Origin of the sequence: Curtobacterium sp. MCLR17_032 (assembly GCF_003234795.2) — a bacterium.
In the GTDB taxonomy this organism is placed as follows: domain Bacteria; phylum Actinomycetota; class Actinomycetes; order Actinomycetales; family Microbacteriaceae; genus Curtobacterium.
Genome location: NZ_CP126268.1, coordinates 2518810 through 2742178 on the forward strand (window position 1 = coordinate 2518810; position 223369 = coordinate 2742178).

Annotated in this window: 225 protein-coding genes, 1 tRNA gene, 2 pseudogenes and 1 riboswitch (2 of these 229 running past the window's edge); of the genes and pseudogenes, 94 read left to right on the plus strand and 134 right to left on the minus strand. The window is 71.8% G+C overall.

Annotation, left to right across the window (positions count from 1 at the left end; all coding sequences use genetic code 11):
- Together DEI97_RS11810 and DEI97_RS11815 are read right to left on the minus strand one after the other, a co-directional pair.
- Positions 1 to 161, minus strand: the 5' end (the start) of a protein-coding gene (locus tag DEI97_RS11810) for an inositol monophosphatase family protein (RefSeq protein ID WP_111074355.1). The gene continues 670 nt to the left of window position 1, outside the view; the window shows 161 of its 831 coding nt (coding positions 1-161); it begins with the start codon at positions 159 to 161; the stop codon falls past the left edge of the window.
- Between the two features lie 152 nt (positions 162 to 313).
- A tRNA-Tyr gene (locus tag DEI97_RS11815) sits at positions 314 to 396 on the minus strand.
- 160 nt (positions 397 to 556) lie between these two features.
- Here DEI97_RS11815 and DEI97_RS11820 point away from each other — a divergent pair.
- Both DEI97_RS11820 and cls read left to right on the plus strand, forming a co-directional pair.
- Complete coding sequence (locus DEI97_RS11820) at positions 557 to 1045, plus strand: YajQ family cyclic di-GMP-binding protein (RefSeq protein ID WP_110902629.1); 489 nt, start codon at positions 557 to 559, stop codon at positions 1043 to 1045.
- 34 nt (positions 1046 to 1079) lie between these two features.
- Entirely contained in the window at positions 1080 to 2540 is a 1461-nt protein-coding gene (gene cls / locus DEI97_RS11825; protein WP_111074356.1) for a cardiolipin synthase, read from the plus strand.
- Positions 2541 to 2637: 97 nt separating this feature from the next.
- Here cls and DEI97_RS11830 read toward each other — a convergent pair whose 3' ends face one another.
- From DEI97_RS11830 to DEI97_RS11845, 4 genes are all read right to left on the minus strand, one after another.
- Entirely contained in the window at positions 2638 to 3774 is a 1137-nt protein-coding gene (locus tag DEI97_RS11830; RefSeq protein ID WP_111074357.1) for a heparan-alpha-glucosaminide N-acetyltransferase domain-containing protein, read from the minus strand.
- Positions 3775 to 3793: 19 nt separating this feature from the next.
- Positions 3794 to 5170 (minus strand): FAD-dependent oxidoreductase, encoded by a 1377-nt coding sequence (locus DEI97_RS11835; protein ID WP_111074358.1) that lies wholly within the window; start codon positions 5168 to 5170, stop codon positions 3794 to 3796.
- 25 nt (positions 5171 to 5195) lie between these two features.
- Positions 5196 to 6272 carry a polyprenyl synthetase family protein gene (locus DEI97_RS11840; RefSeq protein WP_111074359.1) on the minus strand — a complete coding sequence of 359 codons (1077 nt, stop codon included), beginning with the start codon at positions 6270 to 6272 and terminating at the stop codon, positions 5196 to 5198.
- A 66-nt stretch (positions 6273 to 6338) separates the two neighbouring features.
- Positions 6339 to 7127, minus strand: coding sequence for a demethylmenaquinone methyltransferase (locus DEI97_RS11845; protein ID WP_111074360.1), 789 nt, complete (start codon positions 7125 to 7127; stop codon positions 6339 to 6341).
- A 91-nt stretch (positions 7128 to 7218) separates the two neighbouring features.
- Between DEI97_RS11845 and DEI97_RS11850 the strand changes: the two genes are divergently transcribed.
- Positions 7219 to 8478, plus strand: coding sequence for an isochorismate synthase (locus tag DEI97_RS11850; RefSeq protein WP_111074361.1), 1260 nt, complete (start codon positions 7219 to 7221; stop codon positions 8476 to 8478).
- Positions 8479 to 8526: 48 nt separating this feature from the next.
- On the opposite strand, the gene menD is transcribed toward DEI97_RS11850, so the two are convergent.
- Together menD and DEI97_RS11860 are read right to left on the minus strand one after the other, a co-directional pair.
- The gene (menD, locus tag DEI97_RS11855) at positions 8527 to 10377 is read right to left on the minus strand and encodes a 2-succinyl-5-enolpyruvyl-6-hydroxy-3-cyclohexene-1-carboxylic-acid synthase (protein WP_111074362.1); all 1851 of its coding nucleotides are present in this window, start codon (positions 10375 to 10377) and stop codon (positions 8527 to 8529) included.
- Entirely contained in the window at positions 10292 to 10660 is a 369-nt protein-coding gene (locus tag DEI97_RS11860; RefSeq protein WP_111074363.1) for a PLDc N-terminal domain-containing protein, read from the minus strand. The genes menD and DEI97_RS11860 overlap by 86 nt, the downstream gene beginning before the upstream one ends.
- Positions 10661 to 10742: 82 nt before the next feature.
- On the opposite strand from DEI97_RS11860, the gene DEI97_RS11865 reads away from it, so the two are divergent.
- Positions 10743 to 11066, plus strand: coding sequence for a DUF4229 domain-containing protein (locus tag DEI97_RS11865; protein ID WP_111074364.1), 324 nt, complete (start codon positions 10743 to 10745; stop codon positions 11064 to 11066).
- A gap of 41 nt (positions 11067 to 11107) precedes the next feature.
- Here DEI97_RS11865 and DEI97_RS11870 read toward each other — a convergent pair whose 3' ends face one another.
- From DEI97_RS11870 to DEI97_RS11885, 4 genes are all read right to left on the minus strand, one after another.
- Entirely contained in the window at positions 11108 to 12112 is a 1005-nt protein-coding gene (locus DEI97_RS11870) for a 1,4-dihydroxy-2-naphthoate polyprenyltransferase (protein ID WP_111074365.1), read from the minus strand.
- A gap of 28 nt (positions 12113 to 12140) precedes the next feature.
- A complete protein-coding gene (locus tag DEI97_RS11875; protein ID WP_111074366.1) occupies positions 12141 to 13277 on the minus strand; it encodes an AMP-binding protein in 1137 nt (378 codons plus the stop codon).
- Positions 13277 to 14206, minus strand: coding sequence for a 1,4-dihydroxy-2-naphthoyl-CoA synthase (locus tag DEI97_RS11880; RefSeq protein WP_111074367.1), 930 nt, complete (start codon positions 14204 to 14206; stop codon positions 13277 to 13279). Before DEI97_RS11880 ends, DEI97_RS11875 begins: the two co-directional genes overlap by 1 nt.
- Before the next feature lie 75 nt (positions 14207 to 14281).
- Positions 14282 to 14659: a hypothetical protein gene (locus DEI97_RS11885; RefSeq protein WP_111074368.1), complete on the minus strand. Its 378-nt coding sequence runs from the start codon at positions 14657 to 14659 to the stop codon at positions 14282 to 14284.
- Between the two features lie 149 nt (positions 14660 to 14808).
- Between DEI97_RS11885 and DEI97_RS11890 the strand changes: the two genes are divergently transcribed.
- The gene (locus tag DEI97_RS11890) at positions 14809 to 15849 is read left to right on the plus strand and encodes an o-succinylbenzoate synthase (RefSeq protein ID WP_258376663.1); all 1041 of its coding nucleotides are present in this window, start codon (positions 14809 to 14811) and stop codon (positions 15847 to 15849) included.
- Positions 15850 to 15930: 81 nt separating this feature from the next.
- On the opposite strand, the gene ccsB is transcribed toward DEI97_RS11890, so the two are convergent.
- The 6 genes from ccsB to DEI97_RS11920 form a co-directional block, all read right to left on the minus strand.
- On the minus strand, positions 15931 to 16947 hold the full coding sequence (gene ccsB, locus DEI97_RS11895; RefSeq protein ID WP_502866651.1) for a c-type cytochrome biogenesis protein CcsB: 1017 nt from the start codon (positions 16945 to 16947) through the stop codon (positions 15931 to 15933).
- A complete protein-coding gene (resB, locus tag DEI97_RS11900) occupies positions 16944 to 18698 on the minus strand; it encodes a cytochrome c biogenesis protein ResB (RefSeq protein ID WP_111074370.1) in 1755 nt (584 codons plus the stop codon). Before resB ends, ccsB begins: the two co-directional genes overlap by 4 nt.
- Positions 18682 to 19428: a cytochrome c biogenesis CcdA family protein gene (locus DEI97_RS11905; RefSeq protein ID WP_111074371.1), complete on the minus strand. Its 747-nt coding sequence runs from the start codon at positions 19426 to 19428 to the stop codon at positions 18682 to 18684. The genes resB and DEI97_RS11905 overlap by 17 nt, the downstream gene beginning before the upstream one ends.
- A gap of 3 nt (positions 19429 to 19431) precedes the next feature.
- The gene (locus DEI97_RS11910) at positions 19432 to 20073 is read right to left on the minus strand and encodes a TlpA family protein disulfide reductase (RefSeq protein WP_111074372.1); all 642 of its coding nucleotides are present in this window, start codon (positions 20071 to 20073) and stop codon (positions 19432 to 19434) included.
- Positions 20070 to 20726: a histidine phosphatase family protein gene (locus tag DEI97_RS11915; RefSeq protein ID WP_111074373.1), complete on the minus strand. Its 657-nt coding sequence runs from the start codon at positions 20724 to 20726 to the stop codon at positions 20070 to 20072. Before DEI97_RS11915 ends, DEI97_RS11910 begins: the two co-directional genes overlap by 4 nt.
- Positions 20727 to 20804: 78 nt before the next feature.
- Entirely contained in the window at positions 20805 to 22295 is a 1491-nt protein-coding gene (locus DEI97_RS11920) for a SulP family inorganic anion transporter (RefSeq protein WP_111074374.1), read from the minus strand.
- Between the two features lie 77 nt (positions 22296 to 22372).
- Here DEI97_RS11920 and DEI97_RS11925 point away from each other — a divergent pair, with 77 nt between their 5' ends.
- On the plus strand, positions 22373 to 22771 hold the full coding sequence (locus DEI97_RS11925) for a MerR family transcriptional regulator (protein ID WP_111074425.1): 399 nt from the start codon (positions 22373 to 22375) through the stop codon (positions 22769 to 22771).
- Positions 22772 to 23037: 266 nt separating this feature from the next.
- Complete coding sequence (gene aspS, locus DEI97_RS11930) at positions 23038 to 24378, plus strand: aspartate--tRNA(Asn) ligase (protein ID WP_111074375.1); 1341 nt, start codon at positions 23038 to 23040, stop codon at positions 24376 to 24378.
- Positions 24379 to 24576: 198 nt separating this feature from the next.
- Here the strand turns inward: aspS and DEI97_RS11935 are convergent, their stop codons facing one another.
- The 5 genes from DEI97_RS11935 to DEI97_RS17735 all read right to left on the minus strand — a co-directional run bounded on the left by DEI97_RS11935 (position 24577) and on the right by DEI97_RS17735 (position 26316).
- Positions 24577 to 24870, minus strand: coding sequence for a Dabb family protein (locus DEI97_RS11935; protein WP_110902607.1), 294 nt, complete (start codon positions 24868 to 24870; stop codon positions 24577 to 24579).
- Entirely contained in the window at positions 24867 to 25121 is a 255-nt protein-coding gene (locus tag DEI97_RS11940) for a glutaredoxin family protein (RefSeq protein ID WP_111074376.1), read from the minus strand. The genes DEI97_RS11935 and DEI97_RS11940 overlap by 4 nt, the downstream gene beginning before the upstream one ends.
- 151 nt (positions 25122 to 25272) lie before the next feature.
- On the minus strand, positions 25273 to 25371 hold the full coding sequence (locus DEI97_RS11945) for a 30S ribosomal protein bS22 (RefSeq protein ID WP_003792170.1): 99 nt from the start codon (positions 25369 to 25371) through the stop codon (positions 25273 to 25275).
- A 146-nt stretch (positions 25372 to 25517) separates the two neighbouring features.
- Entirely contained in the window at positions 25518 to 25712 is a 195-nt protein-coding gene (locus DEI97_RS11950) for a helix-turn-helix domain-containing protein (RefSeq protein WP_111074377.1), read from the minus strand.
- Positions 25713 to 25800: 88 nt separating this feature from the next.
- The gene (locus DEI97_RS17735) at positions 25801 to 26316 is read right to left on the minus strand and encodes an ArsR/SmtB family transcription factor (RefSeq protein WP_111074378.1); all 516 of its coding nucleotides are present in this window, start codon (positions 26314 to 26316) and stop codon (positions 25801 to 25803) included.
- Between the two features lie 72 nt (positions 26317 to 26388).
- On the opposite strand from DEI97_RS17735, the gene DEI97_RS11960 reads away from it, so the two are divergent.
- Both DEI97_RS11960 and DEI97_RS11965 read left to right on the plus strand, forming a co-directional pair.
- The gene (locus DEI97_RS11960) at positions 26389 to 27825 is read left to right on the plus strand and encodes a TrkH family potassium uptake protein (protein ID WP_111074379.1); all 1437 of its coding nucleotides are present in this window, start codon (positions 26389 to 26391) and stop codon (positions 27823 to 27825) included.
- Positions 27818 to 28513 (plus strand): potassium channel family protein, encoded by a 696-nt coding sequence (locus DEI97_RS11965; RefSeq protein WP_181439188.1) that lies wholly within the window; start codon positions 27818 to 27820, stop codon positions 28511 to 28513. The genes DEI97_RS11960 and DEI97_RS11965 overlap by 8 nt, the downstream gene beginning before the upstream one ends.
- Positions 28514 to 28518: 5 nt before the next feature.
- On the opposite strand, the gene proC is transcribed toward DEI97_RS11965, so the two are convergent.
- Positions 28519 to 29349: a pyrroline-5-carboxylate reductase gene (gene proC / locus DEI97_RS11970; protein ID WP_111074381.1), complete on the minus strand. Its 831-nt coding sequence runs from the start codon at positions 29347 to 29349 to the stop codon at positions 28519 to 28521.
- Positions 29350 to 29424: 75 nt separating this feature from the next.
- Here proC and DEI97_RS11975 point away from each other — a divergent pair, with 75 nt between their 5' ends.
- A complete protein-coding gene (locus DEI97_RS11975; RefSeq protein ID WP_111074382.1) occupies positions 29425 to 30381 on the plus strand; it encodes a cation diffusion facilitator family transporter in 957 nt (318 codons plus the stop codon).
- A 27-nt stretch (positions 30382 to 30408) separates the two neighbouring features.
- Here DEI97_RS11975 and DEI97_RS11980 read toward each other — a convergent pair whose 3' ends face one another.
- Positions 30409 to 30840 carry a nucleoside deaminase gene (locus DEI97_RS11980; RefSeq protein WP_111074426.1) on the minus strand — a complete coding sequence of 144 codons (432 nt, stop codon included), beginning with the start codon at positions 30838 to 30840 and terminating at the stop codon, positions 30409 to 30411.
- 102 nt (positions 30841 to 30942) lie between these two features.
- On the opposite strand from DEI97_RS11980, the gene upp reads away from it, so the two are divergent.
- The 6 genes from upp to DEI97_RS12010 all read left to right on the plus strand — a co-directional run bounded on the left by upp (position 30943) and on the right by DEI97_RS12010 (position 37144).
- Entirely contained in the window at positions 30943 to 31578 is a 636-nt protein-coding gene (upp, locus tag DEI97_RS11985) for a uracil phosphoribosyltransferase (protein ID WP_111074383.1), read from the plus strand.
- Between the two features lie 526 nt (positions 31579 to 32104).
- Positions 32105 to 32902: a winged helix-turn-helix domain-containing protein gene (locus tag DEI97_RS11990; protein ID WP_111074384.1), complete on the plus strand. Its 798-nt coding sequence runs from the start codon at positions 32105 to 32107 to the stop codon at positions 32900 to 32902.
- Between the two features lie 247 nt (positions 32903 to 33149).
- Positions 33150 to 33638: a MarR family winged helix-turn-helix transcriptional regulator gene (locus tag DEI97_RS11995; protein ID WP_258376664.1), complete on the plus strand. Its 489-nt coding sequence runs from the start codon at positions 33150 to 33152 to the stop codon at positions 33636 to 33638.
- On the plus strand, positions 33635 to 34999 hold the full coding sequence (locus tag DEI97_RS12000) for a cryptochrome/photolyase family protein (protein ID WP_111074428.1): 1365 nt from the start codon (positions 33635 to 33637) through the stop codon (positions 34997 to 34999). Before DEI97_RS11995 ends, DEI97_RS12000 begins: the two co-directional genes overlap by 4 nt.
- A complete protein-coding gene (locus DEI97_RS12005; protein ID WP_111074385.1) occupies positions 34996 to 36471 on the plus strand; it encodes a serine hydrolase domain-containing protein in 1476 nt (491 codons plus the stop codon). The genes DEI97_RS12000 and DEI97_RS12005 overlap by 4 nt, the downstream gene beginning before the upstream one ends.
- A gap of 97 nt (positions 36472 to 36568) precedes the next feature.
- Positions 36569 to 37144, plus strand: a complete 576-nt coding sequence (locus DEI97_RS12010) for a hypothetical protein (RefSeq protein ID WP_111074386.1) — start codon at positions 36569 to 36571, stop codon at positions 37142 to 37144.
- Between the two features lie 189 nt (positions 37145 to 37333).
- Here the strand turns inward: DEI97_RS12010 and DEI97_RS12015 are convergent, their stop codons facing one another.
- From DEI97_RS12015 to DEI97_RS12035, 5 genes are all read right to left on the minus strand, one after another.
- Positions 37334 to 37948 carry a superoxide dismutase gene (locus tag DEI97_RS12015; RefSeq protein ID WP_111074387.1) on the minus strand — a complete coding sequence of 205 codons (615 nt, stop codon included), beginning with the start codon at positions 37946 to 37948 and terminating at the stop codon, positions 37334 to 37336.
- A gap of 45 nt (positions 37949 to 37993) precedes the next feature.
- Positions 37994 to 38518, minus strand: a complete 525-nt coding sequence (locus DEI97_RS12020) for a flavin reductase family protein (protein WP_111074388.1) — start codon at positions 38516 to 38518, stop codon at positions 37994 to 37996.
- Between the two features lie 193 nt (positions 38519 to 38711).
- Entirely contained in the window at positions 38712 to 40235 is a 1524-nt protein-coding gene (locus tag DEI97_RS12025) for an MFS transporter (RefSeq protein ID WP_111074389.1), read from the minus strand.
- 231 nt (positions 40236 to 40466) lie between these two features.
- Positions 40467 to 41489: a LacI family DNA-binding transcriptional regulator gene (locus DEI97_RS12030; RefSeq protein WP_111074390.1), complete on the minus strand. Its 1023-nt coding sequence runs from the start codon at positions 41487 to 41489 to the stop codon at positions 40467 to 40469.
- Positions 41468 to 43495, minus strand: coding sequence for an aldo/keto reductase (locus tag DEI97_RS12035; protein WP_111074391.1), 2028 nt, complete (start codon positions 43493 to 43495; stop codon positions 41468 to 41470). Before DEI97_RS12035 ends, DEI97_RS12030 begins: the two co-directional genes overlap by 22 nt.
- Positions 43496 to 43619: 124 nt before the next feature.
- Here DEI97_RS12035 and DEI97_RS12040 point away from each other — a divergent pair, with 124 nt between their 5' ends.
- Complete coding sequence (locus tag DEI97_RS12040; RefSeq protein WP_111074392.1) at positions 43620 to 44168, plus strand: TetR/AcrR family transcriptional regulator; 549 nt, start codon at positions 43620 to 43622, stop codon at positions 44166 to 44168.
- A 66-nt stretch (positions 44169 to 44234) separates the two neighbouring features.
- Entirely contained in the window at positions 44235 to 44405 is a 171-nt protein-coding gene (locus DEI97_RS12045) for a hypothetical protein (RefSeq protein WP_181439189.1), read from the plus strand.
- Positions 44406 to 44545: 140 nt separating this feature from the next.
- On the opposite strand, the gene ribH is transcribed toward DEI97_RS12045, so the two are convergent.
- The 10 genes and pseudogenes from ribH to DEI97_RS12095 form a co-directional block, all read right to left on the minus strand.
- Positions 44546 to 45025 carry a 6,7-dimethyl-8-ribityllumazine synthase gene (ribH, locus tag DEI97_RS12050; protein ID WP_111074393.1) on the minus strand — a complete coding sequence of 160 codons (480 nt, stop codon included), beginning with the start codon at positions 45023 to 45025 and terminating at the stop codon, positions 44546 to 44548.
- Positions 45026 to 45063: 38 nt separating this feature from the next.
- Positions 45064 to 45753: pseudogene (gene ribB, locus DEI97_RS12055) on the minus strand (3,4-dihydroxy-2-butanone-4-phosphate synthase); the annotation flags it as partial.
- Positions 45753 to 46427, minus strand: a complete 675-nt coding sequence (locus DEI97_RS12060; RefSeq protein WP_111074395.1) for a riboflavin synthase — start codon at positions 46425 to 46427, stop codon at positions 45753 to 45755. The gene DEI97_RS12060 and the pseudogene ribB, both read right to left, overlap by 1 nt.
- 85 nt (positions 46428 to 46512) lie before the next feature.
- A riboswitch (FMN riboswitch) is annotated at positions 46513 to 46646 on the minus strand.
- 192 nt (positions 46647 to 46838) lie between these two features.
- Positions 46839 to 49406, minus strand: a complete 2568-nt coding sequence (locus tag DEI97_RS12065; RefSeq protein ID WP_111074396.1) for a DUF2156 domain-containing protein — start codon at positions 49404 to 49406, stop codon at positions 46839 to 46841.
- Positions 49403 to 50779: an alpha/beta hydrolase gene (locus DEI97_RS12070; RefSeq protein ID WP_111074397.1), complete on the minus strand. Its 1377-nt coding sequence runs from the start codon at positions 50777 to 50779 to the stop codon at positions 49403 to 49405. The genes DEI97_RS12065 and DEI97_RS12070 overlap by 4 nt, the downstream gene beginning before the upstream one ends.
- 116 nt (positions 50780 to 50895) lie before the next feature.
- Positions 50896 to 51222, minus strand: coding sequence for a hypothetical protein (locus tag DEI97_RS12075; RefSeq protein ID WP_111074398.1), 327 nt, complete (start codon positions 51220 to 51222; stop codon positions 50896 to 50898).
- 64 nt (positions 51223 to 51286) lie between these two features.
- Positions 51287 to 51466, minus strand: a complete 180-nt coding sequence (locus DEI97_RS12080; protein ID WP_146248094.1) for a hypothetical protein — start codon at positions 51464 to 51466, stop codon at positions 51287 to 51289.
- Between the two features lie 75 nt (positions 51467 to 51541).
- The gene (locus tag DEI97_RS12085; RefSeq protein WP_146248095.1) at positions 51542 to 51907 is read right to left on the minus strand and encodes a hypothetical protein; all 366 of its coding nucleotides are present in this window, start codon (positions 51905 to 51907) and stop codon (positions 51542 to 51544) included.
- Positions 51908 to 51958: 51 nt separating this feature from the next.
- Positions 51959 to 52747 carry a hypothetical protein gene (locus DEI97_RS12090; protein ID WP_146248096.1) on the minus strand — a complete coding sequence of 263 codons (789 nt, stop codon included), beginning with the start codon at positions 52745 to 52747 and terminating at the stop codon, positions 51959 to 51961.
- 68 nt (positions 52748 to 52815) lie between these two features.
- Complete coding sequence (locus DEI97_RS12095; protein WP_111074402.1) at positions 52816 to 53343, minus strand: tetratricopeptide repeat protein; 528 nt, start codon at positions 53341 to 53343, stop codon at positions 52816 to 52818.
- Positions 53344 to 53584: 241 nt separating this feature from the next.
- On the opposite strand from DEI97_RS12095, the gene DEI97_RS12100 reads away from it, so the two are divergent.
- The gene (locus DEI97_RS12100; protein WP_111074403.1) at positions 53585 to 55417 is read left to right on the plus strand and encodes a histidine-type phosphatase; all 1833 of its coding nucleotides are present in this window, start codon (positions 53585 to 53587) and stop codon (positions 55415 to 55417) included.
- Between the two features lie 147 nt (positions 55418 to 55564).
- Here DEI97_RS12100 and DEI97_RS12105 read toward each other — a convergent pair whose 3' ends face one another.
- Complete coding sequence (locus tag DEI97_RS12105) at positions 55565 to 57916, minus strand: cell wall anchor protein (RefSeq protein ID WP_284158273.1); 2352 nt, start codon at positions 57914 to 57916, stop codon at positions 55565 to 55567.
- Between the two features lie 87 nt (positions 57917 to 58003).
- Entirely contained in the window at positions 58004 to 59536 is a 1533-nt protein-coding gene (locus DEI97_RS12110) for a hypothetical protein (RefSeq protein WP_284158274.1), read from the minus strand.
- A gap of 107 nt (positions 59537 to 59643) precedes the next feature.
- On the opposite strand from DEI97_RS12110, the gene DEI97_RS12115 reads away from it, so the two are divergent.
- Positions 59644 to 60075, plus strand: coding sequence for a GNAT family N-acetyltransferase (locus tag DEI97_RS12115; RefSeq protein ID WP_220034040.1), 432 nt, complete (start codon positions 59644 to 59646; stop codon positions 60073 to 60075).
- 19 nt (positions 60076 to 60094) lie between these two features.
- On the opposite strand, the gene DEI97_RS12120 is transcribed toward DEI97_RS12115, so the two are convergent.
- The 3 genes from DEI97_RS12120 to DEI97_RS12130 are packed head-to-tail and all read right to left on the minus strand — an operon-like array spanning position 60095 to position 61540.
- Positions 60095 to 60625: an Lrp/AsnC family transcriptional regulator gene (locus DEI97_RS12120; protein WP_111074651.1), complete on the minus strand. Its 531-nt coding sequence runs from the start codon at positions 60623 to 60625 to the stop codon at positions 60095 to 60097.
- Between the two features lie 19 nt (positions 60626 to 60644).
- Positions 60645 to 61154, minus strand: coding sequence for a hypothetical protein (locus DEI97_RS12125; RefSeq protein WP_111074652.1), 510 nt, complete (start codon positions 61152 to 61154; stop codon positions 60645 to 60647).
- A gap of 8 nt (positions 61155 to 61162) precedes the next feature.
- Positions 61163 to 61540 (minus strand): DUF5997 family protein, encoded by a 378-nt coding sequence (locus tag DEI97_RS12130; protein ID WP_110902580.1) that lies wholly within the window; start codon positions 61538 to 61540, stop codon positions 61163 to 61165.
- A gap of 33 nt (positions 61541 to 61573) precedes the next feature.
- On the opposite strand from DEI97_RS12130, the gene DEI97_RS12135 reads away from it, so the two are divergent.
- The gene (locus tag DEI97_RS12135; RefSeq protein WP_181439219.1) at positions 61574 to 62374 is read left to right on the plus strand and encodes a LysR family transcriptional regulator substrate-binding protein; all 801 of its coding nucleotides are present in this window, start codon (positions 61574 to 61576) and stop codon (positions 62372 to 62374) included.
- Positions 62375 to 62388: 14 nt separating this feature from the next.
- Positions 62389 to 62898 (plus strand): GNAT family N-acetyltransferase, encoded by a 510-nt coding sequence (locus DEI97_RS12140; RefSeq protein ID WP_181439220.1) that lies wholly within the window; start codon positions 62389 to 62391, stop codon positions 62896 to 62898.
- Between the two features lie 14 nt (positions 62899 to 62912).
- Here the strand turns inward: DEI97_RS12140 and DEI97_RS12145 are convergent, their stop codons facing one another.
- Together DEI97_RS12145 and DEI97_RS12150 are read right to left on the minus strand one after the other, a co-directional pair.
- Positions 62913 to 63509, minus strand: a complete 597-nt coding sequence (locus tag DEI97_RS12145; protein ID WP_111074655.1) for a DNA-3-methyladenine glycosylase I — start codon at positions 63507 to 63509, stop codon at positions 62913 to 62915.
- 27 nt (positions 63510 to 63536) lie between these two features.
- On the minus strand, positions 63537 to 63953 hold the full coding sequence (locus DEI97_RS12150; RefSeq protein WP_111074656.1) for a VOC family protein: 417 nt from the start codon (positions 63951 to 63953) through the stop codon (positions 63537 to 63539).
- Positions 63954 to 64116: 163 nt separating this feature from the next.
- Here DEI97_RS12150 and aroQ point away from each other — a divergent pair, with 163 nt between their 5' ends.
- Entirely contained in the window at positions 64117 to 64551 is a 435-nt protein-coding gene (aroQ, locus tag DEI97_RS12155; protein ID WP_111074657.1) for a type II 3-dehydroquinate dehydratase, read from the plus strand.
- A gap of 53 nt (positions 64552 to 64604) precedes the next feature.
- On the opposite strand, the gene DEI97_RS12160 is transcribed toward aroQ, so the two are convergent.
- Entirely contained in the window at positions 64605 to 65201 is a 597-nt protein-coding gene (locus DEI97_RS12160; protein WP_181439221.1) for an NAD(P)H-dependent oxidoreductase, read from the minus strand.
- 104 nt (positions 65202 to 65305) lie between these two features.
- Between DEI97_RS12160 and DEI97_RS12165 the strand changes: the two genes are divergently transcribed.
- The gene (locus tag DEI97_RS12165; protein ID WP_111074659.1) at positions 65306 to 65770 is read left to right on the plus strand and encodes an MSMEG_6728 family protein; all 465 of its coding nucleotides are present in this window, start codon (positions 65306 to 65308) and stop codon (positions 65768 to 65770) included.
- A gap of 187 nt (positions 65771 to 65957) precedes the next feature.
- On the opposite strand, the gene DEI97_RS12170 is transcribed toward DEI97_RS12165, so the two are convergent.
- The 6 genes from DEI97_RS12170 to DEI97_RS12195 all read right to left on the minus strand — a co-directional run bounded on the left by DEI97_RS12170 (position 65958) and on the right by DEI97_RS12195 (position 72101).
- Positions 65958 to 66221, minus strand: coding sequence for a hypothetical protein (locus DEI97_RS12170; protein ID WP_111074660.1), 264 nt, complete (start codon positions 66219 to 66221; stop codon positions 65958 to 65960).
- Between the two features lie 82 nt (positions 66222 to 66303).
- Complete coding sequence (locus tag DEI97_RS12175; RefSeq protein ID WP_111074661.1) at positions 66304 to 67443, minus strand: cysteine desulfurase family protein; 1140 nt, start codon at positions 67441 to 67443, stop codon at positions 66304 to 66306.
- Between the two features lie 10 nt (positions 67444 to 67453).
- Positions 67454 to 68386 carry a carboxylating nicotinate-nucleotide diphosphorylase gene (nadC, locus tag DEI97_RS12180; protein ID WP_111074662.1) on the minus strand — a complete coding sequence of 311 codons (933 nt, stop codon included), beginning with the start codon at positions 68384 to 68386 and terminating at the stop codon, positions 67454 to 67456.
- Positions 68383 to 70023 (minus strand): L-aspartate oxidase, encoded by a 1641-nt coding sequence (nadB, locus tag DEI97_RS12185; RefSeq protein WP_111074663.1) that lies wholly within the window; start codon positions 70021 to 70023, stop codon positions 68383 to 68385. The genes nadC and nadB overlap by 4 nt, the downstream gene beginning before the upstream one ends.
- A gap of 2 nt (positions 70024 to 70025) precedes the next feature.
- Positions 70026 to 71390, minus strand: coding sequence for a quinolinate synthase NadA (gene nadA / locus DEI97_RS12190; RefSeq protein ID WP_253463881.1), 1365 nt, complete (start codon positions 71388 to 71390; stop codon positions 70026 to 70028).
- A gap of 30 nt (positions 71391 to 71420) precedes the next feature.
- Positions 71421 to 72101 (minus strand): NUDIX hydrolase, encoded by a 681-nt coding sequence (locus DEI97_RS12195; protein ID WP_111074664.1) that lies wholly within the window; start codon positions 72099 to 72101, stop codon positions 71421 to 71423.
- Between the two features lie 134 nt (positions 72102 to 72235).
- On the opposite strand from DEI97_RS12195, the gene DEI97_RS12200 reads away from it, so the two are divergent.
- The 3 genes from DEI97_RS12200 (at position 72236) to DEI97_RS12210 (ending at position 75527) form a co-directional block, all read left to right on the plus strand.
- Entirely contained in the window at positions 72236 to 72517 is a 282-nt protein-coding gene (locus DEI97_RS12200) for an acylphosphatase (RefSeq protein ID WP_111074665.1), read from the plus strand.
- Between the two features lie 131 nt (positions 72518 to 72648).
- Positions 72649 to 74148 (plus strand): MDR family MFS transporter, encoded by a 1500-nt coding sequence (locus DEI97_RS12205; RefSeq protein WP_111074666.1) that lies wholly within the window; start codon positions 72649 to 72651, stop codon positions 74146 to 74148.
- Positions 74149 to 74228: 80 nt separating this feature from the next.
- Positions 74229 to 75527, plus strand: coding sequence for a D-arabinono-1,4-lactone oxidase (locus DEI97_RS12210; protein ID WP_111074667.1), 1299 nt, complete (start codon positions 74229 to 74231; stop codon positions 75525 to 75527).
- Here the strand turns inward: DEI97_RS12210 and DEI97_RS12215 are convergent.
- Positions 75511 to 76008 carry a 2'-5' RNA ligase family protein gene (locus DEI97_RS12215; protein WP_146248126.1) on the minus strand — a complete coding sequence of 166 codons (498 nt, stop codon included), beginning with the start codon at positions 76006 to 76008 and terminating at the stop codon, positions 75511 to 75513. The genes DEI97_RS12210 and DEI97_RS12215 overlap by 17 nt on opposite strands.
- A 211-nt stretch (positions 76009 to 76219) precedes the next feature.
- On the opposite strand from DEI97_RS12215, the gene DEI97_RS12220 reads away from it, so the two are divergent.
- Genes DEI97_RS12220 through DEI97_RS12230 form a run of 3 tightly spaced genes read left to right on the plus strand, consistent with a single transcriptional unit; the run spans position 76220 to position 78887 of the window.
- On the plus strand, positions 76220 to 77182 hold the full coding sequence (locus DEI97_RS12220; RefSeq protein ID WP_111074669.1) for a MetQ/NlpA family ABC transporter substrate-binding protein: 963 nt from the start codon (positions 76220 to 76222) through the stop codon (positions 77180 to 77182).
- Positions 77182 to 78219, plus strand: a complete 1038-nt coding sequence (locus DEI97_RS12225) for a methionine ABC transporter ATP-binding protein (RefSeq protein WP_111074670.1) — start codon at positions 77182 to 77184, stop codon at positions 78217 to 78219. The genes DEI97_RS12220 and DEI97_RS12225 overlap by 1 nt, the downstream gene beginning before the upstream one ends.
- Complete coding sequence (locus DEI97_RS12230; protein ID WP_111074671.1) at positions 78216 to 78887, plus strand: methionine ABC transporter permease; 672 nt, start codon at positions 78216 to 78218, stop codon at positions 78885 to 78887. The genes DEI97_RS12225 and DEI97_RS12230 overlap by 4 nt, the downstream gene beginning before the upstream one ends.
- 552 nt (positions 78888 to 79439) lie before the next feature.
- On the opposite strand, the gene DEI97_RS12235 is transcribed toward DEI97_RS12230, so the two are convergent.
- Together DEI97_RS12235 and DEI97_RS12240 are read right to left on the minus strand one after the other, a co-directional pair.
- The gene (locus DEI97_RS12235) at positions 79440 to 80147 is read right to left on the minus strand and encodes an endonuclease/exonuclease/phosphatase family protein (RefSeq protein ID WP_258376697.1); all 708 of its coding nucleotides are present in this window, start codon (positions 80145 to 80147) and stop codon (positions 79440 to 79442) included.
- Between the two features lie 211 nt (positions 80148 to 80358).
- Positions 80359 to 81807 (minus strand): MFS transporter, encoded by a 1449-nt coding sequence (locus DEI97_RS12240; RefSeq protein ID WP_111074673.1) that lies wholly within the window; start codon positions 81805 to 81807, stop codon positions 80359 to 80361.
- 187 nt (positions 81808 to 81994) lie between these two features.
- Here DEI97_RS12240 and DEI97_RS12245 point away from each other — a divergent pair, with 187 nt between their 5' ends.
- Positions 81995 to 83236 (plus strand): putative hexosyltransferase, encoded by a 1242-nt coding sequence (locus DEI97_RS12245; protein ID WP_111074674.1) that lies wholly within the window; start codon positions 81995 to 81997, stop codon positions 83234 to 83236.
- Positions 83237 to 83325: 89 nt separating this feature from the next.
- Here DEI97_RS12245 and DEI97_RS12250 read toward each other — a convergent pair whose 3' ends face one another.
- The 3 genes from DEI97_RS12250 to DEI97_RS12260 all read right to left on the minus strand — a co-directional run bounded on the left by DEI97_RS12250 (position 83326) and on the right by DEI97_RS12260 (position 86353).
- On the minus strand, positions 83326 to 83817 hold the full coding sequence (locus tag DEI97_RS12250; RefSeq protein WP_181439222.1) for a pyridoxamine 5'-phosphate oxidase family protein: 492 nt from the start codon (positions 83815 to 83817) through the stop codon (positions 83326 to 83328).
- 508 nt (positions 83818 to 84325) lie between these two features.
- The gene (locus DEI97_RS12255) at positions 84326 to 84952 is read right to left on the minus strand and encodes a hypothetical protein (RefSeq protein WP_111074676.1); all 627 of its coding nucleotides are present in this window, start codon (positions 84950 to 84952) and stop codon (positions 84326 to 84328) included.
- A 291-nt stretch (positions 84953 to 85243) separates the two neighbouring features.
- The gene (locus DEI97_RS12260) at positions 85244 to 86353 is read right to left on the minus strand and encodes an LLM class flavin-dependent oxidoreductase (RefSeq protein WP_111074677.1); all 1110 of its coding nucleotides are present in this window, start codon (positions 86351 to 86353) and stop codon (positions 85244 to 85246) included.
- A gap of 101 nt (positions 86354 to 86454) precedes the next feature.
- On the opposite strand from DEI97_RS12260, the gene DEI97_RS12265 reads away from it, so the two are divergent.
- Positions 86455 to 87372, plus strand: coding sequence for an SDR family oxidoreductase (locus tag DEI97_RS12265; RefSeq protein WP_111074678.1), 918 nt, complete (start codon positions 86455 to 86457; stop codon positions 87370 to 87372).
- Between the two features lie 161 nt (positions 87373 to 87533).
- Here the strand turns inward: DEI97_RS12265 and DEI97_RS12270 are convergent, their stop codons facing one another.
- From DEI97_RS12270 to DEI97_RS12280, 3 genes are all read right to left on the minus strand, one after another.
- Complete coding sequence (locus DEI97_RS12270) at positions 87534 to 87842, minus strand: transcriptional regulator (RefSeq protein ID WP_111074679.1); 309 nt, start codon at positions 87840 to 87842, stop codon at positions 87534 to 87536.
- Positions 87839 to 88270, minus strand: a complete 432-nt coding sequence (locus tag DEI97_RS12275; RefSeq protein WP_111074680.1) for a chemotaxis protein CheY — start codon at positions 88268 to 88270, stop codon at positions 87839 to 87841. Before DEI97_RS12275 ends, DEI97_RS12270 begins: the two co-directional genes overlap by 4 nt.
- Positions 88271 to 88340: 70 nt before the next feature.
- Complete coding sequence (locus tag DEI97_RS12280; RefSeq protein ID WP_111074681.1) at positions 88341 to 89099, minus strand: NRDE family protein; 759 nt, start codon at positions 89097 to 89099, stop codon at positions 88341 to 88343.
- A gap of 74 nt (positions 89100 to 89173) precedes the next feature.
- Here DEI97_RS12280 and DEI97_RS12285 point away from each other — a divergent pair, with 74 nt between their 5' ends.
- The 7 genes from DEI97_RS12285 to DEI97_RS12315 all read left to right on the plus strand — a co-directional run bounded on the left by DEI97_RS12285 (position 89174) and on the right by DEI97_RS12315 (position 94929).
- Positions 89174 to 90532 (plus strand): bifunctional phosphopantothenoylcysteine decarboxylase/phosphopantothenate synthase, encoded by a 1359-nt coding sequence (locus tag DEI97_RS12285; RefSeq protein ID WP_111074682.1) that lies wholly within the window; start codon positions 89174 to 89176, stop codon positions 90530 to 90532.
- A gap of 71 nt (positions 90533 to 90603) precedes the next feature.
- Positions 90604 to 91005 (plus strand): DoxX family protein, encoded by a 402-nt coding sequence (locus DEI97_RS12290; protein ID WP_111074683.1) that lies wholly within the window; start codon positions 90604 to 90606, stop codon positions 91003 to 91005.
- Entirely contained in the window at positions 91002 to 91826 is an 825-nt protein-coding gene (locus DEI97_RS12295) for a YqjF family protein (RefSeq protein WP_111074684.1), read from the plus strand. Before DEI97_RS12290 ends, DEI97_RS12295 begins: the two co-directional genes overlap by 4 nt.
- Entirely contained in the window at positions 91823 to 92305 is a 483-nt protein-coding gene (locus tag DEI97_RS12300; RefSeq protein ID WP_111074685.1) for a DUF1810 domain-containing protein, read from the plus strand. The genes DEI97_RS12295 and DEI97_RS12300 overlap by 4 nt, the downstream gene beginning before the upstream one ends.
- Positions 92306 to 92385: 80 nt before the next feature.
- Positions 92386 to 93036, plus strand: coding sequence for a GntR family transcriptional regulator (locus DEI97_RS12305; protein WP_111074686.1), 651 nt, complete (start codon positions 92386 to 92388; stop codon positions 93034 to 93036).
- Positions 93037 to 93224: 188 nt separating this feature from the next.
- Positions 93225 to 93680: a MarR family winged helix-turn-helix transcriptional regulator gene (locus tag DEI97_RS12310; protein WP_146248127.1), complete on the plus strand. Its 456-nt coding sequence runs from the start codon at positions 93225 to 93227 to the stop codon at positions 93678 to 93680.
- A 364-nt stretch (positions 93681 to 94044) separates the two neighbouring features.
- Entirely contained in the window at positions 94045 to 94929 is an 885-nt protein-coding gene (locus DEI97_RS12315) for an aggregation-promoting factor C-terminal-like domain-containing protein (protein ID WP_181439223.1), read from the plus strand.
- A 94-nt stretch (positions 94930 to 95023) separates the two neighbouring features.
- On the opposite strand, the gene DEI97_RS12320 is transcribed toward DEI97_RS12315, so the two are convergent.
- The 3 genes from DEI97_RS12320 to DEI97_RS12330 are packed head-to-tail and all read right to left on the minus strand — an operon-like array spanning position 95024 to position 96632.
- The gene (locus DEI97_RS12320) at positions 95024 to 95398 is read right to left on the minus strand and encodes a hypothetical protein (RefSeq protein ID WP_111074688.1); all 375 of its coding nucleotides are present in this window, start codon (positions 95396 to 95398) and stop codon (positions 95024 to 95026) included.
- Positions 95395 to 96069, minus strand: a complete 675-nt coding sequence (locus tag DEI97_RS12325) for an Asp23/Gls24 family envelope stress response protein (RefSeq protein ID WP_146248128.1) — start codon at positions 96067 to 96069, stop codon at positions 95395 to 95397. The genes DEI97_RS12320 and DEI97_RS12325 overlap by 4 nt, the downstream gene beginning before the upstream one ends.
- Positions 96066 to 96632 (minus strand): RNA polymerase sigma factor, encoded by a 567-nt coding sequence (locus DEI97_RS12330; RefSeq protein WP_111074690.1) that lies wholly within the window; start codon positions 96630 to 96632, stop codon positions 96066 to 96068. Before DEI97_RS12330 ends, DEI97_RS12325 begins: the two co-directional genes overlap by 4 nt.
- 153 nt (positions 96633 to 96785) lie before the next feature.
- Between DEI97_RS12330 and DEI97_RS12335 the strand changes: the two genes are divergently transcribed.
- Positions 96786 to 97421 carry an MOSC domain-containing protein gene (locus tag DEI97_RS12335; RefSeq protein WP_111074691.1) on the plus strand — a complete coding sequence of 212 codons (636 nt, stop codon included), beginning with the start codon at positions 96786 to 96788 and terminating at the stop codon, positions 97419 to 97421.
- A 43-nt stretch (positions 97422 to 97464) separates the two neighbouring features.
- Here DEI97_RS12335 and DEI97_RS12340 read toward each other — a convergent pair whose 3' ends face one another.
- On the minus strand, positions 97465 to 97848 hold the full coding sequence (locus DEI97_RS12340; protein WP_111074692.1) for an MmcQ/YjbR family DNA-binding protein: 384 nt from the start codon (positions 97846 to 97848) through the stop codon (positions 97465 to 97467).
- Positions 97849 to 97972: 124 nt separating this feature from the next.
- Here DEI97_RS12340 and DEI97_RS12345 point away from each other — a divergent pair, with 124 nt between their 5' ends.
- A complete protein-coding gene (locus DEI97_RS12345; RefSeq protein ID WP_220039193.1) occupies positions 97973 to 98272 on the plus strand; it encodes an excalibur calcium-binding domain-containing protein in 300 nt (99 codons plus the stop codon).
- A gap of 27 nt (positions 98273 to 98299) precedes the next feature.
- Here the strand turns inward: DEI97_RS12345 and epsC are convergent, their stop codons facing one another.
- The 4 genes from epsC to DEI97_RS12365 all read right to left on the minus strand — a co-directional run bounded on the left by epsC (position 98300) and on the right by DEI97_RS12365 (position 102319).
- Entirely contained in the window at positions 98300 to 98884 is a 585-nt protein-coding gene (gene epsC / locus DEI97_RS12350; RefSeq protein WP_301222889.1) for a serine O-acetyltransferase EpsC, read from the minus strand.
- A complete protein-coding gene (gene cysK, locus DEI97_RS12355) occupies positions 98881 to 99819 on the minus strand; it encodes a cysteine synthase A (protein WP_111074694.1) in 939 nt (312 codons plus the stop codon). Before cysK ends, epsC begins: the two co-directional genes overlap by 4 nt.
- Before the next feature lie 262 nt (positions 99820 to 100081).
- Positions 100082 to 101119 carry a dipeptidase gene (locus tag DEI97_RS12360; RefSeq protein ID WP_111074695.1) on the minus strand — a complete coding sequence of 346 codons (1038 nt, stop codon included), beginning with the start codon at positions 101117 to 101119 and terminating at the stop codon, positions 100082 to 100084.
- A 90-nt stretch (positions 101120 to 101209) separates the two neighbouring features.
- Entirely contained in the window at positions 101210 to 102319 is a 1110-nt protein-coding gene (locus DEI97_RS12365; protein WP_258376682.1) for a YeiH family protein, read from the minus strand.
- Between the two features lie 36 nt (positions 102320 to 102355).
- Here DEI97_RS12365 and DEI97_RS12370 point away from each other — a divergent pair, with 36 nt between their 5' ends.
- Complete coding sequence (locus tag DEI97_RS12370; protein WP_111074696.1) at positions 102356 to 102889, plus strand: SRPBCC family protein; 534 nt, start codon at positions 102356 to 102358, stop codon at positions 102887 to 102889.
- Here the strand turns inward: DEI97_RS12370 and DEI97_RS12375 are convergent.
- The 8 genes from DEI97_RS12375 to DEI97_RS12410 all read right to left on the minus strand — a co-directional run bounded on the left by DEI97_RS12375 (position 102856) and on the right by DEI97_RS12410 (position 112775).
- Positions 102856 to 103683, minus strand: a complete 828-nt coding sequence (locus DEI97_RS12375) for a MurR/RpiR family transcriptional regulator (RefSeq protein ID WP_111074697.1) — start codon at positions 103681 to 103683, stop codon at positions 102856 to 102858. The two genes, DEI97_RS12370 and DEI97_RS12375, sit on opposite strands and share 34 nt — an antisense overlap.
- The gene (locus DEI97_RS12380; protein ID WP_258376683.1) at positions 103680 to 104981 is read right to left on the minus strand and encodes an allantoate amidohydrolase; all 1302 of its coding nucleotides are present in this window, start codon (positions 104979 to 104981) and stop codon (positions 103680 to 103682) included. The genes DEI97_RS12375 and DEI97_RS12380 overlap by 4 nt, the downstream gene beginning before the upstream one ends.
- A complete protein-coding gene (locus tag DEI97_RS12385; protein WP_111074698.1) occupies positions 104978 to 106234 on the minus strand; it encodes a pyridoxal-phosphate-dependent aminotransferase family protein in 1257 nt (418 codons plus the stop codon). The genes DEI97_RS12380 and DEI97_RS12385 overlap by 4 nt, the downstream gene beginning before the upstream one ends.
- A 43-nt stretch (positions 106235 to 106277) precedes the next feature.
- A complete protein-coding gene (locus DEI97_RS12390; RefSeq protein ID WP_258376684.1) occupies positions 106278 to 107888 on the minus strand; it encodes an AtzH-like domain-containing protein in 1611 nt (536 codons plus the stop codon).
- A complete protein-coding gene (locus tag DEI97_RS12395; RefSeq protein ID WP_111074699.1) occupies positions 107879 to 108949 on the minus strand; it encodes an acetamidase/formamidase family protein in 1071 nt (356 codons plus the stop codon). The genes DEI97_RS12390 and DEI97_RS12395 overlap by 10 nt, the downstream gene beginning before the upstream one ends.
- Positions 108942 to 110321, minus strand: a complete 1380-nt coding sequence (gene allB, locus DEI97_RS12400) for an allantoinase AllB (protein ID WP_111074700.1) — start codon at positions 110319 to 110321, stop codon at positions 108942 to 108944. Before allB ends, DEI97_RS12395 begins: the two co-directional genes overlap by 8 nt.
- Complete coding sequence (locus DEI97_RS12405) at positions 110318 to 111079, minus strand: aspartate/glutamate racemase family protein (RefSeq protein ID WP_111074701.1); 762 nt, start codon at positions 111077 to 111079, stop codon at positions 110318 to 110320. The genes allB and DEI97_RS12405 overlap by 4 nt, the downstream gene beginning before the upstream one ends.
- Before the next feature lie 136 nt (positions 111080 to 111215).
- Positions 111216 to 112775, minus strand: a complete 1560-nt coding sequence (locus DEI97_RS12410; protein WP_111074702.1) for an NCS1 family nucleobase:cation symporter-1 — start codon at positions 112773 to 112775, stop codon at positions 111216 to 111218.
- A 374-nt stretch (positions 112776 to 113149) separates the two neighbouring features.
- Here DEI97_RS12410 and DEI97_RS12415 point away from each other — a divergent pair, with 374 nt between their 5' ends.
- Positions 113150 to 114079 (plus strand): ABC transporter ATP-binding protein, encoded by a 930-nt coding sequence (locus tag DEI97_RS12415; protein WP_111074703.1) that lies wholly within the window; start codon positions 113150 to 113152, stop codon positions 114077 to 114079.
- Positions 114076 to 114954: an ABC transporter permease gene (locus DEI97_RS12420; RefSeq protein WP_111074704.1), complete on the plus strand. Its 879-nt coding sequence runs from the start codon at positions 114076 to 114078 to the stop codon at positions 114952 to 114954. The genes DEI97_RS12415 and DEI97_RS12420 overlap by 4 nt, the downstream gene beginning before the upstream one ends.
- Before the next feature lie 136 nt (positions 114955 to 115090).
- Here the strand turns inward: DEI97_RS12420 and DEI97_RS12425 are convergent, their stop codons facing one another.
- Complete coding sequence (locus DEI97_RS12425; RefSeq protein ID WP_111074812.1) at positions 115091 to 115828, minus strand: FadR/GntR family transcriptional regulator; 738 nt, start codon at positions 115826 to 115828, stop codon at positions 115091 to 115093.
- Between the two features lie 115 nt (positions 115829 to 115943).
- Between DEI97_RS12425 and DEI97_RS12430 the strand changes: the two genes are divergently transcribed.
- The 3 genes from DEI97_RS12430 (at position 115944) to DEI97_RS12440 (ending at position 119390) form a co-directional block, all read left to right on the plus strand.
- Positions 115944 to 116858: a proline iminopeptidase-family hydrolase gene (locus tag DEI97_RS12430; RefSeq protein WP_111074705.1), complete on the plus strand. Its 915-nt coding sequence runs from the start codon at positions 115944 to 115946 to the stop codon at positions 116856 to 116858.
- Positions 116859 to 116985: 127 nt separating this feature from the next.
- Positions 116986 to 118452: an APC family permease gene (locus DEI97_RS12435; protein ID WP_258376685.1), complete on the plus strand. Its 1467-nt coding sequence runs from the start codon at positions 116986 to 116988 to the stop codon at positions 118450 to 118452.
- Positions 118449 to 119390, plus strand: a complete 942-nt coding sequence (locus DEI97_RS12440) for an acetamidase/formamidase family protein (RefSeq protein WP_111074706.1) — start codon at positions 118449 to 118451, stop codon at positions 119388 to 119390. Before DEI97_RS12435 ends, DEI97_RS12440 begins: the two co-directional genes overlap by 4 nt.
- Positions 119391 to 119493: 103 nt before the next feature.
- On the opposite strand, the gene DEI97_RS12445 is transcribed toward DEI97_RS12440, so the two are convergent.
- Positions 119494 to 120216 carry a VIT1/CCC1 transporter family protein gene (locus tag DEI97_RS12445; protein WP_111074707.1) on the minus strand — a complete coding sequence of 241 codons (723 nt, stop codon included), beginning with the start codon at positions 120214 to 120216 and terminating at the stop codon, positions 119494 to 119496.
- A gap of 151 nt (positions 120217 to 120367) precedes the next feature.
- On the opposite strand from DEI97_RS12445, the gene DEI97_RS12450 reads away from it, so the two are divergent.
- Positions 120368 to 121174 carry an SGNH/GDSL hydrolase family protein gene (locus DEI97_RS12450; RefSeq protein ID WP_111074708.1) on the plus strand — a complete coding sequence of 269 codons (807 nt, stop codon included), beginning with the start codon at positions 120368 to 120370 and terminating at the stop codon, positions 121172 to 121174.
- Positions 121175 to 121201: 27 nt separating this feature from the next.
- On the opposite strand, the gene DEI97_RS12455 is transcribed toward DEI97_RS12450, so the two are convergent.
- The 4 genes from DEI97_RS12455 to DEI97_RS12470 all read right to left on the minus strand — a co-directional run bounded on the left by DEI97_RS12455 (position 121202) and on the right by DEI97_RS12470 (position 127069).
- Positions 121202 to 121726: a GNAT family N-acetyltransferase gene (locus DEI97_RS12455; RefSeq protein WP_111074709.1), complete on the minus strand. Its 525-nt coding sequence runs from the start codon at positions 121724 to 121726 to the stop codon at positions 121202 to 121204.
- Positions 121727 to 121756: 30 nt separating this feature from the next.
- Positions 121757 to 123163 carry an LLM class flavin-dependent oxidoreductase gene (locus DEI97_RS12460; RefSeq protein ID WP_258376686.1) on the minus strand — a complete coding sequence of 469 codons (1407 nt, stop codon included), beginning with the start codon at positions 123161 to 123163 and terminating at the stop codon, positions 121757 to 121759.
- Positions 123164 to 123287: 124 nt separating this feature from the next.
- A complete protein-coding gene (locus tag DEI97_RS12465) occupies positions 123288 to 125759 on the minus strand; it encodes a glycoside hydrolase family 3 protein (protein WP_220039194.1) in 2472 nt (823 codons plus the stop codon).
- A gap of 41 nt (positions 125760 to 125800) precedes the next feature.
- A complete protein-coding gene (locus tag DEI97_RS12470) occupies positions 125801 to 127069 on the minus strand; it encodes an MFS transporter (protein ID WP_253463958.1) in 1269 nt (422 codons plus the stop codon).
- A gap of 130 nt (positions 127070 to 127199) precedes the next feature.
- Here DEI97_RS12470 and DEI97_RS12475 point away from each other — a divergent pair, with 130 nt between their 5' ends.
- Both DEI97_RS12475 and DEI97_RS12480 read left to right on the plus strand, forming a co-directional pair.
- Positions 127200 to 127790, plus strand: coding sequence for a TetR/AcrR family transcriptional regulator (locus tag DEI97_RS12475; protein WP_111074711.1), 591 nt, complete (start codon positions 127200 to 127202; stop codon positions 127788 to 127790).
- 121 nt (positions 127791 to 127911) lie between these two features.
- Entirely contained in the window at positions 127912 to 128412 is a 501-nt protein-coding gene (locus DEI97_RS12480; protein WP_111074712.1) for a GNAT family N-acetyltransferase, read from the plus strand.
- A gap of 443 nt (positions 128413 to 128855) precedes the next feature.
- Here DEI97_RS12480 and DEI97_RS12485 read toward each other — a convergent pair whose 3' ends face one another.
- Genes DEI97_RS12485 through DEI97_RS12495 form a run of 3 tightly spaced genes read right to left on the minus strand, consistent with a single transcriptional unit; the run spans position 128856 to position 130744 of the window.
- A complete protein-coding gene (locus DEI97_RS12485) occupies positions 128856 to 129062 on the minus strand; it encodes a tautomerase family protein (protein WP_071275925.1) in 207 nt (68 codons plus the stop codon).
- Positions 129063 to 129101: 39 nt separating this feature from the next.
- Entirely contained in the window at positions 129102 to 130004 is a 903-nt protein-coding gene (locus DEI97_RS12490; protein WP_111074713.1) for an SDR family oxidoreductase, read from the minus strand.
- Positions 130004 to 130744 (minus strand): SDR family oxidoreductase, encoded by a 741-nt coding sequence (locus DEI97_RS12495; protein ID WP_111074714.1) that lies wholly within the window; start codon positions 130742 to 130744, stop codon positions 130004 to 130006. Before DEI97_RS12495 ends, DEI97_RS12490 begins: the two co-directional genes overlap by 1 nt.
- Before the next feature lie 96 nt (positions 130745 to 130840).
- Between DEI97_RS12495 and DEI97_RS12500 the strand changes: the two genes are divergently transcribed.
- Positions 130841 to 131575, plus strand: coding sequence for a TetR/AcrR family transcriptional regulator (locus DEI97_RS12500; protein ID WP_111074715.1), 735 nt, complete (start codon positions 130841 to 130843; stop codon positions 131573 to 131575).
- The gene (locus DEI97_RS12505; protein ID WP_111074716.1) at positions 131572 to 132069 is read left to right on the plus strand and encodes a VanZ family protein; all 498 of its coding nucleotides are present in this window, start codon (positions 131572 to 131574) and stop codon (positions 132067 to 132069) included. The genes DEI97_RS12500 and DEI97_RS12505 overlap by 4 nt, the downstream gene beginning before the upstream one ends.
- A 139-nt stretch (positions 132070 to 132208) precedes the next feature.
- Here the strand turns inward: DEI97_RS12505 and DEI97_RS12510 are convergent, their stop codons facing one another.
- Entirely contained in the window at positions 132209 to 132835 is a 627-nt protein-coding gene (locus tag DEI97_RS12510) for a TetR/AcrR family transcriptional regulator (protein WP_111074717.1), read from the minus strand.
- A 51-nt stretch (positions 132836 to 132886) separates the two neighbouring features.
- Between DEI97_RS12510 and DEI97_RS12515 the strand changes: the two genes are divergently transcribed.
- Positions 132887 to 133765 (plus strand): SDR family NAD(P)-dependent oxidoreductase, encoded by an 879-nt coding sequence (locus tag DEI97_RS12515; RefSeq protein WP_111074718.1) that lies wholly within the window; start codon positions 132887 to 132889, stop codon positions 133763 to 133765.
- 212 nt (positions 133766 to 133977) lie between these two features.
- Positions 133978 to 134706 carry a hypothetical protein gene (locus tag DEI97_RS12520; RefSeq protein ID WP_146248129.1) on the plus strand — a complete coding sequence of 243 codons (729 nt, stop codon included), beginning with the start codon at positions 133978 to 133980 and terminating at the stop codon, positions 134704 to 134706.
- Between the two features lie 163 nt (positions 134707 to 134869).
- Here the strand turns inward: DEI97_RS12520 and DEI97_RS17800 are convergent, their stop codons facing one another.
- From DEI97_RS17800 to DEI97_RS12535, 3 genes and pseudogenes are all read right to left on the minus strand, one after another.
- Positions 134870 to 135130 carry a TetR family transcriptional regulator C-terminal domain-containing protein gene (locus DEI97_RS17800; RefSeq protein WP_502866669.1) on the minus strand — a complete coding sequence of 87 codons (261 nt, stop codon included), beginning with the start codon at positions 135128 to 135130 and terminating at the stop codon, positions 134870 to 134872.
- Positions 135113 to 135238, minus strand: a pseudogene (locus DEI97_RS12530) (sugar O-acetyltransferase); the annotation flags it as partial. The gene DEI97_RS17800 and the pseudogene DEI97_RS12530, both read right to left, overlap by 18 nt.
- A gap of 80 nt (positions 135239 to 135318) precedes the next feature.
- Entirely contained in the window at positions 135319 to 135687 is a 369-nt protein-coding gene (locus DEI97_RS12535) for a VOC family protein (RefSeq protein WP_111074720.1), read from the minus strand.
- A 61-nt stretch (positions 135688 to 135748) separates the two neighbouring features.
- Between DEI97_RS12535 and DEI97_RS12540 the strand changes: the two genes are divergently transcribed.
- A complete protein-coding gene (locus DEI97_RS12540) occupies positions 135749 to 136228 on the plus strand; it encodes a MarR family winged helix-turn-helix transcriptional regulator (protein WP_111074721.1) in 480 nt (159 codons plus the stop codon).
- Between the two features lie 3 nt (positions 136229 to 136231).
- Here DEI97_RS12540 and DEI97_RS12545 read toward each other — a convergent pair whose 3' ends face one another.
- The 9 genes from DEI97_RS12545 to DEI97_RS12585 all read right to left on the minus strand — a co-directional run bounded on the left by DEI97_RS12545 (position 136232) and on the right by DEI97_RS12585 (position 145744).
- Positions 136232 to 136918, minus strand: a complete 687-nt coding sequence (locus tag DEI97_RS12545) for an alpha/beta fold hydrolase (RefSeq protein ID WP_111074815.1) — start codon at positions 136916 to 136918, stop codon at positions 136232 to 136234.
- 32 nt (positions 136919 to 136950) lie between these two features.
- Positions 136951 to 137295, minus strand: coding sequence for a hypothetical protein (locus DEI97_RS12550; RefSeq protein ID WP_146248130.1), 345 nt, complete (start codon positions 137293 to 137295; stop codon positions 136951 to 136953).
- 231 nt (positions 137296 to 137526) lie between these two features.
- Positions 137527 to 138705 carry a glycoside hydrolase family 5 protein gene (locus DEI97_RS12555; protein WP_111074723.1) on the minus strand — a complete coding sequence of 393 codons (1179 nt, stop codon included), beginning with the start codon at positions 138703 to 138705 and terminating at the stop codon, positions 137527 to 137529.
- A 242-nt stretch (positions 138706 to 138947) separates the two neighbouring features.
- Positions 138948 to 139397, minus strand: a complete 450-nt coding sequence (sufU, locus tag DEI97_RS12560) for a Fe-S cluster assembly sulfur transfer protein SufU (protein WP_111074724.1) — start codon at positions 139395 to 139397, stop codon at positions 138948 to 138950.
- Positions 139394 to 140725: a SufS family cysteine desulfurase gene (locus DEI97_RS12565; RefSeq protein ID WP_258376688.1), complete on the minus strand. Its 1332-nt coding sequence runs from the start codon at positions 140723 to 140725 to the stop codon at positions 139394 to 139396. Before DEI97_RS12565 ends, sufU begins: the two co-directional genes overlap by 4 nt.
- Before the next feature lie 108 nt (positions 140726 to 140833).
- The gene (locus DEI97_RS12570; RefSeq protein WP_111074725.1) at positions 140834 to 141046 is read right to left on the minus strand and encodes an antitoxin; all 213 of its coding nucleotides are present in this window, start codon (positions 141044 to 141046) and stop codon (positions 140834 to 140836) included.
- Positions 141047 to 141129: 83 nt separating this feature from the next.
- On the minus strand, positions 141130 to 142413 hold the full coding sequence (locus tag DEI97_RS12575) for a chloride channel protein (RefSeq protein ID WP_111074726.1): 1284 nt from the start codon (positions 142411 to 142413) through the stop codon (positions 141130 to 141132).
- A 110-nt stretch (positions 142414 to 142523) separates the two neighbouring features.
- Positions 142524 to 144659 carry an alpha-galactosidase gene (locus DEI97_RS12580; protein ID WP_111074727.1) on the minus strand — a complete coding sequence of 712 codons (2136 nt, stop codon included), beginning with the start codon at positions 144657 to 144659 and terminating at the stop codon, positions 142524 to 142526.
- Between the two features lie 101 nt (positions 144660 to 144760).
- Positions 144761 to 145744 carry a magnesium and cobalt transport protein CorA gene (locus tag DEI97_RS12585; protein WP_253464013.1) on the minus strand — a complete coding sequence of 328 codons (984 nt, stop codon included), beginning with the start codon at positions 145742 to 145744 and terminating at the stop codon, positions 144761 to 144763.
- 103 nt (positions 145745 to 145847) lie between these two features.
- Here DEI97_RS12585 and DEI97_RS12590 point away from each other — a divergent pair, with 103 nt between their 5' ends.
- Positions 145848 to 146636: a TspO-related membrane protein gene (locus DEI97_RS12590; protein WP_111074728.1), complete on the plus strand. Its 789-nt coding sequence runs from the start codon at positions 145848 to 145850 to the stop codon at positions 146634 to 146636.
- Between the two features lie 84 nt (positions 146637 to 146720).
- Here DEI97_RS12590 and ald read toward each other — a convergent pair whose 3' ends face one another.
- The 3 genes from ald to DEI97_RS12605 form a co-directional block, all read right to left on the minus strand.
- Positions 146721 to 147821, minus strand: coding sequence for an alanine dehydrogenase (gene ald / locus DEI97_RS12595; protein WP_111074818.1), 1101 nt, complete (start codon positions 147819 to 147821; stop codon positions 146721 to 146723).
- Between the two features lie 175 nt (positions 147822 to 147996).
- Entirely contained in the window at positions 147997 to 149052 is a 1056-nt protein-coding gene (locus tag DEI97_RS12600; protein WP_111074729.1) for an AraC family transcriptional regulator, read from the minus strand.
- Between the two features lie 100 nt (positions 149053 to 149152).
- Positions 149153 to 150115, minus strand: a complete 963-nt coding sequence (locus tag DEI97_RS12605) for a sugar-binding transcriptional regulator (protein ID WP_111074730.1) — start codon at positions 150113 to 150115, stop codon at positions 149153 to 149155.
- 191 nt (positions 150116 to 150306) lie between these two features.
- Here DEI97_RS12605 and DEI97_RS12610 point away from each other — a divergent pair, with 191 nt between their 5' ends.
- Entirely contained in the window at positions 150307 to 152049 is a 1743-nt protein-coding gene (locus DEI97_RS12610; protein ID WP_181439225.1) for a glycerol-3-phosphate dehydrogenase/oxidase, read from the plus strand.
- Between the two features lie 124 nt (positions 152050 to 152173).
- On the opposite strand, the gene DEI97_RS12615 is transcribed toward DEI97_RS12610, so the two are convergent.
- Complete coding sequence (locus DEI97_RS12615) at positions 152174 to 152830, minus strand: histidine phosphatase family protein (protein WP_111074732.1); 657 nt, start codon at positions 152828 to 152830, stop codon at positions 152174 to 152176.
- Between the two features lie 28 nt (positions 152831 to 152858).
- Positions 152859 to 152981, minus strand: a complete 123-nt coding sequence (gene ykgO, locus DEI97_RS12620) for a type B 50S ribosomal protein L36 (RefSeq protein ID WP_111074819.1) — start codon at positions 152979 to 152981, stop codon at positions 152859 to 152861.
- A gap of 45 nt (positions 152982 to 153026) precedes the next feature.
- Between ykgO and DEI97_RS12625 the strand changes: the two genes are divergently transcribed.
- Complete coding sequence (locus DEI97_RS12625) at positions 153027 to 154040, plus strand: GTP-binding protein (protein ID WP_111074733.1); 1014 nt, start codon at positions 153027 to 153029, stop codon at positions 154038 to 154040.
- Between the two features lie 121 nt (positions 154041 to 154161).
- Here the strand turns inward: DEI97_RS12625 and DEI97_RS12630 are convergent, their stop codons facing one another.
- Entirely contained in the window at positions 154162 to 155733 is a 1572-nt protein-coding gene (locus tag DEI97_RS12630; protein WP_111074734.1) for an MFS transporter, read from the minus strand.
- A gap of 190 nt (positions 155734 to 155923) precedes the next feature.
- On the opposite strand from DEI97_RS12630, the gene DEI97_RS12635 reads away from it, so the two are divergent.
- Positions 155924 to 156448, plus strand: coding sequence for a DinB family protein (locus DEI97_RS12635; protein WP_111074735.1), 525 nt, complete (start codon positions 155924 to 155926; stop codon positions 156446 to 156448).
- A 65-nt stretch (positions 156449 to 156513) separates the two neighbouring features.
- Here the strand turns inward: DEI97_RS12635 and DEI97_RS12640 are convergent, their stop codons facing one another.
- Positions 156514 to 157551: a sugar-binding transcriptional regulator gene (locus DEI97_RS12640; protein WP_111074736.1), complete on the minus strand. Its 1038-nt coding sequence runs from the start codon at positions 157549 to 157551 to the stop codon at positions 156514 to 156516.
- A 198-nt stretch (positions 157552 to 157749) separates the two neighbouring features.
- On the opposite strand from DEI97_RS12640, the gene DEI97_RS12645 reads away from it, so the two are divergent.
- Genes DEI97_RS12645 through DEI97_RS12655 form a run of 3 tightly spaced genes read left to right on the plus strand, consistent with a single transcriptional unit; the run spans position 157750 to position 160689 of the window.
- Positions 157750 to 158817, plus strand: a complete 1068-nt coding sequence (locus tag DEI97_RS12645; RefSeq protein ID WP_111074737.1) for a LolA family protein — start codon at positions 157750 to 157752, stop codon at positions 158815 to 158817.
- Complete coding sequence (locus tag DEI97_RS12650; protein ID WP_258376689.1) at positions 158814 to 159803, plus strand: ABC transporter ATP-binding protein; 990 nt, start codon at positions 158814 to 158816, stop codon at positions 159801 to 159803. Before DEI97_RS12645 ends, DEI97_RS12650 begins: the two co-directional genes overlap by 4 nt.
- A complete protein-coding gene (locus DEI97_RS12655) occupies positions 159790 to 160689 on the plus strand; it encodes an ABC transporter permease (RefSeq protein ID WP_111074738.1) in 900 nt (299 codons plus the stop codon). The genes DEI97_RS12650 and DEI97_RS12655 overlap by 14 nt, the downstream gene beginning before the upstream one ends.
- 64 nt (positions 160690 to 160753) lie before the next feature.
- On the opposite strand, the gene DEI97_RS12660 is transcribed toward DEI97_RS12655, so the two are convergent.
- Positions 160754 to 161833, minus strand: a complete 1080-nt coding sequence (locus DEI97_RS12660) for an NADP-dependent oxidoreductase (protein ID WP_111074739.1) — start codon at positions 161831 to 161833, stop codon at positions 160754 to 160756.
- Between the two features lie 242 nt (positions 161834 to 162075).
- Entirely contained in the window at positions 162076 to 162987 is a 912-nt protein-coding gene (locus DEI97_RS12665; protein ID WP_181439226.1) for a metallophosphoesterase, read from the minus strand.
- Between the two features lie 59 nt (positions 162988 to 163046).
- Here DEI97_RS12665 and DEI97_RS12670 point away from each other — a divergent pair, with 59 nt between their 5' ends.
- The 3 genes from DEI97_RS12670 (at position 163047) to DEI97_RS12680 (ending at position 166335) form a co-directional block, all read left to right on the plus strand.
- On the plus strand, positions 163047 to 164045 hold the full coding sequence (locus DEI97_RS12670) for a threonine aldolase family protein (protein ID WP_111074741.1): 999 nt from the start codon (positions 163047 to 163049) through the stop codon (positions 164043 to 164045).
- Between the two features lie 155 nt (positions 164046 to 164200).
- A complete protein-coding gene (locus tag DEI97_RS12675) occupies positions 164201 to 165106 on the plus strand; it encodes an ATP-binding cassette domain-containing protein (RefSeq protein WP_111074821.1) in 906 nt (301 codons plus the stop codon).
- On the plus strand, positions 165103 to 166335 hold the full coding sequence (locus DEI97_RS12680) for an ABC transporter permease (protein WP_111074742.1): 1233 nt from the start codon (positions 165103 to 165105) through the stop codon (positions 166333 to 166335). Before DEI97_RS12675 ends, DEI97_RS12680 begins: the two co-directional genes overlap by 4 nt.
- 37 nt (positions 166336 to 166372) lie before the next feature.
- On the opposite strand, the gene pnuC is transcribed toward DEI97_RS12680, so the two are convergent.
- Complete coding sequence (gene pnuC, locus DEI97_RS12685) at positions 166373 to 167038, minus strand: nicotinamide riboside transporter PnuC (protein WP_111074743.1); 666 nt, start codon at positions 167036 to 167038, stop codon at positions 166373 to 166375.
- A 361-nt stretch (positions 167039 to 167399) separates the two neighbouring features.
- Here pnuC and DEI97_RS12690 point away from each other — a divergent pair, with 361 nt between their 5' ends.
- The 10 genes from DEI97_RS12690 (at position 167400) to DEI97_RS12735 (ending at position 175624) form a co-directional block, all read left to right on the plus strand.
- Positions 167400 to 167954 (plus strand): alternate-type signal peptide domain-containing protein, encoded by a 555-nt coding sequence (locus tag DEI97_RS12690; RefSeq protein ID WP_111074744.1) that lies wholly within the window; start codon positions 167400 to 167402, stop codon positions 167952 to 167954.
- 149 nt (positions 167955 to 168103) lie between these two features.
- A complete protein-coding gene (locus DEI97_RS12695; protein ID WP_111074745.1) occupies positions 168104 to 168706 on the plus strand; it encodes a TasA family protein in 603 nt (200 codons plus the stop codon).
- Positions 168703 to 169587 (plus strand): hypothetical protein, encoded by an 885-nt coding sequence (locus DEI97_RS12700; protein WP_111074746.1) that lies wholly within the window; start codon positions 168703 to 168705, stop codon positions 169585 to 169587. Before DEI97_RS12695 ends, DEI97_RS12700 begins: the two co-directional genes overlap by 4 nt.
- Positions 169584 to 170321: a signal peptidase I gene (locus tag DEI97_RS12705; RefSeq protein ID WP_258376691.1), complete on the plus strand. Its 738-nt coding sequence runs from the start codon at positions 169584 to 169586 to the stop codon at positions 170319 to 170321. The genes DEI97_RS12700 and DEI97_RS12705 overlap by 4 nt, the downstream gene beginning before the upstream one ends.
- Before the next feature lie 304 nt (positions 170322 to 170625).
- Positions 170626 to 171186 (plus strand): alternate-type signal peptide domain-containing protein, encoded by a 561-nt coding sequence (locus DEI97_RS12710; RefSeq protein WP_111074747.1) that lies wholly within the window; start codon positions 170626 to 170628, stop codon positions 171184 to 171186.
- A gap of 29 nt (positions 171187 to 171215) precedes the next feature.
- Positions 171216 to 171809 (plus strand): TasA family protein, encoded by a 594-nt coding sequence (locus DEI97_RS12715; RefSeq protein WP_111074748.1) that lies wholly within the window; start codon positions 171216 to 171218, stop codon positions 171807 to 171809.
- The gene (locus DEI97_RS12720) at positions 171806 to 172687 is read left to right on the plus strand and encodes a hypothetical protein (protein ID WP_111074749.1); all 882 of its coding nucleotides are present in this window, start codon (positions 171806 to 171808) and stop codon (positions 172685 to 172687) included. Before DEI97_RS12715 ends, DEI97_RS12720 begins: the two co-directional genes overlap by 4 nt.
- Entirely contained in the window at positions 172684 to 173394 is a 711-nt protein-coding gene (locus tag DEI97_RS12725) for a signal peptidase I (RefSeq protein WP_258376692.1), read from the plus strand. The genes DEI97_RS12720 and DEI97_RS12725 overlap by 4 nt, the downstream gene beginning before the upstream one ends.
- A gap of 103 nt (positions 173395 to 173497) precedes the next feature.
- The gene (locus DEI97_RS12730; RefSeq protein ID WP_111074750.1) at positions 173498 to 174037 is read left to right on the plus strand and encodes a hypothetical protein; all 540 of its coding nucleotides are present in this window, start codon (positions 173498 to 173500) and stop codon (positions 174035 to 174037) included.
- A gap of 42 nt (positions 174038 to 174079) precedes the next feature.
- A complete protein-coding gene (locus DEI97_RS12735; protein ID WP_258376693.1) occupies positions 174080 to 175624 on the plus strand; it encodes a cryptochrome/photolyase family protein in 1545 nt (514 codons plus the stop codon).
- A gap of 154 nt (positions 175625 to 175778) precedes the next feature.
- On the opposite strand, the gene DEI97_RS12740 is transcribed toward DEI97_RS12735, so the two are convergent.
- Positions 175779 to 176786, minus strand: a complete 1008-nt coding sequence (locus tag DEI97_RS12740) for a glycosyltransferase (RefSeq protein ID WP_181439227.1) — start codon at positions 176784 to 176786, stop codon at positions 175779 to 175781.
- 105 nt (positions 176787 to 176891) lie between these two features.
- On the opposite strand from DEI97_RS12740, the gene DEI97_RS12745 reads away from it, so the two are divergent.
- On the plus strand, positions 176892 to 178220 hold the full coding sequence (locus DEI97_RS12745) for a GNAT family N-acetyltransferase (protein WP_111074752.1): 1329 nt from the start codon (positions 176892 to 176894) through the stop codon (positions 178218 to 178220).
- 157 nt (positions 178221 to 178377) lie between these two features.
- Here DEI97_RS12745 and DEI97_RS12750 read toward each other — a convergent pair whose 3' ends face one another.
- The 11 genes from DEI97_RS12750 to DEI97_RS12800 form a co-directional block, all read right to left on the minus strand.
- Positions 178378 to 179376, minus strand: coding sequence for an ABC transporter permease (locus DEI97_RS12750; protein ID WP_111074753.1), 999 nt, complete (start codon positions 179374 to 179376; stop codon positions 178378 to 178380).
- Positions 179373 to 180311: an ABC transporter permease gene (locus tag DEI97_RS12755; RefSeq protein ID WP_111074754.1), complete on the minus strand. Its 939-nt coding sequence runs from the start codon at positions 180309 to 180311 to the stop codon at positions 179373 to 179375. Before DEI97_RS12755 ends, DEI97_RS12750 begins: the two co-directional genes overlap by 4 nt.
- On the minus strand, positions 180308 to 182095 hold the full coding sequence (locus DEI97_RS12760; protein WP_111074755.1) for a dipeptide ABC transporter ATP-binding protein: 1788 nt from the start codon (positions 182093 to 182095) through the stop codon (positions 180308 to 180310). Before DEI97_RS12760 ends, DEI97_RS12755 begins: the two co-directional genes overlap by 4 nt.
- Complete coding sequence (locus DEI97_RS12765; RefSeq protein WP_111074756.1) at positions 182092 to 183759, minus strand: ABC transporter substrate-binding protein; 1668 nt, start codon at positions 183757 to 183759, stop codon at positions 182092 to 182094. The genes DEI97_RS12760 and DEI97_RS12765 overlap by 4 nt, the downstream gene beginning before the upstream one ends.
- A gap of 185 nt (positions 183760 to 183944) precedes the next feature.
- A complete protein-coding gene (locus tag DEI97_RS12770; protein ID WP_111074757.1) occupies positions 183945 to 184784 on the minus strand; it encodes a cation-transporting ATPase in 840 nt (279 codons plus the stop codon).
- 124 nt (positions 184785 to 184908) lie between these two features.
- On the minus strand, positions 184909 to 185097 hold the full coding sequence (locus tag DEI97_RS12775) for a hypothetical protein (protein ID WP_111074758.1): 189 nt from the start codon (positions 185095 to 185097) through the stop codon (positions 184909 to 184911).
- 206 nt (positions 185098 to 185303) lie between these two features.
- Positions 185304 to 186581 (minus strand): D-arabinono-1,4-lactone oxidase, encoded by a 1278-nt coding sequence (locus DEI97_RS12780; RefSeq protein WP_258376694.1) that lies wholly within the window; start codon positions 186579 to 186581, stop codon positions 185304 to 185306.
- A gap of 29 nt (positions 186582 to 186610) precedes the next feature.
- Positions 186611 to 188152, minus strand: coding sequence for an L-arabinose isomerase (araA, locus tag DEI97_RS12785; protein ID WP_111074760.1), 1542 nt, complete (start codon positions 188150 to 188152; stop codon positions 186611 to 186613).
- A complete protein-coding gene (locus DEI97_RS12790; protein ID WP_111074761.1) occupies positions 188149 to 188850 on the minus strand; it encodes an L-ribulose-5-phosphate 4-epimerase in 702 nt (233 codons plus the stop codon). The genes araA and DEI97_RS12790 overlap by 4 nt, the downstream gene beginning before the upstream one ends.
- Positions 188850 to 190595 (minus strand): xylulokinase, encoded by a 1746-nt coding sequence (locus DEI97_RS12795; protein WP_111074762.1) that lies wholly within the window; start codon positions 190593 to 190595, stop codon positions 188850 to 188852. Before DEI97_RS12795 ends, DEI97_RS12790 begins: the two co-directional genes overlap by 1 nt.
- Positions 190596 to 190708: 113 nt before the next feature.
- Positions 190709 to 191707: a LacI family DNA-binding transcriptional regulator gene (locus tag DEI97_RS12800; RefSeq protein WP_111074763.1), complete on the minus strand. Its 999-nt coding sequence runs from the start codon at positions 191705 to 191707 to the stop codon at positions 190709 to 190711.
- Between the two features lie 166 nt (positions 191708 to 191873).
- Here DEI97_RS12800 and DEI97_RS12805 point away from each other — a divergent pair, with 166 nt between their 5' ends.
- From DEI97_RS12805 to DEI97_RS12820, 4 genes are all read left to right on the plus strand, one after another.
- Positions 191874 to 193859, plus strand: a complete 1986-nt coding sequence (locus DEI97_RS12805; RefSeq protein WP_111074764.1) for a glycoside hydrolase family 127 protein — start codon at positions 191874 to 191876, stop codon at positions 193857 to 193859.
- A gap of 4 nt (positions 193860 to 193863) precedes the next feature.
- A complete protein-coding gene (locus DEI97_RS12810) occupies positions 193864 to 195171 on the plus strand; it encodes an ABC transporter substrate-binding protein (RefSeq protein WP_111074765.1) in 1308 nt (435 codons plus the stop codon).
- Positions 195172 to 195238: 67 nt separating this feature from the next.
- Positions 195239 to 196204 carry a carbohydrate ABC transporter permease gene (locus DEI97_RS12815; protein WP_111074766.1) on the plus strand — a complete coding sequence of 322 codons (966 nt, stop codon included), beginning with the start codon at positions 195239 to 195241 and terminating at the stop codon, positions 196202 to 196204.
- A 4-nt stretch (positions 196205 to 196208) separates the two neighbouring features.
- Complete coding sequence (locus tag DEI97_RS12820; RefSeq protein WP_111074767.1) at positions 196209 to 197162, plus strand: carbohydrate ABC transporter permease; 954 nt, start codon at positions 196209 to 196211, stop codon at positions 197160 to 197162.
- Between the two features lie 75 nt (positions 197163 to 197237).
- Here DEI97_RS12820 and DEI97_RS12825 read toward each other — a convergent pair whose 3' ends face one another.
- Positions 197238 to 198296, minus strand: coding sequence for a LacI family DNA-binding transcriptional regulator (locus tag DEI97_RS12825; RefSeq protein ID WP_146248131.1), 1059 nt, complete (start codon positions 198294 to 198296; stop codon positions 197238 to 197240).
- 185 nt (positions 198297 to 198481) lie between these two features.
- Here DEI97_RS12825 and chvE point away from each other — a divergent pair, with 185 nt between their 5' ends.
- From chvE to mmsB, 3 genes are all read left to right on the plus strand, one after another.
- The gene (chvE, locus tag DEI97_RS12830; protein WP_111074769.1) at positions 198482 to 199615 is read left to right on the plus strand and encodes a multiple monosaccharide ABC transporter substrate-binding protein; all 1134 of its coding nucleotides are present in this window, start codon (positions 198482 to 198484) and stop codon (positions 199613 to 199615) included.
- A 114-nt stretch (positions 199616 to 199729) separates the two neighbouring features.
- On the plus strand, positions 199730 to 201280 hold the full coding sequence (gene mmsA, locus DEI97_RS12835) for a multiple monosaccharide ABC transporter ATP-binding protein (protein WP_111074770.1): 1551 nt from the start codon (positions 199730 to 199732) through the stop codon (positions 201278 to 201280).
- On the plus strand, positions 201267 to 202448 hold the full coding sequence (mmsB, locus tag DEI97_RS12840) for a multiple monosaccharide ABC transporter permease (protein ID WP_111074771.1): 1182 nt from the start codon (positions 201267 to 201269) through the stop codon (positions 202446 to 202448). Before mmsA ends, mmsB begins: the two co-directional genes overlap by 14 nt.
- 93 nt (positions 202449 to 202541) lie before the next feature.
- Here mmsB and DEI97_RS12845 read toward each other — a convergent pair whose 3' ends face one another.
- A complete protein-coding gene (locus DEI97_RS12845; protein WP_111074772.1) occupies positions 202542 to 203918 on the minus strand; it encodes an alpha-amylase family glycosyl hydrolase in 1377 nt (458 codons plus the stop codon).
- A 92-nt stretch (positions 203919 to 204010) separates the two neighbouring features.
- On the opposite strand from DEI97_RS12845, the gene DEI97_RS12850 reads away from it, so the two are divergent.
- Entirely contained in the window at positions 204011 to 204409 is a 399-nt protein-coding gene (locus DEI97_RS12850) for a DUF3253 domain-containing protein (RefSeq protein WP_111074773.1), read from the plus strand.
- Positions 204410 to 204546: 137 nt separating this feature from the next.
- Positions 204547 to 204723, plus strand: coding sequence for a CsbD family protein (locus DEI97_RS12855; RefSeq protein WP_111074774.1), 177 nt, complete (start codon positions 204547 to 204549; stop codon positions 204721 to 204723).
- Positions 204724 to 204829: 106 nt separating this feature from the next.
- Here DEI97_RS12855 and DEI97_RS12860 read toward each other — a convergent pair whose 3' ends face one another.
- A complete protein-coding gene (locus DEI97_RS12860; protein WP_111074775.1) occupies positions 204830 to 205903 on the minus strand; it encodes a spore photoproduct lyase family protein in 1074 nt (357 codons plus the stop codon).
- A 60-nt stretch (positions 205904 to 205963) separates the two neighbouring features.
- Here DEI97_RS12860 and DEI97_RS12865 point away from each other — a divergent pair, with 60 nt between their 5' ends.
- The 3 genes from DEI97_RS12865 to DEI97_RS12875 all read left to right on the plus strand — a co-directional run bounded on the left by DEI97_RS12865 (position 205964) and on the right by DEI97_RS12875 (position 207326).
- A complete protein-coding gene (locus DEI97_RS12865) occupies positions 205964 to 206275 on the plus strand; it encodes a biopolymer transporter Tol (RefSeq protein WP_111074776.1) in 312 nt (103 codons plus the stop codon).
- On the plus strand, positions 206272 to 206733 hold the full coding sequence (locus tag DEI97_RS12870) for a hypothetical protein (RefSeq protein WP_111074777.1): 462 nt from the start codon (positions 206272 to 206274) through the stop codon (positions 206731 to 206733). Before DEI97_RS12865 ends, DEI97_RS12870 begins: the two co-directional genes overlap by 4 nt.
- 290 nt (positions 206734 to 207023) lie before the next feature.
- Positions 207024 to 207326 carry a hypothetical protein gene (locus tag DEI97_RS12875; RefSeq protein ID WP_111074778.1) on the plus strand — a complete coding sequence of 101 codons (303 nt, stop codon included), beginning with the start codon at positions 207024 to 207026 and terminating at the stop codon, positions 207324 to 207326.
- 78 nt (positions 207327 to 207404) lie between these two features.
- Here DEI97_RS12875 and DEI97_RS12880 read toward each other — a convergent pair whose 3' ends face one another.
- The 4 genes from DEI97_RS12880 to DEI97_RS12895 all read right to left on the minus strand — a co-directional run bounded on the left by DEI97_RS12880 (position 207405) and on the right by DEI97_RS12895 (position 212780).
- Positions 207405 to 209291 (minus strand): glycoside hydrolase family 35 protein, encoded by a 1887-nt coding sequence (locus tag DEI97_RS12880; protein WP_111074779.1) that lies wholly within the window; start codon positions 209289 to 209291, stop codon positions 207405 to 207407.
- Positions 209292 to 209385: 94 nt separating this feature from the next.
- A complete protein-coding gene (locus DEI97_RS12885) occupies positions 209386 to 210720 on the minus strand; it encodes an ABC transporter substrate-binding protein (protein ID WP_111074780.1) in 1335 nt (444 codons plus the stop codon).
- A gap of 153 nt (positions 210721 to 210873) precedes the next feature.
- Entirely contained in the window at positions 210874 to 211836 is a 963-nt protein-coding gene (locus DEI97_RS12890) for a carbohydrate ABC transporter permease (RefSeq protein WP_111074781.1), read from the minus strand.
- Positions 211833 to 212780, minus strand: coding sequence for a carbohydrate ABC transporter permease (locus DEI97_RS12895; protein ID WP_111074782.1), 948 nt, complete (start codon positions 212778 to 212780; stop codon positions 211833 to 211835). The genes DEI97_RS12890 and DEI97_RS12895 overlap by 4 nt, the downstream gene beginning before the upstream one ends.
- Before the next feature lie 250 nt (positions 212781 to 213030).
- On the opposite strand from DEI97_RS12895, the gene DEI97_RS12900 reads away from it, so the two are divergent.
- The gene (locus DEI97_RS12900) at positions 213031 to 214068 is read left to right on the plus strand and encodes a LacI family DNA-binding transcriptional regulator (RefSeq protein ID WP_374107164.1); all 1038 of its coding nucleotides are present in this window, start codon (positions 213031 to 213033) and stop codon (positions 214066 to 214068) included.
- An 859-nt stretch (positions 214069 to 214927) separates the two neighbouring features.
- Here DEI97_RS12900 and arfA read toward each other — a convergent pair.
- Positions 214928 to 216430: an arabinosylfuranosidase ArfA gene (arfA, locus tag DEI97_RS12905; RefSeq protein WP_111074784.1), complete on the minus strand. Its 1503-nt coding sequence runs from the start codon at positions 216428 to 216430 to the stop codon at positions 214928 to 214930.
- A gap of 231 nt (positions 216431 to 216661) precedes the next feature.
- Here arfA and DEI97_RS12910 point away from each other — a divergent pair, with 231 nt between their 5' ends.
- From DEI97_RS12910 to DEI97_RS12920, 3 genes are all read left to right on the plus strand, one after another.
- On the plus strand, positions 216662 to 218023 hold the full coding sequence (locus DEI97_RS12910; protein ID WP_111074785.1) for an extracellular solute-binding protein: 1362 nt from the start codon (positions 216662 to 216664) through the stop codon (positions 218021 to 218023).
- Between the two features lie 90 nt (positions 218024 to 218113).
- Complete coding sequence (locus DEI97_RS12915; protein WP_111074786.1) at positions 218114 to 219079, plus strand: carbohydrate ABC transporter permease; 966 nt, start codon at positions 218114 to 218116, stop codon at positions 219077 to 219079.
- A gap of 2 nt (positions 219080 to 219081) precedes the next feature.
- Entirely contained in the window at positions 219082 to 219996 is a 915-nt protein-coding gene (locus DEI97_RS12920; protein WP_111074787.1) for a carbohydrate ABC transporter permease, read from the plus strand.
- 111 nt (positions 219997 to 220107) lie between these two features.
- Here DEI97_RS12920 and DEI97_RS12925 read toward each other — a convergent pair whose 3' ends face one another.
- The 3 genes from DEI97_RS12925 to DEI97_RS12935 all read right to left on the minus strand — a co-directional run bounded on the left by DEI97_RS12925 (position 220108) and on the right by DEI97_RS12935 (position 222240).
- Complete coding sequence (locus tag DEI97_RS12925) at positions 220108 to 220491, minus strand: VOC family protein (RefSeq protein ID WP_111074788.1); 384 nt, start codon at positions 220489 to 220491, stop codon at positions 220108 to 220110.
- Between the two features lie 54 nt (positions 220492 to 220545).
- The gene (locus DEI97_RS12930; RefSeq protein ID WP_146248132.1) at positions 220546 to 221346 is read right to left on the minus strand and encodes a hypothetical protein; all 801 of its coding nucleotides are present in this window, start codon (positions 221344 to 221346) and stop codon (positions 220546 to 220548) included.
- A 69-nt stretch (positions 221347 to 221415) separates the two neighbouring features.
- Complete coding sequence (locus DEI97_RS12935) at positions 221416 to 222240, minus strand: siderophore-interacting protein (RefSeq protein WP_111074790.1); 825 nt, start codon at positions 222238 to 222240, stop codon at positions 221416 to 221418.
- Between the two features lie 28 nt (positions 222241 to 222268).
- On the opposite strand from DEI97_RS12935, the gene DEI97_RS12940 reads away from it, so the two are divergent.
- Both DEI97_RS12940 and DEI97_RS12945 read left to right on the plus strand, forming a co-directional pair.
- Positions 222269 to 223348: a FecCD family ABC transporter permease gene (locus tag DEI97_RS12940; RefSeq protein ID WP_258376695.1), complete on the plus strand. Its 1080-nt coding sequence runs from the start codon at positions 222269 to 222271 to the stop codon at positions 223346 to 223348.
- Positions 223345 to 223369: the start of a FecCD family ABC transporter permease gene (locus tag DEI97_RS12945; RefSeq protein ID WP_220039195.1), read on the plus strand. The gene runs 1127 nt beyond the window's last position; the window shows 25 of its 1152 coding nt (coding positions 1-25); the start codon lies at positions 223345 to 223347; its stop codon lies beyond the right edge, outside the window. The genes DEI97_RS12940 and DEI97_RS12945 overlap by 4 nt, the downstream gene beginning before the upstream one ends.

Below are 223369 nucleotides of genomic sequence, written 5' to 3' on the forward strand. Positions count from 1 at the left end.
CGGTCGGCGGCGGTCACGACGTCGGCGATGCTCGACTTCCGGTCGGCGACCTCGACCCCTTCGGCCCGGCGCTGCACCGCGAGTGCGGCGGCTTCACGGGCGATCGCCTCGGCGAGGTCGGCAAGGGCTTCGGGAGCAGCAGACACGGGAGCATTCGACATACCCCGATCCTGCCCGACCAGCCGATCCCCCGCGCGCGACCGAACGCCGCTCCGCCGAACCCCTGGCAACGCAGAAATGGCCCCGTCCGAAGACGGGGCCATCCCGACAAGCCAACACGAATGTGTAGCTAGCACGTGTGTAGCTAGCACAGTGGCGAGTGAGGGATTCGAACCCCCGGAGGCATACGCCGGCTGATTTACAGTCAGATCCCTTTGGCCGCTTGGGTAACTCGCCATGTGCGCACCCGGCCCGTGTCATCACCGACCGAAGGCGCGGTGAAGAGCATAGCCGATGTCCGGAGGTGCTCGCGACCACGGTCGGACGCTGGCCGGTTGCCGAGGGTGGGACGGGCCTCCCGGAACGGGCCTGCGTGCCGCCGGATAGGCTGTCCGGCATGGCAGACAGCTCCTTCGACGTGGTCAGCAAGGTCGACAAGATGGAGGCGGAGAACGCCCTCAACCAGGCGGCGAAGGAGATCGAGCAGCGCTACGACTTCAAGGGCGTCGGCGCGTCCGTCGCGTTCAGCGGTGAGGACGTCCTCATCAAGGCGTCGACCGAGGAGCGCGCCCTGGCCGTCCTCGACGTGCTGCAGACGAAGGCGATCAAGCGCGGCATCAGCCTGAAGAGCCTCGACGCCGGCGAGCCGTTCCCCTCGGGCAAGGAGTTCCGCATCGAGGTGAAGTTCAAGAACGGCATCGAGCAGGACATCGCGAAGAAGATCGGCGCGGTCATCCGGGCCGAGGCACCGAAGACGGTGAAGAGCCAGGTGCAGGGCGACGAGCTCCGGGTCTCCTCGAAGAGCCGCGACGACCTGCAGCAGACCATCCAGCTGCTCAAGGGCCAGGAGTTCGACGTGCCCCTGCAGTTCATCAACTTCCGCTGACCCGCGCTCCCCCGCGCAGACACCGACCCGCACCGTGGAGCACTGGCTCGTCGTCGCGTTGATCATCATCCTGGTCCTGTTGGACCTGGCGATCCGCGCCTTCTCCCTCGTCTACGTCCCGATCGACCGGAAGCCGCAGACGGCGACGGGCTGGTTGCTGGCGATCTTCCTCATCCCCTACATCGGTTTCATCCTCTTCCTGGTGCTCGGGTCGACGAAGCTGCCGCGGTCGCGCCGTGAGAAGCAGACCGAGATCAACCGCTACATCCTCGAGCAGACCGAGGGCATCGAGCGGGTGCGCCGTGACCACCCGTGGCCCGCGTGGCTGGAGAGCATCACCCGGCTGAACCGCGAACTCGGGGCGATGCCGCTGGTCGGTGGCAACCAGGCCGAGCTGTACCCGCACTACGACGACGCCTTCGCCGAGATGACGCACGCCGTCGACGCCGCTCGGCGGTTCGTGCACGTCGAGTTCTACATCGCGTCCCTCGACGACACCACGCGGCCGTTCTTCGAGTCCTTGGCGCGGGCGCAGGCCCGTGGGGTGACGGTCCGCTTCCTCATGGACCACTGGGCGAGCCGGGGGTACCCGTACTTCAAGGACACCCTGGCGTTCCTCGACGCCGCCGGCATCGAGTGGCACCTGATGCTGCCGCTGTTGCCGATGGAGGGCAAGTTCCAGCGCCCGGACCTCCGCAACCACCGGAAGATCCTGGTCGTCGACGGCTCGGTCGCGTTCACGGGGTCGCAGAACCTCATCGACCGCTCCTACGACACGAAGACGAACATCGAGCGCGGCCTCAGGTGGCGCGACCTGTTCGCGCGGTTCGAGGGGCCGGTCGTCGCGGGCATCAACGCGCTGTTCGTCACCGACTGGTACAGCGAGACCGACGAGCTGCTGCTCCGTGAGAGCGATCCGGTGCACCGCGCAGACCGGGCGGATGCGCTGGACTGCCAGGTGGTGCCGTCCGGGCCGGGCTTCGACGGCGAGAACAACCTGCGCCTGTTCAACGCGCTGCTGTACTCGGCGCAGGAGCGGGTGTCGATCACGTCGCCGTACTTCGTGCCCGACGACTCGATGCTCTACGCGATCACGACGACCGCGCAGCGTGGGGTCGAGGTCGAGCTGTTCGTCGGCGAGATCGGCGACCACGCGATGACCTGGCACGCGCAGCGTTCCTACTACGAGGGGCTGCTCCGGGCCGGTGTGAAGATCTGGCTGTACCGTGCGCCGACGGTGCTGCATGCGAAGCACTTCACGATCGACGACGACGTCGCGGTGATCGGCTCGTCGAACATGGACATGCGCTCGTTCACCCTGAACCTGGAGATCTCGGTGATGGTGCGTGGGAAGTCCTTCGTGGACGCACTCCGGGACGTCCAGGACGACTACCGTGCCGCCAGCCGCCAGCTGACGCTGGACGAGTGGCTGACCCGCCCGCGTCGGTCGCGGGTGTTCGACAACGTCGCGCGGCTCACCGCGGCGCTGCAGTAGCGGCCGGCCACCGAACCGGTCTGTCGGCCGGGAGGCCCGTCCCGCGTCCGTCCCGCGGGTCGCGCCCGGCGCGCGGTCGCCGGAGCGGACCGGACGGTCAGGCGCGTGGCGCCGGCCCCGGCGCGGGTGCGGGCACCGCCGAGGCGATCCGCGCCGTCAGCCGTTCGAGCGGGCCACGGCCGAGGAACCGGCGCCAGAGCATCGCGAACAGCACCGAGCCGACGACGAAGGCCCACCACGTCGTCGGTCCCTGCGGCATCTCGGGCCACGCGGCGATCACGACGAGGTGCAGTGCGTAGACGGTGAGCGGCATCGACCCGACGGCGGCCAACGGGAACGCGATCCGGGTGACGAGCGGCCCGTGTCCGTCGACGAGCAGGCGGCACAGCGCGATCACGGCGACGGCGACGGCAACGGTGCCGACGACGTCGACGATCGAGGACGAGTGGTCCCGCGGCGACAGGAACACCTGGGCGAACGCCTGGCCGGCGTCCGAGTCGGACGGCACGAAGGGCACGCCGGGGAACGCGTACGTGGTGTCGAACGGGATCGGCGCGGCGGCGTTCCCGACGAAGTAGGCGGCGGTCGCGACCACGGTGCCGGACGCGAGGAGCAGGACCTGCCGCACCGCGCCTCCCGGCCGTGACCGGGCGACCGCGAGTCCGACCAGGACGTACGTCCAGAAGGTGACGACGGGGTAGACGAGCCCGAGCTGGACGCCGAACATGTCGGCGTCGGCGTACAGCGGCACGATCGCCAGCGCGACCGGAGCCGACGCGACCGCGCAGCCCGCAGCGAGCAGGAGCAGGGCCCACGGTCGCCAGCGGAGGACGGGCAGGGCCAGCAGGAACAGGGCGCCGTAGGTGGGCAGGACGACGTACACGGGTGTCTGCAGGGCCATCAGGAGCAGCCCGACGACGACGACCACGACGGCCCGGAGTGCCAGACGTGCGCGGACCTGGCCGATCGCGGGTGGCCCGGGCGGTCGGTCGCGGCCGCTCACCAGTCCGATGGAGACCCCCGCGAGCACCGCGAAGAGCGCCGCGGACCGGCCGTTCACGACCGCCCCGAGGCTCGTCGGGTCGGCCCAGTCGACGTTCTCGGCGACGTCGCCGACGTGGGCCGCCATCATGCCGAACAGGGCGAGCGACCGGGCCACGTCGACCCCGACGAGCCGATCGGACGACGCAGCGCCCGGCACCCCGAGCCGGGGTACCGGGCGCTGCGTCGTCATGCGCTGACCCGCGACCGGGTCAGGACTGCGAGTCGGCGTGCGAACGGCGCAGCGAGACGTCGATCATCTCGTCGCGCGGCACGACCTTGACCCGGGCCCGACCCTGCGGCTCGCCGAGGGCCATCTCGTGCTGGTCGAGGGCGTGCCAGCCGTCGAGGTCCGTGAAGTCGACGCCGCGCTCGCGGAGCAGTGCCGGGATCGCCGCTTCGGACGGGTCCTCCGGGCTCCACCAGGTGCCCTGGTCGGTGACCACGTGCTGCACGGTCTCCATCGCGTCGGACTTGGTGTGTCCGATCAGGCCGACCGGGCCGCGCTTGATCCATCCCGTGGCGTACACGCCGGGGATCCGGTTGCCGTCGGTGTCGAGCACCTGGCCCTCGTGGTTCGGGATGACGCCGTAGCGCTCGTCGAACGGCACCCCGGGCAGGGGTGAGCCGACGTAGCCGACCGCGCGGTAGAGGGCCTGGATCGGGACCTCGCGGATCTCACCGGTGCCCTCGACACCACCCTGGCCGTCCGGACGGGTGCGCTCGTAGCGGATGGCGCGGAGCGCGCCGTCGTCGTCGCCGAGCAGTTCGAGCGGCTTGGCGTAGAAGTGCAGGTGCAGACGACGGCTGGCCGCGCCGACCTCGCGCGTGCGCCACTGCTGCAGCACACGGTCGATGACGGTGACCTGCTTGTTGGTGGCGATCGCGAGCTTCGAGGCCTCGTCGTGGTCGAAGTCCTCGTCGTACACGACCATGTCGACGTCGCGCAGTTCCCCGAGTTCGCGGAGTTCCAGCGGGGTGAACTTCACCTGCGCCGGACCGCGGCGACCGAAGACGTGCACGTCGGTGACGGGCGAGGCCTTGAGTCCCTCGTAGACGTTCGCCGGGATCTCGGTCGGCAGCAGGTCGTCGGCGTGCTTCGCGAGGATCCGCGACACGTCGAGTGCCACGTTGCCGTTGCCGATCACGGCGACGCTCTCGGCGGTCAGCGGCCAGGTGCGCGGGACGTCCGGGTGCCCGTCGAACCAGCTGACGAAGTCGGCGGCACCGTACGAGCCGTCGAGGTCGATGCCGGGGATGTCGAGGTCCGCGTCCTTGATCGCACCGGTCGAGAAGACGACGGCGTTGTAGTGCCGCTTCAGGTCCTCGAGGGTGATGTCCTCGCCGAAGCGGACGTTGCCGAAGATCCGGATGTCGCCGCGGTCCAGGACGTCGCGGAGGGCGTTGATGATGCCCTTGATGCGGGGGTGGTCGGGCGCGACGCCGTAGCGCACCAGGCCGTAGGGGGCCGGGAGCTGCTCGAACAGGTCGATCGAGACGTCGAAGCCGCGCGCCTCCCGCAGGAGGATGTCCGCGGCGTAGATGCCGGCCGGACCGGCGCCGACGATGGCGAGTCGGAGGGTGGGCACTGTTCGGTCTCCAGTTTCGTTCAGGTCAGCGGCTGCGGTCGACGACGGTCTCCGCGAACCGGGTGAGGGCTCGTTTCACGGTGCCGTCCGGCAGGGGGGCCAGGGCGGTGACCGCTTCGTCGGCCCAGCTCGCGGCGAGGGCACGGGTGGCCCGGGTCGCCTCGTGGTCGCGGAGCTCGGCGACGGCGCTCTGGTACGCGTCCGAGTGGACGGCGTCGTCCGGGGCGTCACGGACGTCCCGCTCGATGCGGGTGACCAGGGCCGCAGCGTCCGGGTCCGAGGCGGCACGACGACGGAGCTGCAGCAGGGGCAGCGTGTCGACGCCGGCGCGGAGGTCGTTGCCGGCGATCTTGCCGGTCTTGTCCTTCGCCGGAGCGAGGTCGATCACGTCGTCGACGAGCTGGAAGGCGACGCCGACCTTCTCGCCGAACGTGCCGACGGCCTCGAGCAGGGAGCGGTCGGCGCCGGAGAACATGACGCCGGCGCGGGCAGCGGTCGCGATGAGGGAACCGGTCTTGTCGCTGAGCACCTGGAGGTAGTGCTCGACCGGGTCGTCCTCGGGCTGCGGGCCGGTGGTCTCGTGGAGCTGCCCCATGCACAGGCGCTGGAAGGTCTCGGCCTGCATCCGGATGCCCTCGGGGCCCAGGTCCGCGGTGATCAGCGACGCGCGGGCGAAGAGCAGGTCCCCGGTGAGGATCGCGATGTTGTTGCCGTAGGTGACGTGCGCGGCCGGGACACCGCGGCGCACCGGGGCCTCGTCCATCACGTCGTCGTGGTACAGCGACGCCAGGTGGGTCATCTCGACGCTGACGGCTGCCTTGACCACGTGGTCGGTCACGCCGTCACCGAGCTGTGCGATGAGCAGGGTCAGGGTCGGACGGATCCGCTTGCCACCCGCCGACAACAGGTAGCGGCTGGTGGTGTCGGCCAGGGTGTCGGCGGAACGCATGGCGTCCTCGAGCCCCTGCTCGACGTGCTCGAGCCCGTCGTCGACCGCGGCGATGAAACGACGGTCCGCCGGGGTGGCGAACAGCCGCTCGCCGATGCCGAGGGACGCTCGGAGACTCGGTGCACGTCGGGCGACCGGGACACTCGGGTTCAACTGCTGCTCCGTACTCGCGGGTGGCGGTGGACTCGCGGGGTGGCGGTGGGGACCTGGCCCGCTGGCCTAGGCCTCGGGCTCCACGCGGGGCTGCTCGCCCGTGGGCTGGTGCTCGCGACGCGCCTTGGCACGGCGGGCGGCGGACTCGCGCACGCTGCCCTCGACCGGCTTGCGGCCACGGTGCAGGGCGACGATGCCGGCGGTCAGGTTGCGGTGCGCGACCATCGTGAAGCCGACGCCGCGGAGCCACTGGCTGAGGACCTGCTGGTCCGGCCATGCCTCGATCGACTCGGCCAGGTAGCGGTAGGCGGCCGGGTTGCTGCTGGACAGCTTCGCGATGCCGGGCAGGACCCGCTTGAGGTACGTGGTGTAGCCGAAGCGCAGCGCGGCGAACGGCGGGGTGGAGAACTCGCAGATCACGAGACGGCCGCCGGGCTTGAGCACCCGGAGCATCTCGGTCAGGGCCTGCATCGGGTCGTTGACGTTGCGCAGCCCGAACGAGATCGTGACCGCGTCGAACGACTCGTCCGCGAAGGGCAGGTGTTCGGCGTCCCCCTCGACGAAGGTGATCTCGGGGTGGCGCTCACGACCGACCGCGATCATGCCCGACGACAGGTCGAGGGCGGTGACCTCGGCACCCTTCTTCGCCAGGGCAGCGGAACTGGTCCCGGTGCCGGCAGCCAGGTCGAGCACGCGCTCGCCCGGCTGGGGGTCGACGGCCTTCACCGTCGCGACGCGCCACAGCGGTGCGTTGCCCGCCGACAGGATGTCGTTGGTCAGGTCGTACTTCGCTGCGACGTCGTCGAACATGGCCGCCACTTCGTCCGGCCGCTTCTGCATGTCCGCTCTGCTCACCCAGTCATCCTAGAGGCCGCGACCGGACGCTTCCCGGCAGCCGTGCAGGAGCCGCGCACCCCGGGCGCGCCCTGACGCGTAGCATCGGTCCGTGACCCGTCCCACCACAGCGGTCCAGCCGCTCACGGTCTCGACCCGGATCCTCGACGACCCGGGCGCCGTCCTCCGCCACACGCTCGCCGCGCACCCGATGGCCTTCGTGCGGGGCGGGGACGGGATCGTCGGGATCGGCGAGGCCCTGCGCTTCGAGTTCTCCGGTCCGAGCCGGATGCGCGATGCCTCCGCACTCTGGCGACAGGTCGTCGCCGCCGCCGTCGTCGACGACCCGGTGCGGCTCCGCGGCAGTGGTCTGGTGGCATTCGGCACCTTCGCGTTCGCCGACGACTCCGCCGCCACGAGTGTCCTCATCGTGCCGCGTGTCGTGGTCGGACGTCGGCGGGGTCGGGCGTGGATCACCGCGATCGACACCACCGACGCCCCCGAGCCCCTGCCCTTCACGAGCACCTCGGTGCCGGTCCCCCGCGTCGGCCCCCATGTCTCCGTCGCACTGCGCCCCGGCGCGGTCGACGAGGACGCCTACGCCGCCTCGGTCGCCGCCGCGGTGACCGCCATCCGCGCGGGCCGGGCACAGAAGGTCGTCCTGGCCCGCGACCTGGTCGGCACCCTGCCGCCCGACGCCGACCGCCGTGCCGTGTTGCTCGACCTGGCCGCCGCCTACCCGACGTGCGTGACCTTCGCCGTCGACGGACTCGTCGGCGCGACCCCGGAGACACTCGCCCGCACCGAGGGCCGCACCCTCACCGCACGGGTCCTCGCCGGCAGTGCCGCACGGGGGACGGACGCCGAGAGCGACCGCGTCGCCGCCGAGACCCTGGCCGCGAGCACGAAGGACCTGGAGGAGCACGCCTTCGCGATCTCGAGTCTGGTCGCGTCGCTGCAGCCGATCGCCGCGGACCTGCGGGTCGACCCCGAGCCGTTCCGGCTGCAGCTGCCGAACGTCTGGCACCTGGCCAGTGACGTCGAGGCCGTCCTGCCCGCCGGCGTCACCGCGCTCGACGTCGCCGACGCCCTGCACCCGACCGCCGCCGTCGCCGGCACCCCGACCGACGTCGCCGTGCGCCTCGTCGCCGAGTTGGAGGGGGTGGACCGCGGCCGGTACGCCGGTCCCGTCGGCTGGTTGGGGGCCTCCGGTGACGGCGAGTGGATGCTCGCGCTGCGGAGCGCGCAGATCGACGAGGACGGCACGGTCCGCGCGTGGGCCGGTGCCGGGATCGTGGCCGGGTCCGAGCCGGAACGGGAGGTCGCGGAGACGCGCCTGAAGTTCCGACCGGTCGTCGACGCGCTGGCCTGAGGAGGCGCCGCCCTGACCGGGCAGCGCTGGCCCGGCTGCACTGGCGGGTCAGTCGGCCAGCGGCACCTCGATGACGACACGCTCGGCCGGGTCGGTGAGGACACGTTCCAGGTCGCCCCACGTCTCGGCCCGGCGGTACTCCCACCCGAGGCCGGTGACGACCCGTTCGACGTCGACGTGCTGCGGGGTCGTCATCATCCGCCGCATGTCCTCGGGTGCGGTGGTCGCCGCCACCTCGAGCCCGCGGAAGATCGCGCCGCCGCCGTCGTTGCCGACGACGACCTGCAGACGCGGTCGTGCCTCTTCCGTCCCGGTGACGAGCCCGCCGAGGTCGTGCAGGAACGTGAGGTCCCCGACCACGACACGCGTGGTGCCGACGGCTCCGGACCCGGCCTCGAGCGCGGTCGCGATGCCGAGCGCCGTGGAGATCGTTCCGTCGATGCCCGCCAGACCCCGGTTGGCGTGCACGCGGATCTTCTTGCCCGCGACGGTCATGTCGGCGACGCGGATGATCTGCGATGCCCCGAACACCAGGCGGTCGTGCGGCCAGGTGACGCCCCACACCGCCTCGGCGAGCATGGCGCGGTCGACCGGACGGCGGCGCAGCGCGACCTCGTCCTTGAGGAACCGGTTCCGCTCGGCGCGGTCGGCGGACCGCTTGGCGTCGAGGTCCGGCCCGGCGTCGCCCTCGCCGAGCAGCGAGCGGCTCGCGGCGACCCAGCGGCCCACCCATGCACGGTGTGCCGGTCCGGTGCGCCCGGTGACGCGGACGTCCGAGACGACCTGCGTCGCGGCGTCCGGCCGGGAGGCACGGGCCGGGTCGAAGACGTCGGCTCCGGCCCCACGGACCACGACCGTCTCGACGTCCGCGCGCTGCAGGAGCGCCGGGACCTCGCGGCTGAGCGTCGGGTGGCCGAGGACGACCGCGCGCCGGACCCGGCCGCCGAAGTCCTCGTCGCGGAGGAGTTCGCGGTAGGCGGCGGCGAGGTTGCGGCCGAAGCGGGCCCCGCTCGACACCTCGGCCAGGAGCGGCGCACCGAGTTCCCAGGCGATCCGTTCGGCGTCGGCGCCGGCGTCGTGACCCGCGATGACCACGGTGGCGGGTTCGTCGTCCGGAGCCAGCTCGGCGACCGGCAGCGCCGCGGTCGGCCGACGGGTTGCGTACGCCAGGTCCACCTGGTCGTCGGGGACACCCTCGACCCGGTCGAGCCCGGCGGAGAGCGGCTCACGGAACGCCAGGTCGAGCTGGACCGGACCGGGCTGCCCGGCGTGCCCGGCAGCGGCGGCGACGGCTTCGCGCACCACGGACCGGACGGTGGCGCGGGCGTCGTCGTCGACACCGTGTGCGCTCGGCGCCTGGACGTCGCGGACGAAGGAGACGGCAGCACCGAAGACGCCGGGCTGGACGGTGGTCTGGTTGCTGCCGATGCCTCGCAGTTCGGCCGGACGGTCGGCGGACACGACGATCATCGGCACGCCGGAGTGGTGCGCCTCGAGCACGGCGGGGTGCAGGTTGACGACCGCGGTCCCCGAGGTCGTGACCACCGCGGCGGGACGCCCGGACTCGATCGCCAGGCCCAGGGCGAAGAAGCCGGCGGTGCGCTCGTCGAGCCGCACGTGCACGGTGATGCCGCCCGCGCGCTCGAGGGCGACCGCGGCGAGGGCCAGGGCCTGGGACCGGGAACCCGGGCTGACCACGACGTCGGTCACGCCGGCGCGGGCGAGTTCCTGCAGGAAGACGAGGGCGAAGTCGGTCGCGGGGCTGCCGGAACCGGCAGCGCGGTCACCGGCAGTGCCGTCACCGGCAGTGCCGTCACCGATCGGGGCGGCCGTCGTCGTCGCCGTCGTGGAACTGGTCTTCGAGGGATCGGAGGGTAGCGTCGTCCTGGTCCTTGTCATCGCTCTTGCGCCCGGGAGGCGTCGTGCCACCGAGGAAGTCGGGATCGTCTTCGGGACCACGGTACCCGGCACCACCGCCACCGTTCCCGCGCGGGACGGCGGGGGTCCGGCCGAGCAGGAACCACAGCACACCGCCGAGGACGGGCAGGACGACGACCAGCAGGACCCAGATGCCCTTGCGCAGCGACCGGACCCGGGTGCGCGGCATGGTGGCGCAGTCGATCAGGGCGAACACCGTGAACGCCACGGCGGCGACGACGATGACGAGCCACAACCTGACCATCCTCGAAGCCTAGGCCGGCCGGCTGTGACCGCCCTGGCCTTCGTCCGGCCACCGTGGAGACCGGCGTCCGTACACTTGCAGGGTGAAAGCGTGGCTCGTCTACACCCTGGCTCGGCTCGGCATCTTCGTCGTGGCACTCGTCGTGCTGCTGGTGATCGGCCTGCCCTGGTACTGGGCGGCGATCGGTGGCGCGTTGATCGGGCTGCTCGTGTCGTACATCGCGCTGCCGGGTCTCCGCAGTGCCGTGACCACCAGCATCGCCGAGCGCCGTGCCCGACCGGAGCGCGATGCGGACAGCGACTTCGAGGACGACTTCGTCGACACCGCCGACGAGCACACCGCCACCGACGCGGGCGCCTCCGCCGACCCCGACGTCACGCTCCGGAAGCGCCCCGACGACGCCTGACGTCGACGACGAGGCCTGACGTCGCGGACGACGCCTGACCGCTACGGCTGGACGGCGAGCGTGATGCCGAGCACCACGCCGTACGCCAACGCCGAGAACGACGACAGCTGCAGCGCCGTGATGAGTTCGCGCGGCTTCCGGGAGGTCACGCCGATCAGCAGCGCCGGCAGCGCGAGCAGCAGCGAGAAGTACGTGAAGCCGGACCGGAAGTACAGCAGCACGAACCAGATCAGCACGACGTAGGGCAGCAGCAGGAAGAGCGCGAACAGCACCCGTGCCACCGTGTCGCCGACCACGACGGCGAGCGTGCGCTTGCCGGCGGCGGTGTCCTCGCCGATGTCGCGGATGTTGTTCACCATGAGCACCGCGCAGGCGAACAGGCCCGCGGCGACGGCGGCGGCCCACCCGCTGAGGGTCGCCTGTCCGATGAGCACGTACTGGGTGCCGAGCACCGCGACCAGGCCGAAGAACACGAAGACGAAGACCTCGCCCAGGGCGTTGTAGCCGTAGGGCTTCTTGCCGCCGGTGTAGAACCAGGCGGCGACGATCGCCGCGGCACCGACGAGCAGCAGCCACCACAGCTGGGTGAGCACCACGATGACGATGCCGGCGACGGCGGCGAGGCCGAAGAACGTCAGCGCGACGGTGAGCACCGTGCGGGGCTTCGCCAGGCCGGCCCCGGTCAGTCGGGCCGGGCCGACGCGGAACTCGTCCGTGCCGCGGACCCCGTCGGAGTAGTCGTTGCTGTAGTTCACACCGATCTGCAGGAACAGCGCGACGGCCAGGGCGAGCAGCGCGATCGCCAGGTGCGCGTCGGCACCCAGGAACGCCCCGAAGTCACCGGTCGCCTTGCTGTCGACGTAGGCCACGGCGGTGCCGAGCACGACGGGCACGACGCCGAGGGTCAGGGTGCGCAGACGCGCCCCGCCGATCCAGTCGCATGCGGTCGCCCGCCGGGCGGTGCGCCGCGGGGCAGCGGCCTTCGCCGGGTTGCCGGACCGGCCCTTCGGACGTGTCGTGTTCTTCGCTCGTGCCACGACCGCCAAGCGTACCGGCGCGGCCGGGAGGCTGGGCTCACCCCTCGCGATCGGCCAGCGCCCGCACCGCACGCCGGTCGGGCTTGCCGGTCGCCAGCATCGGCATCCGGTCCACGACGAGCACCTCGGCCGGACGGGCGGCACGTCCGAGGGCGTCCCCCACCCGGGCGCGGACGACCTGGAGGTCGACGGGCTGCTCGGTGACGACGACCGGTACCTCGCCCCACTCCCCCGACGCCCGGCGGGTGACGACGGCGCCGTCCTGTCCGGGCAGTTCGCGGACGATGCGTTCGACCGCGCCGAGCGGGACCTTCTCGCCGCCGGAGATGACGACGTCGTCGAGCCGTCCGGTCACCCGGATCCGCCCGTCGACGATCGTCGCGGCGTCCCCGGTCCGGTACCAGCGGTGCCCGTCCCGCTCCGTGAAGGTCGCCGCCGTCCGGGCCGGGTCGTCGAGGTAGCCCTCGGCGAGCATCGGCCCGGCCAGCTGCAGTTCGCCGTCGACGAGTGCGGCGCGGACGGTGCCGAGCGGCTCGCCGTCGTACACACAGCCGCCGCTCGTCTCGCTGGCGCCGTAGGTGGTCACGATGCGGATGCCCGCGGCTCGGGCCCGCTCACGGAGGGCCACCGGGGTCGCCTGACCGCCCACCAGGACGGCGTCGAACCGACCGAGGGCCGCCGTCGCACGCGGGTCGTCGAGGACCCGGGCGAGCTGCACCGGCACGAGCGACGTGTAGCGGCGGGGGGCGGCGGGTCCGACGACGAGCCGGTCGGCTGCGTCCGCGAACGCCGCCGCATCGAAGTGTCCGGTCGGCAGCAAGACGGGTGTCGTCCCCGCCGTGATCGACCGCGTCAGGACGTTGAGCCCGGCGATGTAGTGCGTCGGCAGGGCGAGGACCCAGCCACCCGGTCCGCCGAGCGCCGCGTCCGCAGCGGCCGCCCCCGCGAGCAGCGCCTCCGAGGACAGTGCCACCCGCTTGCCGGTGCCGGTGGAGCCGCTCGTCTCGACGACGAGCGCGACCCGCTGCGGGACGTCGGCCGGAGGCGGTGTCGGCAGCGCCGGAGCCCCTGTCGCGACGGGGAGCAGTGCAGGGCCGCCGGCGAGTGCCGCCTCCAGTCCGCGCAGCACGGCGGACGGGTCGGCGGCGCTCACCGCGACGAGCGGACGGGTCATCAGTAGTGCCAGGGGAACGCGGTCCAGTCGGGCGAGCGCTTCTCGAGGAACGAGTCGCGACCCTCGACGGCCTCGTCCGTGCCGTACGCGAGGCGCGTGGCCTCACCCGCGAAGACCTGCTGGCCGACCATGCCGTCGTCAACGGCGTTGAAGGCGTACTTCAGCATCCGGATCGCCGTCGGCGACTTGCCGAGGATCGTCTCGCCCCAGCGGATCGCCTCGCGTTCCAGGTCCTCGTGCGGCACGACCCTGTTGACGGCGCCCATCTCGTACGCGCGCTGCGCGGAGTACTCCTCGGCCAGGAAGAAGACCTCGCGCGCGAGCTTCTGGCCGATCTGCTTGGCGTAGTAGGCGCTGCCGTAGCCGCCGTCGAACGAGCCGACGTCGGCGTCCGTCTGCTTGAACTTCCCGTGCTCGGCGCTGGCGATCGTGAGGTCGCAGATCGCGTGCAGCGAGTGCCCGCCACCGGCCGCCCAGCCCGGGACGACCGCGATGACGACCTTCGGCATCATCCGGATGAGTCGCTGGACCTCGAGGATGTGCAGCCGGCCCATCGAGGCCTGCGCGGCGGCGGGGTCGACGCCCTCGGGCGGAGCACCCTCGTCGCCGACGTACTGGTAGCCGCTCCGGCCCCGGATCCGCTGGTCGCCGCCGGAGCAGAACGCCCAGCCGCCGTCCTTCGGGCTCGGGCCGTTGCCGGTCAGCAGCACGACCCCGACGCGCGGGTCCTGGCGGGCGTCGTCGAGCGCGCGGTACAGCTCGTCGACGGTCCGCGGGCGGAACGCGTTGCGGACCTCCGGGCGGTCGAAGGCGACGCGCACCATACCGCCGGAGACGTGCTTGTGGTACGTGATGTCGGTGAACCGGTCCGCGATCGGAGCGGTGGTCCAGACGTCGGGGTCGAACAGGTCGGAGACGGCAGAGGGCATGCTCCGAACCTACCGCCGGGCCGGCTGGACCTGCCGCCGGGCTGGCTGGCTGGCGCCGGGCTAGCTGGCGCCGAGCTAGCTGGCGCCCATGCCGGAGAGCATCTCCGGAGCGACGATGACGAGCAGGACGATGAGGATCACCGGGTTGGCGAAGAACGCCACGACCACGCCGACGACCCCGTACCAGCGGCCGAACGAACCGACCGCGGCGATGAAGCCCAGGACCGCGGCGACCAGGGTCAGGAACACCACGACGAAGCAGATGCCGAACGCGAAGGTCGTGTCGCCGCCCACGAACACCGCGAAGGCGCTGGCGTCGACCGCGGCGGCGACCACCGCGAGGCCGAGGGCGATCTTGCCGGTGATCGGGTTCTTCCGACGCCGAGCTGCGGGCTGCCGGGTGACGTCGACGGTGCCCTGACGCATCAGCCGCGCGAACTCGTCCGTCGCCACCGAGCCTCCTCGTCCGTCCCCGACCGGCTGCCCTGATCGGCACCGGCACGGCCGACCGGTGGTCGACCGCAGCGATGCTAGTGCGCTGCCCTGGCGGTCCCCTCGGAGAGTCCGGGAGGCCGGCTGGGCGCTCCTGCGAAGATGACGGGGTGCCCGCCGTGAACCCGACCGCTCCCGCCGTCGTCCCCGATCTGCCCGACCTGCTCGCGACCGCCCGGGTCGTCGCCCTGCCGATGCGGGTCCGGTTCCGCGGCATCACCGTGCGCGAGGCGCTCGTGCTCCGCGGCCCCGAGGGGTGGACCGAGTTCTCCCCCTTCGTGGAGTACGACGACGGCGAGGCCACCGCCTGGCTCCGTGCCGCGATCGACTTCGGCTGGACCCGACACGAGCCGGGCGCGGACAGCGTCCCCGTCAACGCCACGGTCCCCGCGATCGCCGCCGAGGACGTCGCCGACCTGCTCCGCCGCTACCCCGGCTGCACCACCGCGAAGGTGAAGGTCGCCGAACCCGGCACCGACATCGAGGACGACGTCGCCCGGGTCGCCGCGGTCCGTCGGGCGATGGGTGACGAAGCCGAGGTCCGCGTCGACGGGAACGGGTTGTGGGACCTCGAGCACGCCACCGCCGCCCTGGAACGCCTGGCACCCTTCCGGCTGCAGTACGCCGAGCAGCCGGTCGCGTCGGTGGCGGACCTCGCCGCGCTGCGCACCCGGATCGCCGGGCTCGGCGTCCGGATCGCTGCCGACGAGAGCGTCCGGAAGGCCTCCGACCCGCTCGCCGTCGCGCGCGCGGGGGCCGCAGACGTGCTCGTCGTCAAGGCACAGCCCCTCGGCGGGGTCACCGCCGCGCAGGCCGTCATCGCCGAGGCCGGGCTGCCCTGCGTGGTCTCCAGCGCGATCGACACCTCGATCGGGCTCGGCATGGGGGCGTTCCTGGCGTCGCGGGCGATGGCTCCCGGGTACGCGGCGGGCCTCGGGACCGCGGCCATGTTCACCGGCGACGTCACCGCCGACCCGCTGCTGCCCGTCGGCGGCCGGATCGCGGTGCGGCGGGTCGAGCCGGACCCGGACCTCCTCGACCGGTGGGCGGCGTCCCCCGAGCGCACCGCGTGGTGGCTGGCGCGGCTCGGTCGGGTGCACGCGTTACTCGCAGCGCGGCCGGCTCGGCCGACCCGGCCGACCCGGCCGTAGGGCCGCACCACACGACGGACGGGAGGCCCGACACCAGCTGGTGTCGGGCCTCCCGTCCGTTCCGTGGTCGCGTCCGGGGGGTCACAGACCGGAGTAGCTGTGCAGCCCCTTGAAGAAGACGTTGACGACCGAGAAGTTGAACATCACGGCCGCGAAGCCGATGAGGGCCAGCCACGAGGACCGGGCGCCGCGCCACCCGCGGGTCGCCCGCGCGTGGATGTAGCCGGCGTAGAGGGTCCAGATGATGAAGGTCCAGACCTCCTTCGTGTCCCAGCCCCAGTAGCGACCCCAGGCCCGCTCGGCCCAGATCGCGCCGGCGATCAGCGTGAAGGTCCAGAGGACGAAGCCGACCAGGATCACCCGGTAGCTGAGCACCTCGAGCCGGTCGGCGTCGGGCAGCGTCTCCATGAAGCGCAGTCGGCGCGAGACCGGACGGCCCTGGCGGTAGGTCTGGACCAGCTGCGAGACCGCGAGCCCGGCGCCGAGGGCGAAGAACCCGGTGCCGGCGATGGCCACGAAGACGTGGATGACGAGCCAGTAGGACTCGAGCGCGGGCACCAGCGGGCGGACCGGCACGTAGTAGTTCACCGTGGCGATGCCCAGCAGGATGATCACCAGGCCGGTGATGAACACCCCGAGGAACTTCAGGTCCTGCCAGAACTGCACGAGCAGGAATACGGCGATGATCAGGCCGGTGCCGGTCAGCGAGAACTCGAACATGTTGCCCCACGGCACACGGTCGGCCGCGATGCCGCGGAGCACGATCGCGCCGATGTGGACGACGAGTGCCAGGATCGTCATGGCCATGCCGACGCGTTCGAACTTCGAGCCGCGCTGGCCCCGGCCGCCGCTGACGTCGTCGCCCGTGCGCTTCTGCTGCACGCGTTCGAGGACGACGGTGCCGCCCTGGACGGTCGCGACCGTGGCGACGCTGGCGTCGTCACGGTCCGAGGCCGAACCGCCGCGGGTGGTCTCGAGTCCGACGTCGCCGGCGCGCTTCGCCATGTCGAGCGCGAAGGAGATGAACGCGATGACGTAGACCGCCATCGCGGAGTACGTCAGCACGACCGAGTAGGTCGCAAGGGTCGTCGTGTTCACTTGCTGATCCTAACTCCGAGGTCCGACATGTGCTTCTGGGCGATGTCCGCCACCGCGCGTTCGAGGTTGGGGTCCTCGCCGCGTGCGAGCCCGGCGTACTCGAGGTCGAACTCACCGTCCTCGGCACCGGGCTTCCGCACCGCCTTCACCCACACGCGGCGGCGCGGGACGAACAGCGAGGTGAGCAGGCCCAGGACCGACAGGATCGCGAAGAAGGCGACCCAGAGCTGCGACGGGTCGTGGTGCACGTCGAGGGACACGTACCGCTTGACCCCGTCGAACGTGATCGAGCCAGCGCCGTCCGGCAGCTGCTTCGTCTGGCCGGGCTTCATCGCGATGCTCGGGGTGTCCGACTGTCGGCCCGCGATCTGCTGCAGGCCCTTCGTCGACAGCTGGTAGACGCTCTGCGGCACGCCGTCGTCGAGGCCGAGGTTGCCGGTGTACACCTGCAGCGACAGCATCGGGTTCTTGGTGTCCGGGTAGTTCGAGGTGAACGCACCGGCGTTCGTGCCGCTGGTCTGCTGCACCGCGGTCGGGTAGAAGAACCCGATCAGGCCGAGCTGGTCGGGTGACGCGTCCGGCACCTTGATGACGCCGGTGGAGGTGTAGTTCGCGTCGTCCGGCAGGAACGGCACGACGTCCTGGAACGCCACGTTGCCCTTGCCGTCGCGCACGGTGACATGCATCGCGTAGCCGTTGCCGAGCAGGTAGACGTTCGTCCCCCCGATCGACAGCGGCTCGTTCACGCCGAGACGACTGGTCTTCGCGGTGCCGTCCTTCAGACGTGCGGAGACGGTGGCCGAGTAGTCGGTCGCCTGCCCCAGCGCGTCGAGGTTGCGCTCCTCGTACTTCGTCGTGAACTTGTCGAGCGTCAGGTTGTAGGGCGTGAGGTCCTTCGGCGAGAACCAGCGTCCGGGGTTGAACGAGTCGTACGCGCCGATGACGTTGGTGAACGACTGCCCCTCGACCAGCAGCCGCTGTCCGGTGTAGCTGAACCCACCGCCCAGACCGACCGCCAGCAGCACGCCGACGAGCGCCGAGTGGAAGACCAGGTTGCCGGTCTCCCGCAGGTAGCCGCGTTCGGCGCTGACGGAGTCGCCGAAGCGTTCGACGCGGTAGCCCGACTTCTTCAGCTGGGCCATGGCCGTCGTCACCGCGTGGTCGACGGACGGGAGGCTCGTGGCCGCGCCCGTCGTGCTGCCGACCGTCTGGCCGCCAATCGTTGCCGCGCTGATCGTCACCGACCGGAAGCCGGCCAGGCGGCCGAGCCGCGCGGGGGTCTTCGGCGGCCGGGTGCGGAGCGCCTGCCAGTGGTGCCGGGTACGCGGCACGATGCAGCCGATGAGCGAGATGAAGAGGAGCAGGTAGATCGCGGAGAACCACACCGAGGTGTAGGTGTCGAAGACCTGCAGCTTCTCGAGCACCGGGGTCAGCTGCGGGTGGCTGTTCTTGTACTGCGTGACGCCGTTCGGGTCCGCCTGCGTCTGCGGGACGAGCGAGCCCGGGATCGCCGCGAGGGCGAGGAGCAGCAGCAGGAAGAGCGCCGTGCGCATGCTCGTCAGCTGCCGCCAGGCGAACCGGAGGTAGCCGACCAGCCCGAGCTTCGGCTGCGCGATGCCGTCGGCGGTGGTCGCGGCGACGGGCGTGCCGTCGACGTGGTCGGACGGGCGCTGTGGGTCGGACGCGCTGTCGGTGCCGGTGGTGCCGGCGTCCGTCACGTCGTCCTGGTCGGAGTCAGACCGCGGGGACATAGCTCTGGATCACCGCCCCGACGCTCGACATGACGGCCGACCAGATGCCGGTGACCATGAGCAGACCGATGACGATCAGGATCGCTCCTCCGATGATGTTGACGGTGCGCATGTGCCGCTTGACGACACCGATCGCGCCCGAGGCCCAGCCGGCGCCGAGGGCGACCAGCAGGAACGGCACGCCGAGCCCGATGCAGTACGCGATGCCGAGCACGACGCCCTGCCAGGCGCTGCCGGACTGGAAGCTGATGAGGTTGATGGCCGCCAGGGTCGGGCCGATGCAGGGGGTCCACCCGAGGGCGAACACGATGCCGAGCAGCGGGGCGCCGAGCAGGCCGGTGCGCGGCGTGAAGTTCGTCTTGACCGTCCGCTGCAGGAACGTGAACCGCCCGATGAACACCAGGCCCATCGCGATCACCACGATGCCCATGAGCTGGACGATGAGGTCACGCCAGCGCACCAGCCAGAAGCCCACGGCACCGGCGGCCGCGGACCCGAGGACGAAGACGACCGTGAAGCCGAGGACGAAGAGCAGCACGCCGAGCAGCACCCGGCCGCGGGAGTGCCGGCTGCCGTCCGCGATGCCGCTGACGTAGCCGAGGTAGCCCGGCACGAGCGGCAGGACGCACGGCGACAGGAAGGACACCAGTCCGGCGAGCGCCGCCACCGGCAGGCCGATGAGGAGCTGCCCGCTGAAGATCGCGTCGGCGAAGGGGTTCCCGCTGGACACGGGTCAGGACGCCTTGCCGGTGAGCTCGTCGTCCACCAGGGTCTTCAGGATGCTCGGACCGTCGACGGCGCCGAGCACGCGGGCGGCGACCCGGCCCTTCTTGTCGAGGACGATCGTCGTCGGCACGGCGTTCGGGGCGATGTCGCCGGAGAGCGCGAGCTGCATGGTGCCGCTGCGGGCATCGAGCACGGTCGGGTAGTCGACGCCGAACTTCCGCTCGAACGCCTTCGCGGTGCCGGCCTCGTCGCGGACGTTGACGCCGATGAAGTGCACGTCGTCGTCGGCGAACTCGTCCTGGACCGTGTTGAGGTACCCGGCTTCGGCGCGGCAGGGCGGGCAGCCGGCGTACCAGAAGTTGATGACCACGACGTCGCCACGCATGGCCTTCGCGGACAGCTCGTCGCCGTCCATGGACTTCGCGGTGAAGTCGATCGGGTCGGTCCGCTTGTCGACCGCGACCTCGGTCACCGCACCGGTGCCGGAGATGTAGTTCTGGGTGTTGCCCTTGCCGTACTGCGCGGCGAGGCCGTCGTTGGCGGAGCTGCACCCGACCAGCGCGATCGCGGCGGCCAAGGCGATCGCGGCGGCCCCGGCGGTCCGGCGGCGCGTGGCGTGAGTGCGGTTCGTTCGGGTCGTGCTGGTCACACTGCTCCTTCGTCGACGGCTGACCCGCGGAGGTCGGCCGCCGGGTCTGCGTACCCGACCTCGGTGAAACGACCGGCGGCGGTGTCGGGTACCCGCTGGAGGCTCGTGATGCTGGACAGGTCGCACCGGCGCTTGCGCGGGTCGTGCCAGAGCGGCTCCCCCGCCAGGCGACGGTGCACCATCCAGATGGGGAGTTGGTGGCTGACGAGGACGACGTCCCCGCCGTCGACGCTCTCCCAGGCGGTGGCGACCGCGGCGAGCATGCGGTTCGCGATCGACTCGTACGCCTCGCCCCAGCTCGGTCGCCAGGGGTTCGCGATCCACGGCCATTCGGTCGGGCGTCGGACGGAGCGCTTGGTGAACCCGGGAGGCTGTCCTTCGTACCGGTTCGTCGGCTCGATGAGGCGTTCGTCGAGCCGGACGTCGAGACCGTAGGCGGCCGACCAGGGAGCAGCGGACTCCTGCGTGCGCTGGAGCGGCGAGGCGACGATCGCGCGGACGTCGACCCCGGCGTCCTTCCAGGCGGCGGCGGAGGTGGCGGCCATCCGAGTGCCGAGCTCGCTCAGACCGAAGCCCGGGAGCCGCCCGTAGAGGACACGGTCGGGGTTGTGGACCTCGCCGTGCCGCACGAGGTGGATCGTGTTCGCGGGCATGGGTTCCAGTGTAGGTCGGTCCTGCTCGCCCACCCGCCGCTCAGCAGATCCACGGCTGCACACCTGTTCAGTGCGCCGTCAGCCGAGGTGGCCGGAGAGCCGTCCGTGCAGGGCGATCGACCCGGTGTTCAGGTTGACGACCTCGACGGTCGACCCGTGCTGCGCGAACCGCTGCTCGATCCCGTCGAGGGCGGCCACGGTGCTGGCGTCGAAGACGTGTGCGTCGGTCATGTCGATGACCACGTGCTCCGGGTCCGCGGCGTAGGAGAACCGGGTGACCAGGTCGTTCGACGACGCGAAGAACAGCGCGCCGCGGACCCGGTAGCGGACCGTGTGCTCGTCGACGGGTTCCCGGACGACCTCCACGACGTGGGCGACCCGGCGGGCGAAGACGAGCGCGGCGACCACGACACCGGCCAGGACACCGGTCGCCAGGTTGTTGGTCGCCAGGACCACGAGCACGGTGATGACCATCACGGCGGTCTCCCCCAGCGGCATCCGGCGGAGCGTGCGCGGTCGGATGCTGTGCCAGTCGAAGGTCGCGACACAGACCATGAGCATGACGGCGGTCAGCGCGGCCATCGGGATCTCGGCGACCACGTCGTGCAGCACGATCGTGAGCACGAGGATCGCGGCCCCGGCGGTGAAGGTCGACACGCGTGTCCGAGCACCGGCCGTCTTCACGTTGACGACGGTCTGGCCGATCATCGCGCACCCACCGGTGCCGCCGAAGAACGCGGCGGCGATGTTCGCGATGCCCTGCCCCCAGGACTCGCGCCAGGCACTGGAGCGGGTCTCGGTGACGGCGTCGACGAGCTGTGCGGTGAGCAGGGTCTCGATGAGCCCGACGATCGCGACACCGAACGCGTACGGCGCGATGAGCCGCAGGGTGTCGAGCGTGAACGGCACGGTGACGCCGTTGAACCCGGGCAGTGCGGTCGGCAGCGCGCCCTCGTCGCCGACGGTCGGGACGGCGACCCCGAACAGGACGGTGATGCCGGTGATCACGACCACCGCGATGAGCGGCGCCGGGACCGCCTTGGTGAGGTACGGGACACCGATGATGAGCCCGATGCCGAGCGCGGTCAGGGGCCACACGACGAACGGGACGTCGTGGCCGAACAGGTTGGGCAGCTGCGCGGTGAAGATGAGGATCGCGAGGGCGTTCACGAAGGCGACGTTGACGCTCCGCGGGATGAAGCGCATGAGCCGGGCGACCCCGAGGAACCCGAGCACGAGCTGGAACAGGCCGCCGAGCACGATCGTCGGCACCAGGTAGGCGACGCCGTGGTCGCGGACCAGTGGGGCGATGACGAGTGCGACGGACCCCGCGGCGGCGGAGATCATCGCCGGGCGGCCGCCCACGATCGAGATGACGATCGCGAAGACCACGCTCGAGAAGAGCCCGACGGCCGGGTCGACGCCTGCCACGACCGAGAACGAGATCGCCTCGGGGATCAGGGCGAGTGCGGTGACGACGCCGGCCAGGACCTCCCGGGTCAGCAGGCGCGGCGAACGCAGGGCGGACAGGACGCTCGGCGCGCCGGGGACGGTGCTGGTGATCGACATCGGGAGCGACCCTACCGCCGCGTGAGGGTTGCTGCGACCGGAGCCCGCTCACGACCGGCTCTGCCACGATGGCGGACATGACCGCCCCGGACGTCCCCACCACCATGCACATCGGCGAACTCGCCGAACGCACCGGGATGTCGCTCCGGTCGATCCGGCACTACGACGAGGTCGGACTGCTGGTGCCGAGCGGTCGGACCTCCGGCGGCTTCCGCGTCTACACGGCCGGGGACCTCGAGCGCCTGCTCGTGATCCGCCGCATGAAGCCGCTGGGGTTCACGCTCGAGGAGATGGCCGGACTGCTGCGGGTCGTCGACGGGCTGGCGACCGCGGACCCCACCGAGGCCACGGCCCTGGCTGCCCGGCTCGACGAGTTCCTCGACGACGCCCGGGCGCGGCACGCCAAGCTGCTGGAACGCGCCGCGATGGCCGAGGAGTTCATCGGGACCCTGGGGCGGCTGCGCGCCTCGGTCTGATCCCGTCGATCCGCGATCAGCGCTGGGTGAGAGGGTGGGTGGCCAGGCCGCAGCACCGGGACCCTCCGTCATGAGTCCCGCCCCGTGTCCTCCCGCGACCTGGCCACGACGACGACGGTAGGGACCTGGCGGAGCCGGGGCGGGCCTCCCGGTCGTCCCTGTGGACGAACGCTCCGAGCGGTGTTGCTGTGCAGGGAGAGGCGCAGCCCGGACCGAGTTCGCCACCGGCACGCCACTCGCGCGCCCGGCCGGTAGACTCGACGACCGTGATCGAACGCACCCGCATCGCCGACCTCGCAAGCCTCCCCGACGGCCCCGTCTCCGTGGCCGGATGGGTCGAGACCGTCCGCGATCAGAAGAAGGTGCAGTTCGTCGTCCTCCGCGACGAGAGCGGCGCCGTCCAGCTGGTCAACCCCGCCACCCGTGAAGCCGTCGAGGGGGACGACACCTCCGCCGCGGCCCTCGCCACCACCGAGACGATCTCGGGCCTGGCGCACGGCTCCTTCATCCACGTCACCGGCACCCTGAAGGCCGACGAGCGCGTCAAGCTCGGCGGGCTCGAGGTCAAGGTCGGCACCCTGACCGTCGTCAGCGCCGCCATCCCCGAGACCCCGATCGCCGACGACTCGTCGCTCGACAAGCGTCTCGACTGGCGCTTCCTCGACCTGCGCAACCGCAAGCAGAACCTCATCTTCCGCATCCAGACGACGATGGAACACGCGTTCCGCACCTACTGGGTCGAGCGCGACTACATCGAGATCCACACCCCGAAGCTGATGGCGTCCGCGTCGGAGTCCCGCGCCGAGCTCTTCCAGCTCGAGTACTTCGAGACCACCGCCTACCTGTCGCAGTCGCCGCAGAACTTCAAGCAGATGGCGCAGCCGGCCGGCTTCGGTGCCGTGTTCGAGATCGCCGACGCCTTCCGCGCCGACCCCTCGTTCACCTCGCGCCACGCCACAGAGTTCACCAGCGTCGACGCCGAGTTCTCGTGGATCGAGTCCCACGAGGACGTCATGGCGATGCACGAAGAGGTCCTGGTCGCCGGCATCACCGCCGTCAAGGAGAAGTACGGCAAGGACATCGAAGAGGTCTTCGGCTTCGAGCTGCAGGTCCCGTCCACGCCGTTCCCCCGCGTGACCCTGGCCGAGGCCCGGACGATCGTCGCCGAGAGCGGCCACGACGTCGTCCGCGCCGACGGCGACCTGGACCCCGAGGGCGAGCGCCGCGTGTCCGCCTGGGCCAAGGAGCACCACGGGTCGGAGTTCGTCTTCGTCACCGACTACGACGCCTCGATCCGGCCGTACTACCACATGCGTCACGCCGACGACCCGACGCTCACGAACAGCTACGACCTGCTGTTCAACGGCGCCGAGATCTCCACGGGCGCCCAGCGTGAGCACCGCGTCGACGTCCTCACCGCCCAGGCGGAGGAGAAGGGCCTCGACCCGGCCGAGCTCGGCTGGTACCTCGACTTCTTCCGCTACGGCGTCCCGCCGCACGGTGGGTTCGGCATGGGCCTGGCCCGCGTGCTGATGCTCATGCTCGGCGAGCCGTCGATCCGCGAGGTCACGTACCTCTTCCGTGGCCCGACGCGCCTGACCCCGTAGGCAGCGCGGCGGCGGCGGCCGCGGTGCAGCTCGCGGCGCGGCTCGCGGCGCGGACTGTCGTCGCACAACAGGAACCGGCTCGAACCACGGACGTCCGTGGTTCGAGCCGGTTCTCGTTGTGCGGTGCCACGGCACACCGGCCGAACGCGCAGCCGCAGGCGCGCTGGCCGCAGGCGCCGCGGCCGGGCTGCGCCGGCCTCAGTCCTGCCAGTCGATGGCCGCGCGGCTGGTGACCATCGCGCGGATCTCGGCGGCAGCGGCCTGGTGCTCCGGGTGGAACTGGTACTCGTCCAGGCCGGCGAGGTCGTCGAAGGTCGCGACGACCGCCAGGTCCTGGTTCTTCCCCGGGTAGGCGACGTTCTCGACGACCTCGAGCGACCGGATCGATCCGATGACGCCGACCAGGCCGGTGAGCAGTTCGCGCACCCGGGCGACGGCGACGGCGCGGTCGAGGTCCTCGCGCAGGGTCCAGGAGACGACGTGACGGATCATGCGCGAGCCTCCGCCAGTTCGATCGCCCGGGCGAGTCGCTCGGCATCGACGTGCCAGTTGCTGTGCACACGGCCGTCGACCAGGACGACGGGGATGTCCTCGGAGTACTCCTCGCGGAGCGCGTCGTCGTCGAGGATCGACCGTTCCTGGAGGGTCGTGCCGGGGTGCGCGGACACGACCTGTTCCACGACGGGTCGCGCGTCGTCGCAGAGGTGGCATCCGGGTTTGGTGAGGAGCGTCACGGCGGGCATGGCACCAGGGTAGTCCGGCGGGTCCCGCGCCCGGCTGGTGGCCCTGCATCCGCGACGTGGCAGGGATCAGAGCCGAGCAGCGAGGCCCGGACCCACCCCGGGAAATGCGAAAGCCCCGGCGAACCGGGGCTTCTGCGGCAAGTCTTGCGACTTACTTCTTGTTGCGACGCTGGTGACGCGTCTTGCGAAGGAGCTTGCGGTGCTTCTTCTTCGCCATGCGCTTGCGACGCTTCTTGATGACAGAACCCATGTGGACCTCGCTCGGACTGATGGTGATGTACGGACACCGGGCCGATGAAGCCGCGGAAAATCAACCTGCCCGAGTCTACCGGAGGGCTGACGCGATGTCGAACGGCGCCGGAACGGACGGTGGACGCCCGGGGCGGATGCGTCGGGTCAGCCGACGTCGGCGATGCCACCGCGGAGCATCTCCGCGACCGCCGACTCGGGGACCCGGAAGGACCGACCGAACCGGATGGCGGGGAGCTCGCCGGCGTGCACCATGCGGTAGACCGTCATCTTGGAGACCCGCATCATCTCGGCGACCTCCGCGACGGTGAGGAAGCGCACGTCGTCGAAACTGCCGGTCATGATCCGCCTTCGGGCTGGCTTGCTTGTTGTGACCTGTGTGGTCTCTGGACACTGTAGAGGCGCGTGAGCCTCGCTGTCCAGCAGCCGCTCAGTCGTCCTCGGGGCGCTTCGTGAACCGGCGCCGACCGCGGTCGACGACACGCTCCCAGCCCTGCTGCGCGCCGGTGAACGCGACGGTGGCGCGGTGCGACGCCTCGGCCATCACGCGGCCCAGCTCGGTGCCGACCTCGACGGTCCCCTTGCCGGTCGCCCCACTCCGTCGGAACGAGACCGGCTGGCCGTCCGGCGTCCAGGACGTCGTCGCCGGGGTGCCGTCGGCGTCCACCGCGTTGGTGAAGGGGACGACCCAGTCCTCGATGCCGAGCAGGGGTTCCGGGTCCAGGCGGTAGTAGCGGTGCTGACCCTCTTCGCGGCTGGTGACGAGCCCGATGTCGCGGAGCACGCGGAGGTGCTTCGACACGGTCGGCTGGCTCACGCCGAGGCGCAGCACGAGCTGTCCGACGCTGAGTTCGCCGCCGGTCGCGTCCGCCCCGTACGCGGTGAGCAGTTCGCCCAGCAGTGCACGCCGCGTCGGGTCCGCGACGACGCTGAAGATGTCGGCCATGGGGAGAGGCTAACCGCCGCGGTGCGGATGTACCATGACGAACCGTCCCGCCCATGTCCTCGGAGGCATACGATGCTCGACCGCACCGAGCCGGTCCCCGCCCCGGGCGCCGCGTCGGCCCGGCGACACCCGGGCCGGATCACCACGGCGCTGCGGTCCTCGCCCTCCCGCCTGGCGATCCTGGTCTTCATCGTCCTGATCTTCCTGTTCACGGTGCTGTTCATGACGCCGATGGCCGCGGCCGACGGGACGACGACCGACTTCTCCGACGCGCTCTTCACCGCGGCGAGCGTGGTCTGCGTCACCGGGCTCGCGACGGTCGACATGGCGACGCACTGGTCGGTGTTCGGCAAGGTCCTCGTCGTGATCGGGACGCAGATCGGCGCACTCGGGGTCCTGACGTTCGCGTCGATCCTCGGCCTGGTGGTCACCCGCCGCCTCGGACTCCGCGCGAAGCTCATCGCCGCGGGCGACTCCAACCCGCTACGGACCCACCACGGAGCCGTCCCGGAAGGGCAGGCGGTCCGGCTCGGCGACGTCGGCACCCTGCTGCTGACCGTCGCGGTGAGCACCCTGTCGATCGAGATCGTCCTGGGTCTGCTGCTGCTGCCGAGCGTCCTGGTGACGGGCATCCCGTTCTGGTCGGCGGTCGGTGACTCGTTCTACTACGCCGCGATGGCGTTCACGAACACCGGGTTCGCACCGAACGCCTCCGGGCTCGACCCCTTCGCGCACGACTACTGGTTCCTCACCCTGCTCATGGTCGGCGTCGTGGCCGGCTCGATCGGCTTCCCGGTGATCCGCACGCTCACGAAGCAGCTGCGCTCCCCCAGGCGCTGGCCGATCCACGTCAAGCTCACGCTGGTGACCAGCGGCATCCTGCTGCTCGGCGGGGCGGTGACGTACATCGCGCTCGAGGCCTCGAACCCCGCCACCTTCGGTCGCGAGGGCGCCGGCCGCACGGCCTTCCAGGCGCTGTTCCTCTCGACGATGACGCGGTCGGGCGGGTTCTCGCTCGTCGACTTCGACGAGCTGCACGGGTCGAGCCTCCTCGTCACGGACATGCTCATGTTCATCGGCGGCGGCTCCGCCTCCACCGCCGGCGGCATCAAGGTCACCACACTCGCCGTGCTGTTCCTGGCGGCCGTCGCGGAGGCCCGTGGCCGGCAGAGCATGGAGGCGTTCGGCCGGCGGATCCCGAGTGACGTCCTCCGCGTCGCCGTGGCGATCGTCCTGTGGGGTGCCACCATCGTCGCGATCGCCACGGTCGTGCTGCTGCAGATCACGCACGAGCCGCTCGACCGGGTCCTGTTCGAGGTGATCTCCGCGTTCGCCACGTGCGGCCTGTCGTCCGGGGTCTCGGCCGACCTGCCGGACTCCGGCAAGTACGTGCTCGCCGCCACGATGTTCCTCGGCCGGGTCGGTACAGTGACCATCGCCGCCGCGCTCGCAGCGAGTCAGAGCCGGCAGCTGTTCCGCCGTCCCGAGGAGAGGCCGATCGTTGGCTGACCGAAACCGCACGCAGCACCAGCAGGGCCCCGTCAGCCACGACGCCCCCGTGCTGGTCATCGGGCTCGGCCGCTTCGGTGCCGCCACGGCCGGCCAGCTCGAGCGTCAGGGGCGCGACGTCCTGGTGGTCGACACCGACGCCGCCCTGGTGCAGAAGTGGTCGGACCGGGTCACGCACGCGGTGCAGGCCGACGCGACCGACATGGACGCCCTGAAGCAGATCGGCGCGCAGGACTTCGCGATCGCGGTTGTCGGCACCGGCTCCGACCTCGAGTCGAGCGTCCTCATCACCGCGAACCTCGTCGACCTCGGCGTCCCGCAGATCTGGGCGAAGGCGATCAGCCGGTCACACGGCACGATCCTCAGCCGCATCGGTGCCAACCACGTCGTGTACCCGGAGCGTGAGGCCGGCGAGCGGACGGCGCACCTGGTGTCCGGCCGGATGCTCGACTTCATCGAGTTCGACGACGACTTCGCCGTGGTCAAGATGTTCCCGCCGCGGGCCGTCCGCGGGCGGGACCTGGCGACGACGGTGATCCGGACGCGCTTCGGCCTGACGGTGCTCGGCATCAAGCCGCCCGGTCAGGCGTTCGTGCCGGCGACCCCGGACAGCGTCATCGGCGAGGACGACGTGATCATCGTCTCCGGCACCGAGACCGACCTCGAACGGTTCGCCGCGCTCGAGTAGCCCGCTCAGAGGCGGGACAGCTCCTCGGCCCGGGTGATCGCGGCGCGCGCAGCCCGCTCGAGCGTCCCCGTCAGGTCCGCCTCCTGCAGCACGGTGACCGCACGCTCGGTGGTCCCCTTCGGGCTCGTCACCGCGCGGCGCAGGTCGGCCGGCTCGCTGCCCGACCGGGCCAGGAGCTCGACGGCGCCCCGGACGGTCCCCTGCACCATCGTGCGCGCCTGCTCGTGCGTGAACCCGAGCGCCTCGGCGGCCTGCTGCCACTGCTCGACGAGCAGGAAGACGTAGGCGGGGCCGGAGCCGGAGACCGCGGACAGGGCGTCGAGCTGCGACTCCGGCACCTCGATGACCTCACCCGAGACCGCGAACACGTGTGCAGCGAGTGCCGTCGCGTCCGTGTCCGCCGACGACCCGGCGCTGATGCCGGTGACCCCGAGGCCGACCCCGATCGGGGTGTTCGGCAGCGCCCGGACCACCCGGACGCCCTCGGGAACGTGCGCCTGCATCGTCTCGGTCGTCACCCCGACGGCGACACTGACGACGACCGCGTCCGGGGCCAGGTCCCCGGCGACCTCGTCGAGCAGGTCGACGATGCCGAACGGCTTCACCCCCAGGACGACGAGTCCGGCACCGCGGACGGCCGCACGGTTGGCGTCCGGGTCGGTCTCGGTCGCGGTGGCGTCGAGCCCGCTCGCACGGTGCGCCGTCGCCGAGGACTCGGACCGGGTGGTGACGACGACGGTGTCGGGCGCCACGCCGGAGGCCAGGAGGCCCTGCAGGACCGCGCCGGACATGGAGCCGACGCCGAGCATGGCGACGCGGGGCAGTTCGATGGTCATGGCCACCAACCTAGCGAGGACCGGCAGCCTAGGATCGTGGTCCAGGTCGGGTGAGAGAAGGGGTCGGACATCCACATGAGCGCTTCCGGAGGGACGAAGGCGATCTTCGCCGCACTCGGTGCGAACATCGGGATCGCGATCGTGAAGTTCATCGCCGCGGCGATCAGCGGATCCGCGTCGATGCTCGCCGAAGGGGTGCACTCACTGGCGGACTCCGCGAACCAGCTGCTCCTGCTGCTCGGTGGCCGGAAGGCGAAGAAGGCCGCGGACGAGGAGCACCCGTTCGGCCACGGCCGCGAGCGCTACGTGTACGCGTTCGTCGTGTCGATCGTGCTGTTCTCGGTCGGCGGCGTGTTCTCGCTCTACGAGGGCATCGAGAAGTTCGCGCACCCGCACCCGCTCGACAACTGGTGGCTGCCGATGGTGGTGCTCGTCATCGCGATCGGGCTCGAGGGGTTCTCGCTCCGCACCGCCCTCAAGGAAGCCGCACCACAGAAGGGCGGGCAGTCCTGGGTCCAGTTCGTCCGCCGCGCCAAGGCCCCGGAGCTGCCCGTCGTGATGCTCGAGGACACCGCGGCCCTGATCGGCCTGGTCTTCGCGCTGTTCGGCGTCGGCCTGACGGCGATCACCGGCAACGGGGTGTTCGACGCGATCGGCACGGTCCTCATCGCGGTGCTGCTCATCGCCGTGGCACTCGTCCTCGGTGTCGAGACCAAGAGCCTGCTCGTCGGCGAGGGTGCGAGCTCCGGCGACGTCGCACGCATCAAGCAGGCGGTGCTCGACGGCCCGGAGGTCGACTCGATCATCCACCTCAAGACCCTCTACCTCGGGCCGGAGGAACTGATGGTCGGTGTGAAGGTCGCCGTCGACGGGGACCGCCGACTCGGTGACGTCGCCGCGGGCATCGACACCGTCGAGCAGCGGGTCCGCGCAGCCGTCCCGACTGCCCGGGTCATCTACATCGAGCCCGACGTCCGGCACGACGGGCCGCACCCGTCGACCGAGGCGATCGTCCTGCGCGCCGCCGACTGACCAGGCCGCCCCGGGCTCGCTCGGCGGTCAGCGTCGCTCGGCGAAGAACGCGTCGAGCACCGCCGCGCACGCGTCCTCGAGCACGCCCGCGACCACCTCGGCCCGGTGCGGCAGCCGGCGGTCCCGCGCGATGTCGTAGACGCTGCCGCTCGCGCCGGCCTTCGGGTCCCACGCACCGAAGACGATCCGTGGCACGCGTGCCGCCAGGGCAGCGCCGGCACACATCGGGCACGGCTCCAGCGTCACGACCAGGGTGTGCCCGGCCAGGTGCCAGTCGCCGGTGACCGCCGCGGCGGCGCGGAGTGCGAGGACCTCGGCGTGCGCGGTCGGGTCCTGACGGGCCTCCCGCTCGTTCCGTCCGACGGCGACCACCGCGCCGGCGGCGTCGAGGACGACGGCACCGACCGGCACGTCGCCGGTGTCGAGACACGCGCGGGCCTCGGCCAGCGCGCGTTCCATCGCGGGGACGAACGGGCGGTGCGCCGGGTGCTCCACGGGTGCTCCGATCGTCCGGCGGGACCGCGACCGCCGGGAGGGGTGCGGCACGGTACGCTCGACCCTATGCGAGTCCACGTCGCCGACCACCCGCTCATCACCCACAAGCTCTCGGTGCTCCGCGACCGGACCACTCCCTCCCCCACGTTCCGCGCCCTGACGGAGGAACTCGTCACGCTCCTGGCGTACGAGGCCACGCGCAACGTCCGGGTGACGGCCACGCCGATCACCACCCCGGTCGCGCAGACCATGGGCGTCGCCATCGCGAAGCCCCGGCCGCTCGTGGTCCCGATCCTGCGCGCCGGCCTCGGCATGCTCGAGGGCATGGTCAAGCTGGTCCCCACGGCCGAGGTCGGCTTCCTCGGCATGGCCCGCAACGAGGTCACCTTCGAGCCGCAGACCTACGCCGAGCGCCTGCCCGACGACCTGTCGAACCGGCAGTGCTTCGTGCTCGACCCGATGCTCGCGACCGGTGGCACGCTCGCCGCGGCCATCGACTTCCTCTTCGCCCGCGGCGCCGTCGACGTGACCTGCGTCTGCATCCTCGGAGCCCCCGAGGGCCTCGCGGCACTCGAGGCCGCCGTCGGCGACCGTGACGTGACGATCGTCCTCGGCGCGCTCGACGAGCGCCTCGACGAGAACGGCTACATCGTGCCGGGCCTCGGCGACGCCGGCGACCGCCTCTACGGCCTGGCCGAGTAGCCGCCGCACCGCACTCCTGACGGGAGGCTGCCCACCGGACCGGTGGGCAGCCTCCCGTCCGTCGTCGGCGACTGTCCGCATCCGTCGACCGTCCGTGCGGACGGTTGACACGGCGTTGGTATACCGCGGATACTCATGCCATGACTGCAACCGTGTCCACTCGCGCCCTCCACGAGGCCTCGGGGACCGTCGGCATGATGATGCCGACCACGGCGGTCATGCGTTGTCGAATGTGTGCCTGATCGGTACCCGTTCCAGCCGGATCCCCCGCGACACCACCCCCGTCGCGCGCGTGTGATCCCCCGGTGACGACCTCGTCGACGACGCGCACCACCGTCGCGAGGTCGGACCCCGCTCCCCCGGACCAGCCCCGGTCGGCGACGACCGCAGGGCTCCTCGGCGAACGCTGCCGCAGCGACTCCTGCGCCAGGCGTCACCGTCACCGCCGTTGATCCGGGCCGACGCATTCGACACCGGCCGCCGCACCACCCCGTGCACGGCCCCTGCACCACCCGGAGACCGCACCATGTCGCTCACCATCGCCCAGCCCCGCACCGCCCCCGCGATCCGTACCGCCGCGCCGGCCACCACCGACCTCGGCAGCGTGACGCCGATCCGCGGCCGTCGCCCCGCCGTGCTGCCGACGCAGCCCGCTCGCCCGGTCGCCGACCGCTCCGCCGTCCCGACCAGCCCGGTCGTCGCGCCGCCCCGCAACCGCGCGCTGCCGGAGGGCACGGAGGCCCGTGGGTTCGCCCTGTACGTCGGTCTCGACGAGGCCGCCGCCGCGGCCGCCGGCACGACGCTGGCCGCCGTCGTCGAACAGCTCAAGGCCCTCACCGCCCAGCTCGTCCCCTCCGCCGAGACCTACGCAGCCGTCGCCGTCGCCGCCGAGGGCTCCGGCGGGCGGGACGTCGACGTGGTCCGCCTGGCCCTGCAGGACCGCTCGGCGGTCGCGGCACGCAAGCAGACCGAGAAGCCCGAGCCGGAGGAGACCGGGGTCGTCATCGACATCTCCCGGAAGCGTGTCGTCCTGGACGGCGAAGCGGCACCGCTGACCTTCAAGGAGTTCGAGCTCCTGCAGTTCCTGGTCCTCCGCGAGGGCCGCACGGTCGACCGCTCGGCGATCATCGAGGGCCTGTGGTCCGACGGTGAGGACGAGACCCCGAACGAGCGCACCATCGACGTGCACGTGCGTCGGCTCCGGTCGAAGCTCGGCGCGTTCGAGGAGATCGTCCGGACCGTCCGGGGCGTGGGCTACCGGTTCGACCGGCACGCCGACGTCTCGGTCCGCTACGCCTCCACCCCCTCGCCCGACCTCTTCTGAAACTGCTCTCGTGCGTCGATCGGACAACTCGCAGGATTCGACGGCGAGGCGCCCTTCCCCGGCGTTACCGCACCGTTATACAGTCGGTCGTGCAGACGGTGTTTGCTGTGGCACCGGCTGTGGAATGTGATTGCAGGAATCTCTTGGTGCAAGGGAGCGGGCCGGTCGTCCACCAGGACGGCCGGCCCGCGTTCTGTGTCCGAGCCCGTCGGTAGGGTGGTGGTCCACCCGACGGAGGGAAAGACCCGTGAGCGATCACCGAACCGAGAAGGCCACCGCGGTCGCCGCCTGGGAGTCGTTGTTCCGCGCCCAGGTCACCGTGATGCGGAACCTCAACACCGAGTTCCCGTCCGCCGAGATCTCGTTCAACGAGTACGACGTGTGCTTCAACCTCTCGACGCAGCCCGGACGCCGCTGCCGGATGCGTGACCTGACCGGGCACCTCCTGCTCACGCAGCCGAGTGTCAGCCGTCTGGTGGACCGGCTCGCCGCGAAGGGCATCGTCGAGAAGCAGCCGGACCCCACGGACGCCCGCGGGGTGATCGTCGCACTCACGCCACACGGCTTCGACGTGTACCGCACGGTCGCCGTGCAGCACGCCTCCACGATCGCGGCCCAGGTCGGCGCCGGGCTCGACGACGCCGAACTCCGGACGCTCACCGAACTGTGCACGAAGCTGCGCGTCGGCGCCGCGGCGACCACGCCGACCCGCCGCTCGGTCGGGGCTCCGGCATGAGCGGGAACGGTGCGGGTGGCTCCGTCGTCTGGCTGCGCGACGACCTGCGCATCGCCGACAACCCCGCCCTCCGTTCGGCCACCGACCGCAGCGGCCCGGTCACGGTCGTCTACGTCCTCGACGAGCAGAGCGACGGCATCCGCCCGTTCGGTGCCGCGGCGCGCTGGTGGCTCCACCAGTCCCTGAGCGCGCTCGACGCCGACCTGCGCGGGTACGGCTCGCGGCTCGTGCTGCGCCGCGGTCCGGCGGCCGAGGTCATCCCCGCCCTCCTGCAGGAGTCCGGCGCCGACGCCGTGTTCTGGAACCGCCGCTACGGCCTGGTGGAACGCGAACTCGACGCGGGCATCAAGGCCGGCCTCATCGCCAGCGGGATCGAGGCGCACAGCGCGGCGGCCACCCTGCTCTGGGAGCCGTGGACGGTCCTCAGCGGCAAGGGCGAGCCGTTCAAGGTCTTCACACCGTTCTGGCGGGCGGCGCAGGCGATGCCCGAACCCCGCCACCCGTGGCCCGAGCCGGACACGATCGCCGCACCGCCGGACGTCGCCTCGGACACGCTCGACGACTGGGACCTGCTGCCGACGACCCCGGACTGGGCGGGCGGGATGCGCGACGCGTGGACGCCGGGCGAGCAGGGTGCGTCCGACCGTCTCGAGCGCTTCGTCGCCGAGGCCCTCGCCGACTACGACCAGCGGGACGAACCGGCCCAGGCAGCGACGAGCAGCCTGTCGCCGCACCTGCGCTGGGGTGAGATCAGCCCGTACCAGGTCTGGCACCGCATGCACGAGACCCTCGAGCCGGACCAGCGACGTGCCGCGCCGGCGTTCCTCCGCCAGCTCGCGTGGCGCGAGTTCAACTGGAACGAGTACTTCCACTGCGACGACATCGCCCGCACCAACGTCCGTCGTGAGTTCGACGCCTTCCCGTGGCGGGACGCCGCCGAGTCGGAGCTCGACCGCTGGCGCCACGGCACGACGGGCTTCGACCTGGTCGATGCCGGCATGCGAGAGCTCTGGCACACCGGCGCGATGCACAACCGGGTCCGTCTGGCCACGGCGAGCTTCCTCGTGAAGAACATGCTCGTGGACTGGCGGATCGGCGAGCAGTGGTTCTGGGACACGCTGGTCGACGCCGACGCCGCGAACAACGCCGCGAACTGGCAGTGGGTCGCGGGCTCGGGGTTCGACGCGGCGCCGTACTTCCGGGTGTTCAACCCGGACCGGCAGCTCGAGCGCTTCGACCCGCACCGGGAGTACGTCCGCCGCTGGGTGCCCGCCGACGAAGCGCGCCCGGAGCCGATGGTCGACCTCAAGGCCACCCGGCAGCGTGCCCTCGACGCCTACGCCGAGATGCGGCGCGCATGACCCGGCCGTCCGCCGCGGTGCTCGACCAGATCGACGCCCTGCACCGGCAGCGGGTCGCCGACGGCATCGCACCGAGCAGCGTCTGGGGCGTGTTCGACCGAGACGGACTCGTGGCCTCCGGAGGTGCCGGGGACCGCGGGGACGGCACGGCGCCCGACGCCGACACGGTCTACCGGATCGCGTCGTGCACGAAGAGCGTCACCGCGACGACGCTGCTCGGACTCGTGCGCGACGGACTGCTGTCGCTCGACGCCCCGGTCACGGACTTCGTGCCGGCGTTCCGGTCGGTGGCCCTGCCGACCGCAGACTCCCCCGTGCCCACCGTCCGGATGCTCCTGACGATGTCCGCGGGCTTCCCCACCGACGACCCGTGGGGTGACCGGCAGGAGAGCATCTCCGACGACGAGCTCGACGACGTCCTCGGCGCCGGACTCCTCTTCGACTCGGTGCCGGGGACGCGCTTCGCGTACTCGAACCTCGGCTACGCACTGCTCGGCCGCGTGGTCGCCGTCGTCGCCGGTGCGCCGTTCACGTCCGTCGCCACCCAGCGCGTCCTGCGCCCCCTCGGACTCGACGACACCGTGTTCGCGGCCGCCGACGCCCGCGGGCACGTCGTGACGGGGTACCGGCCGCACGGCTCCGCCTGGGAGGCCCTGACGACACCGGGGCCCGGCGCGTTCTCACCGATCGGCGGGCTCTTCTCCACCGTGCGGGACCTCGCCCGCTGGGCGTCCTGGCTGGCGAGCGCGTTCGAGGGCACGGTGCCGCCCTTCTCGGAGCCCGCAGCCGCGAACGCCGGCCCGCTGGACACCGCCGGACGTCGGGCGATGCAGCAGGCGATGCGGATGGTCCCGGCCGAGTCACTGCCCGGATCGACCCGGGCGACCGGGTACGGCTTCGGGCTGTTCGTCGAGCACGACCCCGTCGTCGGCTCGATCGTGTCGCACTCCGGCGGCTACCCCGGGTTCTCGGCGCACATGCGGTGGTCGGTGTCGACCGGCCTCGGTGTCGTCGCCTTCGAGAACGCCACCCAGGCCAAGGTGTCGGTGGCTGCCACGCGGGCGCACGACCTCGTCCTGGCCGACGTCCGGTCCGGAGCCGATACGTCGATCGCCCACGCGCCGGTCGCCGACGCCCCGGAGCGGGTGTTGCCGGAGACGCGAGCCGCCCAGCGGGCCGTGCAGCGCCTCCTGGCCGACTGGGACGACGACCGAGCCGCCGCGATCTGCACGCCGAACGTGCCGCTCGACGTGCCCTGGGACCGCCGACGTGCCGCGCTCGACGCCGCGGTCGCCGTGGTCGGGGCCGACCTCCGTGGCACCCCGGTCGCCGAGCAGTCGAGCACGCCGACGCACCTGCGGTGGTGGCTGCCCGGTGAGCACGGTCGTCTGCGTGTGGAGATCCGTCTCGCGCCACTCGCCGCCGGTCTGGTGCAGACGCTGACCGTGCGCGCGGAGCCGAGGCCGGTCTAGCGCAGGGCAGAGTGTCGGAACCGTCCGGTAGAATGCGACATGTCCGCTCGGTCCTCGTGGCGGTCAGCCGTCCCGATCACCGCCTTCGGAAGAGACCATGCCACGCAAACCGGACCCGACGCTCAAGCCCGCGATCGTCTGCAAGGTCACGGACCACCTCCACCACACCCGGCTCGAAGACGTCTCGGTCCGCAGCCTGGGCCGGGTCCTCGGCACGAGCGCGTACCCGATCGTGTACCACTTCGGCTCGCGGGACGGCCTCATCGACGCCGTCGTCGAACACCTCAGCCACCCGGTGCTGTCGGTCTGCCTCGACCCGGACGCCGACGAACAGGCCCTCGCCGACCACCTGGTCCGCGTCTTCGGTGGTCTCGACGACGCCGAGCGCTTCCTGGCGGCACGCCTGACGTTCGAGCTCGGCTCGGTCGAGTGTCTGTCCGACCACGACCGACACCGCCGTCTGCACCGGGCGCACGTGGACATGCTCGCCGCCTGGGCCCGGGCGCACGGCGCCGACGACGCCACCGCCCGCCGCGCCGCAGGGGCCGCCGTGCTCGCTGCCCGGGGCGCGCAGTGGGGTGCGGTCCTCGACGGTGACGTCGCCCACACCGACGCGGTCCTCCGCGGTGTCGCCCGCCGGCTCGCCGCCGAGGTCGACGTCGCCGCTCGCTGACCGAGCAGCGGGCTGCGGGCGGGCAGCGGCCGGCGGGCGGTGCCGGCGACCGACGACCGGTGACCGACGACCAGCGACCGACGACCAGCGGGTCCGACCGCACCACAGGACGACGGGAGGCCCGGTACCAGCTGGTACCGGGCCTCCCGTTCGTCAGGTGGTCGCCTCAGCGACCCGCGTCGGTGACACTCAGAGCGTGACGAAGCTCTGCGACTTGGCGTTCTCGAAGCGCGCGGCCACGTTCTCCCAGTCGACGATGTTCCACACGGCCTTGACGTAGTCCGCCTTGACGTTGAGGTAGTCGAGGTAGAAGGCGTGCTCCCACATGTCGAGCATGAAGATCGGGACGAGACCGAACGGGATGTTGCCCTGCTGGTCGAACAGCTGGAACGTGGCGAGCTTCTGGCCCACGACGTCCCAGGCCAGGACGGACCAGCCGGAGCCCTGGATGCCGTTGGCGACCGCGGCGAACTGGGCCTGGAACTTCTCGAACGAGCCGAAGAACTCGTCGATCGCGGCGGCGAGCTCGCCCTCCGGGACCTTCGTGTCCGGGCCGAGGTTGGTCCAGAAGATCGAGTGGTTCACGTGCCCACCGAGGTGGAACGCCAGGTCCTTCTCGAGCTTGTTGATCGCACCGAAGTTGCCGGACTCGCGGGCCTCGCCGAGCTGCTGCAGGGCGGTGTTCGCGCCGGTGACGTACGCCTGGTGGTGCTTGTCGTGGTGCAGCTGCATGATCTTGCCGCTGATGTGCGGCTCGAGGGCGGCGTAGTCGTACGGGAGCTCGGGCAGGGTGTACTCAGCCATGGGCGGTCCTTTCGATCGGTGATGTGGGGTGCGGGGCTCCGCGGCTCACGAGAGCCGGGAACGATCGGTCAGGGAGTGGAATTCCCGGTTGTGGTAGACCAGCGGCTCGCCACGGTCGAGCCCGACGACGATGTCGAGCACCTCGGCGACGACGACGGTCGAGCTGCCGATGGGCGTGGTCGAGAGCGGGCGGCAGCGCAGGGCGCTGGCGGCGTCGGGGAGGTAGCGGTCGCCCGAGGGCAGCCGTCCCCAGATCGGGTCGTCGGCCGCGGGGCTGCCGGTGGAGGCGAAGCGCTTGGCGAGGGCCACACCGCGGGCGTCCATCAGGTGCACCACGAACAGCGGTGCGCCGAGGACGACCCCGGCGGACCCGGAGTTCGTCGAGAGCGAGAACACCAGCACGGGCGGGTCGACCGCGACCGAGGCGACGCTCGACGCGGTGAGGCCGGTCGGTCCGTCCGGGCCCTCGGCGGTGATCACGGCGACGCCGGCGGGGTGCCCGCGGAAGGCGTCCTTGTAGGCGGCGGTGATGTCGGCCGTGGTGGCGTCGACCGGGGCGGCGTCGGGCATGTCAGTCGTGGTCGTTCCTCGTTCGTGGGTGCGGCCGCGGTCGTCGCGGCCACCTCCCAACGTAGGACCTGTGCCCGGGTGCCGGTCCATGATTCACAGGATCGGCTCATCCCCGGGCGTGCCGCGACGTCGCGCGAGCGCCCCGCGACGCGGACGGATGCGGCGACACGGGCCGGGCTGTCTCTGCCGCGGGTCAGCGCTTCCGCAGCATGACGACGGCGCCGGCCGCCGCGACGACCATGAGCGCCGCAGCGACGCCCGCCGTCGTGGTGACCCCGGAGTCGAAGGCGGCACGCGCCGACTCGAGCAGCGCCTGCCCCGCCGACCCGCCGAGCTGCGTCGCCGCGGCGACGGCTCCGCCGAGGGTCTCCCCCGCTGCGGTGTGCGCGGTGGAGGACAGCCCGTCCGGCACGACCACGTGTGCCCGGTACGCGGTGGCCAGGATGGTGCCGAGGACGGCGGTGCCGAGCACGGCGCCGATCTCGTACGCGGTCTCCGAGATCGCCGATGCCGCGCCGGACTTGTGCGCCGGCGCGGTCGAGATGATGAGGTCGTTCGTCACGGTCTCGGACGCACCGATGCCGATGCCGAGCAGCACGAACGCGAACGCCAGCGCGGCGATCGAGGCGTGGTGGCCGAGCACGGCGACGAGGGCGTACGCGGCGGCCGAGAACAGCAGCGACACGGACACTACCCAGCGCGGTGCGACCCGGGCGACGACGGGCACGACGGCGAGGCCCGCGATGATCGTCAGGACGGCACCGGGGATGAGCACCACACCGCTGGCGAACGGGTCGAGGCCGGCGACGAGCTGCAGGTGCTGCGCGATGAAGAACAGGAACCCGGTGAGCGAGAACATCGCGGCCATGTTCATGAGGACGCTGCCGGTGAAGGCGGTGCTGCGGAACAGGCGCATGTCGAGCATCGGCGTGCGGGAGCGCAGCTGCCGCCGGACGAACGCGATGCCGCAGAGCACACCGACGGCGACCATCGCGATCGCGAGACCGCGCTCCTCCGGGTGGACGAGGGACTTGATCGCCCAGACCGTGGGGGCGAGGGCGCCGAGGGACAGCAGCATGCTCGGGACGTCGACGGGCCCGGGCTCCGGGTCGCGGGACTCGGGCACGCAGAACGGCACGGCGACGAGCATCACGACCAGGATCGGCACGGCGACGAGGAAGACGCTGCCCCAGTGGAAGTGCGCGAGCAGCACACCGCCGACGAGCGGGCCCAGGGCGTTGCCGGCGGCGAACATCGTCGACCAGACCGCCAGGGCCAGGCGCCGTTCGCCGGCGTCCGGGAACACGTTGCGGATGATCGAGAGCGTCGCCGGCATGAGCATCGCGCCGAAGACACCCATCGCGAGGCGTGCGGCGACGAGCATCCAGGCCTCGGTGGCGAACGCCGCGGCGGCGGAGAGCAGGGCGAAGCCGGTCGCGCCGATGACGAGGATCCGGCGGCGGCCGATGCGGTCGCCGATGCTGCCCATCACGACGAGCAGGCCGGCGAGGACGAGCGGGTAGGCGTCGACCATCCAGAGCTGGGTGGTCGCGTCGGGGTGCAGGGCGCGCGAGATCGAGGGCAGCGCGAAGCTCAGGACGGTGTTGTCGACCGAGATGAGCAGCACCGGCAGCATGAGCACCGCGAGCGCGGCGAACCGGGAACCACGACTGGTGGTGATCCGGGTGGCGACGGGGCTGGTGAGCAGGGCGGACATGGCGGACTCCAGGACTTCGAGCGTGTCGCGCCGTCGGCCACGAGGGGCCGAGCGCAGACGAGACGGGACGCGGAAGTCGTCACGCGCCCCGTCAGGGTTCCGTTAGTGTACCGTCCGGACGGTGGTGGTTGCAAATGCAACCAATGGCGGACGGGAGGCGCGGATCCGGCCCGCCCCGTGCCTCCCGTCCGGTGGTCGACCAGTCCCCAGGTCAGGAGGACTGGTCACAGGTCAGGCGGACTCGCGCACGACCAGCCGGTGGCGGACGACCCGCTCGACCGACGGACCGGACCGCGGCAGCGAGCCGTCGAGCATGCCGAGTGCCAGGTCGACCGCGTGCCGCGCCACCTCGTCGAGGTCGACCGCGAGTGTGGTGAGCGTCGGTGCGACGAGCGTTCCGAGCGTCAGCCCGTCGATGCCGATGACGCGGACACGGTCGGGGACCTCGGCGTGGGCGCGACGGCAGGCGGCGAGCGCGCCGAGGGCCATCACGTCGTTGAACGCCACGACGGCGTCCAGACGAAGGTGTCGTGTGAGCGCCGCGGTCGTCCCCGCGGCACCCGCGTCGGCCGAGGCCGCGGTGGCGACGACGTGCGTCGGGAGGTACCCACGGCGGCGGAGCGCGTCGAGCAGGAGGGCGCCACGGGTGCTCGGCTCCCCCGGTGCTCGGGCAACCGTGGGCGCGTCGAGGACGAGGGGGTGCTTCACGCCGACCGAGACGAGGTGGTCGGCGAGGGCCTCCACCGCGTCCGTCGGGTCGAGCCGGACGGCACCGCGTGTGGGGACACCGTGCGGGTCGAGCTCGACGACCGGCACCGGACCGAGGTGCTCGATCCACTCCGGTGCGCGGGCGCCGAGGTAGCCGATGACGACGTCGCTCTGGGCGCCGAGGTCCTGCACCGACCGGTCCGAGTCACCCGCCAGGCCGACGTCGGCGAGCATCACGTTCCACCCGCGGGCTGCGGCCAGTCGGAGGACCGCCGCGGCGAGTTCGGGTGAGTACGGGTTCCGCAGGTCGTCGACGAGCAGTCCGAGCTGGTGCGCGCCGCCGGAGACGAGGCCCCGGCCGAACCGGGACGGCCGGTAGTCGAGCGCCGCGGCGGCGGCGAGGACCCGTTCCTTCGTGGCGTCGCTGATCCCCGGCAGACCGTTCACCGCGCGGGTGACCGTCTGCCGGGAGACCCCGGCGGCCGCGGCGACGTCGAGGATCGTCGCGCGGCCGCCGGTGCCGGTCAGCTGCGGAGGTCGAGCCATGCCACCTGCTCGGGCGTGAGGTCGACGGTCAGGCCGAGCATCGACGAGCGGGCCTCGGCGATGGTGCGCGGGCCGAACAGCGGGAACGTCGGGAACGGCTGGTGCAGGACGTAGGCCAGGGCGATCGCGGTCGCCGGGACGCCGTACTGCGCGCCGAGCTCCTCGGCCCGGCGCAGGCGTTCGAAGTTGGCGTCCGAGTAGTAGCACCGGACGAGTTCGGCGTCGCTGGTGTCGTCCGGTCGGGCACGGCCGGTGAAGAACCCGCGGGCCTGCGACGACCAGGGCAGCAGCGGGACTTGGCGCTCCTCGAGCCACTGCTTGGACGCGGCGTCGGTGACGTGCTCGCACCCGGCCCAGGGGACGTCGAGCGCCTCGGCGAGGCCGAAGTGGTTGCTGAGCACCTCGAACCCGTACTTGCCGTTCGCCGCGGCCCAGGCGTTCGCCTCGTCGAAGCGGGCGGGGGTCCAGTTCGATCCGCCGAACACCCGGATGCGGCCCGCACGGCGGTGTTCGTCGAGGACGTCGACGAACTCCCCGACCGGGATGTCCGGGTTGTCCCGGTGCATCATGTAGACGTCCGCGTAGTCGGTGCCCTGGCGTTCCAGGCTCTCGAGCAGCTGGCGGGTGAGCGACTCCGGGTCGCAGTGGGGCGTGTGCGCACCCTTGGTGATGACGACGACGTCCTCCCGGATGCCGCGGTTCCGGATCCAGGCGCCGAGTCGGCCCTCGAGCACGCCGCCGCCGTAGACGTAGCCGGTGTCGAAGACCGTGCCGCCCTGTTCCACGAAGTGGTCGAAAATCGCACTCGCGTGCGCCAGGTCGGGCTGGTTGTCGACGCCCATCACCAGACGGGAGACGCGCTTGTCGATGCCGGGGAGCTGGCCGTACGTCATCGGGGCGTCGGACGCGACGGCGAGCGGGCGGCCGCTGACGGTGGGGATGTCGGCGGTCTCGGCCTCGAACGGGTAGCGCAGGCCGATCGCGGCGCGCCAGCGGTCGAGCGTGCGGGCGGCGGCGAGGCTCTCGTCGGTGGTCATCTGCGGTGCGTCGACCCGGCCGGCACGGAGTGCGTCGATGGTGGCGTCGGCTTCGAGTCCGTAGGGGGCGGCACCCGCGAAGGACGTCTCGGTCGGTGCGGCGTCGACGGTGCGGACCTCGATCACCGGGTCGCCGCCGATGGTCCAGGGGTCGCGGAGCGTGATCGTGCCGCGGGTGCCGTGCACGACGACGGCGTTCGTGTCCTCGACCTGGACGCCGGTGCGGAGGCTCGCGGTGATGCCGGTCGGGTACGTCGCGCTGGCGACGGTCCACTCGTCCACCCCGGTCGGCCCGAGGGTCCCCACGGCGTGCAGCTCGACCGGCTCGGCGACGCGGACCCCGGTGGCGGCCTGCACGATCGCCGCGGTCATGGTGACCGGGTAGCAGCCGACGTCGAGGATCCCGCCGCCGGCGGTCTCGACGTCGAAGAGCCGGCCGGTGCGCTCCTCGGTCCGGAACGCGAAGGACGCGTCGACGTGGGTGACGGTGCCGACCGTGCCGTCACGGACGAGGTCGAGGAAGGCGGCGGTCTGCGGGTGGAAGCGGTACATGAACGCCTCGACCAGTGGCAGGCCGGCCTGGCGGGCGGCGTCGACGAGCGCCATCGTCGTGCCGTGGTTCGGCGTCAGTGGCTTCTCGCAGAGCACGGCCTTGCCGGCCCGGAGTGCTGCGAGGACGAGGGCTGCGTGCCCGGTGTGCACGGTCGCGATGTAGACGGCGTCCACCCGCGGGTCGGCGAGCACGTCGTCGTAGGTGCCCGCGGTGACGTCGGGGAACCCGTGCTCGGCGGCCTCGTCCGCGAAGGCCTGGGCCCGCTCGAGTGACGAGCTGCCGGCGGCGACGAGTCGGCCGCTGCTGCTGGACAGCTGGGCGAGGAAGCGGCGGGCGATGCCCCCGGGGCCGAGGACCGCCCAGCCGGGGGTCATGTCGTTCGTGGTGGGTGTGGGGGTCGCGGTCTGCGCTGACATGCGGATCCTGTTCGTCGTGAACCTTCACGGTCGGAGCGAGGCTAGCCGCGGACAGCCCGCAGAACAAGGGTGCGTGAACGTTCACGGCGACTGTTCGCCCCGGTGGGTCCCTAGACTCGTGCGCATGGCAAGTGCTCGCGACCGCGTCCTCGACAGCTTCGTCGCCATCGTGTGCGAGGACGGCGAACGTCCCGCGACCCTCGACGCCGTCGCCGCCCGCGCCGGTGTCTCGAAGGGCGGACTGCTCTACCACTTCGGCTCCAAGGCGGCCCTGGTCGAGGGGCTGTGCGAACGGCTCGCCGACCTGTCCGCGCTGGACATCGAGCGGATGCGTTCGGCCGAGGACGGTCCCGCGCGCTACTTCGTCGAGAACTGCCAGTTCGTCGGCAGTGAGCTCGACCTGGCCCTGCTCGCCGCCTCGCGCCTGCAGCAGGCCGGGTACGAAGAGGCCGGCCGGACCCTCGACGAGACCGAGAACGCCTGGCTCGCCACCCTGGTCGACGCGCTCGGGGACGTCCCCACCGCGCAGGCCGTCAAGCTCCTGGGCGACGGGCTGTACCACGCGGCGTCCCTCGGGGCGGCCAGCGACGTCCGCCCGGACCGGGCCTCGGTGGACATGGCGGCACTGCTGCAGGTCGTCGACCGCCTGATCGCGACGAAACCGGCTCCGTGAACCAGCGCACCCGGTCCTGGGGATAGACTGAGTTCGTTCTACCCGCTGATTCCCGGAGGTACCACCGTGGGCCGCGTCATCGCTGCTGTCTTCTCGATCCTGCTGCTGCTGGTGTCGATGTACCTGTTCGGGTTCGCGTTCCAGGTCGCCTCCGGTCAGGCCTTCGTGTTCATCGCCGGCGTGCTGCTGATGAGCCTCTCCTTCTTCCTGCCGATCCACGTGTTCGGCAAGCGGTAGTCACACACCGCACACGCAGAACGGCCCCGCACCTCTCGGTACGGGGCCGTTCTGCATGCGCGGGCCGTTCTGCATGCGCGGGCCGTTCTGCATGCGCGGGCCGTTCTGCGTGTGCAGGCCATTCCGCGTGCAGCCGCAGGTCAGGCGTTGGTGCGCAGCTCCCGCAGGGTGACGGCGGTGGCGACGGCGGCGTGTGCGGCCTCGGCGCCCTTGTCCTCCTTCGACCCGGGCAGCCCGGCACGGTCGATGCCCTGCTGCTCGTCGTCGAGGGTGAGCACGCCGAAGCCGACGGGCTTGCCGGTGTCGATCGCGACCTTCGTCAGTCCACTCGTCGCCGCATCCGAGACGTACTCGAAGTGCGGGGTACCGCCGCGGATGATGACGCCGAGGGCGACCGCCGCGTCGAAGCCGGACTCGAGCGCGACCTTCGCGACGACCGGCAGCTCGAAGCTGCCCGGCACGGGGACGACCTGGGCCGTGGCACCGAGCCGTTCGATCTCGCGCTGCGCCCCGGCCAGGAGCCCGTTCGCGATGACGTCGTGCCACTGTCCGGCGATGACCGCGACCCGGATGCCGCTGCCGTCGACGAGCTCGCGCTCCGCCGCTCCTGCTCCGCTCATGCGTGTGTCCCTTCGGTGCGGGCGACGTCCGCCGCCCGTTCGGCCGCGTCGAGCCAGGTGGCCAGCGCGGCGATGGTGATGACGGGCACGCCCTCGCGTGTCCCGAGTCCGACGAGTTCCGGCAGGCGCATCATGCCGCCCTGCTCGTCGACGATCTCGCAGATCGCCGCCGCGGGGCGCAACCCGGCGGCGGTGACGAGGTCGATCGCGGCTTCGGTGTGCCCGGCGCGCTCGCGGACCCCGCCGGCCCGTGCCCGCAGCGGCACGACGTGCCCCGGTCGGTGCAGGTCGTCGCGGACCGAGGTCGGGTCGGCGAGGACCCGGAGCGTGCGGGCCCGGTCGTGGGCGCTGATGCCGGTCGTCACGCCGACGGCCGCGTCGACCGTGACGGTGTACGCGGTGCCGCGGACGTCCTCGTTGTGCTGGACCATCGGCGGCAGGTCGAGGGCGTCGGCGATCTCGGCACTGACGGGCGCGCAGATGAACCCGGACGAGTGCGCGACCGTCCAGGCGATCCACTCCGGGGTGGCGAGTTCGGCGGAGAGGACGACGTCACCCTCGTTCTCACGGTGTTCGTCGTCGGCGACGATCACCGGGCGACCGGCGGCGATCGCGGCGATCGCCTGCTCGACGGAGGAGAGCCCCGGGGCGGCGGCGGGGGCGGGGGCAGTGGTGACCGCCGGCGCGGTGCTGACTGCGGGCGAGACGGGGGCGGTGTCGGCGGCCATCACCGGGCCTCCGCCCCGACCGACGCACCGGCGGCGACAGCACCAGCGGCACCGGTGGCAGCAGCGTCAAGCCGCAGCATCCGGCGGACGTGCCGTGCCAGGACGTCGGTCTCGATGTTGACACGGTCGCCGGGCACCCGCACACCGAGCGTGGTGGCGGCCAGGGTCTCCGGGATGAGGCTGACCTCGAACCAGGCGGCGTCGGGCGCCGTGGACTCCGGCGACACCGCACTGACCGTCAGCGAGACGCCGTCGATGGCGATCGAGCCCTTGTCGACCACGAGCGGGCTGAGCTCCGGCGTCAGCGCGAACCGCACCCGCCGCCAGCCGTCTCCGTCGTCGGTCTCGAGGACGGTCGCGGTGCCGTCGATGTGGCCCTGCACGATGTGGCCGCCGAGGCGGTCCCCGACCGAGGCGGCGCGCTCCAGGTTGACCCGGTCGCCGGACCGCAGCGACCCGTGGGCGCTCATGTCGAGCGTCTGCTTCATGACGAAGGCGGTGAAGGTCTCCGGGGTCTGCTCGACGACGGTCAGGCAGACGCCCGAGACCGAGATCGAGTCGCCGTGCTGCGCGTCGGAGACGACGAGCGGGCCGCGGACGGTGAGCGCGACGGAGTCGCCTCGTTCGTCGACGGCGGTGACGGTGCCGAGTTCCTCGATGATGCCGGTGAACACTGGTGTCCTCTCAACGGGACTCCAGGGCGCGCGACGGTCGTCGGCGGGCGGCAGGTGGGGTCGCAGAACGACCGTCATCTTCCGTCAGCGCTTCCTCCCGTCCGGACTTTCACCGTCGGTCCCGGAATTGCACCGGGTCAACCCCGCCCCGGGCGGACCCGGCGCGGCGCTCGTGGACTGTCACCACCGGTTCGGACTTGCACCGACCCCGGAGCGCTTGCGTGTCCCCGACGATACCCCAGCCCCCCGACCGTCGCGGGCGGACCATCCGCCGGACGTCACGCGGCGTCTCGGAGGCGTGGCGGGCCTCCCGTCCGGCGACCAGGGCGTCGACGGGGCGCGGACGCGGACGCGCCCACCCGCGCTACCCGCGCCCACCCGAACGCGACCACCCGCACCGACGGGACGCGCTCAGCCGCGCCCCCGGACCAAGGCGAGCGCCTGCCGGAGCGACAGGTCGGGCAGGTACGCGCGGACCACCGCGACGCCGATCGCGGGCAGCGCGACCGGGTCCGGGTAGGCGAGGACGAGCGGTTCGAGTTCGGGGCCGAACTTCCGCTTGAACCGCAGCAGCGAGCGGAACCCGTAGACCGGCTCGAGGACCCCGCCGACCAGTTCCAGCAGCGTCTCGACGCCGTCGCCGGTGGACCCGGTGCCGGGCGTGCGGGCGAGCGGCGCGGCGGAGAGGCCGAGCCGTTCCGCGCCCTGCTCCCGCATCACGTCGGCGGCCGAGGCGACCAGGAACTCCATCACGCCGTTCGGGGCGTCCGTCCGACGTCGCATCACGTCGAGCGTCCAGCCGACCACGCGGCCCTCGCGGTGTGACGGCAGCCAGCTGGTGACGCCGAGGACCGTGCCCTCGGCGTCCTGGGCGACGAGGGTGCGGACGGCAGGGTCGCGCATCTCGTCGAGGCTGCCGAGCGTGAAGCCCATCTCGGGGAGCTCGCGGTCGGCGACCCACTCCTCGGAGATCGCCTCGATCTGCCGGGTGGTCGCGACCGGCAGGTCCTGCCACGACGACCAGGTGGCGGTGAAGCCGGAGCGCCGTGCCTTGTTGACGGCCGTGCGGACGTCCTGCTTCCGGCTGCCCTTCGTCGTCCAGTCCCGCGGGTCGAACGACGCGTCCTCGGCGACCGGCAGGGTGCGCCAGCCGAGCGCGGTGAGGGCCGAAGCGCTGGTGGTGTCGATGCCATGGAAGACCGCGGTCCAGCCGTTGTCGTCGCAGTGGCGGGCGAACTCGGTCAGCGCCGACACCCGCGCGTCCGGCCAGCCGAACGGGCCGAGGGCCACCGCGACGGTGCCGGTGCGGCGGTAGGCGACCCCGGCGCGGCCGTCGGCGGTGAACCAGTGCGCGCTGCCCGGCCACGTGGCCATCCACCCGAACGTGTCGCCGCCGCCCGCGACGAGCAGGGCACGGGCACGCTCGCGGTCCACGGCGGACACGTCGGCGTCGGTCGCGCCGGGGGCCGCACCGGCCGGTCGGATCGCGGCGACGGCGACCACGGCCCAGAGCAGCGGCCCGACGAGGCTCAGCACGGTCCGGAGCCCGGGGTCCCGGATCGGCAGGTCACGGTGGTGCACGACCGGTGACAGCGGTCCGAGGACGGCGACCACCAGCCCGAGCGGGTCGTGCACCCGCACCGGCGCGGCGTCGGCGCTGATGTACACGACGGTCGCCAGCACCGCGGCGGCGGCCAGGACGGTCACCGCGAACGCGACGACCCGGCGCCGGGCGACCGCGACCGTGAAGGACCGCCGCAGCAGGACGAGGACGAGCGCGGTGACGAGCGGGACCGCGACGGACGCGGCGATCGACAGCCCCACGACGAGGTCGTCATCGGACCCGCGGAGCTGGTCGACCCGGCCGGGCACGTGGGTGTAGGTCACGGCGGCGGCGATCCCCGTGACGGTGTCGACCACGACGACGAGCCACACGGCGAACCGGCTGCCGCGGAACAGCCCGATCGCCCCGACGACGAGCACGAGCAGCGGCGCGATCGCCAGCAGCAGGGACCAGGGGTCCGTCGCGCGGTACGTCAGCAGACGGTGCAGGCACTCCCCCGCGACGCCGTCGGCACGACAGGCGGACGGCTGGTCGGCCGGCCCCATCCCGACCACCGCGGCGATCGGCGCGAGCAACCCGACCCGGGCGCGGGACACCAGCGCGATCACCGGTCCCACCGCGGACACCAGGACGACCGTGCCGAGCAGCACCCGGGTCTCGCGGTGCGAGCTGCGGGTCCAGCCGGTGCGCTTCGGGGTCCGTCGGAACACCTCGCCGAGTCCCCAACCGGCAGCCGTCGCGACGACGGCGGAGAGGTCGGCGGTGTGCCCGGCGTAGAGGAAGAGGGTGAGGACCACGGCCAGCGCGTTCACCCGGATCCGACGGCGCCAGAGCGGGCCGGCGAACGCACTCGCGGTGGTGACCGTGCCGAGGATCGCCGTCCAGGGGTCGAGGCCCTCCGCCCCGGACAGCAGGGCGGCACCACGGCGGCCGTCCGGGTCGATGACGCCGACGACGGCTGCGGCCGCCGCGCCGACGACACTCGTCGCCAGGAACGCGGAGACCGTCCGGCGCGACCCCATCAGCCGCTCGGAGGCACCCAACAACAGCACGACGCCGGCGAGCGTCAGGATCAGGGCGAGGACACCGGTGGTGACGGCGAACACCCGGAAGGGGACGAGTGCGTCCGGCACCGGCCGTCCGTGTGCGAACCGCAGCGCCGCCGCGGTGACGGAGGCGACGAGCACCAGGAGGAGGACGACGGCCGTGACCGGCTGTCGGGTGACGGCGTGCCGCACCGACCGGGAGGCCCGCCCCACGTCGCGCAGGACGCGCGCGGCCGCCTCGTGGCCGGCTTTCGGCGGGGCTGCCTTCGGCGGGGCTGCGGGTTGCGGCGCGGCCGCCTCGTGGCCGGCCTTCGGCGGGGCCGCGGGCTGCTCCGGAGCGGCGCTGTCGGGTGCGCCCTTCGCGGTCATCGACGGACCCCGTCCACCGGCAGGCCGAGGTGGGCGATCACGGTCGGGAGGCCGCGGCCGAGGACGTAGCGGACGGTGTTCCAGTCGTGGGCCGAGCCCGGCGAGACGATGAGCGTGGTGGCGATCCCGGCGCGTTCCGACGCGGCACGGAGCGCGAGCGTCGAGGCCTTGTAGGGAGCGTCGTCCTCGCCGTACCCGAACACGGTGAAGTGGTCGTGGTAGGGCGTGTGGGCGGCGAGCAGGGCCTCCGGCGTGGCCTTGAGGTAGGCCGGACGCGAGCCGCCGAAGCCGACCGCGATCGTGTGCTGGAGGTCGCCGTTCGCCGGGGCGATCTCGCTGGAGATGGCGAGGGTCGTGCCGAACACCTCCGGGTACGCGCTCGAGAACTGCATGGCGCAGGTCGCTCCCTGCGAGAAGCCGCCGATGCCCCACGCCGCGCTGCCCGAGGCGACGTCGAGGTGCTGGTGGATCCACCGGACCGTGTCGGTCATCACGTAGGTCGCACTCCGCCCGAGACGACGGCTGTCGACGCACATCGGGTTGTGGCCGGGTGCCCCGAGCTGGTCGGGCGAGACGACGATCGGCGCGATGCCGTGGTGCGTCGACGCGTAGCGGTCCAGGAACGACCCGAGGCGGCCGGTCTGGAACATGTCGGACGGTTGACCCGGCTGCCCGGAGAGCGCGACGAGCACGGGCAGGGTCGGCGGGTCCGCGACCTGCGCGGCCGGCGGCAACCAGACGACGGCGGGGCGGGCGTGGAAGTGCGAGACCGTCGCCGGGATGCGGACGGCGATCGTGCGGCCGTGTGCCGGCATCCCCTTCGGTGCGGTCCAGGTCGCCGCGTCGACGATCCGCGCACCCGGTCGCGCCGCGTGCTGGTGGTCGAGGGTGCTCAGCGGGTAGGGGTTCGGGGTGACGGCCTCGCCGATCGTCCGGTACGCGCCGAAGTCGACGTTGATGCCGAGGCCCGCCGTGAGGGCGACCGCCAGGGCCGCGCCCAGCCCGACGATGCGCCGGCCGTTGCCGCCCTGCACCAGGACGACCAGGAACAAGAGGACCGCGGCCGCCGTGAAGGCGACCCACATGCGCGTGACGGGCGTGAACGACACCCCGAAGAGGTCCTGGACGTCGCCGAACCACCAGACGGCGACCAGCCCGATGCCCGAGCCGACCGCCATGGCCGCGATCCGCACCAGCACCCCGGGGAGGCCCCGGTTCCACCGGCGTCGGGGCGGGTGCTCCGACGCGTCCGCACCCTTCGTCCGGCCGTGGGGTCCGAAGACCGTCAGGAGGACGAGGACAACGGCGACGACGTCCACCGGCACGAGGACGGCCGGGAGGACGATCGGGAGCTGGAGCAGTTCTGAGGGCACGCGTTCATCGTGCTGCCGTCCAGCTGACGCACAGCTACTGGTCGGCTGCCGCTGTGTTCAGCAAGCGACTGTGGCAGTTCAGGAGGCGTACAGCACTCCCACAGGAAGGGTCCTGATCACTCATCACCTTGCGGTGAGTGTCGCCCATCGAGCTCGTTCACCGGTCGCTCCGGCTCTGCTGCGCGGCTCTCGCGGTCCTGCTGGCGAGCGACCCGCGGTCCGAGCGCGAACAGGAACGTCCCGGCGACGGCGCACGCGATGGTGGCTGCCAGCAGTGGTGGCCACGGGGTGGAGTCCGTCCCCGCCGCGAGCACCGTCAGGAGGACCAGCGCCGCCAGCAGCGGGCCGAAGATCCATGCCAGCCAGAGTCGGTACCTGCGCATCATCACCTCATGGTGCACTGGCTTCTCGACGGGCGTCCGGCTCATGACCGGCACGTCCATCGGCGTCGGCATCGCTGGCTTCGCCCGCCAGCGGCCGTGAGTGACGGAGAGGGTCCGGGGAGGGTCAGAAGTACATGCGCCCCTGCGCGATGTCAGCTTCGGCCTGCCGGAGAGCCTCCGCGACTTCGGGGTCAGTGCCTTCGAAGTCCGCGGCCCGAGAGCCGAAGTCGGTGAAGCGGTGCATGACGCTCCACAGCACGAGGAACACCGCCAAGACCACGCCGGTTGCGATCCACCACCACATGCGGGCAGCGTAAATGCGACCGACTGAAGGTGCAAGCACTGAGATGCGCCGTTGCACCATCGTCTCCCTGCCCGATCAGAGGATGAGCGCGACGGGGACGGACACTGCTGTCAGGACGAGTGCAACTGGCCAGAACCAGTACCTGAACGGACGACGTCGACGCCATGCGTGAGTACCGAACGCCGCCAGGAAGATGACCACGAGCAGGACCGCCACACCACCGACCATCGTCGCTCCGCCAAGCGCTTCATCCCGGTTCATCTGCGCGACATCGAGCTCGTTGTCGGTCGGTCCGGGCCAACCGAAGCTGCGTGCTTCGTCGAGAGCCATCGCGACCAAGGACGCCATGACGAACAGCACGACGGCGAAGGGAAGAGTCAGCAGCCACGCGAGCCAGGCTCTTCCCGTTCCCGTCTCAGCAGAACCGGACTGGTTGGTCACACGACGCACGGTACGGGATCCACCGCAACGAGAGCGCGTCCCGTTGCCCGATCAGCGGGGCGCGACTCCGAGCCCGTCGTCATCGAGTGTCCGATCGTCGCAAGTGACCCGGGTCGCTCTCGTAGCGGCAGTGTCGTCCGCGGGCTCGGCCATCGTGGTCGGACCGTTCTCGCCGCGGGTGCCGTCGAGCTCGATGGGTGTCACCGCGATCTGGTCGATGTCCGATGGGGCGCCCGCGGGTCGATCCGCGAGGAGTCCGACCAGATGGCGCGCTCCGTTGATGCTCGTGCATCCCACGCAGGTGTCGTGTTGCCCGGTGAGGTCGAACTGGTACTGGTCGCCCTCGGTGTTCGTGACTTCCTCGAATGCGCAGCCGGTCCAGCGGTACAGATCGACATCACGGCTGCCCGCGACGAGCATGACGACCGGTCCGTTGCCCTGACCAGACACGTCGGCAACCAACGCAGTGGGTTCGGCACCGCCAGAGAGGTCGCGGGGACGCACGGAACTGGTGAGACCGGTGCTCGTCGTCACACCGAACCGGCCGTCCTCGGTCACCCACTGTTGGTCAGCCTCGAGATCCCCGTCCACATCGATCGTCGAAGCGGTCCTCGCACCGGCCGGGCCACCGTCATCGGATGCCGGGCAAGGCTTCGATGCCTTGGCTGAGGTCGGTGTCGGTGTCGGTGTCGAATCACTCGAAGCAGCTGGTGGCCGCGATGTCGGTTCGGCGGCCGTCGGCGACTCACCCGTCCCACTGCACCCGGTCAGCAAGACGAACGACATCGCCGTGGCCACGAATGCGCTGGTGCGCAGGACAGTGCTCCCCGTCGAACTCATCGGATCAGGGTGACTCCTGTTGCATCAGCCACGCAACCTCCACGCGCTTCGTCTGGTCAACGAATCCCCTACCGGGCTTCCGGACGAACGTCGTCGTCCTCTGCGTCCAGCGAGGCCAGGTAGTCGGCGTTGCCGCGCAAGGCCGGCTTGTACCGGTCGAGTTCCGGGGCGTCCACGTGATCCGCGAGGAGCACGAGGAGGCTCGCGAGTGCGGTGTTCGGCCGGCCATCGGCGTGGAACGTCAGGGCCTCGAAGGCTCCGAGGGCGACGGACTCAGGGAACTCAGCCCGGGCCCGCGCGAAGGCCCGGAGCGAGTCGTCGATGCGGCCGAGGTTCCGGAGGGTGCTCCCGTACTGGAGGAAGCAGCGGCGCCGGAGATCTCCGGTGAGTCCTCGTTCCATCGCTCGCTCGTAGTACCCCAGCGCCGTCGCCTCGGCTCCCGCCGTGTCGTACGCACCCCCGAGCTCGTAGAGGACTCGAGGGTGCTCCGGGTGCTCCTCGTGGATGGGGAGCAGCGCGTCGATGGTCGGCTGCATGTCCTCGCGGTTCCGGGCGGCGAAGATCGCATCGAGTTGCGCGTCGATCGCGTCGGACATGGTCGGCCGTTCCTCCCGTTCGAGCAGTCACGCGACCGCGCCGAAACAGTACCGGCCGTCTCGATGGCCGACCTCCACCGGTCGGCGGCCGAGGTCGTCCGATCGAGGCCGGTACCTGGAGCAGGCCCCCGCTGCCGCGCCCGGTGCCACCGTCCGGTCACCCGCGGGTCACGTGCTGTTCACCCGCTGCCGCTACCCCTGCTTGTCGGACCACTGCCCGAGGTCCGACATCGGAGGACCCATGAACACCCGCGCCGCGCTCTCCTGCGTCGCCGTCGCTGCCATCGCCTCGCTGATGGTCGCGGGACCGGCGCACGCCGACGATGACACCAACGTCTACAGCAGCAAGCAGCCCTACATCGCCCCCAGCAAGTCGGACATCGACGCGTACTCGCCGGCGCCGACGGGCTACGCGCCCGTCGCCACGGAGTCGGTCGCCCGACACGGATCCCGTGGGCTCTCCGCCTACAAGTACGACGCGCTGCTACACCGTCTCGCCGCGACCGCGCAGGCCGAGAACGGGTTCCTGACGCCGGAGATCGGGAAGAGCTTCTCCGCGAACCTGGATGCCATCACCGCCGCGAACGTGGCGAACGGCTACGGCATGCTCACCGGCCAGGGCGCAGCCCAGCACCGCGGCATCGGAGCGCGAGCCGCACAGCGCAACGCGCCACTCTTCGCCGAAGCGGCACGATCGGGCGGACGTGTCGTCGCCGAGACATCGGGTGAAGCCCGCGCCACAGAGTCAGGCGAGAACTTCCTGAAGGGCTTCGGGCTCACGGGAGTCACGCTCGAGCCGCGCCCTGACCTGCTCTACTTCCACGAGGTCGAGAACCCGGACGGCACCGAGAAGGCCGTGGGCTCCCCCGAGCGCGAGCGCGCCCAGGCGTACGAGGACTACATCGCCGAACAGACCGGTGACGGCGGCACGATCGCGGCGGCCTTGCACTACATCGAAGCGAAGCCGCGATCGGTCCAGGCGGCGGACGACGTGCTCTCCGGCATCTTCACGCCCGAGTTCATCGCCACGATCGGCACGGACAAGGCGCACACCTGGTACAACACCGCCGACGGTTCCAAGGGCGGCGCGGTGACGTGCGCGCCCGGCGCCGACACGAAGGCCGATCCCGATGCCTGCGGCGATCCGAAGAAGTCCATCAAGACCACTGTCGACGCGGCGATGGCGCTGTACAACCTGTACATCATCGCGGCCGACATGCAAGAGGAGAACGTCGCTCCGCACCGGTTCGACTTCGCGCAGTACTTCGCGGGTCGGCCGGCGGACGCCGAGTGGTTCGCGTACCTGCTCGACGCCGAGGACTTCTACGAGAAGGGCCCGAGCCTCGCCGGGCATGACGAGACCTACTCGATCGCCAAGCCCCTGCTCGACGACTTCTTCTCCACGATCGACGCCCGCGCCGCTGGTGGCAACGTGGTCGCGACCTTCCGCTTCGCGCACGCCGAGACGATCATCCCGTTCGCTGCGCTGCTGCGTCTGCCGGGATCCACCGTGGCCGCGCCCGACAACTCCGCTCCGAAATCGGACGCCGACGTCTACGACGACGCCACCAATCCGTGGCGCGGCTCCGAGGTGACGCCGATGGCCGCGAACGTGCAGTGGGACGTCGTGTCGCGAGCGGGCACCGACCCCGCTACCGGAGCGGCCTACACGCCGCTCGTGCGCATGCTCTACAACGAGCGGGAGATCGCGTTCACCTCCGGATGCCGTGCGGTCGCCCCAGGGTCGCACTGGGTCAAGGAGACCGAGCTCAAGCGGTGCCTCACCGGCACGGCGATGACCGAGAGCCCGCTGATCGCCGAAGCCGCGCCCGCGCCGACGCCTCCCCCGACTGTGACGCCCACTGCTGCGCCCACCAAGAGTCCGACCCCGACCTCGACCCCGACACCGACACCAGCGGCTCAGGGCGCCGATACGCCGACGACCCGGGCGAAGGGGACGCTGGCCGCGACCGGAGCACAGTCACCGCTCGAACCGGCGTTGTTCGCGACGCTGCTCCTCCTGGCCGGTGCCGGAACCCTGTTGGTGCGTCGCGCACGTCGCCACAGCGAGTGACACCGATGCGGAGTGGCGGCTGCGCGAGACCACCGCTCCGCCGTGCCGCACCCGCCCGGAAGACGCCACCAGCCCGACTGCGAGCAGGGCATGCGGGTGCGGAGCACCGGGGGTCCCGGTACTCCGCACCCGTTCAGCGGGTCGTCGTCAGTGGCGGCGCCGCAGGGTCATCGTCCCGAGGCCGGCCAGGAGCAGCAGCAGTGCCGCGATGGCCGGGAGGACCGGCCGGTCCGCTCCCGTGTAGGCGAGCGTGCCGGTGGTGCTGGTCGTGCTGGTGGATGCGCGGGTCGTGCTGACCCCGCTGCCCGTCGCCGTCATGACGACCGGGGTGGCAGCGGAGCGGGTGGTGACCGCCGCCGCCGGGGTGACCAGCGCGGCCGGGGTCGCCGGGGTGGTGACCGGGACGGTGGTGCCGGGGTTCGTCCCCGTCGCCGGGGTGACTCCGGTGGTGGGGTCCGTGGTGCCCGGGTCCGTCGTACCCGGCGTCGTCGTACCCGGCGTCGTCGTACCCGGCGTCGTCGTACCCGGCGTCGTCGTACCCGGCGTCGTCGTACCCGGCGTCGTCGTACCCGGCGTCGTCGTACCCGGCGTCGTCGTACCCGGCGTCGTCGTACCCGGCGTGCTGCTGGAACCGTCGCCGATGACGCCGACGCCGTTCCCGCCGATGGTGACCGGGATGGTGATCACGGGGATGATCTGGGTACCGGAGCCGATGCCGCCTTCGCCGGAGGTCGTCCCTCCACCGACGGGCGTGGTGCCGGTGCCCGTGCCGGTGGTCGAACCGCCGGTGCTCGTGCCGTCACCGATCACGCCGATGCCGTTCCCACCGATCGTGACCGGGATGTCGATCACGGGGATGACCTGCGTCCCGGAGCCGATGCCACCCTGGCCGGAGGTCGTCCCGCCGGAGACCGGCGCGCTGCCGGTCCCCGTGCCCGTGCCGGTGGTCGAACCGCCGGTGCTGGTGCCGTCACCGATCACGCCGATGCCGTTCCCGCCGATCGTGACCGGGACCGACACCACGGGAGCGACCTGCGTGCCGGAACCGACACCGTCCTCCCCCGAGGTCGTCCCGCCCGAGACCGGCGCGCTGCCGGTTCCAGTGCCGGTGCCGGTGGCCGAACCACCGGTGCTCGTGCCGTCACCGATCACGCCGATGCCGTTCCCGCCGATGGTCACCGGGACCGACACCACGGGGGCGACCTGCGTGCCGGAACCGACACCGTCCTCCCCCGAGGTCGTGCCGCCCGAGACCGGCGCGCTGCCGGTTCCAGTGCCGGTGCCGGTGGCCGAACCACCGGTGCTCGTGCCGTCACCGATGACGCCGATGCCGTTCCCACCGATGGTCACCGGGACCGACACCACGGGAGCGACCTGCGTGCCGGAGCCGACACCGTCCTCCCCCGAGGTCGTCCCGCCCGAGACCGGCGCGCTGCCGGTCCCGGTGCCGGTGCCGGCGCCGGTGGTCGAACCGCCGGTGCTGGAGCCGCCGGTGCTCGTACCGTCACCGAGGACCCCGATGCCGTTGCCGGTCACCGTGATCGGCACGGAGACGGTGCCGAGGAGCTGCGTGCCGGAGATGAGACCGTCAGAGCCCGACGTCGTCGAGGAGGGCGCGCCTCCCGTCGAGCCGGAACCGGCCGGGGTGCCGGAGGTCGACGGACCGGCGCTCGCGGCGCCGTTCCCGAGGACCCCGATGCCGTTGCCCGACACCGTGACCGGGATCGAGACGTCCGGCAGGACCTGTGTGCCGGACAGGAGGCCGTCCGCGCCCGAGGTGGACGCGGGCGTCGCCGCCGGAGCGGCGGTGGCCGGCGCGGTGGCCGGAGCCGAGGTGCTCGAGCCGGTGCTGGTGGCGTCTCCCGCGACGGCGACGGCGTTGCCGCCGACCGTCACCGGGAGGTCGACGTCGCCAGCGACCTGGGTGCCGGAGAGGACGCCGTCCGTGCCACTGGTCGTCGGAGCCGGAGCCGGTGCCGGAGCAGCCGGTGCCGGTGCCGCCGGAGCGGGTGCCGCCGGAGCGGGTGCCGGCGCAGCAGCCGCGTCGCCGAGCACGCCGACGGCGTTGCCGGTGACGGTCACGGGAGCCGCGACCTCCGGCACCACCTGAGTGCCGGACGCGATGCCGTCAGAACCGCTCGTCGTCGCGGCGGGTGCCGGTGCCGGAGCAAGTGCCGCCGGAGCGGGTGCAGGTGCCGGTGCCGCGGGTGCCGGAGCAGGTGCCGCCGGAGCGGGTGCCGGTGCCGCGGGTGCAGGTGCCGGTGCCGCCGGAGCCGGCGCAGCCGCCGGGCTCGTGACGGCCGAGACCGCGTCGCCGACGATGCCGAAGGCGTTGCGGGTGACGGAGACCGGCGCGTCGACGTTCGGCGCGATCTGGGTCCCGGAGGCGATGCCGTCCGCTCCGGTGGTCGTCGCCGCGTTCGCCGCGACGGCTCCACCGAGCGTCAGCCCGCCCACGCAGAGGGCGAAGAAGAGCCCTCGGGTGACGTTCTTGTTCATGGTCGTTCACTCCTGATCGAGATGGTTGGTCGACCGCACGGAGGCGGTCGGTGACGCGTCCTGCCGTGGCGGGCAGGTGCGCCGATCTCAATCGGGGGCGACGTCGTGGTCGCCGACGAGCGATGCCGGGAGGGCCTCGTCGGTGACCGGGCCGCGGTGACCCGCGGCGAGGGGGGAGGTCTGTGCGTCGGCACCGACGGTGCCGATCGGGTTCGCGCCGCCGGAGCTGCCTGCGGCGGATCCGCCTGCGGTGCCGCCGGTGGCGCCCTCGAACGGTGCGTGCACGGGCACGCCACCCTCCGGGAGGACGAGGGCCTCGCCGCCGAAGGTCGCGGCAGCGAGGGGGGTCGATGCCGTGCCGGCAGCGAGCGGACCGTCGACGGCCGCCGAGGTGCTCGTGCGGACGACGGACGGGGAGGGCACGGTCGTGGTCTGGTCAGCTGCGCCCGTGCTCGTGCTCGTGCTCGTGCCCGGCGCGGCCGCGGTCGTCGTGGCGTGCGCGGCCTCGGTGGCCGACCCGGCGACGGCGGGCGTTGCGGGAGCGGCCGGCTCCGGGACTCCCGGCAGGATCGGCGCGACCGAGCCTCCGGTGCCGGGGGTGACGCCGACGGGGACGGAGGGGACGTCGACGACGGGGAGGGAGCCTCCCGGCAGGAGTCCGCCACCGACGCCGGGAAGGTCGCCGACGACGCCGGGCACCTCGGACACGACGCCGGGCAGGACGCCGACGACGCCGCCGACCGTTCCCAGCGCGTCGTCGACGGTGCCGGTGACTGGTGCCGTGACGGTGCCGAGCGTGTCGTCGCCGAGCAGTCCGCCGACGACCGGGAGGCTCCCGACCACCCGGTCGACGACGGCCACGATCGCGGTCACCGGGCGGTCACCGGCGACGTCCTGCACGGCCCCGGTGACGGGGTCGAGGACGGTCGCGACGGTGTCGGTGACGGGCCGGGAGGCGCTCACGGCCGACACGACGCCACCGACGAGCGATGTGCCCGGGTGGGTCGTCGGCGTGCCTGCGGGGGCTCCGGAGTCGTTCGCGGGGGCGTTCGCCGGGGTGCCGGTGTGGCTCGACGGCTGGCCTGCCGAGGTGGGCGCGGGAGCAGTGGTCGGGGCCGCGTGCGAGCCCGCCGGTGCGGGGGCCGGAGCGGGGACCGCGGGGGCTGCTGCAGGGACCGGAGCGTGGGCGGCCGGAGCCGGTGCCGGAGCGGCTGCGACCGGGGCCGCCGGAGCGGGTGCCGGCGCTGCCGAGGCGGGCGCCGCCGGAGCGGGCGCCGGCGCTGCCGGGGCCGGGGCGGGTGCCGCCGGTGCCGGCGCGGGGGCCGCCGGGGCCGGCACGTGGGCCGGACGGGCGGGGGTGACGACGTTGCCGACGGCCCGTCCGACGCCCTCGACCGTCCCGCCGACGCCCGACACGACACCGCCCAGCAGGCCGTCCGAGCGCTGCGACGAGGTGGTCTGCGCGCTGGTCGAGGGAGTTCCACCCAGGCCGAGCACCCCGGCTGAGGCGGGCCGAGCACCGAAGAAGAGCGACAGCAGCACCAGTGCCAGCGCGATGCCGGAGGCCATGAGGGCCCAACGGATCACCGCGTCGAGGGGTGCACGCATCGATGCGTCCATGCGCTCACCTCCTGATCTCGGCTGCGCACGTAGAGTGGTTGACCGGCACGGTACGCCTGCACAGGTGCCGTGCGGAACCCATTCCCAAGAAAAAGTCAGGAACCGTCGTGCCCTCGACCTTCAGCGCCCCGACCCGCAACCTCGACGTCGTCACCCTGCACGAGATCCTCCGCCTGCGGCAGGACGTGTTCGTGGTGGAACAGGCCTGCGCCTACGACGACATCGACGGCCGCGACCTCGAGCCGGGCACGGTGCAGTTCTGGGCGGGCAGTGGGTCCGTCGACGCCACCCTGCGTCTGCTCCGCGAGCCCGACGGCACCGAGCGGATCGGCCGTGTCGCGACGGCAGCGCACGCCCGTGGCAAGGGCCTCGGCGCCGCGCTCATGCAGGCGGCCATCGCCGAGAGCCGCTCGGAGCGGATCAGCATCAACGCGCAGGCGCACCTCGGCGAGTGGTACGCGCAGTTCGGCTTCGTACGCTCGGGCGAGGACTTCCTCGAGGACGCGATCCCGCACACCCCGATGGTCCGCACCCGCTGACGGCCCCGGTCCGGCGGGCTCAGGCCTGCCAGCGGCGCAGTTCGCCGTAGGACCGGGCCTGGAGCTCCCGGTCCGCGACCAGCCGTTCGAACACGATCGACGTCTGCGTCGTCGCGACGGACGGGTCCCCGCTCAGCTCGTCGGCGACGAAGTCCCGCAGTTGCTCGGTCGACGTGCAGGCGATGTGCACGAGGAAGTCCTTGTCGCCGGCCAGGAACGACACGTCGAGCACCACCGGCACCCGGAGCAGGCGTTTCGCGAACTCCCGCAGCTCGTGCCGGGCGGCGGCGTGCACCCGGACGGAGACCATCGCCTCGATCGAGAACCCGAGTCGGGCGATGTCGACCTCGGCCCGGTACCCGGTGATGATGCCGGCGTCCTCGAGTGCCCGGACCCGCACCAGGCAGGTCGACGGTGCGATGCCAACGGCGGCGGCGAGCCGGTTGTTCGGGATCCGGGCGTCGGAGGCCAGGACCCAGAGGATCCGCTCGTCGACCTCGTCGAGGCGCGGCGGTGGGGCGTCGGGTCGGCGGACGATGCGGTCGGACACGGCACCACCGTAACGCCGGTCACATCGCCAGGGTCATCCCGACCACGGCGACGGTCATCGCGAACACCTCGCCGCTGCGCACGGCGCGACGGTCCTCCCGGGCCCACTCGTACCGGAGCAACCACCCGCTGAAGGCGCAGTAGCCGATCACGCCGGCGCCGAGCACCGCGGTGAGGACCAGGGCGTGGGCGTGCACGCCACCTCCGCCGAGTTCGGACGCGTGCCCCATCAGCAGCATCCCCGCCATCACGACGGCGGAGAGCGCCCGGTGCACGTCCATCGGCTCGGCGCGACGACCGTCCCGCCGACGTCGGCGCATCACGGGCATCGGCGCGAGGAAGAGCAGCAGGGCTGCAGCGATGATCGTCCACGACGGGCCGGCCTGCACGACGGGCATGAGCATCGCGACGAGCATCACGGCCGCGGGGACGATCACACCGGGACGCGGGCGGTACCGGTCGCCGACGATGCAGCACACCGAGGCGAACTGCGGCACGACGAGCATGGCGTCGGCGACGGTCCCGTGCACGGGTGGGGTCAGCCCTCGGTGCGGGCGGCGCGCTCCTGCTTCACGCGCACGTTCTCGGTGCGGACCGCGGCCTGGGTCGAACGCTCCTGCACGAGCCACGCGGGCATGTCCTGCAGGAGCTGCTTGATCTGCTCGGTGGTGAGGACGTCGTCCACGCCGGCGCGGGCGAGTCCGGAGATCGAGACCCCGAGGCGCGCGGCGACGACCGGGCGGGGGTGCGGACCGTCACGACGGAGGTCCTGCAGCCACGTCGGAGGTTCGCTCTGCAGTTCGTCGAACGTCGTGCGAGCGATCGGGCCCGCACGGAACGACTCGGGTGTCGCCGAGAGGAGGATGCCGAGCTTCTTGGCAGCGGTCTCGGGCTTCATGGTCTGTTCCTGGGCCATGGTGACCAGAGTACGGCCCCTATGCTCGGGTGCATGACCGCGCTCTCCATCGCCTTCGTACCCGGGGTCTCCCCCGCCAAGTGGGTACGGGTCTGGCGTCAGCGCCGACCGGACGTCGACCTCGTCCTCATGCCGGTCACCGCGGACGGGGTCCTCGACGCGATCGAGGGCGACGCCGACATGGTCTTCGCCCGGATGCCGGTCCCCGAGCGCGCCGACGGCGACCAGCCGCACGCGATCCCGCTGTGGACCGAGACGGCCGTCGTCGCCGCTCCGAAGGACTCCCCGCTCGCGGACCTCGACGAGGTCACCGAGGCGGACCTCGCCGGCGTCACCGTCCTCGACGCCGGGCCCGTCCCGGCGGACGTCGGGGCAGCGCTCGACCTGGTCGAGGCCAACGTCGGCGTCGTCGTCCTCCCCCAGTCCCTCTTCCGTGCCGAGAGCCGGAAGTCCCTGGTCTCGCGGCCGCTCGCCGGCTCCCCCGGCACCCGCGTCGCACTCGTCTGGCGCGACGAGGACGCCTCGGAGCTCACCGAGGAGTTCATCGGCGTCGTCCGCGGGCGGACCGCGAACAGCTCGCGGCAGCAGCCGGACCAGCCAGGAGGCTCGGATCCCGACGAGCAGGACGGCGCACGACAGAAGGCGGCCGGCAAGGCCTCCGGCAAGGCGCCCGGCGGCAAGGCCACCGCGGCGAACGCCAAGACCGTCGCCAAGCGGAGCGCCACGAAGGGCACCGGCGCGAAGAGCGGCGGCGGCAAGAACTCCACCGGCCGCGGCCGCACCCCGCGCGGCATGTCCGGCAAGCCGAAGCGCGGCTCGAAGGGCAACCGCTGACGATGGACTCCGCGGTGCCCGGCACGACCCCGACTCCGGCTCCGGCTCCGGCTCCGAGCGACGTGCGCCTCGTGCCGATGCCCGGTGAGCGGATGCCGGGCTGGTTGGACCGCTCGATGGCGGACTACGTCGCCTCGCTCATCCGGTCGGGTGAGAGCCCCGAGGCCGCCGAGACGAACATGCGGCAGTCCCTCGAGAAGTGGTTCCCGGGCGGGTCGCCCGCAGCGGGTCACCACGTGTGGGAGTTGACGCTCGCGGACGACACCGTGGTGGGGCAGCTCTGGGTCGGCCCGCTCAGGGCGGGCAGCACCGAGTGGTGGGTCTTCGAGGTCGAGGTCGACGCCGCACACCGACGGCAGGGTCACGCGCGGCGGGGGCTCGAGCTCGCCCACGTCGTCGCCCGGGACGCCGGCGCTACGAGCATCGGGCTCAACGTCTTCGGCTACAACACCGGTGCGCGCCACCTGTATGAGGAGCTCGGGTACGAGGTCGCCGCGGTGCAGATGCGGCTCCCGCTCACCTGAGCGTCAGCCGGACCTCAGTCCGGCCAGATGCCCGAGGTCGCCCGTCGGTGGCTGCCGAGCAGGTGCGTGTCGACGATGCCCAGTGCCTCCATCAGGGCGTGCATCGTGGTCGGCCCGACGAAGGCGAAGCCGCGCTTCCGCAGCGCCTTCGACAGCGCGGTCGACTCCGGGCTGGTGGTCGGGACCTCCGCGGCCGTCCGGGGCCTGGGCGTGTCGTCCGGCCGGAACGACCACACGAAGTCGGCCAGTCCCCCGTCCGCCCGCAGCGCGACGGTGGCGTTCGCGTTGGTGATCGTCGCGGCGATCTTCGCGCGGTTCCGCACGATGCCCGCGTCGCCGAGCAGCCGGGCGACGTCGTCGTCCCCGAACGCTGCGACGGTGTCCGGGTCGAAGTCGGCGAACGCTGCCCGGAACGCGGGCCGTTTCGCCAGGATCGTGCGCCAGGACAGCCCGGACTGGAAGGCCTCGAGCGAGAGCCGCTCGAACACGCCCCGCTCGTCACGGACCGGCATCCCCCACTCGGTGTCGTAGTAGGCACGCAGCATCGGGTCGGTCGACGCCCAGAGCGGTCGGGCGAGGCCGTCGGCACCGGTCACGAGGTCGTCGGTCATCCCCCGATCCTCCCGCAGAACGAGGGGTCAGTCGGCAGGCGGGCCGTCCTCCTGCGCGGCGGGGTCCATCCAGACGTACTCCCAGCGGTGGCCGTCGGGGTCGTTGAAGCTCCGCTGGAACATGAAGCCGAGGTCCATCTCCGGCCGGTCCTCGGTGCCGCCGGCCTCGACGGCCGCGTCGACGATCCGGTGCACCTCGTCCTTCGTCTCGGCGCTGAGGGAGTTGATGACCTCGATGGTGTCCGGCGCGGCGATCGCCTTGTCGGTGAACTCCGAGAACTTCGCGTGCGTCAGGAGCATCACGTACACGGTGTCGCTCACGACGATGCTCGAGGCGGTGTCGTCGCTGAACACCGGGTTGAGCGGGTAGCCGAGCGCCTGGTAGAACGCGGTCGCCCGCGCCAGGTCGGACACCGGCAGGTTGATGAACACCATGGTCGACATGTGGGGTCCCTTCCGTCGTGACCAACCTGGACCCCGGACCGCGCCCACGCAACCGTTCCGTCGTGGAACCGACGTCAGGTCGGCACGGACAGCCGCCGAGCCGGGACGACACCCCGTGCGGACCGCCGTCTCCGCCCACCCACCCGCTCGGTAGGCTCGCCACATGCGCATCCTCGTCCTCAACGGCCCGAACCTGGACATCCTCGGCCGACGGGACCCGGCACAGTACGGCACCGTGACGCTCGCCGACCTCGAGGCCGTCGTCCGCGCCGAGGCCGCCGAGCACGGGCACGAGGTCGACTTCCGCCAGACCAACCGCGAGGGCGAGCTCGTCGACTGGCTGCACGAGGCGCTCGACGACCACGACGCCGTCGTCATCAACCCCGCCGCCTACGCGCACACCTCGGTCGCGCTGCACGACGCGGTCGAGGCACTGAGCGTGCCCGTGGTCGAGGTGCACCTGTCCAACACGTGGAAGCGCGAGCCGTTCCGCCACGTCGACCACGTCGCCACGGCCGCGACCGCGGTCATCGCGGGCGCCGGGGCGGACGGGTACCGCCTGGCGGTCGCGCACGTCGCCGCGTTGCTGCGCGGCTGACCCACCTGGGCGGCTGACGGGTCCAGCCCGGAACACCCCGGCCGGGAGGCCCGTCAGAACTCCGCCGGCCGCCGCACCTCGTCGACGCCCGCCGCCACGAACCCGCCGCGGATGATCGGCATCGCCCGACGGACGGCCTGGTCGATCCGCAGCTCGAGGTCGACGCTCGCGATGTCGTAGCCACCGACGCGCTTGTCGAAGTCCCGCTCGTTGCCGAACACCGCCAGCGGCAGCGTCGTCGACTGGAAGAACCCGAACAGCGGCCGCATCTGGTGCTCGACGAGCAGGGCGTGTCGGTCGCTGCCCCCGGTCGCGGTGAGCAGCACCGGGGTGTCGACCAGGTCGTACTGCCCGATCCAGTCGAAGAAGAGCTTGAACGCCCCGGAGTACGCGGCACGGAAGGCCGGACTGCCGACGACCAGGACGTCCGCGGCCTCGACGGCCTCGAGCGCTGCCCGCGTGGCGTCCGACATGTGCTCGCGGTCGACGGCGGCGCCGAGGTCCGCCAGCAGCGGGCCGATCTCGACGATGACGGTCTCGGCGTCCGGCAGCTCGGCGGCGAGCCGGTCGACGGTCGCGGCGACGAGGGTCGAGGTGCGGGACGGGTCGGACGGGCTGCCGCTGACCCCGACGACGAGGGAACTGCTCATGCGGTCGATGCTCACACGCCCCGCACGCGCCGGTCGCCGATGTGACGACATGTGTCACCCGGCACCGCGCGGACTCCCGGGCCCGCGGGCGTACCGTCCGGCAGATGCAGACCTTCCTGCCGTTCGCCGACTTCCGTGCCTCCGCCGAGGTCCTCGACGACAAGCGCCTCGGCAAGCAGCGGGTCGAGACCCTGCAGGTGATGCGCGCGCTGATCCTGCCGGACTACGGCTGGCAGCACCACCCGGTCACCGCGATGTGGCGGGGGTTCCGGCCGGCCCTGATGGCGTACCAGGACGCCACCTGCCGGGTGTGGCTCGAGCGCGGGCACGCCGACACCTGTCTCGAGAAGACCCTGGCGGACCTGGCACTCGTGCCGGAGGACCTGGCGGCCTACGAGCGGGGTGACTTCGAGGTGCCCTCGTGGAACACCGACGAGCGGGTACACCTGTCGCACCGCTCGAAGCTCGTGCAGAAGGCGCCGGAGCACTACCGGCCGCTGTTCCCCGACGTGCCGGACGACCTCGACTACCTGTGGCCCGGCACGGTGGAGCACCGCACGACCGCCTGAGTGGGACCGGGTCCGCCGCACCCCGGGGGGAACGGGACACATCGTTCAGGGGTCGATGGTCCCGGAGGCCGCGGCGGACCCGGTCGTTCCGGGACGACCCGGCAGGGGCCGGTGTCCCGGCCGGACGCGCATCAGGGGATGCGTCCGGTCCAGCGCACCGCCGGGAGGGACGGTGCAGGTCGAGAGGTCAGTTCCGGTCGAGGTCTCCCCGGTACCGATCGGACTCGGTCGGCGCAGCCATCGCGTGGCCGGCGCGCGCGAGCCGCGCGGGCAGGAGTGCGCTGGCCAGGGTCGCGAGGACGCCGACGAGGGCGACGACCGCGAGCGGACCGGCGTCGAGGCCGTGCGCGGAACCGACGGCGAGCGCCAGGACCGTCGCCGGTGCGGGCAGGAGCTGGACCGCACGGAAGCGGTCGTCCTGCGTCACCGGGGTGGTCGTCACGTTCGCCATGCCTCCACTCTGGTCGAGAGTGCTTGTCCGCAATAGAGGGGACACGTCCCCAGACCTGGAGTAGAACGTCTAGTACACCTCGTCAGGCGAGCGACCGGACGGCCGAGACGGCGGCGACCACGGCCTCCACGACGGCCGTCGCGTCCGCGGTCGTGAGCGTCGCGTCGAACGTCAGCCGGACTGCGGACCGGGCCAGGTCGTCCGGGAGGCCCAGCGCGGTCAGCACGTGCGAGGCCTCGGTGCTGCCCGCGGCGCAGGCGCTGCCGGAGGAGGACACGACGTCGCGTCGTTCCAGCTCGAGCAGCACCGTCTCGCCGTGCACGCCCGGGAAGCAGAAGGAGGCGTGCCCCGGCAGGCGGTGCTCGGCCGACCCGGTGAGTCGTGCGCCCGGCACCCGGTCGATCACCCCGGCGACGACGAGGTCCCGCACCGTCGTGGCGTGGGCTGCGGCGGCCTCCCGCTCGGCGAGGACACTCCCCCAGGCGGTGGCGAGCCCGACCGCGCCGGCGACGTCCTCGGTGCCCGAGCGACGGCCGCGCTCCTGGCCCCCGCCGTGCACGAGCGGCTCGAGCTGGACCCCGGCGCGGACGGCGAGCGCGCCGGTCCCCTTCGTGGCGCCGAGCTTGTGCCCGGACACCGAGACCGCGTCGACCCCCAGGACGTCGAGGCCGACGGGCAGCCAGGGGGCGGACTGCACGGCGTCGGTGTGGAAGCGGGCCCCGACCTCGTGGGCGATCGCGGCGAGTCCGGCGACGTCCTGCACCGTGCCGATCTCGTTGTCGGCGTGCGCGATCGAGACGAGGGTGGTGTCCGGTCGGAGTGCGGCGCGCAGGGTGTCCGGCGCGAAGGTGCCGTCCGGCTGGACCGGCAGCACCGTCACGTCGAACCCGTGGAATCGTTCGAGGTACCGGCAGCTCTCGAGGACCGCCTCGTGCTCGATCGCGCTCGTGACGACGTGGCGGCCGCGGGGTGTGGCGAGGGCGATGCCCTTCACCGCGGTGTTCGCCCCCTCGGTGCCACCGCCCGTGAAGACGACCTCGCCCGGGCGGCAGCCGAGGGCCCCGGCGACGACGGTCCTGGCGGCGGCGAGGCCCCGGGCGGCAGCGTCCCCGATGCCGTGGGTCGACGACGGGTTGCCGAAGGTGCCGGTCAGGTAGGGCCACATCGCCTCGAGGACCTCGCGGCGGACCGGCGTGGTGGCGGCACGGTCGAGGTAGAACACGCCGCATGCCTCAGGCGGTGACGTCGACGTCGAGCCCGAGGTCGAGCGCCCGTGCCGAGTGGGTCAGGGCACCGACCGAGACGATGTCCACCCCGGTCGCGGCGATCGCGGCGACCGTGTCGAGGGACACCCCGCCCGAGGCCTCGACGAGCGCCCGGCCGGCCACGAGGGCGACGCCCTCCCGGAGCATCGGCACGGTGAAGTTGTCGAGCATGATCGTGTCGACGCCGGCGCTGACGACCGCCTCGATCTGGTCGATCCGGTCGACCTCCACCTCGAGGTGCACGGTGTGACCGAGCCGGGCCCGGGCAGCGCGGATCGCGTCGCCGATGCCGACCCCCTCGGCGAGCAGCACCGCCAGGTGGTTGTCCTTCGCGAGCACCGCGTCGGACAGCGACGTCCGGTGGTTGTGTCCGCCACCGCAGCGGACCGCGTGCCGCTCGAGTGCGCGGAGACCGGGCGTGGTCTTCCGGGTGTCGACGATCCGGGCGCCGGTGCCGACCGTCGCGTCGACGTACCGCGCGGTCAGGGTGGCGATGCCGGACATCCGCTGCACCAGGTTCAGCGCGACCCGCTCGGCCCGGAGCACCGAGCGCGCCGATCCGCTGACGCTCGCGATGACGTCCCCGGCGGCGAAGGTCGCACCGTCGCGGCGGGCGAGGGCGACGACGAGGCCCGGGTCGACGGCGTGCATCACCGCGACGAAGACCTCACCGCCGGCGAGCACGCCGGGTTCGCGGGCCGCCAGGATCGCGGTCGCGGTGGCCGAGGCGGGGATCAGGGTCTCGCTCGTGACATCGCCCCAGGGGGCGTCCTCCTCGAGCGCGGTGTCGATCACCCGGCGGAGCGCGTGCGGCGGGATCGTGCCCGGGTCGGGGACCGCCGCGGCCGGTGCAGTCCGTGCGTCGGTCGGGGTGGCTGCGGTGGTGGTCGTGCTGGTCATGCGAGTGCTCCCTGTCGGGCGGACGTGCGGCGGGGTGCGGCGGCGGACGGTGCCGCGGCGGACGGTGCGGGTGTCGCGGTGACCCAGGCGAGCGTCACGGGTGCGGCCGGGTCGGTGTCCGGGTGGTCGGTCCGGGCGTGGGCTCCGCGGGACTCCGTGCGGGCCTCGGCAGCGCGGGCGGTGAGCCGGGCGAGGTCGAGCAGGGCGCGGTCCTCGGCGTCCCGCACGGTGGTCGGTGCCAGCGCGGACAGTCCGGCCAGGGCAGCGCGGGCCCCGGCGAGCCCGGCCGCGTCGCGGAGCAGGCCGACGTGGTCGGTCATGACGGACTGCAGCGCCTGCCGGACGGAGGAGGACGGACCGGGGTGGGTCGCGCCTCCCGTCCGGTCGCCGACGGGTTCGACGACCGTCGGGACGAGCGCCGCGTCGCCGCGCAGGCGGAGCCGGCCGGGTCGCGGGCTGCCGAGCGCGTCGGCCGCGCGGACCGCGAAGACGAGCCCCTCGAGCAGCGAGTTCGACGCAAGTCGATTGGCGCCGTGGACGCCGGTGCAGGCGGCCTCGCCGACCGCCAGGAGACCCGGGAGGCTCGTCCGGCCCTCCGTGTCGGTCGCGATCCCGCCCATCGCGTAGTGCGCGGCCGGGGCGACCGGGACGCCCTCGCGGATCCAGTCGAAGCCGGCCGCCCGGGTGGCGCGGGTGAGGCCGGGGAACCGGCCGACGAGGAAGTCGGGGTCGAGTCCGGTCGCGTCGAGGAGGACCGGTCGGCCGCCCTGAGCCCGGACGGCCGCGGCGATCCCCCGGGCGACGACGTCCCGCGGGGCGAGCTCGGCATCCGGGTGGACGTCGGTCATGAAGCGGTGTCCGGCAGCGTCGCGGAGGACGGCCCCCTCGCCGCGGACGGCCTCGGAGACCAGGCCGCCGTCCGGCACCGCCAGTCGGGTCGGGTGGAACTGGACGAACTCCAGGTCGGCGAGCACGGCCCCGGCACGCCAGGCGGCGGCGGTGCCGTCACCGGTCGCGACCAGCGGGTTGGTCGTCTCCCGGTACAGGTGTCCGGCGCCTCCGGAGGCGATCAGTACGGCGTCCGCGTCGATCCGCACGGGTTCGCCGAGCAGGTCCAGGACGTCGATGCCGACGACCTGCCCGTCGCGGACCACGAGGTCGGTCAGGCAGGTCCGTTCGAGGATCGTGACGTGTCGACGGTGCAGGGCGGCGACGAGCGTCCGCTCGACGGCGGCCCCGGTCGCGTCACCGTCCGCGTGCAGGACCCGCCAGCGGGCGTGCGCGGCCTCGCGTCCACGCGCCAGGTCGTCGCCGTAGCGGTCGAGGGTCGCCGGGTCGCTGCTGCGGTCGAAGGGCACGCCGAGTGCGAGCAGATCGCGGACCCGGGCCGGGCCGTCGGTGCAGAGGACGTCGACGGCGCGGGCATCGGCGCTGCCCGCCGCGGCGAGGTGGGTGTCGTGCTCGTGCAGGGCGGCGGAGTCGTCCGCGCCGAGCGCCACCGCGATGCCGCCCTGAGCCCATGCGGTGGCGCCGTCGGCGAGCGCGCTCTTCGTGACGAGGGTCACGTCATGGCGCGCGCTGGCGCGGATGGCGGCGGTGAGGCCGGCGATGCCCGACCCGACGACGACGACGTGCACCGTCAGGCCCGGGTGGTGGTCGCGGGCGCGTCGGCGGCGGCCGGGCCGGTGGCGGCCGGGGCGGTCGCGGCGGGGCCCGGGTCGCGTTGACCTGCCAGCGGGCGGGGCTTGGCGGCGAGCATCCGCTCGAGGGCGACCTTCGCGTCGACCTGCACCGCGGCGGGCACCACGATCTCGTTGAGGACCTCGCCGCGGACGAGCGCCTCGAGCACCCACGCCAGGTAGCCGGGGTGGATCCGGTACATCGTCGAGCACGGGCAGACGACGGGGTCCAGGCAGGAGATCGTGTGCTGCGGGTACTCGGCGGCCAGGCGGTTCACCATGTTGATCTCGGTGCCGATCGCGAAGGTCGTCGGCTCGGTGGCGGCGGCGACGGTCTTCCGGATCAGGTCCGTGCTGCCCGCGACGTCGGCGGCGTCGACGACGTCCATCGGGCACTCCGGGTGCACGATCACCGTGACGTCGGGGTGCTCACGGCGGGCCTGCTCGATCTGGTCGACCGTGAAGCGGCGGTGCACCGAGCAGAAGCCGTGCCACAGGACGACCTGCGCCTCGAGCAGTTCGTCGGCCGTGTTGCCGCCGCCGGCCAGCCGCGGGTTCCACAGCGGCATCCGGTCGGTGCTGATGCCCATCGCCTTCGCGGTGTTCCGGCCGAGGTGTTGGTCGGGGAAGAAGAGCACGCGCTGCCCGCGCTCGAACGCCCACTCGAGCACGGTCGCCGCGTTCGAGGACGTGCAGACGATGCCGCCGTTCCGCCCGCAGAACGCCTTGAGGTCGGCGGCGGAGTTCATGTACGTGACGGGGATGACCGGCACGCGGCCGTCGGCGTCGGGCTCGGTGCCGTACAGCGCCGTGAGCTCGGCCCAGGCCGCCTCGACGCTGTCGATGTCGGCCATGTCCGCCATCGAGCAGCCCGCGGCCAGGTTCGGCAGGATCACGCGCTGGTCGTCCCGCGCCAGGATGTCGGCCGTCTCCGCCATGAAGTGGACGCCGCAGAACACGATCGCTTCGGCGTCGGGCTTCGTCAGCGCCGCGTTGGCGAGCTGGAAGGAGTCGCCCAGGAAGTCCGCGTGCCGGACGACCTCGTCCCGCTGGTAGAAGTGCCCGAGGACGACCACGCGGTCCCCCAGGGTCGCCTTCGCCCGCTCGATGCGCTCGTGCAGTTCGTCGTCGGGGGCGTTCTTGTACTCGTCAGGGATCACGCCCTGCCGCGGGGCGGAGGTCGGGATGACGTCGGACATCGACGAACCGGGGCCGTAGCCGGGGACGCTGTCGAAGTCCCAGGTCGGCGCGGCGAGGTCGGGCGTGCAGGTGGTGCCGGCCGCCCGGCCGTTGGAGATCAGTTCGATGGTGGTCGCGATGGACACGGCGGTTCCCGTCTCAGCTCAGGGGATGGGTCAGGGCGTCGTCAGCGGGCCGTTGTCCGCGTACGACAGGTCGGGGTTCGAGCGGTACAGCCGGGCCGGTCGGTGCCGTCCGCCGCTCGTGGTCTCGTCGGTCGGCAGGACCGCGTCGCTCTGCGCGACCTGCCGTCGGAAGTTGGCGGGGTCGAGCCTCTGCCCGAGCACCGCCTCGTACACACCGCGGAGCTCGGCGAGCGTGAACCGGTCGCCGAGGAACGCCTGCGCGATCCGGGAGTACGACATCTTGTTGCGGAGGCGCCACAGCGCGTACTCGACGATGCGGTCGTGGTCGAAGGCCAGCGGCGGGTGCTCGTCGGCGAGGAACCACCGCACGTTCCAGTCGTCCGGCACGACGTTCGCCTCGTCCGGGTGCACGAGGGCCCAGTAGACGACGGACACGACCCGCGTCGGCGAGCGGTCGACGGCGCCGAACGCGTAGAGCTGTTCCAGGTAGCGCGGCTGCACCTTGGTCGTCTCGCGGAGGCGCGCGGCGGCCGAGTCGTCGAGCCCCTCGTCCGCCCCGACCCAGCCACCGGGCAACGCCCACGAGCCCTCGAACGGCTCGGTCACCCGGCGGACCAGCGGCATCCAGAGCGCGGGGACGCCGGTGTCCGGATGCGGGCGGAGCGCGACGATCACGGTCGAGACCGCCAGGCGGATGCCGGTGTCGTCCATCGCTACCCCCCTCGTCGTTTGTTATGGTCATTGTGACCCGAACTGTTCGGGTACTGATGACCGTATCACGATGGTCACCGGACCGGAACGCAGCCGTGACGCCCGGGTAACACGCCGCTCGTAGCATCGGCCGCATGGGCAGCACCACGAGGAAGCACGCCGTCGTGACCGGAGCCGTGCAGGGCGTCGGGTTCCGGTACTGGACGGCACGGAAGGCCGACGGGCTCGAGCTCGTCGGGTACGCACGGAACCTGTTCGACGGCACCGTCGAGGTCGAGGCGGAAGGCCCCGGCCCCGCGGTCGACGCCCTCGTCGTGATGCTCCGCTCAGGCCCGCCGTCGGCGACCGTCACCGACGTGGCCGTGCGGGAGGTCGCCCCGCTCGGCGAGGACGACGGCTTCCGCATCCTGCACTGACGCGGGCGACACGCGGAGTTCACCCCGCGTTCTGCGGCAGTCGGGAATGCTGTGGTCCTGTCAGCTCTTGCAGCCTCGGTACCCACCCGTCGTGGGTCCACCGTCACACCACGAAGACATCAGGAGCCCCCTTGACCCAGGCCGTCGACTCCGCACCCCGCACCGGGTCCGTCGAAGAGTCCTCCCCCGCGGGCAACCGCCTCGTGATCGGGCTGCTGCTCGTCTCGGCGTTCGTCGTCATCCTCAACGAGACGATCATGGGCGTGGCGCTGCCGCGACTCATGGACGACCTCGGCATCAGCGCCGCGACCGGGCAGTGGCTGACCACCGGCTTCCTGCTCACCATGGCCGTCGTGATCCCGATCACCGGCTACCTGCTGCAGCGCTTCAACACCCGACCGGTGTTCGTCTGGGCGATGAGCCTGTTCTCCGCCGGCACGCTCATCGCACTGCTCGCGCCGGGCTTCACGATGCTGCTCATCGGGCGCATCGTGCAGGCCAGCGGCACCGCGATCATGATGCCGCTGCTCATGACCACCGTCCTGACCCTCATCGAGCCGGCCCACCGCGGCCGCGTGATGGGCAACATCTCGATCGTCATCTCGGTCGCCCCCGCGATCGGCCCGACGATCTCCGGCCTCATCCTCAACGCGTTCTCGTGGCGCTGGCTGTTCGGGTTCGTCCTGCCGATCGCCCTGGCCGCCCTCGTGCTCGGCATGGTGAAGGTCCGCAACGTCTCGACCCCGCGCAAGTCCGCGATCGACGTGTTCTCCGTCGTCCTGTCCGCCTTCGCGTTCGGCGGCATCGTCTACGGCCTGTCGAGCATCGGCGAGGCCGCGGACACCGGGTACGGCGTACCGATCGGTGCACTCGTCGTGGGCTTCGTCGCCCTCGCGGTGTTCATCGTCCGCCAGACGCGGCTGCAGCGCCGCGACGCCGCACTGCTCGACCTCCGCACCTTCAGCACGAAGGGCTTCACGATCCCGATCGTCGCGATGGCGATCAGCTTCATGGCGATGTTCGGCACCCTGATCCTGCTGCCGATCTACCTCGAGCGGGTGCTCGGCCTCGAGGTCCTGCAGGTCGGCCTCCTGCTGCTCCCCGGTGGTCTGCTGATGGGGCTGCTGTCCCCGATCGTCGGCCGTCTCTACGACCGCTACGGCCCGCGCATGCTGCTCATCCCCGGATCGATCATCATCAGCGCCGTGCTCTGGGCGCTCTCGACGGTCACCGCGGACACCAGCGTCACGTTCGTCCTCGTCGCCCACATCGTGCTGAGCCTCGGCCTGGCGCTGACCTTCACGCCGCTGTTCACCGCGGCACTCGGTGGGCTGCCGCCGCGCCTGTACTCGCACGGCAGCGCCGTCCTCGGCACCGCCCAGCAGCTCGCCGGTGCGGCCGGCACGGCACTGTTCGTCACGCTGCTGACGCTCGGCGCCACCGCCGCGGCGACGAACGGTGACGTCGCCGGTGCCGCGACCGCCGCCGAGGCCACCGCCCGGGCGACCGCGTCCGGCGTGCACTCCGCGTTCCTCGTCGGCGCGGTGATCTCCATGCTCGGCATCATCGCCTCGGCGATGGTCCGGAAGCCGGCCACCCCGGAGGGTGCACCCGCACCCGCCATGCACTGACCGTCCCCACGCAGACGACGTGCCCCCCTCTTCCGGAGGGGGGCACGTCGTCGTTCCCGGCACCGTGGCATCGTGGGCACATGCGGTCGACGACGAGCGAGCTGAACTGGTCCGGCACGGTCACCTACACGGCCGAGCGGGTGGTGCGACCGACCTCGCTCGACGACGTCGCCGACTTCGTCGCCCGCAGTCCCCGCGTCCACGGGCTCGGCACCCGGCACTCGTTCAACGACGTCGCCGACACCCCGGGCGTCCTGCTCGACCTGACCGCCGTGCCGACCGACCTCGTGGTCGCCGCGGACCGCCGCACCGCCACGATGGGTGCCGGCACCCGGTACGGGCTCGTCGCACCGGAACTCGACGCGGCCGGGGTCGCCCTGCACAACGAGGGGTCGCTCCCCCACATCTCGCTCGGTGGCGCGATCGCCACCGGCACGCACGGCTCCGGCACCACCCTCGGCTCGCTGAGCACCGCCGTCGCCGCGCTCGAGCTGATCGGCCCCGACGGCAGCACGACCACGATCCGACGCGGTGACCCGGACCTCGGCGGCGCCGCGATCCACCTCGGGCTGCTCGGCATCGTCACCCGCGTGACCGTCGACGTGCAGCCCGCGTACCGGATGCGCCAGGACCTCTACGGGCCGATCCCCTGGGACACCTTCACCGCCTCCGCCGCCGAGGTCTTCGCCGCCGGGTACTCCGTCTGCGCCTACACGCAGTTCGGTGACACCGTCTCCGAGGTGCTCGTGAAGTCCCGCGTGCCGGACGGGGCCGACGACGTCGAGGTCCCCACGGGCCTCCTGGGCGCGCCCCGCCTGCCCGGCTCGCCCGGTGACGGCCACCACACCGCGCGCGACGGCTCGGTCGGGCCGTGGTGGGACCGGCTGCCGCACTTCCCGATCGAGTCGGTGCCCTCGGTCGGATCCGAGGTACAGAGCGAGCACTTCGTGCCGCTCCGGCACGCGGCCGCGGCGCTCGACGCGCTCCGCGGGCTGGCTGACCGGATCCAGCCGCACCTGCACGTCTGCGAGCTGCGGACGATGGCGGCCGACGACCTGTGGCTCAGCCCCACGCAGGGCGAGGACGTGCTCTGCATCGCGTTCACCTGGAAGAAGCACCCGGAACAGGTCGCGGCCCTGTTGCCCGACCTGGAGGCGCGACTCGCCCCGTTCGGCGGCCGCCCGCACTGGGGGAAGATGAGTTCCCTCGACGGCTCCGCCGTCGCCGCGCTGTACCCGCGGCTCGGCGCGTTCCGCGAACTGGTCGGGCGGCGTGACCCGGCCGGCAAGTTCCGTTCGGCGTTCGGCGAGCAGGTGCTCGGGCTGGAGAGGTCGGGGTCGGGCTCGGGTTCGGGTTCAGGGCTCAGCCGACCGGTGTGATCGTCGTCGTCTCGCCGTCCCAGTGCCGGACGCCGGCGACCCCCAGGGCCTCCGGCAGCGGGACCGACGCCAGCGCCTCGAGCATCCGCGGCAGATCGACGTCCCGCGGCCGACGTGCGAGCGTCAGGTGCGGCGCCCATCGTCCTGGTAGCGAGGTGTCGACGCCGCCGGGCGCTGCGCGGTGCACGGCCTCGTGGAACGCGGCGAGCGCGCGGTCGACCACGACGGAGACCCCCAGCACGTGGCGGCCCGGACCGGCCGGGAACAGCAGCAGGCCCGCGGGGCGGATCGCCCTCGGCAGCGGCGCGTCGAAGCCGGACGGCACGGGCAGCGTCTCGCCCGCCGCCAGCGTCACGTGCGGAGCGTTGGTCTCGGACGTGTGTCGGCCCATGCTCGGCAGGTCGGCGGCGACCAGGGCCTCCCAGGTGTCGCGGACCGCCCGTTCGGCATCCGGGTCGAGGAGGAGTTCGATGCTGCGCACGTCTCGAGCCTGCCCGACGGCGAGCGCCGGCGTCACACAGCGACGCTGGCCCGTCACGCGGCGACACCGGTCGTAACACGACGGAACGTGAATCGACCCGGTCCGTGGCTGCCGGGCACACTCGTGGCTGTCCCCGCCGGGTGACCCCCAGCGTCGGGACCCCCACAGCACCGTCCCTGCCAGCAGGGCGACCCCTTCACGAGGAGCAGCCATGTCCGCGTCCCCCGTCCTGCCCGACCGTCCGCAGCGCAAGCGCCCGCTCGGGTGGATCATCGCCGCGGCCGTCGTCGTCCTCGCGATCATCGTCGCCGTCGTGGTCGTCGCCGTCCGCGGTGGCGGCTCCGACCAGGCCGGAGCCGCCGGCAGCGGTTCGGACCAGAAGGCCCAGACCGTCACGATCGGTGTCGCCGACAAGGCGCTGCCGTACTGGAAGACCTACACGGCACTCGCGAAGGAGCGCCTGAACGTCACCGTCAAGCTGACCAACTTCGCCGACTACTCGCTGCCGAACCCCGCGCTCAAGGACGGGCAGGTCGACATCAACCAGTTCCAGCACATCCAGTACCTGGCGAACTACAACGTCACCGCGAAGGACGACCTGCAGCCGATCGGCTCCACCGCCGTCTACCCGCTCCCCCTCTACGCGACGAAGTACGACAAGCCGTCCGCGATCCCGGAGGGCGCGAAGGTCGCCATCCCGAACGACGCCATCAACGAGGCCCGGGCGCTGCTCGTCCTGCAGTCCGCGAAGCTCATCGAGCTGCGGGACGGCGGCAGCGCGTTCTCGACCACCGACGACATCACGTCGCACGAGGTCGACGTGCAGCCGCTCGACGCCTCGCAGACCGCGAACGCGCTGCAGCAGGGCTCGGTCGCCGCGGCCGTCGTGAACAACAACTTCGCCACCGCCGCCGGGCTGCCCGCCTCGGACAAGGTCTTCACCGACGACCCGTCCAGCTCCTCCGCCGCCCCGTACGTCAACGTCTTCGCGGTCCGCGACGAGGACAAGGACAACACCACCTACCTGGACCTCGCGAAGCTGTTCCAGGACAGCGCGGTGCAGAAGGACTTCACCAAGGACTACCCGGACGCCGTCGCCCGCGACGAGAAGGCGTCCGCCCTGCAGGACGAGCTCGCCACCGTCGAGCGGGACGCGAAGGCAGCAGCCGAGTAGTGGCTGCCCTCGTCGAACTCCGCGGTGTCACCAAGAGCTACCGCCGCGCCGACACCGGAGAGACCGTCACCGCGGTCGAGGGTGTCGACCTCGACGTCCACCAGGGCGAGGTCCTCGGGGTGATCGGGTACTCCGGCGCCGGCAAGTCCACCCTGGTGCGACTCGTCAACGCCCTCGAGCTGCCCACCTCGGGCACGGTCACCGTGGCCGGGCAGGAACTGACGGCGATCCCCGAGCGGGACCGCCGGCAGGCCCGCCGCCGGATCGGGATGGTGTTCCAGCAGTTCAACCTGTTCCGCTCCCGCACGATCGCCGGCAACGTGGCGTACCCGCTCAAGGTCGCCGGTGTCGCGAAGGCCGAACGGGACCGCCGGGTCGCAGAACTGCTCGACTTCGTCGGGCTGCTCGACCGGGCGTACGCCTACCCCGAGCAGCTGTCCGGCGGGCAGAAGCAGCGCGTCGGCATCGCCCGGGCGCTCGCGTCGAACCCCGAACTGCTGCTCGCCGACGAGGCGACCAGTGCCCTGGACCCGGAGACGACGTCGGAGGTCCTCGCGCTCCTCCGCCGCGTCAACCGCGAGCTCGGCGTCACGATCATCGTCATCACCCACGAGATGGACGCCGTCCGCCGGATCGCCGACCGCGTCGCCGTGATGGAGCAGGGCCGCGTGGTCGAGGTCGGCGACGTCTACGACGTGTTCTCCGCCCCCACCACCGAGGCCGCACAGCGCTTCGTCCGCACGGCCCTGCACGACCGCCCCTCGCCCGAGACCGTCGCCCGGCTGCACGAGCGCCACCCCGGCCGGATCGTGTCCGTCCGGATCACCGACGAGACCGGCCTGCAGGGTCGCATCGACCAGGCGTTCCGTGACACCGCGGTCACCGCCGAGCTCGTCTTCGGCGGGGTCAGCGAGATCCGCGAGCGCCGCATCGGGTCGCTCACGTACGAGCTCGGTGGGCGTGACGCCGACGTCGACCGGGCGGTCGGCGCCCTGCGCGCCGCTGGCATCACCGTCGTCGAGGAGGCCCGCGCATGAACAACTCGTTCCAGAGCGTCATCGACACGTTCGACGTGTTCCTGGCCGCGACCCGGGACACGATCGTCATGTCCCTGGTGTCGCTCGTCATCGCCGGTGTCATCGGCCTGGCCCTCGGGCTGCTGCTCTACGCCACCCGGCCGGGCAACCTGCTGTCGAACCGCACCGCGTACACGGTCATCAACCTGGTCGTGAACCTGGTGCGTCCGATCCCGTTCGTGATCTTCCTCGCCGCGATCGCACCGCTGTCGCGCGTCGCCGTGCAGACCACGATCGGCGTCCCGGCCGTGACGTTCGCGATCTCGCTCGCCGCAGCGTTCGCGGTGTCGCGGATCGTCGAACAGAACCTGCTCGCCATCGATCCGGGCGTCGTCGAGGCGGCACGGGCCTCCGGGGCGCACCCGGTGTCGATCCTGCTGACCGTGCTCATCCCCGAGGGGCTCGGGCCGCTGATCCTCGGCTACACGTTCATCTACATCGGCATCGTCGACATGACGGCGCAGGGTGCACTGGTCGGCGGTGGCGGGCTCGGCGAGTACGCGATCACCTACGGCTCGCAGCGGTACGACTGGTGGGTGGTCTACGTCTCGGTCGCCGCGATCGTCGTCATCGTGCAGCTCGGCCAGTTCGTCGGCAACCGCCTGGCCCGGGCGACCCTCCGCCGCTGACGCCCGGCCCGGTGCTGCCCGCCCCCTCCCCTGCCCCGCCGAGGTCGCACGATCTGCCGCCGGATCGCCCGCCGGGCAGCAAGACGAGCGACCTCGGCGGAACGCCGACGGCACGTCCTGCGACCTCGGCGAACCGACGCCGGACGGGAGGCACGAGGCCAGCCCGCCACGCGCCTCCCGTCCGCCACTCCCGGCCATCGCCGCGAGATCGCACGATCTGCCGCCGGACCGCCCGCCGGGCGGCAGTTCGCGCGACCTCGGCGGAACGCCGACGGCACGCCCTGCGACCTCGGCCAGACGTCGACCGGACGGGAGGCACGCGGCCAGCCCGCCACGCGCCTCCCGTCCGCCATCCCACCTCCGACTCCCCCGAGGTCGCACGAACTGCCGCCGGACCGGCCGCCGGGCAGCAGAACGAGCGACCTCGGCGGAACGCCGACGGCACGTCCTGCGACCTCGGCCAGATACCAGACGCCAGACGCCGACGCAGACGCCGCCGGACGGGAGGCGCGGGGCGGGCCCGGCGCGCGCCTCCCGGCCGGCAGGCGGCCGTCAGGCGACCGCGGACGCCGTTCCGGCAGCCTCGGCGGGCGCCTCGTAGCTCGCACGCACCAGGATCGGACGGTGGTCGGAGATGCCCGCGGGCAGGGTCTCGACACCGGCGATGTGCAGCCCGACGCTCGTGGCGAAGTCGAAGTGCCCGGTGAACTTGCGGTAGCGCAGGTACGTCGGCTGGTCCGAGAGGGACAGCGCGAACCCGGACTCCTCGATCTTCCGGCGCAGGTTCGTCTGGAACCACGGGTAGTTGAAGTCGCCGACCATGATCGCCGGGGCCTCGCTCGACAGGTCACGGACGAAGTCGTGCGCGGCCTCGATCTGCTTGCGGCGCAGGGAGTTGGTGGCGGTGAGGGGCGAAGCGTGGAACGAGGCGACGATGACCTCGGCCTCGGCTTCCTTGTCGTAGAGGTGCATGGCGATGAGCCGCTCGTGCGCGGGAGACAGGACCCGGTCGTGCAGGGACTTCTGCAGCGAGTGGATGCCGAAGTCCTGCACGTCGAAACGGTCGTCACGCTTGTAGATGGCGAGGCCGAGTCGGTTCGCCTGGGTCGACGCGGCGAGGGTCAGGCCACCGACGGAGGTGGCGAGGTCGGTGCTGTCGCACTCCTGCACGCAGAGCACGTCGGCCTGCGAAGCCTCGGCCAGGGCGGCGAGCTCGCTGTTCGCGGTGTGCTCGCGGAGGTTGTAGCTCACGACACGCAAGGACCTCTGCCCGACTGCGGTGGTCGGTTCGGTCGATCCCTGCTCGTGTGGCGCCGCCATGCTGCCTTCCGTCCTGGGCCCTGAACGGCCCGCTCTCCTGCCGCGGTCACGGTACTCGGGGATGGCAGCAGGTTGCTGAGACTGTAGCGCGCTGCGCATCCCGGACACGTGACCTGCGGGTGCACGATCGGTGACGAGCCGCGGCCTCCGATCAGCGCGGCGACGCGCCGCTCGACGCCGGTGCCGCCGCGGCCGGCGCACGTCGCGCCGGACGGACCGTCTCCCCCGCGGTCCGGCTCATCAGGAGCCCTTCGACGCAGGCGACGACGAGCAGCACCGCGATGACGACGAACGCCACGGCGTAGGGACCGGAGCCCGCGAGCCCCTGCCCGCCGACCCCGGCGGCGGCCCGCAGCACGACGGCCGCGACGGCGACGCCGAACCCGGCCGCGGTCTGCTGCAGCGTCGAGGACAGCGTGTTCGCCGCGGTCATGTCGGGCTGCTCGACGTCGGCGAACGCGATGGTGTTGTACGCGGTGAACCCGACCGACCGTGCGGCTCCGCTGACGACGAGGAGCCCGACGAGCAGCCAGAACGGGGTCGACGGCGTGAGGAACACCATCGCCACGACGGACAGCGCGGCGACGGCCGAGGACACCACGATCACCGGGCGGTACCCCCACCAGCGGAGGAACGGCGTCGTCGCGGGCTTGATGCCGAGGTTGCCGACGAAGACCCAGAGCACGGCGGACCCGGCCTCGAGCGCGGTCCGCCCCCAGGCGTCCTGGAACAGCAGCGGCAGCACGAACGGCACCGCGGAGACGGCCAGGCGGAACAGGCTGCCGCCGGCGTGGGACACGCGGAACGTCTCGAGCCGGAACGCCCCGAGCCCCATGATCGGGTGCCTGGCCCGGAGGAAGTGCCGGATCGCGAGCCAGGTGCAGAGCGCCCCGACGACGCCCGCCAGCACGGCCGGCACGACCGGCACGGTGTCGAGTGCGAGCAGCGACGCCATCACCACGAGGGCACCGAGCCCGAGGCACGCCAGCAGCGACCCGAGCCAGTCGAACGGCACCCGCTCCGGAGCCCGCTCCTGCGGCACGAGCAGGAGCGCCGCGACGAGGGCGACCACCCCGAGGGGGATGTTGACGAGGAAGATCCAGTGCCACGACAGCGTGTCGACCAGGGCGCCGCCGAGGAACGGGGCGATGACGGGGGCGGCGAGCGCCGGCCAGGTGAGGATCGCGATGGCCGTGACGAGCTGGTCGCGACCGGCGCTGCGGAGGACCACGAGCCTCCCGACCGGCACCATCAGCGCCCCGCCGAGGCCCTGCAGGATCCGCCACAGCGTCAGCTCCACGAGACCGGAGGACGCGGCGCACAGCGCGGACGCGATCGTGAACAGCGCGATCGCGCCGACGAAGACGGTGCGGGACCCCACCCGGTCGGTGATCCAGCCGCTGACCGGGATGAACACGGCGAGCGTGACGAGGTACGCGGTGATCGCGACACCGACGGCCGCGGAGTCGACCCCCAGGTCCCGGCCCATCGCGGGCGCCGCGGTGGCCAGGATCGTGCCGTCCAGGAGCTCCATGAAGTAGGTGCCGGCCACGAGCACGGCGACCGCCGTGCTGCTCGTCCGTCGTGTCGTCGTCGTCATCGCCTTGGATGCTAGCCCGGCTCACGTCCTGGCCGACGCAGTCGCGTCGCCGACGTGGACCGGACAGCCGGGAGGCTCGGATCACCTCCCCGGGACGCCACGACATGGCACGTCCCCCTTCTCCAGGGATCGCCGACTACCGTGGGGCCGTGCAGTCTGTCGTACCCGACCTCCGCGGACCGCGCGCGTGAGCCGCCTGGACAGTGTCCTGACGGGCTCGGTCGCCGCGGGCCGTCGCCGCGTGGTCGACACGGTCGTCAGCATGCCGGCGTGGGCCGCTGTCCTGCTCCTGTGGGCCGTCGGGCGCCTCGTGTCCACGATGTGGCTGATGGTCGCCTACCCGCTGATGGCGCGCGTCCAGCCCGCCAACGCACTGTGGGGCAACGACCAGGGGTTCACGGCGTTCCTGACGTCGTGGGACGGCCAGTACTACGAGGCGATCTCGTTGCATGGTTACCCCTCGGTGCTGCCGCTCGACGCCACCGGACACGTCGCTCAGAACGCGTGGGCGTTCCTGCCGGCGTTCCCCTTCACGATCCGTCTGCTGACGGTCTCTACAGGTCTGCCGTTCACGATCGGCGGGCCGGCCGTCGCCGTCATCGCCGGGCTCATCGCGACGTTCCTGCTGCACCGACTCGTCCAGGAGCACGCCGGCAACACGGCAGCGCTCTGGGCGGTCTTCTTCTTCACGTGCGGTCCGCTGTCGTTCCTGCTGCAGGTCGGGTACGCCGAGACCGCGTTCCTGGCGCTGACGTTCGGCGCGCTGCTCGCGATGGAACGTCGGCGGTACGGGCTGCTCACCGTGCTCGGGGTCGTCGCCGCGTTCACGCGTCCGGGTGCGCTCGCGATCCCGCTGACCCTGGGCGTCATCGCCCTCGTGCGCTACGTCGGTGCCCGCCGTTCGGGTGTCCGGACCCTCGACGAGTTCCCGGTCCTGGAGCGCGTCAAGGTCGTCGCCGCCGGACTCGTGATGGCCGCCGCCGGAGCCGCGTGGCCGGTGATCGCGGGCTGGGCGACCGGTCGACCCGACGCCTACCTGGCGACCGAGATGTCCTGGTGGGTGAACTTCATCGGCCGGGTGCACTTCGTCCCGCTGTCGCCGTGGTTCCTGACCACCGCCAAGTGGCTCGGCGTCGGCGGCGTGCTCATGGTCGTGGTGCTGCTCGTGCTCTACCCGATGTGGTTGGCACGCCGGTCGACCCGGAAGCTCGGGACGACGACGATCGTGTTCGCCGCCGGGTACGCGCTCTACGTGTTCGCGGTGTCGCTGCCGATGGCGTCGACCCCGCGTCTGCTCATGCCGTTGGCGCCGCTGATGGGCTCGCCGGGGATCGTCGCGAAGCCCGCGATGCGGTGGACCCTGGTCACCGGGGCGCTGGTGTTGCAGCCGGTGTTCGTCGCGGTCCTCTGGCTGCTCGGACCGCCGTGACGACCTGATGCTCGGCTGACCCGGCGTCTCGCCTCCTGTTGGCGGGGGCGCCGACGCCCGGGCTGGTCGGCCCGGGTGTCGGCGCCCGACTAGACCTCGAGCGTGCCGTGGCTGCCGAGGTCCGGCTGCGACTGGTGCCCGAGCGCGGCCTTGAGTGTCTGCACGAGCGATCCGACCGGCCCGGTGTCCTGCGTCCAGTACTCGACCGAGACGCCCTCGACGGTCAGCAGGCGGATCGACGGGTCGTCGCGGCCGTCGGGGAACCACGCCTCGGCGAAGGGCGACCACAGCTCGTCGATGACGGCGCGGTCCTCGCTGACCGTGGCAGTGCCGGCGATGGACAGGTAGCCGCCCTGGGACTCGATCGCGACGTTGACGTGCGGGTTCCGGGCGATGTCCTCGACCTTCTCGCTGCCGTCCTGCACGAGGAACCGCAGGCTGCCGTGGAAGGACTTGTCCTGCACGGCGAGGGGCCGGGCGTGCAGCTGGCCGTCCTCGCTCACCGTCGTGAGGAGGGCCGTGCGGGCACCGTGGACGATGTCGGAGATGGCAGCACGGTGGTCGGTCTGGGTGTCGGTCATGATGCTCCTTTGCGTCGTGCACCCTGTCGCGACTGACACGTCAGCCGGGCACCGGGCGCGAACCGTTCCGACCAGTGTGCCCCCGCTCACTGGATGCGCGCGCGGTACCGGCGCCGGGCCTCCCGTCCGGTACGCGGTCGTGCGCCGCGGGCCGCCGCGCGCCGAGCCTCGGCTGGACGGACACTCTGCGGCACCCGGACGGCGCAACCTGTCCGCCAGGGCGAGGCTCGGCCAGCGGCGGCGGCCGCCGGCCGGGCGGCATCGCGCACCGCGCGCCGGCCGCCGAGGCTCGGCTGGGCGGACACTCTGCGGCATCCGGACGGCGCAAGCTGTCCGCCAGGGCGAGGCTCGGCGCAGCGGCGGCCGCGGCGCCGCCAGCGCGAGCGGCGGCCGCCACGCGTTGCGCACCGCGCACCGAGGCTCGGCTGGGCGGACACTCTGCGGCATCCGGACGGCGCAAGCTGTACGCCAGGGCGAGGCTCGGCGCGAGCGGGCGCCCGCCGACGCGTCAGGCGCGCTCGCGGATCGTGGTCTCGACGTCGACGACCTGCGGGATCCGCGGCAGCGAGGCGAAGCCGAACCGCACCGGCGGGTCGAGCGGTGCGAGTTCGCCGAGCGGCTCCCCTGCCCAGGTGCCACGGACGCCCACGACGTCGTGCGCGCCGGTGACGCCGTAGTACTCGCGGCGGCCGTTGCCCGCGGTGCCCGCGGTCCCGGCACCCGGGGCGACGAGCTTCGCGACCGGGTCGATCACGGTGAGCCAGCGGGGGTCGCGCGCGATGCGCTTGGGGACGATGCGCAGGACCCGGCCGAGCGGCGAGATCCCGCCGACGTCGACCGAGGCGACGAGTGGTCCGGCGTCGAGCTCCAGGCCGCGGGCGGTGCGGCGGGCCTCGATGTCGACCACGGACACGGCGTCGAAGCGGTAGGTGCCGGAGACGTAGGCGGCGACGATCTCGTCCGGTGCGAGCAGGACGCTCGAGCCGTCGGGCAGCTCCACGAAGACGTCGGTGAACGCACCGAACGGCGAGGACTCCCACATGCCGACGACGAACCGGACGCCGGAGGTGCTCCCGGCGCCGAGGATCCGCCCGCGGAACCGTCGTTCGGTGGTCTCGTTGCTGCTCGGCGACATGCGCCCGACGCTACCCGCGTCGCCCCGGGAGCAGCCGGGCGGGCGTGCCCCGGGCCTCCCGGCCGTGGCGCCTCCCGGCCGTGGCGCCTTCCGGCCGCGGCGCCTCACGCGCCGGCGTGCGCACAACGGAAACCGGCCCGAACCATGGGATTCGACGGTTCGGGCCGGTTGTCGCTGTGCGGGTCCACCGCGCACCACGCACCGCGCACGCGCCGCCCGGCCGCGGCCGGCCCCCGCGAGTCAGGAGGCGCCGGCCAGCAGGCGCGACTCAGACCGGACGGGAGGCGCGACTCAGGGAACCGGGACCGGCTCGGCCAGCAGCTCGCGCACCCGCGGCGCGACGCGCGTGCCGTAGAGCTCGATCGACCGCATCATGTCCGCGTGCGGCAGGTGCCCGGTCGCGTACCGCATGTCGAACCGCGAGACGCCGAGGATCCGCATGTTGCGCGCGACCTTCCGGGCGACGGTCTCCGGCGACCCGACGTACAGCGAGCCGCCCGCGGAGAGCCCGGCGCGGTAGCCGGCCTGGTCCAGGGGCGGCCAGCCGCGCTCCCGGCCCAGCTGGTCGGTGACGGCCTTGTGGTACGGCCAGTAGCGCTCGGCCGCTTCCTCGTCGGTCTCGGCGATGAAGCCCGGCGAGTGCATGGCGATCGGCTGCTGCGGGAGCTCGAGCTGGTCGAGCGCCTGGCGGTAGAGCCGGGCGAACGGGGCGAACTGCGCGGGCTGCCCACCGATGATCGCGAGGAACAGCGGCATGCCGTACGACGCCGCACGGATCACGGACTGCGGGGAGCCGCCGACGCCGATCCAGGTCGGGATCGGGCCGTGCTCGAGCTTCGGGAAGACGTCCTGCTCGACGAGTGAGGCGCGCTTGGTGCCCTGCCAGGTGACGGTGTCGCCGCCGCGGAGGGCGCTCCAGAGCTGCAGCTTCTCCTCGAACAGCACCTCGTAGTCGTGCAGGTCGAAGCCGAACAGCGGGAAGGACTCGGTGAAGGACCCGCGGCCGAGGATGACCTCGGCGCGGCCGTTCGAGATCGCGTCGACCGTGGCGAAGCGCTCGTAGACGCGGACCGGGTCGTCCGAGGACAGCACGGTGACGGCGGAACCCAACCGGATGCGCGACGTGCGGGCGGCGATCGCGGCGAGGACGACCTCGGGGGCGCTGACGGAGTAGTCGGCGCGGTGGTGCTCGCCGACGCCGATGAAGTCGATGCCGACCTGATCGGCCAGGACGGCTTCGTCGATCAGGTCGCGGAGGGTGGCGGCGTGGGTCTGCACGCCCCCGTCGGCGGACTCGGTGACGTCGCCGAACGTGTCGAGGCCGAGCTGCACGGGGCCGACGCGGTCCGGTGCGGGGGGCGGGACGTCCGAGGGTCGATCGGTACCGAAGGCGTTGCTCATGTGACCCTCCCGGATCTCGCAGTCGATCAATGCGAACGCATGAAAACTAGCACGATCCGGGCGAGCCCGCACCCCCAGCCCCGCTGTGTACGGTCCGACGCATGGTGCAGCCCTCGAACCTCCCCGACCAGACCGGCCGACGCATCGTCGTCACCGGGTCCAACAGCGGCACCGGCAAGGAGACCGCACGCCGGCTCGCCGGGGCCGGCGCGAGCGTCGTCATCGCCGTCCGCACGGTGTCGAAGGGCGAGGCCGCAGCCGCCGAGATCCGCCAGGAGCACCCCGACGCCGACCTCGAGGTGCGCGAGCTCGACCTCGCCGACCTGTCCAGCGTGCACCGCTTCGCGGACGGGATCATCGCCGACGACCGCCCCCTCGACGTGCTCGTCAACAACGCCGGCGTGATGGCCCCCCGCGAGCGCTTCGAGACCACGGACGGCTTCGAGCTGCAGTTCGGGACGAACTACCTCGGCCCGTTCGCGCTGACGAACCTGCTGCTGCCGTCCCTGCTCCGTGCCGAGACCCCCCGGGTCGCGACGATGTCGAGCATCGCCGCAGTGCCCGGCAAGATCCACTTCGGCGACCTGCAGTGGCAGACCGGGTACCAGCCGTGGCTGGCGTACGCCCAGTCGAAGCTCGCCGACCTGCTGCTCGGCCTGCACCTGCACCAGGTCGCGGTCACCCGCGAGTGGGACCTGTCCTCGACCATCGCCCACCCCGGCTACACCCGCACGAACCTGCAGTCGGCGGGTCGGTCCCTGGGCCGCGACCGCCCGGTGCAGTCGAACGACCGGGCGCTGCCGTTCACGCAGGACGTCGAACAGGGCACCGAGCCGCTGCTCTACGCGGCCGTGGGCCGGAACGCCGCCTCGGGCGCCTACTACGGGCCGGCCGGCGCGTTCGGCCTGACCGGGCCGACGACCCTCGCCTCGGTCCCCCGCTCGGCGCGAGGCGTCGACCTCGCACGCTCCCTGTGGGCCGTAGCCGAGGACCTCACCGGCACGCGCCTGCCGGACTGACACGAGCGGGCCTCCCGACCGGTCGGCAGGCGCCGCTCCGGCCGGGAGGCCCGCCACACCCCCGTCCCGCTCCCCCGGCCCGCCAGTCGGTCACCCTCGGCGTTCAGTCCGTCCCGGCGATCAGCGTTCAGTCCGTCCCGGCGATCAGTCCGTGCCGGCAGTCAGTCCGTCCCGGCGATCTGGCGGAGCGCCGCGAGGTGCGAGCGCCAGGCGGCACGCCCCGAGCGGCTGAGCACCAGGGTCGTCCGCGGCACCTTGCCGACGAAGCCCTTCTGTACGTCGACGATGCCCGCGGCCTCGAGCGCCGACACCTGCTTGCTGAGCACGGAATCGCTGACCTCGACCGCGTCCCGCACCTCGGCGAACCCGAGCTTCTCGGCCTTGTCGAGCGCGGCGACGATCGAGAACCGCACCGGGTGCTGCAGGACGTCGACCAGGCGGTGTCGCGGGTGCACCTGCTCCGCGGTCACCGACGGGCCTCGACGGCGGCGCACCCGGTCGTGACGAGCAGCACGAGCCCCGAGGTGACGGCCGCCGCGACGACGTTGCCGTGCGCCCACCCGACGACCGCGATCGCCCCGAGGTAGGTGACCACCCAGGCGCCCATGTAGAGCGACCAGCGACGGCTCCACGAGAACGCCCGCCGGCCCTGGATCGTGATGCAGAAGAAGATGATCAGCGCGAACACGGCGATCATCGTGCCGACGTAGGCGACGCCGAAGGCCGATCCCTCGGTCAGGGCCATCGCCAGGGTGCCGAACGCGGTGGTCGTGCCGAGCCCCAGCAGGAACGTGACGTAGGGCCAGCGGGTCGCGTCGTGGGCCCGGCGGCTGACGCGGTCGGCCTCGTCGAGCAGTCGACGGGCGTCGGTCGGGCTGAGCTGCGTGTGGTCGGTCATGGTGTGCCTCCTCCGGCTGCCTCCAGCATGACCCCTACTTTCCACTTTGGCAAGTACTTTCCAGAACCGGTCAGTGGGGCTGCAGCTCCCCCGGCTCCGCCAACCGCGTGTGCCGGAGCACCGTCCGCCCGGGTCCGACCGCCGCGGCCACGATCGACAGCGTCGCGAAGTGCCCCTCCGGCTCGACGGTGTCGCGGAGGATCGCGTCCCGGTCGTCCGGCGCCAGCGCGGTGGACCCGGCGAGCACCTGGAACCAGGGCGCCCACCCGTCCTCCGGCGCGGTGCGGAGTTCGTCAGCGGGCTCGGCCGCCGGCGGCCCGGTCGGAGCGGGCACCGCCCGGAAGGCCTCCAGCCACCGACCGATCCGGGGCGCGGCCGGGTCGTCCGGCTCGCCGTGCGTGACCATGTGCACGCCCGGGCCGAGCGCCGTCGTCCGGACCTCGGCGCCGTCCCAGGTGACGACCTCGGCGCCCTCGGCGGTGGCGCGGACCAGGTTGAACGCCCGACTCGTCGGCAGCGCACCGTCCGCACCGGGCGCGACGTCGTCCACGACCGCGTCCAACGGCAGGGTCCCCCGGGTGCTCCACGTGCCGTCGACACCGGGGGTCGGCTCCCACCGGTTCAGCACCACGGCCAGGCCGGCGCGGTCCGAGGCAGCCAGCCACGCGCCTCCCGCCTGCTGGTCACGCACGCCGACGACACCCGGGTCGCGCTCCGGCCACCAGGCGGCCGGCGGGTCCCACGGCCGGTCCGGGGACTCGTCCCGGAGCGCCAGAACGGTCACGGGCCACGCCGCGCCGGGATCGACACGGACGACGACGGTGCACATGGGGCCGATCCTGCCACCCGCGCTCCGGGAACCGACCCGGCGGCCCGCGGAGCCGCCCGGGTAGCGTGAGCGCTGTGAACGACGCAGCCCCGCAGCCCGCCCGCCCCCGTACCGTCGTCGTCGGCATCACCGGCGGGATCGCCGCCTACAAGGCCGTCGGCGTCGTCCGCGACCTCGTCAAGCGCGGCCACGACGTGCACGTCGTCCCCACCGAGGGAGCGCTGCGGTTCGTCGGGCTGCCCACCCTGGAGGCCCTCAGCCGCAACCCCGTCTCCACCAGCGTCTGGGACGACGTCGCCGAGGTCCGGCACGTCGCGCTCGGCCGCCGCGCCGACCTCGTCGTGATCGCCCCCGCCACCGCGGACAGCCTGGCGAAGATGGCCGCCGGCCTCGCGGGCGACCTGCTCGGCACCACGCTGCTGGCCACCGAGGCGCCCGTCGTCGTCGCGCCCGCCATGCACCCGCAGATGTGGGAGCACCCCGCCACCCGGGCAAACCTCGCCACCCTGCGCGAACGCGGCGTGCACGTCGTCGGACCGGTCGTCGGCGCCCTGACCGGGGACGACGCCGGCATCGGCCGGATGTCCGAGCCGGAGGACATCGTCGTCGCAGCGCTCGCCGTGCTCGACGCGTCCGAGCGCGTCGGCACCACGGGGACGGACGGGGCCGGCGGTCCCGCCGATCCCCCCAGCCCGGCGGTCACCCCGCACTCGGCCACCCCGCTCTCCGCCACCCCGCACTCCGCCGCCCGCGGCGAGCAGGGAGACCTGGCCGGCGTCCGCGTCGTCGTCAGCGCCGGCGGCACCCGCGAGCCCCTCGACCCGGTCCGCTTCGTCGGCAACCGGTCGAGCGGTCGCCAGGGTGTGGCGCTCGCCGCCGAGGCCGCCCGCCGTGGTGCCGACGTCACCCTCGTGGCGGCGAACACCGACCCCGGCCTCACCGAGGGGCTGACGGTCCGCGTCGTCCGGGTCGGGTCCGCGCAGGAGCTGGCGACCGCCATGCACGCGGCAGCGCCGGACGCGGACGTCCTGGTGATGACCGCAGCGGTCGCCGACTACCGCCCCGCCGAGGTGCTCGAGTCGAAGCTCAAGAAGGAGCAGCAGGGCGACCGGATGACGCTCGAGCTGGTGAAGAACCCCGATGTCCTGGCCGAACTCGTCGCCGCACGCCGGGTCGGTCAGGTCATCGTGGGGTTCGCGGCGGAGACCGAACCCGACCGCGAGGCACGCCTGGAACTCGGACGCGCCAAGATCGCCCGGAAGCCGGCCGACCTGCTCGTGGTGAACCACGTCGGCTGGTCGCACGGCTTCGAGCGCGAGGAGAACGCCATCGAGGTGCTCGTCCCCGGCGGCACGGTCGTCCGCGAGACCTCGGGCACGAAGGCCGAGGTCGCTGCGGCGGTGCTCGACCTGGTCGCGACCGCGCTGGCCTGAACACCCTCGGACCAGGTCGCACCTGGGCCGCACCTGGGCGTCGACCGGGTCCGGTCGGGCACGATGGGGCGATGCGACGCCGCACCCAACGCGCACGACGTGCCAGGAGGACCGCCGGTGTCCTCGCAGTCCTCCTCGGTGGTGCCGGGGTGACCCACTTCCTCCGGCCCGAGCACTACGACAGGATCGTCCCGGACACCCTGCCGCCCCGGACGACGACCCTCGTCTCGGGGCTCGCCGAACTCGGCATCGCCGTCGGCCTCCTCGTCCCCGCCACCCGGCGACGCGCCGGCTGGGCGGCGGTCGCCCTGTTCCTGGCGGTGTTCCCGGCCAACGTGAAGATGGCGAGCGACGTGCTCGACGGCACACGGGCCTCCCGGGCGGCACGCCTGGTCGCGGTCCTCCGGTTGCCGCTGCAGGCACCGCTGGTCGCGTGGTCGCTGCGCGTCGCCCGCCACGCTCCACGGCGATGACCGACGACGGGCGACCGCCAGCCGGACTCGGCTCCGGCGACGACGACCCGCGCACCCGCGCTGCGGTCGCCCTCCGACACCGGCCGGTGACGGTCCACGCGTGGGACGACGTCGTCTTCGCGCACTGGCGGTACGAGCCCGGGGCGCTGGCCCGCCTGGTCCCGCGTGGGACCCGGCCGGACGTCGTCGACGGCAGCGCCTGGGTCGGCCTGGTCTCGTACGTCTTCCGGGAGACACAGGTACCGCCGTTCCCGCCGTCGACCCGTTTGGGGTCGATGACCGAGGTCACGGTCGAGGTCCTCACCGTCGACGACGTCGGCCGGCGCGGCATCGCGTACCTGACCGTCGACACCCCGAACGTGCCCGCGATCGTCGCCGCACACGCCCTGCTCGGCGTGCCGTACACGTTCGCGTGGGCGCGGTCCCGCCGCCGTGGCGAGACCGTCGGCCACCGGTCGGTCCGCCACCCGGACCGGGTCCGGCACCCGATCCGGGCGGTCCGGCAGGCGCGCCGGACGGGAGGCACGTCCGGCCCCCGCCACGCCGCCTCGGTCCGTGTCGTTGCCGGCGAGGTCGACCGGTCCCCGCTGGCGGCGGAGCTCACGACCCGCGCCGGGATCCACGCTCGGCTGCTCGCCCAGACGCTGTTCTGGCAGCGGCAGCACGCGCCACTGACCGTCCGCTCGGCCACCCTGGAGCGCCTGGAGGGCGACCTGCCCGCCGCCGTGGGCCTGCCCGGGTTGCTCGACCGGCAGCCGGACTCGCTGCTCGTGGCCGACGGGACCACGGTCCGGTACGCGTGGGGGGACGTGGTCCGGTGAGCGAGGCGGAAGATCGCAGGTCCGGACCAGACCCGTCCAGACCTGACCCGGCCGGAGGCGACCCGTTCGACCTCGGCCGCTTCGTCGTCGCGCAGGCCGGCGTCCACGAACAGGCACTGACCGAGCTCGCCGGCGGGCAGAAGCGCTCGCACTGGATGTGGTTCGTGCTGCCACAGGTCGCCGGGCTCGGGCGGAGTGCGACGGCGCGGCGGTACGCGGTGTCCGGTCTGGACGAGGCCCGGGCGTACCTTGCCCACCCCGTGCTCGGACCGCGGCTGCTCGAGGTCGTGGCGACCGTGCTCGACGCGCCGGCCGACTCGGCCGAGGCGCTGTTCGGCGGGATCGACGCGGTCAAGGCACGGTCCTCGATGACGCTCTTCGCCCGGGCGGCCGACGAACCGACACCGTTCACGGCCGTGCTCGACCGCTGGTTCGACGGCGACGAGGACCCGCAGACGCTACGCCTGCTCGGGATCTGAGCACGCGTCACGGAGGCGACCGTCCGGTACCACATCAGGTACGGTGAGCGAGCACCCGTCCCGAACCCCGGAAGGTCCCCATGCCGGTCCCCAGCAGCGCCCCGACCGAGCACAAGCTGCTCCGTGACACCGTCCGTCAGAAGATCCACGAGGCGATCATGGACGGCACCCTCGAGCCCGGGGAGCGCCTCAACGACGACGAGCTCATCGCCTGGCTCGGGGTCTCCCGCACGCCGATCCGCGAGGCGCTGAGCCAGCTCGCTCGCGCCGGACTGATCGAGATGGCGCCGAACCGGTACACGCGGGTCACCACCCCGGACCCGGGCGAGGTGATCGAGGCGATGCAGACCCTCGGCGTGCTGTTCGGCGGGGTCGTCCGCCTGGCGGTCCCCCGACTCGGCTCGGCATCGCGCAAGCGGATCCTCAGCGCACTCGACAAGACCATCACCGAGCTCGAGGCGCACGACGTCCCGGCGGTGAACCGTGACGCCCTCGGGGTGTTCGCCCTGTACGTCGACGAGTGCGGCAACGAGAACCTGCAGCGGGTGTGCCAGGACACCATGGACGGCCTGGCCTTCCGACTGCGCTTGCCGAACCTGGACGAGCTGCTCGACTGGGACCAGATGACCGAGGACTTCCGACGGCTCCGGGCAGCCACGGCGGACGGCGACAACATCACCGCCGAGCTCGCGACGGAAGCCATCCACATGCTCCCCGGGGAGAAGCGCTGACCGCTGGTTCCGAAATCTCCTGAACATCCGTACAGGAAGCCGCCCGCGACGCTCGTGCGCCGCGGGCGGTCCGCGTTCCGGGGACAGGACGCCCGCCGAGGCGGGGTCCGCCGTGTCCCCCGTTCGACGTGCATTCCGTGACCGCTACGATCGTGCACACCCACCCGATCCCCACCCGCGGAGCGACCATGACCGACCTCGACCCGGACCGCACCGAGGTCGCCGCCCGCCTCGCCGCGGCCGTCGGCCGGATCAACCGACGGGCGCGCACCGACTCCGCCTCGCTCGGCTACGGGATCGTCTCGGCGCTGGCGTCCATCGTGCAGCACGGACCCCTACGCCCCGGCGACCTGTCGCGGATCGAGGTCGTCACGAAGCCCACGATGACGCGCATCCTCATCGAGCTCGAGCAGCGCGGGTTCATCGCCCGTGACCCCGACCCGCGGGACGGCCGGGCCTTCATGGTGAGTGCGACCCAGGCGGGCATGGACGCCGTCGACACCGCACGGTCGCAGCGCACCGGCATCGTCGCCGAGCTCATCGCCGAGCTGTCCCCCGATGACGTCGACTCGATCGCCCGGGCACTCGACGCCCTCGAGCGGGTCGCCCAGAGTCCGACGACCCCGGCTGCACCGACGCACTGATCGTCGCCGGCTCGTTACCGAACCGTTACCGGCCGGTGGACCGACCGTTCTGGCAGCGGTCGCTGACGTGGCGCCCAGCATCACGGGTCATCGTTGCCGCTTCGCCCCCGCGAGTGACGACACCGTCACCGCACCGCGGCGGAACGGACGGGCCCCACATCACCGTCCGGTCCTCCCCCGGCTCGCGGGTCCACGCGACGACGCGACGACTGCAGGTCCCCCACCCTGCTGTCCATCCCGGTGTCCCGGCCGTTCCCCCGACGGCCCACGGACACCGGTGACCGGCGTGCGCACCACCCGTGTGCACGCCGTGCGTCGACGCCCCGACGGACCCGCACCACGAGCCGGCTGACACCCGGAAACGATGACGAGAACCACTCCCCGCACCAGCACCCCGGCTCCCGGCACCCGCCGCGCAGCCCTCGACACCCCCTCCCGCCGGATGCGCCGGGCCCTCCGCAAGCACGGCGTCATGATCGCCGGCAGCGCCGCGGTCGTCGCGATCGCCGGCGGTGCCCTCACCATGACGCAGCCCGCACTCGGCGAGGCGCTCGGCGTCCCCACCGCCAGCGCGACGCCCCGCCTGTCCGGCACGGACCTCGACCGGGCCCAGGCGGCCGCCACGATCTCGACGGCCCGCACCGTCGTCCGTGACGCGAACGACAAGACCGACACCGGGCGGCTCGAGCAGCGGATCGCGTCGCTGTCCGACTACTCCTCGCTCTCCGGCGCCGCGCTGACCGAGCGGATCGCGTCGACGGTCGACACCGTGCAGGACGTCGCGCAGGCGAGCGCCGACCAGGACCACGCCGACGCCCAGGCCGCCGCCGCCCGCGAGGCCGCTGCGAAGCGAGCCGCGGACGCCGCAGCGGCCGCGAAGGCCGCCGCCGAGAAGGCCGCGGCCGAGCAGGCGGCAGCCGAGGCCCAGGCGCGGGCGAACACCCCCGCCGGCGCCAAGACCGCAGCCGCGGCACTGGCGTCGTCACAGTACGGCTGGGGCTCCGACCAGTTCCAGTGCCTCGACAGCCTGTGGACCAAGGAGTCCGGCTGGAACTACCGGGCCGTCAACCCGAACGGTGGCGCGACCGGCATCCCGCAGGCGCTCCCCGGCTCGAAGATGGCGTCGATTGCCGCGGACTGGCAGACCAACGCCGCCACGCAGGTCGCCTGGGGTCTGCAGTACATCAAGGGCTCGTACGGCACGCCGTGCAGCGCGTGGTCGCACTCGCAGGCGGTCAACTGGTACTGAGCGGTCAACTGGTACTGAGCGGTCAACTGGTACTGAGCGGTCCGGCGGTACTGAGCGGTCTGGCGCTGCGGAGCGGTCCGGTGGCCGGCTCCGCTCAGCCGATGCGTGCGACGCGGACGTCGATGCGCGTCGGCTGCCGACCCGTTGCCCGCGCCGCGGCCAGGACCGCGTCGTGCACCGCGTGCGCGACCGTCGGTGCCGGTGCGGCGCCGTCCGTGCCGATGACGATCCGGAGCGTCGTGCCGTCGACGGCGATGCGAGGCGCGGCCTCCGACGACCCGATCCGACGGACCGCGGCGACCGCACTGCCGACGGCGTTGCCCACCGAGGTCCGTCCGCGGTAGAGGTCGGTGACGCCCGGCACGTCGAGGACGACCGCCTCGACGGCGAGCAGGGCCTCGTCGGTCCAGGGGAGGTCCGGCTCCGGCTCCGGCTGGACGGGCTCGGTGCCCGGGATGTCGTCGGTCATCGTGCTGCCTCCTCGTCGGCGTCCGTGCCGGTGCTCGCAGTGCCGTCCGCGGTCGCGACACGGTCCGCGGTCGTGGGGGCGATGAGGTCCCGCACGAGCACGTCCACGGCCTCCACCGTCAGGTCCGTCTGGGCCGCCAGCATCTCCTCGACCGCCCGACGGACGGAGTCGGCCGTCGGCACGATCCGGTGTCCGGCGACGACGGCGATCTCGACGCTCACCCGGACCGGTGACGCCAGCTCGGTGACGTCGCCGTCGAGGACGCAGCGGGACACCACGACACCGGGCACCTCGTCACCCGCACGACGCACCAGCGACCGGACGGCACCCTCGGTCATCACCGGGTGCTCGGTCGGTGCCGCGGCGCGCAGCGGGATGTCCCGGCCTGCGCGGACCTCGAGCGAGATGTTCGCCAGGACCCCGCCGATCCAGGACTCGTCGGCCGGGGCTTCGGCCTTCGCGGCCTCGTCCAGGGACCCGAGCGACGCGCTCCGCAGCCGCACGATCGCGGCGAGGGCGTTCTGGCACGCCGGGGAGTCGTCGATCGTGGGATCCGCGGGCACCATGCCGGCGTCGAGGTAGTCGGAGAGCTCGTCGATCGTGTGCCCGTCGAGGTCCTCGGGTTCGAGGGCCGCGAGGTCGGGCTCGTGCGGTCCGGGTGCGGCGGTCATCGCCATCCCTCCATGAGTCTGATCATGTTCTTCCTGGCACGGGACAGCAGTCCGCGGACGGTCGACGTCGGCAGTCCGAGCTCCTCGGCGATGTCCTCGTACCGGTACTCCAGCACTTCCTTCATCACCCAGCAGCGCCGTTGGTCCGGCGGCAGCTCGGCGAGTGCCCGGTCGACGGCGTCCTCGCGGGACCGTGCCTCGGCGACGCGCTCGGGTGCGCCGTCGGACGGTGCCGCTATCTCGAGTTCGGTGACGTCGTCGTGGTCGCGCCGTGCCCGGATGCGGTCCAGGCACTTGCGGCTGAGGATGCGCATCAACCAGGCCTTCACCCGACGTCGGTCCTCGAGCACGTCGAGGCGGTCCCACGCGGTGATGAACGTCTCCTGCACCACGTCGTCGAGTTCGTCGGTCGATCCGAGCGTCCGTCGGGCGTAGGCACGGAGCAGCGGCGTGTGCCGGCGGATGAGCACCTCGAACGCACGGACGTCGCCGTCGGTGGCACGGGCGGCGAGCACCTCGTCGTCGAGGTCGACGAGTTCCGTCCGGTGTTGCTGCGGTTGCACGGTTTCCTTCTACTGGTGACGGGGTCGAACTGCCCGCGTGTCGAGCGCGGACACGGATGGGACGTCCTCCGGGCCAGGATCGTCACACGGTGCCGCGATCATCCAGCCGACTGCCAGGTGCGCGCCGGGTCCGCGGTACGGCAGGGTGGACCCATGCCCCTCGTCACCGCCGTCTGCCGCGTCGAACAGCTGCTCCGGGACTCCGGCACGATCGGCATCACCGCCATCGACAAGCGTCCGGTCGACGGCCCGGTCCGGGTCCGGCCCCTCGGACTGCACGCCGACGTCCAGGCGGACCGGAAGCACCACGGCGGCGAGGACCAGGCCGTCTACGTGTACGCCGACGAGGACGCCGCGTTCTTCGCCGAGCAGCTGGACCGGCCGATCCCGCCGGGACTGTTCGGCGAGAACCTCCGGACGACCGGGGTCGACGTGACCGGCCTGGTCATCGGGGAGCGTCTGCGCGTCGGCGACACCCTGGAGCTCGAGGTCACCATCCCGCGCATCCCGTGTGGCACGTTCTCGCGTCGGATGAAGGTCGACAAGTGGGTCAAGCGGTTCGCCGAGGAGGGCCGCCCCGGCGCCTACCTCCGGGTCCGCAAGTCCGGATCCGTCGCCGCGGGCGACGCCGTGACGGTGCTCGAGCGGCCCGAGCACGGGGTGACGATCGGGCAGATGTTCGCCGGGCTCACCACTGAGCAGGCGACCGCCGTGCTCGCGATGGGCGACCGGCTCGCGCCGAAGGTCGTCCGGGAGGCCCAGCTCGCCCTCCGGCGCGCAGCCGTCTGACCACAGGTGGTCGCCCGGGCCCGTCGTCAGGCCGGGCCGATCATCAGGCCGGGCCGGCGCCACGGCCCGGGTCGAACGGCCGCCGCGCTCGGGGCAGGCCGGCGACCACGAGGTCCCAGGCGTTCGCGACGAGGTCCTCCACCATCTGCTCGTCGATCCCCTCGCCCGGTGCGATCGTGATCCAGTGCCGCTTGTTCATGTGCCAGCCCGGGGTGACCTCGGGGTGGTCCCGCACCAGCGCGGCGCCGTGCGGTGGGGCGCACTTGAGGTTCACGATCGGCACCCCGCGCAGTTCCGTGGTCATCGCGAACATCTTGCCGACGACCTTGTAGACGTCGGTGCCCTCGCCGAACGGCTGCGTCTCGGTGACGGCCGGCAGCGCCATCGCGGTGCGCGCGACGACCAGCTGCAGGGTGGTCCCGTCCATGCCACCAGGATGCCCGATGCCGCCCGTCCCTGCCTCGTTGTGGGGGTGAAGTTCTCTCACGGATTGGCAGTACCCTCGTCCTGCCGCGTACCCGACGTCGGCGACCACCCTCCAGGAGGAACCCGTGAAGACCGCTCGCACCATCGGCATCGCCGCCGTCACGCTCGCACTGACCATCGGCGGCGTCGCCGGCACCGCGACCAGCGCCTCCGCAGCGCCGAAGACCTACGCCAACTGCACCGCCGTCAACAAGGTGTACTCGGGCGGCATCGCGAAGAAGTCCGTCACGAAGAACAAGGTGACCTCCGCCGGGAAGACCACGTACCGCGCGCTGAAGGGCACCGTCAAGAAGGACGACGCGCTCTACAACGCGAACAAGAAGATGGACCGCGACGCCGACGGGATCGCCTGCGAGAAGAGCTGACCGGAGGCCGCGGCAGCACGCTCCGCCTCAGAGTTCCGGGACGCCCTCGCGCCCGGAGCGCGGCCGTGCGGTGCCGGCGACCCCGGTCACGACCGAGTTCGCCGGCACGTCCTTCGTGACGACGGTCCCCGCGCCGATGACGGCGTCGTCGCCGACCGTGATGCCGCCGATCAGCGCCGAGCCGGCGCCCAGGACGACCCGGTCACCCACCGTCGGGTGACGCTTGGAACCCGGCCCCGGGCCTCCGCCCCGACCCCCCAGCGTCACGCCGTGGAACACGAGGACGTCGTCGCCGACGACCGCGGTCTCACCGATCACGACACCGATGCCGTGGTCGATGAAGAACCGGCGGCCGATGCGGGCGCCGGGGTGGATCTCGATGCCGGTCAGGGTCCGGGCGACCTGCGCCAGGATCCGCGCCACGGTCCGCGAACCGGGCAGACCCTCGGCGATCCAGAGCCGGTGGGTCACCCGGTACACCCAGATCGCGTGCAGCCCCGAGTAGACGACCGCGTTCTCGAGGTCCCCGCGCGCAGCGGGGTCTCCGCGGCGTGCGGCGGCGAGGTCCTCCCGGACGGTCCGCAGCACGCCGCGACGTGGAGCCTTCCTCACGCAGTGAGCCCCTCGTAGAGCACGGTCGACAGGTAGCGCTCGCCGGTGTCGCAGACGATCGCGACGATGCGCTTGCCGGCGTTCTCCGGACGGGCCGCGACCTGCAGCGCCGCGTGGATGATCGCACCGGAGGAGATGCCGGACAGGATGCCCTCCTCGGTCGCCAGCGCCCGCGCGACCCGCAGGGCGTCGTCGAGCTCGACGTCGATGACCTCGTCGATGACGGATCGGTCGAGGACCTCGGGGATGAAGTTCGCGCCCATGCCCTGGATCTTGTGCGGCCCCGCCGTGCCCTTGGTCAGCAGCGGCGAGTCGGCCGGCTCGACCGCGATGATCTGTACGCCGGGCACCCGCTCCTTGAGGACCTGCCCGACGCCCGTGATGGTGCCGCCGGTGCCGACACCGGCGACGAACACGTCGACGTGCTCCTCGGTGTCGCGGAGGATCTCCTGCGCGGTCGTCTTCCGGTGGATCGCAGCGTTCGCGGCGGTCTCGAACTGGTGCGCCAGGATCGCGCCCGGCGTCTCGTCCACGATCTGGCCGGCACGGGCGACGGCGCCCTTCATGCCCTCGGAGCCCGGGGTCAGGACGATCTCGGCCCCGTACGCGCGGATGACGGCACGGCGCTCGACGCTCATCGTCTCGGGCATCGTGACGACGACCCGGTAGCCGCGGGCTGCGCCGACCATGGCGAGCGCGATGCCGGTGTTGCCGGACGACCCCTCGACGATGGTGCCGCCGGGCTTCAGTTCACCGGACTCCTCGGCCGCGTCGATGATCGCGACGCCGAGGCGGTCCTTGACGCTGGCGCCCGGGTTGTAGAACTCGAGCTTGGCGAGGATCTCAGCCCCGCCCTCCTGGGGCAGTCGGTTCAGCCGCACGAGCGGGGTGTTGCCGAAGGCCTGGGAGATGTTGTCGTAGATGGTGCCGGTCATCCGTTGCGTCCTCACGTCGGTCCCACGGCCTCCATCCCAGGAGACTCGGTGTGCGGCCCGATCCTAGCGAGCCGACCCGGGGTGCCTCCCTGGTGTGACGTGTGTGGTCCGGGACGACGAGGCACCAGTTCGGGGGTCGGGGTCTGTGCGTGCGTGGGTGCGTGCGTGCTTGCGTGCTTGCGTGCGTGCGTGCGTGGGTGCGTGCGTACGTGGGTGGGTGGGTGCGTACGTGCGTGCGTGCGTGCGTGGGTGCTTGTGTGCGTCAGCGGACGAGCGCGGTGCGGGCGAACCGGTCGTCGGTCGCCTCGAGCACGCGGAGCACGTTGCCGCCCGCCAGCGCGCGCAGGTCGGCGTCGCCCCAGCCGCGGCGCCGGAGTTCCTCGGCGAGGACCGGGTACCGCGAGACGTCGCGCAGGTCCGGCGGCAGCACGGGTGTGCCGTCGTAGTCCCCACCGAGACCGAGGTGCGCCGCACCCGCGAGGTCGCGGGCGTGCTCGACGTGGTCCGCGACGTCGGACACCGTGACGAGGGGCGGTTCCCCGGTCGCGCCTGCCTCTTCCCAGTCGGCCCAGGCACGCGAGACGAACTTCGGCACGAAGGTGATCATCACCACGCCGCCGTTGTCGGTGAGGCGCGCGAGCACGTCGTCCGGGACGTTCCGCGGGTGGTCGTCGATCGCGACGGTCGACGAGTGGCTGAACACGACCGGCCGGGTGGCGACGTCGAGGGTGTCCCGCATCGTGGCGGGCGCCGTGTGCGACAGGTCGACGAGCATCCCGATGCGTTCCATCTCGGCGACGACCTGGCGTCCGCGGTCGGTCAGTCCGCCGTGGGCACGGGCACCGGTGGCCGAGTCCGCCCAGGGGGTGTCGTCGTTGTGCGTCAGCGTCATGTACCGGACGCCCAGGCGCGCGAAGTCGCGGAGGACGGCGAGGTCGTCGCCGATCGAGTGGCCGCCCTCGGCGCCGAGCAGCGAGGCGATCCGACCGGAGGCGATCGCAGCCCGCACCTCGTCCGCCGTCCGCGCGAGCGCCAGGTCGTCCGGGTAGCGCTCGACCAGACGATGGACGAGGTCGATCTGCTGCAGTGTCGTCCGCACCGGGTCGGGCTCGTCGACCGGCACGAACACAGACCAGAACTGCCCGACGACCCCGCCGGCACGGAGCTTCGGCAGGTCGGTGTGCAGGGAGTCGGTCTCGGAGTCGACGCCCTCGACGCCGGACGAGTGCGTCTCGCGACGCTCCCACGGCAGGTCGTTGTGGCCGTCGATGACGGGGAAGGCGAGCGCGTCGAGGTCCATGCCCCGACCGTACCGGGCGGGGCCGTGCCGAGCGGGGCCGTGCGGGGCCGTGCGGGGCAGGCTGGCGGGCGGTCAGATGCTGCCGGGCGGTCAGATGCTGCCGGTGAGGGCCTGCAGTCCGAGGCTCGACAGCGACACCACGATCCAGAGCGACCCGCCGAGGACCAGCGGCCGGAACCCGGCACGGCGGAACCCCGCGATGTCCGTCGACAGGCCGATCGCACTGAGGGCCACGGTGATGAGGAACGCGGCGACCGCAGCGATCGCCGGGTGCACCGGACCGGGGATGACACCCGTCGAGTTGACGGCGGCCACCAGCACGAAGCCGATGAGGAACCACGGCACGAGACGGAACACCCGGCGAGGGGACCACTTCCCGCGAGGCGGCACGACCGTGGGCTCGATCGCCGACCCGTCCAGTGCCACGTCGCCGGCTGCCGACCCGTCCCCGGTCGGCGCCGCTACCGTCTTCTCCGCCCGGCGTCCGACCAACCAAGCCAGACCGAGGACCACCGGGATGATCATGAGCGTCCGGACGAGCTTCACGACGACCGCGAAGTCCGCCGCACCCGGGCCGTACGTGCTCGCGGCGGCGACGACCGAGGAGGTGTCGTTCACCGCCGTCCCCGCGAACAGCCCGAACGCGTGCTGGCTCATGCCGAGGGCGTGCCCGACCACGGGGAAGACGACCACGGCGGCCACGTTGAACAGGAAGATCGTCGACACCGCGTACGCCACCTCGATCGACACCGCGCCGATCACCGGGGTCACGGCCGCGATCGCCGACGCCCCGCAGATGCCCGTCCCGACCCCGATGAGGGTCCGCAGGTTCCCGACCACCCCGAGGGCACGACCGATCCCCCACGCGGCGAGCAGGCAGATGACGAGTGTGCCGAGCATCACCGGCAGCGACTGCACCCCGACCCGGGCGACCTGCAGGAGCGACAGCTGCGCCCCGAGCAGGACCACCGCGAACTGCAGCACCGTCTTGCTCGCGGTCGTGATGCCCGGCCGGACGACCGGTCCGGGTCGACGCACAGTCCCGAGGACCGCGCCGATCACGACGCCGCTGACCGGCGCTCCGACGACCGGCAGGAACCGCCCGATCACGGTCGCGACCACGGCGATGACGGTGGCGAGCGCGAGGCCGGGGACGAGCCTCCCGGCACGGTCGAGCGGAGTCAGGGCGGCATCGGTCACGTGACCATCCTGCCGTCCGTGGGCCAGGATCGAGGCGTGAGCGCTGCTTTCCGGATCGTGACCGACCTGCCCGTGCCGCCCGAGCGGGCCTTCGACCTGTCACTGGACATCGGCGCGCACCTGCGGTCGATGGCTGCGACCGGCGAGCAGGCGGTCGCCGGCACGACCGACGGACGCATCGGGATCGGCGAGAGAGTCACCTGGCGTGCGCGCCACTTCGGGATCGTCTGGCGGATGACGAACGAGATCACCGCACTGGAGGCTCCCCACACGTTCGTCGACGAACAGGTCCGTGGGCCGTTCGCCCGGTTCCGGCACCACCACCGGTTCGACGCCACCCCGACAGGGACGCGCATGGTGGACGAGATCACGTTCCGTGCACCGTTCGGGGTGCTCGGTCGGATCGCGGAGGGGCTGGTGTTGCGGCGGTACCTGATCGCGTTGATCCGCGAGCGGAACCGGTCGCTCGCCGCCGAACTCGGAGGCGCCGGCACCGGCACGGGCACGGGCACGGGCACGGGCACGGGCAGCGTCGGTCAGGGGCCGGCGAGTTCGCCGAGCGTGTCGTAGGCGCTCGCCACGGCTTCCACCCGGGTCCGTCCGGACGGACCGGAGGCCTCGTAGACGTCGTTCGTGATCGCCGCGACGACCGCGAACAGCGCCGCCAACGAGTCGAACGCCGAGGGTGAGTCGACCGGGCAGAGCACCGCGGTGGTCGCGGGCGCCGCGATGACGGCGGCGGTCGGGTCCCCGATGACGACGACGTCCGCCCCGGTGCCGACGCAGTGCCGGACGACCCGGTCGACTCCGGCGGCGTGCCGACGGACCGTGACGATCACCACGAGGTCTCGACGGTCGAGGTCCGCGACCTCCTCCCCCAGGCGCTGACCCGGTGCCGGCCCGACGCGGACGTCCGGGCGGACCTGTGCGAGCTGCGCGCGGAGCTGCAGCGCGATCGGGTACGCGCCGCGCTCGCCGAAGACCAGGACGCGGCGTGCGCGGACGATGCGCCGGGCGAGGCGCGGCCGGTCGGCACGGGCGAGGGAGGCGAAGGCGGCGTCGAGGTTCCGGGCCTCGACGGCACGCTGGTCGACGTGCGCGGCGTCCTCGGCGGCCCAGGGCAGGCCGGTCCCCCGAGCGGACATCAGGTTCTGACGGACCTCGGCGGCGTCCTGGAACCCGAGCGACCGGACGAGTCGGGAGACCGTCGCCTTCGAGGTGCCGGACTCGGCCGCGAGCTGCGACGAGGTGCCGACGAGCAGGAGCTCCGGGTCGTGTCGGATCATCGCGGCGACCCGTCGCTCGGCGGGCGAGAGGCGCTCCCAGACCGAGTCGATCCGCCCGCGCACGTCGGGGACGCTCATACGCCGGCCCCGGCCGTCGTGGTGTCGGCGAGGCGCTGCGCGGCGAGGTGCTCGACCGCTCCGGCGAGCGCGTCGAGTCCGAGGGCGACGTCCGCCGCGGAGACGAACTCGTCCGGGTGGTGGCTGATGCCGTCCGGGTTGCGGAGGAACAGCATCGCGACGTCGGTCACCAATCCGAGCGACATGGCGTCGTGTCCGGCGCGGGAGAACAGCTCGAGGGGTTCGGGTTCACCGGTGCCGACGATCCCGGCGCGGACGGCGTCCATCAGGTGCGGGGCGCAGAACACCGCCGGTGCCCGGTGCACCTCGGTGGGGGTGACCTCGACGCCGCGTCGTGTCCCGATCTCGCGGAAGGCCTGGGTGATCTCGTCCCAGACCCGGTCGCGGCCGTCGTCGAACTCCCCGCGGAGGTCGACCGCGAACGTGGCGAGGCCGGGGACGACGTTGACCGCTCCGGGCTCGACGGCCATCGTGCCGACCGTGCCGATGTGCTGCTCCGTCCGGCAGATCCGCTCGACGGCCAGGGCGGCCTCGGCGGCCGCGAGCAGGGCGTCGTGGCGCCGTTCGTACGGGGTACCGCCGGCGTGCCGCGCTTCGCCGACGGCACGCACGGTGAACCGACGGGCACTCGCGATGCTGGTGACGACACCGAGCGCCTGGTCGGCCTGCTCGAGGTACGGCCCCTGCTCGATGTGTGCTTCGAGGTACCCGACGAGGGACGCGGGGTCGACGGCGGCCTGCCCGACCTGCGTCGGGTCGAGCCCGAAGGACTCGAAGGCAGCTCGGAGGGTGGTGCCGTCGCCGTCGCGGAGGTCCCACCACGACTCGTCCCAGACCCCGGCGACCGCGGAGGAGCCGAGCAGGGCCTTGCCGAACCGGGTGCCCTCCTCGTCGGAGAAGGCGACGACCTCGAGCGCGAACGGCAGGGCGGCACGGTCCTGCTGCAGGCGTGCGGCGACCTCGATCGCCATGAGGACGCCGACGACCCCGTCGTACCGGCCGGCGTCGACCACGGTGTCCAGGTGCGAACCGAGCAGCAGGACGGGGGCCTCCGGATCGCTGTGCCGGGTCCGGCCGTGGAGGTTGCCGGCGGCGTCCTGCCACGTCTCGAGTCCGGCGTCGTTCATCCAGGTCCGGACGACGGCGTTGGCCCGAGCGTGCTCGGGCGAGAGGTAGACGCGGGTGATGTGGCCAGCGGTCTCGCTGATCATGGCGAGCTCGTCGCAGCGGGCGACGATCCGGTCGGCGGCGGCACGGGCCACCGCACCGGCGACGGGCAGCTCCACGGCCGCACTCACGCGCGTGCCCCCACCGGGAGCCCGGCCTCGAGCGAGGCGCCGCGTCCCGCGTAGACGTCGAGCGCGGCATCGACCCCACCGCCCTGCGGCACGGACTTCCCGCCGCGACGCAGCGCCTGTTCGAGGGCGGAGAGCGTCGTCACGACGGTGTCCTTCCGGGCGTTGTAGCCCATCGTGCCGATGCGCCACACCCGTCCGTGCAGCGGGCCGAACGAGGTGCCGATCTCGATCCCGTGGTCCTCGAGCATCGCGGAACGGACCGCGTCGCCCTGGACCTCGTCGGGGATCTCGACGGCGACGACGTTGTGCATCTTGTGCCCGACGTCCCCGAACACGGTGAGCCCGAGGCCGCGGACCCCTTCGAGCATGGCGCGGCCGGCGATGGCGTGCCGCTCGACGACGGCGTCGCGGCCCTCCTCGAGCAGGATCCGCGCGCACTCGTTCGCGGCGTAGAGCATCGATGCCGCTTCGGTGTGGTGGTTGAGGCGGCGGGGACCCCAGTAGTCGATGATCATCCCCAGGTCGAGGTAGTTCGACTGGATCGGGTGGTCGGACACGTCGTCGCCCGGTTCGCGGATGCCGGCCTCGACGCTCCGACGGCCGTCGAGCACTGCGACCGCCCGGGGCGAGAGCGACAGGGGTGCGCTGCCGGACGGGCCGCCCAGGCACTTCTGCAGCCCGGCGCTGACGGCGTCGATGCCCCACGCGTCGACCTCGAGCGGGTTCCCGCCGACGGAGGCCGTGACGTCCGTGTAGAACAGCACGCCGTGGCGTTCGCAGATCGCCCCGAGCTCGTCGAGCGGCTGGTTCATCGTCGTCGAGGTGTCGCCCTGCACGACCGCCAGGAGCTTCGGGCGCACCCGCACGATGGCGTCCTCGATCACGGAGGCCGGGAACACCTGGCCCCACTCGGTCTCGATCGTGTGCACCGTCGCTCCGGCCCGTCCGGCGATCTCGGCGAGCAGGTGCCCGAACCGCCCGAACACCGGGACGAGGACGCTGTCCCCGGGCGCCAGCAGGGAGACGAGCGCGGCTTCGATGCCGGCGCGGGAGGTGCCGTCGACCAGGACGGTGGCCTCGTTCCGGGTGCCGAACACCTGGCGGTACAGCTCCTGCGTCTGGTTCATCGTCTCGGTCATCCACGGGTCGTACTGCCCGACCAGCGGGGTCGAGAGCGCGCGGAGGACGCGGGGGTCGGCGTCGATCGGGCCGGGGCCCATCAGGAGACGTGCGGGCGGGTTCACGGGGTGCATGGTTGATCCTTCCGTTCCACAATCAAGGTTAGTGGAACGCGCGTTACGAATGTGTTGCGGGGGCGGCTTCGGGTGTGGTGGCACGGGCGAGGTCGATCGCGAGGTCGACCAGCGCGAGGTCGGCACCGGCCGGTCCGACGAGGCACACCCCGACGGGGGCGTCGTCGACCCGGAGCGCCGGGATGCTGACGGCGGGCAGACCGCCGATGCCGGCGACCGACGTCATGCGGAGGGTCGCTCGACGGGTGACGAGCACGGCCGCGGTGTCGGCAGTCCGGTCCGGAGCGGGCCCCGGCACGGTGGGGAAGGCCAGGACTCCGTTCCCGACCACGCGGCGGAGCACGGTCCGGAGTTCCACGAGGCGGGCACGCGCTGCCGACTCCTGCTCGGCGGTGACGGCTGCCGCTGCGGCGAACCGCTCGGCGACGTCGGCTCCGAGGGCGCCCGGGTGTGCGGCGACCCAGTCGCCGTGGTTCCGGTGCGCCTCGGCGGCCTGGACGACCCGGAGCGTCTCGGCGAGGTCGTCCAGGTCCGGCAGCGCGACCGACTGCACCGGACAGCCGACCCGTTCGACCCAGGCGAGGAACGCGCTGCGGGTGTCGGGTTCGGCGGCATCGAGCAGCGCGTCGCTCAGGAGCAGCGGGCCACTCCGGAGCAGCGGTTCAGGCCGGAGCAGCGGGTCACTCCGGACCAGCGGGTCCTCGGCCTCGCGCTGGGGTTCCACGGGGTCGCCGAACGCGATGCCGGCGACCTGCCGGAGCAGCTCGGGGCCGCGCGTCAGCCATCCGACGGTGTCGAAGGTCTGCGCGAGGGGCAGCACGCTCTTCCGGGACACGGCGCCGTGCGTGGTCCGCAGTCCCCAGAGCCCCTGGTAGGACGCCGGGACCCGGAGGCTGCCCGCCGTGTCCGTGCCCAGACCGAGGTCTGCCTGCCCGAGTGCGACCGCCGAAGCCGACCCGGACGTCGAGCCGCCGCCGATCCGCCGAGGGGCCGATCCGTTCGGTGTCGTCCCGGAGTGGGCGTTCCGGCCGGCGAGGGCGTAGGCGAACTCGTCGCTCCGGGCGAGGCCGGTGACTTCGGCTCCGGCGTCGAGGAGCATCGCGACCGCGGGAGCGTGTTCGTCCTCCATGTCCGCCTCGGCCTGCCAGGTCGGGTTGCCCGCACCGATGACCTGGCCGCGCACCGCGATGAGGTCCTTCACCGCCACGCGGACGCCGGCCAGCGGACCGGAGCCGGCGCCGGGAACCAGCGGGTCGCCGAGCACGCGCCAGACGGACCGGTCGAACGCCGGTGCGCGTCCGGTGACGTGCGCCGTCCGGATCCGCCAGGTACCGTCCGTCCGGCACCAGAGCTGCGTCTGCAGACCACGTCCACCGTCGAGGAACCGGGACTCCCCCACGACCAGCACGGCATCCGGACCGAGGACCTGCACGTCCACGCCGATCAGGACCCGACGGGCGACGCCACCGCGGGCGGACCGGAAGGCACTGATCTGCTCGTGTCCGCGGAGCAGTCCGGCACCGTCACCACGGAGCGTGTCCGGCCCCGGTTCGAACAGCGCGTCGAGCACCGCGGTGTCGTCCCGCATCAGGGCGTCCTCGTACCGGTGGAACGCCGACTCGAGACCGGCGGGCCACGTCCCGGTCAGTCGCACGTCGCCACCGCGTCGAAGTCCGCCTTGCGGATGGTCGCGTGCGCTCCGCAGACGAGGTCGACGACCTGCGAGATGCGGAAGTCCGTCGCCGCGCTGAGGTACGCGTACGCCAGGTGCTCGTCGACACCCCACCGTGCGCGGAGCAGCGTGATGGCCGCTCGGACGCACCGCCGTACGGCTTCGTCCAGGTCGGCGTCCATGCCCGTTGGCACCAGGAACTCGGTGGTCTCGGCGACCGGACCGACCAGGGCACCGAACCGTCGGAGCGCGGTGGCGCGCGGCACGACGTCGAGGCGCAGGGTCAGGCGGAGCGAGGCCTCCATCGCGGTGAGGGCGACCTCGCCGTCCCCCTGGGCGAAGTGCGGGTCGCCGACGTACACACCGGCGCCCGGCACCTGGACGGGCAGGTGCAGGGTCGAACCCGCGGTCAGCAGCGCGATGTCGATGTTCCCGCCGTGCGGCCCCGGCGGGACGGAGTGCGGTCGGACGTCGCTGTCGACGGTGACGCCGAGGATGCCGGGGAACGGCCGGAGCGGGAAGGTCACCACGCGGGGACCGCCGTCCACCACCGGCAGGCGTCCGTGGTCGACGCCGTCGCGCGTGACGACGTCGGCGAACACCGAGACCGGGTCCGCACCACGCGGGAGCTCCCCCGGCAGCGCACCACGGCCGTGCCGGTTCGAGATCACCCCGTAGGGCACGCGAGGCAGCGCCGCCAGGATCGACACCGACAAGACGTCGCCCGGTTCGGCCCCGGCGACGGCGATCGGTCGCGACACCACGTGCGGGCCGTCGGCGTCGTCGTTGCGGAGGTCCCGCACGATGTCGATCGCGTCCGCCAGCACGCCGCCCGGATCGACGCCGTGTCGCCCGAAGAACGCCACCGGGTCGGAGCCCTGGTCGGGCAGCAGGCCCTCGTGGCTGACGGTGTCGATGGTCACGACCGAGCCGGGCGCGACGGTGCGGACGGCGGCGTCGTGGCGACTCGGCAACCGTCCCCAGAGGACGTCGTCCGGCGTCGAGCCGAGGTGCACGTCGGCGGCGGTACGCGTTTCAGCCACGGTCGACCAGCTCTCCGGCGACGAGGTCGACCGTCGTGGTGCCGTCGGTGGTGCCGGTGATGCGCTGCCCACGCAACCATGTCTGCGTCACCCGGCCGCGGACCTGTAGCCCGTCGAACGCGGACACCCGGTTCCGGTGCGCCAGCGCGTCGACGTCGATCGTGGCCTGGGCGTCGGGGTCGAACACGGCGAAGTGCGCCAGCGCCCCCGGCACGATCCGGCCGCGGTCGGCGAACCCGGCGAGCGCCGCCGGCCCGGTCGTCACGGCGGGCAGGAGGGCGTCGAGGGGCAGTCCGCGACGCGCGGCCTCGGTCCACAGCGCACGGAACCCGACCTGCAGGCCGGCGATGCCGCCCCACGCGAGCCCCCAGTCGTCGACCTTCAGGTCGGCGGTCGAGGGCGAGTGGTCCGAGACGACCATGTCGATCGTGCCGTCGAGCAGCCCGGCCCAGAGGGCGTCGCGGTTGGCGTCGTCGCGGATCGGCGGGCAGCACTTGTACGCCGTGGCACCGTCGGGGATCGACCCGGACTCGAAGGCCAGGTAGTGCGGGCACGTCTCGACGGTGAGGCGGACGCCGTCGTCCTTCGCGGCGCGGATCATCGGGAGCGCACCGGCGTCGGAGAGGTGGAGGACGTGCACCCGGGCACCGGTCTCCCGCGCACCGTCGATCACGCGGGCGATGGCGGACCGCTCGGCCTGGACGGGTCGGGTGTCGAGGAAGTCCTGGTACCGGACCCCCAGTGCGTCGTGGTCGACGAGGTGGTCCGGGTCTTCGGCGTGGACGATGAGGAGCGCGTCGAGTGCGGCGACCTCGGCGATCGCGGCACGCAGCTGCGTCGGGTCGAGGTGCGGGAACTCGTCGACGCCGGACGGCGCGGTGAAGCACTTGAAACCGAAGACCCCGGCGGCGTGCAGGTCGGCGAGGGCACCCGCGTTGTCGGGGACGGCTCCGCCCCAGAACCCGACGTCGACCGCGACGCGTCCGGTGGCACTCGCGCGCTTGACCTGCAGCGAGGGGACGTCGACGGTGGCCGGGATCGAGTTGAGCGGCATGTCGATGATCGTCGTCACCCCGCCGAGCGCCGCCGCACGGGTGGCGGATGCGAAGCCCTCCCACTCGGTACGTCCGGGCTCGTTCACGTGGACGTGGGTGTCGACGAGTCCGGGCAGCAGGACGTGGGCGTCAGGGACGGTCTCGTCACGGTCGGCGACGACGTCGGCGTCGATCGGCTCGACGGACGCCACCCGTCCGTCGCGGACCACGACGGCGGCGGGCCGGAAGGCGCCGTCGACCCAGGTCCGGTGGGCACGCAGGACGAGGTCGGCGGGCAGGACCGTGTCGGCGACGGCGGCCGTCTGGAGGTCCGTCATGCGTCCGCCCCGACCATCGCGCGGGCAGCGTCGAGCTCGAAGGAGGCGAGCACCCCCGTGAACCGCTTGGGCGGCGGCGCGGCGTACTCGCCGTGCTTGCCGGTGGTCAGTCCGAGTCGGACGAGCGTCTCGGCCAGGAGGGTCGCGGCGCTGACCCCGTCGACGACCGGTGCACCGATCTCGTCGGACACTGAAGCGCAGAACTCGGCCATCCCGGCGCAGCCGAGCACCACGGCGTCGGCACCGTTCGCGATCACCCGACGGCACTCGTCGACGACGAGCTCGCGGGCGCCCGAGGACGGGTCGTCGAGCTGCAGCACGGGCACCTCGCACGCCCGGACCTCGGTCAGCAGGGACGCGCAGCCGTAGCGCTCGGCCAGTTCCCGCGCACGACCGGTCGTCCGCTCGAGCGTGGTCACGACGCCGAACCGCCGACCGAGCATCGCGGCGGTGCGGAACGCCCCTTCGGCGATGCCGATCACCGGGCCACGGGCGATCTCCCGCGCAGCGTCGATCCCCGGATCACCGAAGCAGGCGACGACGGTGGCGTCCACGCCAGCCTGCTCCCCCGCCAGCACCTGTTCGAGGAGCCCCGGCACGGCCAGCGCTTCCTCGTAGTGGCTCTCGATCGACGCCGGACCCATGCTGGGCTGCACGGCTTCGATGACCGTTCCCGGTCCGGCGACCGCGGCCGCGGCACGACCGATGGCCGCCGTCATCGACGCGGTGGTGTTGGGGTTGACGACGCGGATGCGCATCGGGGTCCTTCCGGTGGAGCGGGTGGAGCGTGGGTGGTGACGATCCTGGCGGGGTGGTGGCGGGCCTCCCGGCTGTCCACAGGGGCACCTGCCGGAGTCGGTGCGGCGGTGCCCCTGTGGAGGAGATGTCCCCCGGTCAGGCGCGACCGAGGGCGGCGCCGTCGTCGACCGTCGGGTCGTCGGCGTCGAGCAGCGGCATGGCCGGCGACCGGCGTTCGAGCGCCCAGAAGACGACGAGCCCGAGACCGCAGCCGATGAACCAGCTGTAGCTGCTCAGCCACGGGACGACCCCGAGCGCCGGCGGCAGCACGGCGCTGGCGACCGACACCGCCCCGGTGGTGACGAGGGTCCAGATCGCGTTCGGGTTGAAGCCCTTCCGGTACCAGTACCGACCGGCCGGGTCCTTCGAGTACATGTCGTCGACGGCGACCCGCTGCTTGCCGACGATGTAGTAGCCGGCGATCAGGATGCCGAAGAGCGGGCCGATCAGTGCCCCGAGCACACCGAGTGTGTAGAGGATCGCCTGGTCGTTGCCGTACCAGTTCCACGGGGTGAGCAGCACGGAGCCGACCGCGGCGATCATCCCGCCCATCCGCCAGCTGATCCGGCGGGGTGCGACGTTCGAGAAGTCGAACGCGGGGCTGATGAAGTTCGCGACGATGTTGATGCCGACCGTGGCCGTGACGAACGTCAGTCCGCCGAGCAGGATCGCGAACGGGGCGCCGATCGCCTGGACGGTCTCGATCGGGTCGGTGATGAGCTTGCCGAACACCGGCACGGTTGCGCTGGCGCAGAGCACGGTGAGGATCGAGAAGAACAGGAAGTTGATCGGCAGTCCGAGCAGGTTGCCGCGCTTCACGGCGGCGAAGGACTTGCCGTACCGCGAGAAGTCGCCGAAGTTGAGCATCGGACCGGAGAAGTAGCTGACGACCAGGGCGATCGCCGACAGCATCACCGGGATGCTCGCGCCGAAGGACATCGGGGCGCCGACCGAGAGCGTCAGCGAGATGTTGCCGATGCCGGCGGTGGCGACGAGGTACACCGCGAGCGCGATCATCACGACGTACACGGCGGGACCGGCCCAGTCGATGAACTTCCGGATCGCGTCCATGCCCATCCAGAACAGGGCGCCCTGCGCGACCCAGAGCACGGCGTACGAGATCCAGCCGAGCGCGTTCAGCCCGAGGAACGACGGCTCGAGGAGTGCGGCCGCCCCGGGGATGAACTTGAGGAACACGATGTTCAGCGACTGCGCGGCCAGGAAGGTCTGCACGCCGTACCAGGCCATCGCGATGAGCCCGCGGATGATGGCGGGGACGTTCGCGCCGAGGACGCCGAAGACCGCGCGGTTGATCACCGGGTACGGCACACCGGTGCGCTGGGAGGGCTTGGCGACGAGGTTCGCGAAGACCTGCACGATGAGGATGCCGACGACCAGGGCGACGAGCACCTGCCAGCTGGCGATACCGAGGGCGAAGAGCGACCCGGCGGTGACGTAGCCGCCGACCGAGTGCACGTCGGACATCCAGAACGCGAAGACGTTGTAGCTGGTCCAGGTCTGCTTCCGCAGCGGGGCGAGGTCCTCGTTGGTGAGGGCCGGGTCGTACCCGGGCTTGATCAGACCGGCACCCGCGGGGGCGGCCGGCGTGAGGGGGGCGTGGGGCGCTGCGACGGGTGCCGCGACTTCTGTTGCCATGACGTCCTCCGGAAGGGAGAGAGGGTGAGGTCGGCGTCTGCCTGGGCACGAAGCTACGGACCCCGGTCGCGCCGCCCGTTTCCCCCGTGTGACGACCGTGTGACATCACACCCGTCTTGGAACGATCGTTCCGAGATGGGCGTGGGACTTGCTGCAGAACACCGGTGTTCGTCAGTCGAACCGCGCATGGGCGCGGCGTTTCCGACGAACACCGGTGTTTTGCCGGGGTGCCGCCCGGCGCGCCCCCGCCCGGCGCGGCCACGCGGGCGGCGAGCCGACGGACGGGAGGCTGTCGGCAGGATGACGAGGAGGGGTGCGATCTCCGCCTCCAGGGGGAGGCGGCCGCATCCGCGGCCCCCGTACCGTGGGCGGCGATGATCGAAGTACAGCACCTCTCCAAGCGCTACGGCCCCAAGCTCGCGGTCGACGACGTCTCGTTCGTCGTGCACCCCGGCAGCGTCACCGGCTTCCTCGGCCCGAACGGCGCCGGCAAGTCGACCACCATGCGCATGATCATGGGGCTCGACCAGCCGACCTCCGGCACGGCGACCGTCAACGGCCGGCCGTACCAGAGCTTCCGCGACCCGCTCCGGCAGGTCGGCGCACTGCTCGAGGCGAAGGCGGTGCACTCCGGTCGGAGCGCGTACAACCACCTCCTCGCACTCGCGGCGACGCACGGCATCCCGAAGCAGCGGGTGCACGAGGTCATGGACATGACCGGCATCGAGTCCGTCGCCCGCAAGCGCGTCGGCGGCTTCTCGCTCGGCATGGGCCAGCGACTCGGCATCGCCGCGGCGCTGCTCGGCGACCCGCAGACCCTGATCCTCGACGAGCCGGTCAACGGCCTCGACCCGGACGGTGTCCTCTGGGTCCGACAGCTCGCCCGCCGGATGGCCGGTGAGGGCCGCACCGTGTTCCTCTCGAGCCACCTCATGAGCGAGATGGCCCAGACCGCCGACCGCGTCGTCGTGCTCGGTCGCGGCAAGGTGCTCGCCGACGCCCCGATCGCGGAGTTCGTCGCCGGCGCCGGGGGTCCCTCCGGGCAGGTCAACCTTGCCCGCGTGGTCGTCCGCACCCCGATGCCCGACCAGCTCTTCACTGCGATCGGCCCGAACGCGACGGTCACCCCGCGTGACGACGGCTCGTTCCTGGTCGTCGGCCCGGACGCCCCGACCGTCGGCGACATCGCCGCCCGCGCCGGGGTCGTCCTGCACGAACTCACCCCGACCGGCGCGAGCCTGGAAGAGGCCTACATGGCCCTCACCCGCGACGACGTCGAGTACCGATCGGAGGGAGCCCGATGAGTGCCCCGCAGAAGACCGACCAGCCGACCACCCAGCAGCACCGCCACCGTGGGGACCTGTCCTCGCGCGACGTGCACCTCGGCTACACCCGACTGGTCCGCAGCGAGTGGATCAAGTTCCGGAGCATCCGGTCGACGTTCTGGTGCTACGCCGTCATCGCCGTCCTGACCCTCGGTCTCGCGGTCCTGCTCGGGTCCGTCTCGGAGCCGTCCGGCGCCGAGCAGACCGCGGTCGGCGCGAACGCCACGATCGTCAGCATCAACACCGTCAGCGTCTACCTGACCGCCCTGGTCGTCGGCGTGCTCGGCGTGCTCATCATCACCGGCGAGTACGCCACCGGACAGATCCGGTCGACCTTCACCGCCGACCCGGGCCGGACCGGCGTGCTGCTCGCGAAGGCGACCGTGCTCGCGGTCACCACCTTCGTCGTCAGCGCGGTGGCCAACTGGATCGGCGTCGCGATCTCGACGGCGCTGCAGGCCGGCAAGGGCCTGGAGCCCGACCTGGCCGACCCGTCCGTCTGGATGCCGATCGTCGGTGCGTCGATCGACGTCACCCTGCTGGCACTCCTGGCGTTCGGCATCGGCCTGCTGGTCCGCTCGTCGGCCGGCGGCATCGCGATCACCCTCGGCATCCTGCTCGTGCTGCCGGTCGTCATCAGCCTGGTCGCCGGGCTGGCGAACCTGGACTGGCTGAACGACGTCACGAAGTTCCTGCCCGACGCGGCCGGCGCGAACCTGTACCAGTTCGACTCGGGTGCCCCGGCGCCGAAGGGCCTCACGCTCAACGGCTGGAGCGGCGGCGGCGTGCTGCTGGCCGAGGTCCTCGTCGTGAACGCCTTCGCGATGATGGTGGCCAAGCGCCGCGACGTCTGACTCAGACGGTACGAGCCGCACCCCCAACACCACCAGCACGACCCGCAGCACCAGCACGACCCGCACCACCAACACGGGAGGCCCGTGGCGACTCTGCCACGGGCCTCCCGTCGTCTCGACCAGACAACATGAACGGTCACACTGGCCGAGTCGGCACCTGTCCCGCCCGGAGCATCGCCCGCTCCAGCAGCTCGACGTCGATCCCCACGTGCTGCCGCGCGATCCGCCCCGCCTCGGCGACCCGCCCGGCACAGACCGCGTCGACCAGTTCCTCGTGGTCCCGCATCGCCCGGGCCTCCATCGCCGCCATCCCGTCGACGCTCCCCCACAGGTGCGCCGGCGCCGCGATCGAGATCTGCGACTCGAGCGACGCCAGGGTGCTCCGCAGTGCGTCGTTCTGCGCCGCATCGATGATGCTGCGGTGCAGGACCGCGTCGGCCTGCTGCTTCGCGAAGCCGGAGGTCGCGGTGCGGAAGGCCTCGAGCCGTTCCCGGAGCCCGGCCGCCTGGTCCGCGGTGATCCGTTCGGCTGCGGCGGCCGCGAGCGCCCCGTGCAGGATCGCGATGGCGTCGGCAGTGTCCTGGATCCCCGCCCACCGTGCCAGCAGGGTGCGGCCGACCGAGTCGGAGGCGGCACCGGCCTCCTGGTCGCGGACGAACGTCCCGCCACCGCGTCCCCGTCGGGTCTCGAGCAGACCGCGGTCGACGAGCCGGGCGAGGGCTCCGCGGACGGTGACGCGGGCGACCCCGAGCAGTCCGGCGAGCTCGCGTTCGGGTGGCAGCCGGGAGCCGGGCAGGTACTCACCGACGGCGACGGCGGTCACGAGCCGGTCCTCGACCTCGTCCACCCGGGTCTCCGTCGCGCGATCCGTCACCGGCACCCCTTCCACCGTCCAGCCTGCCCCCGGAGGGCCGGGCGTCCTGTTACGGCCACGTTAAACGAGTGGAAAAGGTCTTGCCTGGGACCTTTCGCCGGGCCATGCTCACCCCATGTCCCGCATCACCGAGAGCACGATGCCGTTCCAGGACGGCGAGACCTGGTACCGGATCACGGAACCCGACCACCCCGTCGCCGGTGCGCTGCCCCTCGTGGTCCTGCACGGCGGACCGGGGATGGCGCACGACTACGTCCGGAACCTCGAGGCCTTCGCCGACGAGACCGGTCGCACCGTCGTCCACCACGACCAGTTCGGCTGCGGCCGGAGCAGCCACCGCCCGGACGCCCCCGCCGACCTGTGGCAGCCGCAGCTGTTCGTCGACGAGTACCTGGCGCTGGTCGCGCGCCTGGGCCTCGGCGAGCACCACGTCCTGGGCCAGTCGTGGGGCGGGATGCTCGGCGCCGAGATCGCGGTCCGTCGTCCGGGCGGCATCGCGAGCCTGTCGATCTGCAACTCCCCCGCCTCGATGCAGCTCTGGGTCGAGGGGGCCGCCGAGCTCCGCGCCCAGCTGCCCGCCGAGGTGCAGGACGCTCTGACCCGGCACGAGGACGCCGGCACGGTCGAGGACCCCGAGTACGTGGCCGCGACGCAGGTCTTCTACGAACGCCACGTCTGCCGGGTGGTGCCGATGCCCGCCGACTTCGTCGCGTCCGAGGAGCAGATGGAGGCCGAGCCGACGGTCTACCACACCATGAACGGGCCGAACGAGTTCCACGTCATCGGCTCGCTGCGCGACTGGTCGGTGATCGACCGCCTGCACCGGGTGGACGTGCCGACGTTCGTCGTCGCCGGCGAGCACGACGAAGCCACCCCCGCCACCTGGCAGCCGTTCGTGGAGCAGATCCCGGACGCCCGCCAGCACGTCTTCCCCGGCGCCAGCCACTGCACGCACCTGGAGCAGCCGGAGGAGTTCCGCCGCGTGGTCGGCGCGTTCCTCGCCGACCACGACACCCAGCCCACCGGCTGACCCCGCAGCACCCGGAACCACCCACCCGGCCACGCACCGGACGCCAGGCACGTCACCGACCCGTGACGCGCCTCCCGTCCGGACACCCCACCCCTGCACCGTCCCTCCTCCCCGAAACGGAACCGACATGTCGCAGCAGCACAGCGAGCTCTCCGCACAGCAGCAGCTCGAGGCCTACGGCTACAAGCAGGAGCTGAAACGCTCCGTCTCCACCACCGACCTGCTCGTCTACGGGCTGGTCTTCATGGTGCCGATCGCCCCGTGGGCGATCTTCGGCACCGTCTACAACGCGTCCTCCGGCATGGTGCCGCTGGTCTACCTGGTCGGCCTCGTCGCGATGATCTTCACCGCCCTGGCGTACGCGCAGATGGCGAAGTCGATCCCCCTCGCCGGCAGTGTCTTCTCGTACGTCGGCCGTGGCATCCACCCGACGGCGGGCTTCTTCGCCGGCTGGGCGATCCTGCTCGACTACCTGCTCGTCCCGACGCTGCTCTACGTGTTCGCGGCCGAGAGCATGGTCGGCATCTTCCCGGGCACCCCGCGGTGGCTGTGGGCGCTGGTGTTCGTGGCGATCAACACCGTCATCAACCTGGCCGGGGTGTCGTCCCTGAAGCTGGCGAACCGGATCTTCCTGCTCATCGAGCTGGTGTTCGTGGTGATCTTCGTCGTCATCGCGATCGTCGCCCTGACCGGCGGCACGGTGCCGGGGGCATCGTTCAGCACCGACCAGGTGTTCGACCCGGCGAAGGTGTCGGCGCCGCTGATCGCCTCGGCACTGTCGATCGCGGTGCTGAGCTTCCTGGGCTTCGACGGCATCTCCACCCTGTCCGAGGAGTCCACCGGACGCCGCGGTGGTGCCGGTCTCGCGATGATCCTGGCGCTCGTCATCGTCGCGTTCCTGTTCGTCGTGCAGACCTGGCTCGCCAGCGCCCTGGCCGCCGGACGCGACTCGTTCTCGGACAGCGAGGCGGGCAACGCGTTCTTCACGATCGTCCAGCAGGCGTCGTCGAGCGGCTGGGCGACGGCGTTCTTCGCGGTCAACGTCCTGGCCGTGGGCATCGCGAACGCCATGGCAGCGCAGGCCGCGACGAGCCGCCTGCTGTTCTCGATGAGCCGCGACCGGCAGCTGCCCGCGTTCCTGCACAAGCTCAACGGCCGCCTGGTGCCGCAGAACGCGATCCTGGTCGTCTCGGTCCTGTCCGCGATCCTGGTGCTGTTCTTCGTCGGGCAGATCGACACGATCTCGTCGCTGGTGAACTTCGGCGCCCTGTTCGGCTTCATGCTGCTGCACGTGTCGGTGTTCGTGCACCACATGGTCAAGGGGAAGTCGCGGAACTGGCTGCTGCACCTGGTCGTGCCGCTGATCGGGTTCCTGATCATCGGGTACGTGCTGCTCAACGCCGCGGTCGAGGCGAAGGTCGGTGGCATCATCTGGCTCATCGTCGGCGCCGGCGTCTTCCTCTACTACCGCTCCACCGGCCGTTCCACCGAGGTCGGTTCCGAGGAGCCGGGCACGCTCGGCGAAGGCGACCCGACCGGCGCCCCCGCCGGCTCGACCGCCGCCCCGCTCTCGACGGACAAGGACCCGCGATGACCCCCGACCACCACCTGCCGAACACGCTCGGCCGCCCCGGCTACACCGCCGACCGCGAGCCGGTACTGACCATCGCCCCGGGCACCGGCGAGACGATCGGCTTCGAGACGACCGACGCCGTCTACGCCGAACTCGACGACCACCACGACATGGCGCAGCTGCAGGCACCGATCAACCCGGTCACCGGCCCGGTGTACGTCGAGGGCGCGGAGCCGGGCGACACCCTCGCGGTGACGATCCACGACATCCAGCTGACGACGCACGGCTGGTCGGTCTCGCTGCCCGGCTCCGGCGCCCTGCAGCACGTGATGGGCGACCGGGTCTTCACCCGCCGCTGCCCGATCGAGGACGGCGTCGTGCGGGTGTCCGACCGGCACACGTTCCCGGTCCGGCCGATGATCGGCTGCATCGGGACCGCTCCGGCCGAGGGCGAGAACTCCACGATCATGCCCGCGTACGCCGAGGGCGGGAACATGGACGTCACCGAGGCCCGCCCCGGCTCGACGGTCTACCTGCCGGTCCGGGTGCCGGGAGCGCTGCTGTCGATCGGCGACATCCACGCGATCATGGCCGAGGGCGAGTCCTCGTTCGTCGCGATCGAGGCGCAGGGCACCGCGATCGTCTCCGTCGACGTCGTCAAGGGCGGACCCACCCTGCGGGCACCGCGCATCGAGACCGACGACGAGTGGCTGTTCGTCGGCCTGGGCGAACCGGTGCAGGAGAGCATCCGCCGCGGGTACGAGGACGCCTTCGCGTTCCTCGTCGACGACCACGGCTGGTCGGCCGACGACGCCTACGCCGTGCTCAGCGCGGTCGGCGACTCGAAGCTCGGCGGGCCGACCGGGTCCGGCGCTCCGGACCCGTTGCACCCGTTCGACGCGGTCGGTGCGGTGACCCTGCACCGGGTCCCGAAGGCGGTGCTGACCGCAGGGGTCTGACCGGACGCCGTGCCGGACGGGAGGCCCGGATCACGTGACCGACGTCGGTCACGCGATCCGGGCCTCCCGTCCGTCGATCACGCCCAGCGCGCCGCACCTTGCGTCAGGACGCGTGCGCCCCGAGCAGCGTGCCGGCGCCGTAGGTGGCGGCGAGGGCGAGCGCTCCGCCGAGCACGACGCGGATCGTCGCCCGGCCCCGGGGTGCCCCGCCGAGGGTCGCGCCGGTGGTGCCGGTGACGGCGAGCGCGATGAGGACGGCGACGACGGTGACCAGGATCTGGCTCGACGCCGGAGCGAGGAGCATCGCGAGGAACGGCAGCGCGGCACCGACGGTGAAGGTCGCGGCGGAGACCCAGGCCGCGCGCCAGGGGCTGACGACCTCGTCCTCGGCGTCGCGGAGGGCTGCGGCGGCCCGGCGGTCGCGGACCTCGGGACGGACGAGTTCGGCGGCGACGGTCTCGGCGACGTCGTCCGAGACCCCGAGCCCGCGGTAGTGCGCGGCGATGGTGGCCTGGTCCTCGGACTCGGCTTCGAGCTGCGCCTGGTGGGCGGCCTGCCCGGTGCGCTGGGCGTCACGCGCACCGCTGACGGAGACGTACTCGCCGAGCGCCATCGACACCGCACCACCGACGAGGGCGGCGGTGCCGGCAGCCAGGACCGGCCCGGCCGCAGCGCCGGTGCCGGCGACGCCGACCAGGACTGCTGCGACGGAGACGATGCCGTCGTTCGCGCCGAGGAGGCCGGCGCGCAACCAGTTGAGGCGGGCGGCGCTCGTGGCGTCGTCGTGCTCGGTGGCGGGGAGCGCGAGGTCAGCTGCGGTGGACATGAGGAAAGGAAAGCACTTGTCAGCTGATCGCACCAGCAAGGGAAGGCTGCCCTGACCGGGGCTTTCGTGGTGAGGCAAGCCTTCCCTCAGCGCGGTTCCACGCGGAGGAGCACGATGGAGACCGCACCGATCCCGTTCCCCGAGGAGGACCATGTCCGCCGTCCCCGCCCGCACCGACCCCGTCCGCTACGTCGCCATCGGGGACAGCTTCTCCGAGGGCGTCGGCGACGACGGCGACGTCCCGTTCCCCGGCTGGGCCGGACGTCTGGCGGTCGGCCTGGCGAACCACCTGCCCGGCCCGGTGTCCTACGCGAACCTGGCGATCCGCGGCCGTCTGCTCGCCGGGGTCCTCGACGGCCAGCTCGACGCGGCCCTCGCCCTCGACCCGGCGCCGACGCTCATCACCTTCTGCGGCGGTGGCAACGACATGCTCCGCCCCGGCTACGACGTCGACGTGCTGCTCGGACGGCTGACCGAGGCCGCGGACGCCGTCGCCGCCCGCGGGATCCGCCTCGCACTCCTCAGCCCCGCCGACCCCAGCGCCCGGCTGCCCCTCGGCCGGATGATCAACGCCCGCGGGGACGCCTGGGCCGAGGCACTGACCGGGTTCAGCCGGGAGCGCGGGCTGCCGTTCGTCGACGTCTCGCGCGACGCACACCTCGGCCGCGCCGAGTTCTGGTCCGAGGACCGTCTGCACATGAACCCGCTCGGACACCAGCGGGTCGCGGACCTGGCCCTGCACGCGATCGCCGACGGTCCCCAGGCCGCCGTGCCCCGCGTGCCGGACGCGACGAGGACGTCGGTCGCCACGGAGCTCCGGTACTACCGCGACCACGTCGTCCCGTGGGTCCGGCGTCGGGTGACGGGTCGGTCCTCCGGGGACGGCCGGGTCGCCGGGCAGGGCGACTGGGCGCCGGTGATGCCGTCCCGACCGGGAGGCCCGGGGCGACTCACGTAGGCCGAGTCCGGGCCGGCAGGGCCCGGTTCAGACCACGTAGGTGCGCGTCGGACGGCCGCTCAGCGCGTGCGGGAACGGCTCGCCGACCGGCCGGAACCCCGCGCTGCGGTAGAGGCGGAGAGCCGGGGCGTTGTCCTCGAGCGCGTGCAGCATGCAGTGCTCGTGTCCGGCGGCCCGGGCGGCGTCCACCGCCGCGACGAGCAGCGCCCGGCCGAGGCCACTGCCCTGCGCCGTGGGATCCACGGCGAGCAGGCTCAGGTAGGCGGCGTCCGCACGGCCCGCTCCCCCGCCGGTCCCTGGTGCCGTGACGAGCGCGAACCCCCGCACCGTGCCGGCGTTCCCGGTGTCGTCCGCTCCGGGGGCGACGACGAGTGCGACCCGGTCGGCGGCGAACTTGGCGGCTGCCCGCACGCGGACGGCCGGGTCCTCGGCCAGGCCGTCGCGTGCTGCGACGGCAGCGGCCCAGAGGTCGATGCAGGCGCGGTCGATGCGGTCACGGTCCCCGGAGTCCCCGGGTTCCGCGACCCGCACGGCTGCCGTCGAATCGATCACCCGACCACCCTACGACCGGGCTGCTGCGCGTCAGGCCGAGGCCGCCGCGGACTCCCGCACCCGGAACGACGCACCGCGGTGCTCCTCGGGTAGACGGTCGCCGCGACCGAGCAGCTTGTTCCGGAGCGACCCCTCGCGGTAGCCCTCGGGGTAGGCGCCGCGGGCCCGGAGCTCGGGGATCACGAACTCGATGACGTCCTCCCACGTCCCCGGGGACACGGCGTAGGCCAGGTTGAAGCCGTCGACGTCCGTCTGCTCCTGGATGTCGACGAGCCGCTGGGCGATGGTCGCCCCGCTGCCGACCTCGACCGGGCCCAGGCCACCGATCGCCGTCTGCCGGGCGATGTCCCGCACCGTCCACGTCGTGCCGTCCTCCCCCGTCGCCGCGGACAGGTTCGCGGCCGCCGACTGGATCGCGTTCGACTCGATGTTGCCGAGCGGCTCGTCCAGGTCGTACTGCGACAGGTCGACGCCCATCCAGCCGGAGTTGAGGACGAGCGCGCCCTCCTCGGACGCGTAGGACAGGTAGTCGCGGTACTTCGCCTGCGCGAGCTCGTCGGTCTCGTCGGTGATCACGGTGAGCAGCGTGTAGACCTTAGCGGCGTACCGGTCGCGACCAGCAGCCTCCAGGGCGTCCCGGATCTTGCCGACCGTCACGGCGAGCTGCGGCAGGGTCGGGGCACCGACGAAGACGGCCTCGGCGTTCTCGGCGGCGAATCGGATCCCCCGCGGCGACGCACCGGCCTGGTAGATGACGGGCGAGCGCTGCACCGACGGCTCGGACAGGTGGATGCCGGGCACGTCGAAGTGCGTGCCGTGGTGCTCGATGGGGTGCACCTTCGCGGGGTCGGTGAAGACGCCGGTCTCGCGGTCCTCGATGACGGCGTCGTCCTCCCACGAGCCCTCCCACAGCTTGTAGAGGACCTCGAGGTACTCGTCGGCCACGTCGTACCGGTCGTCGTGGCTCAGCTGGTCGGTCTGGCCCATGTTCCGGGCGGCGCTCGGCAGGTACCCGGTGACGACGTTCCAGCCGACGCGGCCCTTCGTCAGGTGGTCGAGCGTCGAGATCCGTCGGGCGAACGGGTACGGGTGCTCGTAGGCGGTGCCCGCGGTGATGCCGAAGCCCAGGTGCTCGGTGACGGCGGCCATCGCGGACACGAGCAGGATCGGGTCGTTGACCGGCACCTGCGACCCGGTGCGCAGCGCTGCCTCGTTCGTGCCGCCGTAGACGTCGTACGTGCCCAGGACGTCAGCGATGAAGATGCCGTCGAACGCCCCGCGCTCGAGCGTCTTCGCCAGGTCGGTCCAGTACGACAGGTCGTTGTAGTGCCGGGAACGGTCGCGCGGGTGGCGCCACAGCCCGGAGGACTGGTGGGCGACGCAGTTCATGTCGAACGCGTTGAAGCGGATCTGCCGGGGTTCGCGGTTCGTGGTCACGACGCGACCGTACGACGGGGACCGTGCGTCCGTCACGGACCGTGACGCCACGTGACGCCGGGGTCGCCGGGCGCCGGGCGCGCCAGGGCGCCGGGGCGCCTGCGCCGCGCCCCGGCGTCACGCGTCATCCCAGCTCGACGCCCGTCGTCCCGGCCTCGTCCAGTACGGACCCCCCGACGTGCAGGGTGAACCGTCCGGCCTCGTACCGCCACGAACCGTCCCAGTGCGCGAACGCCCGGGCGGGGACCTCGATCGAGACCTCGGTGGACTCGCCCGCTCCGAGCCGGACCGGCGCGAAGCCCACCAACCACCGGACGGGACGGTCCACCTCGGACACCTCGCGCGAGGCGTAGACCTGCACGACGTGCTTGCCGGCGCGGGCCCCGGTGTTCGCGACCGTCGCCGTGACGATGACCGCATCCCCCTCCGACACCGTCGGCGTCGCGGTGACCCCGTCGATCGTCCAGGTCGTGTAGCCGAGTCCGTGCCCGAACGGGTACGCCGGCTCGGTGCCGGCGCGGAGCCACGCCCGGTAGCCGATGTGCACGCCCTCGTCGTACGACACCTTCCCGTCGACCGGCGTGACGTCGAGCACGGGGACGTCCGCCATCGCGACCGGCCAGGTGGTGGGCAGGCGTCCGCCGGGCTCCTGGGCGCCGGTGAGCACGTCGGCCAGGGCGTTGCCGTACTCCTGCCCGCCGAACCAGGTGAGCAGGACCGCGGCGACGTCGTTGCGCCACGGCATCTCGACCGGCGAACCGGCGTTCACGACGACGACCGTGTTCGGGTTCGCCGCGGCGACCGCACGGACCAGGTCGTCCTGGTGCCCTGGCAGTGCGAGCGACGAGCGGTCGTAGCCCTCGGACTCGACCTTGGAGTTCGTGCCGACGACCACCACGGCGATGTCGGCCGTGCGGGCGGCCTCGACCGCCGCGTCGATGAGCACCGACGGGTCCTCGTCGGACGGCTCGGTGCCGAACTGGTACGCCAGCACCCCGCCGAGCGTCTCGTCCTGGATGACGTCGTGCTCGATGCGGATCGCGAGCTGCTGCCCGGAGGTCACCGACACGGGCACCGAACGGGCCGGCGGGTTGAGGAAGGCCGCACCGAGCTGGTCGCCGTCGAACGGCACGTCCTCGTCGAGCACGAGCGCGCCGTCGATCCACATCCGCGACCGGCCGGCCGCACCGATGCCGATCCGCACGGTGCCGGTGGACTCCGCCGTGTACGTCGTGGTGATGTCGAGTCGGTCGGCCTCACGTGTCGGGGCGTCGCCGCCGAACCAGAACAGTGCGGTGGCGCCGCGGTCCTCGACGTACAGCTCCTCGCCGTCCTTGACGAAGGCGACCCGGGCGCCGGGCTCCCCCGTCGCCGGGTTCGTGATGGTGGACAGCGGGAACTCCGCGATGCCCTCCTGCACGACGGCGCCGATGGCGTGGTCGACCGTGGCGCCGGGGAACGCCGAGCGGATCCCGTCGAGCGGTGACACGACCTGGGACGGCACGACCGTGGCCGAGCCGCCGCCCTGCGTGCGGGCCTGGTCGGCGTTGTGCCCGATCACGGCGATGCGCGACACCGCGGAGGCGTCGAGCGGCAGCACGCCGGTGTTCCGCACCAGCACGGTGCCCTCGGCCTCGGCTTCGCGGACGAACGCGACGCCGTCCTCGACGTGCACCGGCTGCGCGGCGACGGGCTCGAAGCCCTCGAGGGCGCCGACCCGGGCGGCCAGGGTCAGGATGCGGCGGACCTTGCGGTCGATCGCCTCGATCGGGACGTCTCCGGACTGCACGGCGGCGAGGAGCGGGCCCTCGCTCCACCACGGGTTCGGGCCGGGCATCGCGACGTCCTGCGACGCCTTCGCGGAGTCGACCGAGCGAACACCGGTCCAGTCGGACACGACGATGCCGTCGAAGCCCCACTCGGAGCTCAACGGCGTCTCGAGCAGGTCGTTCTCCGACGCCGTCACGCCGTTGATCGCGTTGTACGACGACATGACGGCCCAGGCGTGCGCCTCGGTGACGGCCTTCTCGAACGCCAGCAGGTACAGCTCGCGCAGGGCCCGGTCGGAGACCTCGGTCGACGCGGTGAAGCGGTCGGTCTCGTAGTCGTTCGCGATGTAGTGCTTCGGCGTCGCGGCGACGCCGTTCTCCTGCACCCCCGCCACGTACGACGCGGCCAGGTCGCCGGTGAGCACCGGGTCCTCGCTGAACGCCTCGAAGTGCCGGCCGCCCAGGGGTGATCGGTGCAGGTTGATCGTCGGGCCGAGCACGACGTCGACGCCCTTGCGCCGAGCCTCCACCGCAGCCGCAGCGCCGTAGCGCTTCGCGATCGCGCGGTCCCACGACGCGCTCAGTGCGGTCGCCGACGGCAGGTTGAGGGACGGGTCACGCTCGTCCCAGACCTCGCCGCGGACCCCGGAGGGCCCGTCCGACATGAGGATCCGGCGCAGCCCGATCTTCTCGATCGGCCAGGTGGTCCAGAAGTCACGCCCGGTGAGCAGCTGCACCTTCTCCTCGGTGGTCAGCTCAGCGAGCAGCGCGTCGATGCGCTCCGCCGTCGGACTGGAGGCGGTGGTGGCGGTGTGCAGGTCGGTCACGGTGATCGGTCCCTTCGTCGAGAGCAGTGGAGAGCAGCAGGTCAGCGGACGCCGCGGATGCGCGAGACCGAGAAGATCCCGAGCAGCCCGATGACGGCGCCGGTGATGAAGAACCCGGAGTACCCGCCGGTGACGGCGATCACGCCGGGAGCGGCCGCCGGTACGAGCGACTGCGGGAGCGCCTGGGCGATGTTGACCACGCCGAGGTCCTTCGCGTTGTCCTGGTCGGACGGCAGCACGTCAGTGATCAGTGCGAGGTCGACCGCGTAGAAGACGCCCATGCCGGCACCCATCACGAACTCACCGACGAGGACCATGCCGAGTGACGGGGCGAGCGCGATGATCACGAGTCCGGCGATGCCGACGATGCCGGCGACCGCGACGAACAGCTTCCGCCGGCCGAGCCGATCGGAGAGCCACCCGGCCACGAGCGAGGTCAGGACGATCCCGATGACGTTCCAGAGCGTGCCCTGGAACACGGCGTTCGCCAGGTTCGTCTTGTCGACCCCGATGTCGTCCCGCAGGAAGTAGGTGAGGTAGCTGACCGCCGTGTACTGCGCCGCGACCATCATGAACCGCGTCAGCCACGCCCAGCCGAGGTCCGGGTGCTTCCGGGGGTTGAACACGAATGACCCGAACAGCTGCCCGATCCCGAGCTTCGACGTCGGCTTCGCAGCGAGCACGCGGTCCCGGAAGACCACCGCGTACAGCACGACCACGACCGAGCCGATCGCCCCGGGGACGATCATCTGCGACGCCGACGTCGAGAAGAGCTGCACCAGGAAGGTTCCGCCCACGAGTGCGAGGTTCTGCGCGAGCCCGAGCAGCGCCGCGACCCGACCGCGCTGCGATCGCGTGACGTGGTCCGGCAGGACGGCCGTCAGCGCCGCGATCGTGGCGTTGTAGGCGATCTGCGCCACGGCCCACCCGATCACGAGCACGACGGTGGAGGACGTCGTCGCGACGACCACGAGGGCTGCGAACCCGACCACCGTGCCACCGATGATCCACGGACGACGCATGCCGAGCCTCCCGGCAGTCCGGTCGCTGAAGCGACCCGCCAGGGGGTTGGCGACCATCGCGGCGAACGCGCCGATGCCGAGCGCCAGGCCGAGCACACCCGCCTGGTCATCCGGAGCGATCTCGGCGACCTTGAGGGCCATCGCGACGAGCACGGGCGGCAGCAGGGCGATGTACAGACCGAACATCGCGAGCGGCATGCCGATCGTGTACATGAGCGGGCTTCCACGTCCGACGGTGGGAGCCACCGCGGTCGGCGTGTCGGGGACGAGTCGTGCGTCGTTGGCCACGGCAACCTCTTCTCGGGAACGCCACCGCCATCGGTGACTCGCACGCCTCCGTCGGCGGCTGTCGCCACCGTAACACCAAAACCGACTGACACTAGGTTTTTGTCGGCAGTCCGAGCGGTACAGTCCTGCCATGGCACGACGAGGTTCGTACGCGAAGGGCATCGCGAAGCGCGAGGAGATCCTGACGGTCGCGCTGGACCTCGTCGCCTCGCAGGGTTTCCGACGGACGAGCATCAACGACATCGCCGCAGCCGTCGGGCTCACCCAGGCCGGCCTGCTGCACTACTTCGACTCGAAGGACGACCTGTGGGTCGAGATCCTCCGACGCCGCGACCAGCTCGACCTGGAGCACGACTGGCACGCCTCGGACCCCGCGGCGCTGCTCATCGCGATCGTCCGACACAACGTCGAGGTCCCCGGTCTCGTGCAGATGTTCGTCAACCTGTCCGCGGCGGCCGCCACCGACCCGGAACACCCGGCGCACGCCTACTTCCGGGAGCGCTACGAACGCAGCCGCCGTGACCTGTCCGCCGACTTCCGCACCATGCAGCAGGACGGCCTGCTCCGACCGGACGTCGACCCGGTCGAGCTGACGACCGTGCTGCTCGCGGTGTCCGACGGCATGCAGCTCCAGTGGCTCTTCGACCCGTCGTACGACATGGCGCGGCACGTCGAGCTGGTCGCGCGGCTCGCGATCGCGCAGGCGGTTCCTACCGGCTGAGGTCGGGCCGCCGATCGGGAGGCGCGGCCCGCGTCCGGCGGGACGGGGACGGGCGGCGCGCGACGCGGTCGATGATCTTGGACGCGTCCGACGTCTGATCGACGGCCGGTACGGTGCTGAGATGCTTCCCGCTCCCACCACGCGGCTCCGCTTCCGTGAGATGACCCCGGCGGACCTCGACGACATGGCCGACCTGCTCGGAGACCCGCGGGTCATGGAGTTCTACCCCGCAACGAAGAGTCGTGACGATGCGGCGCGATGGATCGCCTGGAACCAGGACAACTACGCCGCCCACGGTTTCGGACTCTGGATCATCGAGACCCACGCAGGGCAGTTCGTCGGTGACTGCGGGCTCACCTGGCAGGACGTCAACGGCGTCCCGATGCTCGAGGTCGGCTACCACGTGCGCGCGACGTTCCACGGGCAGGGCTACGCAACCGAGGCAGCGGCTGCCTGTCGGGACTTCGCTCGTGCGGCCCTCGACGCGACCGAACTCGTCGCGATCATCCATCCCGACAACACCGCCTCTGAGCGGGTCGCGCAGAAGATCGGGATGACGCGACGAGCGGACGACCACGGCGGGCCCATCGCCGTTCGTAGGGTGCTCGGGATGACGCTGTGAAGGCGTCCCGGTGGGCGATACGTGTGCGAAGGTCCCGCTCGCGGACGCAGTGCTGCATGGCACCGGGAGCCAGAACGGGGGTCCGGCGAACAGCGCGGAGCCGATGACGATTCTGGGACGCGACAGCACACTGCCGCGGGCAAGGCGTGTAGTTCGTTCGAGGAGTCATCGCCGGCGCGACAGGATGACGAGCGCCGGTACCGCGACGTCAGCGCTGCGTGGGGCCGAGAAGTAGACAACGAACCCTCATCGCGCGTGAGACATGGGACACGTTGTCGGCGCTGGGCCCTGTCGGCGGCCGCGACTGCGAGACGCACGCGAACGCTGGGGAAGCAAGTTCCCGATGGGGGAATCGGCCACGGACAGTGTGACGCCGTCTTCTCAAACTGGTGACGAAGGGACCCGGTCTTCCGGGTCCCTTCGTCAGCGCGTGGTCAGCGGACTCAGACGCGGCCGAGCATCGCCTCGTTGAGGATGGTGCCGCCGAGCATCCAACCGCCGTCGGCGACCTCGTCGAGGATGACGAGGGTGGTGGGGCGTGCTCGCTCCCCGTAGGCGTCGACGATGGCGTCGGTGACGGCGTCCTGCAGCTTCTTCTTTGACTCGGCGGTCAGGGTGTCAGCGGGGACCTTGATGTTGGCGAAGGGCATGGTGTTCCTCTCGGTGGGGTTTCCCGGGCGGTCCGGGGGTCAAAGTGCGGCGTTGGAGGAGAGCAGGTCCTCGATGCCGACGCGGTGGTAGAACTCGGCGCGGATGCGGTCCGCGACCGCTGAGACGACCTCGCTGCCGTCGTGCGAGGGGTCGACGTGGGTCCGGTAGGGGCGGGTTCCCTCTGGGAGGCTGACCACGCGGACGATCTCGTCGGCGACGTCCTGCACGTCGGCGTCCACCGGGACGATCGCGGCGAGGCGGTCAGTGAGGTCCTGCCGGAGCGCCCCGTACTCCTCGTCGTGTGCAGCGACTCGGGCGGCGTCAATCGGGACCGCAGCGCTCGTGAAGTGGTTCGTTCCCGAGGTGAAGGCTCCCGGGACCACGATGGTGGTGTCGATGCCGAAGCGGACGAGCTCCGCGGCGTAGCTCTCGGCCAGGGCGTCCATGCCGGCCTTCGCCGCGAAGTACGGCGCGAGGAACGGCGGGTGCCCGCCGCGGGTCGATGAGCTGCCGACCCACACGACCAGTCCTGAGCGGCTGACGCGCATGTGCGGCAGGACGGCGCGGGCGACGCGTTGTGCGCCGACGACGTTGACGTCGTAGAGGGCCATGAACTGCTCGGGCGTGAACGCTTCGGCCGGGCCGTAGGCCATGTGGCCGGCGTTCTGCACGAGGACGTCGATCCGCCCGTGCGAACGGACGACCGAGTCGACGGCGTCATCGACGGACTGTTGTGACTGGACGTCGAGCTCGACGGCGCTGAGCTGCAAGCCCTCGCGGATGGCGAGATCCTCGAGCTCGGTGCGAGCCGTCGCGTTCCGACGGTCGGTCGCGCGCATCCCCGCGACGACCACGTGGCCCGCCCGCGCGAGCGCCTCAGCCGTCAGCCGACCGAAGCCGCTGGACGCACCCGTGACGAGGACGACCCGTGGAGCGGTCATCAGACCATCCCGCCGTTGGCGCGAATGGTCTGGCCGTTGACCCAGTGGCCGTCGGGTCCGGCGAGGAACGCCACGACCGCCGCGATGTCCTCCGGCGTGCCGAGCCGCTCGAGGGGCGGGACCTTCGACAGCGTGTCGATCTGCTCCTGGGTCTTGCCGTCGAGGAACAGCTCCGTCGCCGTCGGTCCCGGGGCCACCACGTTCGCCGTGACGTCCCGGCCGCGGAGCTCCTTCGCCAGGATCAGCGTCATGCCTTCGACGGCGCTCTTGCTCGCGACGTAGGCGCCGTAAGTCGGGAACTGCGTCCCGACCACCGAGGTTGACATGCCGACGAACGTGCCGCCAGCCCGGAGCCTGCGCGCCGCCTGCTGCGCGACGACGAAGGTCCCGCGGATGTTCGTCCGGTGCAGTGCGTCGAGGACGTCGAGGTCCTGGTCGGCGATCGTCGACAGTGCGAGTCGTCCGGCGGAGTGCACGACGACGTCGACGCCGCCGTGGTCGGCCTCGACCCGATCGAACATCGCGGCGACGGCGTGCTCGTCGGCGACGTCGGCCTGCACGGCGACGGCGCGACCGCCCACTTCCTGGATCTGCTCGACGGTGGCGGCGGCCGCGGCCGTCCCGCTGGCGTGGTTCACGACGACCGTGAAGCCGTCGGCCGCCAGCCGGGTCGACACCGCGCGGCCGATGCCGCGTGAGCCCCCCGTGACGACTGCGACGCGTTCTGGAGTGCTGCTCATCGTGCTTCCTTTCACTGATATGCATCGAGCATTTCGACGCTACGCAAAAGCTAGCACAGATACGATCACCGATACCAACTGCGCTACGATTGTTCTATGGCTCGATCTGATGAAGCACTCCGGAGCGCGCTGCTCCGCGCGGCAGAGGAGCAGCTCGTCGCAGCTCCCGACGGCGACATCGCCACCCGTGCTGTATGCGAAGCAGTCGGCGTCACCCAGCCCGTGCTCTACCGCGTCTTCGGCGACAAGCGTGGGCTGCTCGACGCCCTCGCCGACGTAGGTCTCGAGCGGTACGCGGCCAGGAAGGCCGAGCTCGAGGTGTCCGACGACCCGTCGGCGGACCTGCGACGCGGCTGGGACGACCACCTCGCATTCGCGCGCGAGCACGCCGCGCTCTACCGACTGATGTTCGCTCCTCGGCCGTGGGCCAGCAGTTCGGCGCGCGACGGCGTGACCGCGCTCCTCGAGCGGACGCTCACCCGCTGTGCAGCCGCCGGCATGCTCCGTGTCGACGTCAGGGTCGCGGCGACGATGCTGCTCGCCGCGAACGTCGGGCTCGCACTGGATGGGATGAGCGCCAACCGCCAGGACGACTCCGACGAGGTCGCCGACGCGCTCCGGGACGCGGTCCTCGGCGCCGTCCTCGTGCAGCCGCCCAGCCCGGGACGCGGTGACGTCGACGCGGCCTCCCGTCATCAGCTCCGCGCGCGACTCGAAGCAGGCAGATCGAGCCCGCTGCTCCCGGAGGAGTCGGCACTCATGCGGGTGTGGCTCGACCGACTCGACCACCACGCCGACCACGCCGACCACGACCAAGACGGCTCCGAATGATCTCCACGTTCCTCATCGAACACGCACCCCTGGTCCGAGCGGCATTCTGGGTGGCGCTCGCCGCCGCCGCCGTCCTCGCCTGGTTGCTCCACCGCCTGCGGCTCCGCGGCATCCTGCTGGGCCTGTCCGGGGTGTCGCTCGTCGCGGTGCTCGTGCTCACTCTGCTCCCCGACGGCACGCGCCCGGGCGGCGTCACCTGCACCGTGCAGTTCTCCGTCCCGTTCCAGGGCCTCGAGACGCTCGCCAACGTCGCACTCCTGCTGCCGCTCGTGCTCTTCCTCGGAACCGCGACGAATCGACCGCTCACGGTCCTTGCCGGCGCGGTGGCGCTCTCCGTCGCCATCGAGGTCGTACAGGCCCTCGCGCCGGCACTCGGTCGTCGGTGCGACACGAACGACTGGTTCATGAACACGGTGGGAGCGCTCCTGGGTGCGGGGATCGCGCTTGCTGTCTGCGCGATCGACCGACGGCGGGCTGTCGCGGTCTCAGGCTGAGTCACTGACGGCGGGCGCGATCCTGTCGGCCATCAGGGTGTGAAGTGCGCGTGCTCACCTGCCGTCGTGAAGAGGGTCGAGCACCTCGACGGGCTCGACCCCACCGAGGCTGCTGTGAGTCGAGCGCGCCGGTCCCGGTTCACGCGTCCGGGGCGGTGACCGGTTCGTGGGCGGTCACGCCGAGCTGCTGCTCGATCTGCGGCAGGAGTGCCCGCACCGCCGCGACGACGACTTCGTCCACGCGATCCTCAGGGAGCCGGCCGGTGGCCGTCAAGGCACTGATGCCTTCTGTCGTCGCCGCAACCAGGAACGGCATCGGGCCCATCGACTCCGGACTGCGCTCCCCGAGCAACTCCGCGCCCAAAGCGAAGAAGCGCTCGGCCGAAGACTGGGCCCCGGGGTCGCGCTCCGCAGTCGTGCCGTCGTCGGTCGACGCGAACATCAGCTGCATCAGGGGGCCGTTGTGCTGCGCGAATTGAGCATGAGCGCGGATGTACTCCGTGAGCCGACGCTCGAGGGTGCCCGCTTGCCGCGCGGCCTCGAGATGGCGATGCAGCTCGTCGAAACCGTCCGCGGCGATCGCGTCGAGGACGGCGTCCCGGTCACGGAAATGACGGAGCGGCGCACCATGGCTGACACCGACGCGGCGCGCGAGCTCCCGCACCGTCACCGCCTGCTGGCCCTCCTCGATCAGGAGCGCGCGCCCCGCTCGCACGAGCTCCTCACGCAGCGACCCGTGGTGATAGGAGCGAGCTTGCGGTGCCATCTGATCAGTGTAGACGTTGACAACAATGTGGTCACTGTCTACATTAGGGGCATGGGCGACACCAGAGCAGGCCAGGCACCGACCAACGAGACCGTCATCATCACCGGCGGCACCAGCGGCATCGGCCGAGCGACCGCGGTCGCCCTGGCCGAGTCCGGTTCACGCATCATCCTCGCTGTCCGGAACCAGGAGAAGGGGCAGGCCGTGGCAGTGACCCTCCCCGGCACTCTGGGAACGCACCGCGTCCTGCCGCTCGACCTCGCGCGGCTTGAGACGGTGCGTGACTTCGCAGACTGCATCGACGAACCGATCGCCATCCTCGTCAACAACGCCGGCGTCGAATCGAAGGACCTCCAACGGACGGCCGACGGTCACGAGCTCCAGTTCGGCACGAACCACCTGGGGCATTTCCTCCTGACGACACTGCTCCTACCGCACATCACCGACCGCGTCGTCACCGTCGCCTCCCAGGCGGAACGGATGGCTCGTCTCGACCTCGACGACCTCGATTGGCACCGACGCCCGTACCAGGCGAGCCGGGCGTACGCGGACTCCAAGCTCGCCAACCTGCTCTTCACGTCGGAGCTGGACCGGCGGCTGCGGACGTCGGGCTCTCGAGTGCGGGCGCTGGCCGCTCACCCGGGGTTGGTCAAGACAGCCATCTACGACCGGCCGGCCGGTCAGCGCCCCAACCTCTGGGATCGGCTCGTCCCGATCCTGGGGCAGGAGCCGGAAGACGGTGCGCTGCCGTCGCTGCTCGCCGCCTCAGCCGACCTCCGCGGCGGCACCTTTGTCGGACCCCGGCGGATGATGCACATGCGAGGCGGGGCTGAGGTGATCAGCCAGTCCAAGCAGGCACGGAACCCGGAGACAGCAGCGAGACTCTGGTCGATCTCCGAGCGGATGACGGCAGCGGGCACCCGCCCGTGAGCCTTGTCCAGGACCGTCCCCGCGCACTCGGGACCGGAGTACGCAGATGGCACCGACCTCTCGTCGCCTTCACCACAGTGATGTGCCTCTGGGCTGTGGTGTGCCTCATCGGGCTGCTCCTCGATCCGCGGACATTGGCAGGAGACCCGATCTGGGCCAAACCTCTCAAGTTCTCGATCTCCCTCGCGCTCTACGCCATCACACTTGCGTGGATGCTCTCGATGGTGCAGCGGCCCGTCCTGCGTCGGATTGGTTGGTGGGCCGGAACCATCGGCGCAGCCGCATCCCTCCTGGAGATCGTCGTCATCTCGATCCAAGTGATACGCGGCTTGGGAAGCCACTTCAACGTCTCGACTCCGACGAACCAGCTCTTCTACCAGCTCATGGCCGGTGGGGTCACCCTCATGTACTGCGCGACACTGGCCATCGGAGCCTCCCTGACCATGTTCTCCAGGATCGAGGACAGGGCGCTGGCGTGGTCCCTGAGGCTCGGACTGATCATCGCATTGGTCGGTCTCTCCGTGGGCTTCCTCATGGTCATACCCACCGCAACCCAGCTAGCCGACCCGACGTCGGCTACCTACGGCTCCCACTCCGTGGGCGGTGACGACGCGACCGGCGGCATCTTCTTCCTCGGCTGGAACACCGCCCACGGAGATCTCCGCGTGTCCCACTTCATCGGGATGCACGCACTGCAGGTGCTGCCGATCCTCGCGATCACGCTCCCCCGGGCGCTTGGTGAGGCCGACCGGCTCCGCATCGTCCTCGCGGCCGGAGCGACGTACGCTGCCGGCACCGCGCTCGCGCTCTGGCAGGCGTTACGCGGTCAATCAGTCATCCACCCCGACGCCATCACCATCACAGCAGTCGGAGTCACCGCCGTCCTGGCTGCGATGAGCTTCACGATCATCGCCGCGCAGAGACGCCACCAGCACAGGTAGCTCCAGAGCCTGGCCTGACGGCACACCGATGGACGAAGTCGAAGTCGAGGTCGCGCTCGACGAGCGCCCTGGTTTCCCGTCGAGTCTCGGCTCACCATCTCCTGTCGGTCACCCCCAGTGTGGTCGCTACGAGCACTTGACCGGGCCTGGGTTGCCTCGTACTTCAGGTGAGCAGGGTGAACGCCGCTCGGCCGACGCTGAGGAGCACCGACCGGTCGGCGCCGGCGGAGCCGAGGACCTCCATGCCGCGAGTGACCGCCACGAAGTACGTCGCCAGGGCTCGGGCGTCGAGAGTCGCGTCCACTTCCCCGGCTGTCTGCGCTTGCTCGATGCACCCGGCGTGATCGTCCTCGAGGCGCCGACAGGCGCAGCGAGCGGCCTCGGCGACCTCCGGATCGCGGTCGGCGTTGTTCCCGATGCTGATCGGGAGGGCTGCTTCGAGCTCGTCGCGGCGCTGCGGCGGATCAGTGGGATGAGTCGGTGTCAGCAGCTGGACGTTCGGCCCGATCTGGCAGTCCTTCCCCGTGGTGATCGCTCGTCACAGACCCGACGCCGCACACCGCCACCGGCCTGGGCAGCGACCCGGTCCACACAGACCGACCCTCCCCAGACTCACGCCCGGTCGTGCACCGTCACGTGGTACCCATCCAGGTCGGCGAACGTGAACGTCCGCCCGAACGGCCCGTCGATCGGGCTCGCGACGATGCGGTGCCCGTCGGCCAGCAGGGCGTCGTGCATCGCCTGCACCTCGGTGCCGTGCAGCCAGAGCGCGACGCCGACACCGGGCTGGTCGGCGGCGTCGAGGTCGGTGCCGGGGACGACGTCCCGCAGCGCGAAGGCGATCGGCGTCGTGGTGAAGACGACGGCGTGCGGGGGCCCGGCGGGTGAGCGGACCAGGCCGAGGTACCGCTCGTAGAACGCCTGTGAGGCGTCGAGGTCGCGGACCTGCAGGGAGACGAAGTCGGGGCCGGTGACGGGCATGGGTGCTCCTTGTGTCGATGTCAGTTGTCTGACATCGAGCAGCATATGTCAGACTACTGACATGAGTCAAGACGGACCGGGCGTCGACCTGCCGACCTCGATCGGCTACCTGCTCAAGGAGACCGCGACCGCACTCCGCACCGCGATGGAGGCCGTGCTCCGCCCGCTCGGCATGACGGTGACGCACTACTCGTGCCTGGAACTGCTGTCGCAGCGTCCGGGTTCGTCGAACTCCGAGCTCGCCCGCGGCACCTTCGTGACGCGGCAGTCGATGAACGTGCTCCTGCAGACCCTGGAGCGGGACGGCGTCGTCACCCGCCCGTCGGAGGCCCGCTCCGGCCGGGTGATGCCGGCGCAGCTCACCGAGCGCGGACGTCGCGACCTCGCCGCAGCGACGGCGGCGGTCCGCGGCGTCGAGGACCGGATGCTCAGTGACCTCGGCGAGGACGACCGAGCGGCCGCCCGGCGCCTCCTGCAGAGCATGGTCCGGTCGCTCCGCAGCGCGGACCAGACCCAGGCAGCCGCCGACGACGCGGGCTGAGGGTCAGACCTCTTCGAGGAACGCCCGGACGACCCCGACAGCGTCGGGATGGTCCTGCGGCCGGTGTCCGTGCCCGGCGAGCGTCACGTGACGGGCACCGACGATCCGGGAGGCGATGGCCTCGTACTCGTCGTTCCATCCGCCCGTCACCACCAGCGTTGGTACGCCGATCCGTTCCGGGGTGTCGAGCGTCCACGGACCCGGCAGACGGCGCTGCCGCTCGGCCGCGAGCAGGTCGGCCGAGTCCGTCGGGGGTGCGATGGTCTGTCCGGCGAGTGCCGCCGCGAAGGCGACGGCGAACTCCGCCGGCGGGAGCGTCGATGCCCGGTCGAGCACCGGTTGCACCCGACGGATGTGGTCCTCGACCGCCGGGTTCCCCCGAGCCAGGGCGTAGGCGGCGGGCTCGAACAGCACGAGCGCCCGGACCAGGTCAGGACGACGAGCGGCCGCACGCATGGCGACCGGCCCGCCGAAGGAGTGCGCCACCACGGTCGCGCCGGCATCGCACGCCTCGAGCAGCCGGGCCTCCCAGCGGTCCTGGTCGAACCTGGCCGGCCCGTCCGCGCCGTACCCGGGCGTCACCGCGAACCGCGCACCGGGCAGTTCGCCGACCGCCGACCAGGCCCGGTCCGGACTCCGGTTCGAGGCGTGCAGGAACACGACCCGCGCGCCCGTCCCGTCACCCGTCATGGACTGCAGGGTAGCGCTGCCCTCCCGCCCGGTCACTCGCCGGCGAGGACGCCGTTCATCGCGATCCACACCGGAACCCACGGAGCGCAGAGCGCGAGGACCAACGCGACTGCAGCACCGACCCGGTGCACACCTCGCCACAGGAGGACGACCGCCAGGACCACGGTGGTGGACGCTGCCGCAACGCTGACGACCGCCGCGGCGTTCAGGCTTGCACGGCCACTCGCCGTCGCGGCCGGTGTCGGCGTCACCCCGAGCGTGAACACGTCCAGCAACGCACCGAACCACAGCATCGCGACGACGACCCCGCAGCCCAGGACGAGCACCACCCACATCGCCGCGACGACCCCGCGCTCACCCGTCCGCATGTCGCTCATCGACGTCATCGTAGGTGCAGCTGCTCGCCGTCGGTCGCGATGGCCGATGGCCGATCGCCGATGGCGCTGCTGCACTGGAGCGGCGCCGGCCCGGTCGGACACACGACCCGACGGACGCACGACCCGCCGGACCGGCACGCGACGGACGGGAGGCGCGGCACCCGCTGGCACCGCGCCTCCCGTCCGTCAGCCATGCAGTCAGTTAGTCAGGCCGACCGGCGAGCACCCGGCTCAGCGAACGGCGAAGGGCGCCCGGCGCCCCTCTCCCCACGCCCAGTGCAGCAGCGCGAGCCCGGAGTCGTTCGTGACCCGGAGCGAGAGGTTCTGACCCGAGCCGCGGACGGTCTCGAGGCTGTAGGTGTCGTCGGTCCGGAGCCCCGGCCAGTAGACCGCGCCGAGGTGCCGCTCCCGCGCGACGGTCGTCACGGTCTGCAAGAACGCGACCGAGTTGTCCGCGTCGGCGTTGCCCGTGGTGGCGGAACCGCGGTAGTCGAGGCCGGTCGTCATCGGCACGCCGAACTCGTCCAGGACGGTCCGGTTCGAGCATGCCTGGTCGCCGAGTCGGCTCTCGAAGTCGGCCTTCCACTCGGCGGCGTTCCGGGTGCCCCAGTAGCCGTAGTAGTGCTGGGAGACGTAGGTGCCGTCGAGTGCGGGTGCCGCGCAGATCGCGTCGACGTGGTCGTTGTAGCCGGTGCCGCTGACGAACACCCGGTCCCGCGGAATGCCCTGCGCGGTGTAGCGCTGCACCCACGTCGTGGCGAGCTGGACCCAGTCGGCCGGGGCGTACCCGAACGGCTCGTTCATCGGCTCGAAGAACACGCCGGAGTCGTGGCTGTACGTGCGGGTCAGGGTGTCCCACATGCCCCACCAGGCGGCGGGGTCGTCGACCTTGCCGTCCTTGCTGGCGTCGCTGCCCTCCCAGTAGCCGAGGACGACCTTGACGTCCCGGTGCCGGGCGGCGTCGATGACGGCACGGTAGGAGTTCCACCAGGTCGTGCCGACGGAGTACGGGTTGACGGGCAGTCGGACGGTGTCGGCGCCCAGGTCCTTCCGGAACTCGCGGATGACCCGGTCGGCCTTGCGGTAGGTGGTCCGGTAGTCGTCCGAGGTGGACAGGCCGGACAGCACGACGGGTCCGTTGACGTAGTTGTCGCGCGGGTCGGCCCAGTTCACGCCGTGGAACCGGGTGGGGTCGAGCCGGGCGTCGGGTTGGGCGTCGTGGCCGTGGCGGGCGGCCGAGACCGAGGTGCCGGTCGTCGCCGCTGGCGACGCGGACGCGGTCGTCGGGACCGCGAGGGCGAGTGCCGTGACGCCCGCGCAGACGGCGGTGACGACGGTCGCGATCCGGCGGAGACGCCCTCGTGTCGGTCGGCCCCTGCCGTCCGTCGAGGTGGTGGTGTGGATGGTCATGGTGTTCCCTCCTGCTCCGTCCTCGGAGCACCCCGGACGCCGTCGTCCTGGGGTCGTCGACGGAGCATGACCGGTCCCCTCCCGGTGATGGCAACGTCAACACGGCGAGGATTGCACTCTGCACCACGTGTGTCAACAGGTCGGTCACGGACGCACCGACGACGGACGGGAGGCGCGGTGCCAGCCGGCACCGCGCCTCCCGTCCGGTGGTCCGATCGTCCAGCACGCCGGCGGGCCGGCGCTCAGCGCGCGGCGACCGCCTGCTGCGCTGCCGTCTCGGCGGCGACCCATGCGAGCATCCCGCACTTGACCCGCATGACGAACTTCGAGACCCCGTGGAACGCGACGAGGTCCTCGAGCACGTCCTCGTCCGGCTCGCCGACGCCGCGGGAGCGCATCATCGTGCGGAACTGCTCGGTCAGCGCCAGCAGTTCCGGCACCGTCCGCCCGACGGCCATGTCGGTCAGGACCGAGGCGGAGGCCATCGAGATCGAGCAGCCGTCCCCCTGCCAGGCGACCTCGGCGATGCGGTCCGTGCCGGGCTCCAGCCGCACCCGCACGGTGATCTCGTCACCGCACGTGGGGTTCCGCTCGAAGTGCTCGGCGTCGGCGTGCTCGAGCGGGCCGTCCCCGTGCCGGGCCTTGGCGTGGTCCAGGATGACCTGCTGGTACAGGCTGTCGAGGCTGTTCACGAGGCGTCCTCGGCGTCGGCACCGAAGTACCCGCGGATCTCGGCGACGGCGGTGATGAAGCGGTCGACGTCCTGCTCGGTCGTGTACACGTACGTGCTCGCTCGGCTGGTGGCGGTCAGGCCGAGCCGGCGGTGCAGTGGCTGGGCGCAGTGGTGGCCCGAGCGGACCGCGATGCCCTGCGCGTCGAGGTACTGCGACACGTCGTGGGCGTGCACCCCGTCGACCACGAACGCGGCCAGGCCGCTGCGTGCGACCCCGGCGGGCGGGCCGACGACCGTGACGCCCGGCACGGTGGCCAGGCCGGTCAGCATCCGCTGCGCCAGGTGCTCCTCGTGCGCCTGGACCCGCCGCATGCCGATCCGTTCCAGGTAGCGGACGGCTTCGGCGAGCGCGACGGCCTGGGACACGGGCTGGGTGCCGGCCTCGAAGCGCTCGGGGGCCGGCATGAAGTCGGTGTGCTCCATCGTCACGGTCGTGATCATCGAGCCGCCGGTGCGGAACGGGGGCAGCGCGTCGAGCAGCTCCTGGCGGCCCCAGAGGACGCCGATGCCGTTCGGGCCGAGCATCTTGTGCCCGGAGAACGCGGCGAAGTCGACGTCGAGCGCACGGACGTCGAGCGGCCGGTGCGGTGCGGACTGGCAGGCGTCCAGGACGACCAGGGCACCGACGGCGTGCGCGGCGACGACGACCTCGGCGACGGGGGCGATCATGCCGGTGACGTTCGAGACGTGGGAGATCGCGACGACCCGGGTGCGGTCGGTGACCAGCGCGAGGGCGTCGGCTGCGGTCCAGCAGCCGGTGTCGTCGACGGGCACCCAGCGGAGCGTCGCACCGGTGGCAACGGCGAGCTCCTGCCACGGCACGAGGTTGGCGTGGTGCTCGGCCTCGGTGACCAGGATCTCGTCCCCCACACCGAGTCGGAAGCGGTCGGCCTCGGGGCCACCGCGGCCGGCGCTGGCGTTCCGGAGGCCGTACGCGACGGTGTTCAGCGCGTCGGTGGCGTTCGCCGTCCAGACGACCTCGGACGGGCTGGTCGCGCCGATGAAGCGGGCGACGGTTGCTCGGGCGTCCTCGTAGGCGTCGGTGCTCAGCGCGGCGAGGGTGTGTGCGCCGCGGTGCACGGCGGCGTTGTCGTGCTCCAGGAAGCGGCGTTCGGCGTCGAGGACCTGCACGGGTCGCTCGGCCGTGGCCCCGGAGTCGAGGTAGGCCAGGGGCTGCCCGTTCACCTCTTGCTGCAGGATCGGGAAGTCGGCCCGGATGCGGGCGACCTCGTCCTCGGTGAGCGGTTCGACGGTGTCGTCCGTCGGCGCTGGTGCAACGATCGTCACGGTGCTGGCCCTCCTGTGCGTCCTGCGGGACACAACCCGTCAATCGTGGTCGTTCTTCCCCGGGGCGTCCAGTCGGGCCAGCACCGCGCGGTCGTCGTGCGGCTGGCGCTACTCGTTGCCGATGCGCTTGTCGGCCTCGTCGCGGGCCTTGTCGATCTTGTCGTCGTACTTGCCGCCGGTGGCCTTCTTCACGGCGTCGGCGACACCGTCGAACACCTTGTCGCTGACGCCTTCAGCCTTCTCGCTCTTGAGCGCGTCCTGCACCTTGCCGTCCTGCAGGAAGGACTGGGCCTTCTTCGCGATGTCGTCGAACCCCGCCATGACCGGCTCCTCACTTCGCCGCGGCGCCTGGTGCCCCGCGTCCTGGCGCCGATGCTAACCACCGAACGTGTGCTCGGTCCGGCTCAGGTCATCTGGGCGCTGCGGCGGCGAGCCAGGACGTACGCGACGGCGACCGACCCGCTGACGGCCAGGAGGGACGGGATGAGGATGTCGGTCCCCTGCTGCGTGAACTCGACGACGAGCACGAGCGCGGTGAAGGGTGCCCGCATGGTGGTCGCCAGGAACGCGGCCGCGCCGATGAACGCGAACGAGGCGATGCTGCCGCCGTCCACCGGCCAGAGCAGCAGCCAGGCGGCGCCGAGGAACCCGCCGAGCGCCGACCCGATCGCGATCGACGGCGTCAGGGTGCCACCGACCGCGCCGGCACCGATCGTCGCGGCCGTCGTGACGGTCTTGAGCAGGCCGAGCACCAGCAGCGCCAGGAGTGGTGCCATGCCGAGCAGGGTCGGGCCGTCCAGGTCGGCGTTCATCGCGGCGATGCCGAGGGCCCGGCCGTTGCCCATCACCTCGGGGAACGGCACCGCGACCAGCCCGACGAGCGCGAAGACGACCGGCAGCACCACGAGGAGCTTCCACCCGGTCGGGGCGATGCCCTGCAGCCGGTTCGTGGTCTTGACGAACCCGACACCGGCGAACCCGAGCAGCGGCCCGACGATGACCGCCCAGACGAGCAACGACGGCGAGAGGTGCATCGCGGGCACGTGGTAGAGCACCTCGTCCGGGATCACGAGCCGGGCGACGAACGCCGCGACCGCACTCGTCGCGAACGCCGGCAGGGCGGTGGCCAGGGTGAGCTCGCCGAGCAGGACCTCGACCGCGAACAGGGCGCCGCCGAGCGGGACGTCGTACACCGCCGCCAGGCCGGCAGCCGCACCACAGGCCACGAGCACCTTCGTCTCACGACGACTCAGGCCGGCGCGGACCGTCAGCAGCTGGGCGGCCCAGGCACCGATCTCGCGCGGTGCGACCTCTTTGCCGATCGAGGCACCGAGCCCGACCGCCAGGATCTGCACGCCCGCGTTGCCGAGGGTCACCAGCGACGGCATCCGCTTGCCGCCCACGGCCGCGGGCACACCGACGACGGGTCGACCCCAGCGTCGGATCGCCCACCACGCCACCGCGGTGAGGACACCGGCGGCCAGGACCGCCAGGAACCGGTTCAGCCCCGAGGGTGCGTCGGCAGCCTCGTGGTGTCCGGCGAACGGGTACCCGAAGGCGACGAACTGGATGAGCTGGAGCGCGAGCCACACGGCGATCCCCGCGGCACCGCCGGCGACGCCGACGAGCGCGGTGACGACGGCGAGTTTCAGCACCCAGGCCGGGCTGGCGTGACCGTTGTGTGGCATGTCGGCAAGCGTAGTGGGAGCGCTCCGCTGAGACGATCTGGAGGCCCGGCCCACCACCGGCGGACCGGTCCCGACCTGCGGGTGGTGATCCGGGCCTCCCGGCCTGGTGGTCAGACGGCCGTCACGCGGAACGGCACCACCGTCTCGGGGAAGGTCATCGGGGCCTGGACGCCGACCACCTCGAGCGCGCGGCCCGAGAAGACGCGGTCGCCGGACCACCACGGTGCCGGTTCGAGGCCGGGCACGTCGCCGATGACGAGCGGGTCGACGCGGTACCGGGTCTCCGGGTCCAGGCCACGGAACGTGATCCGACCGCGCGGGCTGACCTCGGACCGGCCGACGACGGCCAGGAAGAAAAGCGCCTGCCGGCGGTCCGGCGCGACCGACCCGTAGACCAGCTGCGTGTCGTCCGCCTGGTCGACCCGGACCATCTCGCCGCGGTGCAGCAGCGGCCGGACCTGCTTGTAGGTGTCGATCCACTCGGTGAGCTCGCGCTCCTCGGCCTCGGTCGCCCGTGCCAGGTCCCACTCGATGCCGAGGTGCCCGTACAGCGCGGTGCCGGCGCGGAAGGCCAGCGTGTGCTGCCGTCCGGTCGTGTGGTTCGTGCCGCTGGCGATGTGCGAGCCGAGCATCTCCGCGGGCAGCAGCTGCATGGTCCACCGGTTCATCTGCTGCCGCTCGAGCGGGTCGATGCAGTCCGAGGTCCAGACACGGTCGGTGTGCTCGATGACGCCGAGGTCGACGCGGCTGCCACCGGACGAGCACGACTCGATCTCGAGCGCGGGGAACCGTTCCTTCAGCGTCGCCATCAGCCGGTACGCGGCGACGGTCTGCTCGTGTACGGCGGCACCGGCGCCGCGGGTGCCGGCCTCGACCAGGTCGCGGTTGTGGTCCCACTTGACGTAGTCGACGCCGACCTCGCTGATCACCGCGGTCAGGCGGTCGAGGACGTACTCGTACGCCGCCGGGATCGCCAGGTCCAGCACCTGCTGGTTGCGGGCACGGACCGGCAGCCGACCGTCCGCCTGCATGATCCACTCCGGGTGCTCCCGGGCCAGGTCGCTGTCCTCGTTGACCATCTCCGGCTCGAACCAGAGGCCGAACTCCATGCCGAGCGCCCGGACGTGGTCGACGAGCGGGGCGAGCCCGTCGGGCCACACGTCCTCGTCGACGAACCAGTCCCCCAGGCCCGCACGGTCGTCGCGGCGGCCCCGGAACCAGCCGTCGTCGAGGACGAAGCGCTCGACGCCGATCCGGGCCGCACGGTCGGCCAGGTCGGTCAGGCGCGCCAGGTCGTGGTCGAAGTACACCGCTTCCCAGACGTTGATCGTCATCGGGCGGGGGCGGCTCGGGTGCTGCGGGCGCTGCCGGAGCCAGTCGTGGAAGCGGCGGGCCTGCGCGTCGAGGCCGTCCCCGTACGCGCCGTACACCCACGGCCCGGAGTAGGTCGCGTCGCGCTCGAGCCGGACCTCGCCGGGCAGGAGCAGTTCGCCGCCGCCGACGACCTGGTGCCCGTCGCTGACCCGTTCGGCATGGTGGCGGTGGTTGCCGCTCCAGCCGACGTGCACGCCCCACACCTCGCCGCTCGCGAAGCCGAACCCGGGCGTCCCGACGCTGAGCACCGTGGCGGCGTCCGGACCGGTCCGGCCACGACGGCCCTCGCGCTGGTGGGTGCCGACGACGAGCTCGTGGCGCTGCGGGGTGCGTTCCCTGCCCCAGCGTCCGGCGAAGTCCAGGACCTCGCGGGCCCGGCCGGGGACGGGGAGCGCCACCGTCAGGTCGTCGAGCGTGTAGGTGCCGTCGGCGGTGTTCGTCACCGCGGCGCGCAGGCGCACCAGGCCCGACACGAGCATCTCGATCTCGATCCGGAGCGCCAGCCCGGCGACCTCGTCCGCGGCGTCCACGACCAGGCGCTGCAGTGCGCCCACGTCGCCGGTCCGGGTGACGTCCGAGACCGTGAACGCGGGCGACCAGTCGGCGCCGTCGCGGTGTCCGACGAGGCCGGGTCGACCCATCCAGCCGGTGTGCGCCTCCGGCACCACGCTGAGGCGGACGGCGACGTCGGGCGTGCTCGGCTGCAGCGGCAGGACGTCGGCCTCGGCGAGCGCGGTCAGTTCGGCGTCCGGCAGCTCCCCCAGGGCGGCACCCCAGTGCACGACGGCGGGCAGGCGGCCGTCCGAGCAGTCGAGCACCAGGGAGACCGCGGCGGCGCTCAGGTGGACGGGGACGGTGGGGAGCTGCGACATCGGGTCTCCTCGGTGCGGACGGACGGGGACGAGCCTCCCGGTCCCAGGCGGTGCGCCGCAACCCGACGCGCTGGTGCACTCAGAACCAGCGGCTGGTGCACTCAGAACCAGCGTTTGGCCTTGAACACGGCGTACAGGACCGCGGCGAACAGCACCATCGCCAGGATCGAGAGCGGGTAGCCCCAGGTCCACGACAGCTCGGGCATGTGTGTGAAGTTCATGCCGTAGATCGCCGCGATGAGGGTCGGGGCGAACAGGATCGCCGCCCAGCCGGAGATCCGTTTCGTGTCGTCGTTCTGCTTCTGCGCGGCCAGGGTCGAGTCGACCGTCAGCGCGTTCTGCAGCAGCTGCCGGAAGGTGTCCAGGCGCTCGACGACCCGGATGGCGTGGTCCAGCACGTCACGGAAGCGTCGCTGCAGCTCGACCGGCAGGTGGTACTTCTCGGCGCCGCGGTGCAGGTCCTCGATCATCCGGATGAGCGGTCGCGCTGCCCGCTGGAAGTCGACGACCTCGCCGAACAGTTCGTAGACGCGGCGGGACACCCCGGCGGAACCGGAGAACAGCTGTCCCTCGATCTGGTTGATGTCCTCCTCGAGGCCGTCGATGACCGGGCGGTAGTCGTCCACGATCGAGTCCATCAGCGCCCAGAGCTGCGCCTGCGACCCGGCGGTGACCAGGCCGGGCTTGCCGCTCATCCGCTGCAGCGCGCGCGGGACGGTGCCCGGGCCGCGCGGGTCGGCCTGCACGACGGCCAGGAAGAAGTCCTGACCGACGAAGGCGTGTACCTCGCCGAACTCCACCTCTTCCTCGGCGTCGCGGTACACGGCGGGCTTCAGCACGGCGAAGAGGGTCGAGCCGTACCGTTCGAGCTTCGGACGCTGGTGCCCCTCGGCAGAGTCCTCGACCGCCAGCTCGTGCAGCCCCAGGGCGACGGCGACGTCCCCGAGCTCGACCGCGTCCGGCCGGTCGAGCACGATGCACGCGGAGGCTCCGTGCTCCTCGATCATCCGGAAGCTGTCGTCGAGCGAGTGGCTCGCCGTCGGAGCGATGCGGTCCACGTACACGGTGTTCAACTCGACGGTCACGGCACCACCGTACGCACCCTGGGCAACGGGTGGGCGAACGACGGCGGGAGGGCGTAGCGTCCAGGTCCTCAGCATGCTGACGAAAGGGACGACCATGCGGTGGATGCGGAAGATCGTGATCGCGGTGAGCGCCGTCGTCGCCGTGGTGGGCTCGTTCATCGGGTCCGGCGCGGCCGGCGGCACCCCGATCGCCGAGGCGGCGGACGGAGCACTGTCGGCCTCCTCGACGGCGATCGCCCCGGGCGGCCCGGCGTTCGGGATCTGGAGCGTCATCTACGTCGGGCTCATCGCGTTCGCCGTGTGGCAGTTCCTCCCCCGCACCGCCGACCGCGCCCGCCACGACCGGCTCGCCGTGCCCGCGACACTGTCCCTGCTGCTCAACGCGGCGTGGATCCTGTCCGTGCAGTTCGGGTACCTGTGGCTCAGTGAACCGATCATCGTCGCGCTGCTCGGCGTGCTCGCCTGGGCCTTCGTCGTCCTGCGGCGTACGCGGCCGTCGGGTCGCCTCGAGTCGCTCATCACCGACGGCACGTTCGGGCTCTACCTCGGCTGGGTGTGCGTCGCGACGGCGGCGAACACGGCCGCGGTCCTGACGGCTGCGGGCTTCCGCGGGTTCGGGCTCGGGCAGGACGTCTGGGGCGTCGTCGTCGCGGCGGTCGCCGGTCTGGTCGGAGTCCTCGTCGCCGTGACCGGACGTGGGCGGATCTCGCCGACGCTGTCGCTCGGCTGGGGTCTGGCATGGGTCGCGGTCGCCCGCCTCGACGGGCCGCTGGTCTCGGTGCCGACCGCCGTCACCGCCGTCGGTGCGACCGTGGTGGTCGTCGTGGTGACGCTCGTGGCCCGTGCGCGGGCTGGCTGGGCGGCACGTCCGGCCGCACTGCGCGCCGCCTGACCCGGTCGGGCGAGGCCCGGCGCGGGCGTCGGACCCGGTCGGGAGGCGCGGCCCACCCCGCCCCGCCGCCGGACCCCGGCAGGCTCAGCGCCCGGCGGCCACCAACCCATGTGCGGCGGCGACGGCCTCGTTCGTGACCCGCCCCGCGTGCGCGTTGAGGCCGAGGGCGAGAGCCGGGTCCGCGTCGAGCGCCCGCTCCCACCCCTGGTCCGCGATGGCCACGGCGTACGGCAGCGTCGCGTTCGTCAGCGAGATCGTGCTGGTGCGGGGTACCGCTCCGGGCATGTTCGCCACGCAGTAGTACACGGCGTCGTGCACGCGGAAGGTCGGGTCGTCGTGCGTGGTCGGCCGCGAGCCCTCGAAGCACCCGCCCTGGTCGATCGCGATGTCGACCAGCACCGAACCGGCTCGCATGTCGGCGACCATCGCGTCGGTGACGAGCTTCGGCGCCGAGGCTCCCGGGATCAGCACCGATCCGATGACCAGGTCGGCGTCCGCCACGGCCGCGGCGATGGCGAGCGGGTTCGACCGGAGCGTCGTCACCCGGCCGTCGAACCGCGCGTCGAGCGCCCGGAGGCGCGGCAGGCTGATGTCGAAGACGGTCACCTCGGCACCCATCCCGAGGGCGATCGTCGCAGCGTGCTCGCCGGCGACCCCACCGCCGATCACCACGACTCGGCCCTTCGGCGTCCCCGGGACGCCGCCGAGGAGCAGGCCCCGGCCGCCGTTCGCCCGCATCAGGTGGTGTGCGCCGACCTGGGCGGAGAGACGTCCGGCGATCTCCGACATCGGCGACAGCAGCGGCAGCGACCGGTCCGCCAGCTGGACGGTCTCGTAGGCGATCGCGGTCGCGCCGGACTCGACGAGCGCCGAGGTCAGCGGGCGGTCGGCGGCCAGGTGGAGGTAGGTGAAGAGCACCTGCCCCTCGCGGATCAGCGGGTACTCGGACGCCACGGGTTCCTTGACCTTGAGCACCATCTCGGCCTGGTCCCAGACCTGGCGGGCCTCCGCCACGACGGTCGCGCCGGCCGCGGTGTACTCGTCGTCGGTGAACGCCGATCCCGTCCCGGCACCGGCCTGCACGAGCACCTGGTGTCCGTGCATCGTCAGCTCGGCGACCCCGGCGGGGGTGGCGGCGACGCGGAACTCGTTGTTCTTGATCTCGGTGGGGACGCCGATGCGCATGACGGACTCCTTCGTGGGCAGTTGCTCGGTCCCACCATTCAGCCGCGTGTTCGTCATGGCTGGGGTCAGACCGAACGATCACCCGTCTCAGCGGAGTTCGGTGTCACGGCGTTCGGTACCACGGCGCGTGAGACCGCTCCCACCGAACGCAGCACGGCACGCCGGCCGGCTGCGATCAGCGACGCAGGCGCGAGCGCAGGGTGTCGCTCGGCAGCTCGCCGAAGCGGGACCGGAACGCGGCCGAGAACCGGCCGAGGTGCCCGAAGCCCCACCCGCGGGCGATGTCCGCCACCGAGGTCTCGTCACGCTCGGCCCGCCGCAGGTCCTCGCGCGCACCGTCGAGCCGCACCGAGCGGAGCAGTTCGCCGGGGGTCTGGTCGAGGTGCCGGCGGAGCGACTGCTGCAACCCGCGCGGGCTGAGGCCGGCGGCCGCGGCGATCTCCGGGGTGCCGATCGGCTCACGCGCGTGGGCGTGCACGTAGTCGAGCGCACGACGCAGGCGCTGGTGTTCCGGTCCGGTGCCCGAGATTGCGGCACGCCAGGTGCTGCGTCGCGGGAACGCCCGGACGGCGGCGGTCGCGAAGGCCTCGGCGATGTCCCGGCGGGCGACGGCGGAGAGCTCGTTGTCGACCTGCAGCCACGTCGACGAGTGCCGACGGACGGTCTCCTGCCAGATGCGCAGTCCCTCGGGGTCGGGTCGCTCGAGCGGTTCGAAGGCGAAGGTCTCGTCGCCGACCAGGTCGGTGAGGAACGTCCGGTCCAGGTGCACGAGGTTCAGCCCGATGTCACGGTGGTGCAGGTCGTAGACCTCGGACGGCAGGACCATCGGCACCCCCTGCACCAGGTCGACGGAGCGCCCCTTGAACGTGATGGTGCTGCTGCCGCTGCGGAGCCACGCGACGATGACGTCGTCGGACTGGCTCTGGCTGCGCAGGTCGACACCGAACCGGGAGGTCCGGAGCGACATCCGCTCGTCGGTGACCCCGGCGAAGTCCCAGAGCGTGTCCGGGCGGGTGCGTCGGATGACCGGGGCCTTCAGGTCGTAGTCGGCGGTGAAGAACGCCATGGCCTGGTCGATGTCGGTCCCCGCGAGCCGGCGGTAGGAGCGGGTGTCCTGCCGCGGCACGGCTCGGGGCCGCTCGACGCTGCCGGATCGGCCGACACTGCCGGATCGGCCGACACTGCCGGATCCGCGGGCGACGGACGGACCGGCTTCGGGAGAGAGCACCATGCTCCGACGGTAGATCAGGCCACCGACATCCTGGCCGGTCCGTCCGCCCCAGAAGCGGGGACAGGCCCCGGGTTCCCCCGTTCGGCATCCGGCCCCCCGGTCAGTTCTGCAGGATCGCCTGCCCCACGCTCTCGTCGAGGATCAGGTCCGTCACGAGTCCCGCCGCCAGGGCTCCGCGGAGCGACGCGGCCTTGCCCCGACCGGCGACCACGCAGATGCGCCGCGGTGCCCGCTTGATCGTGTCGAGGTCCGGCGCACCGGCCCGGGCGTTCACCCCGATGTCCTTCCACGACCCGTCCGCGCGGTAGAAGACGGTCGAGACGTCGCCGACCACCTGCGCGGTGACGAGCTCCTCCTGGTCGGACGGGTCCAGGTACCCGCCGGAGTAGACGTGCGAGGGCACCGGGGCCTGCGGGGCGCCGACGCCGAACACGACGACGTCCATCCGTTCGTGCAGGTCGAGCACGCGGCGGATCGAGCGCTCCCGGAACAGCGCGGCCTTGGTGGCGGGGTCGTCGAAGAACGCCGGCACCGGGAACTGCTGCACGAGGGCGCCGTAGGCCTCGCCGAACCGCCGGAGGATCTCGGAGGCGTAGACGATGCCCGTCGTCCGGGTGTTGGCCGCGCCGTTCACCTGCACGATCGTGGAGCCGTGCGTGGTCTTCGGCACGAGGTACCGGCTGACCGCGCTGACCGTCGACCCCCACGAGATGCCGATCACCATGTTCGACTCGATGTACTGCGTCAGGATCCGCGCGGCCGACAGGGCGACCCGCTCCAGGCGGTCGACGTCGCTCGTGTGGTCCGGCACCGGTACGACGTGGGCGTGCACGCCGAAGCGGGCGCGGATGCTGCGGCTGAGCGCGGCGGCCTGGTCGAGGGGCGAGCGGATCTGGATGTCGACGAGTCCGGTGTCCCGCGCGTACTTCAGCAGACGGGACACCGACGAGCGGGACGTGCCGAGCTCGTCGGCGATGGCGTCCATCGTCAGGTCCTGCAGGTAGTAGAGGTGTGCGGCCCGCAGGGCCTGCTGGGTGCGCACGGGCTGGGCGGCATCGCTCATGGACCGAGCATGCACGGACGTGCACGACCTCTGCAACCCCGTCCGCGCCTCCCGTCCGCACAGACGCACCACAGGACGGAGGTTCGACAACCGTTCTGCACGTCCGTGCACGCAGGTTGCCCACGCGTTCCGACGAGCGCACGATCGATGGAGTACCAACGAACCGACCCCAGAAAGCGATGCGAACGACCATGTCGAAGAAGACGCAGCCCAGGAACACGGTCACCGCCCTCACCGGACGCCCGAACGCACAGGTCCTCATCGTCGGTGGTGGCATCAACGGCATCGCCACCTTCCGCGACCTCGCCCTGCAGGGCGTCGACGTCGCCCTCGTCGAGCGTGGCGACTACGCCTCCGGCGCCTCGGCCGCGTCGAGCCACATGATCCACGGCGGCATCCGCTACCTCGAGAACGGCGAGTTCCGCCTGGTGCGCGAGAGCGTGCAGGAGCGCAACGGCCTGATCCGCATCGCCCCGCATTACGTCAAGCCGCTGCAGACGACGATGCCGATCTTCTCGACCTTCTCCGGCATCATGAACGCGCCGCTGCGCATGCTGACGCACAAGCAGCGCTCCACGAAGGAGCGCGGCGCGATGCTCATCAAGATCGGCATGACGATCTACGACTCGTTCTCCCGCGACGGTGGCTCGGTCCCGAAGCACGTCTTCCGCACCAAGAAGGCCGCGCTGCAGGACATGCCGGCCCTGAACCGCGACCTCAAGTACACCGGCACCTACTACGACGCCTCGGTCCACGAGCCGGAGCGCCTGGCACTCGACGTACTCAAGGACGGTCTGGCCGCCAGCACCGGCACCGGGTCCGACGCGACCGCCCGTGCGACCAACTACGTCGAGGCCGCGGGCAGCCGCGACGGCGGCGTCCTGCTCCGTGACCGCGAGACCGGCGAGGAGTTCGTGTTCACCGCGGACGTCGTCGTGAACGCCTCCGGCCCCTGGACCGACCTCACCAACGAGGCGTTCGGTGGCGAGACGAAGTACATGGGCGGCACCAAGGGCTCGCACATCGTCGTCGACAACCCCGAGCTCCTCGAGGCGACGAAGGGCCGCGAGCTGTTCTTCGAGAACAACGACGGCCGCATCGTCCTCATCTACCCGCTCAAGGGCCGGGTCCTCATCGGCACCACCGACATCGACGCCGACCCGTCCGAGCCGGCCGTCTGCACCGAGGAAGAGGTCGACTACTTCTTCGGCCTGGTGAAGCACGTCTTCCCGCAGATCGAGCTGGGCCGCGACCACATCGTCTACCGCTACTCGGGCATCCGTCCGCTCCCCCGCCACGAGGACACCGCCCCCGGGTTCGTGTCGCGTGACTACCGGATCGTCGACACCCCGATCGCGGGTCTGCCGAAGACCACGGTCCTGTCGCTCGTCGGTGGCAAGTGGACGACCTTCCGTGCCCTCGCCGCGCACCTGTCCACGGACATCACGACGAAGCTCGGCGTGACCCGCAAGGTCGACACGACCGGCATGCCGATCGGCGGTGGCAAGGACTTCCCGACCACCGACGGGCAGCGTGCGCTGTGGATCAAGTCGCACCGTGACGGCCTGGCGTCCGAGACGGTCGACCGTCTGCTCGAGCGCTACGGCACCCGTGCCGCCGAGGTCGTCGACGTCCTGGTCACCGGCCCGGTCGAGCCGCTCGAGTCCGACGGCACGATCACCCGCGGCGAGGTCCGGTACTTCGCCGAGCGTGAGCAGGCCGTGCACCTGATCGACGTGGTGCTGCGCCGCACGAACCTCGCGTTCGTCGGTGGCGTCACGATCGATCTGCTCGACGAGCTGGCCGACGTCATGGCCGAGACCCTCGGCTGGACGACCGAGGAGCGCGCGGACGAGATCCAGCGCACCCTCGACGTCCTCCGCGAGTCGCACGGCGTCATCGTGCCGCTGACCTCCGCGTCGCAGCTCGCCTGACCCCTCCCGAAACGCAACCTGGGCGGTTCTCCGCAGCGGTGTCCCGCTGCGAGGAGCCGCCCAGGTTGCGTTCCGCGAGGTCCGCGGGGACCGCGGGGCGGACGGGAGGCGCGGGGCGCGTCCGTCAGAAGCGCTCGCCGGTCGGGTCCTGCGCGCCCAGGTCGGCGAGGTCGTCGCCGCCGATCGGCTCCCCCGCCCAGTCCACGAGGCGCCAGCCGTCCGCACTCGATCCCTCGAGCTCGACGACGCCGGTGTTCTCCAGGTGCCGGTTCCGACCGAGGTCGGCCGGCACGTTCTGCGCGGTCACCGCAGCCCAGATCCGGATCGCCGCACCGTGGCTGAACGCCGCGGCGACCTCGGCACCGGTCGCCTCGATCTGCTGCACGGCGTCGTCGTAGCGGGCGAAGAAGGCGTGCCCGTCCTCGGCGCCCGGCATCCGCTCGTCGCGGTCCCCCGCCGTCCAGGCGTAGGCCGCAGCCAGGTAGCTCTGCACCGACACGGTGTCCCGCTTGCCCTGCAGGTCGCCGGCCTCGATCTCGCGGAGGCCGGGCAGCACCACCGGCTCGAGGTCGAGCGCCCGGGCGAGCGGCGCGGCAGTGATCTGCGTGCGCACCATGGACGAGGTGAAGAGCCGCTCGATCCCCCGGTCGCCGAAGGCCGCGGGCAGCGCCTCGGCCTGCTCCTGCCCGAGGTCGGTCAACCCGGGTCCGGGCACCTCGGCGTCGAGCAGGCCGGTCACGTTGGCAGGGGTCTGTCCGTGGCGGACGAGGAGCAGTCGCATGCCCTCAGCCTACGGATCGACCCGGACGTCACCCCTGCCGGGTGTTCCAGCGCGGGTTCTTCTTGTTGATGACGTAGACGCGTCCGCGGCGGCGGACGATCTGCGATCCGGGGATCTTCTTCAGTGCCTTGAGCGAGTTGCGGACCTTCACCACGAGCCTCCTTGTTGAGAACGGTTTTCATGTACCGTACTGCACATGTCGACCGTCCCGATCACCCTCGTCTCCGCGCTCCACGACGCCGATGCCGCACGCGTCGCCTCCCGGCTGTCGGACGGCCACCGCATGCACGCCGCGGGCAGTGCGCTCGCAGCCGCCCGTGCGGTCGCGGACCGGGCGGACCACCTGGCCGAGGTCTGCGGTCCCGACGCCCGACACTCCCTCGTCGTCACGCTGCCGGCGTGGGGCGACGCCCGCGCGGTGGCGATGATGCTCGCGAACGCCGCCCGCGCCGAGACCGGGGACGACCGGGTGATCGACCACGTGGTGTCGGTCCTCCGTGCGGGCGACGTGGAGCACCTGCTCTGGTCCGGCGTCGACGACGCCTTCGTCGCCGCGGAACGGCTCGCGGCACTGGTCGAGTACGCGACCGTCATCGTGCTCCAGGGCACCGAACGCCTGCCGGTCGCCCGCCGCCGGGCCCTCGTCGCCGTCGTGCACCGCTGCGCACCGCAGGCCGTCGTGCTCGCCGACGTGCGGCTCCGGAGCGCCGACGACCTGCCGGCGTCGAACGGTGCCGCCGCGCGCGTCCTGGCCGGGGCGGCGGGCTGGATGCTCGCCCTGTCGACCGACCACGACCTCCGGTTCCGGCACGCCGACGGCCTGACCGCCTTCCGCTACCGCGACCCGCTGCCGTTCCACCCCGCGCGGCTGGCCGACGTCGTCGAGCACGACCTGGTCGCGGGTCCGCAGGGCCGGGTGCTGCGGTCGCGCGGGTTCTTCCGCCTGGCGTCGCGACCGGACCACGTCGGCTCGTGGTCGAGCGTCGGCGCGATGCTCGCCCTGGACCCGACCGCGAACCCGTCCTGGGACGAGGACGCCCCGATCGGCCAGGCGCTCTGGTTCGTCGGCGAGGGGCTCGACGTCGACCGACTCAGCCGCGCCCTCGACGGGGCGCTCATCACGCCGTCGGAACTGCTGGCCGGCCCGGACCTCTGGCGGTCCTGGGCCGACCCGTTCCCGGTCTGGCCGGCACTCGACCGCGGCGAGTGACGCCGCAGCAGCGCCGGGGCTGCGAAACACCGGTGTTCGTCTGTCGAACACCCGCCGGTCGCGGCGAGACCGACGAACACCGGTGTTCTGCTGGGGTGCCGGACCGGACGGGAGGCGCGGGTCAGTGCCCGCGCTCGCCCGCCGGCTCCGGGGTGGCCGCGTCCACGACCCCGAACGGCAGGTCGCCGAGGTCCAGGTGCGGGTTGGTGTCCTGCGTGCGCACGAGTTCGCGGGCCTCGTCGCGGGTCTCCACGGCGGGCATCGAACCGGGCAGCGGGCGCTGCGAGGACTCCTTCATGCAGAACACCCCGACCGCGCCGAGGACGCTCGTCGCCATGAGGAAGTACGCCGGTGCCAGCTCGTTGCCAGTCGCGTCGAGGAGCGCCTGCACGATGAGCGGCGTCGTCCCACCGAACACGGCGATGGCGATGTTGTACGCGAAGCCCATGCCGCCGTACCGCGTCGAGGTGGGGAAGAGCGCCGGCAGCGACGCCGCCTGGTTCGACACCCAGAGCGCGGTCATCAGTGCGAGCAGCGCCAGACCGAGCAGCGTCGACCACTGCTCGCCGTGGCCGATGAGCATGAACGCCGGCAGCACGAGCACGATCGTCGTCGCGGCGCCGATCCACATCACCGTGCGTCGACCGAGTCGGTCGGACAGCCGCCCGGTCAGCGGGAGCATCAGCGCCAGGAGCACGAGCACCGGGATCGTCAGCAGGGTGCCGTCGATGGCGGAGTAGCCGAGCGAGTCGGTGAGGTACGTCGGCATGTACGAGGTCAGGGCGTAGCCGACCGTGTTCGACGCAGCGACGAGCATCACGGCGATGACGATCGGGCGCCAGTACTGCCGGACCATGGCGAACACCGTGGCCGGTCGGCCCTCGGCGTCGGCGCGGGCCTCGGTCGACGCCTCCTGCGCCGCCTGCGTGGCCTGGAACACCGGGGACTCCTCGATGCGCAGGCGGAAGTACACGGCGACGACGCCGATCACGCCGGCGAGCAGGAACGGCAGCCGCCAGCCCCACGCGGTCATCGTCTGCTCACCGAGGACGATCTGCAGGACCGTGACCACGGAGGCGCCGAGTGCGAAGCCCATGTAGCTGCCGAGGTCCAGGAAGCTGGCGAAGAACCCACGGCGGCGGTCCGGGGCGTACTCGGTGATGAACGTCGTGGCCCCGGCGTACTCACCGCCGGTCGAGAAGCCCTGCAGCAGCTTGAGCACGACGAGCAGCACCGGCGCCATCACGCCGATCAGCGCGAAGTCGGGCAGCGCACCGATGAGCACGGTGGACGCCGCCATCATGATGAGCGTCGTCGCCAGGACCTTCTGGCGGCCGATGCGGTCCCCGAGTCGCCCGAAGACGATGCCGCCGAGGGGGCGGGCGATGTACGTCGCCGCGAACACCCCGAGGCTGAAGAGGACCTGCACCCCGGGCTCGGCCGTCGGCAGGAACACCCGGCCCATCGTGACGGCGAGGTAGCCGTACACGCCGACGTCGTACCACTCCATCGTGTTGCCGACCACCATGCCGCCGACCGCCCGGCGCATCATGCCCTTGTCGACGACGGTGACGTCGCTCTCGCGGAGGCGACGAGCAGGCCTGCGCCCGGGCCTCCCGGACGACCGGTCACTCCGTGGTGACCCGTCCTCCCGGATGTCGGGGCGCTCGGTACTGCTGGGGTCGGAACCCATCCGTCTCTCCTCTGGTCCGCTCGGCCGGTCGTTCCGGCCTGGAAGCAACAGCCGACGACGTTACCGAGCGACTGCAATGTCATCCAGCGGAGACTGCCAGGTTCGCCGCTGTCACCCGGACGGGGGTCATGCCCGATCAGCAGCCCCGTGCGGATCGGGCGGGACGGTCACATCCTGGTAACTTCTCGCCGTGGCGATCGAACCGGACACGAAGAACTGGACCTGGGTCATCGAGTCGGCCTGCCCGGACTGCGGGTTCGACGGCTCGGCCGTGACGATCCGCGAGGTGCCCGGCCTCATCGACGCGAACACCGCCGGGTGGCCGGAGCAACTCCGGCGCGACGACGTGCGGCAGCGCCCGGACGACGCGACCTGGTCACCGCTGGAGTACGGCGCACACGTCCGCGACGTGCACCGGAAGATGACCGAGCGCCTCGAGCTGATGCTCGCCGAGGACGACCCGCTCTTCCCGAACTGGGACCAGGACGCGACCGCCGTCGCCGACCGGTACGACGAGCGGGACCCGGCGACGGTCGCCGAGGACCTGCAGGCCGCGGCTCGTCGGGCCGCACAGGCCTTCGCCGGCGTCCGTGACGACCAGCTCGAGCGCACCGGGCGGCGCACCGACGGCAGCGGCTTCACGGTCGCGACGCTCGCGGTCTACTACGCGCACGACCCGGTCCACCACCTGTGGGACGTGCGGCACGGTCGGTGAGCGATCCGGGCCTCCCGGCCGACGACGAACACAGACAGCCGACCACAGACGGCCGCCGACCGTCGTCAGGCCAGGGCGTCGAGCAGCGCTCGCGCGGTCGCCGCGTCGGTGACCAGCTCGTTGACCAGACGTCCCCGGACGGCGCTGATGATGCTCGGCACCTTGACCGCACCGACGGCGACGCCGACCGCGTGCGGCACGGCGGCCAGGACCTCTCGTGAGGTCCGCACCATCCGGTCGCTGCCCGGGAACTCGATCGGCTCCCCGTCCGGCCCGGTGAAGTTGAGGCAGACGTCGCCGGTCGCCCGGTCGAAGACGTCGTCGTCGACCGGCAGCCCGCGGGCCATCGCGTCCCGGGTCACGACCGGCGCACCGATGCCGAGGATCGCGCCCTTCGCCCGGGTCCAGAGCCCGACGACGTGCTGGAACGCCGGGTCCTCGTCCAGGGAGGCCCGGAGCGCCTCCGACGGCAGGGCCTGCGCGAACAGGAAGGTCGGGATCGCCCCCGAGCGCTCCGCGGCCGCGCGGGTGATCTCGTTCGTCTGGAACCACTGGTTCGGGTCCGCCTGACCGCCGACGGTCGGGACGAGCTGCACACCCGGCATCGGCGGCATCGCCCCGTGCGCGATCGCGTGCACGGTGCTGCCGGAGGACATCAGGACGGCGTCGCCCGGGGCCAGGCCCATGGCCACCACGGCGGCGGCGACCGGCTCGGCCAGGTCCACGCCGAGGGTCGCGGCGTGCGTGACGGCCGCCAGGTGCACGGCCTGCAGACCGAGCACCACCTGCAGTCGTTCGGCCAGGGCGACGGTCTCGTCCTGGAAGGGGTCGACGACCTCGATCCGGACCAGCCCGGCGCGACGGGCCTCGGACACGAGCCGGCTCACCGTCGGGCGGGAGACCCCGAGGCGCGTCGCGATCTCGTTCTGGGTGGCGTCCTCGAGGTAGTACATCCGCGCGGCCTGGTACACGGTGTCGAGCGGGAACCGGGAGCGCTGGGCCTCGGGGACCGTCACCGACGTCGGCTGCTCGGGCGTGGCCGGGACGGGGACCGACGGGCCCGCGGACGCAGTGCTGTCGGAGGACGCAGTGCTGTCGGACATCGAGCGCGGGCCTCCCGGGGTGTGGTGCCGTCGACCGGGCGGGCGGACGACACGGTGATCGTAGCGCCGGACGGCCGCACGTCGGCTGCCCGTGACCCCCGGCAGAGCACAGCGTTCTGTCGGTTGTCGGACGTACCGTGCTCGAGACTCCGATGCGCTCCACAGCGGGGTCCGACGTTCCATCGAGGGGATCCACCCATGAAGAAGTCCGTCTGGCTGCCGGCCCTGATCGCACCCGTCGTCGTGGCCGGTGTCGTCGCCGCTCCCGTCATCGCGCAGGCCGCGTCCACCCCGATCGCCGGGGACCACCCGACTGCGGCGGCCGTGATCGCCAGCATCGCGAAGTCCTCGGACGAGCGGTACTCGGGCAAGCTCTCGCAGACGAGCGACCTGGGCCTGCCGGAGCTCCCCACCGGTGCCGGCGGGTCCTCGCTCGAGGGCAACGCCTCGGACGCCCTCAGCCTGCTCACGGCGTCGCACACCGCCCGTGTCTACGTCGACGGAGCGAGCAAGCAGCGCGTGCAGGTGACGGAGCAGCTCGCCGAGCAGGACCTCATCCGCAACGGCAGCACCGTGTGGACGTGGGACTCGAAGCAGCGCGCCGCGACGAAGACCACGCTGCCCAGCCGATCTGCCCAGACCCCGGGCAGCGGCACGGCGACGCCGACGGACGTCGCGGAGCAGGCCATCGACGCGATCACGCCGACCACCACGGTCTCGAAGCCCGTCGCGACCTCGGTCGCCGGGCACGACGCCTGGCTGCTGACCCTGACGCCGAAGTCCTCGGACACCCTGGTGGGTCGGGTCCAGCTCGCCGTCGACCAGCAGACCGGGCTCCCCCTCCGCGCGTCCGTCACCGCCGCCGGCAAGGACGACCCCGCGTTCCAGGTCGGGTTCACCAGCCTCGATTACGGCGCCCCGGCCGCGCGCCTGTTCGACTTCACCCCGCCGACCGGTGCGGACGTCAGCACGAAGGACCTCTCCGACGCGACGCCGGGCTCCGGTGCGCGGCACCACGGTGCCGGCAGCGCCGAGCGTCCGACCGTCTCGGGCAGCGGCTGGGACACGGTCGTGGCACTCCCCGCGGGCAGCGCCGACCAGGCCGGGCTCGACTCGGACGCCTCCGGCCTCCTCGACCAGCTCACCACCGCGGTCGCCGGCGGTCGTGCCGTCCAGACCTCGCTCGTGTCGGTCTACCTGACCGACGACGGCCGGGTCCTGGCGGGCGCGGTGCCGGTGTCGGCCCTGGTCGCCGCGGCCAAGTGACGACAGCGCCGACCGGCCCCGACGTCGCCATCCACACCGACCCCACCAAGACAGACCTCGCCATCAGCACCGAGGGACTCCGCAAGGTGTTCCACAAGCAGCGCGCGGTTGACGGCATCGACCTGGCCGTCCCCCGTGGGTCGGTCTTCGGGTTCCTCGGACCGAACGGCTCCGGCAAGACCACGACGATCCGGATGCTCCTCGGGCTCTCGAGCGCGACCGGTGGCTCGATCCAGGTGCTCGGCGAGCCGATGCCCACGGCCCTCCGCTCGGTGCTCCCCCGGGTCGGCGCACTCGTCGAGGGTCCGGCGTTCTACCCCTATCTGTCGGGACGCGCGAACCTGTCCCGGTTCGACGCCGCCGACCCGACCTCGGACCCGCGCAGCCGGAAGGACCGGGTCGCGTCCGCCCTGGACCGCGTCGGCCTGACCCACGCGGCCGACAAGAAGGCGCACGCGTACTCGCTCGGCATGAAGCAGCGGCTGGGGCTGGCGAACGCCCTGCTCACCCCGCGCGAACTCCTGGTGCTCGACGAGCCGACGAACGGCCTCGATCCGCAGGGCACCCGGGAGGTCCGCAACCTCATCCGCTCCCTGGCCGACGACGGCACCACGGTGTTCGTGTCGAGCCACCTGCTCGCCGAGATCGAACAGGTCTGCACGCACGCCGCCGTGATGCGGACCGGGCAGCTCGTCGCGCAGGGCACGCTCGACGACCTGCGCTCCGCCGGTGCCCGCACGGTGACGGTCCGCACCCCCGACGTCGGGCAGGCCGCGGTCGTCCTCGGACGGCTCGGGCTGGCACCACGACGGGACGGCGGGTCGGACGTGCTCGTCGCCGACCTGGTCGCCGACGTCGAACCGGAGACCATCACCGCGGAACTCGTCCGTGCCGACGTCCGGGTCCGTGGGCTCGCCGTCGGCGGCGGGACGCTCGAGGACCTGTTCGTCGCGCTGACCGGAGAGGGATTCGATGTCGCCGGCTGACCCCACCCCGACCACCGCCGAGCGCCCGGCGACGTCCGGCAGCGCCGCGGGTGGCACCGCCCCGGCGCGACGGACCCGTCCCTTCGCCCTGCTCGGCTCCGAGCTCGCGCTCGTCTTCCGGCGGCGCCGAACCTGGGCGATGCTCGGTGCCCTGGCGGCCGTGCCGATCCTGATCGCCGTCGCGGTCCGACTGACCACCGGCGAGGACAGCGGCGGCCCGGCGTTCCTCGGCGACATCACGAACAACGGTCTCTTCGTGGCGTTCACCGCGCTGACCGTGTCGATCCCGCTGTTCCTGCCGCTCACGGTCGGCGTCGTCGCGGGTGACACCGTGGCGGGCGAGGCGAGTCACGGCACCCTGCGGTACCTGCTCGTCGCGCCGACCGGCCGGGTGCGGTTCATCCTGGTGAAGACCGCGGGAGCGATCGCCTTCTGCCTCGCCGCCACCCTGCTCGTCGTGCTCGTGGGAGCGGCGATCGGTGCCGTGCTGTTCCGGATCGGCCCGGTGACGCTGCTGTCCGGCACGCAGGTGGACGGCTGGTCGTACGCAGCCCGCGCACTGCTGCTCGCGCTCTACGTCACCCTGTCGATGCTCGGGCTCGTCGCGATCGGCCTGTTCGCCTCCACCCTGACGAACGTGCCGGTGGGGGCGATGGCCGCGACCGTGGTGCTCGCCGGCGTCTCCCAGGTGCTCGACCAGCTGCCGCAGCTGGACTGGCTGCACCCGTTCCTGTTCTCGCACCTGTGGCTCGGCTTCGGCGACCTGCTGCGCGACCCGATCTCGTTCGACTCGTTCGGCAGCAACGCCCTGCTGCAGCTCGGCTACCTGGTCGTGTTCGGGGCGCTGGCGTACGGCCGGTTCGCCAGCAAGGACATCCTCAGCTGAACGGACGAGGACGTCCCCACCACACGGTGGGGACGTCCTCGTCCGGCAGCAGGGTCCGCGCGACTCAGCTGGTCGAGACCGCGCCCTCGGCCCCGCGGGACGCCGGGGACCCGCTCGCGAGCGTGCCGTCGGCCTTCTCCTCCGCGTACTGGTCGCGCAGGTCACGCGCCTTCTCGGACCGGTACCAGTCCTGACGTGCGCCGGTCTCGACGGGCTGCATGCCGACGACGACCTTGCCGCGGGAGTGCATCTCGGCCAGGTCCTCGTAGGCGTCGACGATGTACTCGAACGGGTAGAAGCCCGAGATGAGGATCTGCACGCGGCGGTCCTCGACGGCCTTCGCCAGGAAGAGGATGAGTTCCTTCGCCTCCGGGTCGGACGCCGGGGCACGGAGGAACCGCAGTTCGGCGTCACGCCGGGCCTCGGACGAGACGAACCGCTTCTCGTCGACGCCCAGACGGAGGGCGAGCTCGTGGGCGGATTCGTCGCCGTGGTTGTCGATGAACGCGGTGACGGGCCGGCCCTGGGCGATCTCGGTGATCCGGGCCTCCTCACCGTCCCCGTAGGCGACGGGCAGGATGCCGATCTGCCGGAGGTAGTCGTGGTTCCGCGGGCTGCCGAGGCCGATCACGGTCGCACCGGCGTCGCGGGCGAGCTGGCACTGGATGTGGCCGACACCACCGGCTGCGGCGCTGATGACGACGGTGTCGCCGGGTCCCAGGCGGAGCTTCCGGACCACGTCGACGGCGGTGCAGCCGGCCAGGTACAGACCCCCGGCGACCTCCCACCCGACGTGCGTGGGCTTCATGACGACGGCTTCGCGGGGCACCACGACCCAGGTCGCGTGCGAGCCGCCCTCGGGCGCGTGGCCCATGACCTCGTCGCCGACGCGCAGGTCCTTGACGCCCGCGCCCCGGGCCCGGACGATGCCGGCGAGGTCGACGCCCTGGCGGGCCGGGAACTCGACCTGGATGTGGTCCTGCAGCTTGCCCTCGCGGAGGAACCGCTCGATGTGGTTCAGGCCGGCGGAGATGACCTCGACGACCACCTCGCCGGGTCCGGGCGTGGGTCGCTCCTGTGGCACGACCTCGACCACGTCGAAGTCGCCGTACCGCTCGTACTGCACTGCGCTACCAGTTCGCATGTCACCCTCCTCGGGACGTCGTGCGTCCGTCCTACTCGCCTCCGGCACGGCTCCGTCCGCGGATGTGGGGTTCTCGCAGGGAGCGGTCCGGATCCTGAGGACCCGACGGGACGGGTCGGCACCCGCTGGGGACGGGCCGGACGGGAGGCCCGTGGCGGCGCCGCCACGGGCCTCACGTCCGTCTGCTGGTGCGTCCCGAACCCGACGTCGGGTGTCGTTCGGGTGCGACGCCAGGGGCTGGCTCAGGACGGGCCGAACGCCTGGGCGATCCGCGCGGACGCCTCGGCGTCGAGGTGCAGGGCCTGCTGGTCGGCGTCGGGACGGGGCAGCCGGACCGGCGTCGACCAGAGCGACCCGTCGGCGGCGAGGTCGACGACGAGCGCGCCCGTGCCGACGAGCGCGGTCTCCTGCTCGTACGGGCCGGCGACGTCGTTGTCGTTCGCGACACCCGGCGCCACCAGCACCGGCACGCCCGCGAGCGACCCGGCGAAGTGGTGGTGGTAGTGGCCGCCGAGGACGACCCGCACGTCGGTGCCCCGCAGCACCTCGGCGAGGTCCTCGGGGTTCCGGAGCTTCAGCGCGTCGTGCAGCGACGTCGGCGCGGGCAGCGGCGGGTGGTGCAGGACGACGACGGACCCGTGCTCGGACGGCTCGGCGAGCACGGTGCGCAGGTGCTCGAGGACCGACTCGCTCAGTTCGCCGTACCCGGCGCCCGGGACGCTCGTGTCGACGGTGACGATCCGCCGCCCGGCCACCAGGGACTGGCCCCGCACCGGGACGGACGGGTCGTGGTGCTCCATCGTGTGCATGAGCGGCTGGCCGCCCTCGCCGAGGACGTGCCCGTTGACCAGGACCTGCCGGAAGCCGGCGCGCTGGTCGTGGTTGCCCGGCACCGTGACGAACGCGGCGCCGTGCCGTTCCGCCCAGCCGCCGACCATGCGTCGGACCGTCTGGTAGGACTCGGGCGAGCCGTCCTCGGAGACGTCGCCGGAGATGACGACCAGGCCGACACCGGGCACGGCGTCGAGGTGCTCGAGCAGTGCACCGAGCGCCGCCGTCGTGTCGACCGTGCCCTGGTGGAGGGTGCCGTCGCCGGTCAGGTGCGTGTCCGACAGGTGCAGGATGCGGAGTGTTCCGGGAGCGGGGGTCTGCATGTCGCACACCGTAGCCGGGGCGTGCATCAGCGGGCTGTCGGCAGGGTTACCGTTGTCCGGTGATCGACCTGCGCTCCGACACCGTGACCCGTCCGACCCCGGCGATGCGCCGCGCGATGGCCGAGGCCGAGGTCGGCGACGACGTCTTCGGGGAGGACCCGGAGACCACCCTGCTCGAGCAGGAGGTCGCGGCGCTGCTGGGGCACGAGGCCGGGCTGTTCACGCCGTCCGGCTCGATGGCGAACCAGCTCGGGCTGCGGCTGCTCGTCGGCCCGGGCGAGGAACTGCTCGCCGACGTGCAGGCCCACGTCGTCCGCGCCGAACTGGGGGCCGCCGCGGTGTTCTCCGGCATCACGACCCGGACCTGGGCCTCCGAGCGCGGTCGCCTGGTCGCGCGGTCGGTGGCCGAGATCGCCGAGCCGAACGCCGGCGCCTACTCGGTGTCCACCACGGCGATCGCGGTCGAGAACACGCACAACTTCGGCGGCGGTACGGTCCAGCCGCCGGACCAGGTGCGCGCGGTGCAGGACTTCGCCCGCGAGCACGGCATCGGCCTGCACCTGGACGGCGCCCGGCTGTGGAACGCCCACGTCGCGTCGGGCACCCCGTTCCGGGAGCTCGCCGGCGGGTTCGACACCGTGTCCGTCTGCCTGTCGAAGGGCCTCGGTGCCCCGGTCGGGTCGGTGCTCGTCAGCACGGCGGAACGCATCGCCGCCGCCCGGATCTGGCGGAAGCGGTACGGCGGCGGCATGCGCCAGACCGGCATCCTGGCCGCCGGTGCCCGGTACGCCCTGCGCTCGCACGTCGACCGCATGGCAGAGGACCACGCGAACGCCCGGGTGATCGCGGCGGCGCTCGACGTCGACCCGGCGACGGTCGACACGAACATCGTCTTCGCCGAGGTGTCCGACCCGGCGGCGTTCGTCGCCGCGGCGGCCGACGCCGGCGTCCGGGTGATGCAGCTCGGGCGGACGACGGTCCGACTCGTGACGCACCTCGACGTCTCGGCCGCGGACGCCGAGCACGCGGCCCGGGTGCTCGCGACGCTGCCCCGCTGAACGCGAGCGCGGCTGAACGCCACTGGCTGACGGACCGGAGGCACCGCGCACGACGCGAGCCGCGCCTCCCGGCCGTCAGACGGCGTCGGTAGGGTCGGCACGCGAGGAAGGGGTCCACCGTGGCCGGAGCAGGCATCAGCGTCCGCGACTTCGTCATGCGCTTCGGGGACCGGAACGTCGTCGACGGCCTGACGTTCGACATCGCGCCCGGCGAGACCTTCGGCCTGCTCGGCAGCAACGGCTCCGGCAAGACCACGACGATCCGCGCGCTGCTCGGCATCACCGCGCCGACCGCCGGCACCCTGACGATCGACGGCGAACCGTACCGACCCGCCACCGGTGGGATCGGCTACCTGCCGGAGGAGCGCGGGCTCTACCGGAAGGAGACCGTCATCGACGTCATGACGTACTTCGCGGCCCTGCGCGGGACGCCCCGGGGCCCGGCGACACGGTGGTCGACGGAGTACCTGGAGCGCGTCGGCCTGGCGGACAAGGCGAAGGTCCGGATCGACAAGCTCTCGGGCGGACAGCAGCAGAAGGTGCAGCTCGGCATCACGATCATGGACCGGCCGCGCCTGCTGATCCTCGACGAACCGACGAAGGGCCTCGACCCGGTGAACCGGCGGCTGCTCCTCGACCTGGTCGACGAGCGGAAGGCGGACGGCGCGACCGTCATCCTCGTCACCCACCACATGGACGAGGTCGAACGGCTCTGCGACCGGATCCTGCTCCTCAAGGACGGGGTGGCCGCCGCGTACGGCACGATCCCGGAGGTGCAGGACGCGTTCGGCGGCGCGGTCGCGAAGGTCGCCCTGAGCGGGCCGGTCCCCCGGTCCGAGCGGTACCGGCTCGCCCGGCACGAGGGGCACGTCGCCTACCTGGTCCCCACCGCGGCGGCGACACCGGACGGGTCGGACATCCTCGCCGAACTCGTGTCCGCCGGCGTCCACGTCACCGGGTTCGAGATGCGCCGGATCCCCCTCGACGAGATCTTCGTGCAGCTGTACGGGCACGACGCCGACGCGGACGCCGCCCGCACCGTGGTCGGAGCCGGACGATGAGCCGACTGGGAACCGTCGTCCGGTTCGAGTTCGTCCGCGCCGTCAAGAAGCCCGCGTTCTGGATCGGGACCCTGGCCCTGCCGCTGGTCGTCATCGTCGTGTCGCTGCTCGTCGGGGTCGGCCAGGCCGCCGGCACCGACTCCGCGATCTCGAGCGGGTCGGCCGCGCGGACGCCGTTCCACTACGTCGACCGCTCCGGGCTGGTGTCCCAGAAGGTGGCAGCGAAGTGGGGCGGGTCCCCCTCGACCGACCCCGCAGCGGACCGTGCGGCGGTCCGTGCCGGTCACCTCGACGCCTTCATCGCGTTCCCCGCGACGCCGTCCACGACCCCCGTCACGGTGCTCGGTGCGGACCGCGGGCTGTTCGCCAACATCGGGTACTCGGCCCTGGCGGAACGCGTGCTGGAGCAGAGCGTCGCGGCGCAGGTGGACGACGCCGAGGCGGTGCACATCCTGCGATCCCCACCGCAGGCGACGGTCACCACCTACGCCGACGGCCGGGTCGCGCCGGGCTGGCTGTCGATCGTGCCGCCGCTGCTCTACGTCGCCGCGTTCTTCGGGCTCGTGATCCTGCTCGCCGCCCGGATGGTCACCGTCGTGGTCGAGGAGAAGGAGAACCGCATCTCCGAGATGATCCTGACCACCGTCACGGCGGGCACCCTGATCCGCGGTAAGGTCATCGCGATGCTGCTGGTCGGGCTCGTCCAGGTCGGTGTGTTCCTGGTGCCCGGTCTGCTCTCGCTCGCCGTGGTGCTGCCGCTGGTCGCCGGACGGGTGGGCTCGTTCGCACTCGACCCGTGGCGGATGGTGGCCGGAGCACTGCTGCTGGTCGGCGGGGTGCTGCTGGCCTCGGCGTTGTTCGTGGCGGTCGGTGCCTCGGTGCCGACGATCAAGGACGCCTCGACGCTGCAGTCGGCGGCGCTGTTCGCGGTGATCATCCCGCTCTACGCCGCCTTCTTCGTCATGACGACGCCGTCCTCGCCGATCGCCGCGTTCTTCACGTACTTCCCGACGTTCACGCCGGTGACCGCGATGGTGCGGAACGCGGTGGGGTCGCTGTCGGTGGTCGAGACGATCGCGTGCATCGTCGAGGTGTTCGTGGTCGCGGGCGTGCTGCTCTGGTTCGCGGAGTACCTGTTCCGGCACTCGGTCGCCCAGTACGGGTCGAAGGTGAGCCTGAAGCAGATCGCCGGGTGGCGGCGGTCGAAGGCGCTGCCGCGCTCGCGCTGACGCACGGTCGCGGCTGCCGGGCTGGCGCGCCGCCGTGTCAGCCGACGGTGACCGGCGCCGCCGCGGGCTTCCGCCCCTGGACCATCCAGACGAAGAACCCGGCCAGGGTGAAGGCGCCGTAGACGACGTACATCAGCCCGGAGGCGTAGTAGCCGGCCGAGAACAGCAGCGGCACACCGACCAGGTCGACCGCGACCCAGATCAGCCAGAACTCGACCCACCCCTTCGCCATGCCGTAGGTGGCCAGGAGCGACCCGACGAAGATCCAGGCGTCGCTCCACACCGGCTCGTACGAGCCGAGCGCACGGAACACCGGCGTCAGGACCGCGGTGCCGCCGACCAGGGCGACGACGAGCAGCGCACGTGCCCGCCAGGAGGCCCACTTCGGCTCGAGCACGGTGGTCGCCTCGTCCGCGCGGTGCGTCCAGCGGTACCAGCCGTAGACGCTGACCAGGATGAACATGACCTGTCGTCCGGCCTGTCCGAGCAGGTTGACGGGGTTCGGGGTGTCGAAGAGCGCCCCCATGAAGACCGTGAAGAGGAGCGCGTTGCCCGCGATGCCGACCGGCCACGCCCACACCTTGCGGCGCATCCCGCCCAGGGCGCTGAGCAGCCCGAAGACGTTGCCGATCACCTCGCGCCAGAGCACCGTCTGGTCGCCGATGACGAGCTGCGCGTCGAACAACCACCGCACGATGCCCATGTGACCTCCTCGATCCGGTCGATGCAACTGCACAGACCTCGCGGGCATTCCGCCCGCTGTGCCACACCGACCCGTTCCGACGGCTGTCCGGAGAACGAGAGACGACCCCCGTTCTGGGGGTGCTCCGAGGCCGATCCGTGCTTGTCCTCATTTTGGGGGACGCGTACGCTCTGACCATCAAGCGAGTCCGGCCCGCCCGAGCAACTTCCCCCGCCTCGGAGCCCGGCGACCGCCCCTCTCCCGCACACCTCGGTTGCGGTCCCGCTCACCCCGGGACCGACCACGTCGCCGTGCGCGAGCACACCCGAACGCCGACGACGGCCTCACCGCGCCCGTCAGGGGCGCAGAACGGAACCACCCCATGCACAAGATCGTCACCGGAGCCATCGCCGGCGCAGCAGGCGTCGCCCTCCTCCTCGGCGGGGCCGGGTCCTTCGCGCTCTGGAACGCGAGCGCCAGCAGCGCGGCCTCGGCCGTCAGCGCCGGCACGCTGAGCCTCACCGCGAACAACGACGGTGTCTGGACCGACATCACGAACGGCCGCTCCGCCACGATCAACCCGGCGTCCGTCCTGATGGTCCCCGGCAACACGTACCAGTTCACGCAGACCCTCACCGTCGGTGCGACGGGTCAGGACCTCAAGGCGAACCTGACCTACGCGCAGCAGAGCATCACCGGCGACCAGGCACTCATCGCCGCGACGACGAAGACCCTCGCGGTGACGTCTACCAGCGCCTCGGTCGTCCCGGCCAGCGGCACCGCCAACACGTTCGTCGTGTCCCCGTCGACCGCGACCTCGACCGTCAAGGTCGTCTTCACCATCGCCCTGCCGTCCTCGGCGACCACCGGGCAGGGCGGCACCGTCAACGTCGGCGCACTCGCCTTCACCCTGACGCAGACCGCCATCGGGTCCTGACCCCCGGGTGACCGACCGCGTGCGACGGGCTGACGACCCGCCCGTCGCACGCGCCGCCCGCACGCCGCACCCGCGCCATCGCGCGCACCCGTCGCACGCGCCGCCCCACACGCACCCGCACGACCGCACCGCCCGAGGAGGACACGAGCATGAGCGCCAGCACGACGGCCTCGGGACGCCACCGCGCGCCCCGACGGAACCGCTGGCTGGGGCCCACCGTGCTCGCCCTCGTCGTGGCGGTCGTCGTCGCCGTCGTCACCGCACTGCTCGGCACCAGCAGCACCTACGCCCTCTGGAACCAGGCCGCGAGCACCTCGTCCTCGACCGTCCGCTCGGGCACCGCCACCCTCACGGTCAGCCAGCTGACGATGAGCGGCGCTCCCCTGGCACCCGGAGCGGCGAGCACCGGCACCTTCACCGTCACGAACACCGGCACCGTGCCGCTGAGCACCCGGGTCGTCACGACGTCCGCGCGGGTCACCGGCACCAGCACCGCGAGCACCACCGTGCTCGGCGAGGTCACCCTGCGCTACTCGGTCGTCACGTCGACCAGCGCGTGCCGTGCGGGCACCGCCGGCACCTCCGGCCGGGTCGCCGCGTTCGACTCGGGCACCGACAGCGGCAGTGTCCCGGCCGGCGGTCGGCGGATCGGCTGCGTCGAGATGGACCTCGACACCGACGCACCGCAGAGCGTGGCCGGAGCCGGGGTGGCCGTGACCCTCACGGTGACCGGGACGCAGGTGGCCTCGTGACCACGCGCCTCCGACTCCTCGTCACCGTCCTGCTCGTCGCGGCCTTCGTCGGCGGCGGGTCCTCCGCCGCCTGGGCACTCTGGACCGCCTCGGCGTCGACCACCACCAGCGTCGCGGTCGGTCGCATCGCGGTCACGGTCGGCGGCACCGACGCGCTGACCACCGCGTTCTCGTCGACGACCACCACCACGACGACGCCCGTCACCGTCACGAACACCGGCACGATCGCCGGCACGGTGAGCACCACCGCGTCCGTCCTCGCCGGCGGCTCGACCGCCCTCGCCCGCGCCGTCGACGTCCGCGCCTGGCAGGTCGCGTCGACCGGCGCCTGCACGGCGAGCACCGCGGTCGCGTCCGGCGCGGTCGTCGGGACCTGGGCCTCCCTGCCGAGCCTGACGTCGAAGACCAGCGCCGGCGGCAGCACCGTCTGGTGCATCCGGTCGACCGCCAGCACGGCGGCCCCCGCCGCGGCACGCGCCGACGTCGCCCTCGACGTGACCCTGACGAACGCCAGCTGGACGGCGAACGCCGTCCGCGGGACGTTCTCCCTGACCACCGCGGCAGCGGCACCGGCCCTGGTCTGCACGGACCACGGCGGCAACTACGTCGACGTGGCCTGGGACGCCGCCGGTCGCTCGATGGACACCTGGTACGGCGCGTTCGTCCACGGGGTCCAGATCGGCGACCGCCAGCAGTCCTACTTCGGTCGAGTCACCATCGCCCCGAGCCAGATCCCGTCCTCCGTCGCGACCAGCGGCACGGTCACGGTCGACGTCTTCGTCCTCGACTCGGCCGGGAACCCGACGACGACCGACGCGGGGACCGGCACCATCACGCTGTTCACGCAGAACAACGGTCCGGCCGTGCGGTGCGGATCGTGAGCGCCCACCTCGCGGGGCGTCGGACCGGAGGCCCGGACCAGCGCCGCCACCCGGCCCGCCCCTCGCAGGGACGTGCGCCGCGCACCGGCTCGCGGAGCCGCCGAGCCGGGACACAGCCAGCCGACCGCAGCGCGCTGGTCTCGGTGCTCCGCGCCGTCGGCTTCGGGCTGAGCACCGGTCTGGTGCTGCTCGTCGCCGCGCTCGCCGTCGTCCTGATCGTCATCCCGAAGGCCACCGGGTCGATGCCGCTGACGGTGCTCACCCAGTCGATGGAGCCGACCCTGCCGCCGGGCACCCTCGTCGTCGTCCGGCCGGTCGCCACGGACCGGATCGAGGTCGGTGACGTCGTCACGTACCAGATCACCTCCGGCCAGGCAGCCGTGGTCACGCACCGGGTCGTCGCCGTGAGCTCGTCGTCGGACGGTGGCCGGACGTTCACCACCAAGGGCGACAACAACGCCGTGGCCGACAGCCGACCGGTCCTGCCCGCACAGATCCGCGGGACCGTCTGGTACAGCCTGCCGGAGATCGGGACGGTCAACCAGTTCGTGAACGGGTCCCGGTCGTGGCTGATCCCGACCGCGGCAGCGCTCCTGCTCGGCTACGCGGCGGTGATGATCACCCTGGGCGTCGCGTCGACGGTCCGTCGCCGCCGGACCGCTCGACGTGCGCCGGCCGAGGCGGGCCGCACGACCGGTCGACATCGGCAGCGGACGACCACCGACGCGCCCTGACCTGAGGTCACGGGGCTGACGTCACCGAGCCCACGTCGCCGAGCCGGCTCCCCCAGGGGCCCCCTCGTTCTGGGGGAGATGCAACCGGATGTCGGCGTGTCCGCACTTCGGGGGACCCGGGTACGTTCGACGACAGGACGACCTAGCCCGAGCATCCCTCACTCCTGGGCACACGGGTCGTCCTCCGGCACCGGTCAGCCGCGCCCTCCCGTACCCGGGGAGGTCGGTGACGACCGTCCCGTCGGGCCCTCCCGAACGCCCCAGACGCCGACAGCGCTGCCCAGCGCAGGAACGGACAAGAACCATGCACAAGATCGTGACCGGCACCATCGCGAGTGCCGCGGGTGTCGCCCTGCTCCTCGGTGGTGCAGGCTCCTTCGCCCTCTGGAACGCAAGCGCCAGCAGCGCCGCCGCGGCCGTGAGCTCCGGCACCCTGACCCTGACGGCGAACCGCGACGGCGCCTGGACCGACCTCACCAACGGCCGCTCGAACCCGATCGACCCCGCATCGGTGCTCATGGTGCCGGGCAACACGTACCGGTTCACGCAGACCCTCGTGGTCGGGGCGACCGGCGACGACCTCAGCGCGACGCTCACCTACGCGCCGCAGAGCATCACCGGCGACGCCGACCTGCTCGCGGCGACCCAGAAGACCCTCGACGTCTCGTCGTCCACCGCCGCCCTGACGAAGACCGCCGATCCGACGGTCTTCACCGTCACGCCCTCGGCCGCGACGTCGACCGTCCTCGTGACGTTCACGATCACCCTGCCGCAGTCCGCGACGACCGGGCAGGGCGGCACGGTCGACGTCGGTGCCCTCGCGTTCACGCTGACGCAGACCCCCATCGGCTCGACGGGTTCCTGAGCCGGACCACGGCCTCCAGGGGGACGCACATGACCCGGACCACGCCGACGACGGGACGCCACCGCGCGCCCCGTCGTCTGCGCTGGGCCTGGCCGGTCGGCCTCGGGCTCGTGCTCGCCGTCGCCACCGCGGTGGTCGGCAGTGGCAGCACGTACGCGCTCTGGAACGGCACCGCATCCACGCAGGCGTCCATCGTCCGGTCCGGGACGGCGACGCTCGTCGTCAGTCCCCTCACGGCGATGTACGCGACGCCGCTGGCGCCGGGACGGAGCACGACGGGGTCCTTCTCGGTCCGGAACAGCGGCACGGTACCGCTCGGCATCCGGATGCAGACGACCACACTGCACGTCGCGTACGCCTCGGTGCCGGACAGCGCGGTCCTCGACGAACTGACCCTCCGCCTGGCACCCGTCGGCCGGGCTGCGGACTGCCGTGCCGGGCTCGGGGGCTACGCCGCCCGACCAGCCGCGTTCGACACCGGCAGCGGGTACTACACGCTCCCCGTCGGGGCCTCGGCCACCGGGTGCTTCGAGATGGTGCTCGACGCCGACGCACCGCAGAAGGTGTCCGGCGCGGTCACCGACTTCACCGTCACGATCACCGGGACGCAGGTGGCACCGTGACCGCGCGTGTCCGGCTCGTGCTCGCCGTCGTCCTCGTCGCCGTCTTCGTCGGTGGCGGCTCGTCGGTCGCCTGGGCGCTGTGGACCGCGACCGGGACCGCGGCGTCGAGCGCCACGAACGGCACGCTCGCGGCGGCGATCTCCGGCACGGAGGCGCTCACGACGACCTCCACACCCGCGTCCCCGTCGATCACGCGCCCGGTGACGCTCACGAACGCGGGCAACATCCCCGGCACCACGGCGACCACCGCCCTCGTCGCCGAGGGGTCGACGGCGCTCGCCCAGGCGACCGACGTCGTCGCCTGGCCCGTACCCACGACCGACGACTGCACGGATGCCACGGCCGTCGGTACCGGAGCCGTCAGCGGGACCTGGGCGTCGCTGCCGAGCCTGACCTCGTCCCTCGCACCGCGTGCTGCTGCGGTCTGGTGCATCCGATCGACCCTCGCTGCCGGCGCCCCGGCCTCGGCGACCACCAACATGCACATCGTCCTCACGACGACGAACGCCGGCTGGGTGTCGTCGGCGGTCTGGGGCGGCTTCTACCTGAACTCCGGCAACACGGTCGCGGCACTCGGGTGCACGGACCAGGCCGGCAACTTCATCGAGCTGACCTGGGACCAGGGCGACCGCCCGAAGCCCACGGCGTACGGCGCGTTCGTCGACGGCGTGCAGGTCGGCGACCAGCAGCTCGGCTGGTTCGGCAAGATCACCCTCGCGCCGGACCAGGTCCGACCGGCCGCTCCCGACGCCGGGACCGTGACCGTGACCGTGCGCGTGCTCGACGACTCCGGGAAGCCGACCGACGACGTCGTCGCGGACGGCCCGATCACGCTCTTCACCCAGAACGACGGCCCCGCCATCCGGTGCGGCGCATGACCACGCTGACCTCGGGCCCGTCGATGCGACGCCGGCCGGGAGGCTCGCCCCGCGCCCGCCACGCAGCCCGCCCGGCCGCCCCACCGGTCCGGAACGGCGCACTCGCGGTCCTCCGTGCGGTCGGTGTCGGGCTCACGACGGGCCTGGTGCTCCTGGTCGCCGGCCTCGCGGTCGTCCTCGTCGCCCTGCCGAAGGCCACCGGGTCCGTCCCGCTCTCCGTGCTCACGCAGTCGATGGAGCCGACCCTGCCGCCCGGCACCCTCGTGGTCGTCCGACCCGTCGCGCCCGAGGACGTCCGGATCGGGGACGTCGTCACCTACCAACTCGAGTCCGGCCGCCCCGAGGTCGTCACGCACCGCGTCGTCGCGATCAGGTCCTCGTCCGACGGCACCCGGCAGTTCGTCTTCCGTGGCGACGCGAACGACGCGGTCGACGCCGAGCCCGTCATCCCCGCCCAGATCCGTGGTGCCCTCTGGTACAGCCTGCCGTGGCTCGGGACCGTCAACCAGGTGGTGAACGGGTCGCGGCCCTGGCTCCTGCCGGTGCTCGCCGGACTGCTCCTGGCGTACGGAGTGGTGATGATCGTCACCGGCACGGTGTCGACGGTGCGCCGTCGACGTCGCCGCGCTCGTCGTCGCGAGCGTGGTGTGGACCACACCCGGCGACGTCCTCAGCAGCAGGTGGGCACGGCCTCCCACGTCGGGTGACCCGCTTCGGCGAGCGCCGCCTGCGCGTCCCGGAAGGACGAGTACGGCACGTGCTCGCCAGAGGCGTTCGTACCCCGGCCGGCGTCGGTCTAGGCTCTGGCGGGTGACGGACGGTCGGACCGACGGGGTGCAGCGCGCGCGGACGCTGCTCGCGGACGCGGCGACGCGGCTCGGCGCGGCCGGAGCCCGTGACGAGGCCCTCGGCGAGTACGTCGAGCCCAAGCCCGTGCTCGGCATCCGACGGGACCCGACCATCCGCTCCCTCGGGCGGGTGTGGCGGGTCGGTGCGCTGCTGCTCGGGTCCTCCCCCGAGACCGCTGGCCAGGTCTGGGCGACCGGGGCGATCACCCGCGTGACCGAGGCCGGGCGCTCCCAGTTCGTCTCCGTCTCCGCCGAGGTCCGTCGGGCCTACCGGGCGGCGGCAGCGAAGGGGCACTTCGCGCCCGGGGACACCGTGAACCACAGCGCGACGCCGATCCCCCTCGACGCCTCGCTCGTCGGAGCCGACACGGCGCTGTTCGTCCGCGACGACGAACCCCGCGTCCGCTGGTCCGCGACCGCCGGCACCGACGTCCCGCTGGCGGACTACCTCGCCGACCGGGTCGGGCTGCTCGTCGACCCACCGCCGGGTGCGACGGACTAGGGGTACGAGCCGCCGTCAGCGCTGCCGCGTAGCGTCTGCCGGGTGACCGACTCCGCCCCCGCAGCCGTGCGGCGGCGCCTGCTGCTCCCCGGCCAGTACGGCCCGGCGTTCGACGACGGCGGACCGGTGGTGGTCGTCGAGGCCCGCGAGTTCTTCACCGCACGCCCGGTGCACCGGACGAAGGCGCACCTCTGGCTCAGCGCGCTGCGACACCGGGTGCGGGACCTGGGCGACCGCGCCGAGCACGTCCGGGTCGACCACCTGCGGGACGCCCTGGTCGGGCAGGACGACCTGGAGGTCATCGACCCGCCGTCCCGGGTGCAGCGCGGCCAGGTCCGGCACTGGGGACACGGCACCACGATCCTGCCGAGCCGCGGGTTCGTCACCGACGAGGACGAGTTCGCCGGCTGGGCCGCCGAACGGGGTGGGCGGTTCCTGATGGAGGCGCACTACGAACGGGTCCGGCGACGCGAGGGCTGGCTGATGGCGAACGACGCCCCGCTCGGTGGCGCGTTCAGCCTCGACGCACAGAACCGGCAGCCACCGCCCCGGGGCGCGACCACCCTCGGGCTGCCCGACCCCTGGTGGCCGACCGAGGACGAGGTCGACGACGAGGTCCGGGCCGACCTCGACCGGTGGGAGCGCGACGGCCTCGTGCAGTTCGTCGGACGGGACGACCGGCGGCGCTTCGCGGTGACGCCCGACGAGGCCCAGGCAGCGCTCGACGACTTCGTCGCGGTACGGCTCGGCGACTTCGGGCCGTACGAGGACGCCGTGCTGACGAACGACTGGACGATGGCGCACTCGCTGCTCAGCGTGCCGCTCAACCTCGGCGTGCTCGACCCCCGGCAGGCGATCGACGCGGCGTTGGCGGCCCACGCCTCGGGAGCGGCGCCGCTCGCCAGCGTCGAGGGGTTCGTGCGGCAGGTCGCCGGGTGGCGGGACTACGTCTGGCACCTCTACTGGTGGCTCGGGGACGACTACGGGGCGGACGTCGAAGCGCTCGGGGCGCGGCCACCTGCCGCAGCGCGACCACCTTCCGGAGCCGGACCGGCGCACCCGGCGGGGACGGGCCTCCCGGCCTGGTGGCGGGAGCTGGACGCGACGGAGGTCGACGCGGTCTGCCTGACCGTCGCCCTCGACGGGGTCCGCGACCACGGCTGGCTGCACCACATCCAGCGGCTCATGGTCCTCGGCAACTGGGCGCTGCAGCGGGGGTACGACCCGCTCGAACTGACCGAGTGGTTCACCGACGTCTTCGTCGACGGCACCGACTGGGTGATGCCCGCGAACGTCATCGGGATGTCGCAGCACGCCGACGGCGGCGTGGTCGCGACGAAGCCGTACGCGGCCGGCGGACGGTACATCGACCGGATGACGGACCACTGCGGCGGCTGCCGGTTCGACCCGACCACGCGCCTGGGCGAGGACGCCTGCCCGTTCACCGCCGGGTACTGGGCGTTCCTGGAACGCGCGGAACCGGCGCTCCGGCGGAACCCGCGGATGCACCGGCCGTTGCAGCAGATGCGGGCGATGCCGGACCTGGCGGCCGTCGTCGCGCAGGAGGCCGCCCGGCAGACGCCGTGAGACCGTCCGGCGGGTCGGATCGTCGAGCCACGGGGAGACGGGACGAGCGGGGCACCCTGCGCATCAGCCCCCCCCCCCCCGACGAGTTCGACTGATCGACGGTCCCACGCCGATCCTGTCTCAGTGCCGACCGTGTCTCAGTGCCGACCGTGTCTCAGTGCCGGGCCGCGAGGACGTCACGAAGTGCGTCGCGCAGACCCTGGTCGAACTCCCCGTACCGACCGGCGCGGGCTGCACCGAGCACCGCAGGCACACGAGCGACCCGGAGGCGCGGGAGCGCGCATCTCCACCGTTCGTGAGCGAGGTCCGCGCGGACGTGCGCGAGGACGCGGGGTGACACGGCGGGGCCCATGCGCTCGAGCCCGCGGAGTCGCCGCTCAGCACGCGCAACGCCGTCGCGGTTCGCCCGCCGGCGAGAACGGGTGAGCGCCGCGATCTTGTCCACCTTGGCGCCGAACGGGCCGCGGATCGCAACCCCGAGGGTGTTCGATGCATGCTGCCGGTACCGGGTCAGGACATCGGGGAGGAGCCGTGCCCGGCCGACGGCCGCGCAGGCGAACGCGAGCCACTCGTCCTGGAAGAAGCCCTCGTCGATGGGGAGACTCGCCACCGCCGTGCGACGACGGACCATCATGGTCGGCCCGGTCATCAGCGGGCGCCGGACCAGGGCTCGGTACGGCTCGGACCCACACAGTTGGGCGCGCTCCGTCGGCGTGATGCCGATGTAGTCGTGGATCGTCAGACCGAGCTCTGCCCCGGCTCCGTCCACCACGATCGCGTTGCTCGCGACGACCTGCAGATCGGGTTCCTCCATGAAGCAGTCCCGCATCACCTCGATGTGCCGAGGCTCCCACAGGTCGTCGTGGTCGCCGATCGCCACCAGCTCGGCGCTGGCGGCTCGCAGCGCTCGGCCGTAGTTGCCGGCCACACCCAGGCGCTCGGTCCCCTCCAGCACCTGTACCTGGACCCCGCGCAGCCGCTGCGCGTTGGCATCGACGAACGCTCGGACACGATCGGCCGTCCCGTCGGTGGAAGCGTCGTCGCTGATCACGAGCTCGTCCGGGAGAACGGTCTGCTGCAGGATCGACTCGAGCATCGCCGTGATGAACGAACCACTGTTGTGCGTGGTGAGCACCGCGGCGACCGACATGACAGAATTCATACTCATATTGTAGATGTGTGTCACGGCGAGGAACAAGGGCTCTGAGGCGTCCAGAGTCCCCAGCAGCCCGGCAGACGCCGTGAGACCGCCCGGTAGGGTCGGATCGTGGCTCTGATCAACGACGAATCCACCGACCGCTACGACCTCCGCGAGTTCCACCCGCAGACCGACGACCAGGGGGCGCCGGACGCCACCACCCGCGCCTGGATGGACGCCGTCGGTGTCGGGTTCCACGAGCCTCCGGAGTCCGACGAGGGCGCCGCTCGCATGGCGTCGCACTTCATCGCCGACCAGGAGACCTTCCTCGGCGTCTACGTCAACCGACCCGCAGCCGGGTCCGTGGACGAGACCTGGCCCGCCGGCACGTTCACCTGGTTCCCGAAGGACCTCAGCTGGGGCGACGGTTCCGCCGTCCGCACGCAGGCCGTGTCCGCCGTGACCGTCCGCCCGACCGAACGTCGTCGCGGGATCCTCCGCCGGATGATGACGCACGCGCTCTCGCGCGGGGTGGCGGAGGGCTACGCGGTCGCGTCGCTGACCGCCTCCGAGGGCACCATCTACCGCCGGTTCGGCTTCGGCTGCGCCATCCGCGAGCGGGCCGTGCACGTCCGCCGCGACCGGGCGCTGCCGTTCCTCGCGCCGACCACCGGCACCGTCGTGATGGTCACCACACAGTGGCTGGCGGACGGCGTCGGCCCGGACGTCTTCGCTCGCTTCCACGCCCGCACCCCGGGTTCGATGGTCCGCAACACCGGCACCTGGCCGATCGTGTTCGGCGAGTTCGGCCCCGACGGGCAGAAGGCGAAGGACGTCCGCGCCGCCGTGCACCGGCCCGAGGGCTCCGACGAGGTCGACGGCTACGTCACCTGGCGGGTCGTCGAGGGCAAGACCGGCGAGGACACCCGCGTCGAGATCGTCGACCTGGTGTACACGACCGACGCCGCCTACCTGTCGCTGTGGGAGTTCCTGCTCTCCATCGACCTCAACGACGTCGTCGTCTACAAGCGCTCACGCCTGGACGACCCGATCGTCGCCGCGCTGGCGGACGCGCGCTCCTACGACGTCGACCACGAAGAGGACCACGTCTGGCTGCGCGTCCTCGACGTCGCCGCCGTGCTCGAGTCCCGCCCGTACGCGGCCGACGGCTCGCTCACGATCGCGGTCACCGACTCGCTCGGCCACGCGTCCGGCACGTACCGCCTCGACGTCCGGGAGGCCCGTGGCTCCGTCACCCGCCTGGCACCCGGTGCCGACGTGGCCGGCTCCGACGTCGCGCTCGACGTCGCCGACCTGGGGGCGCTGTTGATCGGGTCGGTCTCGCCGGTGACGCTCGCGGCCGCGGGGCTGCTGCGTGCGGCGGACCCGGCGGCGCCGGTGCTCCTCCGCGCGATGCTCACCCCGCCCCGCACCCCGCACGGCATCACGTACTTCTGACGCCGCGGCGGCGCGCGCGGGCAACGGTGCCGCGTGACGTCGCACAACAGGAACCGGCCCGAACCACGGGATGCAGTGGTTCGGGCCGGTTCCTGTTGTGCGGGTCCGGCCGGCACCGCGGGCGGGCGGGCCGGAACGGCAGGACGGGAGGCCCGCCCTACGCCCGGCGGCGCACCCGCGGGTCGACCACGGCGTAGACCAGGTCGACGACGACGTTCGCCGTGACGACCAGGAACGCCGAGAAGACCGTGAACCCGACGACGACCTGCAGGTCCAGCGTGTGCACCGCGTCGATGAGCAGCGCCCCGAGGCCCTGCATCGAGAACACCTTCTCGGTGATGACAGCACCACCGAGCAGCGTGCCGAGGTCGAGCCCGAACAGCGTCACCACGGGCAGGATCGCCGTCCGCAGCCCGTGCCGCACGACGACCTGGCGCTCGCGGAGGCCCTTCGCGCGGGCGGTCCGGACGAAGTCCTGCCCCATCGCCTCGAGCATCTCGCCACGGGTCAGTCGGGCGTAGATCGCGGCGCTGATGAACGCGAGCACGCACCACGGCAGCACCAGGTGCGTCAGCCATCCGACCGGGTCCTCGGTCAGCGGCACGTACCCGCTGGTCGGCAGGATCCCGAGCACGAAGCCGAACAGCAGGATCGACAGCAGCCCGATCAGGTACGCGGGCGAGGACACCCCCGCCACCGCGACGGTCATCACGGTGCGGTCGAGCGCCGAACCCGGGCGGAGCGCCGAGGCGGTCCCACCCAGCACACCGGCGACGAGCCAGAGCAGCGCCGCACCGATCGCGATCGACGCCGTGACGGGCAACCGGTCGACGATGAGCGTGGTGACGCTCTCGTGCAGCTGGAACGAGTAGCCGAAGCAGGGTGCGGCGCACTGCACGGCCGAGACACCGCTGCCGAACGAGCGGCCGGTGAAGATCCCGCCCAGGTACGCCGTGAACTGCAGGATCCACGGCTTGTCGGTACCGAGGAACGCCTGCACCTGCGCCAGTCGGTCCGGGGTGCAGGGCTTGTCGCAGATCGCCCGCGCCGGGTTCGTCGGCAGGAGCATGAACAGGGCGTAGGTGATCGCGGCGACGACGAGCAGCACGACGACGGCGCCGAGCACCCGGAACAACACGAAGCGGAGCGCGGTCATCGGCTGCCTCCTCTCGGGTCGAGGGCGTCGCGGAGGGCGTCGCCGAGCACGTTGAACGCCAGGGTGACGAGGAACAGGGCGGCTCCCGGGAAGACGAGGTACATCGGGTCGGTCTGCACCCACCCGACGGCGTCGCCGATGCTGCGGCCCCACGAGGGGGTCGGCGGGGTGACGCCGACGGCCAGGAACGACAGCGCGGCCTCGGCACCGATCATCGACGGGATCGAGATCGTGGCGTAGACGGTGATCGTCGCGGCGAGGTTCGGCAGGAGCTGGGTCCGGATGACGTGCCAGCGCCCGGCGCCCATCGCGGTCGAGGCCACGACGTAGTTCCGCTCGCGGAGCGACAGCGTCTGGCCGCGGATCACACGAGCGACCGCCGGCCACCCGAAGAACCCGATGACCAGGACGACCAGGACGGGCTTCGGGAACGACGTCGGCACGATCGCGGTCAGGGCGATCATGAACACCAGCGACGGGAACCCGAACATCACGTCGACGACCCGGCTGAGCACCCGGTCGTACCAGCCGCCGAAGAAGCCGGTCGTGACGCCGACGAGCACCCCGATGACCAGCGAGAACACGGTCGCGGCGAGCCCGATGCCGAGCGAGGTCCGCGCACCGTAGGTGACGATCGCGAAGAGGTCGCGTCCGGTCAGGGGCTCCACACCGAACCAGTGCTCGGCGCTCATCCCGCCCAGGGGACCGCGGGGTGCGCCGAAGTCGTTGAGGGCCCCCACGTGGTACCCGTAGGGGTCCTGCCCGCTGATCCGCGCGATGAGCGGCGCTGCGAGGGCGACCACGACGAACACGGCGATGACCACCGCGGCGGTCACGGCCCACCGGTCACGACGGATGCGTCCGACGACGGCGCGGAAGCCGGTGCCGGAGCCCGGAGTCGGACGGACCGGACGGTCGACGACGTTCGCGGTCATGCGACCACCCCTTCCCACTCGCGCCAGGCACGGCGGCGTTCGGCCTGTCGGGCCGGGTCGGCGACCGGTGCGGCGGCGAGCAGCATGCGTGTGTAGTCCTCCTGAGGGTCGTCGAGGACGGCCTGCGTCGTGCCGTGTTCGACGATCCGGCCGTGGTGCAGCACGGCGACCCGGTCGGCGAGCTGCCGGACGACGGCCAGGTCGTGGCTGACGAGCAGACACCCGAACCCGAACTCGTCCTGCAGGTCACGGAGCAGGTCGAGCACCGCGGCCTGCACGGTGACGTCGAGCGCCGAGGTCGGTTCGTCGGCGATGAGCAGTGCCGGCCGGAGCGCCAGCGCCCGGGCCACGGCGACACGCTGCCGCTGGCCGCCGGAGAGCTGGTGCGGGAACCGCTCGGCCCACGACGGGTCGAGTTGCACGGCCTCGAGCAGTTCGCGGACGCGTGCCGGTCGGTCGGCGCTCGGTTCGTGCACCAGCAGCGGCTCGGCGATGCTCCAGCCGATGCTCTGCCGCGGGTTCAGCGACGAGGCCGGGTCCTGGAACACGATCCCGACACGCTTGCGGATGTCACGGAGACGCCGGCCTCGGGCGGTGCGGAGGTCCTGCCCGTCGACGTCCACGGTGCCCTCGACCACCGGGACGAGGCCGGCCAGGGCGCGGCCGATCGTGGTCTTGCCCGAACCGGACTCCCCCACGAGGCCCAGGGTCTCGCCGGCGTGCAGCTCGAGGTCGATGCCCGACACGGTCGGGTCGCCACGGCGCGAGTACCGCACGCCGACGTCGCGCAGGCGCGCGACCAGCGGCCGGGAGGCGCGCCCCGCGTCGTCCGCGTCGCTCGCGCTGGGCGACGTGGCTCGGACCGTCGGACGCGAGTCCGGTCGCTCAGCGCGAGTCTCGGCCGAGGCGCCGTCCGAGGCGGAGGCGGGTCGTGCCTCTCCCCGCGAGCTCGGCCGCCCCGCCGCTCCGCAAGCTCCGCGGCGCGGCGGTACCGGCACGAGGGGGCCCAGAGCGGGCACGGCGGCGAGGAGCGCTCGCGTGTACTCGGCCTGCGGGCGCGCGAACAGGTCGACGACCGGGCCGTGCTCGACGGGGTCACCGCGACGCATCACGAGCACCTCGTCGGCGACGTCCGCCACCACGCCCATGTCGTGCGTGATGAGCAGCACCGCGAGCCCGCGGTCGCGGCACAGGTTCCGGAGCAGGTCGAGGATCCCCGCCTGCACGGTGACGTCGAGCGCCGTCGTCGGCTCGTCGGCGATGAGCGCGACCGGGTCACCGGCCAGGGCCATCGCGATCATCGCGCGCTGCAGCTGTCCGCCCGAGAGCTCGTGCGGGAAGGCCTTCCGGATCCGCGCCGGATCGGCGATGCCGGCGGACCGGAGCAGCTCGTCGACCCGGGCGGACACCCCGGCGCGGTCGAGGGCGGTCGGGTGTGCCCGGACCGCCTCGGCGATCTGGGTCCCGATCGACAGCACCGGCGTGAACGAGTTCATCGGCTCCTGGAACACCACACCGATGCCGGCGCCGCGCACCTGGCGCAGTTCCTCGACGGGTGCGCCGACGAGCTCCTCGCCGCGGAACCGGGCGCTGCCCTCGACGCGCGCCTGCGGTGGCAGGAGTCCGAGCACGCTCATCGCGCTGACGGACTTGCCGGAGCCGGACTCGCCGACGAGCGCCAGGACACGACCGGGCGTCAGGTCGAAGGAGACGTCACGGACGACGGGCTCCGCGTCGCCGAACGCGACGCGGAGCCCCCGGACCTGCAGGATGGGATCGGTCACTGCTTGAGCGAGACCTTGAGGTAGTTCGGGTACGCCGGGAAGTCGGCGATCTGGAAGTTGTCGACGTCCGAACCGGCCAGGAACGACTGCTTCGCGTACATCAGCGGGACGACCGGGGCGTCGGCCATGATCGTCTTGTCTGCCTGCGCCCAGGTCTTCTGCGCCTCGGACTGGTCGACCGTGGCGCTGGCCTTCGCGATGAGGGCGTCCACCTCCGGGTTGCTGTACTTCGAGACGTTGTAGCCACCGCCACCGATCTGCGACGAGTCGTAGAGGGGCTGCAGGTTGGCGTTCGCGCTCGGGAAGTCCGGCTGCCAGCTCGACAGCGACAGGTCGAAGTCGGTGCCGTTCGTGGTGGCCTGCGTGAACGAGTCGTAGTCGAGGGGCTTCAGCGTGACCGTGATGCCGGCGCGCTTGAGACCGGCCTGCAGCGCCTGCGCCTGCGCGAGGTAGGTCGGGTCGTTCTGCGTGACGAGCGTCAGCTTGAGGTTCGACACCCCGGCCTGCTTCAGCAGCGACTTCGCCTTGTCGACGTCACCCGTGGCGCTCGTCTTGTAGAGGTCGTAGTCCTGGCGACCGGCGATGCCCGGCGTGATGAGCGTCGAGGCGTAGGTGCCGGCGAGAGCTCCACCCGCGGCGATGCGGAACGACTTGCGGTCGACCGCGTACTGCAGGGCCTGGCGGACCTTGAGGTCCTTCAGTTCGCCACGCTGCGTGTTGATCGCCATGTAGCTGATCGGGCCGGCCTTCGACGTGGCGAGGCGGTCCTGCGCGGACGGGTTGCTCCGGACCTGGTTGAGCTCGGCGGCACCGAGGTAGATCGCGCCGAAGGAGCTCTTCGCGTCACCGTTGTCCGCGATCAGCGTCTGCGTCACCGTGGACGGGTCCTGGCTCTCCTTGAAGACGATCTTCGAGGGGCCGGCGGTGCGCACCTCGTCCGTCTTCGCGGACCAGGCCTCGTTGCGGACCAGGGTGACCTGCGAGCCCTGCTGGTTCGACTGCACCTGGTACGGGCCGGACGCCACCGGCTTGAGGTCGTACGCACCGGTGTCGGTGCCCTGGCCCTCGGGGACCGGGGTGAACGCCGGCATCGACGCGAGCCACGGCCAGTCGCCGTACGCGTCGTTGAGCTTGAAGACGATGGTCTTGTCGTTCGGGGTCTCGATGCTGTCGAGGCTCTTGCCCTCGAACGGCCCCTTGTAGTCGCTGCCGCCCACCAGGAGGGACTTGTGGTAGCTGAGACCACCGGAGAGGGTCGGCGCGAACGAGCGCTCGATCCCCCACTTGATGTCCTTCGTGGTGATCGGCGTGCCGTCCTGGAACTCGACGCCGTCCTTCAGGGTGTAAGTCCAGGTCTTGCCGTCGTCGCTCGCGACGCCGGTGTTCGTGGCGAGGTCCGGGACGACCTTCGCGGTCTTGCCCGGCTCGACGTCCCACGTGGTGAGGCGACGGGCGACGAGGCCCATCGAGGTGATGCCGAGGCTCTGGCTCGTCGCGGGGTCGAGGTGGAACGTGGTCTGCGACGTGAGGATGTTGAGCGTGCCGCCCTTGTCCGTCCCGCCGCTGGCGTCGTCGGAGGCGTTGCCGCCCGAGCAGCCCGTGAGGACCAGGGCCGCTGCGGCGGCGACGGCCGCGGTGATGGTCAGGCGCTTCGGACGTCTCATGACGACGGGTCTCCTTGTTCGGGGGTGCCGGGTGGGCGGCGTCCATCCTGGCACCGCGCCCGGATCCGTTCCGAATCCCGCGCGTGCGGGACGACGCACAACGAAACACTCCAAGTCGTCGGCGTCGCCCGCCATTCCCGAACGGCGGTCGCGATCTGGAGACCGTCGGGTCTTGCGGACGCGGCCTAGCGGTCGAAGAAGTCGCTGATCCCCGGCCACTGGAAGCCCTCGCCGAGGTTCCCGACCTGTTCGCCGAGGCCCCCGAGCGCCTGCTCCCCCTGCGCTGCCACGCCCTCGACACTGCCGCCGAGGTCACCGAGGCCGCCACCCACCGTGTCGCCGAGGCCGGCCGCGACGCCCTCGAAGTCCACGCCGAGGTCCGCCGCCTGCGCGAGCACCGGTCCCGCGGCTGCGCTCAGGACTGCGCCGCCGGCGACCGCGACCGCGAGGCCGCCGACCGCCAGGGCACCACCGCCGATCGCGGCGCCGCCGAGCACCTTGCGCATGGTCCCCGGACGGCTCGTCTCGCCACGTGTCGCAGTCCGGGCTAGACCTGCCGCGGAGGCATCGGTCCCCTGGTCGTGCTGCGGCAGTTCCGCGTTGAGCCGCTGCAGGACCTGCTGGCGCTGCCCCGGGGTGAGTCGGGCGAAGGCGTCGTGGTGGGCCTGCTCGAGGCGCTCGGGGTCCGCGGTCTTCAGCAGGTAGTCGTACTTCGCGATCGCGACGCGGTCGGCCTCGCTCGGTGCGCCGGTCCGGGGCTGGTGGTGGCCGATCGGGGGCTGCTGCTGGCGTCCGTGCGGCGACGGCGCGGGCTGCCCGTGCGGCTCCGCGTGCGGTTGCGTGCTGCGGTCGTCGCCGGTCAGCTTGTCCGCCGCCGTCCGGACCAGCCCCCGCCAATCGGTCCCGCCAGGATGAGCCGGCTGTCGGTACTGCTGCACGCCCCCGGGCTGCTGGCCGGAGCGCTTCTGGAGTTGCTTGTCGATGACCTTCGAGGCCATGCCGAGGATGCGGTTCAGGTTCGCCATGCCTTACCTTTGCGTCCACACATGGGCAGCCCCGGCGACGACCCGGTGGAACGGCGGTGCAGTCCCCCGACATCCCCTGTGAACGGCGAGAGAGGCGCGCCTGCGCTCGCGCCCCTGATGATCGTCACTCCGTGTCGACGTCTTCCGGCTTCGTCGGTCCGACGCCGCCGCCGCCGACGACGCCGCCGACGTCGTCTCGGTACGGGTGCCGGAGCGGCGCAGTGAGTTGCCAGGCGAACGCGCCGCAGAGCCCGACGGTGCCGAGCAGGACGAGCGCCAGGAACGGCACGAGGTGCGATCCGATGAAGTCCATGCCCTTGCGCCTTCCGAGCCATGATGTCACTGGAATACGTGTATCACGCCGGTAGGCTGGCCGTCGAGCGCGGAACCGCCGGACCGCGCTCGGAGCGAACGAGTGAAGCCCGGGACTGCACGAACAGTCCCGGGCTTCGGTTCGCTCTCCGAGTGGAGGGCCAGGGGAAGACACCGTTCCCCGAGTTCAGCACTCGGGAAGCAACCCTAGCCGAGCACGCGGTCCAGGAACGGGTTGCGGAAGCGCCCCTCCGGGTCGAGGTCCCGCGCCAGCGCCGAGAACGCCCCGAGCTGCGGGTAGACCTGGTGTAGCCGCTCCGGGCTCGCCGCCGCGACCTTGCCCCAGTGCGGGCGGGGACCGAACGGCGCGAGGGCGTTCTCGATGAGGGGCAGCGCGACCGCCACGTCCTCGGTCTGACGGCGGAACGTGAAGTGGAACGCGACCGAGTCCCGCCCGGAGCTCGGTGCGAGCCAGGCGTCGTCGGCGGCGATGCGACGGATCTCGGACACGAAGAGCACCGGGGCGATGGCGTCCCCGATCTCCCGGAGCGCCTGGATCGCGGGCACGGCGTTGCTCGCGTCGATCATGTACTCGGCCTGGATCTCCTCGCCCGCCGAGGGCGTGAACGACGACCGGAAGTGCGGCAGTCGCTCGTGCCAGGGGCCGGGCACGCCGCCCTGTTCGGTCACACCGGCGGTCTCGCTGCCGGGCACCGGGTGGATCGGTTCGGCACCGGCCACGGCACCGAGGGCGGCGAGGTCGATGACGGCGTCGTCGCGGTCCTCGCGCCGCTTGGTCCAGATCTGCCGGATGCCGTCGTCCGTGTAGCCGGTGAACATGCTGACGCTGTAGCCCGCGGACATGATCGACTCGAACTGCGCGTCGACGACGTCCCAGCCGAGCCCGGTGTGCACGGTCTGGGCGACCCGGTACGTCGGTTCGACGGCCAGGTGCACCGCGACGACGACCCCGAGCGCGCCGAGGGCGACCCGGTGTGCGTCGAGCCGGGGGTCGTCCACGCCGACGACCTCGACGTCGCCGGAGGCCCGGACGATCTCGAGTCCCACGACGGACTGGGCGAGCGACGCGTTCCCGACACCGGATCCGTGGGTGCCGGTCGCGACGGCGCCGGCGACGGAAATGTGCGGCAGGGACGCGAGGTTCGCGAGGGCCCAGCCACGGGCCTCCAGGCCGACGGCGACCTGGGCGTGCGTGAGGCCGGCAGCGACACGTGCCACGCGCCGGTCGGAGTCCACGTCGAGTTCGGGCGGGAGGCCCGTGAGCGTCACCTGCACCGCGTCGGTGTCGGCGATGGTGTTGAACGAGTGCCGTGACCCGAGCGCCGTCAAGCGCGGGGTCGAGGCGACCAGCCGCTGGAGGTCGGCCACGGTCGTCGGTTCTGCCAGGTGGCTCGCCGAGTAGGTGACGTTCCCCGCCCAGTTGGTGCGGGTGTGGGCTGCAGTGGTGGTGTCGTCGTCGATCACGTCGCTCATGGTAGGCCTCCCGACCTGACTCAGAAGCCCCGGTCGAGCCGGTGCCAGGTCTGCTGCGTGCGGACCTCGTCGCGGAAGCCGCGCAGCGTGGTGTGCTCGTCGATGACCAGGAACTCGGTGCCGATCATGGTGGCGAGGTCCTCGAGCACCTGGATGCCGACGGCGGTCGTCATCACGGTGTGGTGGGCGGCGCCGGCGCTGAGCCAGGCCTCGGCCGAGACGGGGAACGACGGCTGCGGCTCCCAGACGGCGCGGCCGACGGGCAGGTTGGGCAGCGCCTCGGTCGGCGGGACGACCTCGACGACGTTCGCGGTGAGGCGGAAGCCGTCGCGGGTGTCGCTCAGGGCGGCGACGACCGCGGGGCCGGCGTCGGCGGTGAAGACCAGGCGCACCGGGTCGTCCTTGCCGCCGATGCCGAGCGGGTGGATCTCGAGCGTCGGGGTCGACGAGGTCAGGGTCGGCGACACCTCGAGCATGTGCGCGCCCAGGATCTTCTCGGCGCCCGGGGTGAGGTCGTACGTGTAGTCCTCCATCAGGGAGGCGCCACCGGGCAGTCCGGCGCCGGCGACGTTCATCGCGCGGACCAGGACGGCCGTCTTCCAGTCCCCCTCGGCGCCGAAGCCGTACCCGTCGGCCATCAGTCGCTGGACGGCCAGGCCGGGCAGCTGCTTGAGCGTGCCGAGGTCCTCGAAGTTCGTGGTGAACGCGGCGGACCCGTTCTCGGCGAGCAGGGCGCGGAGTCCGAGTTCGATCGCGGCACCGTCGCGGAGCGAGCTGCGCCGCGCGCCACCGTCCTGCAGTTTCGGGACGAGCTCGTACGACTCGTCGTAGACGGCGACGAGCGCGTCGATGTCCTGCTCACGCGCGGCGGACACCGCCTCGGCCAGCTCGTTGACGGCCCAGGTGTTGACCTGCACGCCGAGCTCGATCTCGGCCTCGGTCTTGTCGCCCTCGGTGACGGCGACGTAGCGCATGTTGTCGCCGAAGCGCGTGAGCTTGAGCTCGCGGATCGCTGCGGCACCGGCGGCGGCGCGGGTCCAGTCGGCGACGCGCTGCTGCACGCGCGGGTCGCTCACGTGGCCGACGGCGGTGGCGTGCCGGACGCCCATGCGGGCGAGGGCGTAGCCGAACTCGCGGTCGCCGTGCGCGGCCTGGTTGAGGTTCATGAAGTCGAAGTCGATGTCCGCCCAGGGCAGCGTGACGTTCGCCTGCGTGTGCAGGTGCAGCAGCGGCTTGGTCAGCGCGTTGAGGCCGCCGATCCACATCTTGGCGGGGCTGAACGTGTGCATCCACGTCGTGACACCGATGACGTTGTCGTCCGCGCTGGCCTCGATGAGGGCGCGGCGGATGCCGTCGGCGTCCTTGAGCACGGGCTTCCACACGAGCTTGACCGGCAGTGCTCCGGCGAGCGACTCGTGCACCGCGCGGCTCTGCTCCTCGACCTGGCGGAGGGTCTCCTCGCCGTAGAGGCCCTGCGAGCCGGTGAGGAACCAGACCTCGTAGCGCTCGAGCGTGGCCTGGGGGTCGACGGCGTCCGTCGTGGTGGGGGTGTCCTGCGTCATCGCATGGCTCCTTCGGGGTTCTGTCCGTAGACGTTCTGGTATCGGTCGAAGAGGCGGTCGACGTCCTCGGGCGCGATCGGCACGAGGTCACCGCCCTGCTTCGCGATGTGGACCGTGCGGGCGACGTCCTCGCACATCACGGCGGCCTTGACGGCGTCCTTCGCGTCCTTGCCGATGGTGAAGACGCCGTGGTTCTGCATGAGCACGGCGCGGGACCGGTGGTCCTTGAGCGTCGCGACGATGCCCTGGCCGATCGAGTCGTCGCCGATGATCGCGAACGGGCCGACCGGGATCGGGCCGCCGAACTCGTCGGCCATAGCGGTGATCACGCAGGGGATCTCCTCGGCGCGGGCGGCCCAGGCGGTGGCGTAGGTGGAGTGGGTGTGCACGACACCGTTCACCTCGGGCATGTTGCGGTACACGAAGGCGTGCGCGGCGGTGTCGGAGGACGGACCGTGCGCGTTGCCCCAGCCCTCGGCCGGCACACCGTCGAGGGTGCAGACGACCTGGTTCTCGGGGGTCAGGTCCTCGCTGACGACGCCGCTCGGCTTGATGACGAACAGGTCGGTGCCGGGCACGCGCTCGGAGACGTTGCCGCCGGTCCAGATGACCAGCCCGTAGCGGACGAGTTCGCCGTGCAGTCGGGCCACGCGCTCCCGCGCTGCGGCGACGGCGGCCTTGGTGGTGTCGTCGGTCATCAGTTCACGTCCTGTTCCTGCTGGTGCGCGTCGGCGCTGCTGTCGTGTTCGGCCTGGAGGCTCGGCTCGGCTGCCGTCGTCGGCTCGCCGGTCGTCGTGGTCGCGCCCGGCGTCGTGGTCGCGCCCGGCGTCGTGGTCGCGCCCGGCGTCGTGGTCGCGCCCGGCGTCGTGGTCGCGCCCGCCGCGATCGCCTGGATCGGCAGCGCTGCCCGGAACCGGTCGAGGTACGTCGTGAACCCGTCGACGTCGCGCTGCTCCGGGTCGACGACGTCCGACGCCGCCGAACCGAACACGGTCGTGTCGAGGTACTCGGCGAGCGAGGTGTCGGCCGCGTGCTCCAGGTAGGCAGCGAGGACGGCGATGCCCCACGCCCCGCCCTCGCTGGCGGTGGCCTCGAGCGCGACGGGCACGCGGAGTGCGGCGGCGAGCTGGCGCTGCGGCAGGCCGGGCGTCCGGAAGAGTCCGCCGTGTGCGGTCATCCGGTCGACGGCGACGCCCTCGGCGTGCAGGACCTCCATGCCGATGGCGAGCGTCGCGAACGCGCCCATGAGTTCGGCGCGGACCAGGTTGCCGAGCGTGAACCGGGCGTCGGGGGCGCGGAGGAGCAGCGGTCGGCCGTCCTCGACACCGGTGACGGGTTCGCCGGCCAGGTAGTTGACGGCGAGCAGTCCGCCGGCGTCGGGGTCGGCGGTGGCGGCCTCGTCGAGCAGGGTGCGGAACACGGTGTCGGCGTCGGTCGGGCTGCCGGCGGCCTCGGCGAAGCGGCCGAAGACCCGCGCCCAGCTGCCGATCTCGCTGGCGCCGTTGTTGCAGTGCACCATCGCGACGGCGTCACCGGCGGGGGTGGTGACGACGTCGAGTTCCTCGTGCGGGGTGGACAGCGCGCGCTCGAGGACGACCATCGCGAAGATGCTCGTGCCGACGCTGACGTTGCCGGTGCGCTGCGCGACCGCGTTCGTGGCGACCATGCCGGTGCCGGCGTCACCCTCGGGCGGGCAGAGCGGGGCGCCGGGCTGCAGGGTGCCGGTGGGGTCGAGCCAGGCGGCGCCCGCAGGGGTCAGGTGGCCGGCGTCCTGGCCGGCGACGCGGACCTCGGGCAGGAGTGCACGGAGGTCGGGGAGCCCGATGAGGTCCTGTGCGGTGTCGAGCATGCGGGCGTCGTAGTCGCCGGTGGCCGGGTCGATCGGGAACACACCCGAGGCGTCCCCCACACCGAGGACGTCCTGCCCGGTGAGCTGCCGGTGCACGTACCCGGCGAGCGTCGTGATGCCCGTGGTCTGCGCGACGTGCTGCTCGTCGTCGAGGACGGCCTGGTACAGGTGCGCGATCGACCAGCGGAGCGGGATGTTGAAGCCGAGCGCATCGCTCAGGGCCGCGGCTGCCGGGCCGGTCGAGGTGTTGCGCCAGGTGCGGAAGGGCACGAGCAGCTCGCCGTCAGCGTCGAAGGGCAGGTAGCCGTGCATCATCGCCGAGACCCCGACGGCGCGGAACGTCGTCGGCACCGTGCCGTGCTGCGCCTGCAGGTCGGCGACCAGTGCGGCGTACGCGGCGCGGACGCCGGTCTCGACCGCTGCCAGCGGATAGGTCCAGCGACCGTCGACGAACTCGTTCTCCCACTCGTGGCTGCCGGAGGCGATGACGGTCAGGTCCGCACCCACCAGACACGCCTTGATGCGGGTCGACCCGAGTTCGATGCCGAGGGTCGTGCGGCCGTCCGCGATCTCGCGGGTCCGGTCGTCGCTCATGGTGGGCCTCCTGCTCTCGCCGTCGAGTGAGCGCTCACACCGTAGCGCGTGAGCGCTCACGTGGACAACTCGTCCGGCCGTGTCGCCGCCGAGCGCACCGGAGGGTGCCGGCGTCAGGCGCCGACGGTGCTCTCGCGGATGACGAGCGAGGGCGTGACCGATGCCGACGCGGCCGTCCCGCCGTCGATCAGCGCCAGGAGCGCCTGCCCGGCGACCCGGCCGAGCTCCTCGAGCCGCAGGTCCACCGTGGTCAGCGGCGGACGACTCGCCAGGGCCATCACGTCCCAGTCGTCGAAGCCGGTCACCGCGACGTCGCCGGGTACGGACCGTCCGGTCTCCCGCAGTCGGTCGCACACGCCACGGGCGATCTGGTCGCTGCCGCAGACGATCGCGTCGACGTCGGGCGCCTGGCGCGCGAGGACGTCCACGGCCTGTCGCCCCCAGCGCTCGGACCACTCGCCGAACAGCGGCGGTGCGACCAGGTGCGACCCGAGCACCGACGACGCGCCGTCCGTCCGACGCACCGCGGACCGGTGCCGTCCGGGTCCGGTGACGACGGCGACCCGCTGGCGCCCGAGTGAGCGGACGTGTGCGGCCACGAGCGCCGAACCGGCCGCGTCGTCGAGGGTGATCGAGACGTCGGCGTCGTCGGTGGAGGGGGTGAAGGCGTAGACGACCGGCATCGACACGTCGATCGGGGGCCGGGCGTCGGCGGAACGGCCGGTCACGATGACGCCGTCGACGCCGCGGGCCGCCAGGGAGCGCAGGTAGTGGGCCTCGCGCACGTGGTCGTCGCGGGTGTCGCAGAGCAGCACGGCCATCTGTCCGGCGGACAGGGCGTCCTCGGCACCGAGCAGCACCGGGATCGAGAACCGACCGAACGAGTCGGTGGTGATCATGCCGACCGTGTAGGTCCGCCCCGAGGACAGCGCGCGGGCCCGGGCGTCGCCGACGAACCCGAGCTTCTCGGCGGCGTCCTTCACGCGCTGGCGGGTGGTGTCACGCAGCTGTCCGGTGCCGTTGAGCGCCTTCGACGCGGTGCCGATCGACACCCCGGCGAGCGCGGCGACGTCGGTGATCCGGATCGGCTGACCGTTGCGTTCGAGCGTCACGGCAACCACCTTTCCGAGGTTCTGGACGTTCGCATGATCATACGCAAGCCGATGCACGAAGCCCTTGCGTGCCTCCCGTCCGTGTCGTAACGTCCACCGCAGAAAGCGTTTTCCGTCCCGCGACGATGCAGTCCGGACGGCACCAGTCACATCGCAAGGAGGCGACATGACCACCACGCTCGCGACCGACCGCGGCGAGCACACCGCGACCCCGGTCCTCCCGACCGCCGAGGCGCGCCTGACGCTCCGGCCGCTGCCCACCGGGGACGCCCGGATCACCGGGGGCTTCTGGGCGCTCCGACAGCAGCGCAACGGCCGCGACGCGATCCGCGGAGCCCACGCCCTGCTCGAGGCCGCCGGGAACTTCCGGAACCTCCGGATCGCCGCCGGGCTCGAGGAGGGCGAGGCGGTCGGCCCGGTCTTCATGGACTCCGACGTGACGAAGTGGCTCGAGGCAGTGGCGTGGGAGTACGGCCGCGCCCCGTCGGACGACCTGCTGGCGCTGCAGCGCGAGGTCACCACCCTGTACGCCCAGGCGCAGGCCGACGACGGCTACCTCGACTCCGTGCAGCAGATCCGGGGGAAGGGCGAGCGGTACACGGACCTCAAGTGGAGCCACGAGATGTACTGCGCCGGGCACCTGTACCAGGCGGCCGTGGCCCAGCACCGTGCCACCGGGGACGACGCGCTGCTCCAGGTCGCGATCCGGAACGCCGACCACCTGGTCCGCACGTTCGGCGACGGCCCCGGCCAGACCGTGGACGTCGACGGTCACCCCGTCGTCGAGATGGGCCTGGTCGAGCTGTTCCGCGAGACCGGCACCCGCGCCTACCTCGACCTGGCGCACTGGTTCGTCGACGCCCGCGGGCACGGCATCATCGAGCGGGCCGGCGGCGAGCCGACGTACTTCTCCGACCGGGTGCCGACCCGGCAGGCCACGACGGTGGAGGGCCACGCGGTCCGTGCCGTGTACCTGGCGGCCGGTGCGGTCGACGTCGCGATCGAGACCGGCGACACCGAGCTCCTCGCCGCGAGCGAGCGACAGTTCGCGGACATGATGGCGACGAAGGCGTTCATCACGGGTGGCCTCGGCGCCCGCTGGGACTGGGAGGCGTTCGGCGACCCGTACGAGCTGCCGACCGACCGCGGCTACGCCGAGACCTGCGCGGCCATCGGCGGGGTGCAGTGGGCCTGGCGCCTGCTGCTCGCGACCGGCAAGCCGGTCTACGCCGACGCGATCGAGCGCCTGCTGTACAACGCGTTCCTGGCGGGCGTGAGCCTCGGCGGCACCGAGTACTTCTACGTCAACCCGCTGCAGCAGCGCGACCACGCACACCAGGACGAGAACCGCTCCCCCGCCCACGGCCGTCGGGGCTGGTTCGACTGCGCCTGCTGCCCGCCGAACATCATGCGCACCTTCGCCAGCCTCGACGGCTACCTGGCGACAGCGACCGACGGCGGGCTGCAGGTCCACCAGTACGCGACCGCCTCGCTCGGCGTCGTCGAGGTCGAGACCGGGTACCCGCACGACGGCCGGGTGCGCATCACCGTCACCGAGGACGGACCACTCGCCCTCGGACTCCGGATCCCCGCCTGGTCGGACACCACGACCGTCACCGGTCCGGACGGCTCGGCGAGTCCGGCGGCCGGCACGCTGCACGTCATCGACCGCGAGTGGTCGGCCGGCGACACCGTCGAGCTCACCTTCGACACGACGCCGCACCGGTACGTCGCCGACGCCCGCATCGATGCCGCCCGCGGGCAGGTCGCCATCGAACGCGGTCCGCTCGTCTACGCCGTCGAGCAGGCGGACCAGCAGGGCTTCACGGTCGACGACCTGACGGTGGACCCGGCGGCGCCGATCACCGAAGCGCACCGCGACGACCTGCTCGACGGGGTCGTCACGCTACGGGTCCCGGGGCACGCACCGGCCGAGCACGTGCAGCCGGCGTGGCCGTACCGGCGGCTGGACGGGCCGGGAGGGACGGATCGCGCGGGCGAGGCGACCAGCGTCGACGACGTGGCCGGGTCTGCGGACGCGACCACGGGCCTCCCGGCAGCTCGTGAGGTCACCGCGACCGCCGTCCCGTACTACGCGTGGGCGAACCGAGGGGCCGCGCCGATGCGCGTCTGGCTCCCGCTGGCACGGTGACGTCGTGGACCGCAGGTCGTTCCTCGTCGGCGGGGTCGCCGGTGCGGCAGCCCTCGGCCTGGCCGGGTGCTCCGGCAGCCTGCCGAAGGTCGTCGCGAAGCCGGCCGTCTTCGGCAAGGGCGCGACCGGCACCGTGCAGGTCTGGTGCCGGTCCGCGACCCAGGCCGGTCTGACCTCGGCCGTCGCCGGCTTCAACCGCGCGAACCCGGAGTTGCAGGTCCAGCTCACCCCGGTGCCGGACGCGCAGTACGTGACGAAGCTCGCGACCGCGATCCGTGGCGGGACACCGCCGGACGTCGTGGACATCGACGACATCAACTCGCAGCTGTTCATCTTCCGCGACGCGTTCGCCGACCTGACCGACGTGGTGCAGGACCTCGACTACGTCGATGCGATCTCCCCCGGCCACCTGCGCCTGCTCGAGTACCGCGGCCGGTACTACGGGCTGCCGTACCTGGCGGACAACTCGCAGCTGTTCGTGAACACCGAGCTGTTCGAGCGTGCGGGCCTCGACGTCCAGGAGTCGACGAAGGACCTGTCCACGCTGCTCGACGCAGCGAAGGCGATCCGGAAGACCGGCGACGACGTGTACGGCTGGTCGATCTCCGGCAACGCCGCCGGCATCATCGGCTTCGTCACCCAGCCGCACGTGTGGGCGACCGGCGTCGACATGATGTCCGGCGAGGTCGGCTCGCAACGGGCGAACATCGTCGGCAACGAGGCCCTGGAACGGATGCTCGAGTTCTACCGGCAGCTCTGGGAGGACGGGGTGCTGTCGAAGGCGACCTACTCCGATGCCGGCACCACGTGGGGCGCGGACTTCCGGGCCGGCAAGGTCGGCATCTTCCCCACCTCGTACGGGGCCACCGTGCCCGCGGCGACGAAGGCGATGCGGGCGAAGATGCAGACCGTGCTCATCCCGTCGTGGGACGGCAAGCGGTCGTTCTTCGACGGCGGCGACAACATGTGCATCCCGAACGGGGCGGCGAACCCGTCCGGGGGTTGGGCGTTCATGCAGTACGCCAACGGGCTCCGGCAGCAGCAGGCGCTGCCGGACGGCGGGTACTTCCCGACCCGGTCCGACGCCGCCACGCCGGAGTACCGGAAGCGGTTCCCGCTGGCCTCCGGGCCGCTGGACTCCTTCGAGAAGGGCTACGCGCCGCGGACGCTGGCGTACAACCTGCTCAACAACCAGCCGTCGTCGCCGTACTTCGCGATGTTCCGCGAGGCCGTGTTCGGCTCGGGGAGCGCTGCCGCCATGCGGACGGCGCAGTCCGACTACCAGCGGATCCTCGACCAGGTCCAGGCCTGAGCCTCCTCGTCCCGCTCCCGCTCGTCTCGCTCGTCTCGCTCTCGTTGATGCACAGAGAGGTGCACGCATGTCGACCATCTCCACCCGGCGCCCCGCCGGCCGGACCGGTGTCGGCCGTCCCACCGTGGGCCGCGGCCCCGGCGGCGGCCCGGCTCGGCCCCGCAACTCGCTCACCCACCCACCCCGGACCGGCGCCGTGCTCGTCGCGCCGGCGATCCTGTTCGTCGCCGTCTTCGTGCTCGTGCCGCTCGTGTTCGCGCTGTACATCTCGTTCACGAACTGGCCGCTGATCGGGTCGTACCGGTTCATCGGGTTGCAGAACTACCTGACGCTGTTCCAGGACCCGACGTTCGTGCACGCGATCCTGTACACGCTGCTCTACACGGCGATCGTGACCCTGCCGATCCTGGCGCTCGGGTACTTCCTCGCCGTGCTCGTCCGGGCACGTCGCCGCGGCAGCACCGTGCTGCGGACGGTGTTCTTCCTGCCCTACGTGGTCGGACTGACGACGCTGTCGTTCATGCTCGTCCTCGAGGCGCAGCCGAACTCGGGCGCCGTGAACCTCGTGCTCCGCTGGCTCGGGATCACCGACGGCAGCACCGCGTGGCTCGTCAACGGTCCGCTGGCGACGGTGCTCATCTGCGTGCTCGTGGTCTGGGCGGTGTCCGGGCTGACGATGGTGCTGCTCATGTCGGCGATGCAGGGCGTCCCCGACGAGGTCTACGAGTCCGCGCAGCTCGAAGGCGCGTCGTGGTGGCAGACCGAGCGGCTCATCACCATCCCGATGATCCGCTCGACCATCGCGCTGAGCGTCATCATCTCGGTCATCGGGTCGCTGCTGGCGTTCAACCAGTTCTACATCCTGACCCAGGGCGGGCCGGGGACCGAGACCACGACCATCGTCAACGCGATCTACAACCGCGGGTTCGTGAACCTGCAGCTCGGGGCCGCGACCGCCCAGTCGATCGCCCTGGTCGTGGTGATCGCCGCCGTCACGGTGGTCCAGTTCTGGGCACTGCGAGAGAAGGACTGACGCCATGAGCACCACGACCTCCCGTGCCGCCCTCGGGGCGCCGGACCTGTCCACCCGCACCCTGACCACCACCGGCGACGGGCGCCGTCACCGCCACCAGCAGGGCAGCGTCCAGCACCCGCGCGACACCGCGGTCAAGCGCACCCTCTACGCGATCGCCGGCGTCGGGTCCGCGCTGGTGTTCGGCGTCCCGCTGCTCTGGTCGATCCTGCGGGCGTTCCAGTCCGAGGCCGTCATCACCCAGGCACCCGACCCGGCGACGTTCTTCCAGCTCGGGTGGCAGAACTTCGCCGCCGTGTTCTCGTCGTCGTCACACCTGCTGACCGGTGTCGTCAACTCGCTCGTCGTGTCGATCGCCACGGCGGTGCTCACCGCGGTGATCGCGACGATGGCCGGGTACGGGTTCGCGCGCTTCCGGTTCCGCGGGTCCGGCGTCGTCTTCGGGCTGGTGCTGCTGACGATGATGGTGCCGTTCCAGGCGATCCTGACGCCGCTCTACCTCGAGCTCAACGCGATGAAGCTCACGAACTCGCTGCTCGGGCTCGTGTTGTTCTACACCACGGTGAACCTGCCGTTCGGGGTGTTCGTGATGCGGAACGCCTTCCAGTCGATCCCGACCGAGCTCGAGGACTCGGCCTTCGTCGACGGGGCCTCGCGTTTCCGGGTCGTCGTCTCCGTCCTCCGCCCGCTGCTCCTGCCCGGGGCGGCGACCGCGGCGCTGTACGCGTTCCTGGCGTCGTGGACCGAGTTCCTCGGAGCGCTGACGTTCCTGACGAAGGACTCGCTGTACACGCTGCCGGTGGCGCTGCTCAACCTGCAGACCGGGGCGTACGGGCAGGTGTCCTACGGCAACCTCGTCGCCGGGTCGGTCGTGGCGATGATCCCGTGCATCGCGCTCTACGTCGGACTGCAGCGGTTCTACGTCGCCGGGTTGTCGTCGGGCGCGTTGAAGGGCTGACGACCGGGCTGGCGAGACCGGTCGGACGAGCAGCGGGGGCGGGCACCGGTCGGTGTCCGCCCCCGCTGCGTGCGCTCACGTGCTGCGCCGGACCACCAGCTCGGGCTGCAGCAGGGCGTCGTCGTGCTGACCGCCCTCGAGCAGCGCCCGCGCCGAGGCGAGCACCCGCTCCCCCATCGCCTGGAAGTCCTGGCGGACGGTCGTCAGCGGCGGGGTGAAGTGCGCCGCCTCCGGCACGTCGTCGAAGCCGATCACCGCGACGTCGTCCGGCACCCGCAGTCCTTCTTCGGCGAAGGCGTGCAGGACGCCGAGCGCCATCTGGTCGTTCCCGGCGAACACCGCGTCGACCGCGGGGACGTCCATCGCCCGGCCGGCCGCGAAGCCACTCGCCGGGGTCCAGTCGCCCTCGAACACGACCGGGGTCAGGCCACGGGCACGCATGGTCCGGTCGTAGGTCGCACGACGCACCTCGGCCTCCTGCGAGACGGTCGGCCCGGCGATGTGCACGATCCGGCGGTGCCCCAGGGCGAACAGGTGCTCCAGCGCCAGGGTCGCACCCGCGGCCTGGTCGATGGCGACCGCGGAGATCGTCGCTCCGCCGCTGCCCGGCACGACCAGGTCGGTCGGCAGGGCGTCGCGCTGGACGGCGTTCGCGACGACGACGGGCACCGTCACCGGCAGCGTCAGCGACGCGAGGGCGTCGAGCACCCGGTTGTCGGCGGCGACGAGGACGACCGCGGCGACGTCCTGCGCCAGCAGGGTCGACAGCGCTTCGGAGAGGTCGGCGGGCTTCGGGTCGTCCGGCAGGGTCGAGAGGAGCACGTGGTACCCGGCTGTCCGGGCGGCGCGTTCGAAGCCGATCGCGGTGCTCGACGGTCCGTAGAGCGCATCGCCCGCGCTGACCAGTCCGAGGGCTCGGCTACGGCCGCCGGCGAGGGCCCGGGCCGCTGCCCGGGGTCGGTAGCCGAGGGCGGTGACGGCGTCGGTGACCTTGGTCCGGAACTGCTCCCGGACGGTCGGGTCCCCGTTGATCACGCGGGAGACGGTCTGGTGGGAGACGCCGGCCCGTTCGGCGACGTCGAAGATCGTCGGGGCCTTGCGTCCCCTGCCGTTCGGCGTCGCGGTCGTCGTCATCCGGTCACCGTACCGCGACACCAGTTCGGGGACACGACATCCCGATCCGGTCTCGACGAGTTGACACCGCTCGGCGGAGACCACATGATGTGAGCGCTCACTTGGAGCATCACATCCCCAGCGGGACACAGCAGCCCCGCACCTGAACGCGTCGATGTCGACGCGAGAGGAACAGAGGTACTTCGATGAAGAAGCGCAGGATCGTCGCGGGCGTCGCAGCCCTCGGCCTCGCTCTCTCCCTGGCCGCTTGCTCCGCCGGCGGTGGTCGTTCCGCGACCGGCGACGGTGGCAGCAGCACCGACAACAAGGGCGCCCTCGTCGGCGTCGCGATGCCCACGAAGGTGTCGGAGCGCTGGATCAAGGACGGCAACGCCGTCAAGAGCGACCTCGAGAAGAAGGGCTACAAGGTCGACCTCGAGTACGCAGACAACAAGATCCCGCAGCAGGTCCAGCAGGTCAGCAACATGATCACGAAGGGCGCGAAGGTCCTCATCGTCGCGTCCATCGACGGTGGTTCGCTGTCCGACCAGCTCGACGCCGCCGCCAAGGCCGGCATCAAGGTGATCTCCTACGACCGCCTGCTCACCGGCTCGAAGAACGTCGACTACTACGTCTCGTTCGACAACGAGAAGGTCGGCGTCGACCAGGCCACCTCGCTCCTCACCGGGCTGGGTGTGCTCGACGCGGACGGCAAGAAGACCGGCAAGAAGGGTCCGTTCAACATCGAGGTGTTCGCCGGCTCGCCCGACGACAACAACGCCACGTTCTTCTTCAACGGCGCGATGAAGACCCTCAAGCCGTACATCGAGGACGGCACCATCAAGATCGGCTCCGGCCAGGACGGCTTCACGCAGGCCGCCACGCAGCAGTGGGACCCGGCGATGGCCAAGGCCCGCATGCAGAACCTGGTCGCGAAGTCCTACTCGGGCGGCACCGTGCTGAACGGCGTGCTCTCCCCCTACGACGGCATGTCGATCGGCATCATCTCGGCACTGCAGGGCGCCGGCTACGGCACCAGCAGCCGTCCGCTCCCGACCATCACGGGTCAGGACGCCGAAGCCGCGTCGGTCAAGTCGATCATCAACGACCAGCAGTACTCGACCATCTACAAGGACACGCGCAAGCTGGCGACCCAGTCCGTGACGATGGCTGACGACCTGCTGACGGGCAAGAAGCCCGAGGTCAACGACACCAAGAGCTACGACAACAAGGTCAAGGTCGTCCCGACCTACCTGTTCCAGCCGACGGTCGTCACGAAGGACAACTACAAGAAGGTCCTCGTCGACTCCGGCTACTACAAGGAATCCGACCTCCAGTAGGTCGCACCCCTCTGACGGACCGGAGGCGCGGCGCGGTCCCGCACCGCGCCTCCGGTCTGTCCTCCCCCTATTTCTTCGAGCGCGCACCAGCGCGCGGAACGGAAGGCGGTCGACGTGGCGGACACCATCCTCGAGATGCGCGACATCACCAAGACGTTCCCCGGTGTGAAGGCGCTGCAGGGCGTCTCCATCGAGGTCGAACGCGGCCAGGTCCACGCGATCTGCGGCGAGAACGGCGCCGGCAAGTCGACGCTGATGAAGGTGCTGTCGGGCGTCTACCCGGCCGGCACGTTCGACGGCGAGATCCTCTTCGAGGGCCAGCAGGTCCGGTTCTCGAACATCAACGACTCCGAGGAAGCCGGCGTCGTCATCATCCACCAGGAGCTCGCCCTGAGCCCGTTCCTGTCGATCGCCGAGAACATCTTCCTCGGCAACGAGCGGTCCAAGGGCGGCTTCATCGACTGGAACAAGACGAACCTCGCGGCGGCGGAACTGCTCAAGCGGGTCGGTCTCAAGGACAACCCGATCACCAAGATCGTGGACATCGGTGTCGGCAAGCAGCAGCTCGTCGAGATCGCGAAGGCGCTGTCGAAGAAGGTGAAGCTCCTCATCCTCGACGAGCCGACCGCGGCACTGAACGACGACGACTCCGCGCACCTGCTCGAGCTCATCAAGTCGCTGCAGGCCGAGGGCATGACGGCGATCATCATCAGCCACAAGCTGAACGAGATCAAGGCGATCGCGGACAAGGTCACGATCATCCGCGACGGGCAGACGATCGAGACGCTCGACATGCACGCCGACGAGATTTCCGAGGACCGCATCATCCGCGGCATGGTGGGTCGCGACCTGTCCAGCCGCTACCCGGAGCACGAGTCGAACGTCGGCGAAGAGCTCCTCCGCATCGAGGACTGGAACGTCCACCACCCGCTCGACGCCTCGCGCCAGATCATCCACGACGCGAACCTCACGGTCCGTGCCGGGGAGATCGTCGGCATCGCCGGCCTGATGGGCGCCGGACGCACCGAACTCGCGATGAGCGTCTTCGGCCACTCGTACGGCACCGGCATCAGCGGCACCGTCTACAAGCGCGGTGTCCCGATCAAGACGAACACGGTGACGGCGGCGATCAACAACGGCATCGCCTACGCCACCGAGGACCGCAAGCGCTACGGCCTCAACCTGATCGACGACATCAAGCGCAACGTGTCGGGATCAGCGCTCGGCAAGCTCGCGAACTGGGGCTTCGTCAACAGCTCCGAGGAGACCACGGTCGCCCGCGGCTTCCTCAAGAACATGAACATCAAGGCCCCGACGGTGAACGCCGTCACGGGCAAGCTCTCCGGCGGCAACCAGCAGAAGGTCGTCCTGTCGAAGTGGATGTACGCCGACCCGGACGTGCTGATCCTCGACGAGCCCACCCGCGGCATCGACGTCGGCGCGAAGTACGAGATCTACACGATCATCAACGCACTCGCCGACCAGGGGAAGGGGATCATCGTGATCTCCTCCGAACTCCCCGAACTGCTCGGCATCTGCGACCGCATCTACACGCTCTCCGAGGGTCGCATCACGGCGGACGTCCCCCGCTCCGAAGCGACGCCCGAGACCCTCATGCAGTACATGACCCAGGAACGGGAGACCCCAGTCAATGAACGCGCTTAAGTCCGCCGCCAGCTACCTCACCGGGCAGCTCCGACAGATCGGCCTGTTCATCGCGCTGATCGTCATCGTGATCTTCTTCCAGGCGACGACCGGCGGGATCACCCTCGCGCCGATCAACGTCTCGAACCTGGTGGTGCAGAACAGCTACATCCTGATCCTCGCCATCGGCATGGTGATGGTCATCATCGCCGGCCACATCGACCTGTCCGTCGGTTCCGTCGTCGCCTTCACCGGTGCGATGGCCGGCGTCATGATCACCCAGTGGCACATCCCGTGGCCGATCGCGGTCGTCCTCTGCCTGGTCCTCGGCGCCCTCGTCGGTGCCTGGCAGGGCTTCTGGATCGCCTACTTCGGGATCCCGGCGTTCATCGTGACCCTGGCGGGCATGCTCGCCTTCCGCGGTGCCGCCCAGATCGCGCTGCAGAACCAGCAGATCTCGCCGTTCCCGGAGGGCTTCCGCTCCCTGGGCTCCGGCTTCCTGCCGGCCTTCGGCACCTCGGGCTACGAGCCGCTCACGATGATCCTCGGTCTCGCCGCCTCGGTGATCCTGGTCATCACGGCGTTCCGTGGTCGTGCGACCCGCCGCAAGTACCAGCTCGAGGACGAGCCCTTCGCCTGGTTCATCACGAAGCTCGTCTTCACCATCGCGCTGGTCATGTTCGTCGCGGTGCTGCTCGCCAGCTACAACGGCACCCCGATCGTGCTCGTCATCCTCGGCGTCCTGGTCATCGTGTACTCGATGGTCATGCGCAGCTCGGTGTTCGGCCGTCACATCTACGCGATCGGCGGCAACCCGCTCGCCGCGCAGCTGTCCGGCGTCAAGACGAAGCGCGTCACGTTCCTGCTCTTCGTGAACATGGGCGTCATCGCGGCCCTGGCCGGTGTGGTCTTCACCGGTCAGCTCAACCTGGCCTCGCCGAGCGCGGGCAACGGGTTCGAGCTCGACGCCATCGCGGCCGTCTTCATCGGTGGCGCTGCCGTCACCGGTGGCATCGGTACCGTGCCGGGCGCGATCGTCGGTGGTCTGATCATCGGCATCCTGAACAACGGCATGTCGATCCTCGGTGTCGGCACCGAGTACCAGCAGCTCATCAAGGGCCTGGTGCTCCTCGCCGCCGTCGCGTTCGACGTCTTCAACAAGCGTCGCGCGGCCAGCAGCCGCAAGTAGCAGTACCGCAGCCGAGACTCGGGCAGAGCGACAGGACGCGCATCATCTGATGCGCGGAACGTCGCTCAGCCCGAGTCTCGTTTGCGTCTCCGGTCAGCGGGTCAGGACGGCCCAGCCGGCGGCCGGGAGGCGCACGGTCCCGTCGCGCAGGTCGCCCGCGCCCGCCTCCACCCGCGTCGCGTCGGCGGCGGGCAGCACCACCGGATCAGGCGAGAGGTTCAGGGCGGTGACCACGGCCTCCCGGTCGGTGGCGGTGCGGAGGACGAGGGCCGTGTTGTCCAGGTGCACCACGTCGGTGTGGGCGCGGTGCAGCCACGGGTGCCGGCGGCGGAGCGCGACGAGCGCCTGGTGGGCGTGCAGGACCGCAGCGGCCGTGCCGCTGACCTGCGGCGGGCCGGGCGGGAAGGTCGGACGGACGGCGTCGTCGCCGCCCTCACGGTCCTCCTTGACACCGGTCCAGGCGAACTCGTCACCGGCGTAGACCGACGGGGTGCCGGCGACCGTGAACAGCACCGCGATGGCGTGGCCGACGAAGCCCTCCCCCACCGCCGAGGCGATCCGCGTGACGTCGTGGTTGCCGACGAAGGTGCTCGGGGCGAAGGTGGCGAGCAGTTCGTCGTGCCGCTCGATCGCGTGCGCGAGCTCGTAGCAGTTGCGGTCCGCGATGCCGTGCCAGATGCCCTGCCACAGTTCGTACTGGGTGGTGGAGTCCATCGTCGACTCGCGGACGATCTGCGCAGTGTCGCCGTGGATGACCTCGCCCGAGAACCAGGCGTCCGGGAACCGCTCGCGGACACGCGGCAGCACCTTCGCCCAGAACGCCTGCGGGACCGCGTAGGCCGCGTCCAACCGCCACCCGTCGACACCGCGCTCGAGCCAGTGCGTCATGACCTGGACGACCAGGTCCTCGGTCGCGGTCGCGGTGTGGTCGAGCGCGACCAGGATGTCGTGCCCCTCGAACGACCCGACGGGGACCGGCTGCCCGGGCTGCCACCCGGACCAGTCGACGGCGAACAGCGGAGCGGTCTCGGCATCGGGTCCGTGCTCGGCGAGGGCCCGGAAGCCAGGGTGCTCACGGCCGACGTGGTTGAAGACGCCGTCGAGCAGGACCCGGATGCCCCGGTCGTGCGCGGCGGTGACGAGTCGGTCGAAGTCGTCGTCGTCGCCCAGCCGCGGGTCGATCCGGAAGTGGTCGACCGTGTCGTAGCCGTGCGTCGAGCTGGCGAAGACCGGACCGAGCAGCAGGCCGTTGAGGCCGAGGTCGACGACGTGGTCGAGCCACCCCTCCAGATGTCCGAGGCGGTGCTCCACGGGGCGGTCGGTGCCGCTGTCCGCGCCGCTGTCGGTGCTGCTGTCGGTGCTGCTGCTCGGGCGGATCTCCGCTCCGACGAAGCCGAGCGGGTAGACGTGCCACCACATCACGTGCTCGACCCAGGCGGGCTCGGGAGTGCGGTCGACGTCGTGGTCCATCCCTGCATGCTGCCAGCCGGGCCTGGCCGGAACCGCGGATCGGGGTACCACCAGCCTGGAAGCGCGTCGGTGGCCAGGACGATCATGGGCGCATGGGACGAGCCATCCGCACCGAGGACGACGCACGCCGACTCGACGCCGCACATGCCGAGCGCACCTGCGCCTCGTGCGGCCGCCGGATGCCGGACTCGGCGAGCCCCGACGCGAAGTGGTGCTCCGACGCCTGCCGTCGGCACAAACTCGACGACACCGACCGGACCCTCGAGCGCACCATCGACGAGCTGCTCGACGCCCGTGCCGCGACCTCGAGCATCTGCCCCTCCGACGCCGCCCGTGCGATCGGCGGTGACGACTGGCGGGACCTGATGGAACCCGCCCGCCGCGCCGCCCGACGCATGGTCGCCCGCGGCGAGGTCGAGATCACCCAGAGCGGGAACGTCATCGACCCGTCCACCGCCAAGGGGCCGATCCGCATCCGCCGTCCGCGCTGAACGACCATCCTGCGCCCGGCGTCAGCGCCGCCGGGGTACACCACCCTCGGCCCCGGCCGTGAGCGGCGGGATCGGACGGATTACCGTCAGCAGCACGCGCCGGGGACCCTCGGCGGATCCCCGCAGGAAGGAACACCATGTCGCTCGCAGACAAGGCCAAGGACGCCACCCAGAAGATCGTCGGCAAGGCCGAAGAGGCCGTCGGCAAGCACACCGACGACGCCGAGCTCACCGCCCAGGGTCACAAGGACCAGAGCATGGGCGAGGCTCGTATGGAGACCGAGAAGGCCAAGGACGCCGTCGACGGCAAGTGACCGCCGGCACCACCACGTGACGCCCGTACCGCTCGCGGTGCGGGCGTTCGTCGTTCCCGGGCTTGTACCGCGGATCAGTACACGTGTACACGGATCGTGTACACCGTCAGAAGGCGTACCGGATCCGGCAGGACGGCAGGTTCTCGGCGACGAGCTGCCGGAAGCGTTCGATGTGCCGCGCCTTCATCGCCGCGCGGTACCGGATGTTGACCGCACCGTTCTGGGACAGCTTCTGCTCCTGCAACTCCGGACGCCAGAGCAGGTCCTCGGCCTTCGGGTGCCAGCCCAGGTTCACCTCGTGCAGCTGCTCGTTGTGGGTGAGGAAGATCACCTCGGCCGCCAGCTGGGCCTTCGCTGCGGGCGACAGGACGTCGTCGACCTCCCGCAGCGTCGCGGCCCAGTCGGCTTCCCACGTCGGGGTGAGGATCACGGGCGAGAAGTTCAGGTGGACCTCGTACCCGGCCTCGACGAAGTCGTTGACGGCGGCGATCCGTTCGGCGATCGGCGAGGTGCGGATGTCCGTCACCTTCGCGGTCTCGTGCGGCATGAGCGAGAACCGGATCCGGGTGCGTCCCATCGGGTCCCAGTCGAGCAGGTCCCGGTTGACGTACTTCGTCGCGAACGATGCCTTCGCGGTCGGGGTCATCCGGAACAGGTCGCAGAGGTCGCGGACGTTGTCGCTGAGCATCGCGTCGACCGAGCAGTCGCTGTTCTCGCCGATGTCGTACACCCACGCGTCGGGATCGCACTGGTTCGGTTCGGTCTTCGGACCCTGCTTGTGGATGTTCCGGGCCAGGTGCTTCGTGATCTGCTCGATGTTCGCGAAGACGGTGATCGGGTTGCTGTAGCCCTTGCGTCGGGGGACGTAACAGTACGCGCACGCCATCGCGCAGCCGTTCGCGGTCGAGGGCGCGATGAAGTCCGCCGACCGACCGTTGGGCCGGGTGACGATCGACTTCTTCACGCCGAGCACGAGCGCCTCGGTCTTGATCCGGACCCACCGCGCGACGTTGCGCTCGTCGCCGTGCACCTCGGGGATCTGCCAGTGCGACGCGACCGGGACGATCTCGGCCTCCGGCCACCGCCCGACGATCTCCTGGCCCCGCGGGAGTTCGAGCGCGGCGTCCTCGGCGTAGATGCGTGTGACGTCGAGCAGCGGGCGCGCGCGGGAGTCGGTCATCGCAGTCCGTTCTACCCGCCACCACCGACAGCTCAGACGTCACTCGGGCAGACTCGGGGCATGACCGCTGGCGTGGAGGACGACCACTTCTTCGTCGTGGGCGGTCGGCGGTGGCGGCGGACCGACCCGGCGCTCCCCGAGGGCGTCGCTGCTCGGCTCCGTTCCCACCTCGGCCGCGGGCGGAACGGGGTGAAGCTGGCGAAGCGGGCCGGGGACGAGGACGCCGTCGCCGAAGCTCGCCACCGGAACGGTCTCGCCAAGCACGGGCTCGGCGAGCGGGGGCCCGAGTGGTGGACGCGGCCCGAGCCCGAGCGGCTGGCCCAGGCAGAACAGGCCCTCGCGGACCTCGACCGGCTCGACGAGTCGCCGTGACCGACGACGAGGTCATCCGTGCTCCCGCGTGGGAGCGGGGTGCGAACACCGCCGCACTCGGTCCCCTGCAGATCGTGGTCGGCGCTGTCCTCATCGCGGTCGCCTTCGTCCCGGAAACGTCGGCTCGCGTGTTCATCGTGGCCATCGGCGTGTTGATGGTGGGCTTCGGCGCGTGGACGACCGCTCGTGCTCGGCGGGTCGCGGTGCGCCTGGGCGACGAGGAGCTCCGCTACGACGGGTACGTCCTGAGCTGGTCGGTGCCGCGCGCGCAGATCACGACCGTGCTCGACGACGGGTACGTCGAATGGGTGGACGAGACCGGGCACCAGCGCCGCCGACAGATCGGGCTCCTGACGAAGGCCTACGAGGACGACGGCACGAAGTTCGCCCCGTACTGGATCTGGCGTCGGGAGGGCCTCCTCCGCGTCCGGGAATGGGCCGGCGCCCGGGCGTTCTGACGCAGTACCCGTCAGCCGAGGTCGCACGTTCTGCCGCCCGGGGACCGCCGACCCGGCCGGTCGTGCGACCCCGGCGACCGGGCGTCGGCGCGTCGTGCGACCCCGGCGACCGGGCGACGGCGCGTCGTGCAACCTCGGCGCCCCGGGCGGCAGCCGACAGCGCACCGCGCCCGCCGCTCACCCGTCCGATGGACGCGGCTCCGGCGATTCCCCACCTTCCGGATGAGGTGCGAGCGATCCTCGCCGCCGTAGGCTCGTCGCGGCGAGGACGCCGAGGACCGAGGGGGACCATGAACGACATCACGCACACGGGCGCACTGGTGGGGCTGCGCACCGGCACGACGACGGCCGAGGGACCGGCCGGCGCCCGGGTCGGCGTGCTGCTCGAACTCTGCTCCGAGGACGCCGCGGGCGTCCGCCGACCGTGGGAGCTCCTGGTGACGCCGGCCCAGGCCGCCGCACTCGTCGAAGCCGAGCGGACCGAGCCCGGGGTGCTCGTCCGCTTCGCCGGTGAGCGTCTCGGCGACCGCGGCGGTGTCCCGGTGGTGCGGGTCCGCCGGATCGCGGTGCTCGTGCCGGAGCCGACCTGCTGACGACGAGCGAGCGACCACCACACGACGAACGGCCCCGGACATCCCGGGGCCGTTCGTCGTGCGAGCGGTTCAGACCGCTCAGCCCTCGGTGTGCCCGAGTGACGGTTCGACGCACAGGCACACGGTGCGTGCCGCCGAGGCGTGCACCTCGAACACGACGACCTCGTTCCGACCGGCCCGGAGCACCGGCCCCGGCACGGCCAGCGTGCGCTGCGGCCCACGCGACCAGTACCGGCCGAGGCAGAAGCCGTTGACCCAGGCGACGCCCTTCCGGAACCCGTCGAGCGCCAGGTAGCGGTCGAGGTCCGCGCCGCGCTCCGGCAGCTCGAACGAGCCCATCGCGAACACCGGACCGGCGAGGGTCTCCCCCGTCGACACAGTCGACACAGTCGACACAGCCGACACACTCGCCACCGGTGCGATCCGCAGCATGTCGAGCGCCGCCTCCGGCACCGGGTCGAGCGCCAGGGGCGACACTGTCCATCGTGACAGCACGTCGTCGCCGATCCGGACGGCGCCGATCAACCCCTTCGGCTCACCGATCCGGGGACCGTAGTCGACGCGGCCCTGGTCCTCGACGAGCAGTTCCAGGAGGCCCGTCACCGGTGGCAGGGCGATCGCACGGTCGTGGTGCTCCCGCTCCAGGACGCCGACGGTCTGTCCGTCGACCCGGACGAGCACGCGGTCGCGGACCTCCTCGGCGACGGTCAGCACGCCACCGGTGGGCAGGTCGACCTCGGTCCGGTACAGGACGAAGCCGGAGGCCGCGCCCAACTGGTCGAAGGTCGGTGGCGTCTCGTGGGTGGTCCAGCTGGTGATCGTCGGCAGCAGGTCGACGAGCGGACGGACGTGGTCGAGGCGGACGGCGACGTTCGCGGCGGGGGTGGGTCGTGCCTCCAGGCCGTCAGCCGACGAGGACGCAGGCCCGGAACCGGACGCGAGCCGACCGGAACCGCCGGGCTGCATCGACGCCGGCAACTCCGGGACGGGCGCGTACCGGGCGATGACGTCTCGGAAGGCGTGGAACTTCTCGGTGGGGCGGCCGGCCTCGTCGAGCGGGGCGTCGTAGTCGTACGACGTCGCGATCGGCCGGTACACGCCCTTGTCGTTCGCGCCGTTCGTGAAGCCGAAGTTCGTGCCGCCGTGGAACATGTAGACGTTCACCGAGCCGCCGGCGGCGAGCAGGTCGTCCAGGTCCGAGGCCGACGCAGCGGCGGAGGTGGTGTGGTGGTGCTCGCCCCAGCTGTCGAACCAGCCGTCCCAGAACTCCGAGCACATCAGCGGCCCGGTCGGCTGCGCCTGCCGCAGCCGTGCCAGGCGCTCGGTGGAGCGGGACCCGAACGAGCCGGTCTTGTGCAGCGACGGCAGCGAGCCGTCCTCGAGCATCGAGTCCATCGGCTGGTCGACGCTCGTGAAGGGGACGGTGAGCCCGATGTCGCGGTGCATCCGCTCGAGCTTCTCGAGGTAGACCGGGTCGGAGCCGTAGGCGCCGTACTCGTTCTCGACCTGCACGAGCACGATCGGGCCACCGGCGTCGATCTGCCGGGGCACCAGGATCGGGGCGAGGGCGTCGAGGTAGCGGCCGACGGCAGCGAGGAACTGCGGTTCGTCGCGGCGGATGCCGACCGTGCCGTCGGTGAACAGCCAGAACGGCAACCCGCCGTTGGTCCACTCGGCGCAGATGTAGGGGCCGGGGCGGACGATGGCGTGCATCCCCTCGGCGGCGACCAGGTCCAGGAACCGGCCGAGGTCCAGCCCGCCGGTGAAGTCGAAGGTGCCGGGGGTGGCCTCGTGTGCGTTCCAGGCGACGTAGGTCTCGACGGTGTTCAGGCCCATGAGCTTGGCCTTGCGGATCCGGTCGGCCCACAGGTCGGGGTGGACGCGGAAGTAGTGGATCGCACCGGAGAGCACCCGGTGCGGCTGCCCGTCGAGCAGGAAGTCGATGTCGCCGATGGCGAAGCGCATGTCGTTGCTTTCTGTGGGAGCACGTCGGTGCCGACGCGTCTCGTGGGAACGCGGCCGTGCGGAGAACCCGCACGGCCGCGTCGATGTGGTGGGACTACTTGGTCGAGACCGTGAAGCCCTGCTGCTTGCCGTACTTCGCCAGGGCGTCCTGCCAGGCCGACAGACCCGACTCGAGCGACGTGCCCTTCTCGTACGACTGCCCGACGGTGTCGGCGTAGACGCTGTTCGCGTACACCTGGTACGGCAGGTAGGTGAAGTCGTTGTCCGACGCCTTGGACGCGTCGACGAGCACCTTGTTGATCTGCTGGCCACCGAAGTAGTCCGGCTTCTCGTCGAGGAACGCGGACGACTCGAGGTCGGCGGTGGTCGACGGGAACCCGCCGGACTCCATGAAGACCTTGGTGGAGGCCTTCGACGAGTTCAGCCACTTGAGGAAGCCGGCGGCGAGGGCCGGGTTCTTCGACTGCTTCATGACGACCTCGGCGCTGCCGCCGTTGTTCGCGGTGGCCGCGGTCTGGCCGTCGTAGGTCGGCATCGGGGCGACGCGCCAGTCACCCTTGGCGTCGGCGACGCTGGCCTCGAGGTTGCCGGGCATCCAGGCGCCGGTGATCAGCGTGGCGATCTGGCCGTTGCCGAGCTGCTTGTACCAGTCGTCGGTCCAGCCGACGGTCTTCGCCAGCAGACCCTGCTCGACGAGCTCGTTCCAGGTCTTGGTCCACTTCTTCGTGCCGGCGTCCTGCAGGTTGATGGTCACCTTGTCACCGTCGGTGGTGAACGGGGTGCCGCCGGCCTGGGCGATCATGCTCGTGGTGAAGCCCGCGTCGCCGGAGTCGGCGGCCAGGTACTTCTCGGGGTCGGCTTCGTGCAGCTTCTTGGCGGCTGCGACGTACTCGTCCCACGTCTTCGGCACGGCGATGTCGTACTGGTTGAAGACCTTCTCGTTGTAGAACATGGCCATGGGGCCGGAGTCCTGCGGCAGGCCGTAGACCTTGCCGTCCATCGAGACCGACTTCCAGGTGCTCGCGGCGAACTTGCTCTTCAGGTCGCCGAAGCCGTAGTCCGACAGGTTGAGCAGCGACTCGGACAGGGCGAACTGCGGCAGCGCGTAGTACTCGACCTGGGCGACGTCGGGAGCGCCCGAGCCGGCCTTCACGGTGTTCTGCAGCTTGGTGTACTGGTCGGCGCCGGTGCCGGCGTTGACGAGCTTGACCTTCACCTTGGGGTAGGCCTTCTCGAACGCGGCGACCTGGTCCTTCGCTGACGGGGTCCACGACCAGTAGGTCAGCGTGCCGCCCTGTTCGAGGGCCTTGTCGATGTCGGAGGCCGAGCCGCCGGAGCCGGAGCCGCCGGACGCGCAGGCGGCGAGGGCCATCGCGGCGGTGACGCCGATGGCGAGGGCGCTGAGCCCGCGCCGGAGACGCTTCTGCATGGTGGTGCCTTTCACTTCATCGTGAAGAAGGTGCTTCTTCGTGGAGGGACTGCTGGTTGCTGGTGGTGGGACTGGTCGGTGCGGTCCGTTGCGGGGCCGCTCCGTGCCTCCCGGCCGGGGTCCGGTGCTGCTGACCGGGGCCGGAGGGCGGGATCAGGCCTTGACGGAGCCGGCCGCGAGGCCGGACTGCCAGAAGCGCTGGAGGAAGAGGAACGCGACCACGATCGGGATGATCGTGAGGAGCGAGCCGGTGACGACGAGGTTGTAGATCGGCTGCGCACCGGAGCCGGTGGCCTGTGCGTTCCACTGGTTCAAGCCGACGGTCAGCGGGTACCACTTCGGGTCGCTCAGCATGATGAGCGGCAGGAAGTAGTTGTTCCAGGTGGCGACGACCGCGAACAGCAGGACCGTGACGACACCGGGCGCCAGGAGCTTCAGCGCGATGGTGAAGAAGATCCGGAACTCGCCGGCGCCGTCCATGCGGGCGGCCTCGATGAGTTCGGTGGGGATCGCCTCGACCGCGTAGGTCCAGATGAGGTACATGCCGAACGGGCTGATCAGCGACGGCAGGATGATCGACCACGGGGTGTTCGTCAGGCCGACCTGCGAGAAGAGCAGGAACGTCGGGACCGCCAGAGCGGTGCCGGGAACGGCGATCGCACCGAGGACGATGGCGAACACGGCGCGACGGCCGGGGAACTGGAACTTCGCCATGCCGTAGCCGGCGACGGTCGCGAGCAGCGTCGCGCCACCCGCGCCGACGACGACGTAGAGCAGCGTGTTGCCGAGCCACTGGACGAAGATGCCGTCGTTGTAGGTGAGCGTGTCGACGATGTTCTGCCAGAGGTTGAACTTCCCGCCGAACCAGAGGCCGAACGTGGAGAGCAGCGACGACTGCGTCTTCGTGCTGTTGACCAGCAGGTAGAAGAGCGGCGCGAACGAGTAGACGACGAAGACGACCATGACCGCGGTCAGGAGACCGGAGCGCTTCACCTTGCGTCCGTCGACGGGCTTGGCCGCCTTCCGGGAGGCACGGGTGCGGCGGTCACGCGGGTCACCCTGCGTCGTGGTCGCCTCGGTGACGGTGAGGGGGGCGGGACCCTGCAGGGTGCTCATCGGTTCTCCTGTCGGGTGCCGCGGACCTGCACGACGTAGGCGATGACGGCGGTGATGACGCCCATCACGATCGCGACGGTGGCGGAGTAGTTGAACTGCTGGCCGCTGAAGGACAGCGAGTAGGCGTACATGTTCGGCGTGAAGGCACTGCCGATGACGTTCGGGGCGAGGGTCTTCAGCAGGTTCGGCTCGTTGAAGAGCTGGAAGCTGCCGATGATCGAGAAGATCGTGGCGATGACCATCGGGCCGCGGAGTGCCGGGAGCTTGATCGAGAAGACGGTGCGCATCGGGCCGGCGCCGTCGAGCTCGGCTGCTTCGTACAGGTCACCCGGGACGGTGCGGAGGGCGGCGTAGAAGATCAGCATGTTGTAGCCGAGGAACTCCCACGTGACCACGTTGCCGATGCTCGTCAGGACCCAGCTCGGGCTGAACGGCTGGAGCAGGTCGATGCCCATGGCGTCGTTCGCGGCTCCGGTCAGGCCGAACTGGTTGCCGTAGATGAAGCCCCAGATCAGGGCGGCGACGACACCGGGGACCGCGTAGGGCAGGAACACCGCGATGCGGAAGAACCCGGTGCCCCAGAGGCGGGCGCTGTCGAGGGCCAGGGCGGCGACGAGGGCCAGGCCGAGCATGATCGGCACCTGGACGACCAGGAAGATCGCGACGCGGCCGAAGCCGGACCAGAACTTGGCGTCCTGGAAGAGCTGCACGTAGTTGGCGAACCAGACGAACTGGTTGCCGCCGATGAGCTGGTCGCGGAACAGGCTGAGCCAGAGCGCGTACCCGATCGGCACGATGAGCATCAGCACGAGGACGGCGACGAACGGGCCGACGAACAGCCAGCCGGTCATGCGACCCCGCGGCTTCCCACGGCGACGCGGTGCGGGCGTGGTGCCCGTGCGTCGCGGCGCGGCCTCGGGGCTCCGCGCGGTGAGCGTGCTCATGTGACTCCTTCGTCGTGTTCCGGGCTGACGTCGACGGGATTCTCAGCGCTGGTGGTCGTGCTGCGACCGGCGCTGATGTTGACGTCAACATCGAACGGTGGTGACCATAGCATGGCAACGTCAACATGCGCTAGCGTCAGCAGGAGTGGCCGCGCATCGACGCCGGTCCACCGGCCTCGAACCGGTGCCCGGCCCAGGCTGCGCACCCGTCCCGGCCCCACACCGTTCGCATGGAAGGGGGCGTGTGACCATCTCGACGACCACCGACGCCACCGCAGTCCCCCGCCGCGCGCCGTCGCTCGCTGCCGTGGCCGACGCCGCCGGGGTCTCGATGCAGACCGTCTCCCGCGTGGCCCGCGGGTTCGACAACGTCAGCCCCGAGACCCGCACCCGCGTCCAGCAGGCGATGGCCGACCTCGGCTACCGGCCGAACCGCGCCGCCCGGGCCCTGCGCTCCGGACGCTTCCGCACCATCGGCGTGATCATGTTCACGCTCGCCTCGTACGGCAACATGCGCACGCTCGAGGCGATCGCCGACGCAGCGGGGGTCGCCGACTTCACCATCACGCTGCTGCCGATGGCCTCCCGCACCGAGGAGGGCGTCCGGTCCGCGTTCTCCCGCCTGCACGAACAGGCCGTCGACGGTGTCGTCATCATCATCGAGTCGCACGTCATCGACACCGCCGAGGTCGAGCTGCCCGACGGCGTCCCCATGGTCGTCGTCGACTCCACCGGCACCACCGAGCACCCGGCGATCGACACCGACCAGGCCGACGGCGCCCGCCTGGCGACCCAGCACCTGCTCGACCTCGGTCACGACACCGTCTGGCACGTGGCCGGACCGGCGTCCTCGTACTCGGCGGCCCGGCGGCAGGCGGCCTGGAGCGCGACCCTCACCGCCGCCGGACGCACGGTCCCGCCGGTGCTCGGCGGCGAGTGGAGCACCGAGTCCGGCTACCAGGCCGGCCTCGAGATCGCCCGGCGCCCCGAGATCACCGCGGTGTTCGCCGCGAACGACCAGACCGCGCTCGGCGTCCTCCGCGCCTGCCACGAACTCGGTCGCGCCGTGCCGTCCTCGCTCAGTGTCGTGGGCTTCGACGACTCCCCCGAGTCCGACTCGTTCTGGCCGCCGCTCACCACCGTGCACCAGTCCTTCGACGAGGTCGGGCGCCGCGCGGTCGCCACTCTCCTGACGCAGATCGAGGGCGGTGCCGCCACGGCGGCGACGGACCTCGTGCCGGTGCGGCTCGTCGTGCGCGCCAGCACGGCGGCGCCGCCGGCGCGGTAGCGGCGGGCGGGGGCGGCGCGGCTGCGCTGCGCGAGATTCGCGCTGGGCGACAGGCCGCGGGGCGGCGGCCGCGAGCGGTGTCGCCCAGCGCGAAACGCGCCGAGGCTCGGCCCGACGCGCCGCACGCACGCCAGCCGAGGCTCGGCAGACGCGAGGCACGGCGCCAACCCGCCACGCGCCTCCCGGCCGCACGAGACTCGCGCCCGGCGACAGGCCGCGGGGCGGCCGCCACGAGCGGTGTCGCCCAGCGCGAACCGCGCCGAGGCTCGGCCACGCGGACAGAACGCGCCGCACGCACGCCGCAACATGTCCGCCCAGCCGAGGCTCGGCCCCGGGAGGCAGGGTGCCAGCTCGCCACGCGCCTCCCGGCCGCACGAGGTTCGCGCCCGGCGACAGGCCGCGGGGCGGCCACCGCGAGCGGTGTCGCCCAGCGCGAACCGCGCCGAGGCTCGGCCCCGCGGACAGAACGCGCCGCTCGCACACCGCAACATGCCCGCCCAGCCGAGACTCGGCGAACGGGAGGCACGGTGCGGGCCCGCCACGCGCCTCCCGGCCACGCGAGGCTCGGCCGCGCGGACAGAACGCGCCGCACGCAGGCCGCAACGTGCCCGCCCAGCCGAGGCTCGGCAGACGGGAGGCACGGTGCCGGCCCGCCACTCGCCTCCCGGCCACGCGAGACTCGCGCTGAGCGACAGGCCGCGGGGCAGCCAGCACGAGCCTTGTCGCCCAGCGCGAAACGCGCCGAGGCTCGGCCCGCGGCCGGCCAGCCCGCCACCACGAGAAGGACGCCGGGCCCCCGAAGGGACCCGGCGTCCTCTGCTCACTCGACGCTCGCCGCAAGCAGCGTGCGCCGAGGCGACTACCCGATCGAGAGCGCCGTCCAGGAGACGGGCGGCAGCTCGATCGTGATCGTGTCACCCTCGCGGCGGACGGACTCGTTGGTCCGCAGGCCGACGCGGGAGGTGTTCGACAGGTCGTTCACGGCGTGCAGGTCATCGTCCCAGATGCCCTCCGCGTGCACGTCCCCGTCGACGTCGAGCCCGGACAGGTCGATCGTGACCGTCGTGCTCTCGGACTGGTGGCGGTTGACGAGGAACACCGCGGCGCGGCCGTCCTCGACCGTGGCCGCCGAGTCGACGACCGGCACGGTGCCGTGTTTCCCGCCGTCGATCGTGTCACCCGAGGCGACGACGTTGAGCGACGTGCCGTGTGCCAGGCGCGAGGTGACCGAGAACGGGAAGAACGTGGTCTGGCGCCAGGCCTCGCCACCGGGCTCGGTCATGATCGGGCCGATCACGTTGACGAGCTGCGCGATCGACGCGGATGCGACGCGGTCCGCGTGGCGCAGGAGCGAGATGAGCAGACCGCCCAGGACGACGGCGTCGGCGACGGTGTAGACGTCCTCCAGGAGGCGCGGGGCGACCGGCCACTCGTCGAGCGTGAACGTCTTCTGCTGGGCCTCCCACTTCGTGATCGACCAGACGTTCCACTCGTCGAACGAGATGTCGATCCGCTTGTCCGAGCCCTTGTGCGCCTGCACGTGGTCGGCGGCGGTGGTCACCGTCTTGATGAAGTGGTCCATGTTGGCGCCGGAGGCCAGGAACGAGGTCAGGTCCTGGTCCTCCTCGTAGTAGGCGTGCGCCGAGATGTAGTCGACGTCCTCGTACGCGTGCTCGAGGACGGTGCGCTCCCACTCACCGAACGTCGGCATCGACGCGCCCGAGGATCCGCACGCGACGAGTTCGAGGTCGGGCTGGATCTGCCGCATGGCCTTCGCGGTCATGGCGGCGAGCTTGCCGTAGTCCTCGGCGTTCTTGTGGCCGAGCTGCCACGGGCCGTCCATCTCGTTGCCGAGGCACCACATGGTGATGCCGAAGGGCTCTTCGCGGCCGTTCGCCTTGCGCTCCTCGGAGCGGGCGGTGCCACCCGGGATGTTCGCGTACTCGAGCAGCTCGATGGCCTCGGCGGCCCCGCGCGTGCCGAGGTTCACGGCGAGCATGAGCTCCGAGCCGACGGAGTCGAGCCACTGCTGGAACTCGTGCAGGCCGACCTCGTTGGTCTCGGTCGAGTGCCACGCCAGGTCGAGCCGGCGGGGACGCTGCTCGACCGGGCCGACGCCGTCCTCCCACTTGTAGCCGGAGACGAAGTTGCCGCCGGGGTAGCGGATGGTCGTGACGCCGAGCTCCTTGACGAGTTCGATGACGTCCTTGCGGAAGCCGTGCTCGTCGGCCGACTCGTGGGCGGGTTCGTGGATGCCGTCGTAGACGTGGCGGCCGAGGTGCTCGACGAAACCGCCGAACAGTCGGCGCCGCACCGGGCCCACCGTGAACGCGGAGTCGAGGACGAGGTGTGTGCGGGGCATGGATCTCCTTCGATCAGGCTGTGCGTCGAGCACGAGTGTTCCGCAGGGTCACGGAAGTGAGCGCTCACCTGCAGGAAACGCTATCGGGTGTCGACACGGGACGGAAGGGCTGGTGCGCGCGTCGGCGCGGCGCTAATGTGAGCGCTCACGGGGCACCGACGCCCCGCGATCGGGACGTCGTTCCTCCCCGGATGACCGTCCCGCTTCGGCCCGTCCCGATGGAGTGATGCCATGCCGAACCGATCCGTCCCACCCCTCCGCGGGTCCACCTTCACCCGGAGGAGCCTGCTCGCCGCCGGAGCTGCGGCCGCCACGGTCCTGCCACTCGCCGCCTGCTCCAGCCCGCTCTCCGCCGGACTCGCCGGCAGCGCGCTCAACCCCGAGACGCTCGTCTTCTGGAACCTCTTCGGCGGCGGCGACGGTGTCCGCATGCAGACGATGGAGGACGGCTACGCCAAGCAGCACGGCGGCTCGTCGTCCCTGCAGGCGACGACCTTCGCCTGGGGCAACCCGTACTACTCCAAGCTGACACTGGCGACCGTCGGGAACAAGCCGCCGGACGTCGCGATCGCCCACCTGACCCGGGCGAAGCCGCTCTGGGACGGCGACCTGCTGGACCCGATCACGGCGGACGACCTGGCCGGCGTCGGTCTCAAGGCCAGCGACTTCAACCAGAAGGCCTGGGCCGCACAGAAGACCGACGGCGCCAACATCGCCATCCCGCTCGACACCCACCCGTTCGTGCTGTTCTACAACGTGGATGTGTGCGGGAAGGCGGGGCTGCTCGACAGCAACGACGAGCTCAAGAACCTGGACGGCATGGACGCGTTCGAGAGCGCCCTGGCCGCCGTGTCGAAGGTCACCGGCGGGACCGCACTCAACGTCGCGAACGTCGTGCCCGAGACCGCGACCCCGTGGCGCTTCTTCTGGACGATGTACAACCAGATCAACGGTGCGACGCCGTTCATCAGCGACGGCGGCGCGAAGCTCACCGTCAACGAGGACGCCTACAACGAGGTCACCAACCGCACCCAGAAGTGGGTGAAACAGGGCTGGATGAACAAGGCCCTGGACTACGCCACCGCGCAGTCGCTGATGTTCGACGGCAAGGCCGGCTTCTTCATGCAGGGTGAGTGGGAGATCAGCACCGCCCAGTCGATCAAGGGGCTGAAGTTCGGCATGGCGCCGATCCCGACGCTGTACGACAAGCCCGCCACCCAGGCCGACTCGCACACCTTCATCCTGCCGAAGAAGGACCGCACGCCGGAGCAGAAGAAGGCGGCGATGCTCTTCATCAAGCAGATGCTCGAGCAGAGCCTGACCTGGGCCGAGGGCGGGCACGTCCCGGCCTACATGCCGACCTTCGACAGCACGAAGTACAAGGAGCTCAAGCCGCAGTCGAACTACGCCGCCGCCGCCGAGACCGCGGTCTTCGACGACGCCGCCTGGTACGGCGGATCGGGTTCGACCTTCGAGGGCACGGTCGGCGCGCAGCTGGCGCTCGTGCAGCAGGGCAGCTCGAGTCCCGCGCAGGCACTCAGCGCGATCAAGAGCCAGCTGGCGACCTACCTCAACACCCCGAGCCCGCTGTGAACGGGCACACGACCGGGCAGAAGACCGGGCACACGACCGGGCACGCGACCACCGCGAACACCGTGAACACCGCGCGAAAGGCACGATGACGTGACCACAGCACCTGTCCTCGACCGCCCCACGGACGCGGCCACCGCGCCCCGACGACTCCGCACCTACAAGAGCAGCCTCACCCGCGGCCAGGGCCGCAGCGGTTGGCTGTTCCTCGCCCCCTTCGGCCTGTTCTACGTGGCCTTCCTGCTCGGCCCGACGGTCTGGATGATCGTCACGAGCTTCTTCAACACCTCGACCGTCCGCACCGGCCTCGGCAGCTTCGCCGGGTTCGCGAACTACGCCGAGATGCTCGGGCGCTCCGACTTCTGGTCGTCGCTCTGGCACACCCTGCAGTTCACGCTCTACACGACCCCGCCGCTGGTGGTCCTGGCGTTCGTGTTCGCCGTGCTGACGAACCGCATGAACAAGGGCCAGTGGTTCTTCCGCCTGGCGTTCTTCCTGCCGTTCATCCTGCCGTCGGCGACGATCTCGCTGATCTGGGTGTTCATCTTCACGCCGGCCACCGGCCTGTTCGCCACGATCCAGTCGGCGATCGGCATGACCCCCGGCTCCGGCATGCTGTCCAGCCCGAACACGGCGATGATCGGTGTCGCCATCGCCACCGTCTGGTGGACGCTCGGCTTCAACTTCGTGCTGTACCTGGCCGGCCTGCAGGAGATCCCCCGCGAGCTGTACGAAGCAGCTGCGGTCGACGGGGCCTCGAACTGGCAGCAGATCAAGTCGATCACCCTGCCACTGCTCGGCCGCACCACGACGCTCGTCATCCTGCTGCAGATCATCGCCAGCCTGAAGATCTTCGACCAGGTGTACCTGATGACGAACGGCGGCCCGGGCATCTCGACCCAGGTCTCGCTGCAGCTCATCACCGGCGTCGGCTTCACCGACAACCGACTCGGCGCTGCCTCGGCCGCGTCCGTCCTGCTGTTCATCGTGATCGTCGCCATCGCGGTCATCCGGCAGCTCGTCGAGCGCGCTGCCGCCAAGCGTGAGATCGGAGCCTGATCATGACCGCCACCGAGAGCATCACCACCGGCCGCACCAAGCTCCGCACCGGCGTCTCGTCGGCCGCTCCCACGAGCGCCGCGAAGATCGGCGTCAGCGGCCGCGGCTTCACGATCGCGTCGGCCGTCGTCCTGACGGTGTTCGCGATCATCTGGCTCATCCCGAGCCTGTTCGCGCTGAAGACCTCGCTGTCCGACAACGGCGTGGCAGCACTCGGCGCGAAGTCGATCCTGTCGAACTGGAACCCGACGCTGCACTCCTACGCGTCGCTGTTCCAGTCCGGCGACATCTGGAACTGGTACCTGGCCAGCGGCGTCACGAGCGTCGTCACCGCGGTGCTCACCGTGATCTTCGCGTCGATGGCGGCCTTCGCGCTGTCGCGGCTGGTGTTCCGCGGCCGGAACATCGCGTTCCTGCTCATCATCCTGGGCATCATGATCCCGACGCAGGTCCTGATCATCCCGATCTTCCAGGAGCTCAACGCGGTCAACCTGCTCAACACCTACTGGTCGGTGATCTTCCCGCAGGTGCCGGCCGTGATCGCGGTCTTCATCTTCAAGCAGTTCTTCGACGGCATCCCGAAGGAGCTGGAAGAGGCCGCGCGCATCGACGGCGCCGGCATCTGGAAGATCTACTGGTCGGTCATCCTGCCACTGTCGCGTCCGGTGATCGCCGCGGTGACGATCCTGACGTTCGTCGGGGTCTGGAACAACCTGCTGCTGCCGCTGTTCGTGCTGTCGAACCCGGACCTCATGACGATCCCGGTCGGGCTCGCCACGGTCCAGGGCAGCTTCGGTCAGCGGTACGCCGACATCCAGGCGGGTGCGATCCTGGCGGCGTTGCCGCTGATCATCCTGTACCTGATCTTCCAGCGGCAGATCGTCGAGGGTGTCACCGGCTCCGGCCTGAAGGGCTGACGCCCGGTCCGGCAGTCCGGTCCGGACCACGTCACGGACGGGAGGCTCCCCACCAGCTGGTGGGGAGCCTCCCGTCCGTCATGGGTGCAGTCCGCACCCATGGAGCGCCCGTCAGCCGGCGAGCGGCTCGAGCCGCGACCGGAGGAGGCAGAACTCGTTGCCCTCCGGGTCCTGCAGCACGTGCCAGGACTCGTCACCGGTCTGGCCGACGTCCGCCGGTCGCGCCCCGAGCGCGAGGAGTCGCTCCAGCTCGGCGTCCTGGTTGCGGTCGACCGGGTTGACGTCGAGGTGCAGGCGGAGCGGCTGCGTCTTCGCATGCGGCACCCGGGACAGGATGATCGTCGGGGTCGCGCCGCCGAAGCCGGAGGCCGGGCCGATCTCGATGCCGTCCTCGTCCTTGCCGAGTTCGACGTAGTCGAGGACGGCGCACCAGAAGCGGGACAGGGCCTCGGGGTCGTCGCAGTTGAGGACCAGTTCACTCAGTCGGCAGCTCATGGCGCGAGGCTACCCGCGGGGCACCCGACCGGGTCCTGGGGAGACGCCGACCGGTCAGGGTGTCGGGGTGACGGTCCACTTGCCGTTCGTGGCGATCGCGAGGATGCCCGGTAGGTCGGCCTCGAAGGTCTCGGAGAACGCCTCCGTGTCGCCGTAGATCCGGGTGGCGTCCGAGGTCGTGAAGACCCGGAGGCCGAAGCGGTCGTCCGCGCTGGCCGGCGTGTAGTCGACCTTCACGTGCCCGGCGTCGTCCGAGAAGAACAGCACGGCGGGACCGCTGCCGGACTGTGGACCGGACACCGTCGCAAGGTCGTTCCAGCTGCGCAGCGTGAGCGACCAGGGGCCGTCGGCCTCGATGATGAGCATCTGCTGCTTCGGATCGTTCTTCAGGACGCTGGTCACGAACGACGCCTTGAGGGGTGCCCGAGCGGAGCCGAACGGCGACATCCGCCCGGGTGCCGTGATGGTCGCGGTACCGGTGCACCCCGAACAGTCCAGGGCGGCGATGACGCCGAAGTCCCCCCGGACCCGGAACGCGATGTCCGAGGGACCGGTGCCGGAGACGGTCGCGGGAGCACCCTCGGCGACGTCCCCCGCGTCGAGCGTGACGCCGGTGAGCTCGGCGACCGGCGGTGTCGTCGGCGTGGGAGTGGGGGTCGGCGTGGGCGTCGCACGCGGAGTCGTCGTCGCGGGGGCCGAGGAGCGACCGCTCGACGCCGTGTCGGCGCTGCCCGAGCCGCTGCCGGGGATCAGGGAGCAGCCGGTCACCAGCAGCACGGCGGTGAGGACCACCCCCACCAGGCTCACTCGTCGGGTGCGCCCCCGGCGCGGGTCGGTCGTCCGTCGTTCCCCCATGCGGACAGCGTGCCACAGGCGGACGCCGCGCGGCCAGGCAGTCCGCGCGGTCAGGCGAACCCCGTGCGGTCAGGCCATCGCGGGATGGCGGGCCTCGTGCTTCCAGAACCCCGAGAAGGTGATGCGCGACTTCGGCAGTCCGGCGCGGTGCAGGTGGCGGCGCCCCTCGGTGGCCAGGCGGGACTCCCCCACGACGAACGCGTAGCCGCGGTCGTCGGACGGCACGTGCCGCTGCAGTTCGGCGAGCGCCGCACGTCCGGGCACCGCGTGGACGGCACCGCGGACGAGCCAGGTGACGGTGACGCCGACCGGGGCGTCGAGGTCGCGGATGTCGAGCGCCGACGGGACCTCCTGGATGATGCGGCCGACGGTGTCCCGCGGCAGGGAGCGGGCGATGCCGACGACGGCCGGCAGCCCGGTCTCCTCGGCGGCGATGACGACCTCGCTGGCGTCGTCCGGGCAGTCGAAGATGCAGCCCTGGTCGAGGAGCGCGAGTTCGTCGCCGGGGCGGGCACCGCAGGCCCAGATCGCAGCGCGGCCCTCGAGCTGGCCGTCGGCGTCGGTGTGCACCACGAAGTCGATGTCCATCTCGCCGAGTTCGGGGCGGTGTCCGGCGACGGTGTAGTTCGCGCAGTGCGGTCGGGCGTCCTCGGCGATGCGGAGGTACTGCGGCCACCACTTGGCGCCGTCGAGCTCGGGCATCACGAAGGCGTCCTGCTCGGGGCGCTGCAGGAACAGGCGGAACCAGTGGTCGAAGCCGAGGAACGGGAAGTCGCGGATCTCGTCGCTCGCGATGGTGACGCGGTGGATCGACGGGGTGTGCCGTTCGGTGCGGACGACACTCGCCCGGAACAGCCGCGGGTTCTCGGGCATCAGCCTCGGGATCTTCGCCATGAGGGAAGGCTAACCTAATATGGCTTCCGTGCCACCCCCTCCCCTCGCCGTCCCGACCGCGCCCGCCGCCCTGCCCGGAGCGGTGATCGGCGCCTCCGGGGTGCACCGCCGGACCGCCCGACGTCGGGTGGCGGTCCTGCTCGGGCTGGCCGTGCTGGTCGTGGCGGCAGCGGTGGCGAGCATGCTCCTCGGCAGCAACCACATCGGTGCCGACCGGGTGTTCGCCGGCCTGATGCGCAGCGGTTCCGGGACCGACGAGGCGATCGTCTGGGGCTCCCGTGTCCCCCGCACCCTGATCGGCGCGAGTGTCGGCGCGGCCCTCGGCATCGCCGGACTGCTCATGCAGGGGCACACACGGAACCCGCTCGCCGACCCCGGCCTGTTCGGCGTCTCCGCCGGTGCCGGTCTGGCGGTCGTCCTCGGGGTCTTCGTCTTCGGCGTCACGAGCACCAGCGCCTCGGTCTGGTTCGCGCTGGTCGGTGCGGTCGTCGCGAGCGTCGTCGTCTTCTCGGTGACCGTCGCCGGCAGCGGGACCGCCAGCCCGGTGCCGCTCGCCCTGGCCGGAGCCGCGGTGTCCGCCCTGCTCGGGGCACTGACGTCCTTCATCGTGCTCACCGACCAGGACTCCCTCGACGCGTACCGGCTCTGGGTCGTCGGGTCCCTGTCCGGCCGGCAGCTCGACGTGCTCGCTGCCGCGTGGCCGTTCATGGCCGTCGGACTCGTGCTCGCGATCTGGAACACGCGCGCACTCGACGCACTCGGGCTCGGGTCGGAGCTGGCGAAGGGCCTCGGCGAGGACCTGCTCACCGCGCGGCTCGTCGGCCTCGGTGGCATCACCCTGCTGGCCGCCGGCGCCACCGCCGCGGCCGGTCCGATCGCCTTCGTCGGGTTGACCGTGCCGCACGTGGCTCGTGCCGTCGTGGGCACCGGGCACCGCTGGACCCTGCCGGCGTCGGCGCTGCTCGGGGCCGTGCTGGTCCTGGTGGCGGACGTGGTCGGTCGCCTGATCGGCGGGTTCGCCGAGGTCGAGGTCGGCATCGTCCTGGCCGTCATCGGCGGTCCGGTCTTCGTCGCCGTCGCCCGTCGCCGATCGCTGGTGTCCCTGTGAGCGCCACCACGCGGGTCGACA

What these genes read in the sequence shown, in the direction of transcription:
- DEI97_RS11820 (WP_110902629.1), top strand. Translation starts at nt 557, where the DNA reads ATGGCAGACAGCTCCTTCGACGTGGTCAGCAAGGTCGACAAGATGGAG.
- DEI97_RS11830 (WP_111074357.1), bottom strand. Translation starts at nt 3,774, where the DNA reads ATGACGACGCAGCGCCCGGTACCCCGGCTCGGGGTGCCGGGCGCTGCG.
- menD (WP_111074362.1), bottom strand. Translation starts at nt 10,377, where the DNA reads ATGACAAGGACCAGGACGACGCTACCCTCCGATCCCTCGAAGACCAGT.
- DEI97_RS11860 (WP_111074363.1), bottom strand. Translation starts at nt 10,660, where the DNA reads ATGGTCAGGTTGTGGCTCGTCATCGTCGTCGCCGCCGTGGCGTTCACG.
- DEI97_RS11875 (WP_111074366.1), bottom strand. Translation starts at nt 13,277, where the DNA reads ATGACCCGTCCGCTCGTCGCGGTGAGCGCCGCCGACCCGTCCGCCGTG.
- DEI97_RS11880 (WP_111074367.1), bottom strand. Translation starts at nt 14,206, where the DNA reads ATGCCCTCTGCCGTCTCCGACCTGTTCGACCCCGACGTCTGGACCACC.
- resB (WP_111074370.1), bottom strand. Translation starts at nt 18,698, where the DNA reads ATGTCCCCGCGGTCTGACTCCGACCAGGACGACGTGACGGACGCCGGC.
- DEI97_RS11915 (WP_111074373.1), bottom strand. Translation starts at nt 20,726, where the DNA reads ATGCCCGCGAACACGATCCACCTCGTGCGGCACGGCGAGGTCCACAAC.
- DEI97_RS11920 (WP_111074374.1), bottom strand. Translation starts at nt 22,295, where the DNA reads ATGTCGATCACCAGCACCGTCCCCGGCGCGCCGAGCGTCCTGTCCGCC.
- DEI97_RS11925 (WP_111074425.1), top strand. Translation starts at nt 22,373, where the DNA reads ATGACCGCCCCGGACGTCCCCACCACCATGCACATCGGCGAACTCGCC.
- DEI97_RS11935 (WP_110902607.1), bottom strand. Translation starts at nt 24,870, where the DNA reads ATGATCCGTCACGTCGTCTCCTGGACCCTGCGCGAGGACCTCGACCGC.
- DEI97_RS11940 (WP_111074376.1), bottom strand. Translation starts at nt 25,121, where the DNA reads ATGCCCGCCGTGACGCTCCTCACCAAACCCGGATGCCACCTCTGCGAC.
- DEI97_RS11945 (WP_003792170.1), bottom strand. Translation starts at nt 25,371, where the DNA reads ATGGGTTCTGTCATCAAGAAGCGTCGCAAGCGCATGGCGAAGAAGAAG.
- DEI97_RS11950 (WP_111074377.1), bottom strand. Translation starts at nt 25,712, where the DNA reads ATGACCGGCAGTTTCGACGACGTGCGCTTCCTCACCGTCGCGGAGGTC.
- DEI97_RS17735 (WP_111074378.1), bottom strand. Translation starts at nt 26,316, where the DNA reads ATGGCCGACATCTTCAGCGTCGTCGCGGACCCGACGCGGCGTGCACTG.
- DEI97_RS11960 (WP_111074379.1), top strand. Translation starts at nt 26,389, where the DNA reads ATGCTCGACCGCACCGAGCCGGTCCCCGCCCCGGGCGCCGCGTCGGCC.
- proC (WP_111074381.1), bottom strand. Translation starts at nt 29,349, where the DNA reads ATGACCATCGAACTGCCCCGCGTCGCCATGCTCGGCGTCGGCTCCATG.
- DEI97_RS11975 (WP_111074382.1), top strand. Translation starts at nt 29,425, where the DNA reads ATGAGCGCTTCCGGAGGGACGAAGGCGATCTTCGCCGCACTCGGTGCG.
- DEI97_RS11980 (WP_111074426.1), bottom strand. Translation starts at nt 30,840, where the DNA reads ATGGAACGCGCGCTGGCCGAGGCCCGCGCGTGTCTCGACACCGGCGAC.
- upp (WP_111074383.1), top strand. Translation starts at nt 30,943, where the DNA reads ATGCGAGTCCACGTCGCCGACCACCCGCTCATCACCCACAAGCTCTCG.
- DEI97_RS11990 (WP_111074384.1), top strand. Translation starts at nt 32,105, where the DNA reads ATGTCGCTCACCATCGCCCAGCCCCGCACCGCCCCCGCGATCCGTACC.
- DEI97_RS12000 (WP_111074428.1), top strand. Translation starts at nt 33,635, where the DNA reads ATGAGCGGGAACGGTGCGGGTGGCTCCGTCGTCTGGCTGCGCGACGAC.
- DEI97_RS12005 (WP_111074385.1), top strand. Translation starts at nt 34,996, where the DNA reads ATGACCCGGCCGTCCGCCGCGGTGCTCGACCAGATCGACGCCCTGCAC.
- DEI97_RS12010 (WP_111074386.1), top strand. Translation starts at nt 36,569, where the DNA reads ATGCCACGCAAACCGGACCCGACGCTCAAGCCCGCGATCGTCTGCAAG.
- DEI97_RS12015 (WP_111074387.1), bottom strand. Translation starts at nt 37,948, where the DNA reads ATGGCTGAGTACACCCTGCCCGAGCTCCCGTACGACTACGCCGCCCTC.
- DEI97_RS12020 (WP_111074388.1), bottom strand. Translation starts at nt 38,518, where the DNA reads ATGCCCGACGCCGCCCCGGTCGACGCCACCACGGCCGACATCACCGCC.
- DEI97_RS12025 (WP_111074389.1), bottom strand. Translation starts at nt 40,235, where the DNA reads ATGTCCGCCCTGCTCACCAGCCCCGTCGCCACCCGGATCACCACCAGT.
- DEI97_RS12030 (WP_111074390.1), bottom strand. Translation starts at nt 41,489, where the DNA reads ATGGCTCGACCTCCGCAGCTGACCGGCACCGGCGGCCGCGCGACGATC.
- DEI97_RS12035 (WP_111074391.1), bottom strand. Translation starts at nt 43,495, where the DNA reads ATGTCAGCGCAGACCGCGACCCCCACACCCACCACGAACGACATGACC.
- DEI97_RS12040 (WP_111074392.1), top strand. Translation starts at nt 43,620, where the DNA reads ATGGCAAGTGCTCGCGACCGCGTCCTCGACAGCTTCGTCGCCATCGTG.
- ribH (WP_111074393.1), bottom strand. Translation starts at nt 45,025, where the DNA reads ATGAGCGGAGCAGGAGCGGCGGAGCGCGAGCTCGTCGACGGCAGCGGC.
- DEI97_RS12065 (WP_111074396.1), bottom strand. Translation starts at nt 49,406, where the DNA reads ATGACCGCGAAGGGCGCACCCGACAGCGCCGCTCCGGAGCAGCCCGCG.
- DEI97_RS12075 (WP_111074398.1), bottom strand. Translation starts at nt 51,222, where the DNA reads ATGGACGTGCCGGTCATGAGCCGGACGCCCGTCGAGAAGCCAGTGCAC.
- DEI97_RS12080 (WP_146248094.1), bottom strand. Translation starts at nt 51,466, where the DNA reads ATGTGGTGGTGGATCGCAACCGGCGTGGTCTTGGCGGTGTTCCTCGTG.
- DEI97_RS12090 (WP_146248096.1), bottom strand. Translation starts at nt 52,747, where the DNA reads ATGAGTTCGACGGGGAGCACTGTCCTGCGCACCAGCGCATTCGTGGCC.
- DEI97_RS12095 (WP_111074402.1), bottom strand. Translation starts at nt 53,343, where the DNA reads ATGTCCGACGCGATCGACGCGCAACTCGATGCGATCTTCGCCGCCCGG.
- DEI97_RS12100 (WP_111074403.1), top strand. Translation starts at nt 53,585, where the DNA reads ATGAACACCCGCGCCGCGCTCTCCTGCGTCGCCGTCGCTGCCATCGCC.
- DEI97_RS12105 (WP_284158273.1), bottom strand. Translation starts at nt 57,916, where the DNA reads ATGAACAAGAACGTCACCCGAGGGCTCTTCTTCGCCCTCTGCGTGGGC.
- DEI97_RS12110 (WP_284158274.1), bottom strand. Translation starts at nt 59,536, where the DNA reads ATGGACGCATCGATGCGTGCACCCCTCGACGCGGTGATCCGTTGGGCC.
- DEI97_RS12130 (WP_110902580.1), bottom strand. Translation starts at nt 61,540, where the DNA reads ATGGCCCAGGAACAGACCATGAAGCCCGAGACCGCTGCCAAGAAGCTC.
- DEI97_RS12135 (WP_181439219.1), top strand. Translation starts at nt 61,574, where the DNA reads ATGACCGCGCTCTCCATCGCCTTCGTACCCGGGGTCTCCCCCGCCAAG.
- DEI97_RS12145 (WP_111074655.1), bottom strand. Translation starts at nt 63,509, where the DNA reads ATGACCGACGACCTCGTGACCGGTGCCGACGGCCTCGCCCGACCGCTC.
- DEI97_RS12150 (WP_111074656.1), bottom strand. Translation starts at nt 63,953, where the DNA reads ATGTCGACCATGGTGTTCATCAACCTGCCGGTGTCCGACCTGGCGCGG.
- aroQ (WP_111074657.1), top strand. Translation starts at nt 64,117, where the DNA reads ATGCGCATCCTCGTCCTCAACGGCCCGAACCTGGACATCCTCGGCCGA.
- DEI97_RS12160 (WP_181439221.1), bottom strand. Translation starts at nt 65,201, where the DNA reads ATGAGCAGTTCCCTCGTCGTCGGGGTCAGCGGCAGCCCGTCCGACCCG.
- DEI97_RS12165 (WP_111074659.1), top strand. Translation starts at nt 65,306, where the DNA reads ATGCAGACCTTCCTGCCGTTCGCCGACTTCCGTGCCTCCGCCGAGGTC.
- DEI97_RS12170 (WP_111074660.1), bottom strand. Translation starts at nt 66,221, where the DNA reads ATGGCGAACGTGACGACCACCCCGGTGACGCAGGACGACCGCTTCCGT.
- nadC (WP_111074662.1), bottom strand. Translation starts at nt 68,386, where the DNA reads ATGACCAGCACGACCACCACCGCAGCCACCCCGACCGACGCACGGACT.
- DEI97_RS12195 (WP_111074664.1), bottom strand. Translation starts at nt 72,101, where the DNA reads ATGGACGACACCGGCATCCGCCTGGCGGTCTCGACCGTGATCGTCGCG.
- DEI97_RS12200 (WP_111074665.1), top strand. Translation starts at nt 72,236, where the DNA reads ATGGGCAGCACCACGAGGAAGCACGCCGTCGTGACCGGAGCCGTGCAG.
- DEI97_RS12210 (WP_111074667.1), top strand. Translation starts at nt 74,229, where the DNA reads ATGCGGTCGACGACGAGCGAGCTGAACTGGTCCGGCACGGTCACCTAC.
- DEI97_RS12220 (WP_111074669.1), top strand. Translation starts at nt 76,220, where the DNA reads ATGTCCGCGTCCCCCGTCCTGCCCGACCGTCCGCAGCGCAAGCGCCCG.
- DEI97_RS12230 (WP_111074671.1), top strand. Translation starts at nt 78,216, where the DNA reads ATGAACAACTCGTTCCAGAGCGTCATCGACACGTTCGACGTGTTCCTG.
- DEI97_RS12240 (WP_111074673.1), bottom strand. Translation starts at nt 81,807, where the DNA reads ATGACGACGACGACACGACGGACGAGCAGCACGGCGGTCGCCGTGCTC.
- DEI97_RS12250 (WP_181439222.1), bottom strand. Translation starts at nt 83,817, where the DNA reads ATGACCGACACCCAGACCGACCACCGTGCTGCCATCTCCGACATCGTC.
- DEI97_RS12255 (WP_111074676.1), bottom strand. Translation starts at nt 84,952, where the DNA reads ATGTCGCCGAGCAGCAACGAGACCACCGAACGACGGTTCCGCGGGCGG.
- DEI97_RS12260 (WP_111074677.1), bottom strand. Translation starts at nt 86,353, where the DNA reads ATGAGCAACGCCTTCGGTACCGATCGACCCTCGGACGTCCCGCCCCCC.
- DEI97_RS12265 (WP_111074678.1), top strand. Translation starts at nt 86,455, where the DNA reads ATGGTGCAGCCCTCGAACCTCCCCGACCAGACCGGCCGACGCATCGTC.
- DEI97_RS12275 (WP_111074680.1), bottom strand. Translation starts at nt 88,270, where the DNA reads ATGACCGACCACACGCAGCTCAGCCCGACCGACGCCCGTCGACTGCTC.
- DEI97_RS12280 (WP_111074681.1), bottom strand. Translation starts at nt 89,099, where the DNA reads ATGTGCACCGTCGTCGTCCGTGTCGATCCCGGCGCGGCGTGGCCCGTG.
- DEI97_RS12290 (WP_111074683.1), top strand. Translation starts at nt 90,604, where the DNA reads ATGCGACGCCGCACCCAACGCGCACGACGTGCCAGGAGGACCGCCGGT.
- DEI97_RS12295 (WP_111074684.1), top strand. Translation starts at nt 91,002, where the DNA reads ATGACCGACGACGGGCGACCGCCAGCCGGACTCGGCTCCGGCGACGAC.
- DEI97_RS12305 (WP_111074686.1), top strand. Translation starts at nt 92,386, where the DNA reads ATGCCGGTCCCCAGCAGCGCCCCGACCGAGCACAAGCTGCTCCGTGAC.
- DEI97_RS12310 (WP_146248127.1), top strand. Translation starts at nt 93,225, where the DNA reads ATGACCGACCTCGACCCGGACCGCACCGAGGTCGCCGCCCGCCTCGCC.
- DEI97_RS12315 (WP_181439223.1), top strand. Translation starts at nt 94,045, where the DNA reads ATGACGAGAACCACTCCCCGCACCAGCACCCCGGCTCCCGGCACCCGC.
- DEI97_RS12320 (WP_111074688.1), bottom strand. Translation starts at nt 95,398, where the DNA reads ATGACCGACGACATCCCGGGCACCGAGCCCGTCCAGCCGGAGCCGGAG.
- DEI97_RS12325 (WP_146248128.1), bottom strand. Translation starts at nt 96,069, where the DNA reads ATGACCGCCGCACCCGGACCGCACGAGCCCGACCTCGCGGCCCTCGAA.
- DEI97_RS12335 (WP_111074691.1), top strand. Translation starts at nt 96,786, where the DNA reads ATGCCCCTCGTCACCGCCGTCTGCCGCGTCGAACAGCTGCTCCGGGAC.
- DEI97_RS12340 (WP_111074692.1), bottom strand. Translation starts at nt 97,848, where the DNA reads ATGGACGGGACCACCCTGCAGCTGGTCGTCGCGCGCACCGCGATGGCG.
- cysK (WP_111074694.1), bottom strand. Translation starts at nt 99,819, where the DNA reads ATGACCGGCACCATCTACGACAACATCTCCCAGGCCTTCGGCAACACC.
- DEI97_RS12360 (WP_111074695.1), bottom strand. Translation starts at nt 101,119, where the DNA reads ATGGACCTCGACGCGCTCGCCTTCCCCGTCATCGACGGCCACAACGAC.
- DEI97_RS12375 (WP_111074697.1), bottom strand. Translation starts at nt 103,683, where the DNA reads ATGAGCGTCCCCGACGTGCGCGGGCGGATCGACTCGGTCTGGGAGCGC.
- DEI97_RS12385 (WP_111074698.1), bottom strand. Translation starts at nt 106,234, where the DNA reads ATGCACCCCGTGAACCCGCCCGCACGTCTCCTGATGGGCCCCGGCCCG.
- allB (WP_111074700.1), bottom strand. Translation starts at nt 110,321, where the DNA reads ATGACGGACCTCCAGACGGCCGCCGTCGCCGACACGGTCCTGCCCGCC.
- DEI97_RS12405 (WP_111074701.1), bottom strand. Translation starts at nt 111,079, where the DNA reads ATGCGCATCCGCGTCGTCAACCCCAACACCACCGCGTCGATGACGGCG.
- DEI97_RS12410 (WP_111074702.1), bottom strand. Translation starts at nt 112,775, where the DNA reads ATGGCAACAGAAGTCGCGGCACCCGTCGCAGCGCCCCACGCCCCCCTC.
- DEI97_RS12415 (WP_111074703.1), top strand. Translation starts at nt 113,150, where the DNA reads ATGATCGAAGTACAGCACCTCTCCAAGCGCTACGGCCCCAAGCTCGCG.
- DEI97_RS12420 (WP_111074704.1), top strand. Translation starts at nt 114,076, where the DNA reads ATGAGTGCCCCGCAGAAGACCGACCAGCCGACCACCCAGCAGCACCGC.
- DEI97_RS12430 (WP_111074705.1), top strand. Translation starts at nt 115,944, where the DNA reads ATGTCCCGCATCACCGAGAGCACGATGCCGTTCCAGGACGGCGAGACC.
- DEI97_RS12435 (WP_258376685.1), top strand. Translation starts at nt 116,986, where the DNA reads ATGTCGCAGCAGCACAGCGAGCTCTCCGCACAGCAGCAGCTCGAGGCC.
- DEI97_RS12440 (WP_111074706.1), top strand. Translation starts at nt 118,449, where the DNA reads ATGACCCCCGACCACCACCTGCCGAACACGCTCGGCCGCCCCGGCTAC.
- DEI97_RS12445 (WP_111074707.1), bottom strand. Translation starts at nt 120,216, where the DNA reads ATGTCCACCGCAGCTGACCTCGCGCTCCCCGCCACCGAGCACGACGAC.
- DEI97_RS12450 (WP_111074708.1), top strand. Translation starts at nt 120,368, where the DNA reads ATGTCCGCCGTCCCCGCCCGCACCGACCCCGTCCGCTACGTCGCCATC.
- DEI97_RS12475 (WP_111074711.1), top strand. Translation starts at nt 127,200, where the DNA reads ATGGCACGACGAGGTTCGTACGCGAAGGGCATCGCGAAGCGCGAGGAG.
- DEI97_RS12480 (WP_111074712.1), top strand. Translation starts at nt 127,912, where the DNA reads ATGCTTCCCGCTCCCACCACGCGGCTCCGCTTCCGTGAGATGACCCCG.
- DEI97_RS12485 (WP_071275925.1), bottom strand. Translation starts at nt 129,062, where the DNA reads ATGCCCTTCGCCAACATCAAGGTCCCCGCTGACACCCTGACCGCCGAG.
- DEI97_RS12490 (WP_111074713.1), bottom strand. Translation starts at nt 130,004, where the DNA reads ATGACCGCTCCACGGGTCGTCCTCGTCACGGGTGCGTCCAGCGGCTTC.
- DEI97_RS12495 (WP_111074714.1), bottom strand. Translation starts at nt 130,744, where the DNA reads ATGAGCAGCACTCCAGAACGCGTCGCAGTCGTCACGGGGGGCTCACGC.
- DEI97_RS12500 (WP_111074715.1), top strand. Translation starts at nt 130,841, where the DNA reads ATGGCTCGATCTGATGAAGCACTCCGGAGCGCGCTGCTCCGCGCGGCA.
- DEI97_RS12505 (WP_111074716.1), top strand. Translation starts at nt 131,572, where the DNA reads ATGATCTCCACGTTCCTCATCGAACACGCACCCCTGGTCCGAGCGGCA.
- DEI97_RS12510 (WP_111074717.1), bottom strand. Translation starts at nt 132,835, where the DNA reads ATGGCACCGCAAGCTCGCTCCTATCACCACGGGTCGCTGCGTGAGGAG.
- DEI97_RS12515 (WP_111074718.1), top strand. Translation starts at nt 132,887, where the DNA reads ATGGGCGACACCAGAGCAGGCCAGGCACCGACCAACGAGACCGTCATC.
- DEI97_RS12520 (WP_146248129.1), top strand. Translation starts at nt 133,978, where the DNA reads ATGCTCTCGATGGTGCAGCGGCCCGTCCTGCGTCGGATTGGTTGGTGG.
- DEI97_RS12535 (WP_111074720.1), bottom strand. Translation starts at nt 135,687, where the DNA reads ATGCCCGTCACCGGCCCCGACTTCGTCTCCCTGCAGGTCCGCGACCTC.
- DEI97_RS12540 (WP_111074721.1), top strand. Translation starts at nt 135,749, where the DNA reads ATGAGTCAAGACGGACCGGGCGTCGACCTGCCGACCTCGATCGGCTAC.
- DEI97_RS12545 (WP_111074815.1), bottom strand. Translation starts at nt 136,918, where the DNA reads ATGACGGGTGACGGGACGGGCGCGCGGGTCGTGTTCCTGCACGCCTCG.
- DEI97_RS12550 (WP_146248130.1), bottom strand. Translation starts at nt 137,295, where the DNA reads ATGAGCGACATGCGGACGGGTGAGCGCGGGGTCGTCGCGGCGATGTGG.
- DEI97_RS12555 (WP_111074723.1), bottom strand. Translation starts at nt 138,705, where the DNA reads ATGACCATCCACACCACCACCTCGACGGACGGCAGGGGCCGACCGACA.
- DEI97_RS12570 (WP_111074725.1), bottom strand. Translation starts at nt 141,046, where the DNA reads ATGGCGGGGTTCGACGACATCGCGAAGAAGGCCCAGTCCTTCCTGCAG.
- DEI97_RS12575 (WP_111074726.1), bottom strand. Translation starts at nt 142,413, where the DNA reads ATGCCACACAACGGTCACGCCAGCCCGGCCTGGGTGCTGAAACTCGCC.
- DEI97_RS12580 (WP_111074727.1), bottom strand. Translation starts at nt 144,659, where the DNA reads ATGTCGCAGCTCCCCACCGTCCCCGTCCACCTGAGCGCCGCCGCGGTC.
- DEI97_RS12590 (WP_111074728.1), top strand. Translation starts at nt 145,848, where the DNA reads ATGCGGAAGATCGTGATCGCGGTGAGCGCCGTCGTCGCCGTGGTGGGC.
- ald (WP_111074818.1), bottom strand. Translation starts at nt 147,821, where the DNA reads ATGCGCATCGGCGTCCCCACCGAGATCAAGAACAACGAGTTCCGCGTC.
- DEI97_RS12600 (WP_111074729.1), bottom strand. Translation starts at nt 149,052, where the DNA reads ATGGTGCTCTCTCCCGAAGCCGGTCCGTCCGTCGCCCGCGGATCCGGC.
- DEI97_RS12605 (WP_111074730.1), bottom strand. Translation starts at nt 150,115, where the DNA reads ATGAGCGATGCCGCCCAGCCCGTGCGCACCCAGCAGGCCCTGCGGGCC.
- DEI97_RS12610 (WP_181439225.1), top strand. Translation starts at nt 150,307, where the DNA reads ATGTCGAAGAAGACGCAGCCCAGGAACACGGTCACCGCCCTCACCGGA.
- DEI97_RS12615 (WP_111074732.1), bottom strand. Translation starts at nt 152,830, where the DNA reads ATGCGACTGCTCCTCGTCCGCCACGGACAGACCCCTGCCAACGTGACC.
- DEI97_RS12625 (WP_111074733.1), top strand. Translation starts at nt 153,027, where the DNA reads ATGTCGACCGTCCCGATCACCCTCGTCTCCGCGCTCCACGACGCCGAT.
- DEI97_RS12630 (WP_111074734.1), bottom strand. Translation starts at nt 155,733, where the DNA reads ATGGGTTCCGACCCCAGCAGTACCGAGCGCCCCGACATCCGGGAGGAC.
- DEI97_RS12640 (WP_111074736.1), bottom strand. Translation starts at nt 157,551, where the DNA reads ATGTCCGACAGCACTGCGTCCTCCGACAGCACTGCGTCCGCGGGCCCG.
- DEI97_RS12645 (WP_111074737.1), top strand. Translation starts at nt 157,750, where the DNA reads ATGAAGAAGTCCGTCTGGCTGCCGGCCCTGATCGCACCCGTCGTCGTG.
- DEI97_RS12655 (WP_111074738.1), top strand. Translation starts at nt 159,790, where the DNA reads ATGTCGCCGGCTGACCCCACCCCGACCACCGCCGAGCGCCCGGCGACG.
- DEI97_RS12660 (WP_111074739.1), bottom strand. Translation starts at nt 161,833, where the DNA reads ATGCGAACTGGTAGCGCAGTGCAGTACGAGCGGTACGGCGACTTCGAC.
- DEI97_RS12665 (WP_181439226.1), bottom strand. Translation starts at nt 162,987, where the DNA reads ATGCAGACCCCCGCTCCCGGAACACTCCGCATCCTGCACCTGTCGGAC.
- DEI97_RS12675 (WP_111074821.1), top strand. Translation starts at nt 164,201, where the DNA reads ATGCGCTTCGGGGACCGGAACGTCGTCGACGGCCTGACGTTCGACATC.
- DEI97_RS12680 (WP_111074742.1), top strand. Translation starts at nt 165,103, where the DNA reads ATGAGCCGACTGGGAACCGTCGTCCGGTTCGAGTTCGTCCGCGCCGTC.
- pnuC (WP_111074743.1), bottom strand. Translation starts at nt 167,038, where the DNA reads ATGGGCATCGTGCGGTGGTTGTTCGACGCGCAGCTCGTCATCGGCGAC.
- DEI97_RS12690 (WP_111074744.1), top strand. Translation starts at nt 167,400, where the DNA reads ATGCACAAGATCGTCACCGGAGCCATCGCCGGCGCAGCAGGCGTCGCC.
- DEI97_RS12695 (WP_111074745.1), top strand. Translation starts at nt 168,104, where the DNA reads ATGAGCGCCAGCACGACGGCCTCGGGACGCCACCGCGCGCCCCGACGG.
- DEI97_RS12710 (WP_111074747.1), top strand. Translation starts at nt 170,626, where the DNA reads ATGCACAAGATCGTGACCGGCACCATCGCGAGTGCCGCGGGTGTCGCC.
- DEI97_RS12715 (WP_111074748.1), top strand. Translation starts at nt 171,216, where the DNA reads ATGACCCGGACCACGCCGACGACGGGACGCCACCGCGCGCCCCGTCGT.
- DEI97_RS12725 (WP_258376692.1), top strand. Translation starts at nt 172,684, where the DNA reads ATGACCACGCTGACCTCGGGCCCGTCGATGCGACGCCGGCCGGGAGGC.
- DEI97_RS12740 (WP_181439227.1), bottom strand. Translation starts at nt 176,786, where the DNA reads ATGAATTCTGTCATGTCGGTCGCCGCGGTGCTCACCACGCACAACAGT.
- DEI97_RS12750 (WP_111074753.1), bottom strand. Translation starts at nt 179,376, where the DNA reads ATGACCGCGCTCCGCTTCGTGTTGTTCCGGGTGCTCGGCGCCGTCGTC.
- DEI97_RS12755 (WP_111074754.1), bottom strand. Translation starts at nt 180,311, where the DNA reads ATGACCGCGAACGTCGTCGACCGTCCGGTCCGTCCGACTCCGGGCTCC.
- DEI97_RS12765 (WP_111074756.1), bottom strand. Translation starts at nt 183,759, where the DNA reads ATGAGACGTCCGAAGCGCCTGACCATCACCGCGGCCGTCGCCGCCGCA.
- DEI97_RS12770 (WP_111074757.1), bottom strand. Translation starts at nt 184,784, where the DNA reads ATGGCGAACCTGAACCGCATCCTCGGCATGGCCTCGAAGGTCATCGAC.
- DEI97_RS12775 (WP_111074758.1), bottom strand. Translation starts at nt 185,097, where the DNA reads ATGGACTTCATCGGATCGCACCTCGTGCCGTTCCTGGCGCTCGTCCTG.
- araA (WP_111074760.1), bottom strand. Translation starts at nt 188,152, where the DNA reads ATGACGCAGGACACCCCCACCACGACGGACGCCGTCGACCCCCAGGCC.
- DEI97_RS12790 (WP_111074761.1), bottom strand. Translation starts at nt 188,850, where the DNA reads ATGACCGACGACACCACCAAGGCCGCCGTCGCCGCAGCGCGGGAGCGC.
- DEI97_RS12795 (WP_111074762.1), bottom strand. Translation starts at nt 190,595, where the DNA reads ATGAGCGACGACCGGACCCGCGAGATCGCGGACGGCCGCACGACCCTC.
- DEI97_RS12805 (WP_111074764.1), top strand. Translation starts at nt 191,874, where the DNA reads ATGACCACCACGCTCGCGACCGACCGCGGCGAGCACACCGCGACCCCG.
- DEI97_RS12815 (WP_111074766.1), top strand. Translation starts at nt 195,239, where the DNA reads ATGTCGACCATCTCCACCCGGCGCCCCGCCGGCCGGACCGGTGTCGGC.
- DEI97_RS12820 (WP_111074767.1), top strand. Translation starts at nt 196,209, where the DNA reads ATGAGCACCACGACCTCCCGTGCCGCCCTCGGGGCGCCGGACCTGTCC.
- DEI97_RS12825 (WP_146248131.1), bottom strand. Translation starts at nt 198,296, where the DNA reads ATGACGACGACCGCGACGCCGAACGGCAGGGGACGCAAGGCCCCGACG.
- chvE (WP_111074769.1), top strand. Translation starts at nt 198,482, where the DNA reads ATGAAGAAGCGCAGGATCGTCGCGGGCGTCGCAGCCCTCGGCCTCGCT.
- mmsB (WP_111074771.1), top strand. Translation starts at nt 201,267, where the DNA reads ATGAACGCGCTTAAGTCCGCCGCCAGCTACCTCACCGGGCAGCTCCGA.
- DEI97_RS12845 (WP_111074772.1), bottom strand. Translation starts at nt 203,918, where the DNA reads ATGGACCACGACGTCGACCGCACTCCCGAGCCCGCCTGGGTCGAGCAC.
- DEI97_RS12850 (WP_111074773.1), top strand. Translation starts at nt 204,011, where the DNA reads ATGGGACGAGCCATCCGCACCGAGGACGACGCACGCCGACTCGACGCC.
- DEI97_RS12855 (WP_111074774.1), top strand. Translation starts at nt 204,547, where the DNA reads ATGTCGCTCGCAGACAAGGCCAAGGACGCCACCCAGAAGATCGTCGGC.
- DEI97_RS12860 (WP_111074775.1), bottom strand. Translation starts at nt 205,903, where the DNA reads ATGACCGACTCCCGCGCGCGCCCGCTGCTCGACGTCACACGCATCTAC.
- DEI97_RS12865 (WP_111074776.1), top strand. Translation starts at nt 205,964, where the DNA reads ATGACCGCTGGCGTGGAGGACGACCACTTCTTCGTCGTGGGCGGTCGG.
- DEI97_RS12875 (WP_111074778.1), top strand. Translation starts at nt 207,024, where the DNA reads ATGAACGACATCACGCACACGGGCGCACTGGTGGGGCTGCGCACCGGC.
- DEI97_RS12880 (WP_111074779.1), bottom strand. Translation starts at nt 209,291, where the DNA reads ATGCGCTTCGCCATCGGCGACATCGACTTCCTGCTCGACGGGCAGCCG.
- DEI97_RS12885 (WP_111074780.1), bottom strand. Translation starts at nt 210,720, where the DNA reads ATGCAGAAGCGTCTCCGGCGCGGGCTCAGCGCCCTCGCCATCGGCGTC.
- DEI97_RS12890 (WP_111074781.1), bottom strand. Translation starts at nt 211,836, where the DNA reads ATGAGCACCCTGCAGGGTCCCGCCCCCCTCACCGTCACCGAGGCGACC.
- DEI97_RS12895 (WP_111074782.1), bottom strand. Translation starts at nt 212,780, where the DNA reads ATGAGCACGCTCACCGCGCGGAGCCCCGAGGCCGCGCCGCGACGCACG.
- arfA (WP_111074784.1), bottom strand. Translation starts at nt 216,430, where the DNA reads ATGCCCCGCACACACCTCGTCCTCGACTCCGCGTTCACGGTGGGCCCG.
- DEI97_RS12910 (WP_111074785.1), top strand. Translation starts at nt 216,662, where the DNA reads ATGCCGAACCGATCCGTCCCACCCCTCCGCGGGTCCACCTTCACCCGG.
- DEI97_RS12920 (WP_111074787.1), top strand. Translation starts at nt 219,082, where the DNA reads ATGACCGCCACCGAGAGCATCACCACCGGCCGCACCAAGCTCCGCACC.
- DEI97_RS12925 (WP_111074788.1), bottom strand. Translation starts at nt 220,491, where the DNA reads ATGAGCTGCCGACTGAGTGAACTGGTCCTCAACTGCGACGACCCCGAG.
- DEI97_RS12930 (WP_146248132.1), bottom strand. Translation starts at nt 221,346, where the DNA reads ATGGGGGAACGACGGACGACCGACCCGCGCCGGGGGCGCACCCGACGA.
- DEI97_RS12935 (WP_111074790.1), bottom strand. Translation starts at nt 222,240, where the DNA reads ATGGCGAAGATCCCGAGGCTGATGCCCGAGAACCCGCGGCTGTTCCGG.